Source organism: Rhodococcus sp. Leaf247 (assembly GCF_001426185.1).
Lineage (GTDB): Bacteria > Actinomycetota > Actinomycetes > Mycobacteriales > Mycobacteriaceae > Rhodococcoides.
This window is the reverse complement of sequence record NZ_LMRP01000004.1, coordinates 112,944-343,629: the sequence shown is the minus strand read 5'-3', so window position 1 is coordinate 343,629 and position 230,686 is coordinate 112,944. Positions and strand designations below refer to the sequence as shown.

Sequence of the window (230,686 nt, the reverse complement as noted above, 5' to 3'; positions counted from 1 at the left end):
TCCGGCTCCGACGACTCCTCCGATGCGAGCTCCGGCTCCGCCGAGGGCACGTCCGTCACGATGCCCGAGCTGGGCGAGTCCGTCACCGAGGGCACCGTCACCCGCTGGCTCAAGGCCGTCGGCGACGAGGTCGCCGTGGACGAGCCGCTCCTCGAGGTCTCCACCGACAAGGTCGACACCGAGATCCCGTCTCCCGTCGCCGGCACCCTGCTCGAGATCAGCGCCGAGGAGGACGACACGGTCGAGGTCGGTGGACAGCTCGCCGTCATCGGTTCCGGCGCGCCCGCGAAGAAGGAATCGGCTCCCGCTCCCGAGCCCGAGAAGAAGCCCGAACCGGAGAAGAAGCCGGAACCCAAGGCAGAAGCGAAGCCTGCGGACGAGCCCGCGAAGCAGGCCGATCCCGAGCCCGCCGGCGAGGTCTACACGCCGGAGCCGAAGTCGGAATCGAAGTCGGAGAATTCCTCGAAGTCCGAGTCCGAGGCGCCTGCGGGTGACTCGAACGCGAGCGGTTCCAGCCCGTACGTCACTCCCCTGGTGCGCAAGCTCGCCACGGAGAACGACGTCGATCTGAACTCCGTCAAGGGCACGGGCGTCGGTGGACGCATCCGCAAGCAGGACGTCCTCGCCGCAGCCGAGGCGAAGAAGGCCCCGGCGAAGCAGGAGTCCGCTCCCGCTGCCGCGCCGGCCGCCGCATCGTCCACGCCGTCCACCCCGTCCACCGCGGGTGTGCGTCCGGAACTGGCGCACCTGCGCGGATCGACGCAGAAGATCAACCGCATCCGTCAGATCACGGCCAAGAAGACCCGCGAGTCGCTGCAGTCGTCCGCGCAGCTCACGCAGGTGTTCGAGGTCGACATGACCAAGGTCGCAGCTCTGCGCACCCGAGCCAAGGCCACCTTCAAGGAGCGCGAGGGCGTCAACCTGACGTTCCTGCCGTTCTTCGCGAAGGCCGTCGTCGAGGCGCTCAAGGTCCACCCCAACGTGAACGCGAGCATCGACGAGGCGAAGAAGGAGATCACCTACTACGACGCCGAGCACCTGGGCATCGCGGTGGACACGGAACAGGGACTTCTCTCCCCCGTCATCCACAACGCCGGTGACCTGTCGCTGGCCGGTATCGCTCGTGCGATCGCCGACATCGCCTCGCGTGCACGCTCGAACGGCCTCAAGCCGGACGAGCTGTCGGGTGGAACGTTCACCATCACCAACATCGGCAGCCAGGGCGCGTTGTTCGACACCCCGATCCTGGTTCCGCCGCAGGCAGCCATGCTCGGTACCGGTGCGATCGTCAAGCGCCCCGTCGTCGTCACCGACGCCTCGGGCAGCGAGTCGATCGGTGTCCGCTCCATGGCGTACCTGCCGCTGACGTACGACCACCGCCTGGTCGACGGCGCGGATGCCGGACGCTTCCTCACCACCATCAAGCACCGCTTGGAGGAGGGCGCGTTCGAGGCTGATCTCGGCCTCTGACGGTTCTTCGGTAATCTCGGAAGTCCCCGACGGTTCGCATCGGCGAACTGTCGTTACGACGGGGGCACTTCGCGCACGGACAGTGCGTGAGGTGCCCCCGTCGCCGTCGAAGGAGGCTCATAGATCGTGCGCGTCGTCATCGCAGGTTCGTCAGGACTCATCGGCACGTCGCTCGTTGCCGCGCTCCGCAGCGCAGGCCACGACGTCTTCCGCCTCGTGCGGCGCACCCCCGCAGGACCCGACGAGATCGGGTGGGACCCGGCGAACGGGAAACTGGAATCGACCGCCCTCGACGGCGCCGATGCGGTGGTCAATCTGTGCGGCGTCGGTATCGGCGACAAGCGCTGGAGCGGCGCGTACAAGCAGGCCGTCCGGGACAGCCGGATCGCGCCCACCGAGTTGCTGGCCCGCGCCGTCGTCGACGCCGGCGTGCCGGCGCTGATCAATGCCAGCGGCATCAACTTCTACGGCGACACCGGCGACACGGTGGTCGACGAGACCGCACCGGTGGGCGAAGGCTTCCTCGCCGAGGTCTGTCGCGACTGGGAGGACGCCACCTCGTACGCCTCCGATCACGGCGTGCGCGTGGTCCTGTTGCGCAGCGCGGCAGTGCTGTCCCGGCACGGCGGCATGATGGGCAAGCTTCGCCCGCTCTACACCTTCGGTCTCGGCGGACGCCTCGGAAGTGGCCGCCAGTACTTCCCGTGGATCTCGTTGACGGACGAGGTGCGCGCGATCGTCTTCACCATCGAGAACTCCGACATCAGCGGACCGGTGAACCTGCAGGGCCCGGCGCCGGTGACCAACGCCCAGTTCAACAGTGCGATGGGCCGTGCGGTTCATCGCCCGGCGCCGTGGATGGTGCCGGGGTTCGCCATCTCCGCGATCATCGGCGAGTTCGCGAACGAGGCGATCCTGAGCAATCCGCGAGCTATCCCCGCGGTGCTCGAGAAGAACGGTTTCGAGTTCGAGCACAAGACGATCGGTGAAGCCCTCGCCGATACCGTCGGCTAGTCGGAGCGGCGTAATCTCGGGCTCATGAACGCCCGCTCAGCACGGTTGTCGACCGATCCCCTGCAGGTCCGGCGCCTCGGCACCGTCGACTACCTCGAGGCGCTGGAGATCCAGCGCGCCGTGGCAGCTCGACGCGCCGAGGGCGTCGGCGACGACGAGTTGTTGCTGCTCGAACACCCGGCCGTCTTCACGGCCGGCCGCCGCACGTCACCGGAGGATCGACCCACCGACGGCACGCCGGTCATCGACGTCGATCGCGGGGGCAAGATCACCTGGCACGGCCCCGGCCAGCTGGTGGGTTATCCGATCGTCCGCCTCGCGGAGCCCGTCGACGTGGTTCGGTACGTGCGGCTGATCGAACAGGCCCTCATCGCGGTCTGCACCGACATGGGTCTGACGGTCGGCCGTATCGACGGGCGCTCCGGCGTGTGGCTCGCCGCCGGGGACGTCCGTGGCCGATGGCAGCCCGAACGCAAGGTCGCCGCGATCGGTGTCCGCGTCCAGCGCGGAGTCGCGCTGCACGGGTTCTCCCTGAACTGCAACGCCTCGCTCGCAGGCTTCGGAACCATCGTGCCGTGCGGTATCGCCGACGCCGGCGTGACGACGCTCTCCGACGAACTGGACCGGGACGTGACCGTCGACGAGGTCGTTCCGGCCGTCACACGCGCCGTCGTCGACGCACTCGACGGGCGGATGCCCCTCACGGTGCACGACGTCGACCGAGTGCCCGCGCCGTCGGCGTCTCGGCCCACGTTCACGACCGTGACGCTCGGCCCCTAGCACCCGCGAGTGGCCGTCGTCTCGGGAGTAGCATCGGTGCGGTGACCGTCGCACCCGAGAACACACCTGCTCACGCTCCGAACGGGCGCAAACTTCTCCGCCTCGAGATCCGAAACGCGGAGACCCCGATCGAACGCAAACCGTCATGGATCAAGACCCGCGCGAAGATGGGCCCCGAGTACACAGAACTCAAGAGCCTGGTCAAACGCGAGGGACTCCACACGGTCTGCGAAGAGGCCGGCTGTCCCAACATCTACGAATGCTGGGAAGACCGCGAAGCCACGTTCCTCATCGGCGGGGAGCAGTGCACGCGCCGCTGCGACTTCTGCCAGATCGACACCGGGAAGCCGGCCGATCTGGACCGCGACGAGCCGCGTCGTGTCGCCGAGTCGGTGCAGGCCATGGGCCTGCGCTACTCCACGATCACCGGCGTCGCCCGCGACGACCTCGAGGACGGCGGAGCCTGGCTCTACGCCGAGACGGTCCGTGAGATCAAGCGCCTCAACCCCAACACGGGCGTCGAGCTGCTGATCCCCGACTTCAACGCCGACCCCGACCAGCTCGCCGAGGTCTTCTCCTCGCGTCCCGAGGTGCTCGCGCACAACGTCGAGACGGTCCCGCGCATCTTCAAGCGCATCCGCCCGGCGTTCCGGTACCAGCGCAGCCTCGACGTCATCACCGCGGCGCGCGACGCCGGGTTGGTCACCAAGTCGAACCTCATCCTCGGTATGGGCGAGACGTACGACGAGGTCACGCAGGCGATGCAGGATCTGCACGACGCCGGCTGCGACATCCTCACCATCACCCAGTACCTGCGCCCGTCTCCCCGGCACCATCCGGTGGACCGGTGGGCCAAGCCGGAGGAGTTCGTCGAGCACTCCAAGGCAGCCGAGGCCATGGGCTACGCCGGTGTCCTCGCGGGCCCCCTGGTTCGCTCGTCGTACCGCGCCGGCCGCCTGTACGCGCAGGCGATGGCGCACCACGGCCGCGAGATCTCCGAGAACATGTCGCACCTCGAGCACGGCGGAGAGGCATCGCAGGAAGCCAGCTCGTTGATGGCTCGCCTCGCTCCTCGCTGACCTGATCGCCGCACGGCCCGCCATCACGACCGACCACGGTCCACCAGATGGCGGGCCGTGTCGCGTCTGGGCCTATCCTGGGTGGCATGGCGAACGGCAAGGGAACAGGTAAGGGCGGTGCCGCTTCCAAGGAGGCGAAGGCCGCTGCGAAAGCGGCACGGAAGCAGGCGTCCAAGGAGCGGCGCGCTCAGCTGTGGCAGGCGTTCCAGATGCAGCGCAAGGAGGACAAGCTCCTCCTCCCGCTGATGATCGGCTCCGTCGTGGGAATGACCGTGCTGTTCTTCCTGATCGGCCTGATCTTCGGCATCGAGTGGTTGCTGCTGCCCTTCGGTCTGCTGATCGGCGTTCTGATCGCCTTCGTGATCTTCGGTCGTCGCGTGCAGAAGTCGGTGTACGGCAAGGCCGAGGGCCAAGCCGGCGCGGCCGCCTGGGCGCTGGACAACCTGCAGGGCGGGTGGCGGGTGAAGACCGCCATTGCCGGCACGACGCAGCTCGACGCCGTACACCGCGTCATCGGCCGCCCCGGCGTCATCCTGGTCGCCGAGGGTGCGCCCCAGCGAGTCAAATCCCTTCTCGCACAGGAGAAGAAGAAGACCGCGCGCCTCGTCGGTGACACCCCGATCTACGACATCGTCGTCGGCAACGACGAGGGCCAGGTGCCGCTGTCCCAGCTGCAGAAGTTCCTCAACAAGCTTCCGAAGAACATCGACAGCAAGCGCATGGAGACCATCGAGTCACGGTTGGCCGCTCTCGGAACACGCGGCGGACCCGCGCTGCCCAAGGGACCCATCCCCGGCGGCGCGAAGATGAAGGGCATGCAGCGCACCATCAAGCGTCGCTAACGCGAGCGGAGCAGGGCCGTTCCGGTCGCGCGGTCGTGCATGCCACGACTGTCGATATCGGTGACCACGGCCGGAACCACCACGGCGATCAGTACCTGACGCACCAGGGCGCGGACGAAGCCGACGCGCCCGGGTGCGTCGATACGCGCGACCTGAAGGCCCATGCACAACTGGCCGGGCGTGAACGAGAACAGGCTCACCGACACCAGGCCGAGCAGGAACCAGACGCCCAGGGTCACCGTCGACAGGTAACCGCCTTCGAGGCCGCCGCCGAGGAACAGGGCGGACACGCCCATCGACATCAACCAGTCGATGGCCAACGCCGCGACCCGGCGCGGGGTCGGCGCCAGCGAACCGGGCCCCGCCTTCGGGAGTCCGAGGTATTCACCCTGGTAGGCCTGCTTGTCGTGGTCACCGTCCGGCAGCGCGGCCGTGGGGCCCGAGAGCCAGGATCCGGTCATCCGTGCCATGAAGGATCTCCATACGCGTGAAAGTCTGTACCCATTCCTCCAGGATAGGTGGCGTCCCGTGACGAGGGGATTCTCCACCGGTCACCAGCTGCGACGACGGGACGCGTAACACCGACGAAACACGAACGCGACGGTGAGGCAACACCGCTTCCCTACCGTCGGCGGGGCGCCGCTGCCGCACTCGACCGTCGTTCCCAGAGAAGTCGCGGACCAGCACACGACAAGAAGGAGTTCAAGCGTGGATTTCACCACGGCCGAAGAGGTCATCAAGTACATCGCGGACGAGAACATCGAGTACGTCGACATCCGCTTCACCGATCTCCCGGGTATCCAGCAGCACTTCTCGATCGCGGCGAAGGCGTTCACAAAGGACACCCTCGAAGACGGTCTGGCATTCGACGGTTCGTCCGTGCGCGGCTTCCAGTCGATCCACGAGTCGGACATGATGCTGCTGCCCGACTACGGCACCGCTCAGGTCGACCCGTTCCGCCACGCCAAGACGCTGAACATGGACTTTTTCGTCCACGATCCGTACACGCGTGAGTCCTACAGCCGCGATCCCCGCAACGTCGCCCGCAAGGCCGAGGAGTACTTGGCCAGCACCGGCATCGCCGACACCGCGTTCTTCGGCCCCGAGGCCGAGTTCTACATCTTCGACTCGGTCCGCTACGACTCGCAGATGAACGGCGCGTTCTACGAGCTCGACTCGAGCTCCGGCGCCTGGAACACCGGCGCCGAGACCGAGGCCGACGGCTCGCCGAACCTCGGCTACAAGGTCCGCCCCAAGGGTGGCTACTTCCCCGTCGCGCCGTACGACCACTACGTCGACATCCGCGACGCCATCTCCACCAACCTGCAGAACGCGGGCTTCGAGCTCGAGCGTGGACACCACGAGGTCGGCACCGGCGGCCAGCAGGAGATCAACTACAAGTTCAACACCATGCTGCGCGCGGCCGACGACCTGCAGCTGTTCAAGTACATCGTCAAGAACACCTGCTGGCAGCACGGCAAGTCCGCCACCTTCATGCCGAAGCCGCTCTTCGGTGACAACGGCTCGGGCATGCACGTGCACCAGTCGCTGTGGAAGGACGGCAAGCCGCTCTTCTACGACGAGAAGGGCTACGCGGGTCTGTCGGACCTCGCACGTCACTACATCGGCGGCATCCTGCACCACGCGCCGTCGCTGCTGGCGTTCACGAACCCGACCATCAACTCGTACCACCGCCTGGTGCCGGGCTACGAGGCGCCCATCAACCTGGTGTACTCGGGCCGTAACCGTTCCGCCGCCGTCCGTATCCCCACCACGGGCAACAACCCGAAGGCCAAGCGCCTCGAGTTCCGCGCACCCGACGCGTCCGGTAACCCGTACCTGTCGTTCGCCGCGCAGATGATGGCCGGCCTGGACGGCATCAAGAACAAGATCGAGCCGCTCGCTCCCGTCGACAAGGACCTCTACGAGCTCCCGCCGGAGGAAGCGAAGAACATCCCGCAGGCACCTACCTCGCTGCCTGCCGTGATCGACCGCCTCGAGGCCGACCACGAGTACCTCACCGCCGGTGGCGTCTTCACCACCGACCTGATCGAGACCTGGATCTCGCTCAAGCGTGAGAACGAGATCGCGCCCGTGAACCTGCGTCCGCATCCGTACGAGTTCCAGCTTTACTACGACTGCTGAGTCGCATCCACCCGTTGACCAGGGAGAGTTGCTCCCAGTAGCCATCGCTGGTCCGCAGTCAGTCCCGAATAGCTGACAACGAGTCCACCCGTGCCGCGATCTCAGCATCCATCGCAGCACGGGTGGACTCGTCTGTGTCAGGCGAGGTGCCCGCCCGATGCTCGACCTGCTCTGGCGGGTGATGCGGCGACCCCAGCTTTGAGTCGGCGGCCGACGTCATCCAGTGGCAATAGTCACGAGGGAAATGGCGGAGGTCTCAACACAGAATTCTCAAGCTTGCCGTTAATTTGCAGCCCGATGCGAGTCGGACTTGCTGAAGACAATTATGAAAGCGCTCGACTGCTCAATCAGTACGTTGCTGTGAAGTCGTACCACCACGAACTGACCGACGACCACGGATAAACACGGCAGCCCACCGGTCCGGAATCGGCGCGCCAACCCGACCCTTCTGACTTCCCTCCAATGATGCACTCACCAGCTGCACTATCGACCAGTCGACCACGATACGACAGGACGGCGCGTCGCTCGATGATGCGTTCCTTGCGGGCCGTCAGGGCGGCGTCAGCAGGCCAACCGACAGGGTTACGATCGTAAGGGAGTAACGGGCCGGGATTCGATATTCAGGTCTCCTCAGACCAACGGGAATCCCGCGGCAAGAGCCGGTTACCCAGTTCCGAACAGCGTTAAGTGCGTCGCCTATCGACCCATCCAAGCATGCGTATGCCTGAGCGCGACCGATAACGAGCAAGCCGGATAGGTTCAAACCCGTTAGTGGTGTGACAAGCCAGTTAATAGAGGGCGTCAGAAGAAGTGACTAAATCCTCCTCCGCAAAACCATTGATCGGCCGCCAGCGCCTGGTAGCCGACACCGAGAAATCCATTCTGGTTGTTCGCCAACTTCGAAGCCGCTTCCTCCGATAAATATTGCGCCACCTCAAATTGATCACCGCTATTCAGGAGATCTCTAAGCCGGAGACGTTGATCCGGGACGTGCGCAGTCATTTCTTCTCCGAATCGCTCCAGCAAGCCGAAGGTTTTCGCGTGGTGACGGAGGCGCTCCGCCATTAGTTCGTTCCAGCTTGCTGGTGGCTCGATCTTGTACTCCAACACAGGCGGCCTCCCCGCACAGACCTTCGCAAAAAGCCACTGCCCAGGAGGAACCTGGTCGAAGTATGGGTTTAGTGTCTGACTCCCGGCGGTCGCTGGTACACCCGCGAGCTTCGCGGAGTTGCAGTCGCGACAGGCCGGGACGAGATTGAGCGGAGTAACGCAAAGCAGGGAGAACTTGGTCTTTGGTAGGTGATGATCTAGCGTCTTGGCCCTCCCGACACCACACAGGGGGCATTTCCCGTGCGCAGGAGCATGAAGGATTGCCTCGTACACTACCTTGCCCGCCGTGCGGTCCATGCCGAGCGTATAAAGCTCATGCGCCAGGTCGGTACCACTCTCACCCGTGAGCCCAAACTCTTTTGACTCCAAAGAATGAATCGATTGAGAGGAGCTAGCCGCCACGAAGGCGCTCTCTGCAGATTTAAAAGTAGGCAATGCCGCCCGCACTTTAGTGCTTAGGGCCAAATTCCGAGAACCGGCGATGCATTCAGAAACCGCCTGACCCGTATCTAAAGTCGGACGAGGGAGTGGTCGGATCAACGTTGCTCCCTGGCACGAGAGTTCAGCATCACCCGAACCAAAGCCCGACCCTCGCCACCAAGCTGGCCGTCGAAAGCGGCGATTACCTCGTCGTATGTGTGGCGTTCCGCCACCTGTCTAGCTATCTCCCGATGAAACCCGGAACCACTGACCTCAAGATCAAATACCAAGTGAGTCAGAACGCCGATGCCTTCGGCAAAAGTCTCTTCTTCAGGTCTTTCGACAGTCAAGAAATCACCATTCCGACGAAGTACTGAAACACAAGAGCGAGGCACTTCCTGCAACAAAACCGGTGAATGGGTCGCCACGACTGCTACCCCATTACGTTCTGTGAGTAGCTCAGAAAGCACACGGACAAAGGCAGATAGCAGAGGGGGGTGAAGGTGGGATTCGGGCTCATCTATCAGGACAAGAGTTCTCTCCGCTACGAGCTCGACAAGTTTGGTCACCGTGAGCAAGACAATCCTGTGGCCGGAGCTCATCTTGCCGAAAAGCGCAAATGCGAACGTTCGGTCCACCTCATGTCGCAAAATATCAGTTTCCCGCTCAGAGCCAGGCGGGACCAGCGCCTCTGAGACGGAATATTCCGCGAAGTTAGGATCGTTTTCCAGCAGAGCGACCGCAGACAGCCATCGACCCCCGCGCCCCGCAGCCCCCACCTCCTTAAGCGACTGTGTGAACTGGTCTCCTAGATCCTCCGCATTGAACGGACCACGGTTGGCCTCTTCTGATGCGGACTTTTTCAAGCCGACATAGTGATAGAAGACGTTCGGGGAGGTGTCATCGTCGACCGCCGGGGGGTCAAAAGGGTCAAAGGCGCTCCAAGCGACCGACACCAAATTCACAAACAGTTGCTCGCTGCGATCCCCTCGGTCAAAAAATATCCCGTGCACGCGTTGCGGAGCGGTTAGCGATTTCACTATGTTACCCAAAAGGGTCGTCTTTCCGGAACCGTTTCTTCCGATAATGACGTGCACATTAGTGGGGGGGTTTGATTCGGGTTCTACCTCAAACTCAAGCGTGGGCGCAGGATATGGCTCAGGACGTGGCGCATACCGATAGGCGAAGTGGAACCGTTTTAACGTTTTGCCACCTTTGGCAATTCGGTGAAATTGCGTGCGCACGGAGCGTAAACTATAGGAGCGAAGCAAGGAGGTAGTTGTCACGTCATGTTCTGTGGCCGCCTGCAACAGGGCTGGATCGTAAGCAATATCGCGGAGACTTATCAATGCCTCCTCCCTCGCGTCACCCATAATTTCCCTAAGGCTGGTGTAAAACTCCTCGCCTTGTCCCAGCGAGAAGCAATCCTCCGGCAAAGCTTTAGCGTATACGCCCGCCGGAAACGGCCTTCGTCCAATCGCTAAGTTGGCACGCCCGACTTTAATTTGACCAACTTTTATTATTTCATTCTGGCCGTCACGCCACCACAGGTCATAGAGTGTGATGTAATGATGGTCATTCCAGGAATCTGGTACGAGAACAAGCGACTTCGGATTCTTGACAGCCGGCCATTGACGGTTTTCCTGTACTTCGATCCTCATTGTTCCTCCAGCAGCCACTTAGAATGTCAGTCACGACGAAGTAAGATTGCAGATAGGGTGTGCTTATTGCTGTTACCCGTAGAAACGTGCGTTGACAACAATACCGCCCCAAATTTCACCGCCGATCCAGCCGCGCTCGTCGTTGTGGTCGACAGCCTGTGCATGCACCCTATCCCTGACTGGGTCCAGACAACGCTGAACTACAACTTGCTTCTCATTTCGTCCAGCATCGACATCTTTTAACGGCCGTACGTACTAAATCAACAGACCGTCCATAATAAGAAGAGCTTGTGAGGCTTTGCGTTCAACCGCCGAGGGAGACTGTCTGGTTCGCTACGGCGTGCTTGACGAACGTCAGATCCGCCGTGCCGACCGTCGACACCGAGCGGTTCCGTCCCCGCTGCGTCTACCCAGTGGTGGAAGAACCGGACTCCTAGCACCTTGCGCCTTGGATCGGGCACAACAAGTCGTCGCGCTACTTTCGAGTCCCTCGCCTCCCCCGAAAAGCACGGCCTAGCCCTGGGCCGCGCCATTGAACGCCGCGCAGGATGCATCAGATAAGCGCTCGGCCCCCTTCAAGCTTCCGTTCGGTGTCGGACGTGCCTTTGGAGGTTTGGATCTGGGCGTACAGGGTAATCTTAAAGGTCTAGTGCGTACTGGGTGACGATCCACCCGGCCGCCGGACGTCGTGGCACCACCACAGTCGCGTCTTTCCTGTTGCCGAACGAAGGATCTGCACCTGATGGATGCTCTGTGGGACTTCATCGTCGGCCGCCGAAGGCAGCTCGCGATCGATTCCTATCTCCACGTCTCCGCCGTCGTCCAGTGTGTCGTCATCGCGACGATCCTAGGTGTGGCCATCGGAATTCTCGTCTACCGCAGTCCCGCCGGCTCCGCCGTCGCCACCGCTCTCGCGAGCACGGTGCTCACCATCCCGTCGTTCGCACTGTTGGGACTGCTGATTCCCATTCTCGGCCTCGGCGTCAAGCCCACCGTCACCGCGCTGGTGCTCTACTCGCTGCTCCCGATCATCCGGAACACGGTGGTCGGACTCGACGCGGTGAACCCGGCGGTCAGCGACGCCGCACGAGGTATCGGTATGAGCCGAGCCACCGTGTTGCGACGCATCGAGATTCCCCTCGCATGGCCGTCGATCCTCACCGGCATGCGCGTCAGTACGCAGATGGCGATGGGCATTCTCGCCATCGCGGCGTACGCCAAAGGCCCTGGCCTCGGCAACCTTCTGTTCTCCGGACTGGCCCGCGTCGGCAGTCCTACCGCAGTTCCCCAGGCCCTCACCGGCACCGTTCTGATCGTCATCCTGGCGTTGATCCTCGACGGGATCTTCGTCCTGATCGGCAAACTGACCACCTCGAGGGGTATCCGTGACTGACACGACTCGCACCACCACCGGAGCAGAGATCGTCCTCGAGGACGTGACCAAGTCCTATCCCAACCAGAAGGCCGCGGCCGTCGACCATGTGTCGCTGACCATTCCGGCCGGCGAGGTCGTCGTGCTGGTCGGCCCGTCGGGCTGCGGCAAGACGACCACGATGCGGATGATCAACCGCCTCATCGAGCCCACGTCGGGACGCATCACGATCGGCGGCAAGGACGCTCTGTCGATCGACCCGAACGAGTTGCGGCGCACCATCGGCTACTCGATCCAGCAGGCCGGTCTCTTCCCGCACATGACGATCGCGCAGAACGTCGGCATGGTTCCCGGCCTCATCGGCTGGAACAAGAGGAAGATCTCCGACCGCACCGACGAGATGCTCGATCTGGTCGGACTCGATCCCGGCCAGTACCGGGACCGGTACCCGCGCCAGCTCTCCGGCGGCCAGCAGCAACGTGTCGGTGTCGCTCGCGCTCTCGCGGCCGATCCCCCGGTCCTGTTGATGGACGAGCCTTTCGGCGCCGTCGACCCGATCACCCGCGGTCTGCTGCAGGACGAATTGATGCGTCTGCAGTCGGAACTGGGCAAGACCATCGTCTTCGTCACCCACGACTTCGACGAGGCGGTCAAGCTCGGTGACCGTATCGCCGTCCTGGGCAATCAGTCCCGCATCCTGCAGTACGACACCCCGGAAGCGGTGTTGGCCAACCCGGCCGACGAGACCGTCGCCGGCTTCGTCGGCGCCGGTGCCGCTCTCAAGCAGCTGACGCTGATGCGTGTCCGTGACATCGAACTGAGCGACGTTCCCGCCTTCGGCGAGGACGAGCCGGTCGAGACGATGAACCGCGCGCTCGGGAACGACCCGGAGGCATGGGGTCTCATTCTCGACGCTCGCAAGCGCCCCATCCGGTGGACCGACCGTCGCCACCTCACCGGCGTCGGCAGCCTTCGCGATGTCGGCGTGCCCATGGGTGAGTTGGTCTCGACCCAGTCGACGCTGCAGGACGCGCTCGAAGCGCTTCTCGCCGAGGGCAATGCGACCGCGACGGTCACCGGCAGCAAGGGCGAGTACGTCGGCACCATCACCATCGAGGCGCTGATCGACACGATCAAGACCATCCGGTCACAGCACGCGCACGACCACGACGACGTACCGGCGACGTCGGGCGCGTCATCGTGACGGCGTCGGTCGAGGCGTCCGTCGTCGACGATCCCGCCGATGCCGAGGGCGATGCGAAGTCCGCGGCGAGGGCAGCACGGCGGGCAGAACGGATCCGTCTGTTCGTCCAGCCCGCACTGGTTCTCCTGCTCGTGGTCATCGTGCTGGGGTACGCACTCACCCGCGATCTGACCGCCACACAGGCCGCCACGGTCAACGTTTCCACGATCACCCAACGTGTACTCGAACACGTCCTGATCACGTTCGTCGTGACGGCTCTGGTCGTTCTCATCGCCGTGCCCCTGGGAATCCTGCTCACCCGCAACGGGTATCGACGTCTGGCGCCGGTGTTCATCGGCATCGCGAACATCGGCCAGGCCGCACCCGCCGTCGGCCTGCTGGTGCTGTTGTTCCTCGCAACCGGCACCACCGGCTTCTGGATCGGCGTCCTGCCTATCGCGTTCTACTCACTGCTCCCCGTGCTGCGGAACACGATGCTCGGGTTCCAGGAGGTGGAGGCGAGCTACATCGATGCCGCTCGCGGACAGGGCATGTCGAGTTGGGGCATTCTGTGGCGCATCGAGTTTCCCCTCGCTGTTCCCTACATCCTCGCCGGGTTGCGCACCTCGCTCGTCCTGGCTGTGGGCACGGCGACGCTGAGTTTCCTGGTGGGAGCCGGCGGCCTCGGTGTCCTCATCGACACCGGATACAAGCTCAATCAGCCGCTCATCCTGGTCGTCGGCGCCGTGCTCGCCGTCGCGCTGGCACTTCTCGTGGACTGGCTGGGTGCTCTCGCCGAGGCCTTCCTCGGACCGAAAGGACTGCGCTGATGCGCCGTACCCTGATCGCGCTCTGCGCGGTGTCGACACTCGCGCTGACCAGCTGCGGACTGCAGTCGGGAAGCGCCGTGCCGCTTGCCGTGGAACCCGGGAGCATCACCGAACAGCCCGGGCTCGAGGGCGTCGAACTGACCGTCGGGTCCAAGGACTTCACGGAGCAGATCGTCCTCGGCTACATTCTCGAGTTCGCGCTCGAAGCCGCCGGGGCCGATGTTCGCGACCTCACCAACATCTCGGGGTCCAACAGCACCCGTCAGGCCATGATCAGCGGCCAGGTCGATGTCGCCTACGAGTACACCGGCACCGGCTGGATCAACTACCTCGGCAACGAGACTCCGATTCCCGACGCGACCGAACAGTACGAGGCAGTGCGCGATGCGGACAAGGAGAACGGCATCGTCTGGGTCAACCCGGCGCCGATGGACAACACGTACGCACTCGCGATGAACCAGCAGACGGCGGAGGAGACCGGCGTGAAGACGCTGTCCGACTACGCGGCACTGGTGCAGCGTGATCCGGCAGCGGCGGCAGTCTGTGTCGAGACGGAGTTCAACTCACGCCAGGACGGCTTCCCCGGCATGGCGGCCGCCTACGGCTTCGACGCGAACGCCGTGAACCGTCAGATTCTGCAGACGGGCATCATCTACCAGGCCACGGCCGACGGTTCGCAGTGCAAGTTCGGCGAGGTGTTCACCACGGACGGTCGCATCAAGGGTCTCGACCTGGTGGTCGTCGAGGACGACAAGCTGTTCTTCCCTCGGTACAACGCGACGGTCAATCTTCGTCAGGAGATCGCCGACCGCTACCCGGAGATCGCCGAGATCACCGCACCCGTGTCCGCAGCCCTGACCATCGACGCCATCACGGAACTGAACAAGCAGGTGGACGTCGACGGTCGCGAGCCCGCCGAGGTCGCCCGCGACTGGATGGTGCAGCAAGGCTTCGTCACCGCCGGCGCCGACTAGTCGCCTGCACTACCCGATCTGCACAGAAAACGACCCCGCACGGCACATCCGGCCGTGCGGGGTCGTTCTCTGTGCAGAACCAGTACGAGTCAGGACCCGAACGCCCGCTCGACCACGGCCTTCGCCCGACGGGTCACGCGCAGGTAGTTGTCGAGGAACTCCCCCGCATCTCCGCTGGGCCATCCGGCCACCTGGGCCACCGCGGCGAGCACCTTGCCCGGAGCCGGAAGCTGATCGGTGGGCTTGCCGCGCACCAGAACCAGAGCATTACGCGCCTTGGTCGCGGTGAGCCATGCCTGCCGCAGCAGATCCACGTCGCCGGGACTCATGAGCTCGGCGGCACCGATGGCGTCGAGGCATTCCAGCGTCGACGTGTTGTGCAGCGCCGGGATGCGATGCGCGTGCCGCAGCTGCAGCAGCTGCACCGTCCATTCGACGTCGGCGAGGCCGCCGCGACCGAGCTTGGTGTGAGTCTTGGGATCGGCGCCCTTGGGGAGTCGTTCGGCGTCGACCCGCGCCTTGATGCGTCGGATCTCGCGGACGGCTTCCTCGGACACACCGCCCGCGGGATAGCGGATGGCGTCGGCCATGAGGAGGAAGCGGACACCCAACTCCTGGTCGCCGGCCACCTGGTGCGCGCGCAGGAGCGCCTGCACCTCCCACGGCTGCGCCCACTGCGAGTAGTAGGCGTCGTAGGCCGAGAGTGTGCGGACGACGGGCCCGTTGCGTCCCTCGGGCCGCAGACCGGTGTCCACCTCGAGCGGCGGGTCCTGGCTGGGTGATCCGAGCAGTTTGCGAACGCGATCGGCGATCGTGTTGGCCCACTTGACCGCGTCGCTGTCCTCGGCGCCCTCGACCGGGTCGCAGACGAACAGCACGTCGGCGTCGGAGCCGTATCCCAGCTCTCCACCGCCGAGACGACCCATGCCGATGACGGCGATCGTCGCCGGTGCCGGACCGCCGCGCTCCACGACGGACGCGCGAACGGCCGCGTCCAACGCTGCGTTGATGACGGCCGCCCACACGGACGACAGCGCACGACAGACCTCGGGCACGTCGAGCAGACCCAGGATGTCCGCCGAGGCGACTCGCGCGAGTTCGTAGCGACGCAGTGACCGGGCCGCCCCGACCGCGCGTACCGGATCCTCGTAGCGCGCCGAGGATTTGAGGATCGCGCCGTAGGTCTCGGCCGGATCGACGTCGAGAAGCTTGGGGCCCTTGGACCCGTCGGCGAACAGCCGGATGACCTCGGGAGCGTTCATCAGGACGCCGCGCAGGTACTCCGACGATCCGAGAACCTGCATGAGCCGCTGAGCGACGGGGCCCTCGTCGCGGACCAGGCGCAGGAACCACGACTGCTCGGCGACTTCCTCCGACAGACGTCGGTACGCCAACAGACCGGCGTCGGGATCCGGTGTGTCGCCCAACCATTCGAGCAGCGTCGGCAACAGCAGGGACTGGATCCGGCCCTTGCGCGCACCCATGCCGACCAGGGCTCCGAGGTGCCCGAGAGCATTCTGCGGCGCCGAGTAGCCCAGTGCGGAGAGCTGACGCATCGCGGCGTCGGAGCTGAGGCGCAGCGAATCGCTGTCCAGACGCGCGACCGACTCCAGCAGCGGGCGGTAGAACAGCCGCGCGTGCAATCGTCGGATGCGTTGGGCGTTGCGCCGGATCTCCGCTCGCAGAACGCCGGTGGCATCGTTGTTGCCGTCGGACCGCATGTGCGCGGCGCGAGCGAGCCATCGCAGGGCCTCGTCGTCGTCGTCGGGCGGCAACAGGTGCGTTCGTTGGAGTTTCTGCAACTGCAACCGGTGCTCGATCAGGCGCAGGAACTCGTACGACGCGGTGAGGTTGGCCGCGTCGTCACGGCCCACGTATCCCCCGGCAGCCAGCGCCGACAGGGCGGCCACCGTTCCGCGGACGTGCAGCGACTCGTCGGTGCGACCGTGCACCAACTGCAGGAGCTGAACGGCGAACTCGACGTCGCGGAGGCTGCCGCGGCCCAGTTTGATCTCACGCTCGCGGAGTTCGGCGGGAACCATCTCCTCGACGCGGCGACGCATCGCCTGCACCTCGGGAACGAAGCTCTCGCGCTCGCTGGCGACCCACACCATGGGGGTGACGGCGTCGACGTAGGACGCGCCGAGATCGGCGTCGCCCGTCATCGCACGGGCCTTGAGCAGCGCCTGGAACTCCCACGTCTTGGCCCACCGCTGGTAGTACGCCAGGTGCGAGTCGAGGGTGCGGACCAGTTCACCCTGCTTGCCCTCGGGACGCAGGGCGGCATCGACCTCGAAGAACGCGGAGGACCCGATGCGCATCATCTCCCCCGCCATGCGGGTGGCGAGCGAGTTGGCGGGTTCGGCGACGAAGACCACGTCGACGTCGCTGACGTAGTTCAGTTCCTGCGCACCGCATTTGCCCATCGCGATGACCGCGAGGCGCACCGAGCACGGCGCGTCGGGGAACGTGACGGTGACGGCCACGGACAGTGCCGCGGTGAGGGCGGCGTCGGCCAGGTCGGAGAGGTGCCGGCCGACCACCTCGTAGGGCACCACCGGTTCGTTCTCCACGGTGGCGGCCAGATCGGCGGCGGCGAGGAGCATCAGCTGATCGCGGTACGCGGTGCGCAGCGCGATGATGGCCTTGGGTCCGGTGAGCTCCGCGCGGTAGAGATCGGGTGCGGCACACTCCCCCGTCTCCGGCGTCGCGCCGACGCTGTCGAGCAACGCGGTACGGAGGTCGTCGAACGTGGGAAGCGAATCGGTGTAGGTGGTGAGGATCTGCCACTTGTCCGGCTCCGACACCAGGTGGTCGCCGAGTGCGCTGGAGGACCCCGCGAGAGCGAAGAGTCGACCCCGCAGACTGCGGTCGGTGCGCAGACGCGCGTCGAGGCTGGACCACGTCTCACCCTGCTCGTCGGCCAGGCGAGCGAGGGTCTTCAAGGCGAGGTCGGCGTCGGGCGCACGCGAGAGGGACCAGAGGAGTTCCGTGCTGTCCTCGTCGGTCCATCCCAGACGGGACAGGTTGGCCGGGGCCGATTTCTCTACCAGGCCGAGTCGGCCGGGACTCGGAACCGTGGGCCGAGCGCTGGGCGGGATCACGCGGTGCTTTCCGACATAGTCATGACGTGTCGACGTTACAGGGCGAAGACATTGCGACCACAGTCCGTGTAAACCCGGCCCGAGCAAGCACGGCCCCCTGCGACTACAGACCCAGGTACGCCTTGAGTTCGAACGGGGTCACGTGGGAGCGGTACGACTCCCACTCACGACGCTTGTTGCGCAGGAAGTAGTCGAAGACGTGCTCGCCCAGAGCCTCGGCCACCAGCTCCGACCCCTCCATCGCGGCGAGGGCCTCGTTGAGACTGGTGGGAAGCTCCTTGTAGCCCATCGCGCGACGCTCGGCAGGCGTCAGCGACCACACGTCCTCCTCCGCCTCGGGCGGCAACGTGTAGCCCTTCTCGATGCCGCGCAGGCCTGCGGCGAGCAGAACGGCGAACGTGAGATACGGGTTGCAGGCGGAGTCGGGAGAGCGGATCTCCACGCGGCGTGACGACGCCTTGTTGGGCGTGTACATCGGCACGCGGATCAGTGCGGAACGGTTGGACGGTCCCCACGAGGCCGCCGTGGGTGCTTCGCCGCCGTGGATGAGTCGCTTGTACGAGTTGACCCACTGGTTGGTGACGGCGCTGATCTCGTTGGCGTGCTCGAGGATGCCGGCGATGAAGGCTTTACCGGTGTCGGAGAGCTGCATCGGGTCGTCGGGGTTGTGGAAGGCGTTGGTCTCGCCCTCGAACAGCGACATGTGCGTGTGCATGGCCGAGCCGGCCTGGTCGCTGAACGGCTTCGGCATGAACGTCGCGCGGACGCCCTCGTCGATCGCGACCTCCTTGACGACGTAGCGGAAGGTCATGACGTTGTCGGCCATGGAGAGAGCGTCGGCGTACCGCAGGTCGATCTCCTGCTGGCCGGGCGCCGCCTCGTGGTGGCTGAACTCGACGGAGATACCCATCGACTCGAGTGCATCGATGGCGTGGCGTCGGAAGTTGGGGGCGGCGTCGTGCACGGCCTGGTCGAAGTAGCCACCGTTGTCGGCGGGCGTCGGCGGGCGCCCGTCCTCCGGAAGCTCGCTGCACAGGAAGAACTCGATCTCGGGGTGGACGTAGCAGCTGAAGCCCAGGTCACCGGCCTTCGAGAGCTGACGACGCAGCACGTGGCGCGAGTCGGCCCAGGACGGCGATCCGTCGGGCATCGCGATGTCGCAGAACATGCGCGCCGAGTGCTGCTCACCCTTGCTGGTGGTCCACGGCAGGATCTGGAACGTGGTCGGATCCGGCTTCGCCACGGTGTCGGCCTCGGAGACGCGCGAGAACCCTTCGATCGCCGATCCGTCGAAGCCGATACCTTCTTCGAACGCACCCTCGAGTTCCGCCGGCGCGATGGCCACGGACTTGAGGTAGCCGAGGACATCCGTGAACCACAGACGGACGAATCGGATGTCGCGCTCCTCGAGAGTGCGAAGCACGAATTCCTTTTGGCGATCCATGACCGTCAGGCTAGGCACGTTGCATTAAATCCGTGTTACATCGTGAAATCGGTCGCACTCCCTCGACCTCACAGTCACCGGGCGCCGACTGTGAGGTCCGTCGTCAACACCGAAGACCTGCAGGTGGAGGCGTCAGGTCGACGAGGTATCGACTGACGGCATCGTCCACGCAGGGCACTCCGGCGAAGGACGCGGTGTGCTGATTTCCCTCGTAGGTGATCAGCGAGGACTTCAGTTGCGCCGCCAGTGCGACACCGGCCTCGTACGGGGTGGCGGGATCGTCCGTCGTCGAGACGACGACCGTCGGGACCAGTCCCGGCACCGACACCGGGCCCGGATCCGCCTGCGACGGAACGGGCCAGAAGGCGCAGGGCTCGAGTGCGGCCGTGCCGTTGCCTCGGCCGTCGTCGAGGAACGGCGCGGCAGCCCGGAAGCGAGCGTCCAACGATCCCTCCTCCGCACGGTCGGTCACACGGGGGTCGTCGACGCATCGCACCGCCGTGAACGCGTCGTTGGTGTTGCTGTACGTGCCGTCGCTGAGCCGGCCGTTGTAGAGGTCCGCGAGCGAGAGCAGGATGTCGCCGCGCCCGGCGGCGAGTTGTGTGAGCCCGCGGCGCAGGGGACCCCACAGCTCGGTGCTGTAGAGCGCCTGCTGCACACCGGTGATCGCATCCTCGTAGCCGAGCTGTCTCTCGCCGTCGCCCCCGGTGAGTTCGGTGCCCACGGGGGACGTCACGACGGGATCGACGAGGGCACGGAACGCCCGCACCGCACCGGCCGGATCGGTACCCAGCGGACAGTCCGACCGCCGCGCACAGTCGGCGGCGAACGCGTCGAACACCGACTGGAAACCGGCGCCCTGGGCCACCACCTCGTCGGCGGCGTTCGCCGCCGGATCGAGAGCGCCGTCGAGCACCATCGCTCTGACGTTCTGCGGGAACAACTCGGCGTAGGTGTACCCGAGTCGGGTGCCGTACGAGAACCCGAGATACGTCAACTGCGCGTCGCCCAGGGCGGCGCGGATGACGTCCATGTCCCGAGCCACGTCGGCGGACGTCATGTGCGCCAACAACTCCGGGTCGTTACGGTCGGCGCACCGGGTCGCGTAGTCCTGGTTCTCGCGTTCGGTCTCGGCGATACCGGCGGGCGAGGTGTCCACATCGAGGTCCGCACGCTCGGCGTCGAACTCCGCAGGCGTGTCGCACCGCACGGCCGGGGTGGACGCCCCGATACCGCGGGGGTCGAACCCGACGACGTCGAAGGACGACGCCACGTCGGTGCCCTGCGCCACGCCGGCCGTCGACAGGCCCGACGCCCCGGGCCCGCCCGGGTTCACCAGCATCGAGCCGATCCGCTCCCCCGTCGCCGCCGACCGGGACAGCGCCAACGACGCGGTGGGACCCGCGGGGTCGTCGTAGTCGAGGGGCACCGTGACGCGGCCGCACTCCAGAGAGGAATCGAGCTCGGAGCCGTCGGTGGAGAACCCGTCGCAGGAACCCCACTCGATCCGCTGCGCCCGGAATTCATCGAGGGTCCGCGGCTGCCCGTCGCGGTCCTGAGTCGTCGGCGCCGACGACCCGCTCGGCGCCGTGGGGACGCCGTCCACATCGGCGCCGCAGGCAGCCGACACCAGGGCGAGGATCGACAGGGTCAGAACGAGGCGACGGGTCACCACTCGATGGTGGCACGACCACCGGACACGGCCTCCCGTGAACTGTGACCAAGACCACGCACACTGTCTGCCCCGGTCGGTGGCAGACTCATATACGTCATCACCTCAACCCGGGGACCCGCACGGCGGGCCTCGAGGACGAAAGGGACACCAATGTCTGCTGCGGAAACCACTCTCTACGGTGCTGCGCCCACCGGTCGTAAGACCCGCACCCATCACCTCCAGGCCATGAAGGCCTCGGGCGATCGCTGGGCGATGCTCACGGCATACGACTACTCGAGCGCGCGCATCTTCGAGGAGGCCGGAATTCCCGTCCTGCTCGTCGGCGACTCCGCGGCCAACGTCGTCTACGGCTACGACACCACGGTCCATGTCGGCATCGACGAGCTCATTCCCCTCGTACGCGGTGTGGTCCGCGGCGCGCCGAACGCGCTGGTCGTCGCCGACCTCCCCTTCGGCACCTACGAGGTCTCGCCCCAGCAGGCCGTCGAGACCGCGATCCGCTTCATGCGCGAGGGCCAGGCCAACGCGGTCAAGCTCGAAGGCGGCGAGCGTGTCGCCCCGCAGATCGCCGCGATCACCGCCGCCGGCATCCCGGTCATGGCCCACATCGGCTTCACCCCGCAGAGCGTCAACGGCCTCGGCGGCTTCCGCGTGCAGGGCCGCGGCGACGCGTCCGAGCAGCTCGTCGCCGACGCCATCGCAGTCCAGGAAGCCGGCGCCTTCGCGGTCGTCATGGAGATGGTGCCCGCCGACCTCGCCGGTCAGGTCACACGCAAGCTGTCCATCCCCACCGTCGGAATCGGCGCCGGGCCGGAATGCGACGCCCAGGTGCTCGTCTGGCAGGACATGGCGGGAATGACCAGCGGCCGCACCGCGAAGTTCGTCAAGCGGTTCGGCGACATCGGCGATCAGCTCCGGTCGGCAGCGTCCACCTACGCGGCCGAGGTGCGGTCCGGCACCTTCCCCGCGCAGGAACACAGCTTCTGACGCCGGTCCGGGCAGCTGGCACACTCTTGGCCATGGCAACGATGCGAACTCCACTCACCGCTGCGTGTGCCCTGGCAGCAGCGGGCCTGACCCTGGCGGCCTGCAGCAGCGGCGGCACCACCACGACCACGACGACGACCCCCTCTGCGGAGACGACGGCATCGTCGGCAGCCCCCTCGGCGCCGACGGTGTCCGACGATCAGGCGCAGTCACTGTGCACCGATCTCGAGGCGCAGCTGTCCAACTGGCGTGTCCAGGGCCCGACGGTGGGCCGCGGTGGACTGAACATCCTGGTCCAGACGTGGGCGGCGCGCTACGGGCTGAACGCTGCCGTCGTCCAGAATCGGGCGATCGTCGACACAGCGACCACGGACTCCTGCTCCGATGTGCGCACACAGGTCATCGACATCCTCGATATCCCGGACATGGCGTCCGGACTCGTCGGGCTGTAGACCGTGCACCTCCCGGCACCGGACACCCTGCGCACCCTGTATCCGGCACTCGACGCCCACGACACCGGCATGCTCGACGTCGGTGACGGGCAGAGCCTCCACTGGGAAGTCAGCGGCAACCCGGACGGCAAGCCCGTCGTGTTCGTGCACGGCGGCCCCGGCGGCGGAACCAACGCCGATCAGCGACGGTACTTCGACCCGGCCTCGTACCGGATCGTGCTGTTCGACCAGCGTGGCTGCGGAAAGTCCACGCCCCACGTGGCCGACGGCGCGGATCTCTCCGTCAACACCACCGGCCACTCCATCGCCGACATGGAAGCTCTTCGCGAACACCTCGGCATCGACACGTGGGTCGTCTTCGGCGGATCGTGGGGCTCCACACTGTCGCTCGCGTACGCCCAGGCACACCCGGCGCGCGTGACGGCGCTGGTGCTGCGCGGCATCTTCCTCCTGCGGGAGAAGGAGATCGACTGGTACTACCGAGGCGGAGCCGGGCACCTTTTCCCCGAGCTGTGGGAGAAGTTCCTCGCGCCGATTCCCGTCGCGGAACGCGACGCCGATCCGGTCGAGGTCTATCACCGGCTGCTGCACTCGAGCGACTCCGACGTCGCCCTCGACGCGGCCGTCGCGTGGTCCACGTGGGAGGGCGCCACCAGCACACTGTTGCCCAAACCCGAACGCGTGCAGGAGACCTCGGAGGCTCGGTTCGCACTCGCGTTCTCCCGCATCGAGAATCACTACTTCGTCCACCACGGATTTCTCGACGAGAACCAGGTGCTCCGCGACATGACTCTGATCTCCCACATCCCGGGGGTGATCGTCCAGGGCCGATACGACGTGGTGTGTCCGGCCACGAGCGCCTGGGATCTGCACCGGGCATGGCCGTCGTCCACGCTGCACATCGTCGACGATGCGGGGCATTCGGCGTCCGAACCGGGGATCGTGCACCACCTCGTCGAAGCGACCGACTCGCTGCGCTGAGCCGATCGTTCATCTCTCGGTGGTAAAGATGTCACCATGAGTTCAGGTGACGCCGGTGCACACACCGAGATCGAGGCCAAGTTCGACGTCGGAACGGACACGCCGGTTCCGGAACTCACGGGCAGTGCGTCGATCGTCGCGTCGTCCGCTCCGGACCCGACCCATCCTTCGTCGACGTACTTCGATACCGCCGACCTCGATCTCGCCCGTCGACGCATCACGGTCCGCCGGCGCACGGGGAGCTCGGACGCGGGGTGGCACGTGAAGATGCCGGTGTCCACGGACGAGCGCCTCGAACTGCGGAGCCCGTTGTCCGCCGGCGGCAACAACTCTCGTGTTCCGTCCGAGGTGGCCGAGCGGGTGAGTGCGCACGTGCGCGGGAAGGCGCTCGTTCCGGTGGCCACCATCGAGACACGCCGGATCGTGACGATCCTGTCCACGAAGCACCACGACAACGCCGCCGAGCTGTGCGACGACACCGTCACCGCCCACAACCTTCTCGACGATGTCACGGTCACCTGGCGCGAGTGGGAGGTGGAGCTTCTCGACGGGGATCGCAAGATTCTGCGGAAGGTGAGCAAGCACCTCCTCTCCCACGGCGCGCACCCTGCCTCGTCGACCTCGAAGCTCGCTCGCGCACTCGGCCCCCGGCTCACCGACACGGACGCGGTCCCCGCCCGGGACGGCACCGCGGGTGCGGCGGTGCTGGCAGCGTTGTCCGACGACATCTCCGCCCTCCTCGCCGCCGATCCTCGGGTACGGCAGAACGCCGACGACGCCGTTCACGCCATGCGCGTCGCCACGCGCCGGCTGCGCAGCGTGCTGCGGTCGTACCGGAAACTCCTCGACCGCGAGGCCGTGGACACACTTCGGTCCGAGTTGTCATGGCTTGCCGACATCCTGGGCACCGCACGCGATGCCGAAGTGCTGGCGGCGCGGTACCGGTCGGCGCTCGACTCGCTCGAGGACCGCGCTGTGCGGGGGCCGATCGTCGAGTCCCTGGTGGGCACACAGGAGCGGCTGTACACGCTCGCCCACGAGGAGATCGTGCGTGAGCTGGACGGTCGTCGCTACTTCGCGCTGTTGAACGGCCTCGATGCACTCCTCGCCGCACCCACCGTCGGCCCGTCCGACGCCGAGGCTCCCACGGTGTTCCGCAAGGTTCTCCGTGCTCAGTTCCGCACCGTCGAGAAGGCGGAAGCACGGGCATCGTCGCTGACAGGCGCCGAGCACGAGGAGGCCGTCCACGACATCCGCAAGGCGGCGAAGAAGCTCCGGTACGCCGCCGAGGCTGCGTCCACCGCGATCCCGTCGGGCCGCTTCCATCGCACAGCGTCGGCAGTGGCGTCGTCGGCCAAGAAGGTGCAGTCCGTGCTGGGCGATCACCAGGACAGCGCCGTCTCGCGCGACACCCTGCTGCTCGAGGCAGCGTCCGCCGCGGAGCGCGGCGAGGACACGTTCACCTTCGGCGTCCTCTACGCGAACGAGACGGCCGCGGGCCGCGATGCGCTCGAACCTCTCCCCCGCGCGTGGAAGAAGTTGCGGCGCACCGCGTCCGCTCTATCGAACTAGCGCGAACCTCACGGTCCGGGATGCCACGTCGACGGGGCCGATGCCGACCGTGACGGTGGTGCCCTCCGCCGGATCACCGTCGCACGGACCGATCACCGTGTATTCGGGCACGAAGACCTCTGCGGGGCGCTTGTCGGTTCGCCCGCGCAGGACCACCGCGGTGGTCGACTGTCCGACGTGCCCGATCAACACCTGCGCCTCGACCTGGTCGATGCACGCCCTGTCCACCTTGGACGCCACCGAGTCGCTGCGCTTCATCGCCTCGGGCAGGTCCGCGAACTCGGCACGCACCCACTCCGGAACCGGCACCCCTGCGCAATGCGACAGGCACACCTCGGTTCCGTAGCGATCGACGCGGCGGCGCAGCGGCGCCGTCACGTGCGCGTACGGCCCACCGATCCCCGAGTGGTTCGGCTGCGACGGAACCTCGCCCTCGAACGCGACGTAGGCCGCGCCGCGGAGCAGTGTCGTCGCTTCGCTCATGATCGCCAGGGTGGACGGAGCCGCCGGATCCAGCGATGCCAGGACCTGCCCCGGGGTCGACCCCTCCGGCCACGGCAGCCCGAGAGCCAGGACGACCGCTCGGAGCGCGTCGATATCCGACCGAGAGGGGGGCGGAAGTGTGCGCAGGATGCCCGTCCGCGCCTCGATCATGATGGCCGCGGCGCACATTCCCGTCAGCAACGACATCTCGGCGTTCCACGCATCCGCGTCGACACGCGGCGCGATGTCCACACGCCAGCCGTCGCCGTCGGCCACGACTTCCTGTTCCGGTAGCGCCAGTTCGATCGCTCCACGCGAGACCGCCAGTGCGCGCCGGGCACGCCCAAGATCCGGCAGCGCCGTCAGCGACGGGTGCAGTGTCCCGCCGTCGGCGGCCTGCTGGACCTCGGCGTAGGTGAACCGTTGCCGCGAACGGACGGTGGCCGCCTCGACGGTCCACGACGTGGCGACGCCACTGTCGTCGGTGTCGATCGTCCACAGCGCGGCGGGCCGGACACGATCCGGGAGCAGCGACGATGCGTCTTCCGACATCGACCGAGGATGCAGCGGCACCGTGTCGTCGGGGAGGTAGAGAGTCTGGCCGCGTCGGCGCACTTCCTCGTCGAGTGCGCTGCCCGGAACCACGACGGCGGCGACATCCGCGATGGCGTAGAGCAGACGGAAGCCCGACGCGGTCCGTTCCACCACCAGCGCCTGGTCGAGATCCATGGATCCCGGCGGGTCGATGGTGACGAACTCGAGGTCCGTGGCGTCTCGACGATTCGGCCGAGAGTCCGCTCCGGCCACAGCGTCGGACGGATAGTCGGTCGGGAGGTCGAACTCTGCACGTACGGCCGAGAAGTCGACTCCTGCGGCACGAACGGTCGGGAGCCTCCGGGACACGGAGGGACTCACGAAGACCAGGAGTCGTCCGCGTCGTCCGCCGCCTTGTTCCGCTCGGCCGCGATCTCGAGGGCGCGCTCCGCGGTCGCGCGATCCGGGTACGGACCCATACGGTCCATGGCTCCGGCATCCTTGCCCTGCACCACTGCCTTGTCACTGACGCGGAAGTACCACTGCTCGTCGTCACTCATGATCGACAGTGTGCCCCAGATCGGTCGCCTCGGAACAGACTTCGCGTTCCGACTCGGCGCGCCGACCGAATATCCGACGGCGACCATCCGAACGCTATGATTTCCGATATCTCTCGACACGCACGGGGACGTGCACCTGTAGATGCACTCAGATTGGAGAACGACATGTCGACCATCCTGTTCGATCAACTCCTGCCCCTGGTAGGAGCCGACGCAGCGAACTACTGGGCCACCCTTCTGGTGATCAACCCCATCTGATTCTCCCGCTCGACGTCATGGCCTTTCCCGCACGCGGGAGAGGCCATTCGTCGTTCATGGGCCGGATGCCATTGTCGTGGCGGCGGGTCGACGCTTCCCGTAGTTTCCTACCGCCGACCCGCCGTGAACCACTGTAGAGGACTTCGAACATATGTTCTAGTCCGGGTCCGATCAGCCGTCGAGGGTGCGGACGAGTCGGCGTGTAAGCCGGATCCTGTACTCGGAACATGTCCCGAGTGGCGACCATCCATCTGGGCACACCGTCGCCGGGTACCTCGAGCGATCAACCCGCAGGCTCGGGCGAGCAGCCCTCGAGCACCTGCGCAGCCGCACCTCCGCGAACGGTGGTGCGACCTTCGATCTTGCTCCGGGCGGGGTTTACCGAGCCACCCCGGTCACCCGGGGTGCTGGTGCGCTCTTACCGCACCGTTTCACCCTGACCGACCCGCCCGAGGACGGACCGGCGGTCTCTTTTCTGTGGCACTGTCCCGCGAGTCACCTCGGGTTGCTGTTGGCAACCGCCCTGCTCTGTGGAGTCCGGACTTTCCTCGGCTCGGAGCTTGACGACGCACAGGGTCGACAGTTCTCCGTGCCGCGGCCGCCCGGCCAACTCGTCCGCGCGGTCATCCTATCTCCACCCTTGCTCCGACACCTCCACCCTCGCCCCCACACCTCGGCGAGTACGCCGGAAATGCCGCGAAACGGCCACTGATCACGACACTTTCGCCGTGCTCGCGGGGGTGGACATAGAGTCACGCCCATGGAATTCGTCGTCCTCCTGCGGGGCATCAACGTCGGAGGGATCCGGATCCGGATGGCCGATCTGAGGACGGCACTGGGCGCCGCCGGGTACACCGACGTCCGCACGATGCTCGCGTCGGGCAACGTCCGTCTCACCGCGACGACCACCGATCCGGCGGAGGTCCGCGCCGACGTCGAGGGCGTGCTGCGCTCATCGTTCGGATACGACGCATGGGTCGTGGTCGTCACCGTCGACCAGCTCACCGAGGTCGTCGAGAACTACCCGTGGCAGACCGACGAGTCGGTGCGGCACCCCTACGTCGTGTTCTCCACGGACGGTGCATCCACCGCCGAGTTGGCGGCGCTCGGCAACTCCCTCGACGCGACGGTCGAACGGTGCGCCCTCGGTCCGCACCACGTTCTGTACTGGGAAGTGGTCAAGGGCGACACGCTCGGCAGCGTCCTCGGCAAGGCCAGTGCCCGACCGTCGTACAAGTCGACCACCACCACCCGCAACCTCCGTACGCTGCGCAAGATCCTCGCGTGATCACCGATTCCACCGCGCGGACCGTCGTGGCCGCGCTGCTGGTCGCTGCGGTGTTGATCTTCGCCATCGTCCGGCCTCGCGGGCTGCCCGAGGCCGCCGTGGCCGTGCCCGCAGCCGTCCTCGCCATCGCGCTCGGCGTCGTGTCCACCACCGATGCGCTGCACGAGACCGCCGAGCTGGCACCGACCGTCGCGTTCCTGGCCGCCATCCTCGCTCTCGCCCATCTTGCCGACGCCCATGGTGTGTTCACCTGGATCGCGTCGGTTCTCCACCGCCGGGCGCGGTCGTCCCCGGTCCGGCTGCTGGGGCTCGTCTTCGTCACCGCGTCGCTCACGACGGCGGTCCTGAGCCTCGACGCCACCGTGGTCCTGCTGACACCGGTGGTCGTGGCGGCGGCCCGGCGGGCCGGCATGTCGGCGCGACCGTCGTCGTACGCGGTCGCTCACCTGTCGAACTCGGCGTCCACGCTGCTGCCGGTGTCGAATCTGACCAACCTGCTGGTGTTCTCGGCGACAGGCCTGTCGTTCCTGCACTTCACCGCCCTGATGGCGGCGCCCTGGATCGTCGCGATCGGACTCGAGTACCTGGCGTTCCGGTGGCTGTTCCGCCGTGATCTGCGGCAAGAACTCGAGGACGTCGCCGACGACACCGAGACGACCGTCGCCACCCCGACGTTCGCGCTCGGCGTGATCGCGTGCGCTCTGATCGGTTTCGCCGTGAGCGGGTCACTGGGCATCGAACCCGTCTGGGTCGCGGCTGCGGCGGCGCTGGTACTGGCCGTGCCGGCTCTACGACGCGGCCGCACGACCACCGTGTCGATTCTCCGCGCCCTGGACGTCTGGTTCTGCGTCTTCGTGTTCGCTCTGGGAGTCGTCGTCGCGGGTCTCGCTCAGGGACCTGTGGGCGATGCGGTGGCCGACATCCTCCCGACGTCGTCGACCCTGCTCGCCCTCCTGGCCGTCGCGGGCATCGCCGCGGTTGCGTCGAACATCCTCAACAACCTGCCCGCGACGCTGCTGCTGCTGGCCGCCCTCACCTCCGTGCCCGGCGCGGTCCCGGTTCCGGCACTGCTCGCGATGCTCATCGGCGTCAACCTGGGACCGAATCTCACCTACGTGGGGTCGCTCGCGATCATGTTGTGGCGCAGGGTGGCTCGCGCGGAGAACGAACCGCCCAGCCTGCGCACCTTCACGATCGTGGGCATGGTGACCACACCGATCACCGTCGTCGCGGCCACCGTCGCACTGTGGGTGGGACTGCAGGTCTGATCAGGCCCTTGTCGTTCCTCACGCCCACAGGTACGACGTGTCGTTGACCAGGCGCACGGACGCGGCGTCGTCGTCGAACCAGTCGACGATGCTGATCGACGCCAGGTCGAGATGCAGGCGGTAGAGGATCGACGGCCCGACATCGAGGCCGAACTGGAGCAGCGTCTTGATGGGTGTCACGTGCGAGACGACGACGACCGTCTTCCCGGCGTAGTCGCGCAGGATGCTGTCGCGCGCTCCGCGGACGCGCTCGCGCACCTCGTCGAAGCTCTCGCCGCCGGGCGGCCGCACCGACGTATCGCTCATCCACTCGCCGTGCAGGTCCGGGTCTCCCTCGGACACCTCACGGAACGTCAGGCCCTCCCACGAGCCGAAGTCCGTCTCCGTCAGCGAGTCCAGCGTGGTCACCGCGACGCCGGTGCTCCGCGACACCGCCTCGGCAGTCTCGCGTGCCCGCCCCAGCGGAGACGACACGATGGCGTCGATGCCGCCCAGGACAGCGATACGACCTGCCGCCGACGCCGCCTGGGCGCGCCCCAGCTCGGTCAGTTCCGGGTTGCCGCGGCCCGAGTACCGCTTGTCCACCGACAGTGCGGTCTGCCCGTGCCGGAGCAACACCGTGCGCGTCGCAGCGCCCGACACCGACTGCCACGGAGGACGTTCCGCGACCGGCGCCGGCGCGGACTCACCGCCCGTCAGCATCGAGTCCTCGCCGTCCATGGCCTGGTTGGCCAGACGGTCCGCGTGCGAGTTCTCCGCGCGCGGGATCCAGGTGTAGTCGACGTACTCGAAGGTCTCGGCGATATCGGCCGCGCGGGCGCGCAGCGGAATCATGTCGGGGTGCTTGACCTTCCAGCGTCCGGACATCTGCTCGACCACCAGCTTCGAGTCCATCCGCACCGACACCCGTGTCGCGCCGATCTCCCGCGCGGCATCGAGGCCGGCGATGAGGCCGCGGTATTCCGCCACGTTGTTGGTGGCCACTCCCAGATGCTCACGACGTTCCGCGAGCACGTTCCGGCGAGCGGAGTCCCAGACGACGGCGCCGTACCCCGCGGGGCCCGGATTGCCGCGCGACCCTCCGTCGGCCTCGACGACGACGGAGGTCACGAGCCGGCGGGCTTGCCGGAGGGAAGGCCGGACTCGTTGGTGCGCACCAGGATCGTGTTGCACTCGGAGCACCGCACGACCACATCGGCAGGGGTGGAGGCGATGCGGGAGATCTCCCCGCGGTCCAGTTCGATCCGGCAGGCGCCGCACCGGCGACCGCGCAGCAGTGCCGCACCGATCCCCGACTGGGAGCGCTGCTTCTCGTAGGCGGCGGACACGTCGTCCGGGAGTCCGGCGGCGAGCTCGGCACGTTGCGCCGACCGGGTTTCCGTCGACTTGTCGACGTCCGCGAGTGCATCGTCCCGACGACGCGTCGCGTCGATGATCTGATCCTCGGCCTGGCTCAGCCGCGCACCGGCGTGCTCGTAGTCGGCCTGCGACGCCTCGCGCTGTTCCATGACCTCGAGCAGCTCGTCCTCGAGGATTCCTCGGCGGCGCTCGAGGCTGGCCAGTTCGTGCTGCAGTTCGCTGAGCTGCTTCGCCGGCGCGGACCCGGAGTCGAGCGCGGCGCGATCCTTCTCCTCGCGGCGACGCACCGCGTCGACTTCGCCTTCGAGCTTGCGGATGTCGCGGTCGAGATCGTCGAGCGAGATCTGCACACCGACCGCCGCGTCCTTGCGGTCGAGACGTTCGCGCTCGAGTGCGTCGAGCTCGATCTGCTCGGGCAAGGTGCGTCGACGATGCGCGAGCTGGGCCAGTTCGGTGTCCATGGCTGCCAGGTCGAGAAGCTTCAGCTGGATCTTCGGGTCGACGTTCACGCGTGTCACGCTACCGCCAGCACCGGCCCGTCCCGGTATCGACGGCGACTATGCACCGGACGGGTGCGCGCGCGCCTCCGCACCTGCCCCGATGGTCCATGGGTCGGTCCGCCTCGTCGCGACGGTCGTGCGCCAGCCCGCGGCCGAGCCGAACCTCTCGTCCAGCAGTGACTGCGCCTGCGCACACCACGGGAACTCCCCCGCCCAGTGCGCGACGTCGATCAGCGCGGGTCCACCGGCCCGCAGGTGCTCGTCGGCGACGTGGTGTCGGAGGTCGGACGTCACGTACACGTCGGCACCGGCACGGGTGACCGCGTCGAGCATCGAATCGCCCGATCCTCCGCACACCGCCACGGTGCGAACCGTCGAGTCGGGGTCACCGGCCGCACGGATGCCCCAGGCGGTGGCCGGCAACCTGTCGGCGACGCGTGACGTGAACTCGCGCAGGGTGATCGGATCCGCGAGCGTGCCGACGCGCCCCAGGCCGCAGCCGGTGGGAAGGTCGACCGACTCCACGACGTCGAACGCCGGCTCCTCGTACGGGTGGGCCGCTCGCAGTGCAGCCAGGACGCGGGCGCGCGCACCGCGCGGTGCCACCATCTCGAGGCGCGCCTCCTCGACGAACTCGACGGTGCCGACAGTCCCGATCGCGGGCTGCGCACCGTCCACCGGCCGGAACTGGCCGACCCCCTCGGTGCTCCAACTGCACTCGCGGTAGTCCCCGATCGCTCCTGCCCCGGCGGCGAACATGGCCTCACGCACGGTGAACGCGTCGCCGACGGGAACGTGCACACCCCACTTGTCGACGCCGCCGGCCGTCTTCTCCTCGAGCGGCGTCAGGTTCTCGAGACCCAGCAGTGTGGCCAGAGCGTCGGACACACCCGGCTGGGCGGAGTCCGCATTGGTGTGCGCGGTGAACAGCGCGCACCCGGCTCTGATGAGGCGGTGGATCAGCGCGCCCTTCGGGGTGTGCGCACCGACCGTGTCGACCCCGCGCAGCAGCAGTGGGTGATGCACGACCAGCAGATCGGCACCGGCCTCGAGTGCCTCGTCGACCACGGATTCGGTGGCGTCCACGGCGAAGAACACCGTCCTGACGGGGTCCGCGGGATCGCCGCACACCAGCCCTACGGAGTCCCACCCTTCCGCGAGCCGCGGCGGATACGCGGCATCGAGCACCGCGATGACGTCGGACAGCGTCGGGACTTCAGCGGCGCGGAGGTCGGACATTCCCCGACTCTAGGTGGCCGGGAGGACACGGCCGTCAGGCGACCTCGCGCCACGCGGCGACAAGTCGATCCACCGCATCCTTACCGCGCACGGCGAGGCGCAGATGGTCCGACGTCAGGCCGGGAAAGGTGTCACACCGCCGCACCGCGATGCCGAGTCGGCGCAGTCGCTCCCGCACGGCAGCTCCCCCGTCGACACGCACCAGCAGGAACGACGCGGACGCGGGTGTCAGAACGTCGACGCCGAGGCCCCGCAATCGGTCGATCATGTAGTCCCGTTCCGATGCGAGCACCGACGCGTCGGCCTCGACAGCCGCGACGGCGGTGGGTTCGCAGCACGCCGCGATGGCGGCGAGCTGCAGAGTGCCCAGCGGCCAGTGCGCCCGTCCGTGACTCAGCGTCGCCAGGATCTCCGGGCTCGCGAGGACGTACCCGCACCGCAGCCCGGCGAGGGCGAACGACTTGGTCAGGCTGCGCAGCACGACGACGTCCGGTGCGGTGATCGAGGCGACCGACTCGGGCTCGCCCGGCATCGTGTCGGCGAACGCCTCGTCGACGACGAGGATCCGGCCGGGGCGGCGCAACGCCAGCACGTGAGCTCGGGGGTGGGCGACCGAGGTGGGATTGGTGGGGTTGCCCAGCACCACAAGGTCCGCCTCCCCGGGGACGTCCGCGTCGGCCAGGCGGTAGGGCGCGGGGAGCACGACGCGGTGGACGGGGACGTCGGCGCTGCGCAACGCGAACTCCGGCTCGGTGAACGACGGGTGGACGACGGCGGCCAGACGGGACTGCAGACGCGGCAGCATCGCGAAACCTTCTGCCGCTCCGGCGAGAAGCAGGACTTCCTCGGGACTTCTGTTGTGGCGCTGCGCTACTCGCCGACGCACCTTGAGGTCCTCGGCAGCAGACGGATACGACGCGAGGCGGTCGACGGCCTCGACGAGTCTGTGACGCAACCACTCCGGCGGACGGTCCCCGCGGACGTTGACGGCGAAGTCGTCCATTCCCGCGCCGACCTCGACATCACCGTGATGCCGGAGATCGTGAGGCCCGGTGTCGTCGGTCATGGTGGCGACTGTAGGCGCTCCTATACTGAGCCCATGTCCGCCACCGCAGTCGACCTCGTCCTGTTCGATCTGGACGGAACTCTGACCGACTCGGCGCCCGGCATCCTCGCCGGTTTCGATCACGCGCTGGCCACCGTCGGAACCCCGCCGGTGGGGGCAGACGTCCACGCGCACGTCGTCGGGCCTCCGATGATCGACACGTTCCGGTCGTTGGGCCTGTCCGAGGATCAGGTCGAGCGGGCGCGCGAGGCGTACACCGAGTACTACGACCGGCAGGGCTGGGCCGAGAACAGCGTGTACGAGGGTGTGGTCGAGGTGCTGGAGGCGCTGCGCGCCGCCGGCATCCCCATGGCCGTCGCGACGTCCAAGAACGAGCGGTTCGCGCGACGCATCCTCGAGCACTTCGATCTGGCGAAATACTTCGAGTTCATCGCCGGCGCCAGTGACGACGGGTCGCGGCGCGCCAAGTCCGACGTCGTGGCCAGGGCACTCGAGCAGGTCGGCCGCACCGCGCGTGAGACCGCGGCCGGCGGCACAGGCTCGGTGGTCATGGTCGGAGATCGCGATCACGACGTGTTCGGTGCGGGCCACTGGGGCATCCCCGTCGTTCTCGTCGCGTGGGGATACGGGCAGGCCGGGGAGCACGCCGCCGCGACCTGGTCGGTGGAGTCGGCAGCGGATCTCACCGCTCTGCTGGCGTCGTTGACCTCGAGTGCCGCATGACCCCCGTGCACGTCACCTTCGTCTGCACAGGCAATATCTGCCGGTCACCGATGGCCGAGAAGATCGTCGCCGAGTCGTTGGTCGCCGCGGGCTTGGACGGACGTGTCCGGGTGACCAGTGCCGGCACCGGAGACTGGCACGTCGGCGATCCCGCGGACCCGCGTGCCGTGGCCGAGCTGGAAGCGCACGGCTACCCGTCCGCGCACCGTGCGCGCACCATCGACGAGGAGATCCTGGGCGCCGATCTGGTGGTCGCGCTGGACCGCTCCCACGAGCGCGAACTACGCCGGCTGGGCGTCACGTCGGATCGCCTGGCGCTGTTGCGGTCCTTCGACCCTGACGCCGATTCCGACTCGGTCGCCGACCCGTACTACGGCACCGAGGCGGACTTCGGCACCGTGCGGGAGCAGATCGAGGCGGCTCTGCCCGGTCTGCTCGAGGACCTCTCCCGCCGCTGACGACTACGCTGTGTAGTCGTGCGCCGATTGTCGTTCCTCGTTCGCCCCGGGTGGTTGGCACTCGCGGCGGTCGTCATCCTGTTCGCCTACCTCTGCTTCACGGTTCTCGCGCCGTGGCAGCTGGGCAAGAACACCACGACGTCGGCACGCAACGATCAGATCAGCCGGTCCTTCGACGCCGACCCGGTGGCCGCAGGTGACCTGGTGGCCGACCGCACGGTGGCACCCGACGAGGACTGGCGACGGGTCCGACTCACGGGCACCTACGAGTCCGGCAAGGACGTCGTGGTCCGGCTGCGCAGCGTGGACGACACGCCGGCCTTCGAGGTGCTGACCCCGTTCGTCACCGACGTCGGACCCACGATCCTCGTCAACCGCGGCTATGTCCTGCCGACCACCGGTATCGACGTCCCGTCCTTCGCTCCGGCACCCGCGGGGCAGACCACTCTCGAAGGTCGCCTGCGGGCGTCCGAGCCGTCCGTCCCGGACAAGCCGGCGGTGTCGGGGCCCGGAATCCCGCAGGTCTACACGATCACTCCCGCGCAGGTCGGTCCGTTGACCGGCACCGATCTCATCGACGGCTATGTCCAGCTCGCCGAGGATCAGCCGGGCGGCCTCGGGGTCATCGCGCTCCCCCAGCTCGACGCCGGCCCGTACCTGTCGTACGGATTGCAGTGGCTGGCGTTCGGCCTGATGGCGCCTCTGGGTCTCGCCTACTTCGTGCGCGCCGAACTCCGTGAGCGTCGACGCGACAAGGCCGGCACCGTCGAGAACACGCCCGTCACCGCTCCCTCCACGGATCCCGACGAGTACGACGACGGACTGGACGCGCTGCTGCAGTCGCGCCGCGGACTACGACGATCGAAGAAGACGCAGACCACGCCGGACTCGGTGATGACGGATCGCTACGGCGACAAGCGCTGACACCGCCGTCGCGCCCGCCTGAACCACCGCGGACAGCCGCACCGCGCGACGCAGATCGTCGACGGTCGGCTCGCGCCCGGTTCCCAGAGTCGGACGCTGCTCGACGCCGTGCGGATACGCGGTCTCGCCGCCCAGGCGGACCCCCAACGCCCCCGCGGCCGTCGATTCGGCGACACCGGCGTTGGGGCTCGGGTGGCTCGACGCGTCGGAACGCCACGCGGTCAGGGCGTCGGTGACCGATCCGCCGACGGTCGGTGCCGCGGCCACCGTCAGCGCACCGGTGAGACGGGCCGGAATCAGATTGACGACGTCGTCGAGCCGAGCGGCGAACCAGCCGAACCGCTCGTAGCGCGGTGAGTGGTAGCCGATCATCGCGTCGAGCGTGTTCACGGCCCGGTAGGCGGCAGCGCCCGGAATACCGGCCACGGCGGCCCAGAACAGCACGCCGGTCGTGGCGTCGGAGGTGTTCTCCGCGACGGATTCGAGCGCTGCGCGGGCGGCCCCGGCGTCGTCCAGCGACGCGGGGTCGCGGCCGCACAACGACGGGATTATCGCGCGCGCGGCCGGAAGATCGTTGGCATCGAGAGCGTCGGCCATCGCGTGACCCGTTCGCACGAGGGTGGTTCCGCCGAGACACGACCACACGACGACGGCGGTGGCCGCGGCACGTGCGGTCGGATGCGGCCGCAGAAGCGACTCGACCGCGACGGATGCGCCGACGACTCCCCCGACCAGGATGCCGGTGTGCAGGGCGCCGGCGAGACGGCTGTCCCGGTACGTCCGACGCTCCAGGGCGAGGGCGACGGTGCCGAAACCGGCGACGGGGTGACGTCGGGTCGGGTCACCGAGAGCGATGTCGGCGACGTAGCCGCCGACGAGGCCGAGCAGAGGGGTAGTCATCACCGGCGATCGTAACGCGGGATCGCACGACAGATACTCGGACGTCCACGTATCCGCTACCCTGTCCGCATGACCGAGGCGATGCAGAAGCAGGATTGGCACACCGGCCAGGACGGCGAGCTCTACCCGCCCGAGCCCTGGTACCTCGGCGGGACGCTGCTGGTGTCGGCGTACCGGGTCCCCGTGCGCGAGTTGCCTCAGGACGTCGTCTCCGCGGTCGCCGAGACCGGCGCGACGCTCGTGACCGTCGGCGGGAAGGCCATCGCGTCGGCAGCGTTCGTCCGTTACACCTCCGGCGGTGTGCTCAGCTACGACGAACTGATCGGGTCGGTGCTCGTGCGCCGCGGCGCCGCGGTGATGGCCACCATCCCCCACATCTGGGTCGACAGCCCGCAGTCGCGCACAGGCGGCCGCGAACTCTGGTCCATCCCCAAACATCTCGGCGCTTTCCGACGCACCACCAGCGGTGACCGCGTCACGGCGTCGATGACCTCGGACGGTGCACCCGTCGCCTCGCTGGACGCACACGTCGGCAGACTGAGGCTCCCCGGCACGCCGCGCATCCCGCTGACCACCGCGCAGCACCTCGACGGCCGAACAGTCATCTCCCGCAACAACATCTACCCGACGGTGCGATCACTGAAGACCTCGTGGACGTTCGCCCCGGACGGCCCGCTCGGCTACCTCGACGGCCGCACACCCACGGTCAGCGTCGCACTCGGCGATGCGTCGATCGTGTTCGGAGCGCACGTCACCCGGTCCTGATCTTCTCTACAGTGAGGCCGACAGGTTTCCCCTCGCCCAGCCGTACGGAGCATTCGCCATGACCGATCTGCAGAACTTCGCCGATACCGTGTTCACCGCTGCGGCGGGTCTGCAGGTGACGGTGGCGACGGGCACGGAGGTGCGCGGGCACATCGACCTGACCGCCGACCACCACACACCCTGGGGCGTCGTTCACGGCGGTGTCTACGCCTCCGCGGTGGAATCCGCCGCCAGCATCGGCGCCAGTGTGGCCGTCGCTGATCGCGGCCAGTTCGCCGTCGGCGTGCACAACGCCACCGACTTCCTGCGATCGATGACCGAGGGCCGCGTCGACGTCGTCGCGATCCCGTTGCAGCAGGGCCGAGTTCAGCAGCTGTGGCAGGTGATCATCACCTCGACCGAGTCGGGCAAGGACATCGCCCGCGGTCAGGTGCGACTGCAGAACATCCCGAACCCGAAGGCCTGACGCGCGCGTACGGGGTGGGGGGTCAGAAACCCCAGCCGCGGAACAGGTACGAGATGCGGGTCAGGACGTCCACGACCGTGAGTCCAACCGACATGTCTGCTCCTTCGATGGGCGAACCGGAGCCCTGGTAGCTCCGGCCCGAACACTATGCACCCGAGCCCCTATCGGCTACGGGAACAACGGAATCGGGCGAACAACTTGATCAGGAGACGATCGACCGCCACGGCGCAGCATCTTCCAGTTCGAACGCCAGCTGCAGCAGCGTGCGCTCGTCTCCGCGCGGTCCGGAGAACATGACACCGAGCGGCGTGCCGACCGAGGACTGGGCGAGTGGCAGCGAGATCGCCGGTGATCCCGTCACATTGTGCAGTGGCGTGAACGCCGCGTAGCTGGTCAGCCGGGCGAGGTACTCGTCGAACGGCACATGGGGAGAGAGGAATCCGAGCTCCGGAGTCGCATGGCCCAGGACCGGGGACATCACCACGTCGACTCTCTCGAACATCGACGCGTAGTCGGCCGCGGCCGCCCGCAGCCTGCGCACGACGCCCGGTAGCCGCATCGCGCGGAAACGATCGGCCAAACCGACTGTCAGCGAGTCGAAGTCGCGTTCCGTCCGACCGTCGATACGCGGGGTCGACTTCTGCAGGACGTAGGCGAGGAACGACCAGTACTCGACGAAATCCTCCGGGAACCGCTGATCGATCGGCACCACGTCGATGTCGTCCACGGCGTGCCCGAGCCGTTCGAGCAGAGCCACCGCTCCGTCGACAGCAGCCAGAGTGTCCGCGTCCGTACTCCCACCCGCCGGCGACTGCCTGACGACGCCGATGCGAAGCCGCCGCGCCGACGGGCCGGTCACGGTGCCGATGGGACGCAGCGACCGTGAGCTCGACCGGTCCGCGTGCGCCCAGAACGCGGCGGTGTCGCGGACACTGCGCGTGAGGACACCTTCCGACACGATGGCGACGGGCAGCAGCTTCTCGAGGGCCGGCAACACGAAGCGTCCCCGTGACGGCTTAAGCCCGACCAGGCCTGCGCACGCCGCCGGGATACGGATCGACCCTCCCCCGTCGTTGCCGTGTGCCAGCGGCACCGCGCCCGCGGCGACCAACGCCGCCGATCCACCGGACGACGCCCCCGTCGAGTAGTCGGTGTTCCACGGGTTGCGGGTCGGCGGCCGCGTCGGGAATTCGGTGGAGGCGCTGAGCCCGAACTCGGGCAGCGTGGTCTTGGCCAGAATGCCGAAGCCCATCGACTGCATCTCGCGCGCCACCGGACCGTGCTTGGCGGCGGGGCGTGCACGGATGATCTCGGATCCCTGTCCGGTCGTCAGGCCGCGGACGTCGCTGTTGTCCTTGATCACGGTGGGGACACCGGCGAAGGGTCCGCTCGCGTCACCGTGCATCGGCGAGGCCAGGACGGGTCCCACCAGTGCGTCCAACTCGGACACCTTCTCGATGCGCGAGAGCGCAGCGGCCGTCACCTCGTCCCGCGACACCTCCCCGCGGCGGAGCGCACGCGCCAGTCCCACCGCGTCGTGCATGCCTAGTGCGTCGTCCCCGAAAGCGTGTAGAGCCATGGTGTCCCCCTGCCGAAGAAGCTGCGTTCCGTGATTGCGCACGGCAGCGCTGGGGAACGTATCCCTGCGTGCCGCGCAATCGCGGTGTCGACAACTGTAGGGAACTTCGCCTCTCACCGGTCCGAGAGTCGGGTCTCCACCGAATACGGTCGTCCGTTCATTTCCTGTGCGAAAGGTTCCACCGGGTGTCCACCTCCACATCGGCCGAAAGTTCGGCCCCCGCGGTCAGCCGTCGCGCATGGCAGTCGCTGATCGTGCTGCTCATGGGCATGTTCATCGCCCTGCTCGATACGACCATCGTCAACGTCGCACTCCCCACCATCAGGACCAGCCTCGGCGCCTCCGAGGCGACGCTGTCCTGGATCATCTCGGGATACGCCCTCGCGTTCGGACTGGCGCTGATTCCCGCGGGCCGCGTCGGCGACCGCATCGGGCACAAGTGGGTGTTCTTCGCCGGCTTGGCGCTGTTCACCGTCTCCAGCCTCGCCTGTGGTCTTGCTCAGAACGATCTGCAGCTGGTCGCGGCGCGCATCGTGCAGGGTCTGGCCGGCGGCATCTTCGTCCCCGCCGTCACCGCCTACATCCAGTTGCTGTTCCCGCCGCAGATGCGCGGCAAAGCCTTCGCCATCATGGGTGCGGTCATCGGTGTGTCGTCTGCGCTCGGACCGATCATCGGCGGTCTCATCATCGAAGCTGCGGGCAGCGAGACCGGATGGCGCCTGGTCTTCTGGGTCAATCTGCCGTTCGGCATCATCGGCCTGATCCTCGCTGCGAAGATCCTGCCTCGCCAGGACCAGATCGACTCGCCGGAGGCTCCCTCTCGCGGCATCGACTGGGTCGGACTGGCCTTGATCACCGCCGGTCTCGTCGCCGTGCTGGTCCCGCTGATCGAGGGCCAGGACACGGGATGGCCGGTCTGGACGTACGTGACCCTCGTCGCCGGCATCGTGCTGATCGGGTTGTTCGGAGCCTGGGAGGTTCGGTACTCCCGGGCCGGTCACACGCCGCTCGTTCCGCCGCGCCTGTTCACTCGGCCGGCGTTCACCGGTGGTGTCATCCTCGCGCTGGTCTACTTCGCAGCGTTCACCTCGATCTTCTTCACCATCTCGATCCTGTGGCAGACGGGCCTGGGCAACTCGGCGCTGGCATCGGGCGTCGTATCCATCCCGTTCGCGATCGGCAGCATCATCTCCTCGTCGCAGTCGAACAAGCTCAGCGAGCGGCTGGGCCGCAACGTGCTGGTTCTCGGCACCGCCCTGGTCACGATCGGCCTGGTGTGGGCATGGCTCGTCCTGCTGTTCACCGATGCGTCGGCGTTGACCAACTGGAAGCTGCTGCTCCCCCTGTTCATCGCGGGCCTGGGCAACGGCGCCTTCATCGCACCGAACGCGCAGTTCATCGTCGCAACCGTGGAGAGGCAGGACGCGGGCGCGGCGAGCGGTGTCATCTCGACGATGCAACGTGTCGGTAGCGCCGTCGGCATCGCCATCATCGGCAGCGTGCTGTTCGGCTCACTGAACGTCATGGGCCCGGGCGAGGAGGCGCTGGGTACGGCGTTCACCGACAGCGCCGCCCATGCGATGGGCGTCAGCGCAGCGTTCGCCGTGCTGGCATTCCTGCTGGTGTTCGCGCTGCCGAAGCGCGCGCACTAGTCCTCGGGACCGGGCGCGAAGAGGTGCTGGACGTCGTCGGCGATCCACGTCAGCAGGTCGTCGACGGCTTTCACCCGCGCCAGACGTGAGAGGTCCCGCGGCACCGCGGTCCAGTAGTCACGGCGGACGGAGAAATCGTTCTCCAGAACGCAGACCAGATCGTCGTCGGGCTCACCGATGTAGTTGGGCAACGGTGCGACTCCGAGACCGTTGCGTGCCGCCAGCCACTGACCGGTGATGTTGTTGGTCTGGAACTGCGGCCGACCGTCAAGGTTCATCGCGTCGAGAATGCGCAGGGGCACCACGTCCAGCAGCGCGTCGACGTACCAGATCACCACGTGACGACGCAGGTCTGCGAGCTCTGTCAGCGGCGGCGCGTCCGCCAGGTAGGACCGCGAGGCATAGAGCCGCAGGTCGTAGGACGCGAGCTTCCGCGACGACACGAAGCGTGGTGACGGCTTCTCGAGGGTGACGGCCACGTCGAAGCCGCGTGTCGACAACGCGTCGTGCTCGGTGGCGGTGACCAGCTCGACGTCGAGGTGCGGATGGTCGCGTCGGAGTCTGGTCAACCGTGGTGTCAGGACGAAGGCGCCGAACCCGTCGGGCGCCGCGATGCGTACCGAACCGGTCAACGACCCGACGGACGTCGTCTGGTCCTCGAACGCGGCGATGAGAGTCGACTCGACGGTCTCCGCGTAGGCGACGAGTCGGCGACCCGCCTCGGTCAGCCGCCACCCGGACGGGGTCCGGTCGAACAGGCGGTGACCGGCCGCCTTCTCGAGACTGGTGATGCGGCGGCCGACGGTCGTGTGATCGACACCGAGCACGCGGGAGGCGTCGTTGAGGCGGCCGTGACGCGAGACCTCGAGGAAGAAGCGCAGGTGGTCGGCGGAGAACATGATCGGAGCGTAGGCGAGCGCGTGCAGTTCTGCACGCGAGAGTGCGGCATTGGCCTTTGACAGAGGCAATTATGCGATAGAGACTCATGTCACACGCCAGCACCGACCGAAGGACTTTCACGTGAACACGATCACGCACTGGGTGGACGGCAAGCCGTTCGCCGGCACCTCGGACAAGACCTCCCCCGTCACCAACCCGGCCACCGGTCAGGTCACCGGCGAGCTCGCCCTCGCCACCGTCGAGGATGCCCGCGTCGTCATCGACTCGGCCACCGCCGCCTTCCCCGCCTGGCGCGACACCTCGCTGTCCAAGCGCACCGCGATCCTCTTCAACTTCCGCGAGCTGCTCAACGCGAAGAAGGGCGAACTCGCCGAGATCATCACCGCCGAGCACGGCAAGGTCCTCTCCGACGCGCTCGGTGAGATCAGCCGCGGCCAGGAAGTCGTCGAATTCGCCTGCGGCATTCCGCACCTGCTCAAGGGCGGCTTCACCGAGAACGCCTCGACCGGAGTCGACGTCTTCTCCCTGCGCCAGCCGCTCGGACCCGTCGGCATCATCAGCCCCTTCAACTTCCCGGCCATGGTCCCGATGTGGTTCTTCCCCATCGCCATCGCCGCCGGCAACACCGTCGTGCTCAAGCCGTCCGAGAAGGACCCCACCGCGAGCATCTGGATCGCCGAGCTGTGGAAGGGAGCGGGCTTGCCCGACGGCGTCTTCAACGTCCTCCAGGGCGACAAGACCGCCGTCGACGAGCTGCTCGAGAACCGCAACATCAAGTCCATCAGCTTCGTCGGCTCCACCCCCATCGCGCAGTACGTCTACGCGACCGGCACCTCGCACGGCAAGCGCGTCCAGGCACTCGGCGGCGCCAAGAACCACGCCATCGTGCTTCCCGATGCCGATCTCGACCTCGCCGCCGACGCCATGGTGAACGCCGGCTTCGGCTCCGCCGGTGAGCGTTGCATGGCCATCTCCGCCCTCGTCGCGGTCGGCGACATCGCGGACGAGCTGGTCGCCAAGATCGCCGAGCGCACCACCCCGCTCAAGACCGGCGACGGCACCCGCGGCGCAGACATGGGCCCGCTGGTGACCAAGGCGCACCGCGACAAGGTCGCCTCCTACGTCGACGCCGGCGAGGAATCCGGCGCCACCATCGTCGTCGACGGCCGCACCGTGAAGGCCGACGGCGGAGACGAGGGCTTCTGGCTCGGACCGACGCTCATCGACCACGTCACCCCCGAGATGAGCATCTACACCGACGAGATCTTCGGACCCGTCCTCTCCGTGGTCCGCGTCGACACCTACGACGAGGCCCTGCAGCTCATCAACGACAACCCCTACGGCAACGGCACCGCCATCTTCACCAACGACGGTGGCGCCGCTCGACGCTTCCAGAACGAGGTCGAGGTCGGCATGATCGGCATCAACGTGCCGATCCCGGTTCCCATGGCGTACTACAGCTTCGGTGGCTGGAAGAACAGCCTCTTCGGCGACACCCACGCCCACGGCACCGAGGGCGTGCACTTCTTCACCCGCGCCAAGGCCGTCACCTCCCGCTGGCTCGACCCGAGCCACGGCGGCATCAACCTCGGGTTCCCCGAGAACGACTGACCACCTCTCCACCCGAGCCGCACCGACGTCCCGCAGTATGGGGGTCGGTGCGGCATCGGCATTTCCGCATCACGCACGACCGACCACGAGAAGGAGCACGACGACGATGTCGACATCCATTTCCTTTCCCCGCTTCCTGCGCATGGGACCCGGTGCCGTCGAGGACCTCGGGCAGGTGCTCACCGACCTCGGCGTCGAGCGCCCCCTTCTCGTGACCGACAAGTTCATGGTCAGCACGGGTGCAGCGGACCGCGTCATGGGCATCATCGCGGCCGCCGGCAAGACCGGCGCGCTGTTCGCCGAGACGGTTCCCGACCCCACCACCGACTCCCTCACCGCCGGCGTCGCCGCGGTCACAGCGCACAACGCGGACGCCGTCATCGGCTTCGGCGGCGGCAGCCCCATGGACACCGCGAAGGCACTGTCGGTGCTCAGCAAGGGTGGCGGCGTCATGCGCGACTACAAGGCGCCCGGCCCGTACACCGGACCGGCGCTGCCCATCATCGCCATCCCGACCACCGCCGGAAGTGGCTCCGAGGCAACGCAGTTCACGGTCATCACCGACAGCGAGTCGGACGAGAAGATGCTGTGCCCCGGCCTGTCGTTCCTCCCCATTGCCTCCGTCGTCGACCCCGAATTGACGATGTCGATGCCTCCCCGCCTCACCGCGGACACCGGTGTCGACGCGTTGACCCACGCGATCGAGGCGTACGTCAGCAAGAAGGCCAACCCGATTTCCGACGCCCTGGCCCTGAACGCGATGCGCACCATCGGGAAGTTCCTCGTGCGCGCGTACACCGACGGGGACGACGCCGAGGCCCGCGCCGCGATGATGGCCGCATCCACCCAGGCCGGCATGGCGTTCTCCAACGCCAGCGTCTGCCTGGTGCACGGCATGAGTCGACCCATCGGCGGGCATTTCCATGTCGCACACGGCTTGTCGAATGCGATGCTGCTCCCCGCGATCACCGCTTTTTCCATCCCCGGCGCCCCCGAGCGGTACGCCGAGTGCGGGCGGCAACTCGGTGCCGCGCACGAAGGCGACAGCGACGACGTCGCGTCGGCAGCACTGGTCAGCTACATCGAGAAGCTCTGCGCGACGGTCGAAGTGCCCTCCCCCAGCTCGCACGGCATCGACGCCGAGAAGTGGGAATCGCTGGTACCGCTGATGGCTGAACAGGCCTTGGCCTCGGGTTCGCCGAACAACAACCCGGTCGTCCCCACCGCCCAGCAGATCGAGGAGCTGTACCGGCAGGTGTTCTGACGCTGCCCGCGGCGCTGCGCCCGGTTGCTTGTTGCGCCGGGCGCTGCGCGCGGCGGTCAGCGCACTCTGCACGGTGCGCAGACCGCCGCGCGCTGCGCCGCGATCAGCAGCGGACGGTGTACGCCCAGGAGGTACCGCTCGGCCCGGTGACCCGCACCAACACCGTCGTGGCGCCACCCGGCGGAAGCGAGACGACTGCGGACCCGGTTCCCTCATTCAGGTCGTCGCCGATGTACCCCGATTCGTAGACCTTCCCGCCCTGGTAGAACACTTCGATGTTGTCCGGAACGCTCTCCGTCTCGTAGTCGAGCACGAAGGACGTCGGACCCGTTCGGCCGAGCTGGTGATTGGTATCGGTCACGCCCTCGCCGCCCGACACTGTCTGCTCGTTGCAGTTCTGCGTCGGTGTGCCGGGGCCGCTACTACCGAGGTCGCTTCCACCGAATCCGCCGATGGCCTCGCCGAGGATGCGTGCCCCCTCGCTCAGGGTTCCGATCGGATCGTCGATCAGGCTGCTGCCCGTGCTGCTACCGAATGTGGACGGTTGCGCACTGGCGACTGCCGGTGCGACGAAGGCCAACCCGGCCGCCACCACAGCAACGGTCGCTATCTGTCGGCGTCGAAAGTTCATGCTGCTCACTATGTTTCCTCCACGCGATGGAGCGGTACCTCCGCCTGCAGCCCATCGTGGCAGCGATGACCCGTGCCGCATATCGGTCGTTCGCACTACCTCACCGCGCAGCGCCCGGCCGAGCGCGCACTCTGCAACCTGCGCAGACCACCGCGCGCAGCGCCCGGCGCGGAGCCGGCCCGCTCACCGCTCAGCCGGCGGCACATCCTGAACTCGCGACACGAACTCGTCCAACTCGGCCTCGCTGTACGGGGTGTGCACTCGCACCGTCGAACCGGGACGCAAAGCCACCGACAAGCCGGGCCGCCATTCGCGGGCAGGGCGTACGGGGCGAGGGGTGAAGCCGCCACCGCAGTTGGGGCAGACGTTCGACAGTCGGTCGACGCAGGCGGTGCAGAAAGTGCAGTCGTAGGTGCAGACCCACGCATCGACGGACGACGGTGGCAGATCCACGTCGCACCGTTCGCAGTTGGGCCGCATGTCCATGGTGTGGGCGCAGAGGGGTTCGAACCCCCGACCGCTGGTGTGTAAAACCAGAGCTCTACCGCTGAGCTATACGCCCCTGTGCTCCCCGGCAGGACCGGGGAACGCGCTCAAGAATCTAGCGCGGCCAGCGCGTTCTCCCAAGCGCCCTGGTCACGGGCCTCTCCGGGCCCCATCATCTCGGCGAACCGGACGATGCCGTCGGTGTCGACGAGGAAGGTTCCGCGGTTGGCGAAGCCCAGGTCCTCGTTGAACACGCCGTATTGCCGGGCCACTTCCCCGTGCGGCCAGAAGTCGGACAGCAGCGGGAAGGTGTACCCCTGTTCGGCGGACCAGATCTTGTGTGTGGGCGGCGGACCGACCGACACCGCGATGACCGCGGTGTCGTCGTTCTCGAACTTGGGCAGTTCGTCGCGCACACGGCACAACTCGCCCTGGCACGTGCCGGTGAACGCGAGCGGGAAGAAGATCACGAGGACGTTCTTCGAGCCGCGGTAGTCCGACAACGAGACGGGCTGGTTGTTCTGATCCTTCAGTGTGAAGTCGGGGGCCGGCGCCCCCACCTCGACAGCCATCAGCGCTTCGTCGGCTGTGCCTTGGGCTGCACCAGCCGGCTGCCGATCCATGCACCGAGGTTCGTCGTCGATGTCTGGGTAAGGCCTGCGGTGGGTGCGGATTCGGCGATCTCGCTGGGTTCGACGTGGCCTGACTGGCCTGTCTTGGGAGTGAGGACCCACACGAATCCGTCGTCGGAGAGCGGGGTGATGGCATCCATCAGCGCATCCACGAGGTCTCCGTCCCCGTCGCGCCACCACAGCAGCACGACATCGACGACCTCGTCGGAATCCTCGTCGACGGTTTCCCCGCCGATCATCTCCTCGACGTCGGCCCGCAAGTCGTCGTCGGTGTCTTCGTCCCAACCCAACTCTTGCACGACCATGTCGTGGGTGACTCCGAGCTTCTGGGCGTAGTTCTGGGCGTCCGCCGCGGCGACCACGGTCGTGTCCTCCTTCAAGTAGAAAACCCGGTCGAGACCGATCGGGCGGTAGTGCCAAGTGTGCAGTAGACAAAGCGAACATGGTCGGGCGCCCCGGCGCAAGCCGACGCGGCGATCTGCTCGATTTTCTGTTGCATTGATTTCACGTGTACCCAATCGGGAACCACCTGCACCAAGCGGGGTCCGATGGGGCAGGATTGACAGCGATCACCCGAGATTGACCCAGATCACCGTGAAGCACCACAGCGGGTCGGCGTCACAGGACCGACTCGCACTGGCCCGGGGGCACACCATGCCCTCGCCACATCGAGGAGAACACACGTTGTCGGAATCGACGAAGGAAGAGCGCACCGACGCGGCAGATGCCGCGGCAGGCGCTGTCGCACGGAAGGCGAGCACGGACGGCCGCGTTCGCGTCATCCGAGAGGGGGTGGCGTCCTACCTCCCGGATATCGACAGTGACGAGACCGACGAGTGGCTGGAATCGTTCGACCAGCTCCTCGAGCGATCCGGACCGCAGCGCGCGCGCTATCTGATGCTGCGCATGCTCGAGCGTGCCGGCGAGAAGCGCGTGTCCATCCCGGCGCTCACCTCAACCGATTACGTCAACACCATCCCCACCGAGAACGAGCCCTGGTTCCCCGGCGACGAGTCGATGGAGCGTCGCTACCGCGCATGGATCCGCTGGAACGCCGCGATCATGGTGCACCGTGCGCAGCGCCCCGGCGTCGGCGTCGGCGGCCACATCTCGACGTACGCCTCGTCCGCCGCGCTGTACGAGGTGGGCTTCAACCACTTCTTCCGCGGCAAGGACCACCCCGGCGGCGGCGACCACATCTTCATCCAGGGCCACGCCTCCCCCGGCATCTACGCCCGCGCCTTCCTCGAGGGCCGCATCCCCGCCGAGCGGATGGACGGGTTCCGTCAGGAGTACAGCCACGCGGATCAGGGCGGCGGCCTCCCGTCGTACCCGCACCCGCGTCTGATGCAGGACTTCTGGGAGTTCCCGACGGTGTCGATGGGCCTCGGCCCGATGAACGCCATCTACCAGGCACGCTTCAACCACTACCTCGACGATCGCGGCATCAAGGACACCTCCGACCAGCACGTGTGGGCGTTCCTCGGCGACGGTGAGATGGACGAGCCGGAGTCGCGTGGTCTCGCGCACGTGGCCGCTACCGAAGGCCTCGACAACCTGACGTTCGTCGTCAACTGCAACCTCCAGCGGCTCGACGGCCCGGTTCGCGGCAACGGCAAGATCATCCAGGAACTGGAGTCGTTCTTCCGCGGTGCCGGCTGGAACGTCATCAAGGTCGTCTGGGGCCGCGAGTGGGACACGCTCCTGCACAAGGACCGAGACGGCGCCCTGGTGAACCTCATGAACACCACGCCCGACGGCGACTTCCAGACGTACAAGGCCAACGACGGCAGCTACGTCCGCGACAACTTCTTCGGTCGCGACCCCCGCACCAAGGAACTGGTGAAGGACCTCAGCGACAGCGAGATCTGGAACCTCAAGCGCGGTGGCCACGACTACCGCAAGGTCCATGCCGCCTACGCCGCGGCGATGGAGCACAAGGGTCAGCCGACGGTGATCCTGGCGCACACCATCAAGGGCTACACGCTGGGCAAGCACTTCGAGGGCCGCAATGCGACCCACCAGATGAAGAAGCTGACCCTCGACGACCTGAAGGCGTTCCGCGACATCCAGCACATCCCGATCTCCGACGAGGAGCTCGAGAAGGATCCGTACCTGCCCCCGTACTACCACCCGGGCGAGGACTCCCCCGAGATCCAGTACATGCTCGACCGTCGTAAAGCGTTGGGCGGCTTCGTCCCCGAGCGCCGGACCGCGGCCAAGCCGCTTCCCATGCCGCCCGACTCGACCTACAAGTCGATCATGAAGGGTTCCGGCAAGCAGGAAGTCGCCACGACCATGGCGCTCGTCCGCGTCATGAAGGAGCTGCTCCGCGACAAGGAGATCGGGCACCGCGTCGTGCCGATCATTCCCGACGAGGCACGCACCTTCGGTATGGACTCGTGGTTCCCGTCGCTGAAGATCTACAACCGCAACGGGCAGCTCTACACATCGGTCGACTCCGAGCTGATGCTGGCCTACAAGGAGAATGTCACCGGTCAGATCCTGCACGAGGGCATCAACGAGGCCGGCTCCACGTCGTCCTTCACCGCGGTCGGTACGTCGTACTCGACGCACGGTGAGCCGATGATCCCGCTGTACATCTTCTACTCGATGTTCGGGTTCCAGCGGACCGGTGACGGTCTGTGGGCCGCTGCCGACCAGATGGCCCGCGGCTTCGTGCTCGGCGCCACCGCCGGCCGCACCACCCTCACCGGCGAGGGCCTGCAGCACGCCGACGGGCACTCGTTGCTGCTCGCCGCCACCAACCCGGCTGCGGTCGCCTACGACCCGGCGTTCTCCTTCGAGATCGCCCACATCATCAAGGACGGACTCCGCCGTATGTATGGCGGAACCGAGGGTGTGGACGGGTTCGGCGGAGAGAACATCTTCTACTACATCACCCTCTACAACGAGCCCTACCGTCAGCCGGCGGAGCCGGAGAATCTCGATGTCGAAGGTCTGCTGAAGGGCATCTACCTGTTCCAGGAGGGCACGGCCGACGGCCCCAAGGCGCAGATCCTGGTCTCCGGCGTCGGCATGCCGTCCGGACTTCGCGCTCAGGAGCTCCTCGCGAAGGACTACGGCGTGTCCGCCGACGTCTGGTCGGTGACCAGCTGGGGCGAACTGCGCCGTGACGGTGTCGCCGCCGAGACGGAGGCACTGCGCAACCCGGGCGACGAGCCGCGGGTTCCGTACGTGACCACCAAGCTCCAGAACGCCGAGGGCCCGTTCGTGGCTGCGTCCGACTGGATGCGGGCCGTGCCGGATCAGATCCGGCAGTGGGTCCCCGGCAGCTACACCACGCTGGGCACGGACGGGTTCGGCTTCTCCGACACCCGCACGGCCGCCCGTCGCCACTTCAACGTCGACGCCGAGTCCATCGTCGTCGCCGTGCTGTCCGCGCTCGGCCGGTCCGGCGAGGTCGACAAGGACAAGGCGGTCGAGGCAGCCGAGCGCTACCAGATCGACGATGTTCTCGCGGCGCCGATCTCGACGGCCGACCCGGGCGTTGCCTGACGGTTCCACCAGCGGCGGCGCGTAGGTTCTTGTCCATGAACGACATCGCTCCCGATTCCCCCGACGGTTCTCCGGAGGGGGAATCGGAGCGGGTTCGGGAGCGGCGCGAGCTCCGACGTGCCGCTGCGGAGGCGCACCGCCCCGGAAGCGCGATCCGGGCGCGCCAACAACGAGTCCCGCTTCCCGACGCGTTGCTGCGTCGGGTCAAGCAGTTCTCGAGCAGGCTCTCCACCGAGGCACTCACGCAGATGCAGGATCAGCTGCCGTTCGTGAGCGACCTCGACGCGTCGCAACGCGCGAGCGTGCAGATGCTGGTGCAGACCGCGGTGGTCAACTTCCTCGAGTGGTTACAGAACCCCGACAGCGACATCCGTTTCAGTCTCGACGCGTTCCAGGTGATCCCGCAGGATCTGGCTCGCCGGCTCACGTTGCGTCAGACCGTCGACATGGTCCGGGTGGCCATGGAGTTCTTCGAGCAGTGGCTCCCCGCCCTCGCTCGCAACGACCAGCAGCTCGTCGCGTTGACGGAGGCCGTGCTGCGCTACGGCCGCGAGTTGGGATTCGCCGCGGCATCCGTCTACGCCAGTGCTGCCGAATCGCGCGGCGCCTGGGATACCCGGCTCGAGGCGTTGGTCGTCGACGCGGTGGTGCGCGGCGACACCGGCTCGGACATGTTGTCGCGGGCCGCCACCCTGAACTGGGACGCGACAGCTCCCGCGACGGTCCTGGTCGGCTCACCACCTCCCGACCAGGGTGTCTCGGTGGTCGGCACCGTCCACACCGTGGCGCAGCGACACAATCGGGCAGCGCTGGCAGTCGTTCAGGGAACCCGGTTGGTCATGGTCGTCAGCGGCCACCTGTCGGGCGATCTGTCGAGTACGGCGTTCCTCGACGACCTGATGCGTAACTTCTCCGATGCCCCGGTCGTGATCGGACCGACGACCCGAACTCTCGGCGCGGCGCACACCAGTGCCCTCGAAGCGTTCGCCGGGATGCACGCGGTCGTCGGATGGCGCGGAGCGCCGCGGCCGGTGCACGCGGGCGAACTGCTGCCCGAACGAGCGCTGCTCGGGGATTCTGCCGCGGTGACATCGCTCAACGACCACATCGTGCAGCCGCTGTCGGCAGCAGGTTCGGCACTGTCGGACACTCTCGATGCCTATCTGGACTGCGGCGGCGCCGTCGAGACGTGTGCTAGGTCACTGTTTGTTCATCCAAATACTGTGCGATATCGGCTCAAGAGGATTGCCGAGGTGACCGGTCGGGACCCCACCAATGCGCGGGACGCGTACGTCCTCCGTATCGCGGCAACAGTGGGTCGCCTGTCGCAATCCCATAACGAAAGTCCATCACCGATAACAACAGTCACAGCCGGAACATTTGGGAACCTCATACAGTAACGGTTCTTGCGCCCGGAGCGATCAGAGGCATCCTGCAGGGCGTTTGTAGGGTTCTGACAAATACGGTGCCGAAGGTTCATCGCGTAGGACATCTACTCAGGAGGCCTTCACAGTGTTTTCTTAGTTCCGTGATCGCAGTACTTTCGCCCGGACAGGGCTCTCAGACACCCGGCATGCTCGTACCGTGGCTCGCCCTTCCCGGCGCCGCGGATCGTCTCGCCCTCTGGTCCCAGGCGTCGGGCCTGGACCTGACGCGGCTCGGAACCACCGCCACGGCGGAGGAGATCACCGACACCGCTGTGACCCAGCCGCTCGTCGTGGCTGCCGCTCTCCTCGCCTTCGAGGAGATCGAGCGCACGCACGGTCTCCCCGAGAACCTCGTCGTCGCGGGTCACTCCGTGGGCGAGCTCGCCGCTGCCGCGGTGGCAGGAGTCATCACGGCCGACCAGGCAGTCGCACTCGCCGCGATCCGCGGCGCCGCGATGGCCAAGGCGTGCGCACTCGCCCCGACCGGCATGTCCGCCGTTCTCGGTGGCGACGAGGACGCTGTTCTCGAACGTCTCACCGAACTCGGCCTCGAAGCGGCCAACCGCAATGCGGCGGGCCAGATCGTCGCCGCCGGCCTGCTGACCGACCTCGCGGAGCTCGCCGCGAACCCGCCCGAGAAGGCACGGGTTCGCGCCCTGCCCGTCGCCGGCGCGTTCCACACGCGCTTCATGGCGTCGGCACAGGACGCCGTCGTCGAGGCCGCTGCGTCGATCACCCCGAAGGATCCGAAGCGGCGCCTGCTGTCCAACTCGGACGGCCGGGAAGTCACGTCGGGAGCCGACGCACTCGAGAAGATGGTCGCTCAGGTCACCCGCCCCGTGCGCTGGGATCTGTGCACCGCCACCATGCGTACGTCCGAGGTGACCTCGATCGTCGAGCTGCCGCCTGCCGGCACGTTGGTCGGGATTGCCAAGCGCGAGATGCGCGGCACACCGACCACGGCCCTCAAGACTCCGGAGGACGTCTCCGGCCTCACCGCCCCGGTATCGGTCGGTTAGGTTACTGCGCGCAACCTCGGGCCCCTCTACGGCGGGGCTCGCGGCTGCGCACTGTCCACCGCCTCACGGGCGGTGGACTGGGCCGGTTCGTAACCGGCCCGAGCTCGCCGGACATGCGTTCGTCGAGTCAGCATTCGAATACGACACCGGCGCCTCCATCGGCGCCGGGTGCACCGTTTCTTACACGAAGGGAGCCACTCCGTGGCCACGCAGGAAGAACTCATCGCCGGACTCGCCGAGATCATCGAAGAGGTCACCGGCATCGAGCCGTCCGAGGTGACCCTCGAGAAGTCGTTCGTCGACGACCTGGACATCGACTCCCTCTCCATGGTCGAGATCGCCGTTCAGACCGAGGACAAGTACGGCGTCAAGATCCCCGACGAGGATCTCGCCAGCCTCCGCACCGTCGGTGACGCAGTGAACTACATCCAGAAGCTCGAGTCGGAGAACCCTGAAGCCGCCGAGGCCATCAAGGCGAAGCTCGACAACCAGAGCGACTCCGCAGGCGAGTGAGCACGACCGTGACCACGCCGAGCACAGCCAATGGGGGCTTCCGCAACGTCGTCGTGACCAGCATGGCGGTCACGACCTCCATCGCCGGTGACGTCGATGCAACGTGGAAGGGACTGCTGAACGGAGAGAGCGGTATCGACGTACTCGAGGATGACTTCATCACCGAGTTCGATCTTCCGGTTCGTATCGGCGGCCATCTGGCCGTCAACCCGTCGACTCTTCTGTCGCGAGTCGAGCAGCGTCGTATGAGTTACGTCGAGCAGATGGCGTACGTCCTGGGCAAGGAGGTGTGGAAGAACGCCGGTAGCCCCGAGGTCGACTCGGAGCGTCTCGGCGTGTCCATCGGCACCGGCCTGGGCGGCGGAGATGCACTGCTCGAAGCCGACAAGAAGATGCGTGAAGGCGGATACCGCAAGGTTTCTCCCCTCTCCGTACAGATGATCATGCCGAACGGACCGTCGGCTGTGGTCGGGCTCGACCTGGGTGCTCGCGCCGGTGTCATCACACCGGTGTCGGCATGCTCGTCGGGATCGGAAGCGATCGCTCACGCATGGCGGATGATCGTCATGGGCGACGCGGACATCATGGTCACGGGTGGAGTCGAGGGACATATCGACGCGGTTCCGATCGCGGCGTTCTCGATGATGCGCGCCATGAGCACACGCAACGACGATCCGACGGCGGCCTCGCGGCCGTTCGACAAGGACCGCGACGGCTTCGTCTTCGGCGAGTCGGGTGCACTCATGGTCATCGAGTCGGAAGAACATGCACTGGCACGCGGAGCGACGATCCACGCTCGTCTCCTCGGCGCCGGAATCACCTCGGACGGGTACCACCTCGTGGCTCCCGACCCGTCGGGCTCCGGTGCAGCTCGCGCGATGCGTCGCGCGATCGAGACGGCCGGACTCACCGCTCAGGACATCACTCACGTGAATGCCCACGCGACCGCGACGCCGATCGGGGACACGGCCGAGGCCACCGCGATCAACGCTGCGGTGGGCAACCATGCCTCGGTGTACGCACCGAAGTCGGCCCTCGGGCACTCGATCGGCGCTGTCGGCGCCCTCGAGTCGATCCTGACAGTGCTCAGCATCCGGGACGGGATCGTTCCGCCCACGCTGAACCTGGACAACCAGGATCCGGAGATCGACCTCGATGTCGTCAAGGGCGAAGCCCGTCGCGGCGAGATCGAGTACGCACTGAACAACTCGTTCGGTTTCGGTGGGCACAACGTTGCGCTCGCCTTCGGTCGTCACTGACCGGGCACCACACCGCGTCACAGCGGAGATCCGGCGGCCTCGTCGCCGGATCTCCGTTCGCACCACCACTCCCCTGCCGGGAGCGGCAGCAGAAGGGGAAATTCGATGACCGTCCTCGCTCCGAACACCCGCTCCACGTCCTCGCGCGATCCGCGCGACCCACTCGGCAGGCTCGAGAAGCTTTTCGACTCCGGTACCACCACCCCGCTGCACGACCGTGACAAGTCCGGTGTGCTGGCCGCGTCCGGTGAGATCGACGGAGTCCGCACCATCGCCTACTGCTCCGATGCCACCGTCATGGGCGGCGCCATGGGAGTCGACGGCTGCAAGCACATCGTCTCGGCGATCGACGCCGCACTCGAGATCGAGGCGCCCATCGTGGGCATCTGGCACTCGGGCGGCGCGCGTCTCGCGGAAGGTGTGGAGGCACTGCACGCCGTGGGTCTCGTCTTCGAAGCGATGGTCCGCGCATCCGGCACCGTTCCGCAGATCTCCGTGGTCCTCGGCTTCGCTGCCGGCGGCGCCGCCTACGGCCCCGCACTGACCGACGTCGTCATCATGGCGCCCGAAGGCCGCGTGTTCGTCACGGGTCCCGACGTGGTGCGCAGTGTCACCGGCGAACAGGTCGACATGGAGTCGCTCGGTGGCCCGGCCACCCACTACCGCAAGTCCGGTGTCTGCCACATCGTCGCCGACGACGAGCTGGACGCACTGGCCCGCGGACGTCGGCTGGTGTCGATGTTCAGCGAGCAGGGAGAGTTCGACCTCGCCGCCGCGCAGCACGGCGACACCGACCTGAAGGCGCTCCTTCCTGCGTCGAACCGTCGGGCCTACGACGTCCATCCCGTCATCCACGAGCTGCTGGACAACGTCGAGGGCGAATCGTCGTTCGAGGAGTTCCAGGGCGGGTGGGCTCGCAGCATCGTCACCGGCATGGGTCGGCTCGGCGGTCGTACGGTCGGTGTGATCGCCAACAACCCGATCCGCCTCGGTGGCTGCCTCAACTCGGAGTCCGCGGAGAAGGCAGCACGGTTCGTCCGGCTCTGCGACGCGTTCGGCATTCCGCTCGTCGTCGTCGTCGACGTACCCGGCTACCTTCCGGGCGTCAGCATGGAGTGGGAGGGCGTCGTCCGACGCGGCGCGAAGTTGCTGCACGCGTTCGCCGAGGCCACCGTGCCCCGCGTGACCCTGGTGACGCGGAAGATCTACGGCGGCGCCTACATCGCGATGAATTCACGGGCGCTCGGCGCCACCGCGGTGTTCGCCTGGCCCGAGTCCGAGGTCGCCGTCATGGGCGCCAAGGCGGCCGTGGGCATCCTCCACAAGAAGGCTCTCGCCGCCGCGCCGGATCACGAGCGTGAGGCGCTGCACGACCGCTTGACCGCCGAGCACGAGGCCATTGCCGGTGGTGTCGAACGCGCAGTCGGCATCGGTGTCGTCGACGCGATCATCGACCCGTCCGCCACGCGCAGCACTCTGACCCGCGCGCTGGCAGACGCTCCCGCGCGTCGTGGACGCCACAAGAACATCCCGCTCTGAGTGGCGGAGGGCCCATCTAGCTCGCGAGCCAGGTGACCTCTCCGCCGACTCCACCGAGTCGGAACTGTTCGAGTTCGTCGTCCCAGGCGGTCCCGAGTACGTGATCGAGCTGCGCGTACACGTCGCCGCGGCTCTGCTCCAGGATCGACTTCAGGCGCTGCTCGCCCACCATCACGTCACCGTTGGCGCTGGTCGCGCCGTGCCACAGTCCGAGACCGGGGACGTGCGCGAAGCGCTCGCCGTCGACCCCTTCACTGGGGTCCTCGGTCACCTCGAAGCGCAGCATCTGCCACGAGCGCAGCACGCTGGCCAACCGGGCACCGGTGCCCACGGGACCGGTCCAGTTGGTGGTTGCCCGCAGTTGACCGTCGAATGCGGGCTGCGCGGTCCACTTCAGATTCGCTCGGCAGTCGAGCGCATCGGACAGCGCCCATTCGACGTGCGGGCACAGCGCGGCCGGCGACGAGTGAATGTAGACGACACCCGTTGTCGCGTCCGCGAATTGATTCAGTGCGTTCACCGTTGCCTCCAGCTTCGACGAGGGACGTCTTCCCCAACGGCCTGACGAATCGACTGGTGTACGGCTGCTTACCAGTGTGCCTCGAGTTACCCCTGTTACACCAGTCGATCGGTGTGTCGAATGTGCTTCGGCGGCGTGTCGTGCGACATTTCCGGCACGACCGGGGCCGCGGAGGTCACAGGGAGTCGACCACCACGTCCCCCAGCGCTGTCCACACCGGCTTCGCCCACGCTCCGAACGGTTTGTCGGCCAGCACGATGCACGACGCCCGCACCTCCGGATCGACCCACAGGAACGTCCCCGCCTGACCGAAATGGCCGAACGTGCGCGCCGAGTTGCGGCTCCCGGTCCAGTGCGGCGATTTGTGATCGCGGATCTCGAAGCCCAGCCCCCAGTCGTTGGGTCGCTGCGGTCCGTAGCCCGGCAGGATTCCGGCGAGGCCGTCGAAGTGAACGGTCGTGGCGTCGGCGAGCGTCTCGGGTGCGATCAGTGTCGGGGACAGCAGTTCGGCCGCGAACGCCTCGAGGTCGCGCAGACTCGACCGGGCGCCGTGGCCCGCGGATCCGTGCAACTCGGTCGAGGACATGCCGAGAGGTTCCAGCACCGCTGCCTCCAGGTAGTCCGGGAACTCGATGCCGGTGCGCTCCCCCACGTACTCGGCGAGGATCTCGAAGCCCGCGCTGGAGTAGATGCGCTTGGTTCCGGGCGCCGTCGATGGGGTGCGGTCGTCGAAACCCACCCCGGATGCGTGAGCGAGGAGATGCTCGACCGTCGCTCCGTCCGGGCCGGCAGGATCGGTCAGCTCGATCGCACCCTCCTCCACCGCCACCAGAGCCGCGAACGCGACGAGCAGTTTGGTCACCGATGCGAGTTCCTGCACGCGGTCCCGATCTCCGTGACGGGCGACGACGCGTCGTTCGGTGCCCGAATCCACCATCACGGCCGCCGACACCACCGCCACCGGCCACTCGTCGAGCGCGGACAGAGACTCGGAGACGTTCTCGGTAACCACGTGTCCGACTGTAATTCACACTCGTCACAGATTCGGTTCGGTTCCGGCCGTGCGCGACTAGCGTGGGGAGAATGACCAGCGCGAGCGATACGGACACTGCAGGAACCACGCGCATCACCCACGGCACCTGCACTCTGTGCGAAGCCATGTGCGGCCTCGAATTCACGGTGACCGACGAGGGCGTCCAGTCGATCCGCGGAGACAAGAAGGACCCGTTGTCGCGCGGTCACATCTGCCCGAAGGCGACAGCACTGGTGGACATCCACCAGGATCCCGACCGGGTTCGACGGCCACTGCAGCGTACGAAGTCCGGGTGGCGGGAGTTGGAGTGGAAGGACGCGATCGACATCGTGGCACGTCGACTCGCCGCCATCCGCGAGGAACACGGTGCCGACGCCGTCGGGGTCTACGCCGGTAATCCCAACGTGCACAGTCTCGGTGCGATGACACACGGCATCCCGTTCCTGTCGATGCTGCGTACTCGCAACCGGTACTCCGCGACGTCGCTCGACCAACTCCCCCACCAGCTGACCAACATGCTGTTCTACGGTCACCAGCTCCGACAGCCGATCGCCGACATCGACAACACGCAGTTCTTCCTCGTCCTGGGCGCCAATCCGATGGCGTCCAACGGGTCGATGATGACGGTGCCCGACTTCGGCAAACGGGTGAAGGAGCTGCGCGCCCGCGGTGGCCGGATGGTGGTGGTCGATCCTCGTCGCACCGAGACCGCGGACGTGGCCGACACGCATCTGTTCGTTCGGCCGGGCACCGACGCCTATCTGTTGCTCGCCCTGGTCAACGTGATCGTCACCGACGGGTCCGCGACGCCTGCCGCATATGTCGACGGACTGGACGCCGTCTCCGAGGCCGTTGCTGCGTTCACGCCCGAGGCGGTGGCGCCCCGCACCGGCATCGACGCGGATGTCATCCGCTCTCTTGCACGGGATCTCGCGTCCGCCGACTCGGCAGCGGTGTACGGACGCATGGGAGTGTCCACGCAGCAGCACGGCACCGTTTGTCAGTGGGCGGTGCACGTCCTGAACATCGTCACGGGCAACCTCGATCGTGTCGGCGGCGTTCTGTTCACCGATCCCGCGGTCGACCTCATCGCGAACAAGATCACCGGCCGCGGACACTTCGACAAGTGGCGCAGTCGGGTCCGCGACCTTCCCGAGTTCAGCGGAGAACTACCGGCGTCCACGTTGGTGGACGAGATGACGGTCGACGGTCCCGGCCGCGTGCGCGCGATGGTGGTCGCCTCGGGTAACCCGGTGCTGTCCATGCCCGGTGGCCCCCGACTCGACGCCGCGTTCCGCGAACTGGATTTCATGGTGTCGTTCGACATCTACATCAACGAGACCTCGCGCCACGCGGACATCATCCTGCCGTCCACCACAGCCCTCGAACGCGAGCACTACGACCTGATCTTCTCGTCGTTCGCGGTGCGGAACATCGCGAAGTTCAATCCTGCTGTGCTGCCGAAACCTGCCGGGGCGATGCATGACTGGGAGATCTTCCGGGACCTGACACTGCGGTACTCGGCGGTGCGCCGCCGCAGTCTGCGCGACCGTACGGCGGGACGCCTCGGTCGAGCGTCCGTCGTCCGCGAGGTCCGGACGCGGTTGTCCCCCGGGCGCACCATCGAACTGCTTCTCCTGGCGGCGCGTGGCCGCGTCACGATGCGCTCCCTCCGGAAGCACCCGCACGGTCAGGATCTGGGGCCGTTGCGTCCCGGACTCCCCGGCAAGCTGCTCACGCGTACCAAGCGGATCTCGCTGATGCACGACGTGGTCACCACGGACATCGACCGTCTCCGTGCGACGGTGACCGCAGCACCGCGAGCAGACGGTGACCTGGTGTTGATCGGGCGTCGTCACGTCCGCAGCAACAACTCGTGGATGCACAATTCGCCGAGATTGGTGAAGGGTCGCCCGCGCCACGGACTGCTCGCTCATCCCGACGACCTCGCGCGACTCGGAATCGCCGACGGCGACACCGTCGACGTCTCGTCGGCCGCCGGTACCGTGCGCATCGACGTGACGGCCAGCGAGACGATGATGGTGGGCGTGGTCAGCATCCCGCACGGATTCGGCCACGACCGCGACGGTGTGCGACTCGACGTCGCCCGGACCGTTCTCGGGCCGAGCGTCAACGACATCACCGACCCCGCGCGCGTCGAGAACGTCGCCGGCAACGCGATTCTCAACGGAGTGCCCGTCACACTGCGGCCGGCGGGGTCCGCTCAGTCCGCCAACAGGTCGATCAGCGGGGACCCGTCGACGAGCAGCGCGGTGAACGCGTCGTCGTCCACAGGTGGACAGATGGCGTGACCCTGGGCGCGGTGGCATCCCGACGCGACCAACATCCGGGCCGCACGGGTGGTCTCGACTCCGTTCGCGACGACGTCGAGGCGTAGCGAGGTGGCGAGGCCGATCATGGCCGAGACGAGCGCGCGGTCGTCGCCCTCGATACCCAGGCCGTCCGTGAAATGTCGGTCGATCTTCAGGACGTCCAGCGGCAGGCGCTTGAGGTGCAGGAGCGAGGAGTATCCGACGCCGAAATGGTCGATGGCTGTGAGAACGCCGATCTCGCGCAACGCCATCAGCGCCGCTCCGGAACCGGCGACGGAGTCGACGACGGCTACTTCCGACAGTTCCAGGCAGACCAATCTCGCCGGGATGCCGTAGTGGTCGAGTACTCGCTGGACTCCCCGCGCGAACCCGGTGACAGCCAGATGCACCGGTGAAATGTTGATGCGCAGAACGAGATCGGTGCGGCCGGTCTTCTCGCGCCATCCGACGTAGGCCCGGCACGCCGCGTCGATCACCCAGCGTCCGAGGTCCGCGGCAAGGTTCGACGCGTCGGCAATGGGGACGAAGACGTCCGGGCCCAACAGCCCGCGGGTGGGGTGCGGCCACCGCACCAGCGCCTCGACGGCGACGACCGTGCCCGTGCGCAGATCGACTTCGGGTTGGAAGTGCAGGATCAGCTTGTCGTGAGCGATGGCCCATCCCAGAGTCAGCTCGATGTCGTTGCGCAGATCGTTGCTCGCCGCGATCGCATCCGAGTAGAGGACCACCGCGTTTCCACCGGCCGACTTGACCTGCAGCGCTGCTTGATCCGCCTGGCGGAGCAGTTCGGAGGGATCTCCCGTTCCGACGGATACCCCGATGCTGGCCGTCCGGGTGACCCTGTCGTCGCCGATCACCATCGGCTCCGCGACCAACGCCCGGACCGCCTCCGCGCGCGCCGCGACGACGTCGGCGGACGGAGTTCCGCCGAGGACGACGACGAACTCGTCCCCACCGAGCCTGGCGACGACGTCGTTGTCGGGCAGGCGCGCGCGAAGCCTCTGTGCCACGGTGCGCAGGAACTGATCACCCATCCTGTGCCCGAGGAAGTCGTTCAGGGCGGCCAGTCGGTCGATGTCGACGAACAGGATCCCGACCGTGGAACCGGCATCGACGAGTTCGGCGAGATGCTCACCGAGGCCGTGCCGGTTCAGGAGTCCCGTCAACTCGTCGTACATGGCGGTGTTGCGCAGCTCGTTCTCGGCCGCGACCCGACGTTGCACCTGCGCGAGCATCGCTCCCACGGCCGTCACGGCCGCGAGCTCGTCGGGAGTCCACTCCCTGTCCTCGAAGCAGACGAAGCCGAGGACGCCGAGGGTTTTCCCGGCGCCGAGGAGAGGAACGGTGACGACGGTGGTGGCCGGGACGCCGGATCCTTCCTCGATCCGTTCGCGGTAGTCCTCGGGCTGGTCGCTCGGCCGGTAGATCTGCACCTGCGTCTGCGTCCGAGTCACGGCGAAGACCGGGTCCGCGTCGGCGAACCTCACGACGCCCAGCGGGTCGGGATCCGGCACGAACGAGCGCGGGGGCCATTCGGCGACCATGACCGTCGCATCCGCCGCGGCGTCGTTGTGTCGCAGGAAGCACGTGTCCATGTCGAAGACGTTCACCAGGTCGCGCAGCAGCAGCCGGTACGCGTCGGCGACGGTCGCCGCATCGGCACCGAGAAGGCGCGTCGCCAGATCGGACACAAGTGTGTTCAACGGCCGACGCACGCCTGCGGAGCCGTGATGTGCCTCCATGACATCTCCTGAAATTCTTCGGACCCCGACGTGCCCCCGCACAACCCTTGTCACCCCACACACCGTCTCCGCCCCCGCGGACACCGCAGCTCGAGCACTGCCGGTGCATCACATGCATACCATCTGACTCGCAAACACTATGACCTGCAACTCATGAGATACCACAGGAAAACCGGCTCCGGCCCTGTTTCACCGCAACACTAGTCTGGCAGGATTGTAAGTTGTTGTGCCAGAATGCATGCCATGCGGGACCCAGTTGCCGGCCAGTCATCCGAACCAGCTCGACGCGCGCACAGCACTGCTCCCGCTCCCGACCTGTCCACGTTGTACTACCGCGTGGTCCGGTCGTCTCTCGCCACGACCATTCACGACGAGACAGGCGCTCTGGCGCTGTTCAACGCCGCGTGCAGCGGGCTCCTCGGTTACGACGCCGCCGAGCTGGCCTCCCTGCCGTCGGCAGGCATCCTCCACCCCCACGATGCGCCCGAGTTGGCCGCGGCCACCGGCCGGGCGACGCATTCGCCGGACGGCATGTCGCGAGCGCGAGTGCGACTGATGCGCAAGGACCACTCGGCCGTCGAGGTCGATCTTCTGCTGACGCGCGTGCTCGTCGGGCGGCGCCGTTACCTGATGGTCGAGTCCACTCCGGTCGTCCCCGTCGCGTCGGTCGCCTGAGCGTCATCCACACCGTACGGAACGGAGGCGACATGTCGGCGATGCCGACCGTGTCGACGGTCGGAACCAGGCCGTCCGATCGGGGTTACTACACAGACTCGGCGTTCGGGTGCACGATCGTCGCCACCGACCCGTCGGACCGGCCCGATCTGTGGGAGCGATTCCTCGACGGCGCCCACCGCAGCTACGTCCACCACGACGTGTTCTCCGCGTTGGACTACGACGTCATCCGTGACGGGTCGACCACCAGCTTGTTCTTCTGCGCCATCGATCCGGCGGGACGCATGTTGGCCGGCGCCCGCCTGCAGGGGCCCTACAGCGATGCGCGACAGACTCATGCGGACAGCGAATGGCGCTCCCATCCCGACGGCCGAACACGTCTGCGGCGCATGGTGAACGACCGCCTGAGCGAGGGAGTCGTGGAGCTCAAGACCGGGTGGGTCGACGGAGCCGCCCCTCGGACCAGCAAGCTCGCCGACATGATCGGGTACGCAGGACCGCTGGGCTGCCTGCTCCTCGACGCCCGGTACGCCCTGGTGACCGCCGCCGACCATGTCCTCTCGATGTGGCAGGACGCCGGTGCCGTCGTTGCCCTCGATGTCGAACCCGCGTCGTACCCGGACGACAGATATCGGACGCGGGCGCTCTGGTGGGACACCCGGTCCTTCCGAGATGTCGCTGCGCCCGACCATGTTCGGCGCATGGACAATGCCTCGCGACAACTCGTTCGCACCAGAGCCGTGTCCGAGCGGCCACACCTCGCCCCATCAGGAGCAATCTCATGACCGGATCACTGCTCGGGCACCACGGCGCCGTCGTTCTCGACCCGACAGACGACGACGACCGCCGGCGCATCGACTCGCTGAGGACGGACGGCGACACGGTGGTTCTCGATACCGTGGAGGCGCAGCGGCGCGGGCTGGCGGAGCTGGTCCCCCTGCCCGACAGCGACATCACGGACGAAACCGCGCGGTGGATCCACTATCCCTGGCGGCGGACCCTCGTCCACGTCGTCGGGCCGAAGGGTTTCCGGCGGCTGCGACTCGATCGCAACCGCAACAAGATCACCGCGGCCGAGCAGGATCGACTCGGCGACATCCGAATCGGAGTCGTCGGACTCAGCGTCGGCCACGCTGTCGCCCACACGTTGGCACTGGAAGGTCTCTGCGGCGAGCTCCGCATCGCGGACTTCGACGACCTCGAGCTGTCCAACCTGAACCGGATCCCCTCCTCGATCCTCGAACTCGGCGAGAGCAAGACACATGTCGTCGCGCGGCGTATCGCCGAACTCGACCCGTATCTGGCCGTCCGCGTGTACGACGACGGCATCACACCCGACACCGTCGACGACTTCCTCGACGGACTCGACATCGTCGTCGAGGAATGCGACTCGCTGGACATCAAAGTCCTTCTGCGCGAGGCGGCTCGACGACACCGGATACCCGTCATCATGGAGACCAGCGATCGCGGCCTGCTCGACGTCGAACGGTTCGACCTCGAGCCGGATCGTCCGCTGTTCCACGGCGCACTGGGCACGCTCGAGTCGACGGACCTGGCCGGCCTGAGTACCCGCGACAAGGTCCCGCATGTCATGTCGATTCTCGGTGCGTCGGACGTGTCGGCACGCTTCGCCGCGTCGATGGTGGAAGTGGAGAGAACCATCTCGACGTGGCCGCAACTCGGGAGCGACGTGGCTCTCGGCGGCGCGACGGTCGCGTCGGTGGTACGTCGCATCGCCCTCGATCGCCCTGTGGCATCGGGGCGCACGCGTATCGACGTCGATGCGTTTCTCGACGACCTGACGTCACCGCCCCTCGTCGCGGATCCGCTCGTCGATCCGGCCGACGTGGCACCGTCGCAGCGCCCCGTCGATACGGTCGAGGTGATCGCGGAAGCAGCTCGGCGCGCACCGTCGGGTGGCAACGTCCAGCCGTGGACGATGTCGACGACGACCGATCGGCTGACCGTCGCTCTCGACCCGAGCCGCACCACCGGGCTCGACGTCTCTTGGCGCGGCAGCCAGGTCGCCCTGGGCGCAGCGCTGTTCAATGCTCGAGTCGCCGCCGCGCACCTCGGGAGAGCAGCTGCGGTCGACCTCCGAGCTCAGGACGATGCGACGATCTCCGCAGATGTCGAGGTGGGTCCGGCCCTTACGGACACGTCGGGATCACCTGCCGACGTCGAACTCGCCGGACTGTACGAGGCGATGATGGCGCGGTCGACCAACCGGCACGCGGGACGCCCGTCCCCCGTGCCGCAGAGCTCGATCGACGCTCTCACGGCGGCGGCCCGGCAGGAAGGCGCCCGCGCGATTGTCGTCACCGATCGCCGAGCGCTAGCCGACCTGGGAGCCGTGCTGGCCGAGTCCGACAGACTGCGCTATCTCACCGAAGCCCTGCACACCGAGATGATGTCCGAGCTGAGATGGCCCGGTGACGATGATCCCGACACCGGTATCGACGTCGGAACACTCGCGCTGGACGCCACCGACCTCGTGAAACTCGACGTCGCTCGCCGCTCCGACGTGATGGGCCTGCTTGCCGACTGGGACGGCGGTACCGCATTGGGAGACGACACCCGTGATCGGATGGCCACGACGTCGGCGGTCGCCGTCGTGATGGCGTCCGGTCCGAGCGCACAGGAGCACGTCACCGCCGGCAGCGCCGTCGAACGCGTGTGGATCGAGGCCGAGATGCTGGGCCTCGCAGTGCATCCGGTCTCGCCGGTGTTCCTCTTCGCCCGTTCCACCGAGGACTTCTCGGGCTTGTCGGGAAGATACGCGAAAGACCTTGCAGCACTTCGATCGCAGTTCGTCGACATCATCGGAGCCGAGGTGAACGAACCGATCGCCCTGGTATTGCGTCTGTCGCACTGCACAACTCCGGCGATTCGAAGTCGACGTCGAACCCGATGACGGCTGTCCCCCAGGTACAGTCGGCATCACGAGCGCACCTCCGCGCTCGACACTCTCGCGAGGAGAATCGACGTTGGAGCGCCGCTCGAGCCTCGACGTACTCGTGACTCAGGTTGCGACACATCTGATCGGCGTCGATTCGATGACCGTGGGCGGCGGCTACCGGGACGTCCTGGAGGACCTTGTCGGGTACTTCGACGCCGATGCCGCGTATCTCCGTCACCACGATACGGATCTCCGCGCCACCGTCATGGTCGCCGAGTGGCCGGAGCGCCTCGATGTTCCCCAGCCAGATCCTCTGGGCACCGTCTTCTTCGCGGATGCCGACCCGGTCTTCGCGGCGGCGGAGTTCCTGGTCGAGCCGCTGTTGTTCCGTCCCGACCCGGCGATGGAGCAGTACCGCCGGCTGGTCGAGAGCGCATCCGGCTATCAGACCATCTCGATGGCGACGGTTCCGCTGTTGTCGCGGGACCAGACGACCGGCGTCCTCGGCCTCGTGGCGTCGGGCGACCGCGAATGGTCGGACGACGAGGTCGACACTCTCAAATCGGTCGCCACGCTGTTCGCCCAGGTCCAGGCGCGCATTCATGCTGAAGAACATCTTCGATGGGCGGCCACGCACGACGCGCTCACCGGATTGTTGAACCGACGGGGCGTCTCCGATCACCTCGGCTCCCGCCTCGAGGCGGGCGGTGAACCGTTCGCGGTCCTCTACTTCGACCTGGACCGACTCAAGGCGCTCAACGACTTCCTCGGCCACTCGGCGGGCGACTCGTTCCTGCGCACCATCGGGTCACGGCTGCAGGACAATTCGGACTCCGAGACGTTGTTGGCCAGATGGGGTGGCGACGAATTCGTGGTTGTACTCCCTGCGCCGATCACCGAGGACGACGCCTACGCCGAGGCGTGCCGCATCCTCACCGTCGTCACGGCGCGCGTCGACATGGCCGGCGAGTACATCTCGCGCACAGCGAGTATCGGCGTCGCACTGGCCGTTCCGGGCACCAGCACGGTCGACTCCGTGATCGCCGACGCCGATCAGGCAGCGCTGGCCGCGAAGACGGCCGGCGGTAACACGGTGTCGCTCTTCACCGACGAGATCCGTGCCCGCAACGAACTGCAGAACGACATCGAACTCCACCTGCGCGCAGCCATCGAGGGCGAGTCGTTGCTCCTGCACTTCCAACCCGAGATCGACCTGACGAACGACCGGATCACCGCCGTCGAAGCTCTGGTGCGCTGGCAACATCCCACCAGGGGCATGTTGCCGCCGGTGGAGTTCGTGGCCATCGCCGAAGCAGTCAACCTCGCGACCGATCTGGGTCGGTGGGTACTGAACGAGGCGTGCCGGACGTACGCCTCCTGGCACCGCACGCTCGGCGCGCTGGACATCACCCTCCGCGTCAACGTCTCGCCGGCGCAGTTGGTGTCGATCGACTTCGTCCGAACTGTGCAGGACGTGCTCGCGGCCCACTCGATCGATCCCCACCGACTCTGTATCGAGATCACCGAGGTCGCCGTGGTGCACGACGTCCTGTTGGCGGCCCGCGCGTTGAAAGATGTCCGCGCACTGGGTGTCCGCGTCGCGATCGACGACTTCGGGACGGGATACAGCTCCCTGTCCCACTTGAAGACACTCCCGGTGGACGCGGTGAAGATCGACCGCGAGTTCGTGACCCACCTGGCCACCAGCCAGGACGATCGAGCCATCGTCGAGGCCGTCACGACGCTGGCGCGTGCCTACGATCTCGATCTCATCGCAGAGGGTCTGGAAGACATCGATGCCCGTGCCGTGCTGGTCGAGCTCGGGTGCACCAGAGCCCAGGGCTACCTATATGCGCGGCCGCAGCCGTCCGACGTCGTCCTGGGAATGCTGCGCGCCGGGACTCTGTCACCCTCGTCGTGACGGCTCCCGGGCCACCCGCCGGGACAGCTGAGCGGCCCAGGTAACGTGTGCCGCGCGCAACAGCGCTGCCGGGGGCGGTAGCTCAGTCGGTTAGAGCCGTGGACTCATAATCCATTGGTCGTGGGTTCGAGCCCCACCCGCCCCACTTCTGACGCCACGCATGCGACGTGGGCGCGCCCCTCGTGAACAACCTGTCCGGGTTCTACAGTGCGACGCGTCTCACCGGTCCATCGGACTGTTCGTCTGCTATCTTCTGAACTATAGGTTTGTTTTGGAACGATCGACAGGGCTATCCGTCTGTTCGTCGCCGATGTTCACCATCGGTGACGGGGAGGCGGCTGCTCTCGGGACAGCAGTCTCGACCGACACGACGAAGGGTAGGACCGACGGCGGAGCCGAAGGAACGACGATGACACCCGCAGAGGACGCATCGATCCCGCCGCTCACCGCGCTGGGATCGGCAGACGGCTACTCCTGGTCGACGCTGGCAGCGATCTTCGACAGATCGCCCGACGTCGTCCTTGTCGCCGACCGGGACGGAACCGTCGTTCACGCCAACCCCCACGCCGTCACGACGCTGGGTATCGGCGCCGGACTGCCGGGAGCATCCGGCGGCCCCACGCTGGAATCTGTCCTCGTCCCTGTCGATACTGCGCCGTCTCTGTCGACACGCCACATCTTGACAACAGTGCGCAACCACGGAACGTGGACGGGCAGAACAGAATTGCGAACTTCCTTGGGAGAGAGGGTGGCCGTGTCGACCTCAGCCTTTGCCGTCCGCGGTCACGACGAGGACTCCTCGCTCGTGGTCACCATCCACCGCGATGTGGCGAGCCCGACCGTCGACGATCATCACCTGCAGAAGGCTCTGGACGCGTCCACCTTCAGAGCTGCGGAGCAGCGCGTCGTCGCGGAGCTGTCCCGCCTCGCCTTGCGTGGGCGGTTGGACGAGCTGCTGTCGTCCGCGACCGACTCGCTGGCGACTCTGTTCGGCGCTCGCTGCGTGATCATCACCCGCGCTCACGACGCGCCCGCGACCCTCGAGACGGTGGCGACTACCGGAGATACTGCGGACGCGGATCTGTTCTCGCCGGGCCCGGCGTCCGTCATGGCTTTCGCGATCCGTTCCGCTGCCCGTGTCGTGTGGACCGGCCAACCGGACGACGAGCGTTTCGACGTCTCCCCCCTGCTCGCGGCCGGGATCGGTAATGCGGTCGCCGTGCCCATCGACGGCACCGGCCACCCGTGGGGTGTGCTGACGGTCCTCGGGGTCGATTCCCGCTACCTCGGTGCGTCGGACGGCACGTCGATCGACGGTGTCGTCGAGACCGTTCCTCTCCACATCGCACCCCGGGACATCTCGCAGATGGACAACCCGATGCTCGACACCTCCGCCCTGGACACGGTGTCCGACGTGGTGTCCGCAGCCGTCCAGCGTGTCGGTGTCGAGAGTGAACTGCGCTATCGCAGCCTTCGCGACCCGCTGACGGGGCTTCCCAACCGTGCGCTGGCCTACGACCGCATCGATTCCGCGATCGATCGCGGACTCAGCAAGTCGACGACGACGGCCGTCATGCTGATCGATCTCGACGACTTCAAGTCCATCAACGACGGTCTGGGTCACGAGGCCGGTGATTCGACGCTCATCGCGATCGGTAATCGACTGACCCGCGCATCGCGTCCCGGGGACACTGTCGCCCGGCTCGGGGGCGACGAGTTCGTGGCCGTCTGCGAGAACATCGCCGACGCCGAGGAGTCGTTGATCGTGGCTCAGCTCTACGCGGATGCGGTACGCGCGCCCATCGTCGTCGACAACAACGAGCTGCGTATCACCGCCAGCATCGGCGTCGCACTCGCCGACGGAGATGTCCTGGGCAACGAGCTCATCCGCCGCGCGGATGTCGCGATGTATCGGGCCAAGGACACCGGCCGCGGGAATTCCGCGCTCTTCGACACGGACGATCGCGAGCACCGTCGGCATCAGCTGGCTCTGTCGGCCGATCTGCGGACCGCGCTGGACAGCCAGATCCTCACCCTTGCGTACCAGCCGATCTTCGACATCGCCTCCGGTCGCATCACGGCGGTCGAAGCCCTGGCGCGGTGGCAACATCCCACACTCGGCTCGGTCAGTCCCGAGACGTTCGTCCGGATCGCCGAGCGCACCGGTCAGATCAACAGCCTCGGTCTGTGGGCTCTGCACACCGCCTGCGTCCAGGCTGCCGAGTGGCAGGCCATCTCCGACGTCGGCGTGCGGGTGAACGTCAGTGCGCTGCAGTTGCGTCAGCCCGGATTCGTGGACAGTGTGGCGCGGATCCTTTCCAGCTCCGGTCTGCCCGTCGGACGGCTGGGCCTCGAGATCACCGAGACGGTGTGGTTGGCCGACACTGCGCAGGTGCGTGACGCGCTGACCGAGTTGCACGCCATGGGCGTGTCGATCCTCCTCGACGATCTGGGGAGCGGCCACAGCTCCGTCACCTACCTGAGCCGGTACCCGGTCATCGAGGCGTTCAAGATCGACCAGACCTACATCCAGGCGATGCCGGGGAAGCAATCCGAAGCCATCGTCACCGCCATCGTGTCGCTGGCCCACGCGTTCGACGTCGCGGTCGTGGGCGAAGGTGTGGAGACCCAGGTCCAGCTCGACCGACTCCGTGACAGCGGATGCGACCTGGCCCAGGGGTTCTGGCTGGCGCACCCCGCCAGCGCGTCGGAGATGACGACGATGCTGTTGGAGCGTCGAGCAGGCTAGCGACCCTGTTCGGCCGCGCCGCTGTCCGTCGAGGGAGTGGCGTCGTTGCGTTTCGTCGCGCTCTCGACGAACTCACGGGCCACGTCGCGGACACGCATGTTGCGGCGCTGGGCGTCGTCGGACAGCACGGCGAAGGCAGAGTCCGCGTCTATCCCGCGCATGGCCATCAGGATTCCCTTGGCCTGCTCGATCGGTGCACGCTGAGCCATGGCGCTGCGCAGGTCACGGACGGTCGACTCGGCGTCGCTGTACCGGGCATGCTCGCCTACCGCGCGTCCCACCGCGGTGGTCAGCGTGTCCAGGATGTCCGCGTCCATGCCGTCGAAGGCGTCGCTGGCCGACCCGTAGAGGTTGAAGGAGCCGATGATCCCGTCCAGCGTCCTGATGGGTGACGCGAGGAAGGAGCGCACACCCTCCGTCCGAGCTGCCTCGGCGAACGCCGGCCACCGCTGCTCGCTGCTGTTCAGGTCGACCACTATGGTCTGCCCCGTCCGGGACGCTTCGAGGCACGGACCTTCCCCGGTCTCGTACTGCGCCTCGTCGACGGCCAGGGTCGTACTGTCGGTGTAGCAGGCCGTGTAGGTGGCTCCTGCGTAATCGATTGTCACGCCGCAACTGTCGGCCCCACCGATGACGTCGTGTGCGACGTCCACCGACCGTTGCAGCAGCTCACCGAGCTGGTCCGAATCTTCCAACCGGCGTCCGAGCGAGCCCACGATCTCTCCCAGACGCGCAGGCGTCAGACCACCCTCGGCCCGACCGTCGCTGTCCATACCTCCATTCGATCACACAGTGGCTCCGCTGCACGCCCGTGTCCGGCGAAACCGCCCCCGTCGTGCGTAGGCTGACGAGCGCGGTCGGCGATTCGTGGAGACGTTTCGATCCGTCGACCCTCGGGTAGTTCCCCGGACGGCGTGCAGGCATCGCTCGACACTCGTGCGCGCGACGGGAGCGTCCCGATCAGACATGTCCGCGCGTCCTGTCACAACGGAGGAACTGTGGATCCGGAAGTCCAGCACGAACCCAGCGAGATCACCTACGACGAGAGCTTCTACCCGGCCCGACCCAGGCCGCTGAAGCCGTCGGTTCGTCGCGCCTATCGATCCGCGACCGAACTGCCGCACGGTGATGCCGACGCCTCCAACCCGGAGTACGTCTCGTGGCTCGTCGAGCGCTCGATGCTCCAGGACGCGAAACTCATCGCCGAACAGCTGTCCGGTAAAGGCAGCATGTGGCAGAACCCGTATGCCGACCCGAACCCGCGCGCCGCCGTCGAGCGTGCGCCCGTCTGGTTCACGGCGTACCCGATCTCGTTGATCGCCGCGCCCGGCCAGAGCTTCCTCGGAACGCTCGGGGACGAGGACCTGTGGCAGGTGTTCTCCGACATCGGTATCACCGCAGTGCACACGGGCCCCGTGAAGGAAGCCGGCGGCCTGCACGGCTGGCATGCCACTCCGTCCGTGGACGGCCACTTCGACCGCGTCAGCATGCAGATCGATCCGGCGTTCGGCTCCGAGGAGGAGTTCCGTCGGCTGTGCGTCGTCGCCTCGGCGTACGAAGGCATCGTGATCGACGACATCGTTCCGGGTCACACCGGCAAGGGCGCCGACTTCCGGCTCGCCGAGATGAACGTCTCCGACTACCCCGGCATCTACCACATGGTGGAGATCGAGCAGCAGGACTGGCATCTGCTCCCCCGCGTCCGCGCAGGGCAGGACTCGGTCAACATCGACGCCGAAGCAGAGGCCAATCTCGCGCGCGCCGGCTACATCGTCGGGCAGCTGCAGCGAGTCATCTTCTACGAGATGGGCGTCAAGGAGACCAACTGGAGTGCGACGCCCGTCATCCGCGGTGTCGACGGCGTCGAACGTCGCTGGGTCTACCTGCACTACTTCAAGGCAGGGCAGCCGTCCATCAACTGGCTGGACCCCTCGTTCGCCGGCATGCGCCTCGTCATCGGCGATGCGTGCCACTCCATCGCCGACCTGGGCGCGGGCGCACTTCGCTTGGACGCCAACGGTTTCCTGGGTGTGGAACGCCGCACCGAAGGTCCGGGGTGGTCCGAGGGGCATCCCCTGTCGGAGGCAGCGAACCACCTGATCTCGAGCATCGTGCGCAAGATGGGTGGGTTCACCTTCCAGGAGCTGAACCTGACCATCGACGACATCAAGGCGATGGGAAGCAGCGGCGCGGACCTGTCGTACGACTTCATCAACCGGCCCGCGTACCACCATGCGCTCGTCATGGGGAACACGGAGTTCCTCCGACTGACGATGAACCTCGCGCGGGATCACGGCGTCGACACTGCGTCGTTGGTGCACGCTCTGCAGAACCACGACGAGATGACGTTCGAGCTCGTGCACTTCGCCACCCTGCACCGCGAGGACGAGTTCTCCTACGGCGGCGACGTGATCAAGGGTAGCGATCTGGGCGATCAGATCCGGGCGGAGCTGTGCGAGCGGCTGACCGGACGCTGGGCTCCGTACAACCGTACGTTCACCAACAACGGAATCGCCTGCACCACAGCGTCGGTCATCACGGCGTCGCTCGGTATCCGCGATCTCGACCGGATGGACGAGACCGACATCGAGACCGTCAAGCGGGCTCACCTGATGCTCGCGATGTACAACGCGCTGCAGCCGGGCGTCTTCGCACTGTCCGGATGGGACCTCACCGGAATTCTCCCCGTCCCGGCAGAAGAAGTCGCCGACCTGATTCGTGAGGGCGACACGCGCTGGATCAACCGTGGCGCACACGACCTGATGAACAGCTCACCCGATGCCACGCGATCGGACTCCGGAATTCCACGGGGCAGAAGCCTGTACGGATCGCTGCCCGAACAGATGAAGGACTCGTCGTCGTTCGCACGGCAACTCGCCCGGATTCTGGACGTGCGCAAGCGGTACGGCATCGCGACGGCAACCCAGCTCGATGTTCCGTCGGTGTCCCACAAGGGGCTTCTGGTGCTGGTGCATCAGCTGGGCAACGGCACCATCTCGGCGACGGTGCTCAACTTCACCGGCGACGAGATCCACGCGACGGTGCAGTCCAAGCACCTGACGGGTGGTGCCACGGTGGTCGACCTGTTCACCGATCAGGACATCGCCGTCGTGGACGAGTTGGGAAGCTTCCCGATGATTCTGCAGCCCTACCAGGGTGTTCCGGTGGTCCTCAGGGGCTGACACCACGGACGCCGCGAGCAAGGTTAGGCTAACCAGCATGCGCGTGGCTATGTTCGGTTATCAGACCTGGGGACACAAGACTCTGCAGAGCATCGTCGAGTCGGAGCACAAGGTCGTTCTCGTCGTGACCCACCCGCCCAGCGAGCATTCCTACGAGTCGATCTGGTCCGACTCGGTGGAAGAGCTGGCGCGGAAGCACGACATCCCGGTTCACCTTGCGCTCCGACCCGATGATGCGATGAGGGCAGCCGTCGCCGAGGCGCAGCCGGACATCATCGTGGCCAACAACTGGCGCACCAAGCTCCCGCGCGACATCTACGACCTGCCGCCGCACGGAACGCTCAACCTGCACGACTCGATGTTGCCGCGCTTCACCGGCTTCTCCCCCGTCATCTGGTCCCTGATCAGCGGCGCGTCGGAAACCGGTCTCACGGCGCACCGCATGGACGACGAATTGGACACCGGCGATGTCGTCGTCCAGAGGGCCGTCCCCATCGGACCGCGCGACACCGCGACGCAGTTGGTGCAGGCCACGATCGACCTCATCCCCGAGGTGCTCACCGAGGCCCTGGACGCCATCGCCGACGGCACCGCGTCATGGACCCCGCAGGATCTGGCCCAGCGCACGTTCTTCCACAAGCGCGCCGACATCGACAGTCGCATCGACTGGAGGTGGCCCGCGGACGACATCGACCGTCTGGTGCGTGCGCAGTCGGACCCGTACCCGTCGGCGTGGACGCACCACCGGGGCCGACGTATCAGCATCGTGAAGGCTCATGTCTCCGAGGGCATCTATGGCGGAACACCGGGCCGGATCTTCATCCACGAGGGCGACGGCATGGCGATCGTCGCCGGGCCGAACGCTCATCTCGGACGCAATCACGCCCTGGTCGTGGACGTCGTCAGGACCGACGACGGCCGCGATGTTCCGGCCGTGGAATTCTTCCCGCACGGCGGCGGATACCTCACCGACGCCCCCTGACGCCGGCCGTCCTGTCGATGTGCTCCGCGCGGTGATCGCGTCGCGTAGGTTCCTCGTACAGCAGGCTTCGGGGGCTGGTCACGAGGACGGTCGAGAGTGTGAGAAGCATCGGAGTTCGATCGTGGTCGGACCGTGCGCACCACTCCCGCGAGGTATGGCGGTCGACAGCACACGACGGTGACCCTGTCCGGTCGGACCTCGTCATCGTCCAGGGGCTTGCCACGATCTCGGCCCTGTGCACGGTGCTCTTCGGAACGGTATTCGTGTGGATGGTGTCGGCCGGTGACTACGACTTCACATGGTGGTCCAAGACATACACCTTCGGAGTAGCTGCAGTATCGGCGGCGACGTGGTGTGCGCTCCACACGGCGAGGGCGGGCCTGTTCTACCGCCACACCGACACCGTGACACTGGTGTCCGCGATCATGATCGTCGCCAGCCCGGTTCTCGGATACGCGAGCGCCGGGTCGGCGTATCCCGCGTTCGGACTCGTCCTGGCCATCGTGGCCTTCGCCGGCGTTCTACAGCGTCGGACGCACATCGTCGTGTTCACCACCGCAGCCGTCTCGGCGTGGATCGCTCTGGCCGTCGCACACGGCACGGACGTGAGCGTGGAGACGTTCGCGGTGTCTATCGTCCGCACCGTTCTCGTCGTGGCCGTCATCCACTTCTTTCGGATGAAGACCATCGACCTACTGTCCGAGAAGTACCGCCTGGTCGAGCAGGCGCGAGCCGCCGCCGATTCCTTGTCGCACGTGGACGAGCTGACCGGACTGCTGAACCGTCGGGGTCTGACCCGCCGTGCGGCGGTCGACCTGGACTCGTGTCGGGAGCATGCACTTCCGGTCAGCGTCCTCTACCTCGATGTCGACGGACTCAAGGAGATGAACGACCTGTCCGGTCACGACGCGGGTGACGCTGCACTGGTTCGACTTGCCGACGCGCTCACCGAGTCGTTCCGAGGCCAGGACATCATCGCTCGGGTGGGAGGCGACGAGTTCGTCGTCGTTCTCCCCGGCGCCGACCGGGCGGACGCAGTCGATCTGGGGACCGTCGCGCAGGCAGAGTCGTCGACAGCGGCGGTGTCCGTCAGCATCGGCGTCGCGGTGTGGACTCCCGGCCCCGATCCCCCTGACCTGGGCCTTCTCATCCGTAGGGCCGACAATGCGATGTACCGGGAGAAGGCTCGACGCTGACACGTCCCGTTTGGCTGTGCGGGCGACGGGTACCGCTCAGGCATGGGTGAACAGCGTGGCCTCACAGTGGCCGTGACCGGAGCGACAGGAAATCTCGGCACCTCGGTGGTGGATGCGCTGGCCGCCGATGATCGAGTGGCCGCGATCCGCGCCATCGCTCGCCGAGCACCGCATACGACGAACGGCACACCTGCCTGGAACCCGCCGCGCACCACATTTCTCGAGGCCGACATCGCGCGCGACGATCTGACTCCGATCTTCGACGGTGTGGATGTCGTCGTCCACCTGGCGTGGCAGTTCCAGCCGTCCCGCAACCCGGTGCACACCTGGGATGTCAACGTCGTCGGTGCAATGAACGTCTTCGATGCCGCGGCCGCCGCGGGTGTCGGGGCTTTGGTGCACGCGTCGTCGGTGGGCGCCTACACCCCCGGCTCGAAAAAGACTCGTGTGAGCGAAGATTGGCCGACGCACGGCTGGCAGGGCGCGGCGTACACGCGTGAGAAGTCCTACCTCGAAAGGGTTCTCGATCGCGTCGAGACGCAGAATCCGGACATGCGGGTGGTTCGCATGCGCCCTGCCTTCGTCTTCGAGGCGTCGGCGTCAACAGAGCAACGCCGCCTGTTCGGTGGCCCGTTCGTGCCGGCCCGGCTGGTTCGACCGTCCCTGGTGCCGATTTTCCCGAACATCCGGAACCTGGTGTTCCAGGGTGTTCATTCGCACGACGTCGGACGGGCTTTCGCCGAAGCAGCGGTACGGGAGGTATCGGGGCCGTTCAACCTGGCGGCCGAACCCGTCATCACGCCGGAGACCTTCGCCGACGTCCTGAACGCCAAGCTGGTACCCGTCCCGACGTTCGCAGTCCGCGCGGCGCTCGATGCGCTGTTCACCGCGCGCGTCGTCCCGACGGACCCCGGCTTGTTCGATGCTGTTCTGCGCCTACCGATCATGGATTCCTCGCGAGCACACGACGAGCTGGGGTGGACTCCCCGATACACCGCGCGGGACGCTCTCGCCGAGTTCGTCCGCGGAGTTCACGAAGTTGCCGACGCCCCCACCCCGCCACTGTCCGCCTGACCGAGCCCGACCCCCTACGATTTCTCGGTGAACGAAAGCCTCTTTCTCGCGGCCGTGGACACCAACCCCGTCGTGACGGAGATTCTCGATCGCGCTCGACGTCTCGAGGTACCGGAGTGGTACCTCACCGCCGGCGGACTCTTCCAGACGGTGTGGAACCAGGTCGCCGGCAACGCCCCGCACACGGGCATCCGTGATTACGACTTCTTCTACTTCGACGATTCGGACCTGTCCTACGAGGCCGAGGACCGAGTGATTCGCCGCGCCGCCGCGCTGTTCGACGACCTGGGGGGTCGATGTCGAAGTGCGCAACCAGGCGCGTGTCCACCTCTGGTACGAAGAGCACTTCGGCTCGGCGATCCGGCCGTTCACGAGCAGCGAAGATGCCATCGACCATTTCGTCTCCACCACGTGCTGTTTCGGGATCAGGACGAATTCGGCAGGAACACGTCAGGTGTACGCCCCGCACGGTTTCGACGACGTCTTCGCCGGTGTGATCAGACCGAATCCGCGGGTGCCGATGCGCCACGTCTACGAGGCCAAAGCGGCTCGATGGGTGTCGGTGTGGCCACACCTCACAGTGCTCCCCTGGCCGCTGATACCGCCGTCAGCATCGATGCCGATTCCACCTGTGGAGGCGGGCCCGCGAGAATGACGATGACAGGCACCCCGTGGTGTCACCCTCAGCCCACGGAGTCACGGCTACACCTCGACGTCGTACCCTCGACCGTGATTCACGCTCTCGCCGCCGGCGCGGCCGGCTTCCACAGTGCCCCCGACGAGACGGGAATGGTCGAGATCGGGTATCGGGTCGACCCAGCCATGCGTCGACAGGGTTGGGCACTACGGTCCGTCGAGACTCTTCTCGCCGTTGCCCGGCGGCATGAGGATGTACATACGGTTCGCGCCACCATCAGCCCGACCAACGCGCCATCGCTGGGCCTGATCGGTCGCTTCGCATTCGGTGCGGTGGGCGAGCAGTGGGACGACGAGGACGGGCTGGAAATCATCTACGAGATGGAAGTCTGACGAGCTGTACATCTCCGTCACCAGGATGTTCTGTTCGACGTCAGCCCAGCACACTCCCCGCGCAGCGGTTTGTGGAATGGCATGACGGGTAGCCGAGAGGCCATGACCCAACAGCCACGCACGGGTGATGATCCGGCTCACGCGGATCCCGACGACCCCCGCAAGCCCGAGTCCCCCACCGACCTGACGAAGCCGTCGTTCTTCTACGTCCTCCGGAAGACGGCACGGGAGTTCTCGAAGGACCAGTGCACCGATCTGGCTGCCGCCCTCACGTACTACGCGGTGTTGTCATTGTTCCCCGCACTCCTCGCCATCGTGTCTCTTCTCGGCGTGTTCGGGCAGGGTGAGAAGACCGTGAACTCGGTGCTCGACATCGTCTCCGACCTCGGGCCGTCGTCCGCAGTGGACACCCTGCGCGGACCGGTCGAACAATTGGTGCAGGCTCCGACCGCCGGTCTCGCACTCGTCATCGGTCTCGCCGGCGCACTGTGGTCGGCGTCCGGATACGTCGGCGCGTTCGGCCGAGCGATGAACCGGATGTACGAGGTGGAGGAAGGTCGGCCGATCTGGAAGTTGCGGCCCATCATGCTGCTCGTGACGCTGATCGGGCTGATCTGCCTGGCGACCGCAGGTCTCATGCTGGCGGTGAGCGGCCCCATCGCGAAGGCGGTAGGCGACGCGATAGGCCTCGGCGACACTGCATTGACGGTGTGGAACATCGCGCGGTGGCCGGTCGTCCTCGTGCTGATAATCCTTGCCGTGGCGATCCTCTATTACGCCACACCCAACATCAAGCAACCGAAGTTCCGCTGGGTGAGCACCGGTGCCGGGATGGCGATCGTCGTGTGGATCCTCGCCTCGGTTCTGTTCGGCTTCTACGTCGCCAACTTCAGCAGCTACAACAAGACGTACGGCTCACTTGCCGGCGTGATCATCTTCCTGCTGTGGCTCTGGATCACGAACTTGGCTCTGCTCTTCGGTGCTGAGCTCGATTCCGAGCTCGAGCGCGGCCGGCAACTCCAAGCCGGCATCGAGGCCGAGGACCATCTGCAACTGCCCCCTCGGGACACCCGTGTGTCGGACAAGAACGAGGAGACCGATCGCGAGCACATCGAGCGCGGCCGCGCGCTGCGCATGTCTCACGGCGAGGACTCGTCACCCCGCTGACGTGGTCCTGCGCTGAGCCGGTGTGCACACAGCCGGCGTGAAGCGCACACCCTTCGCAGCATGCAGCGAGGGGTGTGCGCTCACGTCGACGGGTGTACGCACCCGCAGGATTCGGCCGGGAACGCCTTGCAGCGCGAGAAGAATTCCCCTCGTCGCATCTCGGCACGTGACCGGCTCCGAATACCGGGTACATCTGTTCGGACGCCGTTGCTTCTTCGGCCGGCGTCGACGGCGTCAAGAACCGGCGTCACCTTGTCAGGTCTACGACCTACGACTCCACTGACGCGGCCCCTGTGTGGGATTCGCGTCGACCTCAGAGGTGTTTCTATGACCCAGTCGAACACGTCCCCCGACCAACGTTCCGCCGGAACCATCCTCATCACCGGCGCATCCAGCGGCATCGGCCGCGCCACCGCTCACCTCTATGCCGAACGCGGCTGGTCCATCGTCCTGTGTGCTCGTGGCCGCGACGCGCTGGCTACAGTCGCCGACGAGTGCGTCCAGCGAGGTGCAGCGGCTGTGTCCGTGAAGCCTGTCGACGTCGTACGCGGCGACGACGTGACCAAGGTGGTCACCGAAGTCGTCGAGCAGTTCGGTCGCCTGGACGTCTGCGTCCATTCCGCCGCCGTCATGTCCTACGGCACCTTCCTCGATACCCCGGCCGAGGTCTTCGACCATGCCGTCGACGTCGACCTCATCGGTTCCGCGAACGTCGCCCGGTCGACACTGACGGTGTTCCGCGACCAAGAGCACGGGCACCTCGTCGTCATCGGATCCTTGCTCGGGCGCATCGCCGTCCCGTGGATGGGCACGTACGTCACGTCGAAGTGGGGTCTGCGAGGGTTGACTCGCGTTCTGCAGCAGGAAGTTCGGCAGTACCCGGGCGTCCACGTCAGTTCCGTCGCACCCGGCGCCGTCGACACACCCATCTACGCGCAGGCGGCCACGGTGGTCGGGCGAGCAGGTTCACCTCCGCCACCCGTCGCGCAGCCCGAGGTCATCGCCCGCGCCGTGGCCGCGGTGGTGAAGCGACCGCAGCGCGAACGTGACGCCGACGCGGTCTTCGGCCTGGTGAACAAGTTCGCCTCCGCCGGGTACTCACTCGTTCCCGCGTTGTTCGACCGCCTCGTCGGGCCGCTGATGTGGCGTTTCGGCATCGCGCGCGAGCCCAAAGACGATTCGGAGGGCAATGTATTTCACTCCACAACAGTCCCCCAGCGCACAAAAGTGACCGAACGGTCCGTGAACACGTCACACTGAGGCCATGACGACTCGCCGCCGCCTGCCCCCACAGAAACTCGGGTCGGTGATCGGCGGCGTATTCGGCACCGTCTTCGTCGTCGTCAATTCGGCGTCGTCGCCGGGCGCTCTCCGTGCGGTGCTCCTGATCGCGACGGCACTCACGGTGATCGCGATCGTCGCCGCACTCGTCCGGTTGCCCGCCGATCCGACGCCCCCGACGCTGAAGCCGTTCGGCCGTGGCTACTGGATCGTGGTCGCTGCCGAAGTCGTGGCCCTGTTCGCCGGCATCAGGATCATCGCCGGCCCCCTGGACCATCCCGAGGCGGGCGTCGCCTGGGTCGCCGTCGTGGTCGGTGTGCACTTCCTCGCGCTGGGACGGCTGTGGCGAGTGCGCCTCTTCCTGTTGTTGGGTGGAGGGCTCACAGTGCTCGGCCTCATCGGCCTGGCGCTCGCCTTCGGTGGCGCCGAGGCGATGTGGGTCGACCTCGTTGCCGGTGTGGGGTCGGGTGCCCTGTTGCTCGCCGCGGCTCTGCGTGGGGCATTGCCCTCTAGGCGTTGACGCCGAGACAGAACGTGCCACATCGAAACCGCGTCGTACGGACAACCGGTCCGCGGGGCGCACGGCAGTCTGCAAGATTTTCAACCAGTCCTCAATGGGCGCAGCGCGCGGCGATTTGCGGGCTGTGCGAAGTGGACTTAGCGGCGGGCGCTGCGCAAGCAGTACGCCATCCGGTCTTGCCTGCCGCTATCCGACGGCGATGGCGCGCAAAGGGTCCACACAGCATCAGCTTTCGAACGGTGACTCCCGGTGGACAGCAGACCTACCTGAACTGCACACCGCGGGGTTTCAGGGGACCGTAAAGCGCACTGTGTTTCCAGCGGGGTCCAACAACGTGGTGTTCAACGGGGAGTCCGTTGTCAGGGTCATTCCGGCATTGCCGGATCCGATGTCGATCGCAATCTGCTTGGTCCACTCGACGCCCGGAGGCGGAACTGCACCTACTCGAGTGGAGTTCAGCTGAACCGCCCAGGAGCCGCCCGTCGGCTTGGCGCCGCTGTACGGATCGACCGGTGGCGCGTCAAAGTTGTTCATGTTGACGAATACGGTAAGCCCGCAGTTACTGGTGAAGAACGTCCGCCAGGTCAGGGTGACCACCGCGACGCCCGGCCGGTCGTGCGGAGTGAAGACGTCGCCGCCCACCTCGCCGGCGCACGGCAGAGACAATTCTCTGCCCAACGAAACGTTGTAAGGGAACGGCGTGAATTCTCGGTGGTGGGCGGACGCCACTCCCGGCACACCGAGGAGAACCGCCGAGAACGCGGCGCAGACGACGGTGGCTCGCATGGTCCAGGATCTGTTCACATACAAGACATTACGGGAGAACATCCGGGTTGGTACGTATCGGGCGCACATTGCCATCATGCGAGCCGTAAAGCCCTTCGTGCGAAGTAAGCGGACGTGTCGGCGCACCTGCCGGCCGGTTCGAAGGCTACGTCGAAGTTCCGTTCACGAAAGGCGAAACTATGGTCATTACGGACGCCGTCCTTCGTGTCACCCGAGGGTCCAAGGTGTGGACGGCGCTGCTCGAAGTGACGACGGGTACCGGCGAACTGCGCCGAGACCAACTTTAGAATTACCTGGACGTTGCCCGGCGCCACACGTACGACGTTGTCGTCGGCCTGTCTAACGACGTACCTCCCGGTGTGGGAGACCTTCCTGTCGAGGCCGACAGACGCAAGCTCACCAAGGTCGACCTCCGGGACTCACGGCGGTATCGAAGACGGTCTCGAAGCGTGCATTCCAGGGGGTTCGTTCTCTACCTCGCGCATCCACGGTCAGGTGCGGCGGTTTTCGTCGACATGGGACCACATTGGGTGAGTGTGCGGTACGGCATTGCCGCCTGCACGTTGCGTGCCGGCGACAAGAAGGTGTCGTTCGTCGCTGACAAGTGGCTGAGCCTCTCTAGATACCTCTCCCAGCGCCTCACCGCTTGAACTCGGCGTGCCGTTGCGCCACCTTCTGCAGCGGCGGCTGGTGGACGATCCGACTCAGAGGGCCGCGGTCTTTGTCGACGAACTCGCGGCGGAGGGGACACTCGACGCGTCGTTTCGGGAACTGCGGGCGGCCTGGAAGTCAGCGTCGACCTCAGGGCGAACCGAGTCAAGTGCCAGACGACCATCACCGCTCCTGACGAAGGCTCCACGACCAAGCGACTGTCCTGGATCGTAAAGCAGCTCGGATCGGCGCCCGAGGATCTACTCGTAGAGGCAATGATCTCGGAACACTGCCTAGGTGCCTGCGAAACTCTGGCGACTGTTCGCGCCACGCCAAAAGCGCTTACCGAGGGTCGCCAGGGGCACATCATGAAGTTCTCACTGACTCGCATCACCACGATGGGAAGCAAAAGATCCGGTACCGCGTCGGGGTTCGTCCCAGCGTCACCGCTGCTGTCGACGTCTTCTATACCGACGTTCTTCAGACGATCAGGGACTGGGTACCGACGGCGCCGGAGCCGGTCTATCCCCCGGACAACTGGACCGCTGAAACACATTGATGTCAGCAACCCAATGGCAAACGACTGAATGCAAGGGTTCTGATCGGTGGCAACGATTGAACGAACCTCGGACTGGCTCGATCTGGAACGCAGACTCTCGAGCCAGGTACACGCCAGCCGTGACCGGGGCTTTGCTTGCTCAAACCATCTTGCTTTGCGCCCACGGGAGTACGCCCGCGCGCATCATCTGGTAACGGCGGACTCGGCCAGTAGATCGCGAGCACGGCCTTCGCCTATGTTGAGGCCGGCGCGCGGTGTCGCATGCACTCGTCGGGCCTTAAAATCGCTGCTACCGCACCGTCGTTCAGCTACCGCGGACGCACCTAAATAGTCCAGGGTGACTTCATAGAGGATGGACGTCATGGACATTAGATCGGCTCACGTTGATATGAAATAGATTCATGATATGGCCATGACTAGCGGACAGGCGGCAACTGATAACTAGACCCCGCAGACTAGCCTTGAATAAGGACCACTAAGGCTGTTACCGCCAAAGCTCCAACGGCAGACGTCAACATCCAGATTGCACGCTTCGTCGCTGCCATCTTGTCGGACGCAATTTGTGCGTTTACATGCACCTGGCTGGCAATTTCTCGCACTAGCGCATCGGGATTGACCATCAACTCATTGAACTCACGGACGTACTGCTCGCGTTTCCAATGCGTAGAGATTACGCCAAAGTACAGATGACTCGGCACCTTCAGCGTCTCGGGATCGGCGACAGAATCCGCAGGGTTGATCCGTGGGTTTAGTGCAGAGGCGCAGAAAAAAACGGTCAGCAGCAGCAAAAGCGCGCACCCCAACGGGGCGATGTATGCGCAACCCGAACCGTGCTTTGACAGAGCGTTAACCAGATTGTAGAGCATCACCCCGACCGCACCTGATGTAGCCAGAGTGACGCCTACCTTGGTATCCGCATGACGGATCCAATCATTGACGAGGCTCAAAGCTTTCCACGCGTCGTCAGTCCCGGAACATGGCTCGTGAGCATCAGGTTCGGTCACTTAGATCACTACCTCCGCCTTCGGGATTTGCGTATAAATCGCATACCCCGTTGATGTGCAAGTTGATGCAGGTTCGCCCGCTTTGCATCGAACTGCGCCGAATGTTCGCTCGATGACTCGACCACCTCATCGGTCTCGTCGCGCGCCTTCTTTCCTTCGAGTATTGCCTGCATGAAGCTCGGTCCGCAGTGTTTGCACCAAGTCGCTTTCAAAAGTCGGCCAGCTGAATCGTCAACATCATGGCCGAGCTTTACGATCTCGACGTCCTCCCACAGAGTAGTGGGTGATGCCGCTTGGCCGTCACCATGCACACAGGAGACGGTTAAGTAATCATTGTCCTCTATCGCAAGCCAGACCGTTCCTGTAACAATCAGCTCATTTCGATCAGCCTGTTGAGCAGCCTTTGCTGCATAATTCACAGGCTTCCCAGCCCACACTGGCTCCTGCTGGTTTTCATTTTTCGGCGTTCCAATATTCTTGACAAGTACCCGCCCCGATGCAACGCCAACCTTAAATCCCGTCTTAGGCGCGTCCTCCCACTTGCTCTCAAGTTTGGGCTGAAGAGTTTCTTCACTGAACGTCTTGACCGTTATCCCAGCGCACACCGCCCGTTCGAAGGCCTTGTCGCCCCAGAACAATCCAAACACGCCATCGCCCTGAATCTGGATAAAGTCGGCGTCGAGCCCACTCATAATTTGGGCAACATTTCCTGTCGCTGCTCTGTATATAGCGGCGGTACTAGCGGCATGTTTTCCAATACCCAACTGCGTCGAGCTTTTCAGATCAGCGAAAACCGTCACTACATTTTTCAACCGGAACCAAGTCGTATCGTCCGCGTCGGGTAGTTGATCTGCGTCTAAGTCCTCCGGTTCGACATCTTCTACAGGCGGGTTTCGCGCTAGAACATTGACAGTCTCCGTTTTCGCCGCATCTAGAATCGATACAAGGTCACCCGACATCTGCTACCTGAACTTTCGACTTGAGGACTGGTCTTGGTCGTGCGGCGCGCCTCCGCGCGGGATGGATCCCACACTAGAGCTGTCACCTGTCAAAATAACATTGCCTTGCCTTGAAACGCCATCGTCGAACACGCGAAGATCGGCGCCCCTGCGGCGACGGGCCACGCTCCGATCGTCGTTCGGACGGTGCCACGGCGCCCCGGTGATCAGGTTTGGAGCTGTCGCGCCCGGCCGACGTGTCGGTCTCGCACTCTATGATCTGAGGATGAGCAACAGCCCCGATCTGACAGCGCTCGAAGTGTGGATCGAGGAGTGCATCGCTCATCTGCGAGATACCGACGAGTTCGAAGTCAACCGGGTCCACGAAGAAGAGTTCTTACTACTATACGGACTTGTCGCCCGCGTGATGGGGTATAGCGACGCATATCTCCGCTTGTCCAGCGCCGGACTCGTGGCAGAAGCCGTGGTACTGGCACGTGCAGCGATCGAGCACGCCGTAACTCTACAATGGGTCTTTACCGTCGACGGAGGTGTTAGCCGATTCCAATCAGCAATCGCCAACGACCGTATTAATCACTTCAAGAACTTGGCTGCGTGGCTTGACACCGACGAGCTTGCCCAACAAGTCGTAGCGCTTAAACCGCCGCCGCCAGGAAAGCAACTGCCGAAGTTTATGAACATGCTTCGTGATGTCGATCAAAATGAGTTTTTAGAAATGAGCTACCACATCCTGTCACAGCACGTCCACGTCACCCATGCTGCTGTGACTGCATTCCTCGAACGGGGCACGGAGGGCCTGCACATCAGGCATACGCAGCAGTACGGTTACCACTACCAGTCGACCTATATTGTCGCAGTCGCATGCATGCTCGCGCGCTGGGTTGTCGCCAAACTCACCAGCAATGCCGGATTACTTAAGAGGCTCGATGAGGTTTCGAATAGGCTAGTGATACCGATGACCCTTATCGATGGGCTGGAGCCGGAGAAGAAGCGCCCTGGCCTCTGACTGCTGATAACCGGAAAACAGCGTCAGCGGAATCCCGTATTCGTTGCCCGGTCCCACCGCTTTTCCAGATCAAAAGTATTCAAAGAACATTATCAACAACTGCGTTGCCCATCAAGGGTGCGTTCTGGCGTGCGTAGCGCTCCAGCATGGCGGGTGTGGTGTGACCGGTCTGACGCATGATGGCGTGGGCGTCGGCACCGTTGCGGGAGGCTTGGGTGACGAACCCGGCACGCAGGAAGTGTCCACCACTGCGTGACCAGAGCAGGGTTGTAGCCCGCGCGTTCGGCGCGGCGTCGGACGGTCTTTTGGATGGCGGCACCGGAAAGGTGCGTGGTGCCGAGGTTGCCGTTTTTGGCAATGGCCCGGAACAGCGGTGCCCGCGCCGTGGTGCGGGGCACTCCCCCGCGGCACAGATGATCGTCGAACGGGTCCCGGTTGCGGAGCAGCCGGATGACGGAAGGGGGCCCACCGGCGGCGAAGGCTGCCACAACCTGCACCCACCGCACATACGCGCAGGGCGGGCACGTGGTGTGCGATTCGGTCGTCGAAAGAGCTCGAAGGATGCCGCGACCTTCCTGATCGGTCTTGGTCCTACGGAAGCGAGTGTGCATCCGTCCTCGCGGTGCAGGCTGACGTCGCGGCATTCGAGGTCGGCTAATTCGGAGCGGCGGAACGCGCCGGCAAACCCGAGGAGCAGCAACGCGCTGTCGCGGCGTTCGTACACATCGTCCGCCCACCCGTCGCACTGGCCGCGGGCGGTATCGACGAGGTGACGAATGTCGGAGACGAGGAGTGGCGCTCGCTGGGTGCGGGGTCGATCGCCGGCGGTGGCGTACTGCCGGCGGATGCCGGCCAGCGCAGCCGCAACGAGGTGATGGCCTGTGGGCGAGGTTTTCCCGGTGGTCTGGTGGAAGTGGTTGATTGCTGACGCCCACGCCGACAGAGTGCTGGCGGCGTAGGCCCTCTCTCCCGCCGCGGTGACAGTGTCAGCAGCATCGACGAGGTAAGCGGCGACGGTGACGGGGTGCGCCGGCAGCGGGACGTGCCCGTTGCGGGCGCACCAGTCGGTGAAGCGGCGCCACCCGGAGGCGTAGGCGCGACGGGTGCCGGCCGACCGAGACGATTCCACCGCAGCGGCGATGCGTGCGCGCCACCGCCACGGGAATTGCAGGCGCTGCCGTGCCCTCAGAGGGACCCGAGATAGCCGTCCAAGGGGTCGCAGGGGTCGTTTCGGCTGTTCGGGGGTCCATATCCGCAGCTTAAACCCGCGTCCGACACGGTCGCGGATAAAAACTGTGCTGAACTGGCGATTCGAGAGTTACGGTGCGTTAAGTGAAATTAACGACTCACTGCTCACGGGTTTCTGGCATTCACGGCTCGCCCCGCAACTCGGGCTCGTCTCCTCGGATCGGCCGCGTGTCGATCGTCGACAGATCACGCTGCAGTTCGGACGCGTCGATCGGTGTCAGCTCGTCATCACTGATCGCGATGTAGACAATTTTCTGTATCTCCGAGAACGCAGCCTGGGCGGCGTTGAAGCCCGGGAAGACCATGATCGAGACGGTCACGGCATCCGCGACGCGCTTGTCCAACGATATCTGCGCGCCCTTGTCCTGAGGCTCCTCTCGAATCCACCCGCGGAGTTTCAACGACAGCAGTTGCCGTGTCGATGCCTTCGTTCCCTCCAGCCGGGCGATGGCAGCCTGCACGTCACCAGTGAAGACAGCCCGGTGCACCTGCTCGAACGGCTGCTGCACCATCGCGGCGTCGAGCACGTGCCGCCAGGTCTGCACCGCGTCACCCATCGACAGGGGATGCACCACCGCGACGTCGACCTCATCTGCAATCTCGACGTGGGCACCATCGGCATCGATGGGCGACCGGAGATCGGAGAATCGGAAGTGCGTGCCACTGCCGGTAGACCAGACGAGCCTGCTCACGACATGCCACGTCAACGGGTGCGCGACCAGGTGGGTACGTACTTGGCCCATGCGCCACGTTCGGTGGGCGACCATCGCCTTCTCGAACCGTGCGATCAATTCGCCGGATACCGCGCCGAGGTCCTTCCGCAGAGTCGTGTACCGCTTGTACTCCTCACGGGCGAAATCCGAATCATGTTGTCCCGGGCGGGGAAGACGGTCGCGGGTCTTGCCGTCGCGGTCCACGATCATCAGGCTCAGGCGGTGGCCGAAGGTCGCGACGAACGAGCGGTCGCCATAGTCGAATGTGGTCGTGCCGTCAGGGTCGAGTCCGAGGTTCGGAACCAGGCGGTCGGCGAGGTCGAGTGGCGTGAGGTTCAGTTCGTCGGCGATGCGCCGGATGCGGGTATCGGCCTTCGCTCGCAGCGCCGGGAACCGCAAAGCTTGCGAAATAGTCCACAGATGGCCGAGTGCTGCGTCTGTGCCGATCGTTGCCAGAACTTCCAATCCTGCTGCGGCCCTGCGGTGTGCGGATTGGAGCGGCCACGTTCGGATCAGTGGTGTGAGCCTCCGCGCGGTGTCGTCGGTGCCAACGATCCCCAGTGCGTCCAACGCCCAATTCTGAGCATCGGGGAAGCCTGCCGCCGCCCATCGTTCGAAGACGTCCCACACGAACACGGCAAGGTCATCCGCGTCGGCGAGGTCGCGCAGGATGTCGATCCCGGCATAGACCTCGTCCATCCGCGACATCGCGAACATGACGAGAACGTTCTGCACGGCATCTGCGGGTAGGGGCGCCTCGGTGTCCGTCAGAACGAGCGGCGGCAACAACGCGGGGTCGAGCCACGCCGGAGTCGTCGGGATGGTCCGTGGCAGCACCGCTAGCGGGTCGAGGTCCACGATCGTGGCCACCACGGCGCTCGCTTTCGGCCCGAATTGCTCAGTAGCAGCGACCAATACGTCGCGGTGACCACGCCGGGCCAACGTGCGCATGCCTTTCTCCGCTGTCAGTCGCGGCGCACCCTTCTGGCGCAGCACCGACGCGACGACGTCGGGCGCTGCCGAGTCGATGTGCCGGTCGAACCACTCGAGAGCGCTCGCCCTCACCGACCTCGCTTGCAACCAGTTCACCATCCGACGGGCCACAGCGCTGCCGCCCACCGGTAGGAGGACGTGCGCGGTCTGCGCTGGTTTGGTGATCACTGTTCGCAGTATGTAATCCGCTGCGTCGACATCGAATCGACCCAGAATTCGCCGCAAGTCGCCCTCCGCCTGCCAGAGGTAGGAAGACTCGGTGATCGTCGGAAGTAGGGGACGGATGATGTCGTCCGGTGCGTGTGCGACGTAGTTCAGTGGATATCGCCCGTGCCCATCGGTCACTTCTTTGATGAAGTCCGCCCACGTCTTTCGCCACACAGACGGTGGATACGGTGTGCCCGCTACTGCCCATTCCTCCCGCTCCCCGGGCAACCAAGTCGTGAAGAGCGGCGTCGAAGGCTCGTCGACGTCGATCACGACGGGGGCTGACGCTTTCCGAGGCTCGAGCCACGGCGGCGACGCCAGAAGTGTGGGAACGGCATTCGCAGACAGCGTGGTCGGCTCGTTCCGAGACTCGGGTCCGGCAAGTTCAGGGTGTGTTCGGTACAGATCGCGAAGCAGAGACGCAGCGAGCGGTCTGTCCGACTCCGCCAACATCCGCGCCGCCCGCTCGGGTGCACGGTCCATTGCGTCGAGGACAGCAGGTTCTATGTGTTTGCTGCCCAACCGGTCCAACAGTTCCGACAACCCCGCGTCCGTGTCGAATTCCGCGAGAATTTCGGCACACCGCTTCTTGTTGGCGGACGAAAGATTACCGTCGAAGAACTCACCCACGATCGGCTCCAACCCCGGGCCGATGTTGGCACACATGGCGTGAAGCAGGCGCGGGTAGATGCCCACATTCCAAATCGCTCGGGCACGGTCTTCGACCAGCTCGAACGCGGTCTCGACGGCAGCCACGTCGGTGACACTGGCAAGCAGGACGAGGCCGATACTCCGTTGATAGCGGTCGAGTTGGAACGACTTCTGCAGATCGGCCGCGACCCAGTCGGGTTCGGTCGGCAACAGGAATGACGTCGCGATGCGACGCGCGAAGCACGAGCCGCGAAACTCCGCGAGTCGTTCCACCACTGCCGCGTACTCGTCGTCCGAGAGTGCGGCGAGCGCCGACCGCATCCGGCTGTAGGCGTCGTCGACCCAGAAATTGACCGTGTCCATCCCGACTCGGTGGCTGAGGGAACTGGTGGCCATGGTCCTAGGTTGTGGACTCGGGTGATATTCGATGGTCATCCCCGCTGCTACGACGACAGCCTCTGCGGCGAACGCGGCCCCGAATCGACCGATCAAGTACACGACGAAAGGTGTTCGCATCTTGTATTGATTGTGCTGGGTCGACACCATCCACGCCGCTGCCGCCGCGAGTGGCGTCACGTTTTTCGTGGGCGAGTGGTGGCCTGCAACGAACGCGCGGGCAGCATGGGCCCACTCCGGCGGTGTCGCGGGATGATCGAGGACGACATCGAACTGGTCCGCGACCCGTTCGATGAGACCGTCGATCGCCTCAGGTTTCAGTGTCGCCTTGGATGGCGCCGGCGTCGGTGTCCGACCGTGCACAGCCTCGCCGCGCCGCCACCATTGCGCCGGCACCTGCCACGTCGAAGATCTGGAGCTCATCGCATCGACAGTAGGGGCCCGCTCTGACGGTCTGCCTTCTGAAACACCGGAGCTGTCGTCGCGAACCTGACTCGTGCCCACCACGGGGCTGAGAACGCGAAAACCCCCGACCGCATCTCGGATGCATGATCGGGGGTCTCAGGCGCTCCCCCATCTGGACTTGAACCAGAAACCCTTCGATTAACAGTCGAATGCTCTGCCAATTGAGCTATGGGGGAATGTTCGTGGCCTCGAACTGACCCTTGCGGATGTGTCCTCGACCGAGAACAGACTCTAGCTCATCACACCCGCACACCACCAAATCGGCTGGTCGGAGGCACTGCCGTACATGCCGGTGGATCTCGCCAGGCTGTGCGCCCCCCGCCCACGGCACATGTCCGTGCGGTCGGGCAGGATATGGGGAGACGTCTCGAAAGGATCCACGCTCACATGATCGGAATGTTGGCCGGCGTAGCCGCCGGATACGTGCTCGGCACCAAGGCAGGGCGTGCGCGCTACGAACAGATCAGCCGCGCGACGAAGGCGGTCGCGTCGAGCCCGGCGACCAAGAAGATCGTGTCCGCGGGCCGTCAGAAGCTCTCCGACAGCCTCAGCACGCAGCCGAAGCTCGAGCCGATGAAGCAAGTGGACGACACGCAGTTGTACATCCCGCACGACAAGCTCTAGACGGCGGGGAACTCCGCGTCCGTGGTGCTGCCGACGGCCTGCTCGAGCAGACTGCGGCGGTACTGCTCGAGTGCGATGAGGTCACCGAACAGCGCGTTGTAGTCGTCGGGCTTGTCGATCGGTGACATCCGCTGCAGCTTCGACTTCAGCTCGGCCACCTGCCGCCCCACCCAGACCTCCTGTAGCCGCGCCAGCACTCCGGAGATGTACCGGGTCGTGGCCTCGTCGGAAATGGGCATCGATTCGACGGCGAGTTCGGTGACCAGGGAGCGAAGACCCTTGGGTTCCGCCTTCTTGCCGACGGCGTCGAGCCACTCCCCTCCTCCGAGCCCGGCCGCGGTGCCGCCGGCCTCGCGGACAGCGTCCGACACCGCGGCATAGGCGGGGTGGCCGAACGTCTCGGGGGGCAGCGAATCGAACACCGAGCCGGCGATGCCGGGGTGCTGCATGACGGCCTTCAACGCCTCGCGCTGCGGCCACAGCGTGGGGTCGTCGCGCTTGGGGTGCGCCGGTCCGACGGGCGCAGCGTCCTCGGTCTCGGTGCTGCGGACGGGTCGACGCAACGGAGCAGGAGCGCCACCCTTGGCGATCTTCGCGGCCTCCTCGCGGACACGGTTGACCACCATGCGCTCGTCGATCCAGCCGACCCACCCGCTCAGTCGCGTCGCGTAGTTGTCGCGCAGCGCGCGGTCCTTCATCTGAGCGACCATCGGAACAGCGCGACGAAGCGCCTCGACCTGGCCCTCGGCGGTGTCGAGGTTGCACTCCGACAGGGCGCCGCGGATGGCGAATTCGAACAGTGGAGTGCGACGGGCCACGAGGTCGCGGACGGCCGCGTCGCCCTTCTCGAGGCGTAGATCGCACGGATCCATGCCGTCGGGCGCGACGGCGATGAACGTCTGCCCCGCCAACTTCTGGTCACCGGAGAACGCCTTCATCGCGGCCGCTTGGCCTGCCGAGTCGCCGTCGAAGGTGTAGATGATCTCGCCGCGCCAGAACTTGTCGTCCATCAACAGCCGGCGAAGCAGCGCCAGGTGCTCGTCGCCGAACGCCGTGCCGCACGAGGCGACGGCAGTCTTGACGCCGGCCTGGTGCATCGCCATGACGTCGGTGTAACCCTCGACCACGACGGCCTGGTGACTCTTCGCGATGTCCTTCTTCGCCAGGTCGAGCCCGAACAGCACCTGAGACTTCTTGTACAGCAACGTCTCCGGCGTGTTGACGTATTTGCCGGGCATGGTGTCGTCGTCGAAGATCTTGCGCGCGCCGAAGCCGATGACGTCGCCCGAGAGGTTGCGGATGGGCCAGAGCAGCCTGCGGTGGAACCTGTCCATCGGACCGCGCTTGCCTTCGCGGGAAAGCCCTGCCGCTTCGAGTTCCTTGAACTCGAAGCCCTTCTTCATCAGGTGCTTGGTCAGTGTGTCCCAGCCACTGGGCGCGAAACCGCAGCCGAACTCCTGGGCCACGGCCGCGTCGAAGTTGCGCTGCGTGAGGTAGTCACGCGCAGGCTGCGCTTCGGCGGACTGCAACTGCTCGGCATAGAACTGCTGGGCAGCGGCGTTCGCAGCGACGAGACGCGCACGTGTTCCGCGATCGCGCTGGACCGACGTGCCGCCGCCCTCGTACGAGATGGAGTAGCTCAGCCTGTCCGCCAGCTGCTCGACACTCTCGACGAACGTGATGTGCTCGATCTTCTGCAGGAACGTGTAGACGTCCCCGCCCTCACCGCAGCCGAAGCAGTGGAACGTGCCGTGGTTGGGCCGCACGTGGAACGACGGGTTCTTCTCGTCGTGGAACGGGCACAGACCGCTCATCGAATCGCCGCGAGGCGCCTTCAGCGCGACGTACTCCCCGACGATGTCCTCGATGCGAGTGCGTTCACGAATGGCCGCAACATCGCGTTCAGGTATTCGGCCGGCCACCTGCCCAGTCTAGGTGCACTCGGCGACATCAGCCCCAGGCGGCCTGAGCGCCCAGACTGCCCTGGTCGACGCGTTCGAGCCGGGACTCCGTGTACGACGCGATCTGATCGACGACGACGCGGGTCCGCGCCGCATCGTCCTGCGCCGCGACCCAGGCCGGGACGAACATCGGGTCCAGGCTGGCCGGTGCGGAGTACAACAACCACGCTGCGACGCGGTGGATACGGTCACGCTGGCGGTCCTGCCGCTGACGATGGCCCGCGTCGGACATGACGTACCGCAGCGCCATGGTCTTGAGCAGCGCCACCTCCGCACGCACCAGGGACGGCACCGACAGATCGGCGTCGTAACGCCGTACGGGTCGGCCGTCGGAGGCCTCTCGCGTGCTCGAGATGGCGGCGGTGGTGAAGCGGCCTACGAGCTCGCTGGTCATGCGCTTGAGCGCGACGGACCGCACCAGGGTCCCGTCGTAGCCGGCGGCGTCGGTCACGACGGGCATCTCCGAGAGCCGTTGCGCCGCCTCTCGCATGTGGTCGCGATCGAAGCCTCGGAACTCGCTGACCGACATGTCTGCGAGCGCCGACTGCTCCGCTGGATCGGCGAGCGACCGCAGGTCGATGCGGCCCGCGATGACCCCGTCCTCGACGTCGTGCACCGAGTAGGCGACGTCGTCGGCCCAGTCCATGGCCTGCGCCTCGAGGCTCTGACGGCCTTCCGGGGCACCCTCGCGCACCCAGGTGAGGGTCGCAGCGTCGTCGTCGTAGGCGCCGAACTTGGCGCCCGGCCGGGGACGCAGCCACGGGTACTTGATCGACGCGTCGAGAGACGCCCTGGTGAGGTTCAGCCCCGCACTCGCACCGTCGGCGGTCAGCACCTTCGGTTCGAGGACGGTGAGGATGCGCAGGTTCTGAGCGTTGCCCTCGAACCCGCCGCACGCCTCCGCGACCTCGTCGAGTGCGCGCTCGCCGTTGTGTCCGTAGGGCGGATGCCCGATGTCGTGCGCCAGACCGGCCAGCTCGACCAGGTCCGGATCGCATCCGATGCCGTCGGCGATGCTGCGGCCGATCTGGGCGACTTCAAGCGAGTGGGTCAACCGGGTTCGCGGTGTGTCTCCCTCGCGGGGGCCCGTCACCTGGGTCTTGTCGGCGAGGCGTCGCAACGCCGCGGAGTGGAGAACGCGGGCTCGATCGCGGGAGAAGTCCCCTCGGGGGTCACCGGCACTGAGCGCTGCGGTCTTCGTGCCTTCGACCACCAACCGTGCGACGTCCGCGGTGTCGTAGGTCGTCACTGGCTGGCCGTGTACTGGAAGTCCGCCGAGTAGTGCGTGAGCTGGTACCACAGCAGAGCAGCTGTCTCCCTAGCGATCCCGTGGATCTGCGACTCACGGGTGAACACGGCGGGGCCTTGCCGCGTCGGCGACGTCCAGGCGTCGAGACCCGCGTCGCGGGCCATCGTGCGGGTGCGGAGTGAATGCCACGGATCGCTGACGAGGGTGATGGTGTTCAGCCCGCGCGACGCCAACGTCGCCGACACCGCCTCGATGCTCCGCAAGGTATCCGAGCCTTCCTCGACCGCCACGATGTTCTCGCCGGGTATCCCCTGGTCCATCAGATAGTTCCGCCCCGACGCAGCCTCGGTGTAGTTGTCCCCCACCTGCTTGCCGCCGACGGTCACCACCAGCGGCGCCACGCCACTGACGTACAAGGCATGTGCCTGTTCGAGTCGCGCCTCGAACACCGATGACGGAACACCGTCGTACTGAGCCGCCCCCAGAACCACGATCGCGTCGGACGGGGTGTGGTCGTCGATACGGGCAACCTGCCACACGCGTACGGCGGTTCCGCCCACGAGCAGCAGTCCCACGAGCACCACACCGGCGATCACGCGTCGCAGCCAGCGCGCGAGCGTGCCACCGAAGCCGAGACGTGCAGGCTGAGGCGGGTAGTCGTACTGGTAGTCGGTACTCACACGGCGATTCTGCCAGTCGGCACCTGTGAGTAGTGGTCGGCGCGCCTTCAGAGCCAGCCGTTGTCCACTGCTGTCCGCACGGCCTCGGCACGCGTCGTGGCGCCCGTCTTGCCGATGGCGGCGGACAGATGGTTGCGCACGGTGCCCTCGGACAAGTGCAGCGCCGACGCGATCGAGGCCGCGGTGGTACCCGCCCTGGCGGCCGACAGAACTTCCCGCTCACGCGCAGTCAGGGGTGAGGTGCCCGCGGTCAGAGTCTCCGTCGCGAGCTCGGGATCGATCACCCGCAGGCCGGCATGGACCCGTCGCACGGCCTCGGCGAGCTGGCGCGCAGGAGTGTCCTTGACGACGAATCCGCCGGCCCCCGCGTCGATCGCACGTCTGACGTAACCGGGCCGTCCGAACGTCGTCACCACGAGGACACGGCAGGTCGGAAGCGCGGCCCGTAGAAGTCCGGTGGTGACGATGCCGTCGCCGCCCGGCATCTCGACGTCCAGGAGCGCCACGTCCGGTCGATGCTCGAGAGCCGCGGGAACGACCTCGTCGCCGCGCCCGACTTCGGCCACGACATCGAGATCGTGTTCGAGTCCGAGCAGCGCCGCGAGAGCACCGCGCACCAGGGCCTGGTCGTCGGCAAGCAGTAGTCGGATCGTCATGGCGCTGTCACCGTGAGGACGAATCCGCCGTCACTCCCCCGCGCGGCGCGCACGGTGGCGCCGAGTGCGTCCGCACGGTCGGACAGACCTCTCAGGCCGGTTCCCGTCGATTTACCCTGAGGTCCGACCCCGTTGTCCGTCACGGTGATACGACGTGGTTCCAGGCGGATCCGACACTCCGTTCCCTTGCTGTGGCGCACCACGTTGGTCACCGCCTCCCTCATCGCCCACGCGAACAGTTCACGGCAGTCCTCGTCGACACCCGCCGCGGAACCCTCGATGTGCACCACCATCCCGGCCGCCTCGACCGCGCTGCGGACTCCCCGCAGCTCGGTCTCGAGACGCAGGTGACGCAGGCCGCCGACGGTGGACCGTACATCGGCCAACGCTGCACGCGAGAGACTTTCGACGTCGGCGATCTCCGCGGCGGCACGCGCCGGATCCAGCTCGAGGAGTCGACCGGCGAGTTCCGCCTTCACGGTGATGACGGTCAACGAGTGACCCAGGATGTCGTGGACGTCGCGGGCCACTCTCTCGCGTTCCTCGATCACGGCCATGTCCGACAGGCGACGGCGCGCTTCGTTCAACTGGATGTTGCGGGCGACCAACTGACTGATCCCCCACGCGGCGAAGGCCGCCACTCCGAGTGTGAACCCTGCGGAGTCGTCCGGCGCCCAGCTCGGGACGATGCGAGGAAGGCCCTCCACCGCAACGAAATTGGCAGCCAGCACCACCAGAGCCGACCGGCGCGGCAGCGTCATGACCGCGAGAACCGCGACGAAGACGCACCCGGTCAGAACGGAGTCGCCGGCAGCCGGAGCAGCGGGAACCAGCAGGAGCATCATGGTCACCACCACGGCCCACTGCCGCGGAACCTGCACGTCCTCCGAGGCGTGCAACCGGCCACGGAAGTCGCGGAACCCACCGAGGAACACGGCGGCGAAGGCGATCAGCGACAACGCTGCCGCGACCTTCCAGGCCACCGGACCGTCGTAACCGGCCACGGCGCGCACCGGGTAGATCAGATAGATCAGCCAGACAGCGCTGAAGACCCAGCCGCGACGCACGGCATCCCGTAGCCGGGTGCCCTCGCTGTCGTCGGGGTTTACCTCGCGCGGCTCGATGACGAAATGCGACCGTAGCGATCGGTACAGCGTGGCACCGGTGGTCCTGCTCACCGGTGCCACGCTAGACCCGCTGCCCTCGTCCGTGTCATACGCGGGCGGTGTCCTTACGGAACATCGTCCTCGCGCCGACCACGAAGATCGCCGTCCAGACGGCAACGTTGACCAGCGCCTCGATCAGCGAGGACCAGCTGGTGTCACCGAGCGGCGACCGCGCCAACGTGGCCACACCGTACGTAGGAACGAATTTCGCCACGGTCTCGAACCATCCGCTGGCGGGGACGAACAACCCGCCCGCGAAGGCGAGGACGGCCAGGCCGGGACCGAGAATCTGCATCACGTTCTCCGACGGCAGCAGGTAGCCCATGAAGAGCCCGAATGCGGCGAACACGATCGAGGTGATCCAGGCGAGCACGAAGCATTCGACCCAGGCGGCCGCGGGAAGTGTTGCTCCGGTTGCCGCGCCGACAGCGAACACGACGGCGACGGACACCAGTCCGAGTGCCATGGCGACGACGACCTTGATCGCGATGTACGCCGTCGGCGTGAGCGGTGTGAGCCTGAGCTGTCGGCTCCAGCCCAACCCTCGCTCGATGGACACCATGGCGCCGCCGCTCGTCGTGGCGAGCATCGCCCCGTACAGCGCCATGCTGACCATGACGTATCCCGTCACGTTCGCCGAGCCTGCGGACTCGGTCTTCAGATCACCCTGCAACCCGAAGATCAGGAAGAAGATCGGCGGGACCACGAGCGCGAAGATGATGGTGCGTCGGTTCCGCAGCATCCGCCGCATCTCGAGTGCGAGAAAACCTGCGTTGAACCCGCCGTGAGCGGGCAGCGAGCGGGAAGGGACGAGCGATTCGGTGGTGGTCATGCGTGCCTCCCGGCGGTGTCGGTGGTGAGTGTGAGAAATGCGTCTTCGAGGGTGTGCGCGACGATCTCCACATCGCGGGCTTCCGTGCGCTGGAACAGGTATCGGGCAACCTGGTCGGAGTCCGATGCGTGGACGGTCAGACGGTCACCCCGGATCTCCACGTCGTCGACACCCGGGATCGAGAGGAACTCGGCGGCGTCGGCCCCCGGGAGCACCGCGGACACGCGGCGACCGGACGCGACGTTCTTGATCTCGGCCGCGGTGCCGTCGGCGACGATGCGTCCGTCACGGATCAACACGATGCGGTCGGCGTAAGCGTCGGCCTCGTCGAGATAGTGGGTGGCGAACAGCACGGTCCGGCCGCGCGAGGAGTCCTCCTGCATCGCCGACCAGAACTCGCGGCGGCCCTCGACGTCCATCCCGGTGGTCGGCTCGTCGAGAACGATCAGGTCAGGATCGGGGAGCAACGCCAGGGCGAATCGCAGGCGTTGCTGCTGCCCGCCCGAACACTTGCCCACCATGCGGCCACCGATGTCGGCGATGCCGGCCCGCGCGAGCACCTCCGACACCGGTCTCGTCGACGCGTACAGAGTTGCGATGAGCCGCACGGTCTCCTCGACGGTGATGTCCTTCAGGAGTCCCCCGCTCTGCATCACCGCGGACACGCGTCCGGTGGCGACGGCGTCCTGCGGGGACTCCCCGAACAGGGACACCGTTCCGTCGTCGGGGCTCCCGAGGCCGAGCATCATGTCGATCGTGGTCGTCTTGCCGGCTCCGTTCGGACCGAGGAACGCGACGATCTCGCCGGGGTGCACGACGAGCGACACGTCGTCGACTGCTTGGACACGTGTACCGCCGGGACTGGGGAACGACTTCCGGAGGCGGTCGAGGTGGATCGCTGGTGTGGTCATGTACGGAACGATGCTCCGTTCCGGCACCCCGACCCTCGTCCGAGCGTCACGACTCCGAGGTGACACTTGTCATGGGTACTCGCGGCAGGCGGCGGCCCGGTAGGTTCCCACCATGACCCGCGCTCGAGTTCTCCTGCGCGCCGCTGCCGCGGCGACCATGCTGCTGTCGGCCGCGCTGCTGCCGTCCGCCGTCGCCTCCGCGGAGCAGCCGTTCCGGGTTCCCGAACAGGTCAGTGACCTTACGGGCGCCCTCGACCCGAGCGAGCTGGCGGAGGTGCAGTCGGCTGTCGACTCGCTCTACGACCAGCAGGGCTTCCGGCTCTGGGTCGTCTTCGTCGACGACTTCTCCGGCCAGGCCGCGACGACGTGGGGCGATCGCACCGCGACGATCAGTGATTTCGGTGATCGCGACGTCCTGATGGCGGTGGCGACCGAGGCGCGCGCCTACACGCTGAACGTCCCGCAGGCATTGGCGAGCATCTCGGATTCCGAGATCTCCGAACTGGAGCAGTCGTCGATCGAACCGGCTCTGCGCGAAGAGAACTGGGCCGGCGCGGCGACCGCGGCGGCGACCGGTCTGGGCAAGGCGTCGTCCACGTCCGGATCGGGTTCGGCAGGCCTGTGGGTCGCGGTCGGAGTCGTGTTCCTGATCGTGGTGGGGGCCTTCGCCTTCACCAGGTTGCGGGCGAAGCGGCGCCGCGAGGACGCACTCGAGGCCGCCGAGCAACTCGACGGCAGCGATCCCGCTGCCTTCGCGGCACTGCCGCTGGACGTGCTGGACGAGCGGTCTCGCGCCCTGCTCGTGGAAACCGACGAGGCCATCCGTGCGAGCGCCGACGAGCTGTCCACCGCAGCAGGCGAACTGGGCGATGCGGCGGCCCGACCGTTCGTCGACGCCCTCGACGGTGCCCGACGCGCACTCTCCGAGGCCTTCGCGGTTCGCCAGCGTCTGGACGACGCCATTCCCGAGTCACCCGACGACCGCCGGCAGATGCTCATGGAGATCATCACCTCGTGCAGCGACGCCGACCGCCGACTGGACGAGAAGGTGGCCGAGTTCGACGAGATCCGCAATCTGCTCATCGACGCCGACGCGCGCCTGGACGCCCTGACCCGCGCCCACGTGGAGCAGACGGCCCGGCTCGATCCGGCCGCGGCCACTCTGGCATCGCTGCGGGAGCGGTACGACGCCGCCGTCCTGACACCTGTCGCACAGAACGTGGACCTTGCCCGCGAACAGCTGGCACTGGCGGACAACAGCATCGACGACGGACGAGACGCCGCGGCACAACCCGTCGGGCATCAGGGTCCGGTCGTCGCCGCGGTCCGCACCGCGGAGAGCGCACTGTCGCGAGCGCGGTCGCTTCTCGACGCGGTCGAGCACGCGGACGGTGACATCACCGCGGCACGGGACGGGTTGCCCGCGGCGATGGAGGACGCCCGAGCGGACATCGCGTCGGCCGACCGCCTCTCGGAGCACGGCGGCGACCCGCTGGCCGCCGCGAGGGCCGCCGTAGCGACAGCTCTGGATCACGCGCAGTCACGCGGTTCTCAGGACCCGCTCGGCACCATGAACGCTCTCGTCGCGGCCGACGCGGAACTCGACCGCGCCCTCGCCGCCGCGGCGCAGTCGAAGGAGCAGGACGACCATGCGCGGGCGCGGCTCGACCGCGATCTGGGGTCGGCCCAGGCGCAGGTCCGTGCCGCGGGCGACTACATCGGTGCCCGCAGCGGAGCGGTCAAGGTACAGGCCCGCACACGACTGGCCGAGGCGGAGCGGCACGTGCAGGCAGCGCAACAGCTCGCCGCGACCGATGCTCCGCGTGCGCTGCAGCATGCGGCTGCGGCGCTGTCCATGGCGGCGCAGGCTTCGCATCTGGCGCAGGCCGATGTCGCGGAATGGGAAGCGACGCAACGCCCGCGCCACAGCGGCGGATTCGGCAGCTCGTCGTCTGCGGGGGGTGTGCTGACCGGAGTGCTGATCGACAGTGTGCTTCGCGGCGGCTTCTCGGGTGGTCGGTCGTACGGCAACCGGCGCGGCGGTGGGTACGGCGGATTCGGCGGCGGCCCGCGATCGTTCGGTGGATCGGGGAGCTCGGGACGCATCGGACGGTCGTCGGGTGGACGCTTTTGATCGGGTGACCGTGATGCCCCGGTTCGCGACGGGTGCCCTCGCCCTGATACTCCTCGTCGGCTGTGCACCTCCTTCGCCGCAGTCCCCCGCCCCGCTGAGCGCGTCGGCCTACCGCAGCCGTGACGACGACGCGGTGGGCGGGCAGTTCCAGGTCACGCTGACAGGCCTGTCGGACATTGCCGTGTCCGTGCGCTCGGTGATGCTCGACTCGCCCGGTTTCGACACCGTGGATCCGACTGTCCGCGAGGTGGCCCTCGGCCGCGGCACTCGCATCGATGTTCCTACCGAGTTCGGTGCGGCACGCTGCGACGTCGCTCCGGAACCCGCGAGCGTGCAGGTGTCGACAGGGTCGGACACCACCGTCGTCGTCCCGCTGATGTCGCAGAACGACACACTGAACCGGATCCACGCCGAGGAGTGCGCAGCGAAGGATCTCGCCGACATCGTGACCGTCACGATGGTCCCCGGCCCTCTGCCGTCGGGCCCCGCGGAGCCTCTGCCGGCGGTGCTGACCCTGGATCGCCGCGACGGTGACGAGCCGTTGCGCCTCGACGAGATCCGCGGCAGCCTCCTCTATGCGCTGAACAGCGAGGCGGTGCCGGTCACGCTCGCGTCGGGAAATACGAGCATCGACATCCCGGTCACGCTGACGACCGCGTCGTGCGAACCCCACGTCGTCGCGGATGCGAAGAAGCCGTTCGTCTTCCCCGCGTGGATAGCAGTGGGTGACGGCGTACCGGTCTACACCCGCATCCCGGTGCCCGTGTCGGTGCAGCGCCAATTGGTGGAGTACCAGCAGCGCTCCTGTGTCCGCTGAGGTGGTGTTTCAGCACTGCGCGCGAACGGGCACTCTGGAGTCACCCACCTAGCATCAGGAGCCCCACCCATGGTCGATGTCACCCGCACGTTCACCGTTTCCCGCGCCCGAGCGGACGTCGCCGCGTACCTCCGCGACTTCGCCAACGCCACCGAGTGGGATCCGGGCACCGTGGCGTGCACGCAGGCCACACCCGGCCCTGTCGCCGTCGGCACGGAGTGGAACAACACGTCCAAGCTGTACGGGATCTCGACCGAGCTGACGTATCGCCTTGAGGTCGATGAGCCCGGCCACATCGTCCTGAAGGGCACGAACAAGACCGCGACGAGCACCGACGACATCACGCTGAACGAGGCCGGCCCGAGCTCCACCGAGATCACTTATCACGCGAACATCGAGTTCAACGGCCTCGCGAAACTGGCCGACCCGCTCGCAGGCATCGCCTTCGAGCGGGTCGGTAAAGAGACCGAGGAGCAGATGATCGCTGCTCTGGAAAAGCGCTAGCAGCCCAGCAGTCGGGTAGCGAGGTAGCTCTCGACCTGGTCGAGGGCTATCCGCTCCTGCGCCATGCTGTCGCGCTCGCGGATGGTGACTGCCTGGTCGTCGAGAGTGTCGAAGTCGACCGTGATGCAGAACGGGGTACCGATCTCGTCCTGGCGACGGTAACGGCGGCCAATGGCGCCGGCGTCGTCGAACTCGACGTTCCAGTTCTGCCGCAGCTGAGCCGCGAGATCCTTGGCCTTGGGCGTCAGATCGGCGTTGCGGCTGAGCGGGAGGACCGCTGCCTTGACCGGCGCGAGTCGACGGTCGAGGCGCAGCACGGTCCGCTTGTCCACACCGCCCTTGGCGTTGGGGGCCTCGTCCTCGTGGTACGCGTCGACGAGGAAGGCCATGAGCGAACGAGTTAGTCCCGCAGCAGGTTCGATGACGTACGGCGTGTAACGCTCGTCGTTGGCCTGGTCGTAGAAGCTCAGGTCGGTGCCCGAGTGCTTCGAGTGCGTCGACAGGTCGAAGTCGGTGCGGTTGGCGACGCCCTCGAGCTCGCCCCACGCGCTGCCCTGGAACTCGAAGCGGTACTCGATGTCCACGGTGCGCTTGGAGTAGTGCGACAGCTTCTCCTGCGCGTGCTCGTAGAGCCGCAGGTTTTCCGGGTCGATGCCCAGATCGGTGTACCACTTCATGCGGTAGTCGATCCAGTACTGGTGCCACTGCTCGTCCTCGCCGGGCTTGACGAAGAACTCCATCTCCATCTGCTCGAACTCGCGGGTGCGGAAGATGAAGTTGCCGGGCGTGATCTCGTTGCGGAAGCTCTTGCCGATCTGGCCGATGCCGAACGGCGGCTTCTTGCGCGACGTGGTGAGCACGTTGGCGAAGTTGACGAAGATGCCCTGCGCCGTCTCGGGGCGGAGGTAGTGCAGTCCGGCCTCGTCGTCGACAGGTCCGAGGAACGTCTTGAGCAGTCCGGAGAACGCGCGCGGCTCGGTCCAGGAACCGGGCTCGCCGGTCTCGGGATCACGGATGTCGGCGAGTCCGTTCTCCGGCGGGTGGCCGTGCTTCTCCTCGTACGCCTCGAGCAGGTGGTCGGCGCGGTAGCGCTTGTGGGTGTGGAGCGACTCGACCAGCGGGTCGGAGAACGTCTCGACGTGGCCGGACGCCTCCCACACCTCGCGCGGCAGGATGACGGAGGAATCGAGACCCACCGTGTCCTCGCGGCTGGTGATCATGTTGCGCCACCACTGCTTCTTGATGTTGTCCTTCAGCTCCACGCCGAGGGGGCCGTAATCCCAGGCCGACTTGGTTCCGCCGTAGATCTCGCCACACTGGTAGACGAGTCCCCGGCGTTTGGCCAGGTTGGCGACGGTATCGATCTTGGACTTCGGTGCCACGGGGCCAGCTCTCCATCTCGGGTGGTCGGTAGTACTGCCGAGCGAGGGGGTGTCCCTCTGCTCGCGACACATCAGACTATCCGGCGACGTCCCGGTCTCCGAGCACCGGTGAGTTGACATGCACGTCCACGCATATCAAAGTGGAGGGCGGAAGTGGTTATTGTTTCCAATAAGGCCTGCAGAACTACCGAGGGGACGCGCATGAGCATCGACGAATCGGTGACCGCTCACCCGGTCCCCACGCCGGCCACGCCGCTGCCGTCCAAGGACGTGCTGAACGACGCCGGCGATCTGCTGCGCGCCCTGGCTGCCCCCGTCCGCATCGCCATCGTCCTGCAGCTCCGCGAGTCCGAACGATGCGTGCACGAACTGGTGGGTGCACTCGGTGTGACCCAACCCCTGATCAGCCAGCATCTGCGGGTCCTCAAGGCCGCGGGCGTGGTGCACGGGGAACGGTCCGGGCGCGAAGTTCTCTACCGACTCGTCGACGACCACCTCGCCCACATCGTCGTCGACGCCGTCGCGCACGCCCGAGAGGAGAACCACTCGTGACCGCCCCCCGCACCATCGGTGTCCGTTCCACGAAGCAGCGCAGCGCCATCTCCGAGCTGCTCGACACCGTCGGCGAATTCAAATCGGCTCAGGAACTGCACGACGAATTGCGCAAGCGCGGAGACGGTATCGGCTTGACGACGGTGTATCGCACCCTCCAGGCCCTCGCCGACGCCGGCACGATCGACGTGCTCCGCACCGATTCGGGAGAGTCGGTCTACCGACGGTGCTCGGACGGGCATCACCATCACCTGGTGTGCCGGGACTGCGGTTTCACCGTCGAGGTGGAGGGTGCGGCCGTCGAGCGGTGGACCAGATCCGTCGCCACCGAGCACGGCTTCACGGACGTCAGCCACACCGCCGAGATCTTCGGCACCTGCAGCGAGTGCGCCGCTCGCTCCTGACGTCAGCCGTTCACGGCAGGATGCCGCGAACAGTTCGCCGTCCACCCTGACGGGAACACCTGCACCACCATCCGGCGCCCACACCACGCGCAGTACCGCGGTGGCTCCAGAGCCCGCGGGTGCGCCGTTAGCCCGTCGACCAGCGCCTCCCCGGTCCATCCGTCGAACGCGGGAGCCTCAGATGGCGGCATCGAGCGCCTTCACCGGCATCTTCAGCTCCGTCAGCAGATCCAGGTCCGACTCCGCCGGACGGCCGAGCGTCGTCAGGTAGTTGCCGACGATGATCGCATTGATGCCGCCCAGAATCCCCTGTCGGGCACCGAGATCGCCGAGGGTGATCTCCCGACCACCGGCGTAGCGCAGCGTGGTGCGAGGCAAGGCGAGTCGGAACGCCGCGATGGCACGCAGGGCATCCTGCGCGGGGAGCACGTCGAGGTGTGCGAACGGTGTGCCCGGGCGGGGATCGAAGAAGTTCAGCGGCACCTCGTGCGGATTCACCGCCGCGAGTTCGGTGGCGAATTCCGCTCGCTGACGCAGACTTTCACCCATCCCGAGGATGCCACCGCAGCACACCTGCATGCCGACATCAGCGACCGTCGTCAGAGTCTCCTGGCGTTCCTCCCAGGTGTGCGTGGTCACGACGGTCGGGAAGTAGGACCTGGCGGTCTCGAGATTGTGGTTGTAGCGGTGGACACCCCAGCTCGCGAGTCGCTCGGCCTGCTCGCGCGTGAGCATGCCCAACGAGCACGCGATATCGATGTCCACCTCCGCGTGGATGGCCGCGATTCCGGCCTGGACCTGACTCATCAATCGCTCGTCGGGGCCGCGCACGGCGGCGACGATGCAGAACTCGCTCGCACCGGTCTTTGCCGTCTGCTTCGCGGCCTCGACCAACTCGGCGATGTCGAGTCGTGCGGCGCGCACCGGGGAGACGAACAGTCCGGACTGGGAGCAGAAGTGACAGTCCTCGGGGCACCCCCCTGTCTTGACGCTGATGATGCTTTCGACTTCGACTTCTTCTCCGCACCAGCGCATGCGCACCCGGTGAGCGAGATCGAGTGCATCGGCGACCCGGTCGTCGGGCAACTCGAGAACGGCGAGGACTCTATCGGCGTCGAGTGGGCGGCCCTCGTCGAGAACGATGCGCTCGGCCTCGCGCAGGACGTCGTCGGTCGGTGTGTCGGTCATGCTGACTCCTTCGGTGGGTTCACGCGAACGGCGCGAAATCGGGGGCGAACCATGTCGGTGCGGTGGAGACGAACCGTTCCGCCGGCCACGAGCCGACGCCGTCGGGGATGCGGCCGACGATCGGAACGCCGGTGACGGCAGGGAGTTCTGCGAGGTTGGTGACAGCGGCGAGGTCGGGCACCGTCGGCCACGCGCCGAGAACCACGCCCACGCACCACAATCCGGCACGGCGCACAGCGTCCACGGTGAGCTCGGCGTGATTGAGCGCTCCCAGGCCCGGCTGCGAGACGACCAGAACACGCGCGTCGAGAGCGCGGGCGATGTCCAGCACGGTGGTCCCACGGTCGTCGAAACGAACGGCCACTCCCCCGGCGCCCTCCACGAGCACCGCTCCGGGAAGATCGCCGACAGCGTCGACCACGTCGCCGACGGACAGTGATGCACGCCCTCTGCGCCGCGCCGCGACGCCGGGTGCCAGCGGATCGGGATAGCGCACGCACTCGCGGTACTGCCTGCGGCGCAGAGGGTCCGAGAGGCCGACGACCGCGTCCAGATCTCCGGCCTCGTCCGGATCGACACCGGTCTGGGCGGGCTTGCACACCGAGACCACGTGCCCGGCGCTTTCCAGCAAGACGGCGAGTGCCGCGGTGACGATCGTCTTCCCGACGTCCGTCGACGTCCCGGTGATCACGAGAACGCTCACAGGGACACCTGCTCGAGCGCCCCCGCGACCACGGTGCACACCCTGGACACCTCGCCGTCGGTCAGATCGGCGCGGGCCGTGATCCGCAGGCGCGAGCGGCCTTCCGGCACCGACGGCGGCCGGAAACATCCGACCGACACGCCCTGTGCGCGGCACGCGTTCGCGGCTCGGAGAGCGGAATTCGCGTCGCCCACGATCACGGGGACCACCGCCGATTCCGGCAGGTCGGCCAGTCCCAGTTCCGCGGCGAGCCGACCTGCGTGCCGACGCAGCACCCCTACCCGATCCGGCTCGCGCCGGAGCACCCCCAGCGCCGCGTGCGCGGCCCCCACCGATGCCGGAGCCGGAGCAGTGTCGAAGATGAAGGTTCTGGCCGAGTTCAGAAGATGCTCGCGCACGACTTCTTCCGCCAGAACCACTCCACCCTGGCTTCCGAGAGCCTTCGACAGCGTCGCGGTGACGACGAGGTCGGGAGCGCCGGCGAGACCGCACTCCTGGACCAGTCCGCGCCCGCCGTCCCCTCGCACACCGAGACCGTGCGCTTCGTCGACGACCAGAACGGCGCCGTGACGCCGGGTCACCGCGTAGAGCTCTCGGAGGGGCGCCAGATCACCGTCCGCACTGAACACCGAGTCGGTGAGCACCAGCGCCCGCGCCTCGGATCGCGTCGACAAGGCCAAGTTCACGGCAGCGACGTCACGGTGCGGCGTCACCTCCACGCGCGCTCGCGACAGGCGGCACGCATCGACCAGCGACGCGTGTGATGCGGTGTCGGAGACGATCAGCGAACCCGCGCCGGACAGTGCCGGCACCACGCCCAGATTGGCGAGGTAACCGCTCGAGAAGAGCAGACCGGAGTCGGCGCCGACGAAGTCCGCCAGGTCGAGCTCGAGGGCATCGTGGTCGGTCGTCGTTCCGGTGACCAATCGTGAACCGGTGCTGCCGGTTCCCCATCGGTCCAGCGCATCACGGGCGCCGGCGATCACCGCGCTGTGCCGGCTCAGACCCAGGTAGTCGTTCGAGGCCACGTCGATGACATGGTCGTCGGGTGTCCGTGGTCGGAGGACTCGCCGCAGTCCGGCATCGGTACGCCGGACCGCCGCGGCGTCGAGCCACGCCAGTGCCCTGTCGGTCATGAACGCGCAGCCTACGCATGGACTTGAACACCGTTCAAGTTTGCGTGACTGCGGCCGCGCACACCAGCGCTTCCCCGATCGCACGGATGTCGTCGGCCGTGCAGACGTAGGGCGGCATCGCGTAGATCAGATTCCGGAACGGCCGGATCCACACGCCGCGGTCCATGGCGGCCGCGGTCGCGAGCGCGACGTCGACCTCACGGTCGAGCTCGATCACGCCGATACCGCCGAGCACCCGCACGTCGCGGACGATCGGCAGAGCATTCGCACGGACCAACTCGCGGCCGAGACCCGTCTCGATCGCCGCGACCTCCGCACGCCAATCCCTCGACAACAGAAGTTCCGTCGACGCCACCGCCACAGCGCACGCCAACGGATTCGCCATGAAGGTCGGGCCGTGCATCAGACCGCCCGCGGGCCCCGCGCTGATGACCCACGCCACCTCCGCCGTGCACAGCGTCGCAGCCATCGACAGGTAGCCACCCGTCAGCGCCTTGCCGACGCAGAGGATGTCCGGACCGACACCGGCTTGCTCGGACGCGAACAACGTTCCGGTGCGGCCGAATCCGGTGGCGATCTCGTCGAGGATCAGAAGGACGTCATGATCGGAGCACGCCTCACGCAGCACGCGAACGTAGCGCGGATCGTGGAATCTCATACCGCCGGCGCCCTGGACGACGGGTTCGACGATGACTGCCGCCAGCTCGGACGCGCGGCGCTCGATCGTCTCGCGGAGCATCGCCGCATAGCTCTCGTCGAACGGTGTGTCCGACCGCGGCGGCGCGTCCACGAACACCTGCTCCGCCAGGACTCCCGACCACGCCGAGTGCATGCCGCCGTCGGGATCGCACACGCTCATCGGTGTGAAAGTGTCACCGTGGTATCCGCCGCGCCATGTCAGGAGCCGGCGTTTGTCGGGGCGTCCCAGGGCCCGGTGATACTGGAGCGCCATCTTGACCGCCACTTCGACCGACACCGAGCCGGAGTCGCAGAAGAACACCCGCTCGAGCCCTTCCGGGGTGATCCTCACCAGCAGTTCCGCCAGCCTGGCCGCCGGCTCGTGCGTCAGACCGCCGAACATGACGTGACTCATGGCGCCCAGTTGCGCCGTGACGGCAGCGTCGAGAACCGGGTGGCCGTACCCGTGGACGGCAGCCCACCACGAACTCATACCGTCGATCAACGAACGCCCGTCGTCCAACGTGATGCGCACGCCCGCGGCCGATGTCACCACCGCCGGACGCGGAGACGGGAAACCCGAATACGGATGCCAGATGTGTTCGGCGTCGATGTCGCCGACGCTCCGACGGGTCACGGGACGAGGCCGACGCGCGCCTTCTCGACACCGGAGAGCACCAACACCAGCATCGTCATCAACGGCTCGTCGTCCAGCCCGGACGCCGGGAACGTGTAGCGCATGACGACGTCTGCCTGCGATCCGTGTGTGGTCAGGGAAATGGACCCGAACTGCGATTCACTGTTGCGCACAGCGACTTTCCCGCGCAGAGTGCCCGAGGACGGACGATCCCAGGCCAGCACCGCCGTCAACGAGAGGACCTCGAGACCGGGACTGAGAGCCACTGCGCGCAGCGAACACAGCGCTCCGGCATACGAGAATCCGAGCGACCCGTCGTCTCCGACGCTGACGTCGGCGAATTGGCCGAGGGCGAGACGGGCACGATCCTGCAGTGCCCTCACGATGTCGTCCTCACTCATTTGACACCTCCGAATCTGCGGTCACGAGAGGCATATTCGACACAGGCGGCCCACAGGTCACGACGGTCGAAATCGGGGAAGAGCTTTTCCTGGAACACCATCTCGGCGTACGCCGACTGCCAGATCAGGAAGTTGGAGGTGCGTTGCTCGCCGGACGGACGCAGGAACAGATCGACGTCCGGCATGTCGGGCTCGTCCAGATACTTGGCGAACGACGCCTCGGAGATCTTGTCCGGATCGAGTTGGCCGGCGGCAGCTCGCCGCGCGATCTCCCGCGCTGCGTCGACGATTTCGGCCCGACCGCCGTAGTTGACGCACATCGTCAACGTCATGACGGTGTTGTCCTTCGTCAGCTCCTCCGCCGTCTCGAGCTCGGTGATGACGCTGCGCCACAGTCGAGGACGCCGGCCGGCCCACCGCACGCGCACCCCCATCTCGTGCATCTCGTCCCGCCGACGACGGATGACGTCACGGTTGAATCCCATGAGGAACTTGACCTCGTCCGGGCTGCGCCGCCAGTTCTCCGTCGAGAAGGCGTACGCCGACAGCCACGTCACGCCGATGTCGATACATCCGCACACGGTGTCCATGAGAACCGCTTCGCCCTGCTCGTGCCCGGCAGTACGCGGTAGGCCGCGATCCTGCGCCCAGCGGCCGTTGCCGTCCATCACCAGAGCGACATGACGCGGGATCAGCTCGGGCTGGATGATCGGCGCCCTCGCTCCCGACGGATGCGGGTCGGGCGCGCGGACCTCCCGCTTCTCAGGCGGTGTGTGCTGCGTTCGTCGACGTATCACGAACCTCATCCTGCCCGACGACGCGAACGGCGCCGCCACCCGTGCGTTCGACGAAGGGCAGCGTGCGCAGTTGGCGTTCGAGGTGCCACTGCAGATGGGCTGCCACCAGGCCGCTGGCCTGCGCGCGTATCGAGTCGGTGGACGCCACCGTGCCGTTCCAGTCGCCGCTCTGCAACGCGGACATCAGATCCAGCACCCCCAGCGCGGGCGTGCTCGACCCGGCCGGGCGGCAGTGGGTGCACACCGCTCCCCCGGCCGCGACATGGAACGCGCGATGAGGGCCGGGAGTCGCGCACTTGGCGCACTCGTCCAGTGCGGGCGCCCAGCCGGCGAAGTTCATCGCGCGCAGCAGGAACGCGTCGAGCACCAGTCCCGAGTCGCGCTCACCCGACGCGAGCGCACGCAGGGCCCCGACCGTCAGATGGTGCAATCGGGGCGCGGGAGCATGTTCCTCACCCGCGAGCCGCTCCGACGTCTCGAGAATCGCGCATGCGGTGGTGTAGCGGCTGTAGTCCGAGACGATGTCGGACGCGAAGGCCTCGACGGTCTGGACCTGCGTCACGATGTCCAGGTTGCGACCCGGGTAGAGCTGGACGTCGATGTAGGCGAACGGCTCGAGACGTGCCCCGAACTTGGAGGTGGTGCGCCGCACGCCCTTGGCCACCGCGCGCACCAGACCGTTGTTGCGAGTCAGCAACGTGACGATGCGATCGGCCTCGCCCAGCTTGTGTTGGCGGAGCACGACGGCGTGATCGCGATACGACCTCATCGTTCGTCACCTCCAGCCGGTACGCGGGTGCCGCGTCGGCACCTCACTATTCTCCCACGTCGGGCGTGCCCGGTGATCAGGGAGCGCCGAGGTCCTTCTGCAGATTCTTCAGGGTCGTGGCGATGTTGCGACGCTGGAAGTCCGCGAACGGTCGGCCCGCCGCCACCTTGTCGAACACGGCGGCCACGGCGTCCGGCCACGGGCGATCGTCGGTCCAGATCTCGGTGACCCTCGTGCCGCCGTCGATCGGCTCCATCCGGTATTCCCACGTAGCATTCCTGGCCTTGACCACTGGCTTGCCGGGGCCGATGACGTCGACGCGGAAGGCGAAGCGACGTCCCGGCTCGGCGGCCGTGACGACGCACCGGGTGCTCCACGTGGCACGGCCGCGCTTGTTGCGGCCGACGAAGGTCATTCCCTCATACGCGCCGCCGCGGCGCGGATTCTCGACGACGGCACCGGTGTTCTCGGGACTCCAGCGGTGCACCTGTGTCGGATCGCTCAGCAGCGCATAGACCGCGTCGGGTTCCGCAGCGACGTCGACGTGGTCGGACACCGTCAGAGTTCGTTTCATCTACCCCACGGTAGGGGACGGATTCACCGGTCCCGGCCGGGGGTAAACGTTCGCGGAGGGTGTCGTGTCGGGCGCCCGCTCTACTGTGGGACCGGGGCATGCTCGAAGTATCGAACTGCCGAAGAGGGAAGTTGGGAACGATGACCACGACGCACGATTCACGGGACTACGACGAGGCAGACCTCTCGATCGAGAAGCCGAAGAAGCATGCCGCAGGTCCTACTGCCGTCGCCGTCTCGATGAAGCGCTCGCTCGAGCGCATGGGCCCGGTGCGTACTGCACGGACGCTGCTCGAACTGAACCAGGCCGAGGGCTTCGACTGCATGAGCTGCGCGTGGCCGGATCCTGATCCGGGACATCGCCACACCGCGGAGTTCTGCGAGAACGGCGCGAAGGCCGTGGCGGAAGAGGCAGACAAGCGCCGAGCCACGCCGGAGTTCTTCGCCGCCCACAGCATCGCCGACCTGGACTCGCACAGTGAGCACTGGCTCGGCCAGCAGGGGCGCATCACGCATCCGATGGTCAAGCGCTCGGGTGGCACCCACTACGAGGCGATCGGGTGGGACGAGGCCTTCGACCTCATCGGCAAGGAACTGCGCTCGCTGCACCCGGACGAGGCCACGTTCTACACCTCGGGCCGCGCATCCAACGAGTCCGCATTCGTGTACCAGCTTTTCGTCCGCGCGTACGGCACCAACAACCTGCCGGACTGTTCCAACATGTGCCACGAGTCCACCTCCTTCGCCCTGCAGGAGTCGATGGGCATCGGTAAGGCCAGCGTCGTGCTCGACGACGTGTACGGGGCGGACCTCATCATCCTGGCCGGGCAGAACCCGGGCACCAACCATCCGCGCATGCTGTCCGCGCTGGAGAAGGCGAAGCAGAACGGCGCCAAGATCCTCGCGATCAACCCGCTGCGCGAAGCCGGCCTGATCAACTTCAAGAACCCGCAGACGCCGCGCGGCATGGTGGGTCCGGGCACGGACCTCGAGGACATGCACTTGCCGATCCGCATCAACGGGGACCTGGCTCTGTTCCAGGCGATGGGCAAGCTCCTCGTCGAGTGGGACGCCCTCGATCACGAGTTCATCGAGAAGTACACCAACAACTTCGACCTGTGGAAGCAACATGTCTCCGAGGTCGATTGGGACGAGGTCGAGACGGTCACCGGTCTTTCCCGGGTGCAGATCACCGACGCCGCGAAGCTGTTGCGCGACTCGAAGGCCACCGTCTTCTGCTGGGCGATGGGCATCACCCAGCACCGCAACGCGGTGAACACCGTCAAGGAGATCACCAACCTCGCGTTCGCCCAGGGCAACATCGGCAAGCCGAACGCCGGCGTGCTGCCCGTGCGCGGTCACTCGAACGTCCAGGGCGACCGCACCATGGGCATCTGGGAGCGCGTACCGAAGCACTTCCTCGACGCACTGGAGACCGAGTTCGGATTCGATCCGCCGCGGGAGAACGGTCTGGACACGATCGACTCGATTCGCGGGATGCGCGACGGCAAGGTCAAGTTCTTCCTCGGTCTCGGCGGCAACTTCGCTCAGGCCACACCGGACAGCACGGTCACGTTCGAGGCGATGCGCAAGACGAACATGACGGTCCACATCTCCACCAAGATCAACCGGTCGCACCTCGTCACCGGCGACGTGGCGCTGATCCTGCCGACCAAGGGCCGCACCGAGAAGGACATCCAGGCCAGCGGGCCGCAGTGGATCAGCGTCGAGGACTCGACGTGTTCCGTGCACTCCTCCCGCGGTCCGCTCGATCCGCCGAGCAAGCATGTGAAGTCCGAGGTCGAGATCATCACGCAGATCGCCGAAGCCACGATCGGGGACCGCTACGGTCTCGACTGGAAGGGCATGCGCGACGACTACCGCACCATCCGTCAGCACATCTCGAGGGTGGTTCCGGGGTGCGAGGGCTACGAGGTCAACGCACGCCGTCCCGGAGGCTTCGTGCTCCCCCACCCGCCGCGTGATTCGCGGACCTTCCAGACCGAGTCCGGGCTGGCCGAGTTCTTCGTCTCGCCCATCGACGCCCTGCAAGTACCGCCGAAGCACCTTCTGCTGCAGACGTTCCGGAGCCACGATCAGTTCAACACCACGATCTACGGCCTCAGCGACCGGTACCGGGGCATCGAGGGCGGACGCCGCGTCGTGTTCGTCAATCGCGGCGACATCGCGGAACTCGGCATGAAGGACGGAGACTTCGTCGACATCACCACCAAGTGGGACGACGACGACGTGGTGCGCGTCGCCGAGAACTTCCGGATCGTCGAGTACCAGACGCCCAAGGGGTCCGCGGCCGCCTACTACCCGGAGACCAACCCTCTGGTCCCGCTCGACTCGTCGGCGACGGACAGCAACTGCCCCACGTCCAAGTCGATCATCGTGTCGTTGAGTCCGGCTAAGGCCGGAAGCCCGGGGACCGGGCACGGAGGCCAGGACGCCATGCGGTCCGACGAGCACCACAAGACGCAGACGGAGCCCGAGCACCTGTCCTGAGTTCTCACCCGGCTACCGTGTCGCGACGATCTAGCACGGCACGGTAGCCGCGGGGGTCAGAAGCCCAACTTGCCCATCTGCTTGGGATCGCGCTGCCAGTCCTTGGCCACCTTCACGCGTAGGTCGAGATAGATGCGGGTGCCCAGCAACTTCTCGATCTGACTGCGCGCGGCCGTACCGACGTCGCGCAGTCGAGTGCCGCCCTTACCGATCACGATGGCCTTCTGCGACTGCCGCTCGACGTAGAGGATGGCGTGCACGTCGAGCATCGAGTCGGAACCCTCACGGGGACCGATCTCCTCGATCACCACGGCGAGCGAGTGCGGCAACTCGTCGTGGACACCCTCCAGCGCTGCCTCGCGGATCAGCTCCGCCATCAACGTCTCTTCGGGCTCGTCGGTCAATTCGCCGTCGGGATAGAAGGCTGGACCGGGCGGGAGCACCTTGGCGAAGACGTCGATGACGATCTCGATCTGCTCACCCGACGCCGCCGACACCGGCACTACCTCGCACTCCGGACCGAGCAGATTCGAGACGGCGATCAATTGCTCCATCACGCGTTGCTTGGACACCTTGTCGATCTTCGTGACCAGCCCGACGAGCTTGGTGCCGCGGGCGTTGTGGCGCACCTGCTCGAGAATCCAGCGGTCGCCGGGTCCGATCTTCTCGTCGGCCGGGATGCACAGTCCGATCGCGTCGACCTCCGAATACGTGTCGCGCACGAGGTCGTTGAGTCGCTGACCCAGCAAGGTGCGGGGGCGGTGTAGTCCCGGCGTGTCCACGAGGATCAGCTGTGCGTGGTCGCGGTGGACGATGCCGCGGATCGTGTGCCGGGTCGTCTGCGGCCGCGACGACGTGATCGCGATCTTGGCGCCGACGAGCGCGTTCGTCAGCGTCGACTTGCCGGTGTTGGGCCGACCGACGAAGCAGACGAATCCGGAGTGGAACTCGCCTGGCTCAGCGTCGGTCATCGTCGTTCTCGTCTCTGTCGTCGTCTGTGCTGTCGTCACCGGATTCGGGTTCCGGGCTCTTCTCCACCAGGACGGTGCTGACCCGGACGCGGCCACGCGCATCCGTTCCGCCCTCCGCCACCAGTATCAACCCGTGTGCCTCCACCCGAGCTCCCGGCAGCGGCACGCGGCCGATCTCGTAGGACAGCAGTCCGCCCACGGTGTCGACCTCGTCGTTGTCGATCTCCACGTCGAAGATCTCGCCGAGGTCCTCCAGAGGGAGTCGGGAGGACACCCGGTACCTCTCGTCGTCCAACTCCTCGATCGGCGCCACCTCGTCGGTGTCGTACTCGTCCGCGATCTCGCCGACGATCTCCTCGAGGACGTCCTCGATGGTCACCAACCCGGCCACGCCGCCGTACTCGTCGACGAGGACCGCCATGTGCTTGCGGTCGCGCTGCATCTCGGCCAGCAGACTGTCCAACGGCTTCGAGTCGGGAACGAACACGGCGGGTCGCATCACCTCGTCCACTCGCACGCTCCGGCCGCCGTCGGACGAGGTGTACGTCTGTTGGACGAGGTCCTTGAGGTACACGACTCCGAGGATGTCGTCGACGTTCTCACCGATGACGGGAATGCGGGAGTGTCCGCTGCGGACGGCAAGGGTCGTCGCCTGACCCGCGGACTTGTCGCGCTCGATCCACACCATCTCGGTGCGGGGAACCATGACCTCGCGGGCCGAGGTGTCACCCAGTTCGAAGACCGACTGGATCATCCGTCGTTCACCGGCCGCCACCACTCCGCGCTCCCCCGCCATGTCGACGAGTTCCCGCAGTTCGATCTCCGACGCGAACGGACCGTTGCGGAAACCGCGGCCCGGTGTGATGGCGTTACCCACCAGGATCAGGAGCCGGCTGACCGGCCCGAGAAGAATGCCGATGGCGCGCAACGGATACGACGATCCGAGCGAGATCGAATACGCGTGCTGTCGACCCAGTGTGCGGGGTCCGACACCGATCACGACGTAATCGACGATGACCATGACTCCGGCGGCGATGGCCAAGGCAGCCGCCGGCTCGAGCAGGTCCAGCAGCGCTCCCGCGAGAACCACCGTCGACCCGATCTCGCACAGGATGCGGAGCAGGACCATCAGATTGACGTACCGGGGGCGGTCGTCCAGGATCCGCAGCAACTCGGAGGAGCCGCCCCGCGATTCCTTGACCATCTCCTCCACACGCGCCGAGGACACGGTGTTGATGGCGGAGTCGACGGCGGCGAACAGGCCACCCAGCGGAACGAGGATGACGGCGAGCACGATCAGTGCCGGAGCGCTGGTCACCGGGCGGACTCACCACCGGAACGGGTGTCGGGTGCCACGAAACCGGTGCTGCCCAACAACTTCGCGTCCTTCGCCGCCGACGCAGCATCCCGATCGGCCTGACGCAGGCTCTCGTACCAGTCCTCGAGGAGGCTGTTCTGGAGTCCGAACATCTCCTTCTCCTCGTCCGGCTCGGCATGGTCGTAGCCCAGCAGATGCAGGACGCCGTGAACCGTCAGCAAGGCGAGCTCGTGCTCGAGGGGATGGCCGGCCTTCTCCGCCTGGTCCGCGGCGAACGACGGGCACAGCACGATGTCGCCGAGCATGGACGGGCCCGGGTCCGGCGAATCGGGGCGACCGCCGGGCTCGAGCTCGTCCATCGGGAACGACATGACATCGGTCGGACCGGGCAGGTCCATCCACCGCATGTGCAGGTCCGCCATGGTGGCCGAGTCGACCAGCACCATCGACAGCTCGGCCGCCGGGTGCACGTCCATCCGGGCGATGGCGTAGCGCGCCACCGCGATCAGATCTTCTTCGCCGACCTCCATGCCGGATTCGTTGGAGACCTCGATACTCATGCGATCACCGTACTAGTGCAGGCAGAACCCGAACCGGTCGGAGCAGTCAGCGGTGCGCGGCCCGAGGACCGGTGCCGCGTCGGGCCGCACGATTGCTCGACGCCGTCTCGGACGCATCGAACCGTTCGTACGCATCGACGATGGACGACACCAACCGGTGACGGACGACGTCGCTGCTGTCGAGCTTGGCAAAGTGGATGTCGTCGATGTCGACCAGGATCTCGCTCGCCGCACGCAGACCGGACTTCGATCCACCCGGCAGGTCGACCTGGGTGATGTCGCCGGTCACCACGATCTTGGAGTTGAAGCCGAGTCGCGTCAGGAACATCTTCATCTGCTCGGCCGTGGTGTTCTGCGCCTCGTCGAGAATGATGAACGCGTCGTTGAGGGTGCGTCCACGCATGTACGCCAGCGGCGCGACCTCGATGATGCCCGCGGCCATGAGCTTCGGGATCGCCTCGACGTCCATCATGTCGTGCAGCGCATCGTGCAACGGCCGGAGGTACGGGTCGATCTTGTCGTGCAGGGTGCCCGGCAGGAAGCCCAACCGCTCGCCCGCCTCGACGGCCGGACGCGTCAGGATGATGCGGCTGACCTGCTTGGCCTGCAGAGCCTGAACCGCCTTGGCCATCGCGAGATACGTCTTGCCCGTACCGGCCGGGCCGACACCGAAGACGATGGTGTTGGCGTCGATCGCGTCGACGTAGCGCTTCTGGTTCAGCGTCTTCGGACGGATCGTCTTGCCGCGACGCGACAGGATGTCGAGGCTGAGCACCTCTGCCGGGGACTCGCTGACACCCCTGGTCAGCATGGCGACCGAGCGCCGGACCGCGTCGGGCGTCACGGGTCCGCCGGCGGTAACCACCGCGGCCAGTTCGGTCAACACTCGCTTGCCGACGGCCACATCGGAGGGTGCGCCCTCGAAGGTGACCACGTTGCCGCGGACGTGGATCTCCGCCGACAGGACCTGTTCGAGCGCGCGGAGGTTTCCGTCCGTCGAACCGAGCAGCGGGAACATCACCGCAGGATCGAGTTCCATCGTCTCGGACACACGAGCCTCGGCGAGAACCGGACGGGCGGATTGGCGCTTGGCGGCGCGGGACGAGCGTGAACCGGTCTGGCTGTCGTCGCCTGCGGCGACGCGAGGGGTGTTGTCACTCACGTGGTGGCTATGGCCTTCTCTCGGGTTTCGATACTCGGTTCGTCCAGCGACGGGAACCTCTCACCACTTTAACGTCTCCCCCGAGAAGCGCATTCCTTTATGTCGTGCGGCACCCGCGGCACTAGGTGCTCCGGTTGCCGCAACCTGCTCCGGTTACAACGGGAGCGGGCTGCGGGTACCGGAGCAGGTGCGCACGGCTGCCCCTTCAAGCCGGGGGCGCGCCGTCCCACCTGTCGGTCAGGGCGCCCAGGGCCCCGAGCGCCACGGCTGCGGCTGTCGATGTGCGCAACACCGTCGGTCCGAGCAGGGCGGTGACGGCACCGGCATCGACGAGTTTGCCGATCTCGGAGTCGTCGAGCCCACCTTCGGGCCCCACGATGAGCACGACCTCGCCCGCGTCACGGAACGGCAGTGTGACGAACGGTGAGGACGCGGACTCGTGCAGGGCGACGACCAGGCCTCCGCGTGCCACGACACCCGACACCATCTCGAGCACCATCCTGGTGTCGTGCAGGTCCGCGACGTCCGGAACGAACGCGCGCCGCGCCTGCTTGGCCGCGCTCGTTGCAGCGTTGCGCCATTTGACGACGCCTTTGGCGGCTTTGGGTCCATCCCACCGCGACACGCACCGCAGCGACTGCCACGGCACGATCGCGTCGACGCCGGCCTCGGTCGCCGTCTCGACCGCCAGCTCCGAGCGCTCCGACTTGGGGAGCGCCTGGATCACGGTGACGGCCGGGGACGGCGGCGCTGCCGACGTGACGGACAGGACCGTGACGTCGAGGCGATTCTTCTCGACGCCGACCACCTCGACCGTCGCGAACGACCCGTGACCGTCGGACAGCACCAGCCGTTCACCGACCGTGGTGCGCCGCACCGTCGCGGCGTGCCGACCTTCTGCGCCCTCGAGAACACCCGTCTCTCCCGGCGCGGGTAGCGGGTCGAGGAAGTAGACGGTCGCAGCCATCGCCCGAACCGGCTATCGACTGAAGGCGTCGCGCAGGCGCGAGAACAGGCCGCCCGTGTGCTGCGACGCCGTCGTCACCACTTCGGCGTTGTCGCGCTCGCGGTGCGTCCGGAGTTGCTGCAGGAGCTTGGTCTCGGTCGAGTCCAGGCGCGACGGGACGACCACCTCGAGGTGGGCATGCAGGTCACCGCGAACTCCGCTGCGCAGCTTCGGCATTCCGTGTCCGCGGAGAACCTGGACGGACCCGGGCTGCGTGCCGGCGTCGATAGTGATGTTCGTCGGGCCGTCGAGGATCGCGTCGACGCTGACAGACGTTCCCAGCGCGGCGTCCGCCATGGGCACGCGGATGGTGCAGTGCAGGTCGTCGCCGTCGCGCACGAAGACGTCGTGCGACTTCTCCACGACCTCGGCGTAGACGTCACCGGCGGGACCACCACCGGGGCCGACCTCGCCCTGCGCGGCCAGACGGATCCGCATGCCGCTGCCGACACCGGCCGGCACCTTGACGGCGAGTTCGCGGCGGGCACGGACGCGTCCGTCGCCACCGCACTTGCGGCACGGATCGGGAATGGTCTCGCCGGCACCACGGCATGTCGGGCAGGGACGAGCGGTCATGACCTGGCCGAGGAACGACCGCTGGACGGACTGCACCTCGCCGGCGCCGTTGCACGTCTCGCAGCGGACGGGCTTGGAGTCGCCGTTGGTACCGGCACCGGTGCACACGTCGCACAGCACGGCCGTCTCGACGGCGATGTGCTTGGTGACGCCCGTGGCGCACTCCTCCAGGGTGAGGGTGGTGCGCAGCAACGAGTCGGATCCGGGCTGGACGCGCCCGCGGGGACCGCGTGATCCTCCGCCGTTTCCGCCGAAGAATGCCTCGAACACGTCTCCGAGGCCACCGCCGAAGCCGGCTCCACCGAAGCCGCCGGCGCCGCCGCCTCCACCACTCTCGAGGGGGTCGCCGCCGAGGTCGACGACGCGTCGCTTCTCGGGATCGGACAGCACCTCGTAGGCGGCGCTGATGTCCTTGAAGCGGGCCTGGGCCGACTCGTCGGGGTTGACGTCGGGGTGGAACTCGCGCGCGAGCTTGCGATACGCGCGCTTGATCTCCTGATCGGACGCCTTCGAGTCGACGCCCAGAGTTCCGTAATAATCGCGTGCCACGTGAGTACTCATATCCTTCGGTCCGAAACGGGTTCGTGTGAGGTGGTGTCTTCGGTGATGGCCGTCAGCGTTCGGCCAGCACCTCTCCTATGTATCGGGCAACGGCAGCGACGGAGGCGATCGTTCCCGGATAGTCCATCCGTGTGGGACCCAACACTCCCATGCCGCCCAGCACGTTCCCCGCGGAGCCGTAGCCGGTCGAGATGACCGAGGCTCCGCGCATCTCCGGTGCCATGGTCTCCTCACCGATCTGCACGGTGATGCGTCCGGTCTCCTGTGTCGCGGCGATGAGCTTGAGGACGACGACCTGCTCTTCGAGCGCTTCGAGAACGGAGCGCAGCGAGCCGGGGAAGCCGTTCAGCGCCGCGAAATCCGCCGCGTTGCGGGTGAGGTTCGCCGTGCCGCCGAGGACCAGGCGTTCCTCGGGATGCTCGACCAGGGTCTCGACCAGCACCGTCGACGACCGGACGACGGCGTCACGGAGGTCGTCGGGAGCCGTCTCCGCGAGTTCGGCCACGGCGACGGACGCCTGGGCCAGCCGCTTACCTTCCAGCGCGCCGCCCAGCAGCGTGCGCAGACGGCTCAGATCCTCGTCGCCGATGACGTCTCCCAATTCGACGATGCGCTGATCGACGCGTCCGGAATCGGTGATCAGAACCAGCAGCAGCCGCGCCGGTGTCAACGCGACCACCTCGAGGTGTCGCACCGACGATGCCGACAGCGTCGGATACTGCACCACGGCTACCTGGCGGGTGAGCTGAGCGAGCAGACGGACGCCTCGGCGCAGCACGTCGTCCAGGTCGACACCCGAATCGAGGAATTGCAGAATGGCGCGCCGTTCCGCGGCCGACAGCGGTTTGACATCCGCGATGCGGTCGACGAACTGCCGGTACCCCTTGTCCGTGGGAATGCGGCCCGAGCTGGTGTGCGGCTGGGTGATGTAGCCCTCCGCCTCGAGAACGGCCATGTCGTTGCGCACGGTCGCACTCGATACGCCCAGATTGTGGCGGTCCACCAGCGCTTTCGACCCGATCGGCTCCTGCGTCGCGACATAGTCGGCGACCAGAGCACGCAGGACCTCGAAACGTCGATCCTCTGTACTCGACATCGCAACCCTCCTACGCTCGGATTCGGCACCACTGTCGGACGAGGGCACCGGGGACCAGCCGATTCTAGTCGCCGCCGCCGCGGTGCCCCATTCCACTACTGTGACCGGTGTGATCTTCAAGGGAGTGCGCGACGGCAAGCCGTACCCGGAGCACGGTCTGTCGCTGCGCGACTGGTCCAAGATTCCGCCCCGACAGCTGCGTCTCGACGAGATCGTGACCACCACGAAGGTGCTCGAACTCGACCGGCTGCTGTCCGAGGACAGCACCTTCTACGGTGACCTGTTTCCCCACGCCGTGCACTATCACGGCGTCGTCTACCTCGAGGACGGGCTGCACCGGGCGGTGCGCGCCGCGCTCCGGAACCGCGTCGTACTCCACGCCCGTGTCTTCGACTACGACGCGATCGCTGTCTAGGACCGTCACTCGAGGATGTCGCGTACGACCCCGTCGGCGAGCAGTCGTCCACGGTCGGTCAGCACGAATGTCTCGCCCTGCGCGTCGAGTAGTCCCTCCTCCACGAAGGATCGAGCCCGGGTCACCTCGTCCGCGGACAGGTCCGACGCCGCGACACCGGTCCGCAGCCGCGCCGTCAACATCACCCGTTCCATGTGCTGTTCTTCCGCGGTAAGCACCTCGGAGTCCGCGATCGGCAACTCGCCGGTCGACAGCGTCTCGGCGTACCGCGCCGGGTGCTTGACGTTCCAGAAGCGGGTCCCGTCCACATAGCTGTGCGCGCCGGGCCCGATGCCCCACCAGTCGCCGCCGTCCCAGTAGCCGATGTTGTGGCGACATTCGGCGTCGCGGTCGCGGGCCCAGTTGGACACCTCGTACCAGCCCAGACCTGCCTCGGCCAGGCGCGCGTCGATCCGCTCGTACCGGGCGGCCAGCACGTCGTCGTCGGGCATCGGGATCTCGCCGCGGCGGACCCGACGCGCGAGCGCGGTGCCGTCCTCGACGATCAGCGCGTAGGCCGACACGTGGTCGACTCCGGCGTCCAGCACCGCATCCAGCGACGCGTCGAGGTCTTCGTCGCGCTCACCGGGCGTGCCGTAGATGAGATCGAGATTGACGTGGTCGAAGCCGGCCGCCGCTGCTTCGCGCGCGGCGTCGACGGCTCGTCCCGGTGTGTGGGTGCGGTCGAGGATGGCGAGCACGTGCGGCGCCGCGGACTGCATCCCGAGCGACACCCTGGTGAAGCCCGCTGCGCGGATGCCGTCGAAGAAGGCCGGCGACGTCGACTCCGGGTTGGACTCCGTCGTCACCTCGGCTCCGGCGGAGAACTCGAAGGAGGACCGTGCGGCCCCCAGCAGGTCGGCCAGCCCGTCGGCTCCGAGCAGTGACGGGGTTCCGCCGCCGACGAAGACCGTGTCGACACTCGGCACGCGGCCCGATTTCCGCTGGAACGTGGCCGCCGCGAGATCCAGCTCGCGGCGCACCCCGTCGAGCCAGGACTGCGGTGACGCCGAGGTACCCAGTTCACCGGCCGTGTAGGTGTTGAAGTCGCAGTAGCCGCAGCGCGTGGCGCAGAACGGGACGTGCAGGTACAGCCCGAACGGTGTGGACGTGTCGGTGTCGGGTGCGGTGAGTGCAGCGGAGGTCACCGGTACGAGTGTCCTCCACCTGCTGGTGAGCACGTTCCGGAGCCCGCCGTGGTCGGACCGCACTCGGCGTCATGGCAGAATGGACGCCATGACCGTCATCGAGATCATGCTCGTGGCTCGCCGCCACGTCGATCTCGCACGCGTCTGCAGCTGTCTGGAATCCACCGTCTGATCTTCCCGCCAGCCCGCACAACCCCGGCCGGTCAGGGACGAGGTGTGCGGACCAGCCCTCCGAACACTGCGAACCTGTCGGCGCCCGACTTCTGGAGCGCGACTCATGACGACCTCACCCGATGCAGCTGCGCCCCGTGCGCGCACACCCCGATCCGCCAAGCGCAGGTCCGAAGGCCAGTGGGCCCTCGGCTACCGCGAGCCGCTGAACGCGAACGAGCAGAGCAAGAAGGACGACAACCCCCTCAACGTGCGTGCGCGCATCGAGAACATCTACAGCAAGCAAGGCTTCGACAGCATCGACAAGGCCGATCTGCGCGGCCGGTTCCGCTGGTGGGGTCTCTACACCCAGCGTGAACAGGGATACGACGGCACCTTCACGGGCGACGAGAACATCGACCTGCTCGAAGCGAAGTACTTCATGATGCGCATCCGCTGCGACGCGGGGGCGCTCACCGCTCTCCAGTTGCGCACTCTCGGCGAGATCTCGACGGAGTTCGGCCGCGACACCGCGGACCTGTCGGACCGCGAGAATGTGCAGTACCACTGGATCGAGGTCGAGAACGTCCCCGAGATCTGGCGACGCATCGAGTCCGTCGGCCTGAAGACGACCGAGGCGTGCGGTGACTGCCCCCGCGTCGTCCTCGGTTCACCGTTGGCCGGCGAGTCGCTCGACGAGGTGCTCGATCCGACCGCGGCGATCGACGAGATCGTCGAGCGCTACATCGGCAAGCCCGAGTACTCGAACCTCCCCCGCAAGTTCAAGACGGCGATCTCCGGCCAGCAGGACGTGGTGCACGAGGTCAACGACATCGCGTTCATCGGGGTGAACCATCCCGAGCACGGTCCCGGCCTCGACGTCTGGGTCGGCGGCGGACTGTCCACCAACCCCATGCTCGCGCAGCGTCTCGGCGTCTGGGTTCCCCTGCACGAGGTGGCGGACGTCTGGGAAGGCGTCGTGTCGATCTTCCGCGACTACGGCTACCGCCGTCTGCGCGCGAAGGCCCGGCTGAAGTTCCTGGTCAAGGACTGGGGCATCGAGAAGTTCCGTGAGGTGCTCGAGACCGAGTACCTGAAGCGTCCGCTGCTCGACGGCCCGGCGCCCGAGAAGCCGACCCGCCCCATCGACCACGTGGGCGTGCAGAAGCTGAAGAACGGGCTCAACGCGGTGGGCCTCGCCCCCATCGCCGGACGTGTGTCCGGCACGATCCTGCAGAAGGTTGCCGACGCCGCCCAGCGCGCCGGTTCCGACCGCATCCGCTTCACCCCGTATCAGAAGCTGATCGTGCTCGACATCTCCGACGAGAAGCTCGAGGACTTCATCGCCGAGATGGACGCGCTGGGCCTCCCTGCTCGCCCGTCGATCTGGCGCAAAAATCTGATGGCCTGCAGCGGAATCGAATTCTGCAAGCTGTCCTTCGCCGAGACCCGCAAGCGTTCGCAGGTGCTGGTCCCCGAGCTCGAGCAGCGTCTCGCCGACGTCAACGCACAGCTCGACGTGCCGATCACCGTGAACATCAACGGCTGCCCCAACTCGTGCGCTCGCTCGCAGGTGGCGGACATCGGATTCAAGGGCCTTCTTGTCGACGACGGTGCCGGCGGTCAGGTCGAGGGCTTCCAGGTCCACCTCGGTGGCAGCCTCGGCTTCGACAGTGCCTTCGGCCGGAAGCTGCGCCAGCACAAGGTCACCAGCGTCGAGCTGGGCGACTACATCGACCGGGTGGTCCGCAACTTCGTCAAGCACCGCGACGAGGGCGAGCGATTCGCGCAGTGGGCCGTCCGTGCGGACGAAGCGGATCTGCAGTGACAGGCCGCGGGAATCGCCCGGGTCGGGACCTGGTTGAGCGGTGGACCGTCTCCGCGCGAAAGGTTGCATCATGAGCATCACCACACATCGCCACCTGTCCGAGTCCGAACTCCGCGACATCGCCGAGCGCGGGGCGCGAGAGTTGGACGGCGCCTCCGCGGTGGAGCTCATGCAGTGGACCGAGGACAACTTCGGTGACGACTACATCGTCGCGTCGAACATGCAGGACGGCGCACTGGTCCACCTCGCCGCGCAGATCCATCCCGGTGTCGACGTGCTCTTCCTCGAAACCGGGTACCACTTCGCCGAGACCATCGGCACACGCGACGCCGTCGAGCAGGTCTACGGCGTCAACGTCATCGACGCTGCCACCACGGTGTCCGTCGCCGAACAGGACCGCCTCGAGGGCAAGGACCTCTTCGCCCGCGATCCCGCACGGTGCTGCGCGCTGCGCAAGGTCGTCCCGCTCAAGCGTGAGCTGAAGAACTACAGCGCCTGGGTCACCGGTATCCGCCGAGTCGAGGCGCCCACACGTGCGAACTCGCCGCTCATCTCGTTCGACGAGGGCTTCGGACTGGTGAAGATCAACCCGCTCGCCGCATGGTCCGACGACGAGATGCAGGCGTACATCGACCAGCACGGCATCCTGGTGAACCCGCTGGTGGACGAGGGCTACCCCTCGATCGGGTGCGCACCCTGCACCGCGAAGCCGGCACCGGGAGCAGACCCCCGTAGCGGCCGATGGGCCGGTAGCACCAAGACGGAGTGCGGACTGCACTCGTCCGAGGAAGGAACCCGATGACCGCAGCTCCGGTGGAGCCCGTCGTGGACGTGACGCACGTCGACGAACTCAGGGCTCTCGAAGCCGAGTCCGTCCACATCATCCGCGAGGTGGTGGCGGAGTTGGAGCGGCCCGTTCTCCTCTTCTCTGCGGGCAAGGACTCCATCGTTCTTCTGCGACTGGCGGAGAAGGCTTTCCGCCCCTCCCCCATCCCGTTCCCGGTGATGCACGTGGACACGGGCCACAACTTCCCCGAGGTCATCGAGTTCCGCGACCGTCGCCTCGCCGAGGGTGGCCATCGACTGGTCGTCGCCTCCGTCCAGGAGTCGATCGACAAGGGGCGCGTGCGTGAAGTCGGCGGGCCGTCCGGCTCGCGTAACCGTCTGCAGACCCGCACCCTGCTGGATGCGTTGGAGGAGAACAAGTTCGACGCAGCCTTCGGTGGTGCACGGCGCGACGAGGAACGCGCCCGCGCCAAGGAGCGTGTGTTGAGCTTCCGTGACGAGTTCGGTCAGTGGGATCCGCGCGCACAGCGTCCCGAGCCCTGGTCCCTCTACAACGGACGCATCAAGCGCGGTGAACAGGTCCGCGTGTTCCCCCTCAGCAACTGGACCGAGCTCGACATCTGGCGCTACATCGAGCTCGAGCAGCTCGAACTGCCGTCGATCTACTTCGCGCACGAGCGCGAGGTCTTCGAACGGGACGGCATCCTGCTGGCCACGTCCGAGTTCACCTCTCCGACCGAGCACGAGAGTGCCGCAGTGGAGATGGTGCGGTACCGCACCGTCGGCGACCTCACCATCACCGGCGCGGTCCGCTCGCACGCCACCGACATCGCGGGCGTGATCACCGAGATCTCGGCGGCCACGGTCTCCGAGCGCGGCGAGACCCGCGCCGACGACCGAACGTCCACCGCCGCAATGGAAGATCGCAAACGCGAGGGGTACTTCTGATGACCGCCACCTACGACCTCCCCGCCGACACCGCGTCGGGTGCAGCGTCTCCCCCACGCCAGCTGTTGCGCATCGCCACCGCGGGTTCCGTGGACGACGGCAAGTCCACGCTCATCGGGCGTCTGCTCCACGACACCGACAGCCTGCCGCTCGACCACCTCGACGCCGTGACCGACGAGGAGGGTGTCGCCGACCTGGCAGCACTGTCCGACGGTCTGCGCGCCGAACGTGAACAGGGCATCACCATCGACGTCGCCTACCGCTTCTTCTCCACTCCCACACGCAGTTACGTCCTCGCCGACACTCCCGGACACGAGCGGTACACCCGCAACATGTTCACCGGGGCGTCCAACGCGAACGTCGCCATCCTTCTTGTCGACGCCCGCGCCGGGGTGCTGCGACAGACGCGTCGTCACGCCAGGATCGCGACACTGGTCGGCGTCGACCGACTGGTCGCGACCGTGAACAAGATGGATCTCATCGACTTCGACGAGAACCGGTTCCGCGACGTCGAGCGGGAACTCGCCGAACTCGGCGCTCGTCTGGGCACCGAGATCCTGGTCATCCCGATCGCGGCGAAGCTGGGCGACAACGTCGTCGAGCCGTCCACGAACATGCCCTGGTACTCCGGGCCCACGCTGCTCGATCACCTCGAGAAGATCGACCTGGTCGCTCCCGCACCGGTGGCGACCGAGCTGCGCCTGCCGGTGCAGTGGGTCTCGCGTCCCACCGACGGCGAGCGTCGCCGCTACACCGGACGCCTGTCTGCCGGCACCATCCAGGTCGGTGACTCCGTGGTGGCCCTGCCGTCGGGATCACGCAGTGTCGTCACCGCACTGGACACCCTCGATGCGGGCCGCGATGTCGCCGTCGCACCCTTGAGTGTGTCCGTCGAGCTTGCCGACGACATCGACGTCGCCCGCGGCGATGTGCTCGTCAGCGGCGAGCCGCAGGCCCACTTCCCCACGCTGGCACGCGAATTCGACGCCACAGTGTGCTGGCTCGCCGAAGCACCTCTCGGTGTCGGTGACAGGTTGGCACTCAAGCACACCACGACGACGGTTCGCGCCACCGTCCAGCGCATCCACTCACGGCTCGATCCGGAGACACTCGACGAGCACCCCGGCTCGGAGAACCTGTCGCTCAACGACATCGCCCGCGTCACGCTGCGCACCAGCGCGGTCGTGGTGGCCGACGACTACCGCGACAACCGTGACTCCGGAGCGTTCATCCTGCTCGACGAGCACACCAACGACACCGTTGCCGCCGGCATCATCGAGGGTGCGCGAGCAGTCCTCGACCGCTCGGACACCCCGTCCTGGATTCCCTCGTCGCTCACGCGGGACGAACGCGCGCGCCGCACGGGTCAGCGCGGCGCGACCATCTGGCTCACCGGCCACCCGTCGTCGCACAAGGCGTCCATCACGGTTGCCGTCGAAGACGCTCTGACCGCCGCGGGCAGAACTGCCTACATCGTCGGCGGGGACAACGTGCGAAGCGTTCTGGACATCGACGCCTCCGCCGGAACCCGTTCCGCGACTGTGCAGTTGGCTCGCCTGGCCCGGCTGTTCGCCGATGCCGGTGTCGTCGCCGTCGTGCCGGTCTCCTCGACGGATGCCGACGATCTCGCGGCGGCTCGCATGGAGATCGAGGCAGCGGGCATCTCCGTCACGGAGCACCGCGTCGACGCCGACGACACCACGGACCCGTCCGAAGTCGCCGCCTCGGTGCTGCGCGGACTGGAGAAGTAGTCCCTTCGAGGGGTTCGCGCTGCAGGGTGTGTGCACACGGGTTCTGATGAGCGCACACCCTCTACGGCCTGCCGTACCGGGTGTGCACTTCCCGCAAGTGGTGTTCGGTCGGACGGTGGGTGCTGCACGGTGTCTAGCGGGGACGCTGCAGGGCATGTGCACACCGGTTGTGGTGAGCGCACACCCTCTACGGCGCGCTGCACCGTGTGTTCACTACACACAAGAGGTGTTCGCTCGGCCGGAGGGCGCTGCACGGTGTCTGGCGGGGCGCTGCAGGGTGTGTGCACACGGGTTCTGGTGAGTGCACACCCTTTACGGCCTGCGGCACCGTGTGTTCGCTTCACGCAGGAGGTGTTCGCTCGACCGGAGAGCGCTGCACGGTGCCTGGCGGGTGGCGCTGCACGGTGTGCGCACACTGGTTCTGGTGAGCGCACACCCTTTACGGCATGCCGCACTGTGTGTTCGCTTCACGCAAGAGGTGTTCGCTCGGCCGGAGGGCGCTGCACGGTGTCTGGCGGGGGCGCTGAAGGGTGTGTGCACACGGGTTCTGCTGAGCGCACACCCTCCCCCGCATGCCGCAGCCGGTGTCCACTCCACACAAGAGGTCTTCGCTCGGCCGGAGAGCGCTGCACGGTGTGTACGCACCGGGTTCCGGTGAGCGAACGCCCAGCGGCGCGGGCTCAGCCCGGGATCACCGGCACGCGGGTGGCGCGCACGTACACGGTTTCGCCGCTCTCCAGACCCAGCGCCTCGTTGTCACCACGGGTGATCTGCGCGAAGAACAGCTCGTTGGTCGCGCCGTTGCGCAGCTCGACCCGGACCTCGAACCCGAGGTGGACGACGCGTTCGACCGTGGCCCGGGTGACGCCGGCGTTCTCGGCGGTCCCGGTCTGCTCGGCACGGGCCAGGTCGGGTGTGCGTCCGACGCGGATGTCGTGCGGCCGCACCAACTGACCGTTCAACTTGGAGACCTCCCCGAGGAACGACATCACGAAGTCGTTGGCAGGGGTGTCGTACAGCTCGCGGGGAGCCCCGATCTGCTCGATGCGGCCCTTGTTCATGACGGCGATGCGATCGGCGACGTCGAGCGCCTCCTGCTGGTCGTGCGTCACCAGCACGGTGGTCACGTGGACCTCGTCGTGCAGTCGACGCAGCCAGGTCCGGAGGTCGGCGCGCACTTTGGCGTCCAGAGCGCCGAACGGCTCGTCCAGCAGCAGCACCCGGGGATCGACGGCGAGGGCGCGGGCGAGGGCCATGCGCTGACGCTGACCACCCGACAGCTGTGCCGGGAAGCGGGTCTGGAAGCCGGACAGTCCCACGATGTCGAGGAGCTGGTCGACCCGCTCGTCGATCTCCGCCTTCGGCTTCTTCCTGATCTCCAGTCCGAAGGCGACGTTCTTGCGCACGGTCAGATGCTTGAACGCCGCGTAGTGCTGGAACACGAAGCCGATGTCGCGCTTCTGCGGGCTGACGGTGGTCACGTCGTCCCCGGCGATGACGACGACGCCGGAGTCCAGTTCCTCGAGACCGGCGATCGAGCGCAGAAGCGTCGACTTGCCCGAGCCGCTGGGCCCCAGCAGAGCGGTGAGCGACCCGGACGGGATGTCGAGCGACACGTCGTCCAGGGCGGCGAAGTCGCCGTACCGCTTCTGTGCACCGCGGACCGAGATCTCGATGCTGTCCGTGCGCTTCTGCGTCGTCGATGTGGTCACGGTGCTCATTCCTTGGTTCGCTTGCGGTCCAGGACAGTCATCAGCAGCAGCACGATGACGGCGACGACCATGAGAAGTGTCGAAGCGGCGTAGGCGCCGGGTTGGTTGAAGTCCTCGTACCGGGCATTGACCAACAGGGTCAACGTCTGGGAGATACCGGGCAGGTTGGTCGAGACGATGATGACGGCACCGAACTCGCCCAGGGCGCGCGCGACGGTCAGCACTACTCCGTACGTCAGACCCCACCGTATGGCCGGAAGCGTGATGCGCCAGAAGGTCTGCCACGAGGTGGCGCCCAGGGTGGCCGCCGCTTCTTCCTGTTCCTCGCCGATCTCGTAGAGGACGGGCTCGACCTCGCGCACGACGAACGGCAGCGTCACGAAGATCGTCGCCAGCACCATGCCGGGCAGCGCGAAGATGACGGTGATGCCCCACTCCGCGAGGAAGCCGAACCACCCGCCCGCGCCCCAGAGCAGGATCAGCGCCACGCCGACGATGACCGGGGACACGGCGAACGGAAGGTCGACGACGGCCTGCACGAAGCCCTTGCCGCGGAAGTTGCCTCGCGCCAGGGCTAGTGCCGTGACGACGCCGAACACCACGTTCAGGGGAACGACGATCGCGACGATGATCAACGACAACTGCAGAGCCGACTGCGCGGCAGGGGTCGTGATCAGTTGGAAGAACGAGACGATGCCGTTCTCGAAGGTCCGGTAGAGGATCGCGCCGAGGGGGAAGACGACGAGGACGGCCAGGTACAGCAACGCGACGGTGCGCAACCCGATACGGGTGCCGGTGCCGAGCCTCATTTCTGTTCCTCCCGATGTGCGAGGCGGCTGCCCGCGATCCGCAGCACGAAGAGCACGACGAACGCGATGGCGAGCAGCACGACGGAGATCGCGGCCGCGTCGACGGGCTGGTCGGTCTCGATCTGCTCACGGATGAGCTGCGACGCGATCTGCGTGTTGCCCGGGATGTTGCCGCCGATGAGAACGACGGAGCCGAACTCGCCCAGTGCACGCGAGAACGCCAGACCTGCTCCCGACAGGATCGACGGCAGCAACACCGGGAGGACGACCCTGCGGAAGATGACCAGGTTGCTCGCCCCCAGCGATGCGGCGGCTTCCTCGACCTCACGGTCCAGTTCGATCAGCACCGGCTGTACCGCACGGACGACGAACGGCAGCGTGACGAAGGCGAGGGCGATCACGACGCCGGTCTTCGTGGCATTGAGCGTGATCCCGACGGGGCTCATCGGCCCGTAGAGGGACAGCAGAACAAGGCTCGCGACGATGGTGGGCAAGGCGAACGGCAGGTCGATCAGCGTGTTCACGATGGACTTGCCGGGGAACTCGTCGCGGACCAGAACCCAGGCGATGACGGTTCCCATCACCACGTTGATCAGAGCGGCGAGTACCGAGACCTGCACGGTGACGCGCAGAGTCGCCAGCGCCCGCGGATCAGTTACCGCATCGAAGAATTCCGCGGGGCCCTCGGACAGTGACCGACTCAGAACCGCTGCGAGTGGCAGCAGCACGATGATCGACAGCCACAGGACGACCGTGCCGAGCGTCAGGGAGCCGCCGGGCAGGCCGGAGGACGCCGGTCGGCGGGTGAAGAGTTTTCGCCGACCGGCGACCTCTGTCGTCATGTCAGCTCGATGCCTTGTAGATCGCGTTGATGGCACCGTTCTCGCCGAACAGGTCACTGTCCACCGCGCTCCACCCGCCGAGGTCGTCGATCGTGTACAGCTTCTGCGGCGTCGGGAACTTGTCGGTGTAGTCGGCGGCGACCGCGGGATCGACGGGACGGAAGCCGTTCTCCGCCCAGATCTTCTGGCCGTCGGCGGTGTACAGGTAGTCGTTCAGCGCGTTGGCCTGCTCGAGGTTGGCGCTGGAGTTGATCACGGCCACGGGGTTGTCGATGCGGAACGTCTGGTCCGGAACGATGTGCTCCACCGGCTGGCCCTGGCCCTCGAGCAGCAGTGCCTCGTTCTCGTAGCTGAGCAGGACGTCGCCCTGACCCTGGAGAAACGCCTCGGAGGCGGAGCGACCGGAGTCGGGCTGGACCGGGAAGTGCTTGACCAGTTCGGTCACGTAGTCGAGGCCGGCCTGCCGGTCCGTTCCGCCATTGCTGACGGATGCGTACGGCGCCAGCAGGTTCCACTTGGCCGAACCGGAGCTCAGCGGGCTGGGACTGATGACCTGGACGTCGGGACGGATGAGGTCTTCCCAGGTCTTGATGTTCTTGGGGTTGCCCGGCCGCGTCACGATGGAGACGACGGATCCGAAAAGCACACCGCCGTAAGCATTCTGATTCCAGCCCTCGTCGACCTTGCCGGCTTTGACCAAGCGGGTCACGTCGGGCTCGACCGAGAAGTTGACGATGTCGGCGGGTGCACCGTCGGCGACCTTCCGGGACTGGTTGCCCGATGCGCCGTAGTCCGCGTTGATGGTGACGTTGTCACCGTTCTCCGAGGACGCGAACGCCGCGCCGATGGCATCCCACCCGTTCTTCGGGACGGCATACCCGACGAGCGTCAGCGAGGGGCCGGAGGTGGATGCGGCTGTTTCACCGACGGTGTCGGAAGAGCCGGTCGAGCAGGCGGTCAGCGCGAGCAGAGCCGCGGCAGCGGCTGTGGACACTAGGCGAACACGACGTGATGGAAACACGATGTACCTCTCGGGGACCGCGCCCACCGACGACGGTGGCGCGCGTGAATGTGAAGGGCGGATAGGTGACGGGACTGGTTACGTGCTGACGAGCGGAACGCGCCGGTTCGAGCGAACGGGGCGCGGCGTAAGGGTCAGCGACAGTCGACGTCAGCGACCGCGAGCATGCCCACAGCGATCAGCGCCAGCTCATGGCGGATCGGGTGGGAGGATGCGTCGGACACAGCCGAGAATTTAGCAGAAGGCGGGGACGACTCCGCTATCGAGTCAGCAGCCAGGCGACGATCACCAGCAGAATGAGGGCGATCAGGGCTGATGTCACACGCGAGCGGGGCAACTTCTCTCACTTCTCTTCCGGACGGACGGGGTTGGCCGCCGTCTCTCGACGGAACATCCGACGTCGTGCGTCGAAGAGCGTGGACAGCATGATGTCCACGACGTACGCCGTGATCGCGGCGGCCGGTACGACGACAGCCAGCACGACGGCAACCTGCGGGATGAACGGGAGCCCGGCGATCCAGAGTTCCACTCCGTCCCACCACGAGCCCACTGCGTTCACACCCACCGACAGTAGTCGCTTCGACAGTGAGGGCCCAGCAGTGGACTACGGGGGCGGACCACTCCATGATGGGCGAATGAGTCCGTTCGACGAACAGTCTGTGGTTCCCCGCGTCGCGAGCGCCGGTGAAGCCACCTTCGGGCCGGCGTCGGCCGACACACCCGACGAAGGTGGAGCGCTCGACGCGGTCCCCGGCACGTCGCAGACATGGCTGCCCCACCGCACCACGTTCCCACCCATCGACGACTACGCCTTCCTGTCGGACTGCGAGACGACCTGCCTCATCGCCCGCAACGGGGCCGTGGAGTGGATGTGCATCCCTCGCCCCGACTCCCCCAGCATCTTCGGGGCCGTGCTCGACCGGGGCGCCGGGCACTTCCGCATCGGCCCCTACGGTCAGAACGTGCCCGCAGCGCGGCGCTATCTCCCCGGCGGCCTGATCGTCGAGACGACGTGGCAGACCGAGACCGGATGGTTGGTAGTTCGGGACGCTCTCGTCATGGGCAAGTGGCACAACACCGACGAGCGGTCACGAACCCACAAGCGCGCACCGTCGGACTGGGATGCCGAGCACTGCCTGATCCGCAGCGTGAAGTGTGTCAGCGGCACGGTCGAGTTGGAGATGACCTGCGAGCCCGCCTTCGACTATCACCGCAAGGCTGCCGTCTGGGAGTACACCGGCAAGGTGTACGAGGAGGCGACGGCCACCGTCAGTGCGGGCGACGGCTCGGATCCCACCCTGAAGTTGACGACCAACCTGCGCATCGGCCTCGAAGGACGCGAGGCCCGCGCGCGTACGCGCATGACGGAGGGCGACAACGTCTTCGTCGCGTTGTCGTGGTCGACGCTCGATCCTCCTAGGACGTTCGAGGAGTCCGCCGAGAAGATGTGGCAGACCGCGGAATGCTGGCGCCAGTGGATCACCATCGGCCGTTTCCCCGACCATCCGTGGCGCGGGTACCTCCAGCGAAGCGCCTTGACCCTGAAGGGACTGACGTACGCCCCGACCGGCGCCCTGCTCGCGGCGAGCACCACCTCCCTGCCGGAAACACCGGGCGGCGAACGCAACTGGGACTACCGCTACGCCTGGGTGCGCGATTCGACCTTCGCCCTGTGGGGTCTATACACCCTCGGCCTGGACCGCGAAGCGAACGACTTCTTCTCCTTCATTTCCGACGTCACGTCGGGCCCGGACGGCAAACCCGTTCCGCTGCAGGTGATGTATGGCATCGGCGGCGAACGCACGCTGGAGGAAGAAGAGCTGGGCCACCTGTCCGGATACGACGGTGCCCAGCCGGTGCGCATCGGCAACGGCGCGTACAACCAGATGCAGCACGACATCTGGGGCACGATGCTCGATTCGGTCTACCTGCACGTGCGGTCCCGTGAGAACGTGCCGGAGTCGTTGTGGCCCTTGCTCAAACGTCAGGTCGAGGAAGCCATCGAGCATTGGCGCGAACCCGATCGTGGCATCTGGGAAGTGCGCGGTGAACCTCAGCACTTCACGTCGTCGAAGGTGATGTGCTGGGTCGCGCTCGATCGTGGCTCCAAGCTCGCGACCCTGCACGGGGAGAAGGCATACGCCGAGCAGTGGAACACCATCGCGGACGAGATCAAGGCCGACATCCTCGAGCACGGCGTCGACGAGCGCGGGGTGTTCACCCAGCGGTACGGCCACGAATCCCTGGACGCGTCGCTGCTGTTGGTTCCGCTGCTGCGCTTCCTCCCGTCGGACGACGAGCGGGTGCGGGCCACCGTGCTCGCCATCGCGGACGAGCTGACCGAAGACGGTCTGGTCCTGCGCTACCGCGTCGACACCACCGACGACGGCCTGTCGGGCGAGGAGGGCACCTTCACCATCTGCTCGTTCTGGTTGGTGTCGGCGCTGGTGGAGATCGGCGAACTGCACCGCGCGAAGCGACTGTGCGAACGCCTTCTGGGGTTCGCGAGCCCCCTGAAGCTCTACGCCGAGGAGATCGACGCGAAGACCGGACGGCACCTGGGCAACTTCCCCCAGGCGTTCACCCACCTCGCGTTGATCAACGCCGTCGTCCACGTCATCAGGGCGGAGGAAGCGGTGCAGGCCGGGCAGTTCCAGCCTGCCCACGGCCACTCCTGACCGGCCCCGTCACTCGGGCGTATCGAGCCTCAGGGCGTTGGCCCACAGCCGAGTCGCGGTGTGGACCAACTGCTCCGAGGAGCACGACGGTGCGACGCCGAGGGCGGGTTCGACGACGAAGTGGGTGAACGCCAACCGGGAGATCATGCCGGACAACGCCAGCGAGGCGACGAACGCGTCGACACCGGTGTCGGCCAGTTCGCGTTCCTGGAGGTCGGCGATGCTGCGAGCGTTCCGTCTGATGAACGCGTCCGCACGGTCGCGGCGTAGCCGGCGGAAGTTCGGATCCACCGCCGCGACCTGCTCGAGAACTTCCATCAGCTTCGCGTTGCGCTCGTACGCCTCGAGATACGCGCGGTTGCTGGCTTCGATGATCGCGACCGGATCACCGTCGTCGGGCACGTGTTCGGTGCCCGGATGCATCATGTCGTCCTGAGCGACCTCCAGGACCGCCGCGAGGATTTCTTCCTTGCCCGCGAAGTAGGTGTAGAAGGTTCCGGACGAGCACTGTGCTTCATCGGTGATGTCCACCAACCGGGCCTCGAGGTATCCGGCCCGCTCGAAGACCACGCGGGCGGCAGCGACCAGCGAGGCTCGGGTGCGCACACCGCGACGGGTGACGGGCGGTGTGCGAAGAAGGCCCGCGTCGGCCAGCGACGGTGGTGCGTCGTCCGGTTCCGACACGGTCCCCGTCACTTCTTGGGCTTGTCCGCCGACGCGTCGGTGGACAGTGCAGCCACGAATGCTTCCTGCGGAACGTCGACGCGTCCGATGGTCTTCATGCGCTTCTTGCCCGCCTTCTGCTTCTCGAGCAGCTTGCGCTTACGGCTGATATCGCCGCCGTAGCACTTGGCCAGAACGTCCTTGCGAATTGCCCGGATGTTCTCGCGCGCAATGATCTTCGAGCCGATGGCGGCCTGGATCGGGATCTCGTACTGCTGGCGCGGGATGAGATCTTTCAGTCGCGTGGTCATCTTGTTGCCGTAGGCGCCGGCCGCATCCGCGTGCACGATCGCAGAGAACGCGTCCACCGCCTCACCCTGCAGCAGGATGTCCACCTTGACCAGGTTGGCCGACTCCTCGCCGATCTCCTCGTAGTCCAGGCTCGCGTACCCGCGGGTGCGCGACTTCAGGATGTCGAAGAAGTCGAAGATGATCTCCGCCATCGGAATGGTGTAGCGCAGTTCGACGCGCGTCTCGGACAGGTAGTCCATGCCGCCCATCTCGCCGCGGCGGCTCTGACACAGCTCCATGATCGAGCCGATGAATTCGCTCGGCGAGATGATGGTGCACTTGACCATCGGCTCGAAGACGGCCTTGGCCTTGCCTTCCGGCCAGTACGACGGGTTGGTGACGATGTGTTCCGCACCGTCGTTCATCTCGACGCGGTAGACCACGTTGGGTGATGTGGAAATGAGGTCGAGGCCGAACTCGCGCTCGAGACGCTCACGGGTGATCTCCATGTGCAGCAGTCCGAGGAAGCCGCATCGGAACCCGAAGCCGAGGGCGACGGACGTCTCCGGCTCGTAGGTCAGCGCCGCGTCATTGAGCTGCAGCTTCTCGAGGGCGTCGCGAAGGTCCGGGTAGTCCGAACCGTCCACCGGATAGAGACCGGAATAGACCATCGGGCGTGGTTCGCGGTAGCCCGTCAACGCTTCGGTAGCGCCGTTCTTCGCACTGGTGACGGTGTCGCCGACCTTGGACTGGCGCACGTCCTTCACGCCGGTGATGAGGTAGCCCACCTCGCCGACACCGAGTCCCTTGGTGGCCTTCGGGTCCGGGGACACGATGCCGACCTCGACGAGTTCGTGCGTCGATCCCGTCGACATCATCGTGACCTTCTCGCGCGGCAGGATCTTGCCGTCGACGACACGCACGTAGGTGACCACGCCGCGGTAGGCGTCGTAGACGGAGTCGAAGATCATCGCGCGCGCCGGCCCGTCCGGGTTGCCGACGGGAGCGGGCACCAGGCGGACGACCTCGTCCAGCAGTGCCTCGACGCCCATGCCCGTCTTGCCGGACACGCGGAGAACGTCGTCCGGCTCGCAGCCGACGATGTGCGCGATCTCCGCGGCGTAGCGATCCGGGTCCGCGGCGGGGAGGTCGATCTTGTTCAGCACCGGGATGATCGTCAGATCCTTCTCCAGCGCCAGGTACAGATTGGCCAGAGTCTGCGCCTCGATGCCCTGCGCGGCGTCGACCAGCAGCACTGCGCCCTCGCACGCTTCGAGGGCTCGTGAGACCTCGTAGGTGAAGTCGACGTGGCCGGGGGTGTCGATGAGGTGCAGGACGTGTTCGGTTTCGCCCACCTTCCACGGCAACCGGACGTTCTGCGCCTTGATGGTGATTCCGCGCTCGCGCTCGATGTCCATGCGGTCCAGGTACTGGGCACGCATCGACCGGTCGTCGACGACGCCGGTGAGCTGCAGCATGCGGTCGGCCAGCGTCGACTTGCCGTGGTCGATGTGGGCGATGATGCAGAAGTTACGGATCCGAACCGGATCCGTGAACGTCGTGTCCGCGAAGTTGGTGATGGGGTGCTCCTGACGAGACGGCCGTGGTCACCTACAGAATATCTGCACGTCACCACGGCCGGGGTCCCGGGCAGGCCGGAGGCCGGTCGGCTCGGTCGAAGGGGCGGTAGTGCGTGGTCAGGCCGGGGTGTTCGTCGTGGCAGGGCCGCTTCCGGCGAGCGTGGACGAGAACGCCGGAACGAGCGAGTCCAGCAGGTACGGAAGGCTCAGGGGCGAGGTGAAGTAGATGGCGCCCGCGGTGATGCCGTCGGTGAAGACGAGTCGGTTCTCGCGCACTTCCTCCAGGGTGCCGTAGATCGGTTCGGCCTCGAGGGCAGCACGATCCTCCGGTCCCTCGGTGGCCCAGAGCAGGACGTCGGCGGCGTCGAGAACCGAGAGATTCTCGAGGGGGATGTAGGCCTGGGCGTCCTCTTCGGTGACGAACGCATCCAGCTCGGACGGGATCTCGAAGCCGAGCGAGGTCAGGAAGTCCGTGCTCAGACCGTCCTGGTACGCGATGGCCTGGTTGTCGTACAGGGCGTTCTGCAGCAGGACCGCCTTCTTACCGGCGAACTCCGGGTGTGCCTGCGCCGCCTCGCGGTACTGCGCGCGTACGTCGTCGACCAGCGCGTTCGCCTCGGCCTCCTTGCCCAACGCCAGTCCGATGGTGCGCGCCTGCTGATCCCACGGCTCGAAGTACGGCGAGTCGGGGTCACTGTGCGCGATGGTCGGCGCGATGGCACTCAGACGTGTGTAGTCGTCCTCGCTCATGCCGGCGTTGGTGCCGATGATGAGGTCCGGCTCGAGGGCGGTCACCTTCTCGAACTGGATGCCGTCCGTCTGCGACAGCACCTCGGGATGCGCGCCGCCCAGCAGATCGTGCGCCCACGGCCAGGTGGCGTCGGGCTGCTCGCCGTACCACTCGGTGACGCCGACGGGAACGACGCCCAGGGCTAGCAGGGTGTCCTGTTCGGTCAGCCCGACGGAGACGATGCGCTGGGGGTCGTCGGGCACGACCGTCTCGCCGAATGCGTGCGACACGGTCACCGAACCGTCGCTCGCGGAGTCGGCGTCCGCGCCCGACGAACATGCCGACAGCATCGCCGTCACGGCTACACCCAGTGCCAGGACCGCGCAGGCCCTCCGTCGTACTCCCCGTCGAATCACGTCATTCCCTTCAGCCGTCGAGAACCTCTCGAATCGGGCTCAGGGTAGCCTAAGCTCACTAGCCGTGGGTGAGCGTCGATTCGCATCCTCGGTAGCCTGTTCGGATGGCAACGTTGGCGTCGATCGGCAAGAAACTGGGACGGCTCGCAGTAGCGGAGGGCCCACGGCTGTTCCGGCAGCTGCAGAGGTCCGGTGCGCTGGACAAGGTGACCCAGTCCATCGGGCAGAGGGTCGGTGCGTCGACCGCGACGCCGCCTCGGACCGCACCGTCGGGCAGACCGGTCAGCTCCACGTCGTCGCCCACCGCGGCACGCGCACGACGCATCGAGTACTCCCCCGCTCTCGACGGAGCAGCGGATCCCGGCGAGATCGTCTGGACGTGGGTCGCCTACGAGGAAGACCCGTCACAGGGCAAGGACCGTCCGGTGCTCGTGGTCGGCCGGGACGGATCCACCCTCCTGGGCCTGATGTTGTCGAGTCAGAGCAAGCACGAGGGCGATCGAGACTGGCTCGGACTGGGCGGTGGATCCTGGGATGCGCAAGGGCGACCCAGCTGGGTCCGCCTCGACCGTGTCCTCGACGTTCCCGAGGACGGCATCCGCCGCGAGGGTGCCGTGTTGCCGCGCGATCGCTTCGACCTGGTGGCCGGGCGGCTGCGCTCCGACTTCTCCTGGCACTGACCGGGCCGTGCCTGAAGGTCCATAACTCCCTCGGATCGACGGGGTTCCGTCGATCCGGGCGAGTTGTGGACGCTCCGACTCGATACGCTCGACAGCACGAGTGTCGAGAATCGGACGCGGCAACCCCTGGCGCAGCAGGGTTTCCCGGTGCTACCGTGCTTCTGCGGATGTGAATTTCCGCCCATTCCCCTCTCACCGGCGGCACATCCCGCGTCACATTCCTTCGAACCATCCGCACTGGTAGTGCGTTCACTGTGACCCTCACGCATTCCCCGGACTCGCTCGACATCGTCAGCGGAGCCCTGTCCCATCTCTCCCACCGTGCCCGTGCACTCGACACCGGACCGCTCGAAGAGCCTGCGCTGCATATCTTCTCGCACCTGGCCGTACCCCCGGATGCGGTGATCTCGCATCGACGGTCCCTTCCCACATATCAGGCCGCGACCCTCGTCCTCACCGTCCAGGCCTACGCCGACCGCCACTCGGATCCACCGGAAGCTGCAGCGGCACAACGATGGTCGTCACTCCGCGGCCGCGAAGTTCCCCACGAGGATCTCGTCACGTTGCTGCGATCCTGTCACCGCGGTGGCCGCGTCCGAGGAGGCCCCGTCGAGTACCGGTCGGTGGACACCGGTCCCGAGTCGACGATGTCCGTCCCGGCCTTCGGGTTGCTCGACACCTACTCGCCCGGCGGAATCCCCGTGGCGGTTGCGGTCCACATCCCGGACCCGGCGCATCAGGCGCCACTGCAGATCGAGGTGATCTGCGGCGAACGGGACGCCGGCGCGAGCACGCTGGACAGCATCGTCTCGCTCATGGACGAGCATGACGTCATGCGCGGCCAGGTCCTCACGCTGGGGAGCAGCGGCGGACGGGGCAACGGGCTCGTGGGATTCATGACGAGACCCACCGTCGCGGCCGAGGACTTGATCCTTCCCGACGGCACTCTCGAGGCGATGACCCGTCATCTCGTCACCGTCGGATCCTCCGCAGCACGACTACGTGAAGCGGGCCAACACGTGGGTCGCGGCATACTCCTCTATGGCCCACCGGGAACCGGCAAGACCCATACGGTCCGCCACCTCCTCGGACTCGTGCCGGACAGCACCGTCATCGTGCTCACCGGGTCCGCGATGCGCCACATCGCGGAGGCCACCACTCTGGCACGCCGCCTGAGCCCGTCGGTCGTGGTGGTCGAGGACGTCGATCTCATCGCCCGGGAGCGCGAGGAAACGGGTGTGAACTCGCTCCTGTTCGCATTGCTCGATGCGATGGACGGCATGGACGGCGACGCGGACGTGACGTTCGTGCTCACCACGAACAGGCCCGATTCCATCGAGCGAGCGGTTCGAGACAGACCCGGACGCATCGATCTCGCGGTCGAGATCCCGCTGCCCGACGCCCGCGGTCGCGCCCGGTTGGCGGAGCGCTATCTGTCGGCAGTGGACATGACAGCCGACCTCACGCCGCTCGTCGACGCGACCGAGGGCGGAACCGCCTCGTACGTACGGGAACTCGTCCGCCGCATCGTGGTCGCCGCGATCGAGCGCGACGACCACGATGTCGACGGACGCAGAACGATGATCACCGACAGTGACGTCGCCGCGGTTCTGACCGCCTGCGTCGACGAGCGTCAGCGACTGACCCGCTCACTGCTGGGCGGATCGAGCGTCACGCCAGGCGGGTGATCTCCACGACCACGTCGAGTTCGGTGGACCCGCCACCGGAGAAGATGCCCTTCAGCGGCGGCACGTCGGCGTAGTCGCGCCCGATCCCTACCGACACGTGCTGCTCGTTGACCGGAACGGCGTTGGTCGGGTCGTAGCCCCACCAGGATCCGGTCCACGCCTCGATCCACGCGTGCGACTGCCCCTCGACCGAATCACCCACCACCGCTTCGGCATTGGGGTGCAGATATCCGGAGACATAGCGGGCAGGGATGCCGATGCTGCGGAGCAACACCAGCGTGAGGTGTGCGTAGTCCTGGCAGACGCCCTTCTTCTCGGCCCACGCCTCCACTGCGGACGTGTGCACCCCGGTGGTGCCGGGAACGTAGGACATCTCCTGGTTCACCCAGTCGCAGACGGCCACCACGGCGTCGTACGGCCCCAGATCCTTCGCCAACTTCTTCGCGACGGCCGTCAGCTGGCGGTTGCGGGGGACGTAGGTGCTGTGGCCGAGCAGTTCGTTGAACCTGTCCACCACGGCGTCGGCGGCCAGATCCTCCCAGTCGAGGGTCTCCTCCGGCGGGACGAACGCGTCCGTCTCGACGACGGAGGACCCCGCCACCTCGAGGGACTTGTGCGGTGCGTGCAGGTCGAAAGCCGTGACCGCGGTGCCCCAGTAGTCGGTGTACCGGTACGACCTGGTCGCGGGATCGGTCTCGACGCGATTGAGAATGACGTTCTGCCGGGTGTCGCTCCGCGGCGTCAGTCGGGCCTCGTTGTACGAGGACGTGACCGGTGCGTCGTAGTTGTACCCCGTGGTGTGCACGACGCGCATCCGCCAGCTCACAGTTCACCCTCCAATTGTGCTTCGTCCGTTCGGCTTCCGGCGTCGGTCCAGGCGACCCAGGGCGCTGCGTGGAAGTACTGCTTGGAGATCGCCTCACCCACCTCGCGGCAGGTCTCCTGCAGCGACATCAGACGGTCCTGCAGGTCTTCGAGCAGAACGCCAGGCTGCAGGAACTCGAGTTCACTGCGCGCGCGGCCGAGCAGGCGCTGCGCCTCGGCCCGGGAACCGACGCGCATGTCCGGGTGGTGGTCCAGGCTGTCCAGGGAGTGCTCGGCCTCGCTCAGTGCGTAGAACACCGAGCGCGGGAACAGTCGGTCGAGCAGCATGAACTCCAGGACGCGCTGGGCGTCGAGAGCACCGCGGTAGGTCCGCAGGTAGGTGTCGTGCGCACCGGCCGACCGCAGCACCGTGACCCACGCGGGAGACGAGGGGCGGTCGCCGGCACGAGCGAGCAGCAACCGGACGGTCATGTCGATGCGCTCCACGGAGCGACCGAGCAACAGGAACCGGTAGCCGTCGTCGCGACTCAGCGTCGAGTCGGCGAGGCCGGCGAACATCGCTGCGCGCTCCTCGATGAACCCGAGGAACTCGTGCGGGCCCAGACGCTTCGACGCTCGAATGCGGTCGCCGAGTGCGTTGTACGTCGTGTTGAGACATTCCCACATCTCGCTCGACGTGACCTCGCGGGCACCTCGGGCATTCTCGCGGGCACTGGACAACGAGTCGACGATGGATCCGTTGCCCTCGCGGGAGAACGCGACCAGTTCCGTCAACGACCACACGTCCAGGCGCTCGTCGGGAAGCTCGAATCCCAACACGCGCAACAGCACTCGTGAGGTGTGGTCGGGGTCGACCGTCGCGTCCTCGAGCAGCTGGTGCACCGTGACGTCGAGGATGCGCGCGGTGTCGTCGGCACGTTCGACGTAGCGTCCGATCCAGTACAGCGATTCGGCGTTGCGAGCCAACATCAGCGGGCACCGTCCTTCGGGGAGTGGGTCAGCTGTTGCTGCTGCTGTTGGATCTGCTGGCTGTTCAGCTCGGGGCCCTGCTCCGCGGTGGGTGACGACGGGGGTTCGGACACGATCTCCGCCCCACCGAGCTCACGCTCGTCCTCCTTGGTCGCGCGGCCGGCCAGGACCCAGGTGTCCTTGCTGCCGCCGCCCTGGCTCGAGTTGACCACCAGGGATCCTTCGGGAAGCGCCACGCGGGTCAGGCCGCCGGGCAGCACCCAGACGTCGTCGCCGTCGTTCACGGCGAACGGCCGCAGATCGACGTGCCGCGGCGCGAGCTGGTCACCGATCTTGGTGGGCACCGTCGACAGCTGCACCACGGGCTGCGCGATCCATCCGCGCGGATCGGCCCGGATCTTCTTGCTGATCGTGGCCAGTTCCTTGGGCGACGCGTCCGGGCCGAACACGATGCCGTATCCGCCGGAGCCCTCGACTGGCTTGATCACCAGTTCGTCGACACGGTCGAGCACCTCTTCGCACTCGTCCGGCAGCCAGCACCGGAACGTGTCGACGTTGGCGAGGAGCGGCTTCTCGCCGAGGTAGTACTCGATGATGGTCGGCACGTACGTGTAGGTGAGCTTGTCGTCGCCGACACCGTTGCCGATGGCGCTGGAGATGACGACGTTACCGGCGCGAGCGGCGTTGACCAGTCCGGCCACACCGAGCACCGAGTCCGGTCGGAACTGCATGGGGTCGAGGTAGTCGTCGTCGATGCGGCGGTAGATCACGTCGACCTGACGCTCACCCTCGGTGGTGCGCATGTAGACGACGTTGTCTCGACAGAAGAGGTCGCGGCCCTCCACCAGCTCGACGCCCATCAGGCGGGCGAGCAAGGAGTGCTCGAAGTACGCGGAATTCGCCACCCCGGGCGTGAGGACGACGACGGTGGGATCCGCCTCGTTGATGGCGGCGGCAGCACGCAGCGCGCGCAGCAGGTGTGTGGCGTAATCGCCGACAGCGCGCACACGGTGGCTCGCGAACAGGTCTGGGAACACGCGCGCCATGGTGCGGCGGTTCTCCATGACGTAGGAGACGCCCGACGGCGACCGCAGGTTGTCCTCGAGGACGCGGAAGGTGCCCTCGGCGTCACGGATCAGGTCGATGCCCGCGACGTGGATGCGCACTCCGTTGGGGGGCACGATGCCGAACGCCTCGCGGTGGAAGTGTTCGCACGACGTCACCAGGGACTTCGGGACCACGCCGTCGCGCAGGATCTCCTGCTCCCCGTAGATGTCCGCCAGGAAGAACTCGAGTGCCTTGACCCGCTGCTTGATCCCGCGCTCGAGCTTGTTCCACTCGGACGCCGCGATGACCCGGGGCACTTGATCGAGGGGGAACGGACGCTCCTGCCCCTCGAGGGCGAACGTGATGCCCTGGTCGACGAACGCGCGACCCAGAGCGTCGGACCGCGCCTCGAGTTCGGCGGCGTCGGACGGTGCGAGCGCTTTGTGGATCCCTTTGTAGGGACCGCGGAGCCCGCCGTCGCCGTCGAACATCTCGTCGAAGGCGAGCCCGTACTTGCCGATATCGGCGTACCCGTCGAACACACTGGGCCCGGATTGGGACTGTGTCTGCCTGCGAGCCTTCTTCGCCTGTGGCGCTGCCGCTGATCGAGGACTCATGGTGGCCATGCTGCCTCACAGTTCACAATGGGGCACGGTGGACACGGTAATTCTCTGCAACCTCACGAGCCTCCCCGCTCCCCGAGGTCACCGAATTGGGTTCCGTCCCGGGCGCTGGTAGTCTCGTACGTCGGGCGTGGGGACGGTTGTCTGTTCCCGCCGCTACAAGCTTTCACAAGCACTGCACGTACGGCTCGAGAGTGTTCCCCGGAGTCAGCCGTCCCGGACCGAGAAGAGACGAAGGATAACTACGCGTGGCCAACATCAAGTCCCAGGTCAAGAGAATCGGCACCAACGAGCGTCAGCGTCTGCGTAACCAGTCGGTGAAGTCGTCGCTGCGGACGGTCATCCGTTCGTTCCGCGAGGCCACCGAGGCCGGCGACAAGACGAAGGCCGAAGAGATCCTGCTGACCGCGAGCCGCAAGCTCGACAAGGCTGCCAGCAAGGGTGTCATCCACAAGAACCAGGCTGCCAACAAGAAGTCGGCACTCTCGCTCGCCTTCAACAAGCTCTGATCGTTCGACAGGTACGTCCGCCGAGCAGACTCATCTCGAGAGTCCCGGTGCAGTAGCTTGATCGGATTCCGCCCCGGGTGTTCACTCCCCCGGGGCGGTTTCGTGTCTGCGGGTCAGCTTCCGGAGCTCAAGCCGGCGACCACGTTCACGGCCCGTTCGACCGCGTAGTCGGCGTCGGCCGCCTGACCTTTGACGTCCGCATTCAAGGCCGCGACGATTCGCAGTGCCTCACCGATCCGCTGCGGATCCCACAGACGCGCCTGCGCCTGCGCCTTCTTGACCTTCCAGGGCGGCATTCCCAACTCCGACGCCATCCGGAACGGGTCTCCCCGCCCCGCGGAACCGACGCGCGCCACCGTGTGGACCGCATCCGCCAGTGCGTCCGCCAGCAGGACGTGAGGGGTGCCGCCGAGCATCGCCCAGCGCAGCGCCTCCAGCGCACCGGCCCGGTCCCCCGACACCGCCTTGTCCGCGATGTCGAACCCGGTGACCTCGGCTCGGCCGGAGTAGTAGCGACGCACGGCGGCCACATCGACCTTGCCCGCCGTGTCGGACACCAGTTGCGAGCACGCCGCGGCGAGTTCCCGCAGATCCGAGCCGATTGCATCCACGAGTGCGGCGATGGCATCGGGCGCCACACGGGTCTCGTGATGCGACCGGAACTCGGCGCGGACGAAGTCGACGCGGTCACTGGCCTTGGACAACTTGGCGCACTCGTGCACGACGGCGCCGGCCTTCTGCAGCACACCCACCATGGACTTGGCGCGACCTCCACCCGAATGCAGGACGACGAGAACGACTCCGTCGATCGGCGAGGCGGCCGCATCCTGCACCAGCGCCACCGCGTCCTTGCCCGCCTCCGCGGCCGAGTCGAAGATGACCACGCGGTCCTCCGCGAAGAGGGACGGGCTGAGCAGCTCGGCGAGTTCGGCGACAGTGGTGTCGCCGGCGCGGAGCCTGTCCACCGGGACGTCTGCCCCGTCGCCGACCGTCGCCTTCTTCATGTCGGAGACGATGGACGACACCGCGCGTTCGACGAGAAGTTCCTCGTCGCCCAGGACGAGGTGCAGGGGTGCGGGACGATCGGATGCGGAACTCACCGGTCGATGGTGCCATGTCTGCCCGACAGGGAACGGTCGCCCGACGTGAGCCTCCTGCCCGACGCGATTCTCCGGATCAGCACAGCCGCCGCGAGCCCGGCCGCTATGGCGACGCCGACCACGACTGCCCCGGCAGGCCCCGTCGGCGTCGACACGGAGGAACCGGGCACGGAGGCGGTCCACGCCGCGATGTTCACCAGCCATCGCAACGGCAGCCACGCCACACCGGCGACGACCGCACCCGCATCGACGTTCACGACGGCGACGACCGCGGCGAGCGCCCCCACCACCGTGACCGGTCCGACCACCGGTGCCGCCACGACGTTGGCGATCACCGAATACAGCGAGAACGTCCCCACCATGGCCGCGACCAGCGGAGCCGTCACGACATGGGCGGCGAGAGCAACGGCAACCGCATCGAGGACCGGACGCCGACGCGGCTCGTCGTCGGGTCCCGTGCCCGCGAGGAACTGTGTGATGACCGGTGCCACGACGACCAGGGCCGCCGTTGCCGTCACCGACAGCGCGAACCCCCACGACACCGCCAGCGCGGGGTCCACGGCCAGCAGGAGGAGAACCGCGGTACACAGCGCGGGCATGACGTGACGGCGCCGACCCGTCATCACCGCGAGCAGTCCCAGCACACCCATGACCGCCGCGCGCAGCACGCTCGGCGAGGGCCGGGCCACGACGACGAAGGCGACGAGAACGATGCCGGCGACCACCGCGGTCGTGCGGGGACCGACCGTGAGCAGCCGAGCGAGGAGAACGACCGACCCGACGAGGAACGTGAAGTTCGCGCCGGACACGGCCGTCAAATGTGACATTCCGGCTGCGGCGAACGAATCCTCAACGGCAGGAACGAGACCGGAGCGATCCCCGACTACCATGCCGGGCAGGAGACCCGCCTCCTCCGCGGGCAGCGCTGTCTCCGACGCGTCGGCGAGGGCGGCGCGGATGCGTCCCGACCACCTCAGCGCGGCGGAGGGTTGCCCTGCATCGGGAGGACCCGTGGCGCGGGCGACAGCGTCGACGGCACCCACCCGGTCGGGTACGGCCAGGATCGCGCGGAACGTCACTGCCGCACCGGGTTCGAGGTCGATCCACCCGTCGGGGGCACCGAAGACGGTGATGCGGGCCGACCCGTCCACGACCTGTCCGCGCAGTGTGACGCGATGGGCGCGCACCGGGACGACGACCTGATCGGCGAACGATCCCGTGATGCGCCGGGGATCGTCGGTGACGACTCCGACCACGGTCGCGGACGATCCCCGCTCGGCGCCCTGGCGCACCGGACCGGTGGTGACCGAATGGAGCCGTAGAGACGCCGCCACGGCGAAGCCGGCGGTCACTCCCAGGGCCGTCAGGAGGACGAGGGCAACCGCTGGGGCCCGGCCACGGCGCCGGAGTGTCGCTGCGACACCGGCTCCCACGACACACACCATCGCGAGCACGAGCGCCGACACCCAGCCGAAGGCCACCGCCACGATGCAGGCAGCCCACGCCCCGATCGCGGCGGGAACGAGCCGCAGGTCGGTCGCGGGACGTTCCGTCACGGCGTCACCAGATCCTTCAGGCGGCTCAGACGCGTGGGCCCGATTCCCGGCACCTCGGACAGCTGATCCACCGAACTGAACTGCCCGTTCTCGGTGCGCCACTCCACGATTGCGCTCGCCGTCACCGGTCCGACTCCCGGCAACGCGTCCAGTTCGGCCTCGGTTGCCTCGTTGAGGGAGACGGTGCCACCGACGGGCTCGGCGGCGTCGCCGTCCGCACTCGGTGGTCTCGCGGGACTCGCCGTGGGCACCGAGCCGGTCGTGGATCCGACGACGATCTGGTCCCCGTCCGACACCTTCTGGGCCCAATTCAGTCCGAACAAGTCCGCGTCGTCGCGCCGGCCTCCGGCTGCCGCGACAGCATCGGCGATGCGGGCCTCGGCCGGCACGGTGACCAAGCCCGGCCGCACGACGGCTCCGAGCACGCTGACCACGAGCAGGGACGGTGGTTCGACCGGTGACGCCACTGCCGCGGGCACCGCGTCGAGTGCGGGAAGTGGGGGAACCGGAGACACCTGCGGCGAGTCCCGCCAGACCAGAGCGGCGGTCGCCGCCACCACGACGGCGACCGCGACGGCCAGGGCACGCGCACCGCGCGAGCCGGGGTTCACCCGCAGGCGTGGGCGCGCTCGTTCGGGAGGGTCGAGTGCCGTATCGGGGACGTCGGCGTCGGTCTCGAGGGACATGAGCGCGACGCTAGGCCACGCCTGCGACTCCTCGGCCCCTCCGCGGCACACCCTGTGGATGACCGGGGTGCCTGTGGACAGGCGGCCGGATCAGGCCCGGACGGACGCCCGCACCGCGGCGAGGACGGCCTCGGCGACGCGCTCGTGAGCGTCCCAACCCCAGTGGATTCCATCGGGATTGGCGTTGCCGGACACGATGTTCTCCTCGACTGCGTCCTTCAGATCCACCAGCTCGAGACCGTGTTCGGCAGCCCAGGCCGTCGTCGCACGGACCGCTGGTTCCCGACCGGCGTGTACGCGACCGTACGCATCGCACCGGTGGACGGAGGGAAGCGTCGCGACCACCGGGATCTCGGGGCGGACGGCGGCAACGGCGGCGCGGATCTGCTCGAGGTAGTCGACGCTCAGGTGCGGAGGCAGAGCCACCGGTCGACCGAGGTGCGAGAGACGAGGCTGCAGCCAGCCGTACGCGGCGCGGACTCCCCGTCGCAGGATCGGCGGCCGGACGTAGCGGATCTGCTCCCGCAGCGCGGTGGGCAACGGTGACGGGAGCGAGTCCATACCGCCCGTCGCGAGGACGAGGGCAGCGGCATTCGGGATCGCCGCCCACACCCGCGGATCCTGCGTCAACGCCCACCACGCGTCGCGACACGTCCATCCGATGCGTCCGACGAGCTCGACGTCCCAGCCCAGTTCACGCCCGACGATGGTCGGCCAGATCTTCGGGTGATCGGCCGCGAGGCCGCCCTCGGGACCGTAGTAGGCGAGCGAGTCGGCGATGACGAGCAGAACCGGACGATCGACCATCAGAGCACGTCACCGGCCACGGCGGCAGTGGCGTTCCACACGTCCAGACGCCACGACGGCGCGCTCCCATGTGCCGCGACCTGCACCCAGCTGGCGTTGCCCAGACCGCCGAGCACCGGCCAGCGGTCGACGGGAAGGTCCAGCAGGGCCGCCGTCAGCGCAGCGATAGTTCCCCCGTGCGCGACCACGACGACCGGCGACGTGGTCCACGCAGGATCGTCCAGCAACTCGTCGATCAGCGGCATCGACCGCTTCGCGACGTCGACACGCGACTCACCGCCCGGGGGACGGAATTCCGCGTCGGCACGCCAGGTCTCGCGGATTCCGGGCGAGACGTCGTCGACATCGAGATGAGTAAGTCCCTGCCAGTCGCCGAGATGCGTCTCCCGCAACCGATCATCCAGCTCGACGGGTACGCCCGTCGCCGTGGAGAGAGCCGACGCGGTGTCGTGCGCTCGCCGGAGGTCGGAGGACACGATGCGGTAGGGCTCGCGGGTCGCCAGTTCGCGCGCGGCCACGTCCGCCTGCGCACGGCCGATGTCGGTCAGCTCGGTGTCCAGGTGCCCCTGCATGCGCGAGGCGGCGTTGTACTCGGTCTGGCCGTGCCTCAGCAGAACCAGTCGGCGGACGGCAGGTGACGCTGCCGTCACTCGTCTACGCGAGTGTCGTCGGCCAGATCCTCGTCCGCCAGTACGTCGTCCCCCAGGTCTTCGTCTGCAAGGTCGTCGTCCTCGGCGATGTAGTCGTCGGTGCCGTGATCGTCCGTGCCGTACGTGGTGGTGCTGTCGACGGCGCCCAGACCCTCGATCTCGAGGACCGGGCAGTCCTTCCACAGACGCTCGAGGGCGTAGAAGTGCCGCTCGTCGTTGTGCAGCACGTGAACGACGACGTCGGCGTAGTCGAGCAGAGCCCACCGGCCTTCCCGTGTTCCCTCACGGCGGACCGGCTGGTGACCGGCGTCGCGCAGCTTCTCCTCGATGTTCTCGACGATGGCGTTGACCTGACGCTCGTTGGGTGCCGACGCGATGACGAAGCAGTCGGTGATGACGAGCTGGTCGGAGACGTCGAGTGCCATGACGTCGGCGGCGAGCTTCTCGTCCGCAGCGAGTGCGGCGATGCTGGCGACCTGGATGGCCTCGGGTGTTGCGCTCACGTGGTGTTCTCCTGATTTCGGATACTTCGGGTATTTCGGGTGTGTCAAGCAGGTCGGTCGTCGGTCACGTGCGTCGGTGCGGGCTCCGAGACGGTGGCGACACCGTCGTCACGCTGCTCGCCTGCCCGCCGGTACAGATCACGCTTCGAGATGTACTGGACGACGCCGTCGGGAACGAGGTACCAGACGGGCCGGTTCTCGGCCGCTCGACGTCGGCACTCCGTCGAGGAGATCGCGAGGGCCGGGATCTCCACCAAGGTCAGGACGTCCTTCGGCAGGCGCTGAAGGTACTCGGCCAGGTGGTCCGCACCCAACTCGTACCCCGGCCGGGACACTCCGACGAACCGTGCCAGTTCGAAGAGTTCCTGCCAGTTCTGCCAGCCGAGAATGCTGCCCAGCGCATCCGCGCCGGTGATGAAGAACAGCTGGTCTCCGGGGTGCTGGCGCGAGAGATCCTGCAGCGTGTCGACGGTATAGGTCGGTTTGGCTCGGTCGAGGTCGACCCGGCTGACGGAGAAGCGCGGATTGGACGCCGTCGCCACCACCGTCATCAGGTAGCGGTCCTCGGCGGGGCTGACCGAACGATCCTCCTTCTGCCACGGTTGACCCGTGGGGACGAAGATCACCTCGTCGAGATCGAACCTGTCCGCGACCTCACTGGCGGCCACGAGGTGCCCGTGATGAATGGGATCGAATGTGCCGCCCATGACACCGAGGCGTCGTGGGCGTCTGCCCACGGGCTGCGTCGTCGGTTCCTGCACGAGGGTCGACTCTACGTGGGGGCGGCCGTCCCCGGTGCGCTGCACGCCGTCAGGAGCCGGCGGGGAGCAATGTGCTCACGACATCGGCCAGTTGCGACGCCGATCGGCACTCGTGCATCTGCACGACCCGCCGGTACACGTCGGCAGCGGAGTCGCCGGAGCCCCACTGCGCCGTCGGTTCCGGATTGAGCCAGTGCGCGTGCTTGGCGACGGTGACCATCTGTGCCAGCGCCTCGATCTTCGGGTCCCGATAGTTGGTCCGGGCATCGCCCAGGATCAGCAGCGACGACCGCGGCGTGAGCGACGTGAGGTGGTGGGCGACGAACGTCTCGAAGGAGTGGCCGTAGTCGGAGTGTCCGTCGTAGGTGATCAGCTCGGATTCGGCCACCATCCGCGACATGGACTCGGCGAACGACGTCCGCGCGAGGGTGGTGTCGAAGAAGCGGGTCACCTCGTCGGCGGCGTCGATGAAGGCGAAGACGCGGACGCGGGAGAACTGCTCGCGCAGGGTGTGCACGAGTAGCAGGGTGAACTGGCTGAATCCGGCCACCGACCCGGACACGTCGCACAGGATCACCAGTTCCGGCCGGGCCGCGCGGGGCTTGCGGTTGACCAGATCGATCGGCACACCGCCCGTGGACAGCGATTTCCGCAGCGTCCGCCGCAGGTCGATGGACCCGGCACGCGAGCGTCGTCGGCGCGCGGCCAGCCTGCTCGCCAATAGTCGGGCGAGGGGGGCGACGTTCTTGCGGAGCGCCGCCAGTTCCGTCTCGGTGGCGCGGAGGAAGTCGACGTCCTCGGCCAACCGCGGCACTCCGTACGACGCGACCCGTTCCTTGCCCAGCACCTCGGCGGTGCGCCGACGTGTCTCCTTCTCGATCATCGACCGGAACTCGGCGATGCGGACCGCCGCGGTCCGGCGCGCCAACTCGGACTCGAAGTCGCCCGACGTCGGGTTGCCGGGATCGGTGGACCGGCCACGCAGACCCTCGAGGATCTTCGACATCAGCGTGCTCGGCTCGACGGCTCGCAACGTCTGGTACTCCGAGAAGGACTCGCCCTTGCTCGAGCTGTACTTGCCGTAGGTGTCGACGATGTCGCCGACGAGGCTCTGCACCTGCGCCATGGCCTCGGCGGATCCCTCCGCCAGGAGTTCGGCGAGGACGTGCTTGAGCGCGTCGAGATCGACGGTGCCGTCCTCCGCCAGTGGCGGCCGCACGGCCGAGTCGTCGTCCTGCGTCCGTGAACCCACCGCCACCGGGAACCATAGGTCGAACAGCGCATCGAACGCGGGACGGTGGCCCGGCCGACGAACGAGCGAGCACGCCAGTCCTTCTCGGACGACCTCGCGATCGAGCAGGTCGAGGACGGCCAGCACGGATCCTGCGTCGACGGTTTCCGACGGCCCCACATCGATGCCGCGCCGCCGCAGTGCCTCGACGAACCCGACGAGGTGCGCGGACAGACCTGTGACGTCCGAACCGGGAGCGCTGGGCTGGGCCATGCGTGTCAGCCGAGTCGCAGTTCGGCGATCGCGCGCTCCTGGTCCGACCGATGCTTGAGGATGACGCCGAGGGTGGATCGCACCGCCGCGTCGTTCACGTCGTCGATGCCGAGCGCGAGAAGCGTTCTGCCCCAGTCGATCGTCTCGGCCACCGACGGCAGCTTCTGCAGTTGCATGTCGCGCAGCACCTGGACGGTGCGGACCATCTGCTCCGCCATCGCGGCGGGCAACTGGGGAACACGGCTGGCGAGGATGCGACGCTCGAGGTCCGCGTCGGGGAAGTCGAGGTGCAGGAACAGGCAGCGACGCTTGAGTGCCTCGGAGAGCTCACGGGTCGCGTTCGACGTCAGCACCGTGAACGGACGGCGTGTCGCGGTGATGGTTCCGAGTTCCGGAACCGTGATGGCGAAATCGCTCAGCACCTCGAGGAGAAGTCCCTCGATCTCGATGTCGGCCTTGTCGGTCTCGTCGATGAGCAGCACGGTCGGATCGCTGCGGCGGATCGCCGTCAGCAGGGGGCGCGAGAGCAGGAACTCCTCGGAGAAGACATCGTGCCGGGTCTCGTCCCACCCTGCGCCGGAACTGGATTGGATGCGCAGGATCTGCTTGGCGTGGTTCCACTCGTACAGCGCGCGAGCCTCGTCGACACCCTCGTAGCACTGCAGGCGGATCAGTTCCGCGCCCGCGGCCTGGGACACGGCACGCGCCAACTCCGTCTTGCCGACGCCGGCGGGGCCCTCCACGAGGAGCGGCTTGCCCAGGCGGTCCGCGAGGAACACCGCGGTGGCAGTGGCCTTGTCGGCCAGGTAGCCGGTGGCGGCGAGTCGCGTCGACACGTCGTCGACGTCGGAGAAGAACGGGACCGTGTCGTGGGCAGTCTGGGTCACGCGGGTGGCCTTTCGTACGGAGTGGAAGTGGGAGTCAGGCCGGACGGATGTGGCCGTCGCCCTGCACGATCCACTTGGTCGAGGTGAGTTCGCGGAGACCCATCGGGCCGCGTGCGTGCAGTTTCTGGGTCGAGATGCCGATTTCGGCGCCGAAGCCGAACTGCTCACCGTCGGTGAAGGCGGTGGACGCGTTGACCATGACGGCGGCGGCGTCGACACGCATCGTGAACGCCCGCGCCGCAGCGAGATCGGACGCGACGATGGCCTCGGTGTGCCCGGTTCCCCAGGTGTCGATGTGCTCGATCGCCGCGTCCACACCGTCGACGACCGCGAGAGCGATGTCGTCGGACAGGTACTCCGTTCCCCAGTCCTCGTCCGTCGCGGGAATGAGACCGGGCAGGTCACCGTGGATGCGAACGCCGTTGTCGGACAGCGCCTGTACCAGTCGGGGAACGGCCACGTCGGCGATGGCGGCGTCGATCAGCACGGTCTCGGCCGCGTTGCACACGCTGACGCGTCGGGTCTTGGCGTTGAGCACGATGCGCTCGGCCATGTCCAGGTCGGCGGAGGAATGTACGTACACGTGGCAGTTGCCGACGCCGGTCTCGATGGTGGGGACCGTCGCGTCCCGCACGACCGCCGAGATCAGGCCCGCGCCGCCGCGGGGGATGACGACGTCGACGAGGCCGCGGGCACGGATCAGGTGGGTCACCGTGGCTCGGTCCTCGCTGGAGAGCAGCTGCACGGCATCCGCGGGCAGCCCGATGGCGCTCAGGGCGCTGCGCAGGACACCGACGAGCGCCTCGTTGGACCGCGCGGCGGAGGACGACCCACGCAGCAGCACGGCGTTCCCGGACTTCAGCGTCAATCCGAACGCATCGACGGTGACGTTGGGCCGCGCCTCGTAGATCATGCCGACGACGCCCAGCGGTACGGCGACCTGACGGATCTCCAGGCCGTTCGGCAGGGTCCGGCCGTCGCGCATCTCCCCCACGGGGTCGGGAAGCGACGCCACCTGCCGGAGTCCCGCGGCGATGCCGTCGATCCGGTCGGGCGTCAGGCGCAGGCGGTCCAGCTGCGACGGCGGAGTTCCCGACGCGTCGGCGGACTCGAGGTCCACGGTGTTCGCGGCGAGGATCGCGTCCGACGAGGCGAGCAGCGCGTCGGCCGCGGCATGCAGCGCATCGTTCTTCTGCGCCGTCGTGAGCAGGGCGAGAGCACGCGACGCCACCCGCGCGCGGCGAGCGGCAGCGTGAACCCCCGCCTCCAGGTCGACGCCGGTGCTGGTCGTGGTAACAGTCACACAGCCAGGATAGGTCAGGGGCCGGTCGGGAATGTTCGGGGCGTTCGGTGGTTCTTCCGAGGGAGAGCAGGGGTATCTCGTGCGCCTGCAACCGGACATGGAAGGACGCCGTCGTGAGTGTGTTGTTCGAACCGTTGACTCTTCGTGGAGTGACTGTGCCGAATCGGGTGTGGATGTCGCCGATGTGTCAGTACTCGGCCGATGCCGAGGGTCCGAACACCGGAGCCGTCAACGACTGGCATCGCACGCACCTCGAGTCCCGCGCCGTCGGCGGTGTCGGGATGGTCATGACCGAGGCGGCTGCTGTCAGCCCCGAGGGACGCATCACCCCGTGGGATCTCGGCATCTGGAACGACACGCAGGCGGATGCGCTGGCCGAGGTGGTGGCCTCGATCACCCGATACGGCAGCGTTCCGGCCATCCAGCTCGCGCACGCGGGCCGCAAGGCATCGACCGAGGCACCGTGGCGCGGCGGGAAGCCGCTGGCTGCGGACCACGCGTTGGCGTGGGAGACGGTCGGCCCCAGCGCCGTCGAGTTCGGGCACTACCCGGCTCCGCGCGAGATGACGATCGCGGACATCGACCGCGTCGTCGACGACTTCCGGTCCGCAGCGATCCGCGCCGACCGGGCAGGTTTCGAGGTGGCCGAGGTGCATGCAGCGCACGGCTACCTGGCGCACCAGTTCCTCTCCGCCGCCAGTAATCTGCGCACCGACGAGTACGGCGGCAGCTTCGACAACCGCATCCGCTTCCTGCTGCGTCTGGTCGACGCGGTCCGCGAGGTCTGGCCCGCCGAGAAGGCCGTGTTCGTACGGGTGTCGGCAACCGACTGGACCGGCGAGGAGCGCGGCGTCGATTCGGAGGCCTGGACCCCCGACCAGACCGTCATGCTCGCGGACCGCCTGACCGATCACGGAGTCGACCTGGTCGACGTGTCCACCGGTGGCAACGTCGCCAAGGCGTCGATTCCGGTCGAACCCGGCTACCAGGTCCCGTTCGCGCGGCGCATCCAGAACGAGACGACCATGCCGGCAGCGGCGGTGGGCTTGATCACCGAGCCCAAGCAGGCCGAGGACATCGTCAGCACCGGCGAGGCCGTGGCCGTGTTCCTGGCTCGCGAGCTCCTGCGTGACCCGTACTGGGCACGGCGCGCGGCGCGCGAACTGGGCGCCGAGATCGCCCCCGGCACTCCCCCGCAGTACGAACGGGCGTTCTGAGCCCTCGTCATCCCCCCGCGAGTACGGTCATATCGTCGTGATCCGAGCCTCGTCAGCGACGGTATCGACGTACTCGCGGGAGTAGGACCAGATGACGGCGCCGACCAACTCGACGGCCAGGCGGGCCGGACGAGGGTTGTCGGGCTCGATCATCGCTTGCGACATGGCGCCCTCGAACGCCGCCACGACACCGCGACCCAACGTGTCGTCGTCCACCGCGACCTCTCGGCCGAAAAGAGCGAGTCCGCGAACGATCATGGGCCGCAGGGCTTCTCGTAACGCTGCGCGGTGTTCGGTCACCAGCACCGCCAGTTCCGGATTGCGCGCGGCATGGGCGCCGAACTCCGCCATCAGGACGTGCCACGACACGTCGACGACCAGGCCGCCCAGCGCCTCGACGACGAGGTCGAGGAACTCGCGGCTGTCCGTCCGATCGCGGCGGATGTCGCCGTAGTCGACGGCCTCGATGGCGGCCCGGACCCGCTGCGACACCACCGCCGCCTGACGCGTCCAGAGCGCCAGGAACACCTCGTCCATGGACGAGAAATTCGAGTAGAACGCCCCCCGCGTGTACCCCGCGCGCTCGCAGATCTGCTCGGGCGTGGACCGGCCGAAACCCCGCTCGAGGAACACGTCCTTCGCTCCGTCGAGCACGCGCTCACGAGTTTCCGCCCTGTTCCGCGATCGCCCGGATGTTCCTGCGGTCACGTTGCCTCCGTCGTTCGTGTGGTGCATGATCGTCCTCGACACCTACGATACAGAACTGTATCGAGCGCCGGTCGCTCCGGCTGACGGACGAGAGGTCTATCGAACATGTCCCCCGACACGGTCACACCCGCATTCAAGCGCCCCCTCACCTGGCTCGTTCCGGTTGCGGCCGTCTCGATCATCATGTCGCTCCTGGCCGCCCTGTACCTCGGCGGCATTCTCGATCCCCGCGAGAACCTGCGTCACTTCCCGGTCGCACTGGTGGTCAGCGACGAGGGCGACGTCCTCCCGAACGGTCAGCAGGCGAACATCGGCGAACAGATCGCCACCGGGATCGTCGACGGTGTCGATCCGGAGAAGATCGACCTCCGCCGAGTCGGCATCGCCGACGCGCAGAACATGCTGGCCAACGGTGAGGTCTACGGCGCCATCGTCATCCCCAGCGACTTCACCAAGCGGGTCGGCATTCTCACGCAGGCCAGCGTCGTGGCCGGCGACATCGACAAACCGATGGTCACCATCCTGACCAACCAGCGTGCGGGCACGTTGGGATCGTCGATCCTCACCACCATCGGTGACACCGCACTCGACACCGCCAACGGCACACTGGGAGAACAACTCACGGCGCAGGTGACGGGCGCCCTGCCGGAAGGGTCCACGCTGTCGGGTGCCGCGTCGTTGACGCTTGCTCAGCCGATCGACATCGTCGTCACGCCCTATGACCCGCTGCCGGGCGGCACCGGACTCGGCCTGTCGTCGTTCTACTTCGCGCTCCTTCTCGTGCTGGCCGGGTTCACCGGCGCGACCATCGCCAACGCACTGATCGACAGCGCGCTGGGGTACGTCCCCCTCGAAGTCGGGGCTCGATTCCGCCAGCGTCCCCGCTCGACAGAGAACCGGTTGGCGACGCTCGCCGCCAAGTGGCTGACCATGGTGGTCATCGCGGTCGTCGTGTCGGCTCTCTATATCGCGATCGCCACGGCCCTCGGAATGCCGGTGCCCCACTCCCTCGCACTGTGGATGTACGGCACGCTCGCGATCTCCGCCATCGGCGTCACCGCCCTGTCGGTGATGGCCGTCCTCGGCACGCCCGGCCTGGTGGTCAACCTCGTGGTCTTCGTGATCCTCGGGCTGCCGTCCGCCGGAGCCACCATTCCCATCGAGGCGTCGCCGGCCCTGTTCGGGTGGCTGGCCCAGTTCGAACCGATGCACCAGGTCTACCTCGCGGTGCGGTCGATCCTGTACTTCGACGCCCGCTGGAACTCCGGCCTGGCGCACGGTCTGGCAATGACGGTGCTGGGCCTCGTCCTCGGACTCGCGCTCGGCGGGATCGTCATGGCGCTCTACGACCGCAAGAATCTCGAGCGCGTCCCGGCCTCCGAGGCTCGGTGAGCGCCGACCCCCCTCGTCGCGAGTACGCCGATAGTGTCGCGATTCCGGCTCCCCTGACGACACTATGGACGTACTCGCCGGGGAGGGGGTAGCTGTCAGCTCGGGACGAAACCCAGCTTCTTGTCGACGACGTTGGACAGCTGCCGACCTGCGGCGAACGCGTCGGCGTTGTCGACGAACACGCTGATCAGCCGCTCACGCCAGCCGGTGGTGTCCCCGCTCATGTGCGCTGTCAGCAACACGTCGTCGAGGGTCCACAGGACGTGGTCCGGCGGGAGTGGTTCGGTCTCGAACACGTCGAGTGCGGCGCCGCCCACCTGACCGGTCCGCAGGCCGTCGACCAGCGCCTCGGTGTCGAGCAGTGCGCCGCGGCCCACGTTGATCACGCGCACCCCCGGCTTCGCGGCGGTCAACACCTCGCGCCCGACCATCCCGCGGGTGGACGGCGTCAGCGGTGCGATCAGGATCAGGTAGTCGCTGTCCGACACGACGGCAGCCAGGTCACTGCTCGCGTGCACCGTCCCGAAGTCGGGATCACCTGTGCGCGCCGTGCGGCCGACGCCCGACACGGTCATCCCGACAGCGCGCAGCAGACGTGCGACGGCGCGGCCGATGCTTCCCGTCCCGACCACCATCGCGCGCGCCCCCGCGACGTCCGCGGTCTCCCGGTGCAGCCACCGAGCTTCCCTGCCGAGCTCGACGGTGCGCCGGACGTCCTTCGCCATCGCCAGCACGGACGCGAGGACGAACTCCGCGATCGGCGTGTCGAACACGCCTCGCGAATTGGTCACCACGACATCGGATGCCACGAGTTCGTCGAACAACAGGGTGTCCACCCCGGCCGCAGCGAGGTGCACCCATTCGAGGTCGGAGCACCTCGGCCACACCTCGCGCAGTGCCTCACGGATGTTGTCCCACAGCAGGATTGCGCGGGCACCGTCGACGGCGTCGGCAAAGGTGGATGCGGTGGCGTAGCGGACGTCGTACAGCGCTTCCACAGCCTCCATGCCGACGGGACGATCGCCGTCGTGCATCACCGCGAGTACGGAGCGGTCGGTCACCATGGTCCGAGCATAAACAGCGATCACTCGCGGTCGAGCAGCACTCCCTGCGGATCCCCGTCGAGATCGACACGCACGCCCGCGAGCCACGTCGACCGCACGACACCGCTCAGACGACGATCGTCGTACGCGGTGACAGGGTTCTTGTGCCGCAGCTCCGCCGCATGCACGACGAAGTCCTGATCGGGTGCGAACACGATCAGATCCGCGTCCCTGCCCACCTCGACGGACCCCTTCGAGGCCAACCCCACCTGAGCCGACGTGGCCACCGCCATCCACGTGACGACGTCGGTCAATCCGTGCCCTCGCCGGCGGGCCTCGGACCACACCGCGGACAACGACACCTGCAACGACGCGATACCGCCCCACGCTGCGCCGAAATCACCGATGTCGAACCGCTTCAGCTCCGCGGTGCACGGCGAATGGTCGGTGACCACGGTATCGATCACACCGTCGGACAGCGCCTGCCACAACGCATCTCGATTGCCCGCCTCACGGATCGGCGGGCAGCACTTGAACTGAGTGGCGCCGTCCGAGATCTCCTCGGCGGCGAACGACAGGTAATGCGGGCACGTCTCCGCGGTGATGCGGACACCGGCTCGCTTGGCCTCGGCGACCAGCGGCACCGCCTCGGCGCTCGAGAGGTGCAGGATGTGGACCCTGCACCCCGTGCGTGTCGACGCGGCGATCACGTCGGCGATCGCGGTGTTCTCCGCAGCGCGGGGCCGCGAGGCCAGGAAGTCGGCATACTCACGGCCGCCGTCGTTCTCGGACTCCGCGATGATGCGCGAGTCCTCGGCGTGCACGATGAGAAGTCCGTCGAAGGACGCGATCTCCACCATCGCCGCCTCGAGTTCGACCGGCGAGAGCGGTGGGAACTCGTCGACTCCGGAATGCAGCAGGAAACACTTGAACCCGAAGACTCCGGCGTCGTGCATCGGTCGGAGATCGCCGACGTTGCCGGGTACGGCGCCACCCCAGAACCCCACGTTCACTCGTGCCTGCGGGCCGGCCACGTCACGCTTGACGGCCAGCGCCTCTGTGGACACCGTCGAGGGAATGCTGTTGAGCGGCATGTCGATCACCGTGGTCACGCCGCCCGCAGCGGCTGCGGCGGTCGCGCTCGCGAAGCCCTCCCACTCGGTACGCCCCGGCTCGTTGACATGGACATGCGTGTCGACCAACCCGGGGAGCAGGACCTCGTCGTCGGCGAGGTCGACGACAGTGGTCGCGTCGATCACGTCGTCGATTCCGCCGATCACCGCGATCCGGCCGTCGACCACCCCGACCGCGCAGGAGGTCTCCACCTGTCGGCCGTCGGGTCCGGTCACGATCGCTCGCGGCGCCCGGAAGACGACGTCCATCATGCCGGTGCCTGCTCGGGTACCAGTGCGCGATGTTCCTCGGGGAGCGCCGACCACCAGCGCATGCGGGCGTCGTCACGCGAGCGGTCGTCGGGATCCCCGAAGAGCCGCAGTCGTGACAGACCCCCGTCGGGATAGACGTCCAATCTCAGATGCGTTGCGGCCGGGGCGTCGTCGAGCAGCAGCATGTGCCGCGTGTCGGGCTGGACGGCGGTTCTCGCCAGCACCTCGGTCCAGGCGGCGGGGTCGTCCACGTCGGCCGTCCGGGCGTCGACGGTCCGCAGCGACGCCCAGCCCGGCGCATTGCCCACGTAGTAGGACGTGTCGATCTCCACGTGCCGCGGCACGCCGGCAACACCCAGCGCGAAGACGGCGAAGTCGTTCCCACCGCCACGTCGACGCGAGTTCTCCCAGCCCTCCCCCATGTTCCGGGCGCGACCGGGGAGAATGATGTTGGCGGGCGAGGCGTAGAACGCGTCGGAGCACTCGACCAGCCGGCCACCGTTCTCGGCCGCCAGCAGATCCACCGTTCCTCCCAGGAAACGTGCGTCGGGCACCACCTCACCGTGCACCCGCAGTCGCGCCACTCCCCCGTCCGGGTAGATCGACAGGCGGACATGCGTCCACCGACGGCCGTCCGAGACCGGGTAGAGGTTGGCGGTGTCGCCGTCGGCCGGCGACTTGTCGACGAGCGTGTGCCAGTGCGCATTCAGGATGTCCCCGGCGGACGGATATCCCTCGATCGACGCCGCCTCGACGGAGACGAACGGTGGATAGTTGCCGCGGAAGTACGCGGTGTCCACGACCACTCCGTGCACGATGCCCGCGGCGCCCAGTCGAACGATCGCGTAATCGTGGCCCTCGTCCCGCCGTCGACGCGTCTCCCAGCCGTCGTAGACCTTGCCCTTGTGACCGAATTCGGTGGGGTCGAAGAACGGGGCCGTCGGCTTGATCAGGTTCTCGCGCTGCGCGAAGAGTTCGTCGTTCGCGGCGCTGACGGACCCTCCGAGAGCGCGGGACGCGAGATCGGGGAAGGCGAGGAAATCGCTCACTCGTCAAGCTCCTGCAATGTCGGGGTCGGGCAATCCGCGGTACGCGCGCCAACCGCCGAGGTCGGTGATCTCGGTCAGATCGTCCGCGATCGAGTCGACCAGCCCCGGCCGCAGGACGACGGCCATGACCGAACGTCCGTCGGCGAGCTCGATCACCGACAGTTCGAGCTCGGCCGGCTCCTCCGGGAGGAAGTCGGTGCGGATGTTCTCCATCGGCACGTCGTAGAGCTCACCGGCGATCGAGGCGCCGCCCGTCTCCGTGAGGAGCAGGCCGGGGAACTCGTCCCGCACGGCGAAGAAGCGGTAGTTCGGAGCCGTCGTCACGGAGCCGAGGAAGGTATGCGCGGACACATTGTGGTGGAGGTTGCCGCCACGCATGGCTCCTCCGTTGCAGAACAGTTCGGCCATGGTGTCCAGTCCTCTCGTTCCACTGGTGGATCTGTCTCCGACAGCATTTTGCGGTGCGACGACAACCTAACCGAGTTCCGGCCGCACGACCCGGGAAGGGTGACGTCGATGTCGGCGACACCCGTTAGGGTCGCGATCATGGCCGATCCGCAGCATGCACGCACCGCATCCGCACGACCGCGCATCGCCGTGGTCGGAAGCATCAACATGGATCTTCTCGCCCGCACACCCTCCCTGCCCGTCCCCGGTGAGACAGTCCTGGGTTCGTCCTTCCGCACCAGCCCCGGAGGCAAGGGGGCCAATCAGGCCGTCGCCGCGGCGCGCGCCGGCGCGGACGTCACGTTCGTCGGCGCCGTCGGGTCGGACACGTTCGCTCTCGAACTTCGCGAGACGCTCGTCGACGCCGAGGTGGACGCCTCGCTGCTGCGCGAGGTGCCCGGCGCGAGCGGAGTCGCCGTGATCACCGTGGACGACTCGGCCGAGAACTCCATCGTGGTGATCGGAGCTGCCAACAGCACCGTCACCGATCTGACCGAGGACGAGCTGGAGGCCGTCGCCACGGCGGACGTCCTGCTGTGCCAACTCGAGATCCCGACGGAGACGGTGCTCGCTGCAGCACGCCACGCACAGGCTAACGGGACCGTGGTGTTCCTCAATCCGTCTCCTGTGCAACCACTCTCGGACGACCTCCTGGCCGCGATCGATGTCGTCGTCGTCAACCGCGACGAGGAGGCCGCGTTGGGAGCGGACGCGGTGCGGCGCGTACCCCACGTGGTCACCACGCTGGGCGCGGACGGTGCCCGGTGGCGCGGACCGGACGGCGCCGAGGCCACCGCCACTGCACCGGCCGTCGAGGCCGTCGACACCACCGGCGCCGGGGACGCGTTCGCCGGAGTCCTGGCGACGGCGTGGCGAGACGGGCCCGAGCTCGCGGTCCGGCGAGCGTGCGCTGCCGGCGCACTGACCGCCACCCGTCCGGGCGCCGGTTCCGCGGCACCGACCGCAGCCGAGATCGACGCCCTCCTCGCAGGCGACGGCTCACGCGCATGAGCACCCGCGAACGGGCGCAGGAACTGCTCACCGACCTCGCCGGCCCCGATGCGGTTCTGCGCGAGGACCAGTGGACAGCCATCGAGGCGCTGGTGGTCCATCACCGCCGTGCCCTGGTGGTGCAGCGGACCGGGTGGGGCAAGTCGGCGGTGTACTTCATCGCCGCGCGGCTGCTGCGCGAGCAGGGGCTCGGACCCACCGTCATCGTCTCGCCGCTGCTCGCCCTGATGCGCAACCAGGTCGCTGCCGCCGAGCGCGCCGGCGTCACGGCAGCCACCATCAACTCCGGCAACGTCACCGAGTGGGACGACGTGCACGCACGCGTCGCCGCCGGTGAGCTGGACGTCCTGCTCGTCAGTCCGGAGCGGCTGAACAACCCCGATTTCCGCGACCAGGTACTGCCGTCACTGTCGGCCGATGCCGGGCTCGTGGTGGTCGACGAGGCTCACTGTGTGTCCGACTGGGGCCACGACTTCCGGCCCGACTACCGACGCATCCGCTCCCTGATCGCCGAGCTCCGCGAGGGTGTGCCCGTCCTCGCGACGACCGCCACCGCGAACGACCGCGTCGTCGCCGATGTCGCCGCCCAACTCGGTGTCGGTGGATCCGACACCACCATCCTCCGCGGTGGTCTGCAGCGAGAGTCGTTGCACCTGTCCGTCGTTCGGATCCCCGATCCGACGGCCCGCATCGCCTGGCTCGCGGAACACCTGAAGACCCTGCCCGGCTCGGGGATCGTGTACTCGCTCACCGTCGCGGGTGCGACCGATCTGGCAGCACTGCTCCGCGATCGCGGCATGGAGGTCGCCGCCTACACCGGCCAGACCGACCCCACGGAGCGCGAAGCGGCAGAACAGGATCTGCTGAACAATCGGGTCAAGGCGTTGGTCGCCACCTCGGCTCTCGGCATGGGCTTCGACAAACCGGACCTCGGCTTCGTCGTCCACGTCGGCGCGCCGTCGTCGCCTATCTCCTACTACCAGCAGGTCGGCCGTGCGGGACGCGCCACCGAGCGCGCGGACGTCATCCTGCTGCCGGGCGCCGAGGACCGGGAGATCTGGAGTTACTTCGCTTCCGTCGCGTTCCCCCGTGAACACGTCGTGCGGCGGGTGCTCGAAGTCCTCGATACCGAACGCCCTCAGTCCACCCCAGCTCTGGAGCCCTTGGTCGAGCTGGGCCGGACGCGGCTCGAGATGGTGCTCAAGGTTCTGGACGTGGACGGAGCCGTACGGCGGGTCAAGGGCGGCTGGTTGGGCACCGGCGAGCACTGGCACTACGACCGCGAACGCTACGAGCGTCTGGACGAGGCACGTCTGTCGGAACAGCGCGCGATGATCGAGTACCAGTCGACCACCGAGTGCCGCATGTCCTTTCTCCGTCGACAACTGGACGACCCGTCACTCACGGGCGACGCCGATGCCGATCGGTGTGGGAGGTGCGACAACTGCACGGGTGAGCATCTGTCCGCGGACGTGTCCGAGGGCGACGTCGAATCCACCCGGCAGCGCTTGGACAGACCAGGACTCGACCTGGCGGTTCGCAAGCAGTGGCCCACCGGCCTGAAGAAGGTCGGCGTCGACCTGTCGGGGAAGATCACGCTGGGTCCCGAGACCGGGCGCATCCTAGGACGACTCACCGACCCCGTGTGGGGGCCGCGCCTGCGCGCGCTGACCGACGGCCAGGACGGTCCTGCCCCCGACGGACTGGAAGCGGCGTGCATCAAGGTCCTGGCGGAATGGACGTGGGACGAGCGGCCCACCGGAGTGATGGTGATGGAGAGCGACACTCGTCCGCTCCTCCTGCAGGATCTCGGCGAACGTCTGGCCCGGGTGGGCCGTCTGGAACCTCTCGGCACGCTGCATCGCCGTCCGGACGCGCGCCCGGTGTCCGGTGCGAACTCCGCCTTCCGGGTCGCGTCGCTGGTGGATGCCTTCGAGCCGCCGGATCTCACCGCCCATCGGGGCCCGGTGCTGCTCCTCGACCTCTCGACCGACACGGGGTGGACCGCGACCATGGCCGCACGAGCCTTGCGGCAGGCCGGAGCGGATGCGGTCCTCCCGTTCGCCCTCATCGGCCGCGGGTAAGCCGCGGCTCGAGGAACACGTGCGGCTCGCGACTAGTGTGACCAGGTGACGACAGATACTCCGGAGACCCTCGGCCGGCTCCCCAACCTGCGCATTCTGTGGACCTTCATCCGCCCGCATCGTCGGTTGTTCCGGTTCGGCCTGCTGCTGGGTCTGCTGGTGACGGCGTCGTCGTTGGCGACACCGCTGGTGACCAAGCGGCTCCTCGATTCGTTCGGAGTCCCGGGGGCGACGAAGTCCGCGATCGTTCTGCTGGTCAGCCTGCTCGTCGTCGGCGTGATAGTCGGGATGGCGCAACGTCTGCTGCTCGGCACGATGGCCGAGCGCGTGGTGCTCGAAGCCCGGTCGTCGATGGTCCGTCGGTTCTTCGGAGCGACCATCCCCGCGGTGACGGCGCGGCCGGCCGGTGAGATGTTGACCCGCGTCACCTCCGACACGGTGCTGCTGCGGGAAGCGTCGTCGTGGGCGCTCGTGGAGATCGTCAACGGGAGCATTGCGATCGTCGGAGTCATCGTCCTCATGGCGACCCTGGATCTCCCGCTGCTGGGTACCGCGGTCCTCGGCATCGCTCTGATCGGGCTGGCGGCCGGGGTGCTGATGCCCAAAGTGGCTCGCGCGCAACGTGATGCACAGGAAGCGATGGGGCGGCTCGGCGGCATCCTCGAGGGCGCCCTGCGTGCAGTCCGGACCGTCAAGGCCAGCCGTGCGGAGGACCGTTCGAGTGAGCGCGTCATCGACGAGGCTCGCACGTCGGCCATGTTCGGCATCCGTGCCGTGCGCCTCGAGGCATGGGCGTGGACCATCACCGGCAGTGGAATCCAGCTCACCATCATCGCTGTCCTCGGAGTCGGCGCGTACCGGGTGAGCTCGGGCGCCCTCGCGGTGTCGAGCCTGGTCGCGTTCCTGCTGTACGCCTTCCAGCTGGTGGGGCCCGTCGCGCAACTCACGCTGTACGTCTCGCAACTCCAACGTGGCATCGCCGCGGCGTCGCGTATCCGCGAGATCCAGGTGATGGACCTCGAGGCTGCTGCACCGGTGGCTGTCACCGAATTGCCGCGCAGCATCACCGACGCCCCCGCCGCCCTGTCTCTCCGACGCGTGACGGCCGGTTACGGCGAGGAGAGCGCCGCGGTGAACGGCATCGACATGGAGATCGCCGCACGCGGACACACCGCCGTCGTCGGGCCGTCGGGCGCCGGGAAGACGACGCTGTTCTCTCTCTTCCTGAGGTTCCTGGAGCCGCGGAACGGTGAGCTGGCGCTGGCCGGCGTTCCCTACCCGCAGTTGTCGCACGACCAGATCCGCGCGCGGATCGGATACGTGGAGCAGGCGACCCCGACGCTACCCGGCACCATCGCGGACAACCTCAGACTGACCCACCCGGATGCCACCGACGCCGAGCTCTGGGCGGCACTGGGGCGTGTCCGCCTGTCCGAGAAGATCGAACAACTCCCCGCCGGGCTGAGCACCGAACTGCGCGATTCCGCAGTGTCGGGTGGTGAGCGCCAACGCATCGCACTGGCCAGGGCGATCGTGCGTCCGCCCGACATCCTGCTTCTCGACGAGGCCACGGCGCAGGTGGACGGCATCACCGAGGCTGCGATCCACGATGCGATCCGTGAACTGTCGGTGCACGGTGCCGTCGTGACCATCGCCCACCGCTTGTCGACGGTCATCGACGCCGACACCATCTTCGTGCTCGAACGTGGGCGAGTGCGCTCGCGCGGCACGCACCGCGAGTTGCTCGACTCCGACACCCTCTACCGCGACCTCGTGGAGGCGCTACGTATCGCCGTCTGACGCGGCGGCCACCAGTCGGGACGCCGTGTCGTCCGGTGAGCCGAGATCGGCGGCCACCGTGGCCACGCGCACTCCCGTCGAGGCGAGCTCGGCGGCCAGTTGAGCAGCGAGTCGGTCGATCACGGCGGACGCCAGGGACAGCGCGTCCAGGTGAGCCGGCGCGGTGTCGCATCGCGGAACGAGGATCAGACCGGAGTGTTGGCACACCATGTGCCGGGCCGCGGCACGCGCGGTGATGAAGTGTGCCCGCAGCGCGTCGAGCACCGGGCGCTCGAGGTCGGCGACCTCCGTACGGTCGAGCCTGCGCCGAGCGTCGACGGACGCGGCGCGTGCGCCGGGAACGATCACGTCTACGGAGATGTCGATGCTGCCGGAGCACGCAGCGACGACGTCCACGTACTCGTCGACGTCGACTTCGTCGAGAACGTCGATGACGGCGGCTTCCGCGTACCCGCCGTCCTCGCGGATCGCGTCCACGACGACACCCATACGCTCGCGTGAGCGGCCGGCGAGATGGACGCGAGCTCCCTCGCGGGCCAGGGCGAGCGCCAGTCGACCACCGAGGACTCCGCCTCCGCCGTAGATGACTGCGTTGGCTCCGTCGAGCAGCACGTCACGCTCCTCGCTGTACGGGATCGTCCGGCGCCTGACGCCGCTGTCCTCACGGTACGGAGGAGGCGACCGTGTCGTCGGCGAATCGGTCGTCGTCAGCGCTCGAGTCGTCCGGTTCCGACGCATCCGCAGTCTCATCGGGTTCCCGGGCAGCGCCGTGTGCGAGGAGAACGGCCACCGAGACGGCGAGGGTGACCACCGCGGCGACGGTCGAGACCAGCACGAACACCAGCGAGCCTCCGTCCACGGACGCGCCCAGAATCCGCACCAGTTGGCCGATCGGGGTGAACATCGAGACGGTGTCGACGACGCCACCGGCGCCGCGCAGCACCATGCCGGCGAGCACGATCTGCGCGATGCCGAGGAACGCCAGCACGATGCCGCCGACCGTCAGACCGAGCGCCGTGCGTATCGCACGCGCTGCGGCGACCGTGGCCGCCACCCACAGCACGATCAGGACGGTGGCGGTGAAGAAACCGGAGAGGCTCGCGCCGGTGACCGCGAAGGCCAGTGCGAGCACCATCGTGAGCGACGTCGCGACGGCGCCCAGGACGGCGGCTCGCACACGGGGAACGAAAAAGCCGACCAGGGCGGCCGCGACCAGGGCGAAGGCCGCCGCGAGGTACGGCCAGTTGTCCGAGGCCGAGCGCACGACGTAGGAGTTGGTGCTGCCGGCCGAGTCCGCCTCGACCTGAGTTGCGGCCGGAAGCGAGGTCGAGGCCTTCTCCACATTGGATCGCAACGTGGTGAACATGGTCTCCATCGGACCCACGCCGCCGACGAGACGGGTGGTGCCGTCCACGAGGCGGACGCCGCCGTCGTCGAGCAGGACCAATCCGTCGCGAAGCTGGGCCGAGCCGTCGGTGGCACGCACCATGCCGTCGACGAACTCCGACTTCGGGTCGTCGAGTTGGTACGCCACGGTCTGTGCGCCCTTGCGCAGGGTCTCCAGATCGGTCAACACACCCCCGTTCAGTCCTTGCGTGCGTAGCAGATCGAGCACGGGGCGCAACTGATCCGCCGACGCCGCTGCCTGCGGGTCTCCCGATGCGGCCAGCGAGTCGAGCGTCTGCTGCACGATCAGTTCGATCTGACCCTGCGCCGCACCGACCCCGGTCAGGGCACCGACGACGCGATCCACTCCGCCGCTGACCTGGGAGGAACCGTCGCCGAGCTGCCACAGTCCCGCGCGGAGCTGCGTCATCCCGTCGGCCAACTCCGCGGATCCGTCGCGCGCCTGATGCAGCCCGTCGGACATCTGGTGTGCACCGTCGTCGAGTTCGGTGCTTCCGTCGGTCAGTTCCGTCATGCCGCCGGCGAGTATCTGCAGCGGCAGCGCCGTGTTGGTCAACGCGGATCTGGACGGAGCCAGCGGATCGGTGGCAGATCCCCCCGCCGTCGATCGGACGGTCACCGTGCCGGTGGTCGCGTCCTGGTCCGTCTGCGCTACCCAGAAGACGCCCGCGGCCAGGGTGGGAAGAAGAACGGCGAGCAGCATGGCCACCGGGGTCGCGCAGAGAGCAGCGATCCGGCTGCGGATCGGCGCGCGATCCGAACCGGTGGACGGTGCTCTGAACTGCGGAAGCCTGACTTTCGGAGTCATAATGAGCCGGACATTAGCTACCACGACGCGTGAACGGTGCGTGCCTCGCCGCACCGTTGCCATTTATTTCCGGGTCCGTGACGCGCGCCGGCTGTCGCCACACCGTTCACACTGGTCACATCGGCACCATCTGGACCGGCGTCACAGTCCCGTGTGAGCACCCTCACAACAGGCGAGGGTACTGGCGGTTAGCGTGCCTTTCCTGCACGTCGGCCACCGAGGCACCTGACATGCGGCAGCGTCCTTGTTACGTTCGTAGGCAATATGACGCCAGTGTTACGACAAGATAACCCGACCGACGCCATCCAGTTCACATTCCGACCGCCTCGCACCGACGACGGAATACGCCTGTGGGAAATTGCCCGGGACTCGACTGTCCTCGATCTCAATTCCGGTTACGCCTACGTCCTGTGGTGCCGTGACTTCTCCGCCACCTCCGTCGTGGCGACTGACACGAACGACGTTCCCGTCGGCTTCGTCTCCGGCTACCGGCGCCCCGAACAGGGCGACACCCTCTTCGTGTGGCAGGTTGCCGTGGACGCCGATCAGCGCGGACACGGCCTTGCCGTCCGCATGCTGGAGACCCTGGTGGACCGCACGGCGCCGCGCCTGCTCGAGACCACCATCAGCCCGGACAACGACGCCTCGATCGGCTTGTTCACCTCGCTCGCCCGACGGCGCGGGACCGGCATCGACCGGCGAGACCTGTTCGCCGCCAATGCTTTCCCTGACAGCCACGAACCGGAAGACCTCTACACGGTCGGTCCGTTCGACGCCACGTAGCGCAACTCGCACGACAGGCGCCCCCATTCGACGATCACCCCGGAGGACTTCCTTGACCACCACCAGCATCAGCCCCACCGACGCCACCACCGACATCTTCGAGGCCCGCGAGTCACAAGTTCGCAGCTACAGCCGCCAGTGGCCCGCCGTGTTCGACACGGCGCAGGGCTCGTGGATCACCGACGAGAACGGCCGCAGGTACCTCGACTTCTTCGCCGGAGCGGGTGCGCTGAATTACGGCCACAACAATCCCGTCCTCAAGAAGGCTCTGGTCGACTACATCATGCGTGACGGCATCACGCACGGTCTCGACATGTCGACCGTCGCCAAGCGGGAATTCCTCGAGTCGTTCACCTCGCGCATTCTCGAGCCGCGCGGACTCGACTACAAAGTGCAATTCCCCGGCCCCACCGGAACGAACACGGTGGAAGCGGCACTGAAATTGGCGCGAAAGGTCACCGGCCGTTCCTCGGTCATCAATTTCACCAATGCCTTCCACGGCATGACCCTCGGCGCCCTGTCCGTCACCGGCAACTCCATGAAGCGCGCCGGCGCCGGCATCCCCCTGGTCCACGCCACCCCCATGCCGTTCGACAACTACTTCGGCGGAGCGACGGACGACTTCCAGTGGATGGAGCGAGTCCTCGACGACTCGGGCAGCGGCATCAACCGTCCTGCCGCGGTCATCGTGGAAACGGTCCAGGGTGAGGGCGGGGTCAACGTGGCTCGCGCCGAGTGGCTGCGCGGACTCGCCGATCTGCTGAAGCGACGCGACATCCTGCTCATCGTCGACGACGTCCAGATGGGCGTCGGCCGCACGGGCCCGTTCTTCTCGTTCGAGGACGCCGGCATCGTGCCCGACATCGTCACGCTCTCGAAGTCCATCGGCGGATACGGGATGCCGATGGCCCTGACCTTGATGCGTCCCGAACTCGACGTCTGGGGTCCGGGCGAGCACAACGGCACGTTCCGCGGCAACAACCCGGCCTTCGTGACCAGCAAGGCCGCACTCGACCACTACTGGTCCGACGGAGCCTTCGAGGCATCGATCCTGGCCAAGGGCGAGCGGATCCAGGATGCGTTCATCGAGCTGTCCGCTCGGTTCGACGGCATCAGCACCCGAGGCCGAGGAATGGTCCGGGGTCTGGTGTTCGACGACGCGGAGAAGGCGTCGAAGGTGACCGCGCTGGCATACGAGCACGGGCTGCTCGCAGAGACGTCGGGCCCGTCGGACGAGGTCGTCAAGCTCCTTCCGCCGCTCACCATCTCCGAGCAGGATCTCGACCACGGGCTGGGCATCCTGTCCGAGGCCACCACGACCGTCTGCTCCTGACCACCCCCCACCGTAGGAGGTTCACATGATCGTTCGCACCACCGAAGCCATCACCGGAACCGATCGCGACATCGCGAGCGAGGACGGCCAGTGGCGGTCCAAGCGCATCGTCCTGGGCGGCGACAAGGTCGGCTTCTCGTTCCACGAGACCACCATCGAGCCGAACACCGTGAACAATTTCCACTACGCCAACCACGTCGAAGCCGTCTGGCTCATCGAGGGCGAGGGGACGCTGACCGACCGCGAGACCGGGGAGACCTACGAGCTCGGCGCGGGGTCGATGTACCTGTTGAACGGGCACGAGCGTCACACGGTGGAGACGCGGACGCGCATGCGCATGCTGTGCGTGTTCAACCCACCCGTGGTGGGCAACGAACGGCACGACGAGAACGGCGTGTATCCGTTGATCGAAGTTCCTGCCTGACGCACGACGCTGCGCGGCGACCTACTCTGGAGAACGTGACCTCGGTTTCCCCACGCTCTCTCGATCGGTCGCCGCGCAGCGCCATCTCTCTCCAGGACGCGATGGCCGGCGGCCGCGTCGTCGCACTCACGGGCGCCGGCATGTCCACCGACTCGGGTATCCCCGACTACCGCGGGCCCGACTCCCCTCCACGTAACCCGATGACGTTCCAGCAGTTCATCGGCGACGACGATTTCCGACGCCACTACTGGGCTCGCAATCACGTCGGCTGGCGCCACATGGACGCGACCCGGCCCAACGCCGGACACCGCGCGCTCGCCGAGCTCGAGCGGGTCGGCACCGTGTCGGGCACCATCACGCAGAACGTCGACATGCTGCACACCAAGGCGGGGTCACGGTCGGTGATCGACCTGCACGGTGTCTACGGCCGCGTCCGCTGCCTGGACTGCGACCGGTTGATCTCCCGCGTCGCACTGGACGAGCGCCTGACCGCACTCAATCCGGGGTTCATCGAATCCGTGGTCGGCGCCGACGGAGTCGAGATCGCTCCGGACGCCGACGCGATCATCGAGAGCACGGCTCATTTCCGCATGGTCGGCTGCGAGGTCTGCGGCGGCATCCTCAAACCCGACATCGTCTATTTCGGCGAGAGTGTTCCCAAGCCTCGGGTCCGCAGTGCCTACGACATGGTCGACGCCGCGTCGGCTCTCGTCGTCCTCGGGTCGTCGCTGACCGTGATGTCCGGACTGCGCTTCGTCCGCCACGCGTGGAAGAACGAGATCCCGGTATTCATCGTCAACCGCGGGACGACCCGCGGGGACGAGTTCGCGGCGGAGAAGATCGAGGCGGGCTGTTCCGAGGTCCTGGCTGCTTTCCTGTGACGGCGGGAACGACCTCGACCACCGGACGGCCGTGGGCCGTCGCGGTCGTGTTCTTCGTCAACGGGGCGGTGCTCGGGAACTGGGCACCGCGCATCCCCGCGATCCGCGACGCGCTGTCCCTCGACGCATCGGTCCTCGGACTCGCTCTGGCGGGGACGGGTACGGGAGGGCTGCTGGCCACTCCCCTCGCCGCCATCGGCATCAGGAAGCTCGGCAGCCGGATGGTCGTGGTGCTCTCCGCGGCTCTGCTGTGTCTCGCGTTCGTCCTCCCCGCGGTGGCCGGGACCTGGTGGATGCTCGCCCTGTCTCTCGCAGTCCTCGGCGGCGCCGACGCGGTGATGGACGTCGCCATGAACGCGCAGGGCGTGATCGTCGAGAAGCGACGTGATCGGTCTCTGCTCAACCGATTCCACGCATCGTGGAGCGCGGGCGCCGTCACCGGCGGACTGACCGGAGCGGCAGCAGCCGCGGCAGGACTGTCCGTGGTGGTCCACTTCTCGCTGGTCGGCGGGGTCCTGCTGGTCGCTGCAGTGGTGGCCGCGCGCTTCCTCGTCCGCGACGCCCCGACAGCGCCCGCGGAACCTGTCAGCGCGACGCCCCGCCGTTCCCGTGTCCCGTTCTCCGGTGCGCTGGCTCTGCTGGGACTGCTCGTGCTGGTGGCGGCACTGGTGGAGGACGTCCCCCAATCCTGGGGCGCCGTCTACTCCACGGAACTCGGTGCCGGAGCCGGTCTGGCCGGGCTGTCCGTAGTGGCGTTCTCGTCGGCGATGTTCGTCGGTCGACTCATCGGTGACGCGACGGTGGATCGTTTCGGGCGGCACGCCGTCCTGATGGGCGGCGCACTGCTCATCGCCGCGGCCTTCGTGGCAGCCCCCGCCGTGACATCCCCGTACGTCGCGGCAGCGATGTTCGCGGTGGCCGGTCTGGGTGCCGCGCCCATCTTCCCCGCGGCCTTCGGCCTCGCCGGCCGACTACCCGGGATCGCGCCGGGAACGGCGATGACCGTGGTCTCGCTCGTCGCACGCGTCGGAGTGCTCACCGCGCCCATCACCTTCGGCACACTCGCGCAGCTCACCGGCTTCGGGTGGGCTCTGTGGTCCGTCGTGGCTGCCGGAGTGGCGGTCGCGCTGGTGGCGATCGCGTTGCGACGCGTTCTCGCGGCCTCCCCCTCGCACGCCTCGTGACGAGTCAGCCGGGGACCAGATCGTCCGCGTGCACGACGGGCCGTCGCAGTTCCGGCGCCAGGTCGGCGGTCGACTGTCCGAGCATCCCGGTGATCTCCGTCGAGTCGTAGGCCACGACACCGCGAGCCACGACCGCTCCGTCCTGCGCCGTCAGGGACACCACGTCCCCCGCGTCGAACGTGCCGGCGACGGAGACGATGCCGGCGGACAGCAGGGACCGTCTCCGGTCGATCACCGCGGCCACCGCGCCCGCATCGAGCATCAGCGCACCGGTCGTATCGGCGGCGTGCCGCACCCAGAAACGCCGCGCCGACAACCGATTGGGGCGAGCCGTGAACGTGGTTCCCACCGCGCCGCCACCGAGTGCCGACGCGGCATCCGACGCGGCAGCCAACAGGACCGGCACGCCGGCGTCGGCAGCCAGACGCGCAGCAGACAGCTTCGAGGCCATGCCGCCCGTTCCCAACGCTCCCCCGGACCCGGCGACGACGCCGTCGAGATCCTCGGGACTGGCCACTTCCGTCAGGAACCTCGCGTTCGGGTCCTTGCGCGGGTCACCGTCGTACAGACCGTCCACGTCGGACAGAAGCACCAGGGCGTCGGCGCCGACGAGATGGGCTACCAGGGCAGCGAGCCGGTCGTTGTCACCGAACCGGATCTCGGCCGTGGCGACCGTGTCGTTCTCGTTGACCACCGCTACCGCGCCGAGCGAGCGCAGACGGTCCAGCGTGCGCTGGGCATTGCGGTGATTGGCGCGACGCGCGATGTCCTCGGCGGTGAGAAGCACCTGGCCGACCGTCCGGCCGTAGCGTCCGAAGGACGTGCCCCACGCATGCGCCAGCGCGAGCTGACCCACACTGGCGGCGGCCTGCTTGGTGGCCAGGTCTCGGGGACGCTGCTTGAGGCCCAGAGGCGCCATGCCGGCTCCGATGGCACCCGAGGACACCACGACCACATCGGTGCCGTTGCGCATCCTCGCCTCGATGGCGTCGGCCAGCGCGTCGAGTCGGGAAAGGTCGAGGCCCTTCTCCATGCTCGTCAACGCGGACGAGCCGATCTTGACGACGATGCTGCGAGCCGACGCGATGGTCTCCCGGGTACTCCCGTGCGGCTGTGTCACCGTCACTGGTCGTCGCTGTCCAGCCCTCGCCGGACACGGCGTGCGTGCTTACGCTCGGATGCGCCGATGCGCTCGACCTGATCGATGCGCGAGTCGGTTCCGCGGCCCGTCATCGTGACGTCGACACCGGCGGGAGTCTGCGGTTCCCACTCGAAGCTGACGTCCCCGATGGTGACCGAGGCGCCGGGCTGTGCGCCCTGCTTGACCAGTTCGGCCTCGACGCCGAGCCGTGCGAAGCGGTCGGCCAGGTAGCCGACGGCCTCGTCGTTGTCGAAGGACGTCTGGTTGACCCACCGCTCGGGGCGCTCACCGCGCACGATGAAGCCACCCGGAACGTCGGGATCGGCGATGACGCTGAAGCCGGCCTTGTCGGTGGCGACCGGACGGATGACCTGTCGACGCGGAACGGCCTTGGGGTGATCGAGACGGTACTGGGCGACGAGTTCGGCCAACGCGAACGTCAAGGGGCGCAGACCTTCCCGGCTGACCGCGGAGATGGAGAACACGGGCCACCCGCGGGCTTCGAAGTCCGCGCGCACCATGTCCGCCAACTCGAGGGCCTCCGGCACGTCGACCTTGTTCAGCACGACGATGCGCGGGCGGTCGGCGAGTTCGCCGAGCCCTGCGTCGCTGGACAGGGCCGGTGTGTAGGCCGCGAGTTCGGCCTCGAGAGCATCGACGTCCGACACGGGATCGCGGCCCGGATCGAGGGTCGCGCAGTCGACGACGTGCGCGAGAACTGCGCAACGCTCGAGGTGACGCAGGAAGTCCAGGCCCAGCCCCTTGCCCTGGCTCGCGCCGGGGATGAGACCGGGGACGTCGGCGACGGTGAACGTGGTGTCCCCGCTCGAGACGACGCCGAGGTTCGGGACCAGCGTCGTGAAGGGGTAGTCGGCGATCTTGGGCTTCGCTGCGGACAGCACCGACACCAGCGAGGACTTCCCGGCGCTGGGGAATCCGACCAGGCCGACGTCGGCGACCGACTTCAGTTCCAGGACCAGGTCGCGTTCGACGCCGTCCTCACCGAGCAGTGCGAAACCGGGCGCCTTGCGTGCGCGCGATGCCAGGGCTGCGTTACCCAGGCCACCACGGCCACCGGCAGCGGCGTCGAAGCGTGTGCCTTCCCCGACGAGGTCCGCCAGGATGCGTCCCTCGCTGTCGAGGACCATGGTCCCGTCGGGAACACCGAGGATCAGATCCTCGCCGATGGCGCCGTCGCGGTTGCTGCCCGCTCCCTGCGTACCGTTGCCGGCCTTCGCATGCGAGTGGAAGTGGAAGTCGAGGAGTGTGTGGACGCTCGGGTCGACGACGAAGACGACGTCGCCACCGCGACCACCGTTACCACCGTCGGGTCCGCCGAGCGGCTTGAACTTCTCGCGGTGGACCGAGGAGCACCCGTTCCCGCCCTTGCCTGCACTGACATGCAGGGTGACACGGTCGACGAAACGCGACATGGGTGGGTGGTCCTTCCGAGACAACTAACGAGAGTGATGCTGGGTGGAACGCCGTCAGGGGCGGACGGAGGAAGCCCTCCGAACCGCCCCTGACGGGAACGCGTACTGATATGCAGCGCCGAGGTGTGCAGCGTCGGAGACGACGCTGTCACCGCAGGAGGATCAGACCTCTACGGCGACCGGAGCGTCTGCGGCGACCGGGACGATGTTGACGGTCTTGCGGCCGCGCTTCGTTCCGAACAGGACTGCACCCGCAGAGAGAGCGAACAGGGTGTCGTCGCCGCCACGGCCGACGTTCACGCCGGGGTGGAAGTGAGTGCCGCGCTGGCGAACGATGATCTCGCCTGCGCTGACGGACTGGCCGCCGAAGCGCTTGACGCCGAGGCGCTGTGAGTTGGAATCGCGACCGTTGCGTGAGCTGGACGCGCCCTTCTTGTGTGCCATGAGAAACCCTCCCGGGGTTGGTGGAGCCAGTGCTGTGGTGACGCCGGATGGTACCGGTATCGAGGACTTACTTGATGCCGGTGACCTTCAGGACGGTCAGCTTCTGCCGGTGTCCCTGACGCTTGTGGTAGCCGGTCTTGTTCTTGAACTTGTGGATGCGGATCTTCGGACCCTTGGTGTGCTCGACGATCTCACCGGCGACAGACATGTCGGCCAGCTTGGATGCATCGGTGGTCAGGTCCGACCCGTCGACGACGAGAACTGGAGCAAGCGAGACAGCCGTTCCGGGCGCTCCCTCGATCTTCTCGACCTTGACGAGGTCACCTACTGCGACCTTGTACTGCTTTCCGCCGGTCTTGACGATCGCGTACGTTGCCATCGGAGGGCTACCCCTTGCTTCTTTGATGCGTTCTCGCGGCCCCGTGGGGGACGCGACTGGTCTCATGGCTGCAGGACTGCAGCCCGTGCTCGTGCGGTGTTCTTGCGCCGGCGAACCGAAGTTCGGGCGTCTCTCCCTGCCACCTCACGGCGGACAGGACAGAGCCGCGTCGCCGACAGCGACTGTCAAAGATTACGGCAGAGTCCGTGGCCCGGTCAAACCGCTCGACCGGACCCTCCGCCGCACCTCAGGACTCGTCGCCGGGCGGCGGTCCCGCCGGGCGTCCCGCCGCCCGGCGACGCGGACGTCGGGCCGGTGCGGCAGCGGCCACCGACGCACCGCCGCCGACTGTCACGGCGGCGGGGTCCTCGACCACCGCGGGTGCGGAATCCTCGGATACTGCTGCGGCGGAGCCGTTCACGGGAGTACTCGGTACCACGATGACCGTGCCGGCCGAGTCGCCGGCCGGCGCGGACGCCGCACGGGAGACTCGTCGGCTGCGCCGTGGCCGTGTCGCGGGAGCCGCGGCGGCGTCCGGTTCGACGACGGTCTCGTCCGGTACGTCGACAGGTGCGGTGTCCGAGGACACATCGGTGGCCGGACTCTCGTCGGGCGCAGTCCGCGCGTCCCGAACCGCGGCGACCGCCGCGGCGGCCTCGTCGATCGGATCCGAGCCCGAGTCGGCCACGTCGTCCGGGTGCAGATGCGCAGCCATGGCCAGTGCCACGGGGTGTGCGCGGCGGATAGACGGGTCGACCGTCGTGTCGGTCGTGTCGTCCTCCGACGCGCCCGTGTCGACCGCGTCCTGCGCACGGGAGTCCGAACGATCCTTGCCCCCGCGGCGGCGACGCGAGCCGCCCTCGGAGCGCTGGTTGTTGTCAGAGCGCGAGTTGTCCGAGCGCTGGTTGTTGTCCGACCGGGAGTTGTCCGAGCGCGAGTTTCCGCGTCCACCGTCGTCCTTGGCAGCCTCGACGGGGAACTGATGCATCATCAGTCCACGCCCGTGGCAGTGCTCACAGGTGGTGGAGAACGCCTCGATCAGGCCGGTACCCATACGCTTACGCGTCATCTGGACCAGTCCGAGCGACGTCACCTCCGACACCTGGTGCCTCGTGCGGTCGCGGCCGAGAGCCTCGGTCAGACGACGCAGGACCAGGTCACGGTTCGACTCGAGGACCATGTCGATGAAGTCGACGACGATCATGCCGCCGATGTCGCGCAGTCGCATCTGGCGGACGACCTCTTCGGCCGCCTCCAGGTTGTTGCGTGTGACGGTCTCCTCGAGGTTGCCGCCTTCACCGGTGAACTTGCCGGTGTTGACGTCCACCACGGTCATGGCCTCGGTGCGGTCGATGACCAGCGTGCCACCCGACGGCAGCCACACCTTGCGGTCGAGCGCCTTGGCCAGCTGCTCGTCGATGCGGTAGGCCGCGAAGACGTCGACGTCCTTCGACGACGAGGTGTACCGCTCGACCCGCGACAGCATGTCGGGAGCCACGGTCTCGATGTAGCTCTGCACCGTCGACCACGCACGATCGCCCTCGATGACGAGCTTCGAGAAGTCCTCGTTGAAGAGATCGCGGACGACCTTGACCAGCAGATCCGGCTCTTCGTACAGGGTGACGGGCGCCGAACCCTTGGCCGACTCGGCACCGGTGGATCGCTCGGAGACCATGGCCCACTGCGCCTGCAGACGGGTGACGTCGCGAGCGAGTTCCTCCGCGCTGACGCCTTCCGACGCGGTGCGGATGATGACGCCTGCCTCGGCGGGCACGATGTCGCGCAGGATGTCCTTCAGACGCTTGCGCTCGTTGTCGGGAAGCTTGCGGCTGATGCCGGTGGACGAACCACCCGGCACGTACACCAGGAACCGTCCGGCCAGGGAGATCTGCGTCGTCAAGCGGGCACCCTTGTGGCCCACCGGATCCTTGCTGACCTGCACCAGAACCTGATCGCCCGGCTTCAGCGCCTGCTCGATCTTGCGGCTGTTCCCGCCCAGACCCGCTGCGTCCCAGTCGACCTCACCGGCATAGAGCACACCGTTGCGGCCCTTGCCGATGTCGATGAATGCAGCTTCCATGCTGGGCAGCACGTTCTGCACGCGACCGAGGTACACGTTGCCGACGATCGATCCCGATGCGGTGCTGGTGACGAAGTGCTCGACCAGGACACCGTCCTCGAGCACCGCGACCTGCGTCAGATCGGGCTGACCGGCCAGTGCCTTCTCCCGCACGACCATGGTGCGGTCCACGGACTCACGGCGTGCGAGGAACTCTGATTCGGTGAGGATCGGGGGGCGACGACGACCGGCGTCACGCCCGTCGCGGCGACGCTGACGCTTCGCCTCGAGCCGGGTGGACCCGGTGATGCCCTGGACCTCGTCCTTGGCCTTGCGCTGCCGCGGCTCACGCTCGTGGACGACGGTGTTGGGCGGGTCGTCCTCGGTGGTGGCATCGCCGTCGGCGCCGTCGGCTCCGCTCTTGCGACGGCGGCGACGCCGGCGACGGCGGCTCGCGCTGTCGGCCGTGCTCTCGTCGTCGTCACTCTCGGCGGACTCGGCGGTGTCCGCATCGTCGGACGTATCCGACTCGGGCGCATCGTCGGGCGTCGACTCGTCGGTCGCGCTCGACTCCGACCTCGCGGATCGGCGACTGCGCGAACGCCGGTTCGACGACCTGCGCGGCGATGCCTCGGCTGCGTCCTCGGTGTCGTCGTCCTGCGACTCGGAGGCGTCCGCGTCCGGAGTCGCCTCGGAATCGGTGGACGTCTCGTCCGAGGTGCTCGTCTGGTCGGTCGGCTGGTCCGACGCGACGGCATCGGTCGACGACTCGTCGGAGTCGTCGTCCGAGTCGTCCTGATCGTCCGTCTGCGCGTCGCCACGACCGCGGCCACGTCCACGGCGTCCGCGACGGCGGCGGCGAGGACCGGACTGACCGTCCTGGTCGTTGGACTCCTGCTCGGCGGATTCGGCGGTGTCCTGATCGTTCGCGGCCTCGTCCGACGCGTCGGCCGGAACCTCGAGCGTCGGAACCTCGGGCGACGGCGTCTCGGCGACAGGCGCCTCCGCAGCGGGCGTCTCGACGGCAGGCGTCTCGGTTACAGGCGCCTCGGTTACACGCGCCTCGGCTGCAGGTGTCTCGACCTTCTTCGGGCTTCGAGCTCGACGGCGAGCCTTCGGTGCCTCGGGGGCGGCCTCGGGCTGCAGGAAGACCGGCACCGAAGCCGGACCGGCAGTCGACGGTGCCGTGGCTTCGGTGGTCTCGATGTTGGTGAAGAGGTCCGGCTCCACACGCGCCGCTGCGGGGGCGGGCTCTGCCTCGACCACTGCTTCTGCTTCGGGGGTCACGTTCTGGGTGACGACGGAGCCACCGAGAGCGGAGGCGACGGTCTCGGCGTCGGCGCGGACGACGCTCGACTGCACGCTACGGACGTCGACGCCCATCTCGGCGAGCTGCGCCACGACCTGCTTGCTGGTCACGCCCAGCAGCTTGGCCAGCGCGTGTACGCGAATGCGTTCGGGGAACGCCTGCGCTTCGGTGTTCGGGTCCTGCGATGTCTGGGGCGGCACGTTGTCGGCCACGTGTTCTCCTCGGGCTCCCGGGCGCGAGCATCCACGGTCGACAGTGCCCGATCGGGCGTCGTCCGTCGGATGGCACGCGGCCACACGAGAGTCATGGTTCGTTCGCGGGATCGGGAGATCCCGTCGACTAAGCGGGTTCGCAGAACGACGGGTCGTCGACCGGGACGGTCGGCGGAGATCGCCGCAATGCCTGGGCGGATGGCCGGTCCGAGCGCCTGATCTTCAGCGTGACGCGCCAACGGTACGAATAGAAGCTTCGCACCCGTGTCGGCGCATGTCCGCGATGACGGGCATCGGGTCCGTGGATGTCATCCGGTCACGTTCGCGTGGTGCGCGCCGCAACCTCTTCCACTATCCCACACTCCCCGACCGCCGCGTGCCATTGCCGCTCGAGTGGCACGGCACGCGGCGCGGGGCGGACATCAGCCCAGCTCAGGGAACCAGAGAGCGATCTCGCGAGCGGCGGACTCGGTCGAATCCGAGCCGTGGACGAGGTTCTTCTGACCGTCGAGTGCGAGGTCGGCGCGGATGGTGCCGGGCGTGGCCTTGGCGACGGGGTCGGTGCCACCGGCGAGCTGGCGGAACGCCTCGATCGCTCGGGGACCTTCGAGCACCGCGGCCACGAGGGGACCGGAGGTGATGAAGTCGATCAGGTCGGGGAAGAACGGGCGCTCGGCGTGCTCGGCGTAGTGCTGCTCCGCCACGTCACGGGACACGGTGCGCAGGTCGAGCGCGACGAGGTCGAGGCCTTTGCGCTCGACACGGCCGAGGATTTCCCCGACGAATCGACGAGCGACGCCATCGGGCTTGATCAGGACGAGAGTGCGTTCGGTCACGATCGCAGAGCCTAGAGGACGGGGTAGGCGCGCTCGCGCACCCCGTCACTCACGCTGGGACGGCAACCGGCCCTCGGCGATCCTCCGACGGAGGTCGCGTCGGAGGTAGAGCAGATACAGCCACACGGCGAGGAACAGCACCCCGACGACGGCGATCGACGGGTGGGCGAGGAAACCGAGGATGACCAGCACCTGGAGTCCGAGATCGAAGGACAGAGCCCACGAGCGCCCCTGCAGGCCGGCGCCGAGGATCATCAGGACCCCGAGGCCGACGAGGTACGTGCCGCTGATCCAGGTGACGCCTCCGCCGACGGTTCCGACGACCGGCAGCGCGAGCAGCACCACGATCGCCTCGAGAACCAGGGTGCCGGCGCAGACACCGCGGAATCCCTTCCACGGGTCACGTGCGGGCGGCGGGAACTGCCCTGTCTCGGCGGTGGTCATACCGGGTCCTTCCCGAAGAGGGTGCGGGCCGCGCCCGCGGTCGTCACCGATCCGGTGACGACGACGCCGGCCCCGGAGACTGCTTCGCCCTCGTCGGCGACGTCCTCGGCGATACCGATGGCGATCTCGAGCGCATCGGGCAGCGTCTCCGCGACCACCACCCGCTCGTCGCCGAACTTGGCGACGGCGGCGTCGGCGAGTGCGTCGATCTCGAGTCCGCGGGGGGATCCGTTGTGCGTGACCACCACCTCGTCCAGAACGGGTTCGAGTGCCTGGAGGATGCCGTCGACGTCCTTGTCCTTCATGACGGCGACGACACCGACGAGTTTGCGGAAGTCGAACTCCGCGGTCAGCGTGGCGGCGAGCGCCGACGCTCCGTGCGGGTTGTGCGCGGCGTCGATGAACACGGTGGGCGCGTTACGGACGCGTTCGAGGCGTCCCGGATTGACCACCGAGGCGAACCCTTCGCGGACGGTCTCGATGTCGAGGCCGCGGTCCGCTCCCGCTCCGAAGAACGCCTCGACGGCAGCGAGCGCCAGTGACGCGTTACGTGCCTGGTGTTCGCCGTGCAGCGGCAGGAAGATGTCGTCGTAGATCCCGCCGAGTCCGCGGAGTTCGAGCTGTTGTCCACCGACCGCGACGCGACGAGCGAGCACGACGAACTCGGAACCCGCGCGGGCCACGGCGGCGTCCATCTCGACGGCGCGACGCAACAGCACGTCGGTGACCTCGGGTTGCTGCTCGTCCAGGACCGCGACCGTGTCGATCGGATCGAGTCGCTCGGGCGCCTTCTTGATGATGCCGGCCTTCTCGGCCGCGATGCCCGCGAGATCGGTCCCCAGGTACTCGATGTGGTCGATCCCGATCGGCGTGATCACCGATACCTGCGCATCCACCACGTTCGTCGCGTCCCAACGACCGCCGAGACCGACCTCGACGACGGCCACGTCCACGGGCGCCTCGGCGAACGCGGCGAACGCCATCGCGGTGACGACCTCGAACTTGCTCATCGCCGGTCCCCCGGCGGCCTCGGACTGCGCGTCGATCATCTCGACGTACGGGAGGATCTCGCGGTACGTGTCCACGTACTGCCGCGGCGTCAACGGCAGTCCGTCGACGGCGATGCGTTCGGTGGCGATCTGCAGATGCGGGCTGGTCGTCCGGCCGGTCCGACGATGGAAGGCCCGCAGCAGAGCCTCGATCATCCTGGTCACGGAAGTCTTGCCGTTGGTGCCCGCGACGTGGATCGACGGGTAGCTCGCCTGCGGTGAACCGAGCAGGTCCATCAACGCGCTGATGCGGGTCAGCGACGGCTCGATGGTGGTCTCACCCCAACGCTGATCGAGCTCGGCCTCGACGAGTGCGAACTCGGCCAGGTCCACCGGCGAGGGCCCCACCACTCCGTCGGGGCCGGAGGTTCCGGGGAAGGTCATGCCGTGCCCGACTTTCCCTGGCTCGTGAGTTCGCCCAGTCGACGCGTGAGCCGCTCGACCTCCTCGCGGGCGATCTGCTGACGCCCCTTGATCTTGTCGACGACGGCTTCCGGCGCCTTGCCGACGAAGGCCTCGTTGCCCAGCTTGGCGGTGGTGGCCTCGAGTTCCTTGACTGCCGCGGCGAGGTCCTTCTCGCAGCGCTTGCGCTCGGCCTCGATGTCGACGGTTCCCGAGGTGTCGACGGAGACGGTCACGGTTCCGAGGGAGAGTCGGACCTCGATCGACGCGGTCTCGGCGAAGTCGTCCTCGGGCTCCACGAGGAAGGACAGTGCGCGAGTCGCGGGGACGAGCGACGCGATGTCGGCCTCGTCGATGCCGACAAGGCGCGCCGGGACCTTCTGCTTGGGCTTGACTCCCTGGTCGCTGCGGAACCGTCGGATCTCGGTGATGAGCTTCTGCATGTCGGTGACACGTTGCTGGGCAACGGGATCGGCGCCGACACCGGTCTCGCGGGGCCAGTCGGCCACGACGACGCTGGCACCGCCGGTGAGCGCCTTCCACAGCGTCTCGGTCACGAACGGGATCACCGGGTGCAGCAGACGCAGGATGGAATCGAGCACGACGCCGAGAACGGCGCGGGTGTTGTCGGCGTGTGTCTCGGACGCGAACTGCACCTTCGCGAGTTCGAGGTACCAGTCGCACACCTCGTCCCACGCGAAGTGGTACAGCGATTCGCAGGCTTTGCCGAATTCGTAGCGGTCCAACGCGTCGTCGACCTCGGCGCGCACGAGAGCGAGCCGATCGAGGATCCACCGGTCGGCGTCGGTCAGGTCCGACCGAGCCGGAAGTTCCTGCACCACTGCGCCGTTCATCAACGCGAACTTCGTGGCGTTGAACAGCTTGGTGGCGAAGTTGCGGGAACTCTGCGCGTTGTCCTCACCCACCGACAGGTCGCCGCCGGGGTGCGCTCCGCGAGCGAGAGTGAAGCGCAACGCGTCGGCACCGAAGCGGTCGACCCAGTCGAGCGGATCGATGCCGTTGCCCTTGGACTTCGACATCTTGCGGCCGAACTCGTCGCGCACCAGGCCGTGCAGGAACACGTCGCGGAACGGGACGGGACCGGGAAGCTGGTCACCGATCGTGGTGCCGAACATCATCATCCGGGCCACCCAGAAGAACAGGATGTCGTAGCCGGTGACGAGAACGCTGGTGGGATAGAACTTCTCGAGGTCGGGAGTGCGGTCGGGCCACCCCATCGTCGAGAACGGCCACAGGCCCGAGGAGAACCAGGTGTCCAGCACGTCCGGATCCTGGACCCAGCCCTCGGGCGGGGTCTCGTCCGGTCCGAGGCACACGGTCTCGCCGTCGGGGCCGTACCAGATGGGGATGCGGTGGCCCCACCACAGCTGACGAGAGATGCACCAGTCGTGCATGTCGTCGACCCATGCGAACCAGCGCGGTTCCTGGCTCTTCGGATGAATGACGGTGCGCCCGTCGCGCACGGCGTCACCGGCGGACTGCGCCAGGGTGGAGACGTTCACCCACCACTGCAGGGACAGTCGGGGTTCGATGGGCTCACCGCTGCGCTCGGAGTGTCCGACGCTGTGGACGTACGGCCGCTTCTCGGCGACGACGCGATTCTGCTCGGCCAACGCCTCGCGCACGGCGACGCGTGCCTCGAAGCGGTCCATTCCGTCGAACTGCGTTCCCGTGTCGACGATGCGTCCGGACGTGTCCATGATCGACGGCATCGGCAGCGAGTGCCGCATACCCATCTCGAAGTCGTTGGGGTCGTGTGCGGGCGTGATCTTGACTGCGCCGGTACCGAACTCGGGATCGACGTAATCGTCGGCGATGATCGGGATCTCGCGATCGAGGAACGGGTGCGGCAGCGTCGTGCCCACGAGGTGGGTGTAGCGCTCGTCGTCGGGGTGAACCGCCACGGCGGTGTCGCCCAGCATCGTCTCGACGCGGGTGGTGGCGACGACGACGTGGGGTTCGTCGTCGTTCAGCGAGCCGTACCGCAGCGAGACCAGCTCGCCCTCGACGTCCTCGTACTTGACCTCGATGTCCGAGATCGCCGTCTTCAGCACGGGCGACCAGTTGACGAGTCGCTCGGCGCGGTAGATCAACCCGCGATCGTGCAGCATCTTGAAGATGGTCTGCACGGCGCGTGACAGACCCTCGTCCATGGTGAAGCGTTCACGGCTCCAGTCGACACCGTCGCCGATGCGGCGCATCTGCTCGCCGATGGTCCCGCCGGATTCGCGCTTCCATTCCCAGACCTTCTCGATGAACTTCTCGCGTCCGAGATCGTCCTTCGACGTTCCCTCGGCCACGAGCTTCTTCTCGACGAGCGACTGCGTGGCGATACCGGCGTGGTCCATGCCGGGGAGCCACAGCACCTCGTAGCCCTGCATGCGCTTGCGGCGGGACAGCACGTCCATCAACGTGTGGTCCAACGCATGGCCCATGTGCAGGCTGCCGGTCACGTTCGGCGGGGGCAGCACGATGGAGTAGCCGGGCTTCGCGCTCTCCGGATCGGCGACGAAGTAGCCTGCGTCGACCCATCCCTGGTAGAGCTCTGCTTCGACCTCGCCGGGGTTCCAGGACTTCGGGAGGCGGTCTGCGGGATTGTCTTCGGGGACAGTCGTCGATCTGGTCACCGGGTGATTCTAGTTCTCCTCGGGATCGGTGAGTTTCCCCGGTCGCGCCGCGAGGATCTCGGGCATCGGTGCGGGCTGGCCCAGCACGTGCTCGGAGAGGAACGCGTGCACGGCGCCGTACCAGACCGCGGTGTGCTGCGGCGAGAGGATCCAGTGGTTCTCGTCGGGGAAGTACAGGAAGCGATGGACGGTCTCGCCCTCGGCATCGGTCGCAGTCGCGGACTCGGAGAGCAACTCCCACCACAACCGCAGGGCCTCACCGACCGGGACGCGGTAGTCCTTGTCGCCGTGGATGACGAGCATCGGAGTCGAGATGTCCGCGACGTAGAGATGCGGCGAGTTCTCGAACGCCATCTCGGGCGTCATCTCCTGTGCCCAGTAGGACGCGTCGTCGGTGGTGGGTCCGAACTGGTCCAGCGCCCAGAGACCGGCATGCGAGACGATCGCCCGGAAACGGTCGGTGTGACCGGCGATCCAGTTGGCCATGTACCCGCCGAAGGAGCCGCCCATCATCGCGGTGCGGGTGGAGTCGATGTCGTCCCGCGCCTCGACGGCATCGGTCACGGCCATCAGGTCGGTGTACGGCTCCTTGCCCCACCTGCCCCATCCGCGCTGCACGAAGTCCTGTCCGTACCCGGTGGACAGCGCGGGGTCCGGCATCAGGACCGCGTACCCCTGCGCGACCAGCATCCAGGGGTTCCACCGCCACGACCACGTGTTCCACGATCCGAGGGGACCTCCGTGCGCCCACAGCACCAACGGCGCCGGCCAGTCCGCCGACGTGCCCTCGGGCAGCGCGAGCCACGCCCGGACGGTGGTCCCGTCGTCCGTCACCGTCGAGACGTCCTCGAGTGTGCCCGGTAGCTCCGGAAGGTCCACCGGGACGTGGAGCGCCGCGACCTCGCCTGTGGAGAGATCGATCCGAACAGGATGCGGCGGAACGCGATACGAGGCCTGCATCGCGTACGCGACGTCACCGTCGGGTGCCGCGCGCACATCGGTGTAGGCGTGCTCTCCCGGCGTCAGGATCGTCGCGGAGTCGGGTGTGACGACGAAGATCGGTGCTCGGCCGCCGTCGTCCGCCGTCACGAGCAGGGCCGTCGAGTCCGCGGTCCACGTCGCCGATGTCGGCCACCTGTCCCACCCCGGCGCCCACTGCTCGGTCGTTCCCGTCGCGAGATCGAGGACGAACAAGTCCACCCGCGGGGCGGTGTCGGGTGAGGGACGGCTCTCGCGGAGATACGCCACGCGGGTGCCGTCCCGTGAGACGACCGGCGACGCGACGTCCGCCTCCTCGTCGTCGACGAGCACCGTCGCTGCGCCGCCCGCCGTGTCGAGCCGGACCAGCACTTGCCGGGTGCTCGCGTCGGCTCCCGACACCTTGCGTGTGGCCACCACGAACGAACCGTCCGGCGCCACGTCGGCACCGGTGTCGCGGTACTCACCGCCGCCCGTCGATCCACCCGGTGCGGGAGTCAGCGAGGTGAGGGGGACATCGGTTGCGTCGGGACCGTCGACGGATCCGACGAACAGGTGGGTGCGCTCCGGGCCGAGGTCCGCGTCCCAGTACCGCACGGGATACCCGCTGTGCAGGACGGCTGTCACGGCCGAGTCCTTGCGCAGCGTCCGCAGGAACTCGTCGCGGTCGACGTCCCCGAGCACCGAGCCCGTGACCAGGACCGTCGGTGCCTCGGACGCCGCGACGACGGAGGACACTCCCCCGCCGCGGTGGACGAGGCGTCGGGGTTCTCCACCTCGGGACGACAGCGCCCACACCGCGGAGGGCGCGCCCTCCTCCGCCGAGGCGGCGCGGCGGAACAGCAGGTCTCCGTCGGCCGCGAACGTCGGAGAGGAGTCACCCGTGCCGGCCCGTGTCAGCCTGCGCGGCGCGGTGACGCCCGCCGGATCGATCGCCCACAGCGACGACACGTACTTCGTGCGAGCGGGGTTCAGCTCGGAGACGGTGACGACCAGCGAGGACCCGTCGGGAGAGAGCGCGAGACCGGCCATCCTTCGGATGTCGAGATAGCTCGAGGGCGACCGGAAGGGAGTACCGCTCGGGTCGGGAGAAGTGCTCATGAGCCGAACCTACCGGGGGCGGGTGTACACACCTTGTCGGTGAGGCGCACACCCTCTACCGCCGGCTGGAGAGGGTGTGCGGATGACGCAGTGGGTGTGCGCTGTCCGCGCCGGTGCCGAGCCCCCTACTGGCGGACGAGCGGCGCCAGACGGGACGGGATCTGCTCCAGCGCGAACGGCAGGCTCAGCACGGTGCTCCACGCCATGGCCTCGGCGGCCTCGTCCTCGAGGATGATGACGCGGCCGTCACGGACGGCGGCGAGCTGCTGGTAGACCGGTGTCGCGGCGAGCTCCGCGCGCAGTTTGTCCCCGAAGCCACCGCCCGCGTACCAGACCAGGACGTCGACGTCGGCCAGGGAGAGCTGCTCGGTGCTGATCGTGGCGAAGTTGCGCTCACCGACCTCGTCGGCGACCGGAGGGTTGACGAAGCCCAGGTCGTTGAGGAATCGGACCTTGGGGTCCTGGGCGCCGTACACACCGAACTGGCCGGGACCTTGCAGCGCACCCACCAGCACGGTCTTGCCGGCGAAGGACGGGTTGGCGGCGGCGACGTCCGCGAAGGTGCCCTCGAGATCCGAGATCAACGACGCAGCCTGATCCGATTTGCCCAGGGCCTCGCCGAGCAGGGTCGTCTGATCACGCCACGGGATGCCGTAGTCGGCGAATCCTGCCGGCTGGGTGACGGTGGGAGCGAGCTGGGACAGCGAGTCGAACTCGGACTGCGTGATACCCGCGTAGGTGCCCACGATCAGGTCCGGCGTGGCGGACGCGACCTTCTCGACGTCGATGCCTTCCGACGCCGAGCCGACGATCTGCGGAGTGGCGCCGCCCAGTGCCGGCTGCGCCCACGGCCAGGTCGCGGACGGGTAGTCCCCGTACCAGTCGAACACTCCGACCGGAACAGCGCCCAGGGCCAGCAGGGTGTCCTGATCGTTGTACCCGACGCTGACGACGCGCTGCGGGTTCGAGGGGACGGCGACGTCTCCGTACTTGGTGGCCACGGTCGGTCCCGAGCCTTCCGAGCCGCCGCCGTCGGATGTGCTGCATGCTGCGGCGACAGCGATGAGGGCACCGGAGGCACCGAGGAGGAAACTGCGGCGCGAGATGCCGGCGGACATGGCCATCGGATTCGTCCCTTCGACGGGTGACGGGCGCCCGTCGTCGAACCGAGCCCCCCTGGTGTGAAGGTAAGGCTAACTTATGCCCGGGCGCGGTGAGGTGGGTCCTCCTCCGGCTCCACGCCGATCGGGTCCATCATGGAGTGATGTCCGCATGTCCCGCGCCCGAGGCCGTCCCTACATCCAGGGTCCGCCCCGCACGGATGGCCGCCTGATGGGGCGAGCCACCGTCCGTCGCCCTGTCGTCCGCATCAGAGGTCCGCACCGATCGTCGCGACCCGACACCGTCGTGGCCGAGGAACCGTTGGAGTTGCGTGTCGGGGGACGCGCTCTCGCCGTCACGATGCGCACTCCGGGCCACGACGTCGAACTCGCCCACGGATTCCTCACCACCGAGGGCGTGATCGGTGGTCGGGACGACATCCTGGCGGCGCGCTACTGCGACGGCGTCGACGACGAGGGGATGAACACCTACAACGTGTTGGACCTCGCACTCGCGTCCCACGTCCCCGCGCCGGATCCCAGCGTGGAGCGCAACTTCTACACCACGTCCTCCTGCGGCGTGTGCGGCAAGGCGTCCCTCGACGCGGTGCGATCGATCACGCGCTACTCCCCCGCATCCGACGGCGCCTCCGTCACGACGGCGGTGCTGACTACTCTTCCGGACACTCTCCGGGAGCATCAGCGCATCTTCTCCACGACGGGCGGTCTGCATGCGGCCGCGCTGTTCGACACTGCCGGAACGCTACTCGCCGTGCGCGAGGACGTCGGACGTCACAATGCCGTCGACAAGGTGATCGGATGGGCGGTCGTCGAAGGACTGCTTCCGTTGACGGGCACAGTCCTCATGGTCAGTGGCCGCGCGTCGTTCGAGCTGGCTCAGAAGGCCGTCATGGCCGGGATCCCGATCCTGGCAGCGGTGTCGGCACCGTCGTCACTGGCGGTCGACCTCGCGGACGAGGCCGGTCTGACGGTGGTCGGATTCCTCCGCGGTGACGGGATGAACGTCTACACGCACGCCGATCGCGTGGTCAGCGCCGACGTGCCGGCGACCGCCGACCGGTGATCCAGCCGATCACCACGAGTCCCGCGACCACCACTGCCGTGGCGATCACCTGTCGACGCGACGACTCGTCGGTCAGCATCAGGACGGTCAGTCCGGCCAGCAGGATCAGCGCGAACCAACTGAGGTAGGGGAACGCCCACATCCGCACCGGGAGTGGACCGGCTGCATCGAGACGGCGACGCAGCCGCAACTGGGATGCCGCGGTGACTGCCCAGATGGCGAGCAGAGATGCCCCGACCGCGTTGAGCAGGAACGTCAACAGCCCCTCGACGTCGAGGTAGTTGAGCAGCACCGCCACGAATCCGAAGAACACCGAGACCAACAGAGCGGGCCGGGGGACGCCGGCATGGTCGACCCGCGCCAACACCGACGGCCCGTCCCCTCTCAGCGCCAGCGAGTAGACCATGCGACTGGTGGCGTAGATCTGCGCGTTGAACGCACTGAGCAACGACAGCACGATGATCACTTCCATGAACCCGACGACTCCGGAGATGTTCGCCTGCTGCAGCACCAGCGTGAACGGGCTCTGCGCCGCCGAGTCCGCGTCGCCGAGCTGGTTCCACGGCAGCAGCAGCGTGATCACCAGGATGGAGCCGAGGTAGAAGACGCTGATGCGCCACACGACGCTGCGCACGGCGCGTCCGACGGACCGTGCGGGATCCTCGGACTCCGCGGCGGCGATGGTGACGATCTCGATTCCGCCGAAGGCGAAGGCCACGACCAGGAGTCCCGCAGCGATCCCCGAGATCCCGTTGGGCGCGAATCCGCCGAGGCCGGTGAGGTTGGCCAGTCCCACGGCGTCGGAACCCGGCAGGACGCCGAAGACGAGCAGAGCGCCGATGACGAGGAAGCCGGTGATGACCGTGATCTTGATGGCGGCGAACCAGAACTCGAACTCGCCGAAGTTCGAGACCTTCGCCAGGTTGACGACCGTGAAGACGACCATCGCGACCAGGGCGGGAATCCACGGGTCGACGCCGAACCAGGAGCCCATGAAGGCTGCGGCGCCGGTCATCTCGGCCCCCATGACCATGACGAGCGTGAACCAGTACAGCCAGCCCGTCGCGAAGCCGGCGAGGCGCCCGAAAGCCATCTCTGCGTACGTCGAGAAGGATCCCGACGACGGTGAGGCGGCGGCCATCTCGCCGAGCATCCGCATGATGAGGACCACCAGGAACCCGGCGATCGCGTAGGACAGAAGAACGGCGGGTCCGGCGGCGACGATGCCGGCTCCCGTTCCGAGGAACAGGCCGGCGCCGATCGCTGAGCCGAGGCCCATCATCGTCAGGTGGCGGACCTTGAGTCCGTTGGTGAGCTCGTCTACCTCGTCGATGTCGCGCATGAGGTGAACAACGGTATCGCTACACGCGGACGCGCAGAGCAGCACCCGTCGCGGCGACGACCTCGTCGACCGACAACCCTGGTGCGGTCTCCACCAGGTCCAGACCGTCCGGGGTGACGTCGATGACCGCCATGTCGGTGACGATGCGCTGCACGCACCCCTTGCCCGTGAGCGGCAGGGTGCAGGTCTCCACGATCTTCGGCTCGCCGCTCTTCGAGACGTGCTCCATCATCACGATCACCCGACGCGCACCGTGGACGAGGTCCATCGCGCCGCCCATGCCCTTGACCATGTGTCCGGGAATCATCCAGTTGGCGAGGTCGCCGTTGCTGTCCACCTGCATCGCACCGAGGACCGCCACGTCGACGGCGCCGCCGCGGATCATGCCGAAGGACTGCGCCGAGTCGAAGAAGGACGCCCCCGGCATCACCGTGATGGTCTCCTTGCCGGCGTTGATCAACTCCGGGTCCAGTTCCTCCTCGGTGGGATACGGTCCGACGCCGAGAACACCGTTCTCCGAGTGCAGGATCACCGTCGTCGTCTCGGGGATGTGGCTCGGGATCAACGTCGGCATTCCGATGCCGAGATTGACGTACTGGCCGTCCCGGAGTTCCGCGGCGACGCGGGCCGCCATCTGGTCGCGGGTGAGTTTCCTCGAGGTCATGACCGCACCGTCCTCTGCTCGACGCCGACCGTGACGGGTCCGACCACCACGACGCGGTTCACATGGATACGCGGGGTGTGCACGTCCTCGGGGTTCAGCTCGCCCGGCTCCACGAGGTGTTCGACCTGGGCGATGGTGATCCGGCCCGACTCCGCGGCGGGAGGATTGAAGTTCCGGGCGCTGGCCCGGTAGACGAGGTTCCCGAATCGGTCGCCCTTCCACGCGTGCACCAGGGCGTAGTCGGCAGCGATCCCGCGTTCGAGGACGTAGGCGATGCCGTCGAACTCGCGGGTCTCCTTGGGTGACGACGCCAGTGCGACGCCACCGGACGAGTCGTACCGTTGCGGCAGACCGCCGTCGGCCACCTGCGTGCCGACGCCGGCGGGGGTGAAGAACGCGGGGATACCCGCTCCGCCCGCCCGGAGCCGTTCGGCGAGTGTGCCCTGCGGGGTCAGCTCCACCTCGAGTTCGCCGCCGAGGTACTGCCGCGCGAACTCCTTGTTCGATCCCACGTAGGAGCTGATCGTCCGACGGATACGGCGTTGCTCGAGCAGGATTCCCAGCCCGAACCCGTCGGTGCCGCAGTTGTTGCTGATCGTCTCGAGATCGCTCGCACCCTGCTCGAGCAGCGCCGCGATCAGCACCTCGGGTACGCCGACGAGCCCGAATCCACCGACGGCGATCGACGCACCGCTCTCGATGTCGGCCACTGCCTCGCCCGCCGACGCCATCACCTTGTCCATCATGCGGCCCACGATAGCGCACGCTGTGCGTAGTATGAACATGTATTCGTCATGCGAACAGGAGCACGTCATGAGCGAGCCGGAACCACCGACGGACATGCGGGGTGCCTCGACGGACTACGTGCAGTCCCTGGGACGCGGACTGTCCGTGATCCGCGCCTTCGACGCCGAGCATCCCCGGCGCACGTTGTCGGACGTCGCGCGGGCGACGGACCTGACGAGGGCTACCGCGCGCCGGTTCCTGCTGACACTCGTCGACCTCGGATACGTCCGCACCGACGGGTCGACCTTCGCCCTGACTCCCCGAGTGCTGGAACTCGGATACTCCTACCTGTCGTCGCTGTCGCTACCGGAGATCGCCGGGCCACACCTCGAGGCGTTGACCGAGACGGTTCACGAGTCCTCGTCGGTCTCCATCCTTGACGGTGACGACGTCGTCTACGTCGCGCGAGTTCCGGTGAGCCGCATCATGACCGTGTCCATCACCATCGGCACTCGTTTCCCGGCGTACGCCACGTCGATGGGGCGAGTCCTGCTCGCGGGCGCGGACGAGGCGTACCTCGATGCGTACTTCGACCGCGCGGACCTCGTCGACCTGACCGGTCGCACCGCGACCACCGAGAGCAGCCTGCGCGCCGAACTCGACAGAGTTCGCGACCAGGGCTTCTGCATCGTCGATCAGGAACTCGAGGTGGGCCTCCGCTCACTCGCCGCCCCTCTGCACGGCCCCGACGGTTCCGTGGACGCGGCCGTCAACATCAGCACGCCGGCGGCGAGGTATTCGCTCGACGACCTGACATCCACCCTGCTGCCCGCCCTCCTGCGTGCGGCCGCCGCTATCGATACCGACGTTTCACGTGTCGGCTCCACTACCCCCGATCGAGGAAACCACCATGCCTGACGCCGTCATCTGCGAACCCCTCCGCACCCCGGTAGGCCGCTTCGGCGGAGTACTGAAGACCGTCCCGCCCACCGACCTGACGTCCGCCGTCATCATCGAAATACTCTCCCGCACAGGGCTGTCCGGTTCCGACATCGACGACGTCATCCTCGGACAAGGGTCACCGAACGGAGAGGCGCCGGCCATCGGTCGGGTCGCCGCACTCGACGCAGGACTGGGGATCGGCGTTCCCGGGCGGCAGGTCGATCGGCGGTGCGGCTCGGGTCTGCAAGCCGTCCTCGATGCCTGCATGCAGGTGTCCACCGGCGTGAGCGACGTCGTGCTCGCGGGAGGCGTGGAGTCCATGAGCTCCACCGAGTTCTACAGCGACGGAATGCGCTGGGGTGTCACCGGTGAGTCGGTCGCCCTGAACGACAGACTTGCGCGCGCCCGGGTCACCGCGGGCGGCAGGAACTTCCCCGTTCCCGGCGGGATGATCGAGACCGCGGAGAACCTCCGTGAGCAGTACGGCATCTCGCGTGCCGACCAGGATGCGTACGCGGTGCAGTCCCACCGGCGTGCCGTGGCCGCTCAGCGCAGCGGAGTGTTCGGCGAGGAGATCGTCCCCGTCACCGTGACCCAGCGAAAGGGCGACGCGCTCGTCGTCACGGACGACGAGCACCCTCGTGCGGACACCAGCGTCGAGTCCCTGGGCAGGTTGCGCGCCATCCGCGGCGCGATCGATCCGGAGTCCACCGTCACCGCCGGTAACGCGAGCGGTCAGAACGACGGCGCCGCCCTGTGCATCGTGACTACCGCGGACAAGGCTGCCGCTCTCGGACTGCGCCCCCTGGTTCGGCTCGCAGGATGGGCCGCCGCGGGTGTCGCACCGAAGACGATGGGTATCGGTCCGGTTCCGGCGGTCGAGAAGGTCCTCGGACGTCTGGGACTGACGTTGGGGCAGATGGACATCGTCGAACTGAACGAGGCGTTCGCCGCGCAGGTGCTGTCGGTCCTGACCGAGTGGAAGATGGACCCGACAGACGACCGACTGAACCCGCACGGCTCGGGGATCTCCTTGGGGCACCCTGTGGGCGCGACCGGCGCCCGCATCCTGACGACGCTCACGCGGGAGATGGTGCGTCGTGACGCGCGGTACGGCCTTGAGACGATGTGCATCGGTGGCGGTCAGGGCCTCGCCGCGGTATTCGAACGAGTCTGACTCGACCCTGCGGACGACACTCCTGGAGACGACTATGGACGTCCACCCCCGGTGATCGGGGGTGGACGTCCATTGCTCGTCTGTCGGGTTACGCGCTCTTGTCGCGACGCTCCGGACGGTCGGGCTTGCGCGGCACGATGGTCGGGAGAACGTTGTCGACGACGGTCTCGGCGGTCACCACGACCTTCGCCACGTCGTCCCGGCTGGGGATGTCGAACATGACCGGGTTGAGCACTTCTTCCATGATGGCGCGCAGTCCACGGGCACCGGTGCCGCGGTGGATGGCCTGCTCGGCCATCGCATCGAGGGCGTCGGGGGTGAACTCGAGCTCCACACCGTCCATGTCGAACAGACGCGTGTACTGCTTGACCAGCGCGTTCTTCGGCTCGGACAGGATGGTGACCAAGGATTCCTTGTCCAGGTGCGTCACCGACGCGACGACGGGGAGGCGTCCGATGAACTCCGGGATCAGACCGAACTTGATCAGATCCTCGGGCATGACGTCCGCGAAGTGATCCTGCGTGTCGATCTCGGCCTTGGACCGCACCTCGGCACCGAAGCCGAGGCCGCGCTTGCCGATGCGATCCGACACGATCTTCTCGAGACCGGCGAACGCGCCGGCAACGATGAAGAGCACGTTGGTGGTGTCGATCTGGATGAACTCCTGGTGCGGGTGCTTGCGGCCGCCCTGCGGAGGAACGCTGGCCTGCGTCCCCTCGAGGATCTTCAGCAGCGCCTGCTGCACACCTTCGCCCGACACGTCGCGGGTGATCGACGGGTTCTCGCTCTTGCGGGCGATCTTGTCGACCTCGTCGATGTAGATGATGCCGGTCTCGGCACGCTTGACGTCGTAGTCCGCGGCCTGGATGAGCTTGAGGAGGATGTTCTCGACGTCCTCACCGACGTAGCCGGCCTCGGTCAGCGCGGTGGCGTCGGCAATGGCGAACGGCACGTTCAGCATCTTGGCCAGCGTCTGCGCGAGGTAGGTCTTGCCGCAGCCGGTGGGTCCGAGCATGAGGATGTTGGACTTCGCGAGCTCGACGGTCTCACCACGTGAGTCACGCGCCTTGTCGCCGGCCTGGATCCGCTTGTAGTGGTTGTAGACCGCGACGGCCAGACGACGCTTCGCCGTGTCCTGACCGATGACGTAGTTCTCGAGGAAGTCCCGGATCTCGGCGGGCTTGGGAAGCTCGTCGAGCTTCACCTCGCTCGACTCGGCCAGTTCTTCCTCGATGATCTCGTTGCACAGATCGATGCATTCGTCACAGATGTAGACGCCTGGTCCGGCAATGAGCTTCTTGACCTGCTTCTGACTCTTTCCGCAGAAAGAGCACTTGAGCAAGTCGCCACCGTCACCGATGCGTGCCATGTGCGTTAGTCCTCACTTGTGGATCGTGAAATCTCTGCTGCGACCGTACCCGCCTTCGGAGCGGGAGGTCGACTTCTGGCGCATCCAGACAGGCCCATGTCGACGGGCGTCGCACGCCCCCGACGTGGGTGAATCGATGCAGTTCAGGTGGCGCAGAACCGGCTGAGCCGCCGCGACCGACCCGGAATGGTCGGGCGTGTCGCGGCGGCTCCGGCGCACAGCGCATCACTTACGAGCGGAAAGCTTCCGGTACTCGAAGACGGTATCGATGATGCCGTACTCCTTGGCCTCTTCCGCGGTGAGGATCTTGTCGCGGTCGGTGTCCTTGCGCACGACATCGGGGTCCTTGCCGGTGTGGCGACCGAGGGTGGTCTCCATCAGGCGACGCATCCGCTCGATCTCCGCGGCCTGGATCTCGAGGTCCGACACCTGGCCCTGCACGCCGCCGGTGGACGGCTGGTGGATCAGGACGCGGGCATTCGGCAGTGCCGCACGCTTGCCGGGTGCACCGGCAGCGAGCAGGACCGCGGCGGCCGACGCGGCCTGGCCGAGGCAGACCGTCGCCACGTCGGCGCGGACGTACTGCATCGTGTCGTAGATGGCCATCAGCGAGGTGAACGAGCCACCGGGCGAGTTGATGTACATCGTGATGTCGCGGTCGGGGTCCAGACCCTCGAGCACGAGGAGCTGAGCCATCACGTCGTTGGCCGACGCGTCGTCGACCTGGACGCCGAGGAAGATGATGCGCTCCTCGAACAGCTTGTTGTACGGGTTGGACTCCTTGACGCCGTAGCTCGAGTGCTCGACGAACGACGGGAGGATGTAGCGGGAATCAGGGCCGGCAGGCGAGCTGGAACCGGGAAGCGAACGGGGATCGAAGAGCTGTGACATCAGTACTCCAGGTGTGAGGGTGAAGTGATCGGGCGGCGCGAGACCATCTCCGATCAGTTGTCGGCTCCGCTGGTGCCGCCGGCCTGCGTGGCGCGGGAGATGACGTGGTCGACCATCCCGTACTCGAGTGCCTGCTGCGCCGTGAACCACCGGTCGCGGTCCGAGTCCTCGGTGACCTGATCGAACGTCTGTCCGGTGTGCTGGGCGATGAGTTCGGCCATCTCGCGCTTGGTGAGCGCGAACTGCTGCGCCATGATCGCGATGTCCGCTGCGCTGCCGCCGATTCCGGCGGACGGCTGGTGCATCATGATGCGCGCGTGCGGCAGGGCGTACCGCTTGCCCTTGGTGCCCGCGGTGAGCAGGAACTGGCCCATGGACGCCGCGAGGCCCATCGCGTAGGTGGCGACGTCGCACTCGGCGAAGTTCATCGTGTCGTAGATGGCCATACCGGCGGACACGGAACCACCGGGCGAGTTGATGTAGAGCGCGATGTCGCGGGTGGGATCCTCTGCGGAGAGCAGCAGGATCTGCGCGCACAGCTTGTTGGCGATGTCGTCGTCGACCTGCGTGCCGAGGAAGATGATGCGCTCGCGGAGCAGTCGCTCGTAGACGGAGTCGCTGAGGTTGAGTCCGGCGGTCGCGGACGTCATGACCGGAGCGGTCACACTCGACCCTGCCGTATTCGGGTTGGTCACCGGGTTCGTGGTGGTCACGGTACCTGCCTTCTCGTTCTCGGTTATGTCTCGCTCGAACGCTCGAGTTCTCTGTCATCGACACTAACGAAGGACGGCGGCCCCGGAGTCCCGGAACCGCCGTCGTTCGCTGTGAGCGTTACGTCTGCTGTTCGCCCGCAGCCGAATCGTCGGCCGCGGTGATCTCGTCGGACGCCTCGGCGGCGTCGTCGTCCGGATCGCCGAACAGTTCCTTCGTGTCGACGCCGGCGCCGGAGGTGTCGGTGACCGACACCCGGTCGACGACGGCGGCGAGGGCCTTGCTGCGACGGATGTCGGCGAACAGGGCCGGCAGCTGGTTGGCCTGCTGCACCTGCTGGATGAACTCCTCCGGTGCGATGCCGTAGCGCTGCGCCTGGAAGACGATGTTCTGGGTCAGCTCTTCCTGTCCGACCTGGACCGACTCGGCGTCGGCGATCGTGTCGAGCAGGAGCTGCGTGCGGACCGACTTCTCGGCGCTCTCACGGGCGTTCGTGTCGAACTCCTCGCGGGAGGAGCCGGCTGCCTCGAGCTGCTGCGCCAGCTTGTCCTCGTCGTGATCGAGAGGATGGATGGCGTCGTGCACGGCCGAGTCGATCTCCGCCTTGACGAAGGCCTCGGGCACGGGAACCTCGACGGTCTCGAGGAGTGCCTCGAGCACCTTGTCGCGGATCTGTCCGGCCTGCTCGACCTTCTTGACGCGTGCGACGCGCTCACGGAGGTCGGCCATCAGCTCGTCGAACGTGTCGAACTGGCTGGCGAGCTGCGCGAACTCGTCGTCGGGCTCGGGGAGCTCGCGCTCCTTGACCGACTTGACGGTGACGGTGACCAGCGACTCCTGGCCGGCATGATCGCCCGCGAGGAGTGTGGTGGTGAACTCCTTCGACTCCCCCGTCGACAGTCCGACGATGGCGTCGTCGAGGCCCTCGATGAGCTGGCCGGATCCGACCTCGTGCGACAGGCCCTCGGTCGACGCCTCGGGAACGTCGTTCCCGTCGACGGTCGCGGACAGGTCGATGGACACGAAGTCACCGGTCTGCGCGGCGCGCTCGACGCCGGTGAGGGTGCCGAAACGCTGACGCAGCGACAGCAGCTGCTCGTCGACGGCGTCGTCGGTGATCTCGACCGGGTCGACGGTCACGGTCAGGGACGAGAAGTCCGGGAGCGTGATCTCGGGGCGGACGTCGACCTCGGCGGTGAAGACGATTTCTTCGCCGTCCTCGAGCTTGGTGATCTCGATGTCCGGCTGACCGAGCGGCTTGAGCTCGGTGGAGCTCAGCGCGTCGTTGTACTTGGCCGGCAACGCGTCGTTGACCACCTGGTTGAGGACGTTCGCGCGTCCGACCCGAGCCTCGAGAAGCTTCGCCGGCGCCTTGCCGGGACGGAACCCGGGGAGACGGATCTGCTGTGCGAGCGTCTTGTAGGCGCGGTCGAAATCAGGCTTGAGCTCCTCGAAGGGCACCTCAACGTTGATACGGACTCGCGTCGGGCTCAGTTGCTCGACGGTGCTCTTCACGGACGTGCTCCTTCATCTGTTCGACTGCAATTACATCTGTACGAATGATCCGACTGTGCATGACGTCGGACTCTGTGACGCCGTCATGTGTCGGGATGACAGGATTCGAACCTGCGACCCTCCGCTCCCAAAGCGGATGCGCTACCAAGCTGCGCCACATCCCGTTTTTCTTCCCACCACGCCCGTACGCGAAGTCGCCGACTCGCGACACAGCGGATGGACGTGCGACGACGATCCTACGGCGACGCCGCACCGCGCACGACGGCGGGCCGATTTCCGAATCGGCCGCTGGGTTCGGTACAGTTCCTCAACGCAGGCGGCAGGGGCTGGCGATCCCAGCGCCGCCGCATGCATGCGGGCGTAGCTCAATGGTAGAGCCTCAGTCTTCCAAACTGATTACGCGGGTTCGATTCCCGTCGCCCGCTCCACGGATACGACGAAGCCCCCCGGAGATCCTTCTACGGGGGGCTTTTTCGTGTCGGGGGTTCGTCCGCGGTCGCTGTCAGCCGACGTGCGAGAGCGCACTGTCGAGCGCAGACGATTCGCGCTGTGCCGCCACCAACGACACCGCCTCGATGATCGAGCTCCGCACCACGATGGGTGAGCAGACACCCAGCAGTTCGAGCGGGCGACGAACCGCGGGATCGGTGGCGACGAGCACCATCGGACGGCTCGCCAGCGACGATGCGGCGCCGAGCAGCAGCACGGCCGCCGCGCTGCCGAGGAACGTGACATCGGACAGGTCCAGCACGACGTCGTCGTGGCCGCGCGATGCCACCCGAGCGAGGACGTCGCGCAGCTCCGGCGTGGTGCTCATGTCGATCTCGCCGGCGATGGACACGACGGCGACGTCGCCCCGCCGGTACTCCAGGACGGACAGATCGGCATCGTCGAACGAGTCGTGGGTGTCGGTTCCGAGTGCGTTCATGTGGTGCTCTCCCGTTCGTGTGTGCCGGTCCGTTGCGTCCTCCGGCGTCCTCAGTAGATTCGCCCGCCAGAGTGTCGAGGCTGCGAGCAGAGCATCACGATCCGATAACGGATTCGACACCGCTCGGTAACGTCTCGCGGATTCGGTGTCGCGGCCGGCTCGACACCGTTCCACCGATCGCGAACATGCCGACCGAAACGTGCCGCCGACGCGTCCGGAACGGGAACACTGCGGTCGGACGGTGTCGCACCCGCGTCACCGCCCTCGACATCTTGCGGAGGTTTGTCATGCACGAGTCCCGTCCCGTCCTGGTGGGCATCGACGGTTCGACCGCGGCTCTCGACGCGGTGCGGTGGGCGGTACGTGTCGCCGTCGACCGTGGTGCACCGCTGGTACTCACCTCGGCCGTCTCGGCGTCCGCGTTCGCCGATGTGGACGACACCACGAGCGATGCCGTGCAGCGAATTCTCGACGACGCGACGTCCGTCGCTCGGGACGCCGCCGGCGATCGTCCGCTGACGGTGTCGTCGGAATCTCACCACGGCACTCCGGCCGGAGTTCTGGTCGAACGCTCGGCGGACGCCTCGCTGATCGTCGTGGGCACGCGAGGTCTCGGTGAGTTCACCGGCGGACTCTCCGGATCGGTCAGCACTGCCGTCGCGACTCACGCGGACTGCGCCGTCACGGTCGTGCCGACGACGACGTCGAACACCTCGGGACCCGTGGTGGTCGGTGTGGACGGGACCGACAACAGCGTTCCGGCCGTGCGATTCGCGTACGACATCGCGTCGTCACGCGGGGTGGGGTTGGTGGCGGTGCACGCCTGGAGCGACGTGGACATCCCCGGCGAGCACCACGACGCGTGGACGCACACGTCCGCGAACGAGTCGGCAGCGCTGGCCGAGACACTCGCCGGATGGGCCGACGACTATCCCGATGTCGAGGTGCAGCGCGTCGTCGTCCAGGACCGGCCGGTCCGCGAGCTGGTGTCCCGTGCAGCCGATGCGAGCCTCGTCGTGGTCGGACGCCGCGGCCGCGGTGGATTCAGGTCGCTGCTGCTGGGATCGACCAGCAGAGCGCTCCTGCACTCCGTCGACGTCCCGGTGACCGTGGTGCCGTCACCCTCCTGACGCTTCCGGTCACTGGTAGACGTCGGGAATGCCGTCGCCGTCGGCGTCGAGTCGTTCCTTCTGCTCGATGGCGCGGTAGACACGGTTGCGTCGTCGAAGGACGACGGAGGCGAGCGCTGCCGCGATCAGCGAGCCGGTGAGAACGCCGACCTTGACGTGGTCGTCGCGCAGGGAACCCTCCCCGTACGCCAGGTCCCCGATCAGCAAGGAGACGGTGAACCCGATGCCGGCCAGCATCGACACGCCCAGGACGTCGAGCCACGACAGGTCCGAGTCGAGGCGCGCCTTGGTGAAGCGGGACAGCATGGCCGTCGTGCCGAAGATGCCGATGGTCTTTCCGACCACCAGCGCCAGGACGATGCCGACAGCGACCGGATCGGACAGCGCGTCGACGAAACCGCTGAACCCACCGACGGTCACGCCTGCGGCGAAGAACGCGAACAGAGGCACGGCCACACCGGCCGACACCGGACGGATCCGGTGCTCGAAGTGCTCGGCCAGACCCGGCCCGGCGTCCGGACCCCCGGCGGCCGCGCTCCGCAGAACCGGCACCGTGAAGCCGAGGAGGACGCCGGCGACGGTGGCATGGATGCCGGATTCGTGCATCAGGACCCAGGTCACGGCAGCCAGTGGCAGCAACACCCACCACGAGCGGATGCGTCGCTGGACGCAGACGCCGAAGAGCGCCAGCGGGACCGCTGCGCCGAGCAGTGCCGCCACGTTGATGTCGTCGGTATAGAACACGGCGATGACGGTGACGGCCAACAGGTCGTCCACGACGGCGAGGGTGAGCAGGAAGGTCCGCAGCGCCGCCGGAAGGTGCGTGCTGATGACGGCGAGCACGGCGACCGCGAACGCGATGTCGGTGGCTGTCGGGATGGCCCATCCCGACAGAGCCCCGTCACCGGTGTTCGCATTCACGATGACGAATATCAGTGCGGGAACAGCCATTCCGCCAACTGCCGCGGCGATGGGGAGCGCTGCGCGACGAGGGTCCCTCAGATCACCCGCGACGAATTCACGCTTGAGCTCGAGCCCCACGACGAAGAAGAAGATGGCGAGCAACCCGTCGGTGGCCCAGGTGCCGAGCGTCAGATCGAGGTGCAGGGCGGACGGCCCGACAGTCGTGTTCTTCAGGGTGTCGTAGCCGGCGGACCACGCGGAATTGGACCACACCAACGCGATGGCCGTCGCCAGGAGAAGCAGCGCTCCGCCGACCGTCTCCTTGCGCAGGATGTCGGAGACGCGTGAGGTCTCGCGCCACGATCCGCGGGAGAAGAGTGAGGTACGGGAGTCGGTCATCGGCGGCGTCCTTCGTGTCGATCGAGGACGTGACCGGGCTCGGGCACGTCGAATCCACTGCCGACCAGACTTCCCGGCGCACCGGCGATCACCCTACCCGTCGCTCGCGGACGGCCTAAGCTGCACGTCGGGATCGCGCGTCGGAGCGGATCTCGGGACCGGAAGGGGCAACCGTGCGTCGAGGGCGGCAGAGATCGTGACCACGGGTCACGCATCCCCGCCCGAGAGAGGCCGCGGCATCCCCGAGATACCGGCGGGGCTCACCGTGCGATCGGTCTACCAACCCGTCGTCGACCTCTCCACCCGCGCACTCGTCGGCTACGAAGCGCTCGCACGCGGACCGGCGGGCACGGAGTGGGAGTCGCCGGCGCGGCTGTTCGAATCGGCGCGGGCCTACGGAACGGTCGGCCAGCTCGACTGGATGTGCCGCATCAGCGCACTCCGCGGCGCCCTCGAGGCGCGGCTTCCGCCCAGCCTCCAGCTGTTCGTCAACATGGAGCCGAGCGCGATGAACATCGCGGTACCCCCGGGAGGTGCGGACATCCTCGCCGCCGCGTCCCGACTGTCCATCGTCGTGGAGATCACCGAACGCGATCTGCTCACCGACCCCGCCGCGCTTCTCGACGCCGTCGAACGGGTCCGAGACCGCCGATGGCTGATCGCTGTGGACGACGTCGGAGCCGAGACGGCCAGCCTCGCCCTGTTGCCGTTCATCAGGCCCGACATCATCAAGCTCGACATGTCCTTCACCCAGCAACGAGCGACGCAGGACACCGCCCGCGTGCTGGCCGCGGTCGCGGCCGAATCCGACCGCACCGGCGCGGTCGTCCTGGCCGAAGGAATCGAGACCGAGGCTCACCTGCTGCTCGCCCGCGAGATGGGAGCAGCGCTCGGACAGGGATGGCTCTTCGGCGCACCGGCAGAGCTTCCGCTTCACGAGCCGTCCTCCGCCGCGGCACCACCGGCGGTCGATTCACCACTGGCAGTCGGCGTCACCCACCGGATGCCCCTGGCGACGACTCCGTTCGGACTGGTCGCCGCCGGCGGCAGCACCCGGCGCGGACGGGTGTCGCTGATCGGCACGATGATCGAACAGTTCGCTCTCGATGCGACCGCCACCGGTCCGTCGACGATCGTGCTGGCCACCGTCCCGCACCTGTACGAGGTGGACCAGGACCAGATGGACCGAGCGGTGACGCTCGCGTCGTCCGGCGCACTGGTCGCCCTGTTCGGTCGCGACGGCAACGTGACCACGGCACTGGGGGTCCCCGGGCTGCACGGGATGAGCGTCGACGAGTCCGACCCGCTGTCCAAGGAGCTGTCCGTCATCGTCGTCAGTCCACACTTCACCGCTGCGGTGATCAGTGCGCAGGTGCCCCTCGACGATGCCGGGGATGCCGATCCCGACGACCCGCTCTTCGACTACCGCCTCACCTACGACAGGAACCTCGTTCTCGACGCGGCGACCTTGCTGCTCCGCCGGACGACGCCGATTCCGACCGAGCCGGGGTCCGGACCACTGCCCGTGTTCGGTTCGCGCCATAGCGGGTAGTCCACTTCTGTGACTGCAACGATGACCGACTCCGATCTGTCCGCTCACGATCTGTCCGGGCTCCCGACGCCCCGCGGCCCGCTGTCGTCGGCGATCCTGTCGGTCCTGGTGACTCCCCCGTCGGCGACGACATCGATCTCCGTGTCGGTGACCGACACGGACGCCTACAGCGACGACCTGCACCTGGCGCTGTACCTCTGCTACGAGCTGCACTACCGCGGCCTCCCCGGTGTCGACGACGCATGGGAATGGAACCCGGAACTCCTGCGAGTGCGTGCCGAGATGGAACGTGTGTTTCTCGACCACGTTCGTGCGCACGTCGAGTCCGACGGATCCGTCGAGGCCGAGATGGACACACTCTCGACCGAGCACGTCGACGGCTCCGGGCCGTCGTACCACCTCCGCGACGTCGGCACCCGCGAGCAGATGCAGGAGTACCTCGCCCACCGCTCGCTGTACCACTTGAAGGAGGCCGACCCGCATGCGTGGACCATTCCCCGCCTACAGGGGCAGGCCAAGGCGTCCTACGTGGCGGTGGAGTTCGACGAGTTCGGCGGCGGCCGGGGTCAGCGGATGCATCAGCGCCTCTTCCAGGGGCTGATGGCCGCCGCGGGTCTCGACGACTCGTACCTCGGCTACCTCGATCGCGTGGGCGCCCCGACGCTGGCGCCGGTGAACCTGATGTCGATGTTCGGTCTGCACCGTTCCCTGCGCGGCGCGTCGGTGGGCCATCTGGCCTCCACCGAGATCACGTCGTCGCCCGGTTCGCAGCGGCTGGTCAAAGCGCTTCAGCGCCTTGACTTCCCGAGCGAGTGCGTCGCGTTCTACGCCGAACACGTCGAAGCGGACGCCGTACACGAACAGGTCATGCGACACGACGTCGTGGGCGACCTCGTCGCCCGTGAGCCGCATCTCGAAGCCGACGTGGTGTTCGGCATGAGGGCCCTCGACTACGTCGAGAACGTGCTCGCGGACCACCTCATGTCGGCGTGGCAGGACGGCCGCAGCACTCTGCGCCCGGCGCGCTGAGCACTCTGCCGTTCGGCGCACACTCCGTACACTGACACCATGGAACCCCTGCTGTTGGTCGTCGTGGTCATCGCACTGGTGGTCGGCATCGTCGTCGTCACCCAGCGCAAGTCCGGTCAGCGTGAGGTGGCGTCACTCGACGACGCGAAAGCCGATGCCCGGCAAGCCATCGAACGCCTGGGCGGGCAGGTCTACAACCTGGTCGGGTCCGATTCCGCGTCGAAGCAGGCACTGGCCGACGCGTCCGAGCGGTACACCGCAGCCGGCTCGCAGATCGATCAGGCGCAGTCCCCTACCCAGGCCCGGCTCGCGAAGCAGACGGCGTTGGAAGGTCTCTACTACATCCGTGCCGCGCGGCTGGCCATGGGCATGGATCCCGGACCCGAGGTTCCCACCATCGACGGCCAGAAGTCGGCGGGCGAGGTGACCGAGGAACGCACCGTCGACTTCGAGGGGCGCCCGGTGACGGCCAGCCCCGGCCCGTCCGATCGCACCCCCAACTACTACCCGGGTGGCCGCGTCGCCGGTCGTCCCGTCCCTGCCGGCTGGTATTCCGAGCCGTGGTGGAAGCCCGCGCTCGTCGCCGGCGCGTGGGGAATGGGGTCGATGTTCCTGTTCTCGGCGATGTTCTCCGGCATGTCCGGCGTGGGATACGACGAGAACAACTTCGCCAGCGGCGAGGGTGACGGCTCCGACGGTGGTGGCGACTACGGCGACGGTGGTGGCGATTCCGGCGACATGGGCGGAGATATGGGCGACGGCGGTGGCGATTACAGCGACGGCGGTGGGTTCGACGGCGGCGGTGGGTTCGACGGTGGCGGCGGTGGGTTCGACGGGGGCTTCTAGCCCTAGCTCGCCTGGCAGGTCGGGCACCAGAAGAGGTTGCGCCCCTTCATGTCCGCGGTGAGGATCGTGGTCCCGCAGATCAGGCACGCCTGGCCGTTGCGCTTGTAGACGTAGGAGCGCGGCCGACCGGGACCGCGTGAGCCGGTCCCGGAGTCGTGCTCCTTGTCCAGCGTGATGATCCGGCCACGGCGGACACCGACCTTCATCAGTTCCACCAGGTCCGACCACATCGGTTCCCACTCCTCGCGGTCCAGCTTCTTGCCGGGGCGGAAGGGGTCGATGCGGTGTCGGAACAACAGTTCGGCGCGGTAGACGTTGCCGATTCCGGCGATGACGTCCTGTTCCATCAACAACGCGCCGACGGCCATGGCCGACTTGTGGATTCGATGGAACGCCTTGTCCGGATCCGACTCCTTGCGGAGCGGGTCCGGGCCCAGGCGGGCGATCAGAGCGTCGACCTGTGTGTCGTCGAAGATCTCGCATCGCGTCGGCCCGCGGAGGTCGGTGCCGTACTCCTCACCGACCATCCGCATCCGGACCTGACCGACCGGCTCGTTCATCGGCACCGACTGCTCGCCGAACTTGCCGTACAAGCCCAGGTGCACGTGGACGATCGCACCGTTGTCGTACCGGTGGAGCAGATGCTTGCCCCACGCGTCTGCCCGCTTCAGAACATGCCCGGAGACCCACTCGGAGCCGTCCACGAAACGGCCCTGCGGACTGGAGACCTCGATGGCCTGTCCGCCGAAGCGCTTCTGGTGCAAGCGCGCCAGACGATGAAGAGTGTGCCCCTCGGGCATGGGTTGTCCCTGACTGTCGAGCCGACCTGACTGCCTTATTCGGAGCCGGCACCGGCCTCGGGCGCACCGGGCACGGCCGGTGCGTCACCGGTGCGCTCGTACTCGGACAGGATGTCGATGCGGCGCTGGTGACGCTCCTCGTTCGACCACTCGGTCGCGAGAAACGCGTCGACGATGGCGAGAGCCTCGGGCAGCGTGTGCATGCGGCCACCGATACCGATGAGCTGGGCCTTGTTGTGCTGACGCGCCAACTGGGCGGTCTCGACGCTCCACGCGAGAGCGCAGCGAGCGCCGGGAACCTTGTTCGCGGCGATCTGCTCGCCGTTGCCGGATCCTCCGAGCACCAGGCCCAGGCTCTCGGGGTCGGCGACGGTGCGGCGGGCGGCCTCGATGCAGAACGCGGGGTAGTCGTCGACGGCGTCGTAGGTGTACGCGCCGCAGTCGATCGGCTCGTGACCTGTTTCCCGCAGGTGGTCGATGATCTGATTCTTGAATTCGAAGCCGGCGTGATCGGCACCCAGGTATACGCGCATGGCTAGAGTTTGACAGGTGCCCTCCCCCGACTCGACGTCAGCGTGCGAGGTGGGGCCGGTCGCCGGTGTCGACGGCGCCGCCGGCCGCTGGGTCGTGGCCGTTCTCGACGGCACCCACCTGTCGACGACGCTGGTGGACACCGTGTCCGACGTCCTGGCTCTGACCGCCGACTGCGCGGCTGTCGGCGTCGACATGCCTCTCGCGATTCCCGACGCCGGCGTCCGCGCGAGCGAGACAGCGGTGCGCACGTTCCTCGGCCCGGCGCGGTCGTCACTCTTCCCCACCCCGGTCCGTGACGCGGTGTATGCGCCGTCGTGGGAAGAGGCGTGCGTGATCGCCCGTGCGCGCACCGGCAAGGCGATCAGCAAGCAGTCGTGGTTCCTCACCGCCTACATCCGCGCGTGGGAGGACGCCGCACCCGATCCGAACCGGGTGGTCGAAGTGCACCCCGAGTCGTCGTTCCGAGCGCTGGCACCGACGGTCACGTTCACGTCGAAGAAGCGCGCCCGCGGCGTCGCCCAGCGCATCGCGGCGCTGTCGGCGGTCGTCGGCACGGTGGACCTGCTCGACAGCGTGCGCTCACTGGCCGACGGCCCGGCGATGGACGACGTTCTCGACGCGGTCGCCGCGGCGTGGTCGGCACGGCGCTGGCTCACCGGCGAGGCCACCGTGTTCGGTGACGGATCGGTCGATGCCGGCGGCCGCCCCGATCGCATCGTCGTCTGAGAAGAGACGACTCACCCCCGCCGGGGAGTCCCGACGGGGGTGGCGTGAGGGATCAGTCGAACTGAGGATCCTCGTCGCGGGACCTCTTGAGCTCGAAGAAGTGCGGGTACGACGCGAAGATCACCGATGCGTCCCACAGCTTTCCGGCTTCCTCGCCTCGGGGGATGCGGGAGAGCACGGGCCCGAAGAATGCGACGCCGTTGATGTGGATCGTCGGGGTGCCGACGTCCTTGCCCACCTTGTCCATTCCCGCGTGGTGGCTCTTGCGCAGGGCTGCGTCGTGATCGGTGGAGAGAGCGGCGTCGGCCAGGGACGCGGGAAGATCGAGGGCGGCCAACGACTTCTCGATGACGTCGGTGAAGTCCTTGTTGCCCTCGTTGTGGATCCGCGTGCCCATCTCGGTGTAGAGCGACGGGAGGATCTCGTCGCCCTTCTCCTCCGCCGCGGCGATGGCGACCCGCACCGGGCCCCACGCCTTCTTCATCATCTCCACGTACTCCTCGGGGAGATCGCGTCCCTCGTTGAGGACGGACAGGCTCATGACATGGAACTTGGTCTCGATGTCGCGGACCTTCTCCACCTCGAGAATCCAGCGCGAGGTGATCCAGCACCACGGGCAGAGGGGGTCGAACCAGAAATCGGCCACGTCCTTGGAATCGCTCACGTCGGTCCTTTCGTCGAAAATGCGTCACGGTGGGTGCGCGCGTCGTGCCGCCCGCTCCCGACACACCTGTTCTACCCCCACGTCGCCGTCGGCGTCATGATGGGATGGAGTCAGCGGCGACCGCAGTTCGGCGGTCGCGAGAGAAATCGACAGGAAGGGTGCACGTGGTTGCCCCCAATTTGACCAGGGACCAGGCCGAGGAACGGTCCTCGCTGCTCTCGGTGAAGAACTACACCATCACGCTCGACCTGACGGATTCGTCGGGTGCCCCGGGAGAGAAGACCTTCTCCTCGACGACGACCGTCACGTTCGACGCGACAGCGGGATCGTCCAGCGTCGTCGACATCGTCGCCGCCTCGGTGACCAGCGCGACGCTGAACGGAACCGAGCTGGACGTGTCGTCCTACGACGAGTCGACCGGTATCTCGCTGACCGATCTCGCCGAGCACAATGAGCTGACCGTGGTCGCGGACTGCGTCTACTCGCACACCGGTGAAGGCCTGCACCGCTTCGTCGATCCCTCGGACGGCTCGGTGTACCTCTACAGCCAGTTCGAGACCGCGGATGCCAAGCGCATGTTCGCGTGCTTCGACCAGCCCGACCTCAAGGCCACGTTCGACGTCACCGTCACCGCGCCGAAGGACTGGGCCGTCATCTCCAACGCTGCGGCGACCGGCACGTCGGACGCCGCGTCCGGTGCGGTCACGCACGTGTTCGAGACGACTCCGGTGATGAGCACCTACCTGGTCGCGCTGATCGCCGGTCCGTACGCGCAGTGGACCGATTCGTACTCCGACGACCACGGGACCATCCCGCTCGGAATCTACTGCCGCGCATCGTTGTCCGACTACATGGACGCGGACCGTCTCTTCACCGAGACCAAGCAGGGCTTCGAGTTCTACCATCGCAACTTCGGCGTTCCCTACGCCTTCGGCAAATACGACCAGTTGTTCGTTCCCGAGTTCAATGCCGGCGCCATGGAGAACGCCGGCGCCGTGACGTTCCTCGAGGACTACGTCTTCCGCTCCAAGGTCACGCGCTACTCCTACGAGCGGCGCGCCGAGACGGTGCTGCACGAGATGGCGCACATGTGGTTCGGCGACCTGGTCACCATGCGCTGGTGGGACGACCTGTGGCTCAACGAGTCCTTCGCCACCTTCGCGTCGGTGCTCTGCCAGTCCGAGGCCACCGAGTACAAGAGCGCGTGGACGACGTTCGCCAACGTGGAGAAGTCCTGGGCCTACCGCCAGGACCAGTTGCCGTCGACGCACCCCATCGCCGCCGACATCCCCGATCTCGCTGCGGTCGAGGTGAACTTCGACGGCATCACCTACGCCAAGGGCGCCAGCGTCCTCAAGCAACTCGTCGCGTACGTGGGGCTCGAGGACTTCCTCGCCGGCCTGCGCAGCTACTTCCGCGATCACGCATTCGGCAACGCGACCTTCTCGGACCTGCTGTCGGCACTCGAGACCTCCTCGGGTCGCGATCTGTCCGACTGGGGCGACCAGTGGCTGCGCACCACCGGACTCAACACGCTCACACCGGAATTCGAGATCGACGAGAACGGCAACTACTCGTCCTTCGCCGTGGTGCAGGGTGCCGCGGCGCCCGGCAAGGGTGAGCGCCGCGTGCACCGCGTGGCCGTCGGCGTCTACGACGGTGACGACACCGGCCCGCTCGCGCGCACACAGCGCGTCGAGCTCGACGTCGAGGCGCAGGAACGCACCGAGGTTCCCGCCCTGGTCGGCACACCGGCCGGTCGACTGATCCTGGTCAACGACGACGACCTCACCTACTGCTCGCTCCAGCTCGATCCGACCTCGCTCGAAACACTCATCGCGCGCATCGGCGACATCACCGAGTCGCTCCCCCGCACGCTGGCGTGGTCGGCGGCATGGGAGATGACGCGCCAGGCCGACCTGAAGGCACGCGACTTCGTGGCACTGGTCCAGCGCGGCATCACGTCGGAGACCGAAGTCGGTGTGGTGCAGCGTCTTCTGCTGCAGGCGCAGACTGCCCTGGGCAGCTACGCCGACCCGCAGTGGGCGGACAGCACGGGCTGGCCGGAGTTCGCCGACCGCTTGCTCGAGCTGGCGCGCAGCGCCGACGGCGGATCGGACCATCAGTTGGCCTACGTCAACGCCCTGGCATCGTCGGTACTCGCCGAGCGCCACACGGACGTCCTGCAGGGCCTCCTCGACGGCGACGTCGACGGTCAACAGCTGAGCGGGCTGACGGTGGACACCGATCTGCGGTGGCGGCTCGTCACCGCGCTGGCACGCAGCGGTGCCGTCGACACCGGTGACGACACCCCCGTCATCGACGCCGAAGCGCAGAAGGACAACACCGCGGCCGGAGCCCGCAACGCCGCAGCAGCCCGCGCGTCGCGTCCGCAGGCGTCGGTCAAGGAAGAGGCCTGGACGACGGTCATCGAGAACGACTCGCTGCCCAACATCACCGCACGCGCCATCATCGGAGCGTTCCCCGGCACCGGGCAGGGTGAGTTGTTGGCGCCGTTCGTCACCCGCTACTTCGAGGCGATCTCGGACGTGTGGGCGCGGCGGTCGAGCGAAGTAGCTCAGACCGTCGTCGTCGGGCTCTACCCCTCGTGGTCGATCAGCGAGGATTCGGTGGCCGCGGCCGACGCGTTCCTGGCGGGCGACCATCCGCCGGCGCTCGAGCGCCTCGTGGTCGAGGGCCGTGCGTCCGTCGTCCGGTCGTTGGCGGCACGGGCGGCCGACAGCGCCTGACCCGGTAACGAGAGCAGGGCCCGCCATCTCGCGATGGCGGGCCCTGCGTCGTCTCTACTGTCGAGCGTTACCTCAGGACGAGGGTCCCGTGATGGCCGCGCTCATGACACGCACGGCGGCGACCAGACCGTCGATGAGGTCTCCGTCGCGGAAAGATCCTGTGGCAGCGGTGATCCCGAGCTGCGCGATGCGATCGTCGACCTTGTGTGCGACGCCACGTCCGTAGCGCACCTCGATGGCGTGCTGGTTGGGCGAGACCGCGATGAGCACGGAATGCTCCGCCTCCGGCGTCGCCACCAGTGCCGCGTCGGCGCCGGCAGCGGGATCGGCACCCAGATCGCCGACGAGGACGTTGAACCGAACCCTGGTACGACGGGTCGCCTCGATGAGCGCCTCGTCGAGCTGGATCAGCTCGTCGGTGGCGAACGGCGACAGGTCGGGGTTGACGGTGCCCACCTGATGCACACCGGACACACGCCCGCTGGCGGTGACCACATGCCCTACCGGAAGGTTCTCTTCCGATACACGTCGGATCGAGACGTCACCACTTGCCACTTGCCCGGCCTCCGATCAGAGAAGCCGAACCCGCGGTGAGCTCGGCGTGACCCGAGTGCGCTGCACCCGAGTGATGTGTGTACGGCGTGACCTCGTCCGTCGCCGACCACAGCACCGGCGCGTGGTCCCACGTCTGCCCGAGACGGTAGGGCGCGGGACGCGGTGCGGGATCGGTGGACGTGATCTTCGCGAACACGTAGAGCGCGAGGAACAGGACGAGCGGAATCAGTCCGAAGATCAGCGCAGTTTCGAGGATGCTCACGCCTCACACCTTAATGGACGACGATCACGCCGCACCCTCACCCAGGTACGGAAGCCACGTGGGATCGAGTTCCTTGATACTGGCGAGCAACCTCCAGTGCGGACCCTTGGGCGGAACCAGTGCCGCGCGCAGGGTCCATCCCAGTTCGCTCAACATCTTGTCCGCTTTGCGGTGGTTGCAGGACGCGCAGCACGCCACGCAGTTCTCCCACGAATGTCCGCCGCCTCTGCTTCGAGGGACGACGTGGTCGATGGTCTCGGCCTTGGACCCGCAGTACGCGCACCGGAAGCGGTCACGGTGCATCAAGGCGGCTCTGGTCATCGGGATCCTGGCGCGGTACGGGACGCGCACGTAGTTGCGTAGCCGGATCACCGACGGCACCTGCAGCGCGAGATCCGCCGATCTCACCACCGGACCGTCGTCGTCGTCGTGGACCACGACGGCTTTCTCGCAGACGAGCAGGACGACCGCGCGGCGCATGGGCAGCGCGGTCAGGGGTTCGAACGTGGCGTTGAGGAGAAGTACGCGTCTCTTGACCCAGGCGGGCACGGAGGCATCGTCGTGGAGATGATCGTCATCGAGATCACCGCCGATGGGGTGTGGGAGATCGGTGACCGCACGAAGCGCGACGCCACCGGGTTGGTCGCCGGCCCTCGACGCGTCGACAGTGTCGGCGTCGACGGGCGACCGTTGTCGGTATTCCGTCCGGTGGTCGGTCTGTTGTCGATGCACGGCCAGAACCTGACCGGCAGTCCCACTCTTCTTCATGCCACCTCCAGTGAGCACACTGCGTGCACCGCGACATGTCACTGGATTGCGACAGCCACCGCCACACGTGAAGACGAACACAAGTGCATCACGAATCGGTGCAGTTCGCACGCGCATTCGAGGTCCGGAAGCGGCACGCGGGATGAATTCTCGGTGGCGAGGATGCGTGTGATCCGTAGACTTTTCGGGTGTATTCCGCCGACCCGAACGCCGTCCTTGCCCTCTCGCTCTCCGACACCGGTCGCGACTGGCTCATCGAACGACCACTTCAGATCGTGGGTTACGCGCTTCTGGCCGTGTTCCTGCGTTTCGCACTCCACCGGATGATCGACCGATTCTCCTCTCGACCCGGTACCGGCAAACCCACCCTGCTCCGACCTTTGCGCGAGCGCGCACCGGCCGGAGTGCAGTCGACGATCCTGAACGAACGCCGTAATCAGCGGGCCCGGACCATCGGTTCCGTCCTGAAATCGGCGGTTTCGGTCGCCATCCTGGTGTGGTTCGTGCTGTCCGCCCTGTCCATCGTCGGTGTGAACGTCGCACCGTTCATCGCCTCGGCCGGCATCGTCGGCGTGGCCCTGGGCTTCGGCGCCCAGAACCTGGTCCGGGATTTCCTGTCGGGCATCTTCATGTTGCTCGAGGATCAGTACGGCGTCGGCGACATCGTCGATCTCGGGGAGGCGTCGGGCACGGTCGAGACCGTCGGGCTCCGCGTCACCACGGTGCGCGACATCTCCGGAACGCTCTGGTACGTGCGCAACGGCGAGGTCCTGCGCGTCGGCAACATGAGCCAGGGCCATGCCGTCGCCGTTCTCGACCTCCCGGTCAGCCACACCGCCAACATCGACATCGCGTGCGAGGTCGCCGAGCGCACCGCGCAGGAATCCATCGCACGCGGCGAGTTCGACGAGGACATCCTCGAAGCTCCTCAGATGCTCGGCGTCGACGCGGTCACTTCCGACACGGTGACCTTGCGACTGACCATCAAGGTGCGGCCCGGGCGTCAGTGGGCGGTGCAGCGACGACTGCATCGCCAGATCCTCGAGGCGTTCGACGACGCCGAGATCGCCGCGCCCTACCCCAACGGTCGGCCGTTCGGACCGACCGCCAGCCTCACCTCGTGACGACGCAGCGTCCTGCGGAGAACACCCGACGCGTAGGGGACAATGGAGTCATGACCGAGCCGGCAGAGACCTTCTACGACGCGGTGGGCGGCGCCGAGACGTTCCACGCACTGACTGCTCGTTTCTACGCGGAGGTGGAGCGCGACGAGATCCTGCGGCGTCTGTACCCCGAGGAAGACCTCGGTCCGGCCGAGCGGCGGATGCGGATGTTCCTGGAGCAGTACTGGGGTGGTCCCCGCACCTACTCCGACGAGCGGGGGCATCCGCGGCTGCGCCTGCGACACGCGCCGTTCGTCATCGGCCCCTTCGAGCGGGACGCCTGGCTGCGGGCGATGCATACCGCTCTCGCGTCGATAGACGCCGAGACGATGGACGACCGTCACCGTCAGCAGTTCGTCGAGTACATCGAGATGGCGGCGAACTCCATGGTGAATTCGCCGCTCTAGGCAGTCGCTGCCTGTCAGCCCAGCACGGGTCCGCGCGACTTGCCGCGGAGCTTGCGGCTGACGCGCATGGCGAACCACAGCGGGCGCGGGATGTGTGGACGGAGGATGGCGTGCTTGCGCACGTACTCGGGCACGTGCCACTCCGACCAGGTGCCCGCGTAGAACAGGGCGGCGTCGCCGGCGCGGAGTACGCGCGGCTCGTTGCCGGCGGACTTGACCATCACTTCGCCCTCGATGACGTGAATCGTCTCGTCCTGTTCGAAGTACCAGTTGAAGGTGCCGGCGGTGCAGTCCCACACCCAGGTCGACGTGGTCGTATCGGGGCTGCAGGACCACTGACCGCTGCGGGCGACGGGCTCGCCGGCGATGATCCATGACGGGTCGATGGGGGCAGGGGCCAGCTCGACGTCGTCGAGACGAACAGCCTCGAACACGGGACTCGTCATGGTTCTTCCTTTACCGTTGCTTGAAGTTCCGCTGAAAATACCCCATGAAACAAACTTTGGGTAGTTTTCACACCGATCCCCGTGTCGGTCGGTTCCGAAAGGACCCCGGACACGGGCCGACCGAGCGCGGCGAGGACCGTCACATGCCGCGGAGGTCTCACGCACGTCCGAGGTTTGGCACTATTGCCTCTTGTGAGCAACACGACGGACACCGGCCTGCAGAGCTCATCGAACGACTCCCCCTGGTGGTCCGACGCCGTGTTCTATCAGATCTATCCGCGGTCCTTCGCCGACTCGGACGGTGACGGCATCGGAGATCTCGGCGGTGTGCGCGACAAGCTGGGCTATCTCGAGCTCGTCGGCGTCGACGCTCTGTGGTTGAGCCCGGTCATGCGGTCCCCCATGGTCGACCACGGTTACGACGTATCCGACGCTCGGGACATCGATCCGCTGTTCGGTTCGCTCGAGACCATGGATGCACTGATCACCGAGGCCCACGGCCGCGGCATGAAGGTGACGATGGACCTGGTGCCCAACCACACCAGCGACCGGCACGAGTGGTTCCAGGCTGCACTGGCCGCGGCCCCGGGTAGTCCGGAGCGCGCCCGCTACATCTTCCGAGACGGAACCGGTGAGGACGGTTCGGAGCCCCCGAACAACTGGCCGAGCATCTTCGGTGGTCCGGCCTGGCACCGGGTCACAGAGGCCGACGGCACGCCGGGTCAGTGGTACCTCCACATCTTCGCCCCCGAACAGCCCGATCTGAACTGGTCGGAGCCGGAGATCCTCGCCGACCTCGAGAAGACGATGCGGTTCTGGCTCGACCGCGGCGTCGACGGCTTCCGCATCGACGTCGCGCACGGCATGTCGAAGCCGGCGGACCTGCCGGACATGGACCTCTCGGTCAACGAACTGATGCGCAACGAAGACGGCGATCCGCGCTTCGACGACGACGGTGTCCACGAGATCCACCGTGCGATCCGCCGCGTGATCGACGAGTACGACGGCGCGATGACCGTCGGTGAGGTCTGGGTCCAGGACAACGAGCGCTTCAGCCGCTACATCCGACCCGACGAGCTGACCCTGGGATTCAACTTCCGACTCGCCGAGGCACCGTTCGACGCCACGGCCATACGCGACGCGATCGACAACTCGCTCGACGCCGTGGACCGGGTCGGCGGTGTGCCGACGTGGACCTTGTCCAACCACGACATCGACCGCGAGGTGACCCGGTACGGCGACGGCGACATCGGACGTAAGCGTGCCCGCGCCATGGCCCTGGTGCTCCTCGCGTTGCCTGGAGTCGTGTTCGTCTACAACGGATCCGAACTGGGTCTGCCCAACGCCGACCTCCCCGACTCCGCACTGCAGGATCCCGCATGGCTGCGGTCGGGCGGGACGGAACGTGGCCGCGACGCGTGCCGAGTTCCGCTGCCCTGGGAAGGCACCGAACCGCCGTTCGGCTTCTCCACCTCCGACGACACGTGGCTTCCGATGCCGCCGAGCTGGGCGCCGCTGACGGTGGAAGCTCAGCTAGAGGACGTGGACTCGATGCTCAGCCTCTACCGCACCGCGTTGGGCCTCCGCGCCGTCCGTCCGGAGTTCGCTCGGCCCGGCATCGAATGGTACGGCAGTCCGCCGGGATGCCTCGCGTTCCGACGCCGCGGCGGGGTGATCTGCGCGCTGAACACGACGGACGCACCCATCGCACTGCCCCCGGGTGAACTCCTCCTCGCGAGCACACCACTGGAGGACGGGATGCTCCCTGCCGACGCCGCGGCCTGGCTGATCTGACTCAGGTCACCAGCAGGGGGATGATCGCGCCCCGGCTGCGGAAGACGGACCCGTATCGGGCGTCGAGACGCACCCAGGAACGCGCGACGCGGACGCGAACCCGGTCGTCGGCATCTCCGGAATCGGCGCCGTCGGGAAGGAACTTCATGGCGTTGAGGGCGAAGATCATGCGCATCGACACCGGAACCGCCTCGTCGGCGGCGTCGACCGTCACCACGTCCTGATCGAGCAGCGACACCGGTGGTCCGTGGTCGGTGCCGTGCTCGCGCGCCAGAGCGACACCGCGCTCGGCGAGGTCGACGAGAACACGGCCCGGGACGTCGTCGACGTGGACGAAGCCCGTGTCGGGCGGAACGGGCCCGCGCCACGCGGAGTCCATCCCGAACCCGGGGTCGAACGGTGCGGCTCCGGCCGAGGCCATCAGGGACAGCAGTCCGTCGGCGGCGACCGTCACGTCCGACGGGATCAACCGTGCGCGGACGGTGCGCGAGGCGAGCACGTCGAATCCGGTCTCGACCCAGGCGACGACATGCTGATCACCGCGTCGCCGCATCCGAACCACAGCAGCGGCGTCGAGACGCGTCGCGTGGGTGAGGAAGGTCGCGAGGTCGTCCCTGTCCCGCGCGTCCGGAACGGTCAGTGACCTTTCGGCGAGTGCACCGGTCACGGACGCTGCCAGCGCTGGAGGTACTCGCGCTCGGTGTCGGTGAGTCTGCGCAGTCGCTGTGTGTCGATGTCGAACGCGGCGATCTGCGTGGACGCGACGATGGCCGGCGGGCTGCTCATCGGTGCGCCGTGGGCCCGCACCTCGTACCCGGCGGTGAAGTCGACGGCACGCAGCTGCTTCGTCCACATGAACACGTCGAGAGGGGTGTCCTCGTGGCGTAGCTGACCGCGATACCGCACGTGCAGGTCGGCGATCACGGCGCTGTTGCGGAGCGACGCGGTCGGGCACCCGTCCGCCATCAGCCAGGGAATGCGCGCCTCCTCCAGCAGCGTGACCATGCGGGCATGGTTGATGTGCTGGTAGACGTCCATGTCCGACCACCGCACCTCGACCGGGCAGTGAAAACCGATGAGCTCGTTCGCTGTCACGTCGTCAACCTATCGCTCTCGACCGACCCCTTCCCCCGCGAGTACGTCCGAACTGTCGCCCCGACCCTCGGGATCGCGACACTATCGACGTACTCGCGGGGGGCGATCAGCGCGAGACGTCGGTGCGCGCCCCTGCTCCTCGCACCATGCTGCGGATCTGGCGTGCGGCCACCGACAGGGTCGCCAGGTCGAGTGTTCCCGACTCGCCGATCTCCGTCAGCGCTGCACGTGCGCGGGACAACCGTGACGCGTTGGTCGACTCCCACTCGGCGATCATCTCCTCCGGTGTCTCCCCCGGTTCGCCGCCCCCGATGACGTCGAGCGTCAGTGCTCGCAGCGACGAGTACAGGTCGTCGCGCAACGCGAGCCGAGCCAGCGAATGCCACCGGTCACCGCGTTCGAGGGTGGACACCGCGGACAGCAGCCAGTCGATGCCCAGGTGCTCGCTCAGGGCGTAGTAGAGGCTCGCCATCGCGGCGTCGTCCTGGTCCGCGATGTCCGCCGTCTCGATGACGTCGAGGAGGCAGAACACATCGAGAAGTCGGAACACTCTGTGCGCGAGCGCTTCCGGGGCACCCTTCTCGATCGCGACCGCCGCACGATCGATGCCGCTGCTCGCCTGACGTCCCTTCAGCCATGACGGGAGCTCGGCCTCGAGGTCTCGCACCTTGCGAGCGAACCGGGTGATCTCGGCCCCCACTGCGATGGGCTGAGGGCGGTTGGACAGCAGCCAGCGCGATCCTCGGTCGAGCAGCCTGCGTGATTCGAGCACCAGTTCGTCCGACGCCGCCGTGGGCATGTCCGTCGTCGCGATGATGCACCAGATCTCGTGCAACCCGAAGATCTCGCTCGTCGCGGCGAAGGCACGGGCGGCGTCGGTGCTGCCGACCCCGGAGTCCTCCGCCAGCCGGAACGCGTAGCTGATGCCGCCGTGGTCGACCGTCTCGTTGGCGATCCTGGTGGCCACGATCTCCTGCCGCAGCGGGTGCGCCTTGATGGCACCGGCGAACCGCTCACGCAGGGGCGTCGGGAAGTACTCCGTGACGAGCGGGGCGAACACCTCGCTGTCGGGAACGTCGGAAGCGAGCAGATCTTCCTGCAGCGCGAGCTTGACGTGCGCCATGAGGGTCGCGAGTTCCGGCGAGGTGAGGCCCAATCCCTCCTTGCCGCGACGCGCGATCTCCGACTTCGTCGGCAGTGCATCGATGGTGCGGTCCACCCGTCCGGAGGCCACCAACTCGGCGATGAGCCGAGCGTGCACCCCCAGCAGTTCCGGCGCATGCGCCCGCGACACCCCGAGCACCTCGTTCTGCGCGACGTTGTCCTCGAGAACGAGCAGTCCCACCTCGTCCGTCATGGACGCCAGCAACTCTTCGCGTTCGTGCGCCGGGAGATCACCCGACGACACCGTCGAGTCGAGCAGGATCTTGATGTTGACCTCGTGGTCCGAGCAGTCGACGCCGGCCGAGTTGTCCACGGCGTCCGTGTTGATCTTGCCGCCCGCGGCGCTGTACTCGATGCGGCCCAGCGCGGTGGCGCCGAGGTTTCCGCCCTCCCCGACCACCCGTGCACGGATGTCCGAGCCGTTGATGCGGACGGGATCGTTGGCCTTGTCGCCCACGTCCGAGTCGGATTCGGTCCGCGATTTGATGTAGGTCCCGATCCCGCCGTTCCACAGCAGGTCGACCGGGGCGGTGAGGATCGCACGCATCAGTTCCGGAGGCGAGAGTGCGGTCACGTCGTCCGCGAGTCCGAGAGCCGAGCGGGCCTGCGCACTGATCGGTACCGACTTCACGGTGCGGTCCCAGACGCCGCCGCCGTCACTGATCAGCGACGTGTCGTAGTCCGCCCAGGACGACCGGGGCAGCTCGAACAGTCGACGACGCTCGGCGAACGATGTCGAGGCCACCGGAGCCGGGTCCAGGAAGATGTGCCGGTGGTCGAACGCGGCGACGATGCGCAGGTGTTCGCTGAGCAGCATTCCGTTGCCGAAGACGTCGCCGCTCATGTCGCCGATGCCGACGACCGTGATCTCGTCACGCTGCGTGTCGACGCCGAACTCGCGGAAGTGCCGCTTGACGCTCTCCCACGCTCCCTTGGCGGTGATGCCCATCGCCTTGTGGTCGTAGCCGATCGATCCGCCGGAGGCGAATGCGTCGCCGAGCCAGAAGTCGTACTCCGCCGACACCTCGTTGGCGAGGTCCGAGAACGTCGCGGTGCCCTTGTCCGCTGCCACGACCAGGTAGGAATCGTCGTCGTCCCGTCGCACGACGCGGGCCGGCGGGATCGCAGCCCTCGTCGCACGGTTCAGGTTGTCGGTGACGTCGAGGAGTCCGGCGATGAACATGCGGTAGCAGGCACGTCCCTCCGCGCCGGTGTTCGCGCGATCGGTCGCCGGGTCACCGGTCGGGGTGGGCGGCCGCTTGACGACGAAGCCACCCTTGGCGCCGACGGGAACGATGACAGCGTTCTTGACTGCCTGCGCCTTGGCCAGTCCGAGCACCTCGGTGCGGAAGTCCTCGCGTCGGTCCGACCACCGCAACCCGCCGCGAGCGACGGCGCCGAAGCGTAGGTGGACTCCTTCGACCCGGGGCGAGTACACGAAGATCTCGAACCGTGGTCGCGGTTTGGGAAGCGCGTCGATGTTCCGGGGATCGAACTTCAGCGACAGGAAATCGCGACCGCGTCCCTCGGCATCGACGACGAAGTGGTTGGTACGCAACGTCGCTCGCACCAACGTGAACATCGCGCGCAGGACGCGGTCCGCGTCGAGGCTGACGACGCGGTCGATGACGGTGGTCAACTCGTCTGCGATCTCCCGCGCACGGTCCTCCGACGACGAGTCGGGGTCGAACTGTGCGTCGAACAGGTCGGCCAGGAGAGAGGCGGTGACCGGGTTGTCCAACAGCACGTACTCGATCCCGGCCTGGCTGTACGGGAAGGCTGCCTGTCGCAGGTACTTGGCGTAGGCGCGCAACACCACGACGCGCCGCCACTCGAGGCCCGCGCGCAGCACCAGTTCGTTGAACCGGTCCGCTTCCGCGTGTCCTCTCCACACCGCCGCGAACGAGTCGGTGAAGCGCCGACCGACCACGCCGGCGTCCGTGGTCGCGCCCTCGATGACCTCGGGTTCCGCGGACAGCCCGAAATCGTAGATCCAGCACCGGGTTCCGTCGAGACGGACCACGGCGTACGGACGTTCGTCGACCACCTCGACGCCCAGACTCTGCAGCACGGGCAGTACCTGGCTCAGCGACACCTCGTGACCGGTGACGTACAGCGAGAAGCGCCATTGTCCACGCTCGGCGTCCTGGGGGCGGTACAGGCACATGTCGATGCGGTCGTCGACGAGCGCGTCGAGCCGGCCGATGTCGATCAGCGCACGCGCGGGGTCGAAGTCCTGCTTGTACGCCTCGGGGAACGCGACGGCGTATCGAGCGGCGCTGTCCGGGGACACCGCGGGATCCGACGCGGCGGCCACGCGGAGGGCGTCGTCCCATGTACGCGTGGCGTCCGCGATGAGTGCGCGGATGCGGTCGCGGTTGGCGTCGGAGACGTCCACCGCGTCGGCCGACTGACCGTCGAACCGGACGGTGAAGTGCACCAGTGCGAGGGGGCTGTCGGTGACGCGGGCCTCGTACTCGACGTCGATTCCGCCGAGTTCCTCGAGCAGGATGCGACGGGTCTCGAGTCGCAGCCTCGTGGTGTACGAGTCGCGCGGGAGGTACACCAGCGCGGAGACGAACCTGCCGTACCCGTCCCGACGGAGGAAGAGCAGAACCTCGCGGCGGAGCGCGCTGCGCTCGACGGCGGAAATGGTGTCGAAGAGCGAGCGGGCATCCGCGGAGAACAGCTCGGTACGGGGGAACGACTGGATGGACTCGAGCATCGCCTGGCCCGAGTAGGACGTCAGCGTGTGGCCCGCCTTCTCGATCACCGCGCGCACGCGGTCGCCGACCACGGGGATGTCGAGCACGTTGCCGTGCAACGCCGCGATGGTGAAGAGACCGGTGAAACGGTTCTCCCCCACCGTGTTTCCCTCGTCGTCCAGGTCGTGGACACCGACGAAGTACGGATGCACGGCACGGTGGACCGACGTCGAACTCGACGCGCGCGTGAGGACCAGCAGGTCCTCGCGTGCGACCACACGGTCGATCGGCAGGTCGAATCCTTCGACTACCCCGGCGTCGTCGGAACGCAGGATGCCGAGACCGGATTCCATCACGGGCTCGAGACCGGACTCCGTCGCGGTGTACCGGCGGCTACCGAGCACGCGGAAATTGCCCTCCGCCAGCCAACGCAGCAGTCGGCCGGCGTCGTGTCGCGCCTGCGGGGTGACGGTTTCCGAATCGTCGGCGTCACCGCGTCGTGGCCTGTCGAGGCGGTCGGCGAGTTCGAGCTGACGGCGCTGCATGGCCGGGGTGTCGTCGACGACCCGGCGGACGTCGCCGAGCACGTCCTCGAGGGAGGACTCCAGCGACGCGAAGGAATCCTCGCTGGCTGCCGGGTGCAGAGCCACGTGGATCCAGGACTCGAGGATGCTGCCGTCGGCCGCGTCGCCGGTGTCGACGTCGGCAGGGGTGGCGCCGCCTCGGATGGAGAGCAGATGACCGGAGTCGTCGCGGACGACACGGAGAATAGGATGAACGACCTCGACGACCGCGATCCCGAGGTTGGTGAGCCAGGCGGTGACCGACTCGACGAGCATCGGCATGTCGTCGGTGACGATCTGGATGGCGACGCCGACGGCGCTGTCCGGCCCGCGGTGGAGTTCGATGTTCGCGACGCCGGTCGTGCGGTCCTGCGCGAGAGCGAGGTGACGAGTCACGACTTCCGCGGGGTCTGCGCCGGTGGTGGCTCGTAGGACGTCGAGATCGACGTGTCCGAAGTACACCGCGCGGAGATCGTCCGCCCGTTCGAGCACCGAGCTCGGCGCCGTTGCCGAGTCGGAGTGCCCTCCCGTTGAAGTCATCGCTGTCGCCTTTCGATCACCACGATCGGCGGATCCACCGGTCGCGGCGACGTTGTCCGTGGGGTTCGGCTCCCGACCCTAGCCTCGAGAGGCCGGGAGCCGAACACCGCGGCAGCGTGGCGTGCGATGAAAATAGGTTACTTACCAGTACATTTCAGTCGCGCGTGAGCTTGCGGTGCGTCACCCGGTGCGGACGTGCCGCGTCGGGGCCGAGCCGCTCGACCTTGTTGGCCTCGTAGCCTTCGAAGTTGCCCTCGTACCAGTACCAGGCTGCCTCGTTGTCGCCGAAGCCACCTTCCCACGCCAGGATGTGGGTACAGGTCCGATCGAGGAACCACCGGTCGTGCGAGATCACGACGGCGCAACCGGGGAACTCCTCGAGGGCGTTCTCCAGCGAACCGAGCGTCTCGACGTCCAGGTCGTTGGTGGGCTCGTCGAGCAGGATCAGGTTTCCGCCCTGCTTGAGCGTCATCGCCAGGTTGAGGCGGTTGCGCTCACCACCGGACAGCACTCCGGCGGCCTTCTGCTGGTCGTGGCCCTTGAACCCGAACGAGCTGATGTACGCACGCGACGGGAACTCCTGCGTACCGATGGTGATGAAGTCGAGGCCGTCCGACACCGTCTCCCAGACCGTCTTCGCCGGGTCGATGCCCGAGCGGTTCTGGTCGACGTAGCTCAGCTTGACCGTCTGACCGATCTTCACCTCGCCGCCGTCCGGCTCCTCGAGACCGACGATGGTCTTGAAGAGCGTCGTCTTACCCACACCGTTGGGTCCGATGACACCGACGATGCCGTTACGCGGAAGCGTGAACGACAGGTCCTTGATCAGGACACGGCCGTCGAAGCCCTTGTCCAGGCTCTTGACCTCCACGACGACGTCGCCGAGGCGCGGCGGGTTGGGAATCTGGATCTCGTCGAAGTCGAGCTTGCGCATCTTGTCGGCTTCGGCCGCCATCTCGTCGTACCGGTCGAGACGTGCCTTGTTCTTGGCCTGGCGTGCCTTGGCGCCGGAACGGACCCATGCGAGTTCGTCCTTGAGGCGCTTCTGCAGCTTCTGGTCCTTCTTGCCCTGGACCTCGAGACGGTCGGCCTTCTTCTCCAGGTAGGTGGAGTAGTTGCCCTCGTACGGGTAGAGCCGACCGCGGTCGACCTCGCAGATCCACTGGGCGACGTGGTCGAGGAAGTACCGGTCGTGCGTCACGGCCAGGATGGCGCCCGAGTACGCGGCGAGATGCTGCTCGAGCCACAGGACCGACTCGGCGTCGAGGTGGTTGGTGGGCTCGTCGAGCAGCAGCAGATCCGGCTTGCTCAGCAGCAGCTTGCACAGTGCGACTCGGCGCTTCTCACCACCGGAGAGGTGCGTGACACCCTCGTCCGGCGGCGGGCAGCGAAGCGCGTCCATGGCCTGCTCGAGCTGCGAGTCGATCTCCCACGCGTCGGCGTGATCGAGCTTCTCCTGCAACTCGCCCATTTCTTCCATGAGCTCGTCGGAGTAGTCGGTGGCCATCAGCTCGGCGATCTCGTTGTACCGCTTGAGCTGGACCATCGTCTCGCCGAGTCCGTCCTCGACGTTCTCGCGGACCGTCTTGGTCTCGTCGAGTTCGGGCTCCTGCATCAGGATCCCGACAGTGGCGCCCTGTGCGAGGAACGCCTCACCGTTTCCGGGCTGGTCGATCCCGGCCATGATCTTGAGGATGGACGATTTACCGGCGCCGTTGGGTCCGACGACGCCGATCTTCGCTCCCGGCAGGAAGCTCATCGTCACGTCGTCCAGAATGACCTTGTCGCCGTGCGCCTTGCGCACCTTCTTCATGGTGTAGATGAATTCCGCCACGAGTTCCTCTCGTTGTGCTCACCAGCGTGTTCGTGCCGGGCGTGGTGCCGGTGACTGGGAGATGTGCTCGACGGCAAACTCTACCGGGACCAGCACGTGGCGTGAAATGCTCGCGCGCTCAGCCCACCGCGGCGGCCACCTCCTGCTCACCGTGCTCCTGCTCCGTGTGCTCCTCCCCCGAGTGCTCCGGCCGCTCGGCGGCGACGGGCCGACTGCGATCGACCTTCACGCTGCACCTCGCCAGGTCGGGCCCGACCGCCGTCGCCCGGATCTCGAGATCGGCGCGGCCGACGCCGTCCTTCGTCGTGTACTCGTTGGTGTGGGCCTGTCCGAACACGATGACCGAATCGCCCTTCATCAGCGAAGCCCCGACTCCCGACACCAGTCGGCGCCAGCAGCTCACCGAGGCATAGAGGGTGTCACCGTCCTGCCATTCCCCGGTACCGCGATCCATCCGACGCGAGTTGCTGGCGACGCGGAAGCTCATCACCTCGTCCCCCGATTGTGTGGTCCGCTTGATCGGGTTGGTGATGACCGTTCCCACGACCGTCAGGTACGCCTCGTACATGGTGACTCCCCCTCGTCCGCGGCCGACGCGGTGTCGGTCGCACAGCCGACTCTGCGCCGTCGGACGGCATGGGACCAGATGCGCGGGAGCCCTGTGGACGGTGGTCCACAGGGCTCCCGGAGGTCTTGACTTTCCTGATCGTCAGGCGGAGACCAGTTCGTCGCCCGACGCGGCGAGCAGGGTTGCGTAGGCACCTCGCAGCGCCACCAACTCGTCGTGCGAACCCGATTCGACGATGTGACCGTGATCGAGCACCACGATCCGATCGGCGGTGCGCACGGTGGACAGTCGGTGCGCCACGACGATCGTGGTGCGGTCGTGTTCCAGCTGGTCGATGGCCCCGGCGAGGGCGCGTTCGGTCGTGGTGTCCAGCGCACTGGTCGCTTCGTCGAGCACCAGCACGGGCGGGTTCCGCAACACCGTGCGGGCGATGGCGAGCCGCTGCTTCTCGCCGCCGGAGAACCGGTAGCCACGCTCGCCGACCAGGGTGTCGTACCCGTCGTCGAGCGAGACGATGAAGTCGTGGATCTGCGCCGTGCGGGCAGCATCCTCGATCTCGGCATCGGTCGCGGTGGGTTTGGCGAACCGCAGGTTCTCCCGGATGGTGTCGTGGAAGAGGTAGGTCTCCTGGGAGACGACTCCGACTGCGGCCGACACGGCGTCGAGTGCCATGTCCCGGAGGTCGACCCCGTCGATCTCCACCGACCCGGACGTCGGGTCGTACAGCCTCGCGGTGAGATACCCGAGCGTGGTCTTTCCGGCGCCTGTGGCTCCGACGATCGCGAGCGTGCTGCCGGCGGGAACCGTGATGTCGATGTCGGAGAGGGTCGGTCGCCCGGCGCCGGGATACTCGAAGCCCACGTGGCGGAAGCGCACCTCGCCGCGCAGGGTCGCGGGGTCGACCGTCGTCGGCGACGCCGGTTCGTCGATGTCGACCGGCAGATCGAGGTACTCGAACACGCGGCCGAACAGGGCGAGCGAACTCTGCACCTCGACACCGGTGTTGAGCAGCATCATCGTGGGGCGGAAAAGTTGTGTCTGCAAGGTGGTGAAGGCGACCAGAGTGCCGACGGTCAGCGCGCTGCCGTTGCCGATGGTTATCCCGGCGAACCAGTAGACCAGGGCGGGCATCGCGGCGAAGCTGATGGACATCGTGGCCATGCGCCACTTGCCGGCCATCATCGAGCGCAGTTCCACGTCGGCAACTTCCGACGACCGTGAGGTGAACCGGTCGGTCAGGACGCTCGATGCTCCCGTGGTCTTGCCCAGGAGGATGCCGCTGACGGACAGGGATTCCTCGACCTGGACGGACAGATCGCTCAGAAGTCGTTGCCGCACACCGGAGATACGTCGACGCTCGTCACCGACGCGTCGTGCGATGCGGACGAAGACCGGCAGGATCGCCAGGGAGAAGAGAGCAAGTTTCCAGTCGAGAAGGAACAGCGCGACGACGGTTGCCAGAACGGTCGTGGCGTTCTGCGCGATGGACGTCGCGGTATTGGTGACGACGGACTGCATCCCGCCGATGTCGTTGGCGATGCGCGACTGCACTTCCCCGGTGCGCGTCCGCGCGAAGAATCCGAGGGACTGTCGCTGTAGGTGGGTGTAGACCTTCACTCGCAATCCGTGCATCAGCGCCTGGCCGATGCTGTTGGACATCCAGGTCTGCGCGACGCCGAGGCAGCTGGTGATGACGGCGATGGCGATCATGCCCCCGGCCAGGATCGTCACCAGGGCGACGTCGGCGTTCGGGATGGCATGGTCGAGCATGTCGCGCAGCAGCAAGGGAGATCCCAGCGCGACGATGGCGCTGAGGGTGATGACGGCACTGACTGCGGCGACTCGGCCGCGGTACGGGCGAAAGAGAGAGACGACTCGCCCGAGGGGGGCGGGTTCGGAACGGTGTTCATCCGGCATTGCCGGACTGGTGGAGGAACGCATATGACCTCCCGGTTGGGTTGAAGCTGAGGTTACCTCATTATGAGGTCTACCGCTGCAACGTTAGTATCGTCGAGTGCATTCCCACGAGAAGGACCTCGGCGAACTGGTCACGACGGTGGCCCGCTCCATGAGACGCCGACACATGGCCGCACTCGAACCATTCGGGTTGTCCCCCTCGCACGGACGCGCGTTGCGAGTCCTGGCCGGCACGGACGATGCGCTCCGGCCCGGCGACCTGGCCGAGCGGCTGCGGATCGCGCCGCGGTCGGCGACCGACGTCGTCGATGCGCTGGAATCGTCCGGCTGGGTGGCACGCAGCGTCGACGCGACGGATCGGCGTGCGGTCCTCCTGCGTCTCACCGACGACGGCCGCGACATGGCACGCACCATCGCCCGAGCGCAGAAGAGCGCCTCCGAGGCGATGTTCGCCAGCCTGGGCGCCGAGGACCGCGCCACTCTGGCGGAGCTGTTGACTCGTATCAACGACGAATCCGGTGCAGGAAACATCGCATAGCGACGTTTTCTGCACCGGATTCGGTGAGCCTGGGATCAGTGAGCGACGACAGTCGCACCCTCGGGTCCGTCGGGCAGCTTGCCCGAGCGCACCAGCAGGCCTGCCATCACCGAACCGGCGAGGAAGATGCCCGACGCCCACCAGAAGGTGGTGGTGTAGCTGGCGATCTCCGCATTGATCCGCAGCAGCGTCGCAGCAGCCTGCGGATCCGCGGCCTGAGCCACGGCGCCCTGATTGTCGGTCGCGTAGTTCGACGCCGCGGTTGCCGCGATGGTGCTGAGCAGGGCCGTTCCGATGGATCCACCGACCTGCTGCATGGTGTTCACCGTTGCCGACGCGACTCCGGCGTCGTCGGGCGAGACGCCCGAGACTGCACCCTGCATGGCCGGAGCCATGGTGGCGCCCATACCGACACCCATGATGAGCAGGCTCGGCAGGATGTGGGCGGCGTACGAGCTGTCGATGGAGATCTGTGCCAGCAGCGCCATTCCCGCCGAGGCGATGAGCATGCCGACGCTCATGAGGACGCGAGGTCCGAAGCGCGGCAGGATCACCGAGGTGGCGACGGTCGCCGTGACGACCAGGGTGGCGATCATCGGGAGGAACGCGAACCCGGTGGTGATGGGCGTGTAGCCGAGGGTGCTCTGCAGGTAGTAGGTCAGGAACAGGAACACGGCGAACATGCCGGCACCGATGACGAACACGGCCAGGTAGGCACCACCGCGTGTGCGGTCGAGGACGATGCGCAGCGGCAGCAACGGATGCGTCGCACGGGTCTGGAGGAAGACGAAGACACCGAGCAGGACGACACCGACGGCGAGGAATCCGATGGTCACGGCATTGCTCCAGCCGCTGGACTCGGCGTGTGCGAATCCGTAGACGATGGAGAACAGAGCCGCGGACACGCTGATGGTTCCGGGAATGTCCAGCACGGGACGCTCGGTCGCGCGGTGCTTGGCCAGCAGCATGAAGCCACCGACGAAGGCGACTCCGGCGAAGATCAGGTTGACGTACAGGCTCCAGCGCCAGTTCGCCCACTCGGTGAGCACGCCGCCGAGCAGCAGGCCGATGGCACCGCCGGCGCCGGCGACCGCGCCGAAGATGCCGAACGCCTTGGCGCGCTCCTTCGGATCGGTGAACGTGGTGGTGAGCAACGAGAGTGCCGCGGGCGCGAGCAGGGCGCCGAAGACACCCTGACCGGCGCGTGCCGCGACGAGCATTCCGAAGTTGACGGCCGCGCCGCCGACGGCGGACATCACCGCGAAGCCGACCAGACCGACGAGGAAGGTGGTGCGGCGACCGAAGAGGTCACTGAGTCGGCCACCGAGCAGCAACAGGCTGCCGAACGCGAGCGCGTACGACGTGACCACCCACGAGCGGTCCGCGTTGTCGAAGCCGAGGTCGAGCTGGGCGGCGGGAAGCGCGATGTTCACGACGGTCGCATCGAGCACGACCATGAGCTGTGCCAGTCCCAGAACGCCGAGGATGAACCAGCGTGTGCGGTCGGGAGCGTCGTGCGCGCTCGACCGGATTGCCCGGTCGACGTTTCCGACGTCGGATGTGGTGGAAGACATTGTTCCTCGCTTCGGTTACAGCGTGTGTGAGGTCTATGCGGAGGCGTAGGCTCCGGATAACAAGAAGATAGCAGCCATGCGGAGGTGTCGCCTCCGGTTAACCCGAGAACCAGGACGAAACGGACTGTGAAACCCACCACAGCGCCCAGACCACTACGCGCCGATGCCGAGCGGAACAAGCTCAAGATCATCGACTGCGCGCGAGAGTTGTTGGCGCGCAAAGGACTCGACATCACGCTCGACGATGTCGCGGCGCGGGCCGGCGTCGGAGTCGGCACCGTCTATCGACGCTTCGCCAACAAGCAGGAACTGATCGACGGGATCTTCGAACAGCGTCTCGTCGAGGTTCTCTCCCGCGCAGAAGCTGCCGCGAACGCCGAGGATCCGTGGGAAGCCATGGTCGATTTCTTCGAATTCATGTGCCGACACCTGGCCGCGGACCGTGGTCTCGGTCACGTCGTGCTCGGGTGCGACGACGGGATGGACCGCATCGCTGCCGTGCGCGGCAAGCTCGAGCCGACCATCGACACCGTCATCTCTCGCGCGAAGGCCGCCGGCAAGCTCCGCTCCGACGTCGAACCCGGTGACCTCTTCACGCTGGTGAGGATGATCGTCGCGGGCGCCGAGATCGCGGACGAGGTGGACCCCGACAACTGGCGGCGCTACTTCGCTCTGGTCATCGACAGTCTGGCGGCGTACCCCGATCGCTCGATACCGTTGCCGGGACGCGCTCTGACGACCGACGAGATCACCGCCGTCAAACACAAACTGCACGGGAGGGGGATGTGATCGACAATCCGACTGCTCCCCCGCTGCTCGCCTCCGATGAGCACCATCGCCTGCTCAGCGTCGTGCGAGGGGACGGCGCCTGGCCTCAGCTCCTCCGTTTCGCCATGGTCGGCGGACTCAGCAACATCCTGTACGTCGCCGTGTTCGTGGCGATGCACTCCGAGGGATCCATCGTCGCCAACGCCGTGGGCGCCGTCGCCTCCACGATCCTGGCCAACGAGCTGCATCGACGGCTGACGTTCCACGCCGCCGACCGCGTCGGCTGGTTCACCGCACAGTGGGAGGGCGGCGGGCTCGCACTCATCGGACTGGGCGCCTCGACCGCCGCACTCACCGCGCTGGACGTCGCACTGCCCCAGGCCGGTGCAGCGCTGTCCGCCCTGATTCTCGTCGCGGTCACCGCGCTGGTCGGTGGCCTCCGCTTCCTGGCCCTGCGAGGACTGGTCTTCTAACGCCCTTCGCGCTCACGCCGTGCCAGTTCGGCGAACATCGCGTTGTGCGCGGCCAGGTCGGCGCCGTCGTCACGATCGGCGGCGCGGTCCGTGCGCACCGC

204 protein-coding genes, 5 tRNA genes, 1 other RNA gene and 2 pseudogenes (2 of these 212 only partly in view) are annotated in these 230,686 nt (G+C 67.2%); 91 read left to right on the top strand and 121 right to left on the bottom strand.

Features of this window, described 5'->3' with window-relative positions; all coding sequences use genetic code 11:
- From sucB to ASG64_RS19585, 5 genes are all read left to right on the top strand, one after another.
- Nucleotides 1–1,470: the 3' portion of a 2-oxoglutarate dehydrogenase, E2 component, dihydrolipoamide succinyltransferase gene (sucB, locus tag ASG64_RS19605; RefSeq protein ID WP_056075748.1), read on the top strand. Its footprint begins 387 nt before the window's first position; 1,470 of the gene's 1,857 nt are visible here — the last part of the coding sequence; the start codon falls outside the window, past its left edge; its stop codon occupies nt 1,468–1,470.
- Between the two features lie 126 nt (nt 1,471–1,596).
- The gene (locus tag ASG64_RS19600; RefSeq protein ID WP_056075746.1) at nt 1,597–2,484 is read left to right on the top strand and encodes a TIGR01777 family oxidoreductase; all 888 of its coding nucleotides are present in this window, start codon (nt 1,597–1,599) and stop codon (nt 2,482–2,484) included.
- Nucleotides 2,485–2,508: 24 nt separating this feature from the next.
- On the top strand, nt 2,509–3,264 hold the full coding sequence (lipB, locus tag ASG64_RS19595; RefSeq protein ID WP_056075743.1) for a lipoyl(octanoyl) transferase LipB: 756 nt from the start codon (nt 2,509–2,511) through the stop codon (nt 3,262–3,264).
- A gap of 32 nt (nt 3,265–3,296) precedes the next feature.
- Complete coding sequence (gene lipA / locus ASG64_RS19590) at nt 3,297–4,343, top strand: lipoyl synthase (protein ID WP_200933523.1); 1,047 nt, start codon at nt 3,297–3,299, stop codon at nt 4,341–4,343.
- Nucleotides 4,344–4,429: 86 nt separating this feature from the next.
- Nucleotides 4,430–5,185, top strand: coding sequence for a DUF4191 domain-containing protein (locus tag ASG64_RS19585; RefSeq protein WP_042575257.1), 756 nt, complete (start codon nt 4,430–4,432; stop codon nt 5,183–5,185).
- Here the strand turns inward: ASG64_RS19585 and ASG64_RS19580 are convergent.
- Nucleotides 5,182–5,655, bottom strand: a complete 474-nt coding sequence (locus tag ASG64_RS19580; RefSeq protein ID WP_042575219.1) for an RDD family protein — start codon at nt 5,653–5,655, stop codon at nt 5,182–5,184. The genes ASG64_RS19585 and ASG64_RS19580 overlap by 4 nt on opposite strands.
- Nucleotides 5,656–5,893: 238 nt before the next feature.
- On the opposite strand from ASG64_RS19580, the gene glnA reads away from it, so the two are divergent.
- Nucleotides 5,894–7,330: a type I glutamate--ammonia ligase gene (glnA, locus tag ASG64_RS19575; RefSeq protein ID WP_042575220.1), complete on the top strand. Its 1,437-nt coding sequence runs from the start codon at nt 5,894–5,896 to the stop codon at nt 7,328–7,330.
- 801 nt (nt 7,331–8,131) lie between these two features.
- On the opposite strand, the gene ASG64_RS21710 is transcribed toward glnA, so the two are convergent.
- Together ASG64_RS21710 and ASG64_RS21365 are read right to left on the bottom strand one after the other, a co-directional pair.
- Nucleotides 8,132–8,440, bottom strand: a complete 309-nt coding sequence (locus ASG64_RS21710; RefSeq protein WP_156388426.1) for a hypothetical protein — start codon at nt 8,438–8,440, stop codon at nt 8,132–8,134.
- A gap of 536 nt (nt 8,441–8,976) precedes the next feature.
- A complete protein-coding gene (locus tag ASG64_RS21365; RefSeq protein ID WP_082518518.1) occupies nt 8,977–10,521 on the bottom strand; it encodes an ATP-binding protein in 1,545 nt (514 codons plus the stop codon).
- A gap of 742 nt (nt 10,522–11,263) precedes the next feature.
- Here ASG64_RS21365 and ASG64_RS19565 point away from each other — a divergent pair.
- Genes ASG64_RS19565 through ASG64_RS19550 form a run of 4 tightly spaced genes read left to right on the top strand, consistent with a single transcriptional unit; the run spans nt 11,264 to nt 14,880 of the window.
- Nucleotides 11,264–11,914 (top strand): ABC transporter permease, encoded by a 651-nt coding sequence (locus ASG64_RS19565; protein WP_042575221.1) that lies wholly within the window; start codon nt 11,264–11,266, stop codon nt 11,912–11,914.
- The gene (locus ASG64_RS19560) at nt 11,907–13,097 is read left to right on the top strand and encodes an ABC transporter ATP-binding protein (protein WP_056075734.1); all 1,191 of its coding nucleotides are present in this window, start codon (nt 11,907–11,909) and stop codon (nt 13,095–13,097) included. Before ASG64_RS19565 ends, ASG64_RS19560 begins: the two co-directional genes overlap by 8 nt.
- On the top strand, nt 13,094–13,906 hold the full coding sequence (locus tag ASG64_RS19555; RefSeq protein WP_082518517.1) for an ABC transporter permease: 813 nt from the start codon (nt 13,094–13,096) through the stop codon (nt 13,904–13,906). The genes ASG64_RS19560 and ASG64_RS19555 overlap by 4 nt, the downstream gene beginning before the upstream one ends.
- The gene (locus ASG64_RS19550; RefSeq protein WP_056075731.1) at nt 13,906–14,880 is read left to right on the top strand and encodes a glycine betaine ABC transporter substrate-binding protein; all 975 of its coding nucleotides are present in this window, start codon (nt 13,906–13,908) and stop codon (nt 14,878–14,880) included. Before ASG64_RS19555 ends, ASG64_RS19550 begins: the two co-directional genes overlap by 1 nt.
- A gap of 89 nt (nt 14,881–14,969) precedes the next feature.
- On the opposite strand, the gene ASG64_RS19545 is transcribed toward ASG64_RS19550, so the two are convergent.
- From ASG64_RS19545 to ASG64_RS19535, 3 genes are all read right to left on the bottom strand, one after another.
- Complete coding sequence (locus tag ASG64_RS19545; protein ID WP_056075727.1) at nt 14,970–17,984, bottom strand: bifunctional [glutamine synthetase] adenylyltransferase/[glutamine synthetase]-adenylyl-L-tyrosine phosphorylase; 3,015 nt, start codon at nt 17,982–17,984, stop codon at nt 14,970–14,972.
- A 103-nt stretch (nt 17,985–18,087) separates the two neighbouring features.
- Nucleotides 18,088–19,428 (bottom strand): glutamine synthetase family protein, encoded by a 1,341-nt coding sequence (locus ASG64_RS19540; RefSeq protein ID WP_042575225.1) that lies wholly within the window; start codon nt 19,426–19,428, stop codon nt 18,088–18,090.
- A 103-nt stretch (nt 19,429–19,531) separates the two neighbouring features.
- Nucleotides 19,532–21,100 carry an alpha/beta hydrolase gene (locus tag ASG64_RS19535; protein WP_235579624.1) on the bottom strand — a complete coding sequence of 523 codons (1,569 nt, stop codon included), beginning with the start codon at nt 21,098–21,100 and terminating at the stop codon, nt 19,532–19,534.
- A gap of 153 nt (nt 21,101–21,253) precedes the next feature.
- On the opposite strand from ASG64_RS19535, the gene panB reads away from it, so the two are divergent.
- From panB to ASG64_RS19515, 4 genes are all read left to right on the top strand, one after another.
- A complete protein-coding gene (gene panB, locus ASG64_RS19530; RefSeq protein ID WP_056075720.1) occupies nt 21,254–22,090 on the top strand; it encodes a 3-methyl-2-oxobutanoate hydroxymethyltransferase in 837 nt (278 codons plus the stop codon).
- Nucleotides 22,091–22,122: 32 nt separating this feature from the next.
- Nucleotides 22,123–22,542: a hypothetical protein gene (locus ASG64_RS19525; protein WP_056075717.1), complete on the top strand. Its 420-nt coding sequence runs from the start codon at nt 22,123–22,125 to the stop codon at nt 22,540–22,542.
- A gap of 69 nt (nt 22,543–22,611) precedes the next feature.
- Complete coding sequence (gene pip / locus ASG64_RS19520; protein ID WP_082518592.1) at nt 22,612–23,523, top strand: prolyl aminopeptidase; 912 nt, start codon at nt 22,612–22,614, stop codon at nt 23,521–23,523.
- Nucleotides 23,524–23,559: 36 nt separating this feature from the next.
- Nucleotides 23,560–25,095, top strand: coding sequence for a CYTH and CHAD domain-containing protein (locus ASG64_RS19515; protein WP_056075715.1), 1,536 nt, complete (start codon nt 23,560–23,562; stop codon nt 25,093–25,095).
- Here the strand turns inward: ASG64_RS19515 and ASG64_RS19510 are convergent.
- The 3 genes from ASG64_RS19510 to rnpB all read right to left on the bottom strand — a co-directional run bounded on the left by ASG64_RS19510 (nt 25,084) and on the right by rnpB (nt 27,544).
- The gene (locus ASG64_RS19510; RefSeq protein WP_235579623.1) at nt 25,084–26,493 is read right to left on the bottom strand and encodes an RNB domain-containing ribonuclease; all 1,410 of its coding nucleotides are present in this window, start codon (nt 26,491–26,493) and stop codon (nt 25,084–25,086) included. The genes ASG64_RS19515 and ASG64_RS19510 overlap by 12 nt on opposite strands.
- On the bottom strand, nt 26,490–26,672 hold the full coding sequence (locus ASG64_RS19505) for a hypothetical protein (protein WP_042575260.1): 183 nt from the start codon (nt 26,670–26,672) through the stop codon (nt 26,490–26,492). The genes ASG64_RS19510 and ASG64_RS19505 overlap by 4 nt, the downstream gene beginning before the upstream one ends.
- Before the next feature lie 445 nt (nt 26,673–27,117).
- Nucleotides 27,118–27,544, bottom strand: an RNA gene (rnpB, locus tag ASG64_RS20855) — RNase P RNA component class A.
- Nucleotides 27,545–27,690: 146 nt separating this feature from the next.
- Between rnpB and ASG64_RS19500 the strand changes: the two genes are divergently transcribed.
- Entirely contained in the window at nt 27,691–28,218 is a 528-nt protein-coding gene (locus ASG64_RS19500) for a DUF1697 domain-containing protein (RefSeq protein ID WP_056075713.1), read from the top strand.
- Nucleotides 28,218–29,486, top strand: coding sequence for an SLC13 family permease (locus ASG64_RS19495; protein WP_056076313.1), 1,269 nt, complete (start codon nt 28,218–28,220; stop codon nt 29,484–29,486). The genes ASG64_RS19500 and ASG64_RS19495 overlap by 1 nt, the downstream gene beginning before the upstream one ends.
- A gap of 18 nt (nt 29,487–29,504) precedes the next feature.
- On the opposite strand, the gene ASG64_RS19490 is transcribed toward ASG64_RS19495, so the two are convergent.
- The 4 genes from ASG64_RS19490 to cobC are packed head-to-tail and all read right to left on the bottom strand — an operon-like array spanning nt 29,505 to nt 33,650.
- Complete coding sequence (locus ASG64_RS19490; RefSeq protein WP_056075710.1) at nt 29,505–30,596, bottom strand: bifunctional RNase H/acid phosphatase; 1,092 nt, start codon at nt 30,594–30,596, stop codon at nt 29,505–29,507.
- Complete coding sequence (locus ASG64_RS19485) at nt 30,593–31,354, bottom strand: zinc ribbon domain-containing protein (protein ID WP_042575262.1); 762 nt, start codon at nt 31,352–31,354, stop codon at nt 30,593–30,595. Before ASG64_RS19485 ends, ASG64_RS19490 begins: the two co-directional genes overlap by 4 nt.
- A gap of 48 nt (nt 31,355–31,402) precedes the next feature.
- Nucleotides 31,403–32,584 carry a Nif3-like dinuclear metal center hexameric protein gene (locus tag ASG64_RS19480; RefSeq protein ID WP_056075705.1) on the bottom strand — a complete coding sequence of 394 codons (1,182 nt, stop codon included), beginning with the start codon at nt 32,582–32,584 and terminating at the stop codon, nt 31,403–31,405.
- Between the two features lie 34 nt (nt 32,585–32,618).
- Entirely contained in the window at nt 32,619–33,650 is a 1,032-nt protein-coding gene (gene cobC, locus ASG64_RS19475) for an Rv2231c family pyridoxal phosphate-dependent protein CobC (RefSeq protein WP_056075704.1), read from the bottom strand.
- A gap of 33 nt (nt 33,651–33,683) precedes the next feature.
- Between cobC and ASG64_RS19470 the strand changes: the two genes are divergently transcribed.
- The 3 genes from ASG64_RS19470 to ASG64_RS19460 are packed head-to-tail and all read left to right on the top strand — an operon-like array spanning nt 33,684 to nt 35,755.
- Nucleotides 33,684–34,373 (top strand): HAD-IA family hydrolase, encoded by a 690-nt coding sequence (locus tag ASG64_RS19470; protein WP_056075702.1) that lies wholly within the window; start codon nt 33,684–33,686, stop codon nt 34,371–34,373.
- The gene (locus ASG64_RS19465; RefSeq protein WP_056075698.1) at nt 34,370–34,831 is read left to right on the top strand and encodes a low molecular weight protein-tyrosine-phosphatase; all 462 of its coding nucleotides are present in this window, start codon (nt 34,370–34,372) and stop codon (nt 34,829–34,831) included. Before ASG64_RS19470 ends, ASG64_RS19465 begins: the two co-directional genes overlap by 4 nt.
- Before the next feature lie 18 nt (nt 34,832–34,849).
- The gene (locus ASG64_RS19460) at nt 34,850–35,755 is read left to right on the top strand and encodes an SURF1 family cytochrome oxidase biogenesis protein (RefSeq protein WP_056075695.1); all 906 of its coding nucleotides are present in this window, start codon (nt 34,850–34,852) and stop codon (nt 35,753–35,755) included.
- On the opposite strand, the gene ASG64_RS19455 is transcribed toward ASG64_RS19460, so the two are convergent.
- Complete coding sequence (locus ASG64_RS19455; protein ID WP_056075693.1) at nt 35,684–36,655, bottom strand: cobalamin biosynthesis protein; 972 nt, start codon at nt 36,653–36,655, stop codon at nt 35,684–35,686. The genes ASG64_RS19460 and ASG64_RS19455 overlap by 72 nt on opposite strands.
- Nucleotides 36,656–36,724: 69 nt before the next feature.
- On the opposite strand from ASG64_RS19455, the gene ASG64_RS19450 reads away from it, so the two are divergent.
- The gene (locus ASG64_RS19450; RefSeq protein WP_056075690.1) at nt 36,725–37,420 is read left to right on the top strand and encodes an acetoacetate decarboxylase family protein; all 696 of its coding nucleotides are present in this window, start codon (nt 36,725–36,727) and stop codon (nt 37,418–37,420) included.
- A 58-nt stretch (nt 37,421–37,478) separates the two neighbouring features.
- On the top strand, nt 37,479–37,886 hold the full coding sequence (locus tag ASG64_RS19445; protein WP_056076310.1) for a PaaI family thioesterase: 408 nt from the start codon (nt 37,479–37,481) through the stop codon (nt 37,884–37,886).
- Nucleotides 37,887–38,088: 202 nt separating this feature from the next.
- Here ASG64_RS19445 and ASG64_RS19440 read toward each other — a convergent pair whose 3' ends face one another.
- Nucleotides 38,089–39,465, bottom strand: coding sequence for an amidase (locus ASG64_RS19440; RefSeq protein WP_056076306.1), 1,377 nt, complete (start codon nt 39,463–39,465; stop codon nt 38,089–38,091).
- Between the two features lie 185 nt (nt 39,466–39,650).
- Between ASG64_RS19440 and ASG64_RS19435 the strand changes: the two genes are divergently transcribed.
- Complete coding sequence (locus ASG64_RS19435) at nt 39,651–41,117, top strand: MFS transporter (protein WP_042575240.1); 1,467 nt, start codon at nt 39,651–39,653, stop codon at nt 41,115–41,117.
- Here ASG64_RS19435 and ASG64_RS19430 read toward each other — a convergent pair.
- Nucleotides 41,114–42,016: a LysR family transcriptional regulator gene (locus tag ASG64_RS19430; RefSeq protein ID WP_056076303.1), complete on the bottom strand. Its 903-nt coding sequence runs from the start codon at nt 42,014–42,016 to the stop codon at nt 41,114–41,116. The two genes, ASG64_RS19435 and ASG64_RS19430, sit on opposite strands and share 4 nt — an antisense overlap.
- Nucleotides 42,017–42,137: 121 nt before the next feature.
- Here ASG64_RS19430 and ASG64_RS19425 point away from each other — a divergent pair, with 121 nt between their 5' ends.
- A complete protein-coding gene (locus ASG64_RS19425; RefSeq protein ID WP_056075687.1) occupies nt 42,138–43,628 on the top strand; it encodes a CoA-acylating methylmalonate-semialdehyde dehydrogenase in 1,491 nt (496 codons plus the stop codon).
- Between the two features lie 106 nt (nt 43,629–43,734).
- The gene (locus tag ASG64_RS19420; protein WP_056075684.1) at nt 43,735–44,892 is read left to right on the top strand and encodes an iron-containing alcohol dehydrogenase; all 1,158 of its coding nucleotides are present in this window, start codon (nt 43,735–43,737) and stop codon (nt 44,890–44,892) included.
- Between the two features lie 103 nt (nt 44,893–44,995).
- Here the strand turns inward: ASG64_RS19420 and ASG64_RS19415 are convergent, their stop codons facing one another.
- The 5 genes from ASG64_RS19415 to ASG64_RS19395 form a co-directional block, all read right to left on the bottom strand.
- Nucleotides 44,996–45,523 carry a hypothetical protein gene (locus tag ASG64_RS19415; protein WP_082518516.1) on the bottom strand — a complete coding sequence of 176 codons (528 nt, stop codon included), beginning with the start codon at nt 45,521–45,523 and terminating at the stop codon, nt 44,996–44,998.
- 183 nt (nt 45,524–45,706) lie between these two features.
- Complete coding sequence (locus ASG64_RS22335; RefSeq protein ID WP_442971173.1) at nt 45,707–46,003, bottom strand: DUF1272 domain-containing protein; 297 nt, start codon at nt 46,001–46,003, stop codon at nt 45,707–45,709.
- 10 nt (nt 46,004–46,013) lie between these two features.
- Nucleotides 46,014–46,085 (bottom strand) — tRNA-Val (locus ASG64_RS19405).
- Between the two features lie 31 nt (nt 46,086–46,116).
- Nucleotides 46,117–46,581: a peroxiredoxin gene (locus tag ASG64_RS19400; RefSeq protein ID WP_056075678.1), complete on the bottom strand. Its 465-nt coding sequence runs from the start codon at nt 46,579–46,581 to the stop codon at nt 46,117–46,119.
- Nucleotides 46,581–47,003 carry a DUF3052 domain-containing protein gene (locus ASG64_RS19395; protein ID WP_042572906.1) on the bottom strand — a complete coding sequence of 141 codons (423 nt, stop codon included), beginning with the start codon at nt 47,001–47,003 and terminating at the stop codon, nt 46,581–46,583. The genes ASG64_RS19400 and ASG64_RS19395 overlap by 1 nt, the downstream gene beginning before the upstream one ends.
- Before the next feature lie 292 nt (nt 47,004–47,295).
- On the opposite strand from ASG64_RS19395, the gene aceE reads away from it, so the two are divergent.
- The 6 genes from aceE (at nt 47,296) to ASG64_RS19365 (ending at nt 55,917) form a co-directional block, all read left to right on the top strand.
- Nucleotides 47,296–50,160, top strand: a complete 2,865-nt coding sequence (gene aceE / locus ASG64_RS19390; RefSeq protein WP_082518590.1) for a pyruvate dehydrogenase (acetyl-transferring), homodimeric type — start codon at nt 47,296–47,298, stop codon at nt 50,158–50,160.
- Between the two features lie 35 nt (nt 50,161–50,195).
- Entirely contained in the window at nt 50,196–51,560 is a 1,365-nt protein-coding gene (locus ASG64_RS19385) for a PucR family transcriptional regulator (protein ID WP_082042821.1), read from the top strand.
- A gap of 128 nt (nt 51,561–51,688) precedes the next feature.
- Entirely contained in the window at nt 51,689–52,606 is a 918-nt protein-coding gene (locus ASG64_RS19380; protein ID WP_042572856.1) for an ACP S-malonyltransferase, read from the top strand.
- Between the two features lie 201 nt (nt 52,607–52,807).
- Nucleotides 52,808–53,119 (top strand): meromycolate extension acyl carrier protein AcpM, encoded by a 312-nt coding sequence (gene acpM / locus ASG64_RS19375; protein ID WP_042572855.1) that lies wholly within the window; start codon nt 52,808–52,810, stop codon nt 53,117–53,119.
- 8 nt (nt 53,120–53,127) lie between these two features.
- Nucleotides 53,128–54,378 carry a KasA/KasB family beta-ketoacyl-ACP synthase gene (locus tag ASG64_RS19370; protein ID WP_042572903.1) on the top strand — a complete coding sequence of 417 codons (1,251 nt, stop codon included), beginning with the start codon at nt 53,128–53,130 and terminating at the stop codon, nt 54,376–54,378.
- 105 nt (nt 54,379–54,483) lie between these two features.
- The gene (locus ASG64_RS19365; protein WP_042572854.1) at nt 54,484–55,917 is read left to right on the top strand and encodes an acyl-CoA carboxylase subunit beta; all 1,434 of its coding nucleotides are present in this window, start codon (nt 54,484–54,486) and stop codon (nt 55,915–55,917) included.
- Nucleotides 55,918–55,933: 16 nt separating this feature from the next.
- On the opposite strand, the gene ASG64_RS19360 is transcribed toward ASG64_RS19365, so the two are convergent.
- Nucleotides 55,934–56,437 carry a DUF3145 domain-containing protein gene (locus tag ASG64_RS19360; protein WP_042572853.1) on the bottom strand — a complete coding sequence of 168 codons (504 nt, stop codon included), beginning with the start codon at nt 56,435–56,437 and terminating at the stop codon, nt 55,934–55,936.
- A 175-nt stretch (nt 56,438–56,612) separates the two neighbouring features.
- Nucleotides 56,613–57,374: a serine hydrolase domain-containing protein gene (locus tag ASG64_RS19355; protein WP_056076297.1), complete on the bottom strand. Its 762-nt coding sequence runs from the start codon at nt 57,372–57,374 to the stop codon at nt 56,613–56,615.
- A 146-nt stretch (nt 57,375–57,520) separates the two neighbouring features.
- Between ASG64_RS19355 and ASG64_RS19350 the strand changes: the two genes are divergently transcribed.
- A complete protein-coding gene (locus ASG64_RS19350; protein WP_082518515.1) occupies nt 57,521–59,782 on the top strand; it encodes a molybdopterin-dependent oxidoreductase in 2,262 nt (753 codons plus the stop codon).
- On the opposite strand, the gene ASG64_RS19345 is transcribed toward ASG64_RS19350, so the two are convergent.
- Nucleotides 59,695–61,545, bottom strand: coding sequence for a putative bifunctional diguanylate cyclase/phosphodiesterase (locus ASG64_RS19345; RefSeq protein ID WP_082518514.1), 1,851 nt, complete (start codon nt 61,543–61,545; stop codon nt 59,695–59,697). The two genes, ASG64_RS19350 and ASG64_RS19345, sit on opposite strands and share 88 nt — an antisense overlap.
- A gap of 243 nt (nt 61,546–61,788) precedes the next feature.
- On the opposite strand from ASG64_RS19345, the gene ASG64_RS19340 reads away from it, so the two are divergent.
- The 6 genes from ASG64_RS19340 to ASG64_RS19315 all read left to right on the top strand — a co-directional run bounded on the left by ASG64_RS19340 (nt 61,789) and on the right by ASG64_RS19315 (nt 69,789).
- Nucleotides 61,789–62,220, top strand: a complete 432-nt coding sequence (locus ASG64_RS19340) for a PAS domain-containing protein (RefSeq protein ID WP_162245400.1) — start codon at nt 61,789–61,791, stop codon at nt 62,218–62,220.
- A 32-nt stretch (nt 62,221–62,252) separates the two neighbouring features.
- Nucleotides 62,253–63,005, top strand: coding sequence for a hypothetical protein (locus tag ASG64_RS19335; protein ID WP_042572850.1), 753 nt, complete (start codon nt 62,253–62,255; stop codon nt 63,003–63,005).
- Entirely contained in the window at nt 63,002–65,134 is a 2,133-nt protein-coding gene (locus tag ASG64_RS19330; RefSeq protein WP_056075667.1) for an Rv1355c family protein, read from the top strand. The genes ASG64_RS19335 and ASG64_RS19330 overlap by 4 nt, the downstream gene beginning before the upstream one ends.
- Nucleotides 65,135–65,237: 103 nt before the next feature.
- Nucleotides 65,238–67,040, top strand: coding sequence for a putative bifunctional diguanylate cyclase/phosphodiesterase (locus ASG64_RS19325; RefSeq protein ID WP_235579621.1), 1,803 nt, complete (start codon nt 65,238–65,240; stop codon nt 67,038–67,040).
- A 71-nt stretch (nt 67,041–67,111) separates the two neighbouring features.
- Nucleotides 67,112–67,185 (top strand) — tRNA-Ile (locus tag ASG64_RS19320).
- 264 nt (nt 67,186–67,449) lie between these two features.
- Nucleotides 67,450–69,789 (top strand): sensor domain-containing protein, encoded by a 2,340-nt coding sequence (locus tag ASG64_RS19315; RefSeq protein ID WP_162245399.1) that lies wholly within the window; start codon nt 67,450–67,452, stop codon nt 69,787–69,789.
- Here ASG64_RS19315 and ASG64_RS19310 read toward each other — a convergent pair.
- Nucleotides 69,786–70,562 carry a GAF and ANTAR domain-containing protein gene (locus ASG64_RS19310; RefSeq protein WP_056075660.1) on the bottom strand — a complete coding sequence of 259 codons (777 nt, stop codon included), beginning with the start codon at nt 70,560–70,562 and terminating at the stop codon, nt 69,786–69,788. The two genes, ASG64_RS19315 and ASG64_RS19310, sit on opposite strands and share 4 nt — an antisense overlap.
- 225 nt (nt 70,563–70,787) lie before the next feature.
- Here ASG64_RS19310 and treS point away from each other — a divergent pair, with 225 nt between their 5' ends.
- The 10 genes and pseudogenes from treS (at nt 70,788) to ASG64_RS19265 (ending at nt 80,220) form a co-directional block, all read left to right on the top strand.
- Nucleotides 70,788–72,971 carry a maltose alpha-D-glucosyltransferase gene (gene treS, locus ASG64_RS19305; RefSeq protein WP_056076291.1) on the top strand — a complete coding sequence of 728 codons (2,184 nt, stop codon included), beginning with the start codon at nt 70,788–70,790 and terminating at the stop codon, nt 72,969–72,971.
- A gap of 37 nt (nt 72,972–73,008) precedes the next feature.
- Nucleotides 73,009–73,953, top strand: coding sequence for a methionyl-tRNA formyltransferase (locus ASG64_RS19300; protein ID WP_056075656.1), 945 nt, complete (start codon nt 73,009–73,011; stop codon nt 73,951–73,953).
- Nucleotides 73,954–74,051: 98 nt separating this feature from the next.
- Nucleotides 74,052–75,149: a GGDEF domain-containing protein gene (locus tag ASG64_RS19295; protein ID WP_056075653.1), complete on the top strand. Its 1,098-nt coding sequence runs from the start codon at nt 74,052–74,054 to the stop codon at nt 75,147–75,149.
- A gap of 42 nt (nt 75,150–75,191) precedes the next feature.
- Nucleotides 75,192–76,223 carry an NAD-dependent epimerase/dehydratase family protein gene (locus ASG64_RS19290; RefSeq protein WP_056075650.1) on the top strand — a complete coding sequence of 344 codons (1,032 nt, stop codon included), beginning with the start codon at nt 75,192–75,194 and terminating at the stop codon, nt 76,221–76,223.
- Between the two features lie 27 nt (nt 76,224–76,250).
- Nucleotides 76,251–76,445 (top strand): annotated as a pseudogene (locus tag ASG64_RS22265) (nucleotidyltransferase family protein); the annotation flags it as partial.
- Nucleotides 76,446–76,527: 82 nt separating this feature from the next.
- Complete coding sequence (locus ASG64_RS22120) at nt 76,528–76,878, top strand: nucleotidyltransferase family protein (RefSeq protein ID WP_082518512.1); 351 nt, start codon at nt 76,528–76,530, stop codon at nt 76,876–76,878.
- 74 nt (nt 76,879–76,952) lie between these two features.
- Complete coding sequence (locus tag ASG64_RS22115; protein ID WP_235579651.1) at nt 76,953–77,252, top strand: GNAT family N-acetyltransferase; 300 nt, start codon at nt 76,953–76,955, stop codon at nt 77,250–77,252.
- A gap of 102 nt (nt 77,253–77,354) precedes the next feature.
- Complete coding sequence (locus ASG64_RS19275; RefSeq protein WP_156388424.1) at nt 77,355–78,419, top strand: YihY/virulence factor BrkB family protein; 1,065 nt, start codon at nt 77,355–77,357, stop codon at nt 78,417–78,419.
- Between the two features lie 327 nt (nt 78,420–78,746).
- Complete coding sequence (locus tag ASG64_RS19270) at nt 78,747–79,679, top strand: SDR family NAD(P)-dependent oxidoreductase (RefSeq protein WP_056075640.1); 933 nt, start codon at nt 78,747–78,749, stop codon at nt 79,677–79,679.
- 4 nt (nt 79,680–79,683) lie between these two features.
- Nucleotides 79,684–80,220 carry a hypothetical protein gene (locus tag ASG64_RS19265; protein WP_056075637.1) on the top strand — a complete coding sequence of 179 codons (537 nt, stop codon included), beginning with the start codon at nt 79,684–79,686 and terminating at the stop codon, nt 80,218–80,220.
- A 288-nt stretch (nt 80,221–80,508) separates the two neighbouring features.
- On the opposite strand, the gene ASG64_RS19260 is transcribed toward ASG64_RS19265, so the two are convergent.
- From ASG64_RS19260 to ASG64_RS21700, 3 genes are all read right to left on the bottom strand, one after another.
- On the bottom strand, nt 80,509–81,006 hold the full coding sequence (locus ASG64_RS19260; protein ID WP_156388423.1) for a hypothetical protein: 498 nt from the start codon (nt 81,004–81,006) through the stop codon (nt 80,509–80,511).
- A gap of 1,665 nt (nt 81,007–82,671) precedes the next feature.
- On the bottom strand, nt 82,672–83,220 hold the full coding sequence (locus ASG64_RS19255; RefSeq protein ID WP_156388422.1) for a Pycsar system effector family protein: 549 nt from the start codon (nt 83,218–83,220) through the stop codon (nt 82,672–82,674).
- A gap of 8 nt (nt 83,221–83,228) precedes the next feature.
- On the bottom strand, nt 83,229–84,179 hold the full coding sequence (locus ASG64_RS21700) for a hypothetical protein (RefSeq protein WP_156388421.1): 951 nt from the start codon (nt 84,177–84,179) through the stop codon (nt 83,229–83,231).
- 265 nt (nt 84,180–84,444) lie between these two features.
- Here ASG64_RS21700 and ASG64_RS19250 point away from each other — a divergent pair, with 265 nt between their 5' ends.
- Complete coding sequence (locus tag ASG64_RS19250) at nt 84,445–85,185, top strand: DUF5677 domain-containing protein (RefSeq protein ID WP_056075629.1); 741 nt, start codon at nt 84,445–84,447, stop codon at nt 85,183–85,185.
- Nucleotides 85,186–85,264: 79 nt separating this feature from the next.
- Here ASG64_RS19250 and ASG64_RS22110 read toward each other — a convergent pair.
- The 3 genes and pseudogenes from ASG64_RS22110 to ASG64_RS19240 all read right to left on the bottom strand — a co-directional run bounded on the left by ASG64_RS22110 (nt 85,265) and on the right by ASG64_RS19240 (nt 90,034).
- A pseudogene (locus ASG64_RS22110) lies at nt 85,265–86,435 on the bottom strand (site-specific integrase).
- 120 nt (nt 86,436–86,555) lie between these two features.
- Nucleotides 86,556–89,816, bottom strand: a complete 3,261-nt coding sequence (locus ASG64_RS19245) for a DUF4132 domain-containing protein (RefSeq protein ID WP_082518511.1) — start codon at nt 89,814–89,816, stop codon at nt 86,556–86,558.
- A 145-nt stretch (nt 89,817–89,961) separates the two neighbouring features.
- Nucleotides 89,962–90,034: transfer RNA gene (locus ASG64_RS19240), tRNA-Asn, on the bottom strand.
- A 211-nt stretch (nt 90,035–90,245) separates the two neighbouring features.
- On the opposite strand from ASG64_RS19240, the gene ASG64_RS19235 reads away from it, so the two are divergent.
- Complete coding sequence (locus tag ASG64_RS19235; protein WP_042572838.1) at nt 90,246–90,482, top strand: hypothetical protein; 237 nt, start codon at nt 90,246–90,248, stop codon at nt 90,480–90,482.
- On the opposite strand, the gene dnaG is transcribed toward ASG64_RS19235, so the two are convergent.
- Genes dnaG through ASG64_RS19200 form a run of 7 tightly spaced genes read right to left on the bottom strand, consistent with a single transcriptional unit; the run spans nt 90,479 to nt 97,937 of the window.
- Nucleotides 90,479–92,404 (bottom strand): DNA primase, encoded by a 1,926-nt coding sequence (gene dnaG / locus ASG64_RS19230; RefSeq protein WP_056075622.1) that lies wholly within the window; start codon nt 92,402–92,404, stop codon nt 90,479–90,481. The genes ASG64_RS19235 and dnaG overlap by 4 nt on opposite strands.
- Before the next feature lie 28 nt (nt 92,405–92,432).
- Nucleotides 92,433–93,692 (bottom strand): deoxyguanosinetriphosphate triphosphohydrolase, encoded by a 1,260-nt coding sequence (locus tag ASG64_RS19225; RefSeq protein WP_056075620.1) that lies wholly within the window; start codon nt 93,690–93,692, stop codon nt 92,433–92,435.
- The gene (locus ASG64_RS19220) at nt 93,689–94,372 is read right to left on the bottom strand and encodes a YdcF family protein (RefSeq protein WP_042572835.1); all 684 of its coding nucleotides are present in this window, start codon (nt 94,370–94,372) and stop codon (nt 93,689–93,691) included. Before ASG64_RS19220 ends, ASG64_RS19225 begins: the two co-directional genes overlap by 4 nt.
- 47 nt (nt 94,373–94,419) lie before the next feature.
- Nucleotides 94,420–95,028 carry a response regulator transcription factor gene (locus ASG64_RS19215; protein ID WP_042572834.1) on the bottom strand — a complete coding sequence of 203 codons (609 nt, stop codon included), beginning with the start codon at nt 95,026–95,028 and terminating at the stop codon, nt 94,420–94,422.
- Complete coding sequence (locus ASG64_RS19210) at nt 95,025–96,206, bottom strand: sensor histidine kinase (protein WP_156388419.1); 1,182 nt, start codon at nt 96,204–96,206, stop codon at nt 95,025–95,027. The genes ASG64_RS19215 and ASG64_RS19210 overlap by 4 nt, the downstream gene beginning before the upstream one ends.
- A 34-nt stretch (nt 96,207–96,240) precedes the next feature.
- Nucleotides 96,241–97,026 (bottom strand): ABC transporter permease, encoded by a 786-nt coding sequence (locus ASG64_RS19205; RefSeq protein WP_056075615.1) that lies wholly within the window; start codon nt 97,024–97,026, stop codon nt 96,241–96,243.
- On the bottom strand, nt 97,023–97,937 hold the full coding sequence (locus ASG64_RS19200; protein ID WP_056076288.1) for an ABC transporter ATP-binding protein: 915 nt from the start codon (nt 97,935–97,937) through the stop codon (nt 97,023–97,025). Before ASG64_RS19200 ends, ASG64_RS19205 begins: the two co-directional genes overlap by 4 nt.
- A 112-nt stretch (nt 97,938–98,049) precedes the next feature.
- Between ASG64_RS19200 and ASG64_RS19195 the strand changes: the two genes are divergently transcribed.
- From ASG64_RS19195 to ASG64_RS19185, 3 genes are all read left to right on the top strand, one after another.
- A complete protein-coding gene (locus ASG64_RS19195) occupies nt 98,050–100,071 on the top strand; it encodes a TPM domain-containing protein (RefSeq protein WP_056075612.1) in 2,022 nt (673 codons plus the stop codon).
- 4 nt (nt 100,072–100,075) lie between these two features.
- Nucleotides 100,076–100,888 carry a hypothetical protein gene (locus tag ASG64_RS19190; protein ID WP_056075608.1) on the top strand — a complete coding sequence of 271 codons (813 nt, stop codon included), beginning with the start codon at nt 100,076–100,078 and terminating at the stop codon, nt 100,886–100,888.
- A gap of 69 nt (nt 100,889–100,957) precedes the next feature.
- Nucleotides 100,958–101,392, top strand: a complete 435-nt coding sequence (locus ASG64_RS19185; protein ID WP_056075603.1) for an SRPBCC family protein — start codon at nt 100,958–100,960, stop codon at nt 101,390–101,392.
- Here the strand turns inward: ASG64_RS19185 and ASG64_RS19180 are convergent.
- A complete protein-coding gene (locus ASG64_RS19180) occupies nt 101,389–102,774 on the bottom strand; it encodes a glycine--tRNA ligase (protein WP_042572830.1) in 1,386 nt (461 codons plus the stop codon). The genes ASG64_RS19185 and ASG64_RS19180 overlap by 4 nt on opposite strands.
- Before the next feature lie 201 nt (nt 102,775–102,975).
- Between ASG64_RS19180 and ASG64_RS19175 the strand changes: the two genes are divergently transcribed.
- Nucleotides 102,976–103,326, top strand: a complete 351-nt coding sequence (locus tag ASG64_RS19175; protein ID WP_042572829.1) for an ArsR/SmtB family transcription factor — start codon at nt 102,976–102,978, stop codon at nt 103,324–103,326.
- A complete protein-coding gene (locus tag ASG64_RS19170; RefSeq protein WP_042572828.1) occupies nt 103,323–103,730 on the top strand; it encodes a Fur family transcriptional regulator in 408 nt (135 codons plus the stop codon). Before ASG64_RS19175 ends, ASG64_RS19170 begins: the two co-directional genes overlap by 4 nt.
- Nucleotides 103,731–103,732: 2 nt before the next feature.
- On the opposite strand, the gene bsaP is transcribed toward ASG64_RS19170, so the two are convergent.
- The 9 genes from bsaP to ASG64_RS19130 form a co-directional block, all read right to left on the bottom strand.
- A complete protein-coding gene (gene bsaP, locus ASG64_RS22105; RefSeq protein WP_082518510.1) occupies nt 103,733–103,921 on the bottom strand; it encodes a biotin synthase auxiliary protein BsaP in 189 nt (62 codons plus the stop codon).
- Nucleotides 103,908–104,918, bottom strand: a complete 1,011-nt coding sequence (gene bioB / locus ASG64_RS19165) for a biotin synthase BioB (RefSeq protein WP_056075600.1) — start codon at nt 104,916–104,918, stop codon at nt 103,908–103,910. The genes bsaP and bioB overlap by 14 nt, the downstream gene beginning before the upstream one ends.
- Before the next feature lie 19 nt (nt 104,919–104,937).
- Nucleotides 104,938–105,621: a dethiobiotin synthase gene (bioD, locus tag ASG64_RS19160; RefSeq protein WP_056075598.1), complete on the bottom strand. Its 684-nt coding sequence runs from the start codon at nt 105,619–105,621 to the stop codon at nt 104,938–104,940.
- Nucleotides 105,618–106,757, bottom strand: a complete 1,140-nt coding sequence (locus tag ASG64_RS19155; RefSeq protein WP_056075595.1) for an 8-amino-7-oxononanoate synthase — start codon at nt 106,755–106,757, stop codon at nt 105,618–105,620. The genes bioD and ASG64_RS19155 overlap by 4 nt, the downstream gene beginning before the upstream one ends.
- Nucleotides 106,758–106,791: 34 nt before the next feature.
- Nucleotides 106,792–108,072, bottom strand: a complete 1,281-nt coding sequence (locus ASG64_RS19150; RefSeq protein ID WP_056075592.1) for an adenosylmethionine--8-amino-7-oxononanoate transaminase — start codon at nt 108,070–108,072, stop codon at nt 106,792–106,794.
- The gene (locus ASG64_RS19145; protein WP_056075588.1) at nt 108,069–108,473 is read right to left on the bottom strand and encodes a hypothetical protein; all 405 of its coding nucleotides are present in this window, start codon (nt 108,471–108,473) and stop codon (nt 108,069–108,071) included. Before ASG64_RS19145 ends, ASG64_RS19150 begins: the two co-directional genes overlap by 4 nt.
- Nucleotides 108,470–109,279 (bottom strand): isoprenyl transferase, encoded by an 810-nt coding sequence (locus ASG64_RS19140; RefSeq protein ID WP_042572822.1) that lies wholly within the window; start codon nt 109,277–109,279, stop codon nt 108,470–108,472. Before ASG64_RS19140 ends, ASG64_RS19145 begins: the two co-directional genes overlap by 4 nt.
- Nucleotides 109,236–110,039, bottom strand: coding sequence for a DNA repair protein RecO (gene recO, locus ASG64_RS19135; RefSeq protein ID WP_042572821.1), 804 nt, complete (start codon nt 110,037–110,039; stop codon nt 109,236–109,238). The genes ASG64_RS19140 and recO overlap by 44 nt, the downstream gene beginning before the upstream one ends.
- Nucleotides 110,040–110,115: 76 nt before the next feature.
- Nucleotides 110,116–110,613 carry an SRPBCC family protein gene (locus ASG64_RS19130; protein ID WP_056075585.1) on the bottom strand — a complete coding sequence of 166 codons (498 nt, stop codon included), beginning with the start codon at nt 110,611–110,613 and terminating at the stop codon, nt 110,116–110,118.
- A 140-nt stretch (nt 110,614–110,753) separates the two neighbouring features.
- Between ASG64_RS19130 and ASG64_RS19125 the strand changes: the two genes are divergently transcribed.
- Entirely contained in the window at nt 110,754–113,123 is a 2,370-nt protein-coding gene (locus ASG64_RS19125) for an FdhF/YdeP family oxidoreductase (RefSeq protein WP_056075582.1), read from the top strand.
- A 56-nt stretch (nt 113,124–113,179) separates the two neighbouring features.
- On the opposite strand, the gene era is transcribed toward ASG64_RS19125, so the two are convergent.
- From era to hrcA, 7 genes are all read right to left on the bottom strand, one after another.
- Nucleotides 113,180–114,094, bottom strand: coding sequence for a GTPase Era (gene era / locus ASG64_RS19120; RefSeq protein WP_042572818.1), 915 nt, complete (start codon nt 114,092–114,094; stop codon nt 113,180–113,182).
- Entirely contained in the window at nt 114,081–115,412 is a 1,332-nt protein-coding gene (locus ASG64_RS19115; protein ID WP_042572817.1) for a hemolysin family protein, read from the bottom strand. Before ASG64_RS19115 ends, era begins: the two co-directional genes overlap by 14 nt.
- Nucleotides 115,409–115,972, bottom strand: coding sequence for an rRNA maturation RNase YbeY (gene ybeY / locus ASG64_RS19110; protein ID WP_042572816.1), 564 nt, complete (start codon nt 115,970–115,972; stop codon nt 115,409–115,411). Before ybeY ends, ASG64_RS19115 begins: the two co-directional genes overlap by 4 nt.
- Nucleotides 115,973–116,018: 46 nt before the next feature.
- Complete coding sequence (locus tag ASG64_RS19105; protein WP_082518588.1) at nt 116,019–117,011, bottom strand: PhoH family protein; 993 nt, start codon at nt 117,009–117,011, stop codon at nt 116,019–116,021.
- A 328-nt stretch (nt 117,012–117,339) separates the two neighbouring features.
- Nucleotides 117,340–118,101, bottom strand: a complete 762-nt coding sequence (locus ASG64_RS19100) for a 16S rRNA (uracil(1498)-N(3))-methyltransferase (protein ID WP_056075579.1) — start codon at nt 118,099–118,101, stop codon at nt 117,340–117,342.
- A 12-nt stretch (nt 118,102–118,113) separates the two neighbouring features.
- Nucleotides 118,114–119,265 (bottom strand): molecular chaperone DnaJ, encoded by a 1,152-nt coding sequence (dnaJ, locus tag ASG64_RS19095; protein ID WP_042572814.1) that lies wholly within the window; start codon nt 119,263–119,265, stop codon nt 118,114–118,116.
- Between the two features lie 64 nt (nt 119,266–119,329).
- Nucleotides 119,330–120,373: a heat-inducible transcriptional repressor HrcA gene (gene hrcA, locus ASG64_RS19090; RefSeq protein WP_056075576.1), complete on the bottom strand. Its 1,044-nt coding sequence runs from the start codon at nt 120,371–120,373 to the stop codon at nt 119,330–119,332.
- Nucleotides 120,374–120,482: 109 nt separating this feature from the next.
- Between hrcA and ASG64_RS19085 the strand changes: the two genes are divergently transcribed.
- Nucleotides 120,483–120,788, top strand: coding sequence for a type II toxin-antitoxin system VapB family antitoxin (locus ASG64_RS19085; RefSeq protein WP_042572891.1), 306 nt, complete (start codon nt 120,483–120,485; stop codon nt 120,786–120,788).
- Between the two features lie 5 nt (nt 120,789–120,793).
- Here the strand turns inward: ASG64_RS19085 and hemW are convergent, their stop codons facing one another.
- Nucleotides 120,794–121,975 (bottom strand): radical SAM family heme chaperone HemW, encoded by a 1,182-nt coding sequence (gene hemW / locus ASG64_RS19080; protein ID WP_056076282.1) that lies wholly within the window; start codon nt 121,973–121,975, stop codon nt 120,794–120,796.
- Between hemW and ASG64_RS21690 the strand changes: the two genes are divergently transcribed.
- The 5 genes from ASG64_RS21690 to ASG64_RS19060 all read left to right on the top strand — a co-directional run bounded on the left by ASG64_RS21690 (nt 121,956) and on the right by ASG64_RS19060 (nt 127,438).
- The gene (locus tag ASG64_RS21690; RefSeq protein ID WP_156388418.1) at nt 121,956–122,147 is read left to right on the top strand and encodes a hypothetical protein; all 192 of its coding nucleotides are present in this window, start codon (nt 121,956–121,958) and stop codon (nt 122,145–122,147) included. The two genes, hemW and ASG64_RS21690, sit on opposite strands and share 20 nt — an antisense overlap.
- A gap of 105 nt (nt 122,148–122,252) precedes the next feature.
- A complete protein-coding gene (locus ASG64_RS19075; protein ID WP_042572811.1) occupies nt 122,253–123,953 on the top strand; it encodes a nitrite/sulfite reductase in 1,701 nt (566 codons plus the stop codon).
- 70 nt (nt 123,954–124,023) lie between these two features.
- Nucleotides 124,024–124,755 carry a phosphoadenylyl-sulfate reductase gene (locus ASG64_RS19070; protein ID WP_042572890.1) on the top strand — a complete coding sequence of 244 codons (732 nt, stop codon included), beginning with the start codon at nt 124,024–124,026 and terminating at the stop codon, nt 124,753–124,755.
- Nucleotides 124,752–125,687: a sulfate adenylyltransferase subunit CysD gene (cysD, locus tag ASG64_RS19065; protein ID WP_042572810.1), complete on the top strand. Its 936-nt coding sequence runs from the start codon at nt 124,752–124,754 to the stop codon at nt 125,685–125,687. Before ASG64_RS19070 ends, cysD begins: the two co-directional genes overlap by 4 nt.
- Nucleotides 125,687–127,438, top strand: a complete 1,752-nt coding sequence (locus ASG64_RS19060; RefSeq protein ID WP_052493072.1) for a GTP-binding protein — start codon at nt 125,687–125,689, stop codon at nt 127,436–127,438. The genes cysD and ASG64_RS19060 overlap by 1 nt, the downstream gene beginning before the upstream one ends.
- A 680-nt stretch (nt 127,439–128,118) precedes the next feature.
- Here the strand turns inward: ASG64_RS19060 and ASG64_RS19055 are convergent.
- The 6 genes from ASG64_RS19055 to ASG64_RS19035 all read right to left on the bottom strand — a co-directional run bounded on the left by ASG64_RS19055 (nt 128,119) and on the right by ASG64_RS19035 (nt 132,372).
- Entirely contained in the window at nt 128,119–129,150 is a 1,032-nt protein-coding gene (locus ASG64_RS19055; RefSeq protein WP_231568561.1) for a sulfate/molybdate ABC transporter ATP-binding protein, read from the bottom strand.
- A 5-nt stretch (nt 129,151–129,155) separates the two neighbouring features.
- On the bottom strand, nt 129,156–129,959 hold the full coding sequence (gene cysW, locus ASG64_RS19050) for a sulfate ABC transporter permease subunit CysW (protein ID WP_056075573.1): 804 nt from the start codon (nt 129,957–129,959) through the stop codon (nt 129,156–129,158).
- Nucleotides 129,956–130,801, bottom strand: coding sequence for a sulfate ABC transporter permease subunit CysT (cysT, locus tag ASG64_RS19045; RefSeq protein ID WP_082518509.1), 846 nt, complete (start codon nt 130,799–130,801; stop codon nt 129,956–129,958). The genes cysW and cysT overlap by 4 nt, the downstream gene beginning before the upstream one ends.
- A gap of 1 nt (nt 130,802) precedes the next feature.
- The gene (locus tag ASG64_RS19040) at nt 130,803–131,795 is read right to left on the bottom strand and encodes a sulfate ABC transporter substrate-binding protein (RefSeq protein ID WP_235579619.1); all 993 of its coding nucleotides are present in this window, start codon (nt 131,793–131,795) and stop codon (nt 130,803–130,805) included.
- 161 nt (nt 131,796–131,956) lie between these two features.
- Nucleotides 131,957–132,046: an Ms4533A family Cys-rich leader peptide gene (locus tag ASG64_RS22330; protein WP_442970429.1), complete on the bottom strand. Its 90-nt coding sequence runs from the start codon at nt 132,044–132,046 to the stop codon at nt 131,957–131,959.
- Between the two features lie 119 nt (nt 132,047–132,165).
- The gene (locus ASG64_RS19035) at nt 132,166–132,372 is read right to left on the bottom strand and encodes a hypothetical protein (protein ID WP_442971172.1); all 207 of its coding nucleotides are present in this window, start codon (nt 132,370–132,372) and stop codon (nt 132,166–132,168) included.
- An 85-nt stretch (nt 132,373–132,457) separates the two neighbouring features.
- On the opposite strand from ASG64_RS19035, the gene ASG64_RS19030 reads away from it, so the two are divergent.
- Nucleotides 132,458–134,500 (top strand): glycoside hydrolase family 15 protein, encoded by a 2,043-nt coding sequence (locus tag ASG64_RS19030; protein WP_082518508.1) that lies wholly within the window; start codon nt 132,458–132,460, stop codon nt 134,498–134,500.
- A gap of 9 nt (nt 134,501–134,509) precedes the next feature.
- On the opposite strand, the gene ASG64_RS19025 is transcribed toward ASG64_RS19030, so the two are convergent.
- The 3 genes from ASG64_RS19025 to ASG64_RS19015 form a co-directional block, all read right to left on the bottom strand.
- Nucleotides 134,510–135,184 (bottom strand): TetR/AcrR family transcriptional regulator, encoded by a 675-nt coding sequence (locus tag ASG64_RS19025; RefSeq protein WP_231568559.1) that lies wholly within the window; start codon nt 135,182–135,184, stop codon nt 134,510–134,512.
- Nucleotides 135,185–135,192: 8 nt separating this feature from the next.
- Nucleotides 135,193–137,034: a translation elongation factor 4 gene (lepA, locus tag ASG64_RS19020; protein ID WP_082042812.1), complete on the bottom strand. Its 1,842-nt coding sequence runs from the start codon at nt 137,032–137,034 to the stop codon at nt 135,193–135,195.
- A gap of 117 nt (nt 137,035–137,151) precedes the next feature.
- The gene (locus ASG64_RS19015) at nt 137,152–138,114 is read right to left on the bottom strand and encodes an iron-siderophore ABC transporter substrate-binding protein (protein WP_056076269.1); all 963 of its coding nucleotides are present in this window, start codon (nt 138,112–138,114) and stop codon (nt 137,152–137,154) included.
- A 170-nt stretch (nt 138,115–138,284) separates the two neighbouring features.
- Here ASG64_RS19015 and ASG64_RS19010 point away from each other — a divergent pair, with 170 nt between their 5' ends.
- Complete coding sequence (locus ASG64_RS19010; RefSeq protein ID WP_042572804.1) at nt 138,285–138,860, top strand: type II toxin-antitoxin system PemK/MazF family toxin; 576 nt, start codon at nt 138,285–138,287, stop codon at nt 138,858–138,860.
- Nucleotides 138,861–139,114: 254 nt separating this feature from the next.
- Nucleotides 139,115–140,548, top strand: a complete 1,434-nt coding sequence (locus ASG64_RS19005) for an ATP-binding protein (RefSeq protein WP_056075570.1) — start codon at nt 139,115–139,117, stop codon at nt 140,546–140,548.
- Here the strand turns inward: ASG64_RS19005 and ASG64_RS19000 are convergent.
- Genes ASG64_RS19000 through ASG64_RS18990 form a run of 3 tightly spaced genes read right to left on the bottom strand, consistent with a single transcriptional unit; the run spans nt 140,532 to nt 144,006 of the window.
- Nucleotides 140,532–141,362 carry a transglutaminase family protein gene (locus ASG64_RS19000; protein WP_082518507.1) on the bottom strand — a complete coding sequence of 277 codons (831 nt, stop codon included), beginning with the start codon at nt 141,360–141,362 and terminating at the stop codon, nt 140,532–140,534. The genes ASG64_RS19005 and ASG64_RS19000 overlap by 17 nt on opposite strands.
- Before the next feature lie 8 nt (nt 141,363–141,370).
- The gene (locus ASG64_RS18995) at nt 141,371–142,342 is read right to left on the bottom strand and encodes an alpha-E domain-containing protein (RefSeq protein WP_042572802.1); all 972 of its coding nucleotides are present in this window, start codon (nt 142,340–142,342) and stop codon (nt 141,371–141,373) included.
- A complete protein-coding gene (locus tag ASG64_RS18990) occupies nt 142,342–144,006 on the bottom strand; it encodes a circularly permuted type 2 ATP-grasp protein (RefSeq protein ID WP_442970428.1) in 1,665 nt (554 codons plus the stop codon). The genes ASG64_RS18995 and ASG64_RS18990 overlap by 1 nt, the downstream gene beginning before the upstream one ends.
- A gap of 254 nt (nt 144,007–144,260) precedes the next feature.
- Here ASG64_RS18990 and rpsT point away from each other — a divergent pair, with 254 nt between their 5' ends.
- The gene (rpsT, locus tag ASG64_RS18985; protein WP_042572800.1) at nt 144,261–144,521 is read left to right on the top strand and encodes a 30S ribosomal protein S20; all 261 of its coding nucleotides are present in this window, start codon (nt 144,261–144,263) and stop codon (nt 144,519–144,521) included.
- Nucleotides 144,522–144,634: 113 nt separating this feature from the next.
- Here rpsT and holA read toward each other — a convergent pair whose 3' ends face one another.
- The 10 genes from holA to ASG64_RS18935 all read right to left on the bottom strand — a co-directional run bounded on the left by holA (nt 144,635) and on the right by ASG64_RS18935 (nt 154,278).
- Nucleotides 144,635–145,621 (bottom strand): DNA polymerase III subunit delta, encoded by a 987-nt coding sequence (gene holA / locus ASG64_RS18980; protein WP_042572799.1) that lies wholly within the window; start codon nt 145,619–145,621, stop codon nt 144,635–144,637.
- The gene (locus ASG64_RS22100; RefSeq protein WP_056075563.1) at nt 145,618–147,177 is read right to left on the bottom strand and encodes a ComEC/Rec2 family competence protein; all 1,560 of its coding nucleotides are present in this window, start codon (nt 147,175–147,177) and stop codon (nt 145,618–145,620) included. The genes holA and ASG64_RS22100 overlap by 4 nt, the downstream gene beginning before the upstream one ends.
- A complete protein-coding gene (locus ASG64_RS18970) occupies nt 147,174–147,863 on the bottom strand; it encodes a ComEA family DNA-binding protein (RefSeq protein ID WP_042572797.1) in 690 nt (229 codons plus the stop codon). Before ASG64_RS18970 ends, ASG64_RS22100 begins: the two co-directional genes overlap by 4 nt.
- Nucleotides 147,864–147,953: 90 nt before the next feature.
- Entirely contained in the window at nt 147,954–148,670 is a 717-nt protein-coding gene (octT, locus tag ASG64_RS18965; protein ID WP_056075560.1) for a diglucosylglycerate octanoyltransferase, read from the bottom strand.
- Nucleotides 148,670–149,320 (bottom strand): histidine phosphatase family protein, encoded by a 651-nt coding sequence (locus ASG64_RS18960; RefSeq protein WP_056075558.1) that lies wholly within the window; start codon nt 149,318–149,320, stop codon nt 148,670–148,672. Before ASG64_RS18960 ends, octT begins: the two co-directional genes overlap by 1 nt.
- Nucleotides 149,317–149,823 carry a ribosome silencing factor gene (rsfS, locus tag ASG64_RS18955; RefSeq protein WP_082042810.1) on the bottom strand — a complete coding sequence of 169 codons (507 nt, stop codon included), beginning with the start codon at nt 149,821–149,823 and terminating at the stop codon, nt 149,317–149,319. Before rsfS ends, ASG64_RS18960 begins: the two co-directional genes overlap by 4 nt.
- A gap of 44 nt (nt 149,824–149,867) precedes the next feature.
- The gene (gene nadD, locus ASG64_RS18950; protein ID WP_268793346.1) at nt 149,868–150,584 is read right to left on the bottom strand and encodes a nicotinate-nucleotide adenylyltransferase; all 717 of its coding nucleotides are present in this window, start codon (nt 150,582–150,584) and stop codon (nt 149,868–149,870) included.
- A 49-nt stretch (nt 150,585–150,633) separates the two neighbouring features.
- On the bottom strand, nt 150,634–152,088 hold the full coding sequence (locus ASG64_RS18945; protein ID WP_056075556.1) for a vWA domain-containing protein: 1,455 nt from the start codon (nt 152,086–152,088) through the stop codon (nt 150,634–150,636).
- Nucleotides 152,089–152,093: 5 nt separating this feature from the next.
- A complete protein-coding gene (locus tag ASG64_RS18940; RefSeq protein WP_056075553.1) occupies nt 152,094–152,975 on the bottom strand; it encodes an AAA family ATPase in 882 nt (293 codons plus the stop codon).
- A gap of 34 nt (nt 152,976–153,009) precedes the next feature.
- On the bottom strand, nt 153,010–154,278 hold the full coding sequence (locus tag ASG64_RS18935) for a glutamate-5-semialdehyde dehydrogenase (protein ID WP_056075550.1): 1,269 nt from the start codon (nt 154,276–154,278) through the stop codon (nt 153,010–153,012).
- Between the two features lie 113 nt (nt 154,279–154,391).
- Here ASG64_RS18935 and ASG64_RS18930 point away from each other — a divergent pair, with 113 nt between their 5' ends.
- Nucleotides 154,392–155,495: an NADH:flavin oxidoreductase/NADH oxidase gene (locus ASG64_RS18930; protein WP_042572790.1), complete on the top strand. Its 1,104-nt coding sequence runs from the start codon at nt 154,392–154,394 to the stop codon at nt 155,493–155,495.
- A 27-nt stretch (nt 155,496–155,522) separates the two neighbouring features.
- On the opposite strand, the gene ASG64_RS18925 is transcribed toward ASG64_RS18930, so the two are convergent.
- The gene (locus tag ASG64_RS18925; RefSeq protein WP_162245398.1) at nt 155,523–156,203 is read right to left on the bottom strand and encodes a TetR/AcrR family transcriptional regulator; all 681 of its coding nucleotides are present in this window, start codon (nt 156,201–156,203) and stop codon (nt 155,523–155,525) included.
- A 105-nt stretch (nt 156,204–156,308) separates the two neighbouring features.
- Here ASG64_RS18925 and ASG64_RS18920 point away from each other — a divergent pair, with 105 nt between their 5' ends.
- On the top strand, nt 156,309–157,595 hold the full coding sequence (locus tag ASG64_RS18920; RefSeq protein ID WP_056075545.1) for a YhgE/Pip domain-containing protein: 1,287 nt from the start codon (nt 156,309–156,311) through the stop codon (nt 157,593–157,595).
- Between the two features lie 95 nt (nt 157,596–157,690).
- Here ASG64_RS18920 and ASG64_RS18915 read toward each other — a convergent pair whose 3' ends face one another.
- The 4 genes from ASG64_RS18915 to ASG64_RS18900 are packed head-to-tail and all read right to left on the bottom strand — an operon-like array spanning nt 157,691 to nt 161,480.
- Nucleotides 157,691–158,659, bottom strand: a complete 969-nt coding sequence (locus ASG64_RS18915) for a D-2-hydroxyacid dehydrogenase (protein WP_200933502.1) — start codon at nt 158,657–158,659, stop codon at nt 157,691–157,693.
- 20 nt (nt 158,660–158,679) lie between these two features.
- Nucleotides 158,680–160,020 (bottom strand): allantoinase AllB, encoded by a 1,341-nt coding sequence (gene allB, locus ASG64_RS18910; protein WP_056075541.1) that lies wholly within the window; start codon nt 160,018–160,020, stop codon nt 158,680–158,682.
- Entirely contained in the window at nt 160,020–161,072 is a 1,053-nt protein-coding gene (gene alc, locus ASG64_RS18905) for an allantoicase (protein WP_056075538.1), read from the bottom strand. The genes allB and alc overlap by 1 nt, the downstream gene beginning before the upstream one ends.
- 3 nt (nt 161,073–161,075) lie before the next feature.
- Nucleotides 161,076–161,480, bottom strand: a complete 405-nt coding sequence (locus ASG64_RS18900; protein WP_056075534.1) for an allophanate hydrolase-related protein — start codon at nt 161,478–161,480, stop codon at nt 161,076–161,078.
- Nucleotides 161,481–161,618: 138 nt separating this feature from the next.
- On the opposite strand from ASG64_RS18900, the gene ASG64_RS18895 reads away from it, so the two are divergent.
- Genes ASG64_RS18895 through ASG64_RS18885 form a run of 3 tightly spaced genes read left to right on the top strand, consistent with a single transcriptional unit; the run spans nt 161,619 to nt 166,414 of the window.
- Nucleotides 161,619–162,530, top strand: a complete 912-nt coding sequence (locus ASG64_RS18895; RefSeq protein WP_056075531.1) for a ribokinase — start codon at nt 161,619–161,621, stop codon at nt 162,528–162,530.
- The gene (locus ASG64_RS18890) at nt 162,527–164,614 is read left to right on the top strand and encodes a RecQ family ATP-dependent DNA helicase (protein ID WP_056075528.1); all 2,088 of its coding nucleotides are present in this window, start codon (nt 162,527–162,529) and stop codon (nt 164,612–164,614) included. Before ASG64_RS18895 ends, ASG64_RS18890 begins: the two co-directional genes overlap by 4 nt.
- Nucleotides 164,615–164,659: 45 nt before the next feature.
- Entirely contained in the window at nt 164,660–166,414 is a 1,755-nt protein-coding gene (locus ASG64_RS18885; protein ID WP_200933501.1) for an ABC transporter ATP-binding protein, read from the top strand.
- On the opposite strand, the gene ASG64_RS18880 is transcribed toward ASG64_RS18885, so the two are convergent.
- A complete protein-coding gene (locus ASG64_RS18880; protein ID WP_056075525.1) occupies nt 166,397–167,026 on the bottom strand; it encodes an SDR family NAD(P)-dependent oxidoreductase in 630 nt (209 codons plus the stop codon). The two genes, ASG64_RS18885 and ASG64_RS18880, sit on opposite strands and share 18 nt — an antisense overlap.
- 49 nt (nt 167,027–167,075) lie before the next feature.
- The gene (locus ASG64_RS18875) at nt 167,076–168,629 is read right to left on the bottom strand and encodes a hypothetical protein (RefSeq protein WP_056075522.1); all 1,554 of its coding nucleotides are present in this window, start codon (nt 168,627–168,629) and stop codon (nt 167,076–167,078) included.
- 264 nt (nt 168,630–168,893) lie between these two features.
- Here ASG64_RS18875 and ectA point away from each other — a divergent pair, with 264 nt between their 5' ends.
- From ectA to ASG64_RS18850, 5 genes are all read left to right on the top strand, one after another.
- The gene (ectA, locus tag ASG64_RS18870) at nt 168,894–169,412 is read left to right on the top strand and encodes a diaminobutyrate acetyltransferase (RefSeq protein WP_056075519.1); all 519 of its coding nucleotides are present in this window, start codon (nt 168,894–168,896) and stop codon (nt 169,410–169,412) included.
- A 52-nt stretch (nt 169,413–169,464) separates the two neighbouring features.
- Nucleotides 169,465–170,745 carry a diaminobutyrate--2-oxoglutarate transaminase gene (gene ectB / locus ASG64_RS18865; RefSeq protein WP_442971165.1) on the top strand — a complete coding sequence of 427 codons (1,281 nt, stop codon included), beginning with the start codon at nt 169,465–169,467 and terminating at the stop codon, nt 170,743–170,745.
- A 25-nt stretch (nt 170,746–170,770) separates the two neighbouring features.
- Nucleotides 170,771–171,169: an ectoine synthase gene (locus ASG64_RS18860; RefSeq protein WP_056075517.1), complete on the top strand. Its 399-nt coding sequence runs from the start codon at nt 170,771–170,773 to the stop codon at nt 171,167–171,169.
- A gap of 101 nt (nt 171,170–171,270) precedes the next feature.
- Complete coding sequence (locus tag ASG64_RS18855) at nt 171,271–172,050, top strand: Sir2 family NAD-dependent protein deacetylase (protein WP_056075515.1); 780 nt, start codon at nt 171,271–171,273, stop codon at nt 172,048–172,050.
- A complete protein-coding gene (locus ASG64_RS18850; protein ID WP_056075512.1) occupies nt 172,047–173,234 on the top strand; it encodes an MFS transporter in 1,188 nt (395 codons plus the stop codon). The genes ASG64_RS18855 and ASG64_RS18850 overlap by 4 nt, the downstream gene beginning before the upstream one ends.
- 4 nt (nt 173,235–173,238) lie before the next feature.
- Here ASG64_RS18850 and proB read toward each other — a convergent pair whose 3' ends face one another.
- The 11 genes from proB to ASG64_RS18795 all read right to left on the bottom strand — a co-directional run bounded on the left by proB (nt 173,239) and on the right by ASG64_RS18795 (nt 188,787).
- The gene (proB, locus tag ASG64_RS18845) at nt 173,239–174,354 is read right to left on the bottom strand and encodes a glutamate 5-kinase (RefSeq protein WP_156388415.1); all 1,116 of its coding nucleotides are present in this window, start codon (nt 174,352–174,354) and stop codon (nt 173,239–173,241) included.
- Between the two features lie 2 nt (nt 174,355–174,356).
- A complete protein-coding gene (gene obgE / locus ASG64_RS18840) occupies nt 174,357–175,808 on the bottom strand; it encodes a GTPase ObgE (protein ID WP_042572779.1) in 1,452 nt (483 codons plus the stop codon).
- A 162-nt stretch (nt 175,809–175,970) separates the two neighbouring features.
- The gene (gene rpmA / locus ASG64_RS18835) at nt 175,971–176,252 is read right to left on the bottom strand and encodes a 50S ribosomal protein L27 (protein WP_056075509.1); all 282 of its coding nucleotides are present in this window, start codon (nt 176,250–176,252) and stop codon (nt 175,971–175,973) included.
- Nucleotides 176,253–176,319: 67 nt separating this feature from the next.
- Nucleotides 176,320–176,631 carry a 50S ribosomal protein L21 gene (gene rplU, locus ASG64_RS18830; protein WP_042572777.1) on the bottom strand — a complete coding sequence of 104 codons (312 nt, stop codon included), beginning with the start codon at nt 176,629–176,631 and terminating at the stop codon, nt 176,320–176,322.
- Between the two features lie 247 nt (nt 176,632–176,878).
- Nucleotides 176,879–180,211 (bottom strand): translation initiation factor IF-2 N-terminal domain-containing protein, encoded by a 3,333-nt coding sequence (locus tag ASG64_RS18825; RefSeq protein WP_056076257.1) that lies wholly within the window; start codon nt 180,209–180,211, stop codon nt 176,879–176,881.
- A 422-nt stretch (nt 180,212–180,633) separates the two neighbouring features.
- The gene (ndk, locus tag ASG64_RS18820) at nt 180,634–181,047 is read right to left on the bottom strand and encodes a nucleoside-diphosphate kinase (protein WP_042572776.1); all 414 of its coding nucleotides are present in this window, start codon (nt 181,045–181,047) and stop codon (nt 180,634–180,636) included.
- A 45-nt stretch (nt 181,048–181,092) separates the two neighbouring features.
- The gene (locus ASG64_RS18815; protein WP_042572775.1) at nt 181,093–181,491 is read right to left on the bottom strand and encodes a DUF4233 domain-containing protein; all 399 of its coding nucleotides are present in this window, start codon (nt 181,489–181,491) and stop codon (nt 181,093–181,095) included.
- Nucleotides 181,488–182,924, bottom strand: a complete 1,437-nt coding sequence (gene folC / locus ASG64_RS18810) for a bifunctional tetrahydrofolate synthase/dihydrofolate synthase (RefSeq protein ID WP_056075507.1) — start codon at nt 182,922–182,924, stop codon at nt 181,488–181,490. The genes ASG64_RS18815 and folC overlap by 4 nt, the downstream gene beginning before the upstream one ends.
- Entirely contained in the window at nt 182,921–185,590 is a 2,670-nt protein-coding gene (locus ASG64_RS18805; protein WP_056075504.1) for a valine--tRNA ligase, read from the bottom strand. Before ASG64_RS18805 ends, folC begins: the two co-directional genes overlap by 4 nt.
- A 9-nt stretch (nt 185,591–185,599) precedes the next feature.
- Nucleotides 185,600–187,669 (bottom strand): S9 family peptidase, encoded by a 2,070-nt coding sequence (locus tag ASG64_RS18800; RefSeq protein ID WP_056075500.1) that lies wholly within the window; start codon nt 187,667–187,669, stop codon nt 185,600–185,602.
- 125 nt (nt 187,670–187,794) lie between these two features.
- Nucleotides 187,795–188,787: an iron-siderophore ABC transporter substrate-binding protein gene (locus ASG64_RS18795; protein WP_082518586.1), complete on the bottom strand. Its 993-nt coding sequence runs from the start codon at nt 188,785–188,787 to the stop codon at nt 187,795–187,797.
- A 214-nt stretch (nt 188,788–189,001) separates the two neighbouring features.
- On the opposite strand from ASG64_RS18795, the gene fdhD reads away from it, so the two are divergent.
- On the top strand, nt 189,002–189,853 hold the full coding sequence (gene fdhD / locus ASG64_RS18790; RefSeq protein ID WP_042572770.1) for a formate dehydrogenase accessory sulfurtransferase FdhD: 852 nt from the start codon (nt 189,002–189,004) through the stop codon (nt 189,851–189,853).
- On the opposite strand, the gene ASG64_RS18785 is transcribed toward fdhD, so the two are convergent.
- From ASG64_RS18785 to ASG64_RS18775, 3 genes are read right to left on the bottom strand one after another with little or no spacing between them, the layout of a single operon-like run.
- Complete coding sequence (locus tag ASG64_RS18785; RefSeq protein ID WP_056076255.1) at nt 189,819–191,195, bottom strand: amino acid permease; 1,377 nt, start codon at nt 191,193–191,195, stop codon at nt 189,819–189,821. The two genes, fdhD and ASG64_RS18785, sit on opposite strands and share 35 nt — an antisense overlap.
- A gap of 19 nt (nt 191,196–191,214) precedes the next feature.
- Nucleotides 191,215–191,859, bottom strand: coding sequence for a CoA transferase subunit B (locus ASG64_RS18780; protein WP_056075494.1), 645 nt, complete (start codon nt 191,857–191,859; stop codon nt 191,215–191,217).
- Complete coding sequence (locus ASG64_RS18775) at nt 191,856–192,602, bottom strand: CoA transferase subunit A (protein ID WP_056076253.1); 747 nt, start codon at nt 192,600–192,602, stop codon at nt 191,856–191,858. Before ASG64_RS18775 ends, ASG64_RS18780 begins: the two co-directional genes overlap by 4 nt.
- Before the next feature lie 70 nt (nt 192,603–192,672).
- Between ASG64_RS18775 and ASG64_RS18770 the strand changes: the two genes are divergently transcribed.
- Complete coding sequence (locus ASG64_RS18770; protein WP_056076249.1) at nt 192,673–193,503, top strand: IclR family transcriptional regulator domain-containing protein; 831 nt, start codon at nt 192,673–192,675, stop codon at nt 193,501–193,503.
- Nucleotides 193,496–194,704 (top strand): acetyl-CoA C-acetyltransferase, encoded by a 1,209-nt coding sequence (locus ASG64_RS18765; RefSeq protein ID WP_056075491.1) that lies wholly within the window; start codon nt 193,496–193,498, stop codon nt 194,702–194,704. Before ASG64_RS18770 ends, ASG64_RS18765 begins: the two co-directional genes overlap by 8 nt.
- 88 nt (nt 194,705–194,792) lie before the next feature.
- On the opposite strand, the gene clpX is transcribed toward ASG64_RS18765, so the two are convergent.
- The 5 genes from clpX to ASG64_RS18740 form a co-directional block, all read right to left on the bottom strand.
- Complete coding sequence (gene clpX, locus ASG64_RS18760; RefSeq protein ID WP_042572767.1) at nt 194,793–196,073, bottom strand: ATP-dependent Clp protease ATP-binding subunit ClpX; 1,281 nt, start codon at nt 196,071–196,073, stop codon at nt 194,793–194,795.
- 225 nt (nt 196,074–196,298) lie between these two features.
- Entirely contained in the window at nt 196,299–196,964 is a 666-nt protein-coding gene (locus ASG64_RS18755; RefSeq protein WP_042572766.1) for an ATP-dependent Clp protease proteolytic subunit, read from the bottom strand.
- Nucleotides 196,965–197,017: 53 nt separating this feature from the next.
- On the bottom strand, nt 197,018–197,614 hold the full coding sequence (locus ASG64_RS18750) for an ATP-dependent Clp protease proteolytic subunit (protein ID WP_042572871.1): 597 nt from the start codon (nt 197,612–197,614) through the stop codon (nt 197,018–197,020).
- 181 nt (nt 197,615–197,795) lie between these two features.
- A complete protein-coding gene (gene tig / locus ASG64_RS18745; RefSeq protein WP_042572765.1) occupies nt 197,796–199,190 on the bottom strand; it encodes a trigger factor in 1,395 nt (464 codons plus the stop codon).
- A gap of 90 nt (nt 199,191–199,280) precedes the next feature.
- Nucleotides 199,281–199,354 (bottom strand) — tRNA-Pro (locus ASG64_RS18740).
- A gap of 190 nt (nt 199,355–199,544) precedes the next feature.
- On the opposite strand from ASG64_RS18740, the gene ASG64_RS18735 reads away from it, so the two are divergent.
- Nucleotides 199,545–199,618 (top strand) — tRNA-Gly (locus ASG64_RS18735).
- A gap of 74 nt (nt 199,619–199,692) precedes the next feature.
- Here ASG64_RS18735 and ASG64_RS18730 read toward each other — a convergent pair.
- Nucleotides 199,693–200,118: an STAS domain-containing protein gene (locus ASG64_RS18730; protein WP_052493067.1), complete on the bottom strand. Its 426-nt coding sequence runs from the start codon at nt 200,116–200,118 to the stop codon at nt 199,693–199,695.
- Between the two features lie 287 nt (nt 200,119–200,405).
- Here ASG64_RS18730 and ASG64_RS18720 point away from each other — a divergent pair, with 287 nt between their 5' ends.
- Complete coding sequence (locus tag ASG64_RS18720) at nt 200,406–201,248, top strand: universal stress protein (RefSeq protein WP_042572763.1); 843 nt, start codon at nt 200,406–200,408, stop codon at nt 201,246–201,248.
- Between the two features lie 9 nt (nt 201,249–201,257).
- On the opposite strand, the gene nhaA is transcribed toward ASG64_RS18720, so the two are convergent.
- Nucleotides 201,258–202,550: a Na+/H+ antiporter NhaA gene (gene nhaA, locus ASG64_RS18715; protein ID WP_056075488.1), complete on the bottom strand. Its 1,293-nt coding sequence runs from the start codon at nt 202,548–202,550 to the stop codon at nt 201,258–201,260.
- Between the two features lie 196 nt (nt 202,551–202,746).
- Between nhaA and ASG64_RS18710 the strand changes: the two genes are divergently transcribed.
- From ASG64_RS18710 to ASG64_RS18700, 3 genes are read left to right on the top strand one after another with little or no spacing between them, the layout of a single operon-like run.
- A complete protein-coding gene (locus ASG64_RS18710) occupies nt 202,747–204,102 on the top strand; it encodes an EAL domain-containing protein (protein WP_056075485.1) in 1,356 nt (451 codons plus the stop codon).
- A gap of 21 nt (nt 204,103–204,123) precedes the next feature.
- Complete coding sequence (locus tag ASG64_RS18705; protein WP_056075482.1) at nt 204,124–205,131, top strand: iron-containing redox enzyme family protein; 1,008 nt, start codon at nt 204,124–204,126, stop codon at nt 205,129–205,131.
- Between the two features lie 39 nt (nt 205,132–205,170).
- On the top strand, nt 205,171–205,977 hold the full coding sequence (locus ASG64_RS18700; protein WP_056075479.1) for a hypothetical protein: 807 nt from the start codon (nt 205,171–205,173) through the stop codon (nt 205,975–205,977).
- Nucleotides 205,978–205,979: 2 nt separating this feature from the next.
- On the opposite strand, the gene ASG64_RS18695 is transcribed toward ASG64_RS18700, so the two are convergent.
- Nucleotides 205,980–206,777, bottom strand: a complete 798-nt coding sequence (locus ASG64_RS18695; RefSeq protein ID WP_056075476.1) for an Fpg/Nei family DNA glycosylase — start codon at nt 206,775–206,777, stop codon at nt 205,980–205,982.
- A 35-nt stretch (nt 206,778–206,812) separates the two neighbouring features.
- Complete coding sequence (locus ASG64_RS18690; protein WP_042572759.1) at nt 206,813–207,310, bottom strand: ribose-5-phosphate isomerase; 498 nt, start codon at nt 207,308–207,310, stop codon at nt 206,813–206,815.
- Between the two features lie 16 nt (nt 207,311–207,326).
- Here ASG64_RS18690 and ASG64_RS18685 point away from each other — a divergent pair, with 16 nt between their 5' ends.
- The gene (locus tag ASG64_RS18685) at nt 207,327–208,037 is read left to right on the top strand and encodes a DUF429 domain-containing protein (RefSeq protein ID WP_235579618.1); all 711 of its coding nucleotides are present in this window, start codon (nt 207,327–207,329) and stop codon (nt 208,035–208,037) included.
- Nucleotides 208,038–208,089: 52 nt separating this feature from the next.
- Here ASG64_RS18685 and ASG64_RS18680 read toward each other — a convergent pair whose 3' ends face one another.
- Nucleotides 208,090–208,701 carry a mycothiol-dependent nitroreductase Rv2466c family protein gene (locus ASG64_RS18680; RefSeq protein WP_056075473.1) on the bottom strand — a complete coding sequence of 204 codons (612 nt, stop codon included), beginning with the start codon at nt 208,699–208,701 and terminating at the stop codon, nt 208,090–208,092.
- Nucleotides 208,702–208,865: 164 nt separating this feature from the next.
- On the opposite strand from ASG64_RS18680, the gene pepN reads away from it, so the two are divergent.
- Nucleotides 208,866–211,451 carry an aminopeptidase N gene (gene pepN, locus ASG64_RS18675; protein WP_056076244.1) on the top strand — a complete coding sequence of 862 codons (2,586 nt, stop codon included), beginning with the start codon at nt 208,866–208,868 and terminating at the stop codon, nt 211,449–211,451.
- A 72-nt stretch (nt 211,452–211,523) separates the two neighbouring features.
- Here the strand turns inward: pepN and ASG64_RS18670 are convergent, their stop codons facing one another.
- The 3 genes from ASG64_RS18670 to ASG64_RS18660 are packed head-to-tail and all read right to left on the bottom strand — an operon-like array spanning nt 211,524 to nt 212,862.
- A complete protein-coding gene (locus ASG64_RS18670) occupies nt 211,524–212,006 on the bottom strand; it encodes a DUF5130 family protein (protein ID WP_042572756.1) in 483 nt (160 codons plus the stop codon).
- Entirely contained in the window at nt 211,993–212,268 is a 276-nt protein-coding gene (gene ctaJ / locus ASG64_RS18665) for an aa3-type cytochrome oxidase subunit CtaJ (protein ID WP_042572755.1), read from the bottom strand. Before ctaJ ends, ASG64_RS18670 begins: the two co-directional genes overlap by 14 nt.
- A gap of 24 nt (nt 212,269–212,292) precedes the next feature.
- Nucleotides 212,293–212,862, bottom strand: coding sequence for an HNH endonuclease (locus tag ASG64_RS18660; protein WP_042572866.1), 570 nt, complete (start codon nt 212,860–212,862; stop codon nt 212,293–212,295).
- A gap of 362 nt (nt 212,863–213,224) precedes the next feature.
- On the opposite strand from ASG64_RS18660, the gene ASG64_RS18655 reads away from it, so the two are divergent.
- Together ASG64_RS18655 and ASG64_RS18650 are read left to right on the top strand one after the other, a co-directional pair.
- On the top strand, nt 213,225–214,160 hold the full coding sequence (locus ASG64_RS18655; RefSeq protein WP_042572754.1) for a mechanosensitive ion channel family protein: 936 nt from the start codon (nt 213,225–213,227) through the stop codon (nt 214,158–214,160).
- 50 nt (nt 214,161–214,210) lie between these two features.
- Nucleotides 214,211–214,606, top strand: a complete 396-nt coding sequence (locus tag ASG64_RS18650) for a globin domain-containing protein (protein ID WP_042572753.1) — start codon at nt 214,211–214,213, stop codon at nt 214,604–214,606.
- Between the two features lie 14 nt (nt 214,607–214,620).
- On the opposite strand, the gene ASG64_RS18645 is transcribed toward ASG64_RS18650, so the two are convergent.
- Nucleotides 214,621–215,052: a cupin domain-containing protein gene (locus ASG64_RS18645; protein ID WP_056075469.1), complete on the bottom strand. Its 432-nt coding sequence runs from the start codon at nt 215,050–215,052 to the stop codon at nt 214,621–214,623.
- A 192-nt stretch (nt 215,053–215,244) separates the two neighbouring features.
- Between ASG64_RS18645 and ASG64_RS18640 the strand changes: the two genes are divergently transcribed.
- On the top strand, nt 215,245–216,846 hold the full coding sequence (locus ASG64_RS18640; RefSeq protein ID WP_235579617.1) for a glycoside hydrolase family 13 protein: 1,602 nt from the start codon (nt 215,245–215,247) through the stop codon (nt 216,844–216,846).
- A 1-nt stretch (nt 216,847) separates the two neighbouring features.
- On the opposite strand, the gene ASG64_RS18635 is transcribed toward ASG64_RS18640, so the two are convergent.
- The 6 genes from ASG64_RS18635 to ASG64_RS18610 all read right to left on the bottom strand — a co-directional run bounded on the left by ASG64_RS18635 (nt 216,848) and on the right by ASG64_RS18610 (nt 227,232).
- Complete coding sequence (locus ASG64_RS18635; protein WP_042572751.1) at nt 216,848–217,513, bottom strand: hypothetical protein; 666 nt, start codon at nt 217,511–217,513, stop codon at nt 216,848–216,850.
- On the bottom strand, nt 217,510–217,941 hold the full coding sequence (locus ASG64_RS18630) for an acyl-CoA thioesterase (protein WP_042572750.1): 432 nt from the start codon (nt 217,939–217,941) through the stop codon (nt 217,510–217,512). Before ASG64_RS18630 ends, ASG64_RS18635 begins: the two co-directional genes overlap by 4 nt.
- A 106-nt stretch (nt 217,942–218,047) precedes the next feature.
- A complete protein-coding gene (locus tag ASG64_RS18625; protein ID WP_056075466.1) occupies nt 218,048–222,913 on the bottom strand; it encodes an NAD-glutamate dehydrogenase in 4,866 nt (1,621 codons plus the stop codon).
- Between the two features lie 154 nt (nt 222,914–223,067).
- A complete protein-coding gene (gene ettA, locus ASG64_RS18620) occupies nt 223,068–224,747 on the bottom strand; it encodes an energy-dependent translational throttle protein EttA (protein ID WP_042572748.1) in 1,680 nt (559 codons plus the stop codon).
- Nucleotides 224,748–224,865: 118 nt separating this feature from the next.
- Complete coding sequence (ssb, locus tag ASG64_RS18615; RefSeq protein ID WP_056075463.1) at nt 224,866–225,315, bottom strand: single-stranded DNA-binding protein; 450 nt, start codon at nt 225,313–225,315, stop codon at nt 224,866–224,868.
- A 141-nt stretch (nt 225,316–225,456) separates the two neighbouring features.
- A complete protein-coding gene (locus ASG64_RS18610; RefSeq protein WP_056075460.1) occupies nt 225,457–227,232 on the bottom strand; it encodes an ABC transporter ATP-binding protein in 1,776 nt (591 codons plus the stop codon).
- A 97-nt stretch (nt 227,233–227,329) separates the two neighbouring features.
- Between ASG64_RS18610 and ASG64_RS18605 the strand changes: the two genes are divergently transcribed.
- Nucleotides 227,330–227,770, top strand: coding sequence for a MarR family winged helix-turn-helix transcriptional regulator (locus tag ASG64_RS18605; RefSeq protein ID WP_056075457.1), 441 nt, complete (start codon nt 227,330–227,332; stop codon nt 227,768–227,770).
- Between the two features lie 35 nt (nt 227,771–227,805).
- Here ASG64_RS18605 and ASG64_RS18600 read toward each other — a convergent pair whose 3' ends face one another.
- The gene (locus tag ASG64_RS18600) at nt 227,806–229,344 is read right to left on the bottom strand and encodes an MFS transporter (RefSeq protein WP_056075454.1); all 1,539 of its coding nucleotides are present in this window, start codon (nt 229,342–229,344) and stop codon (nt 227,806–227,808) included.
- A 126-nt stretch (nt 229,345–229,470) separates the two neighbouring features.
- On the opposite strand from ASG64_RS18600, the gene ASG64_RS18595 reads away from it, so the two are divergent.
- Both ASG64_RS18595 and ASG64_RS18590 read left to right on the top strand, forming a co-directional pair.
- Nucleotides 229,471–230,133, top strand: a complete 663-nt coding sequence (locus ASG64_RS18595; protein ID WP_056075451.1) for a TetR/AcrR family transcriptional regulator — start codon at nt 229,471–229,473, stop codon at nt 230,131–230,133.
- Nucleotides 230,130–230,585: a GtrA family protein gene (locus ASG64_RS18590; protein WP_442971164.1), complete on the top strand. Its 456-nt coding sequence runs from the start codon at nt 230,130–230,132 to the stop codon at nt 230,583–230,585. The genes ASG64_RS18595 and ASG64_RS18590 overlap by 4 nt, the downstream gene beginning before the upstream one ends.
- Here the strand turns inward: ASG64_RS18590 and ASG64_RS18585 are convergent.
- Nucleotides 230,582–230,686 carry the 3' end of a cytochrome c oxidase assembly protein gene (locus ASG64_RS18585; RefSeq protein WP_056075447.1) on the bottom strand. It continues 1,917 nt past the right edge of the window, so 105 of the gene's 2,022 nt are visible here — the last part of the coding sequence; the start codon falls outside the window, past its right edge; the stop codon is at nt 230,582–230,584. The genes ASG64_RS18590 and ASG64_RS18585 overlap by 4 nt on opposite strands.

Excerpts from the sequence above, each read along its gene's own strand:
- ASG64_RS19385 (WP_082042821.1), top strand. The coding sequence starts at position 50,196 with ATGAACGACATCGCTCCCGATTCCCCCGACGGTTCTCCGGAGGGGGAA.
- ASG64_RS19250 (WP_056075629.1), top strand. The coding sequence starts at position 84,445 with ATGAGCAACAGCCCCGATCTGACAGCGCTCGAAGTGTGGATCGAGGAG.
- ASG64_RS18920 (WP_056075545.1), top strand. The coding sequence starts at position 156,309 with ATGTCCCCCGACACGGTCACACCCGCATTCAAGCGCCCCCTCACCTGG.
- ASG64_RS19130 (WP_056075585.1), bottom strand. The coding sequence starts at position 110,613 with ATGAAACGAACTCTGACGGTGTCCGACCACGTCGACGTCGCTGCGGAA.
- ASG64_RS19060 (WP_052493072.1), top strand. The coding sequence starts at position 125,687 with ATGACCGCCACCTACGACCTCCCCGCCGACACCGCGTCGGGTGCAGCG.
- ASG64_RS18795 (WP_082518586.1), bottom strand. The coding sequence starts at position 188,787 with ATGTCCGCCGGCATCTCGCGCCGCAGTTTCCTCCTCGGTGCCTCCGGT.
- ASG64_RS19100 (WP_056075579.1), bottom strand. The coding sequence starts at position 118,101 with ATGGCTGCGACCGTCTACTTCCTCGACCCGCTACCCGCGCCGGGAGAG.
- ASG64_RS19355 (WP_056076297.1), bottom strand. The coding sequence starts at position 57,374 with ATGGTGGATTCGGGCACCGAACGACGCGTCGTCGCCCGTCACGGAGAT.
- ASG64_RS19345 (WP_082518514.1), bottom strand. The coding sequence starts at position 61,545 with ATGGAGGCACATCACGGCTCCGCAGGCGTGCGTCGGCCGTTGAACACA.
- ASG64_RS19200 (WP_056076288.1), bottom strand. The coding sequence starts at position 97,937 with ATGACCACACCAGCGATCCACCTCGACCGCCTCCGGAAGTCGTTCCCC.
- bioB (WP_056075600.1), bottom strand. The coding sequence starts at position 104,918 with ATGACCGACACACCGACCGACGACGTCCTGCGCGAGGCCGAGCGCATC.
- ASG64_RS19455 (WP_056075693.1), bottom strand. The coding sequence starts at position 36,655 with ATGACTACCCCTCTGCTCGGCCTCGTCGGCGGCTACGTCGCCGACATC.
- ASG64_RS19010 (WP_042572804.1), top strand. The coding sequence starts at position 138,285 with ATGGCAACGTTGGCGTCGATCGGCAAGAAACTGGGACGGCTCGCAGTA.
- ASG64_RS18800 (WP_056075500.1), bottom strand. The coding sequence starts at position 187,669 with ATGAGCACTTCTCCCGACCCGAGCGGTACTCCCTTCCGGTCGCCCTCG.
- ASG64_RS18915 (WP_200933502.1), bottom strand. The coding sequence starts at position 158,659 with ATGGTGACCGACCGCTCCGTACTCGCGGTGATGCACGACGGCGATCGT.
- ASG64_RS18780 (WP_056075494.1), bottom strand. The coding sequence starts at position 191,859 with ATGACCTCGAGGAAACTCACCCGCGACCAGATGGCGGCCCGCGTCGCC.
- ASG64_RS19070 (WP_042572890.1), top strand. The coding sequence starts at position 124,024 with ATGAGCATCACCACACATCGCCACCTGTCCGAGTCCGAACTCCGCGAC.
- ASG64_RS19315 (WP_162245399.1), top strand. The coding sequence starts at position 67,450 with ATGACACCCGCAGAGGACGCATCGATCCCGCCGCTCACCGCGCTGGGA.
- ASG64_RS19185 (WP_056075603.1), top strand. The coding sequence starts at position 100,958 with ATGGTCGATGTCACCCGCACGTTCACCGTTTCCCGCGCCCGAGCGGAC.
- ASG64_RS19075 (WP_042572811.1), top strand. The coding sequence starts at position 122,253 with ATGACGACCTCACCCGATGCAGCTGCGCCCCGTGCGCGCACACCCCGA.
- ASG64_RS19585 (WP_042575257.1), top strand. The coding sequence starts at position 4,430 with ATGGCGAACGGCAAGGGAACAGGTAAGGGCGGTGCCGCTTCCAAGGAG.
- nhaA (WP_056075488.1), bottom strand. The coding sequence starts at position 202,550 with ATGACCGACTCCCGTACCTCACTCTTCTCCCGCGGATCGTGGCGCGAG.
- ASG64_RS19450 (WP_056075690.1), top strand. The coding sequence starts at position 36,725 with ATGACCGAGGCGATGCAGAAGCAGGATTGGCACACCGGCCAGGACGGC.
- allB (WP_056075541.1), bottom strand. The coding sequence starts at position 160,020 with ATGGACGTCGTCTTCCGGGCGCCGCGAGCGATCGTGACCGGACCCGAC.
- ASG64_RS18700 (WP_056075479.1), top strand. The coding sequence starts at position 205,171 with ATGGAACCCCTGCTGTTGGTCGTCGTGGTCATCGCACTGGTGGTCGGC.
- ASG64_RS19420 (WP_056075684.1), top strand. The coding sequence starts at position 43,735 with ATGTCGACATCCATTTCCTTTCCCCGCTTCCTGCGCATGGGACCCGGT.
- cysW (WP_056075573.1), bottom strand. The coding sequence starts at position 129,959 with ATGAGGCTCGGCACCGGCACCCGTATCGGGTTGCGCACCGTCGCGTTG.
- ASG64_RS19470 (WP_056075702.1), top strand. The coding sequence starts at position 33,684 with ATGTCCGCCACCGCAGTCGACCTCGTCCTGTTCGATCTGGACGGAACT.
- ASG64_RS18750 (WP_042572871.1), bottom strand. The coding sequence starts at position 197,614 with ATGACGTCCGCGACCGCCGGACTCAACCTCAGCGACTCCGTCTACGAG.
- ASG64_RS21700 (WP_156388421.1), bottom strand. The coding sequence starts at position 84,179 with ATGTCGGGTGACCTTGTATCGATTCTAGATGCGGCGAAAACGGAGACT.
- ASG64_RS18765 (WP_056075491.1), top strand. The coding sequence starts at position 193,496 with ATGCCTGACGCCGTCATCTGCGAACCCCTCCGCACCCCGGTAGGCCGC.
- aceE (WP_082518590.1), top strand. The coding sequence starts at position 47,296 with ATGCCCTCGCCACATCGAGGAGAACACACGTTGTCGGAATCGACGAAG.
- ASG64_RS18990 (WP_442970428.1), bottom strand. The coding sequence starts at position 144,006 with ATGAGTCCTCGATCAGCGGCAGCGCCACAGGCGAAGAAGGCTCGCAGG.
- obgE (WP_042572779.1), bottom strand. The coding sequence starts at position 175,808 with ATGTCGCGTTTCGTCGACCGTGTCACCCTGCATGTCAGTGCAGGCAAG.
- ASG64_RS18720 (WP_042572763.1), top strand. The coding sequence starts at position 200,406 with ATGCACGAGTCCCGTCCCGTCCTGGTGGGCATCGACGGTTCGACCGCG.
- ASG64_RS18815 (WP_042572775.1), bottom strand. The coding sequence starts at position 181,491 with ATGACCACCGCCGAGACAGGGCAGTTCCCGCCGCCCGCACGTGACCCG.
- ASG64_RS18945 (WP_056075556.1), bottom strand. The coding sequence starts at position 152,088 with ATGGCCCAGCCCAGCGCTCCCGGTTCGGACGTCACAGGTCTGTCCGCG.
- cysT (WP_082518509.1), bottom strand. The coding sequence starts at position 130,801 with ATGACGACAGAGGTCGCCGGTCGGCGAAAACTCTTCACCCGCCGACCG.
- ASG64_RS18995 (WP_042572802.1), bottom strand. The coding sequence starts at position 142,342 with ATGTTGGCTCGCAACGCCGAATCGCTGTACTGGATCGGACGCTACGTC.
- hrcA (WP_056075576.1), bottom strand. The coding sequence starts at position 120,373 with ATGTCGAGTACAGAGGATCGACGTTTCGAGGTCCTGCGTGCTCTGGTC.
- ASG64_RS19500 (WP_056075713.1), top strand. The coding sequence starts at position 27,691 with ATGGAATTCGTCGTCCTCCTGCGGGGCATCAACGTCGGAGGGATCCGG.
- ASG64_RS18695 (WP_056075476.1), bottom strand. The coding sequence starts at position 206,777 with ATGCCCGAGGGGCACACTCTTCATCGTCTGGCGCGCTTGCACCAGAAG.
- ASG64_RS19205 (WP_056075615.1), bottom strand. The coding sequence starts at position 97,026 with ATGACCACCACCGAATCGCTCGTCCCTTCCCGCTCGCTGCCCGCTCAC.
- cobC (WP_056075704.1), bottom strand. The coding sequence starts at position 33,650 with ATGACCGACGACACCGGGCCTCACGATCTCCGGCATCACGGTGATGTC.
- fdhD (WP_042572770.1), top strand. The coding sequence starts at position 189,002 with ATGGGGCGAGCCACCGTCCGTCGCCCTGTCGTCCGCATCAGAGGTCCG.
- octT (WP_056075560.1), bottom strand. The coding sequence starts at position 148,670 with ATGGTCGATCGTCCGGTTCTGCTCGTCATCGCCGACTCGCTCGCCTAC.
- ASG64_RS19550 (WP_056075731.1), top strand. The coding sequence starts at position 13,906 with ATGCGCCGTACCCTGATCGCGCTCTGCGCGGTGTCGACACTCGCGCTG.
- ASG64_RS19340 (WP_162245400.1), top strand. The coding sequence starts at position 61,789 with ATGCGGGACCCAGTTGCCGGCCAGTCATCCGAACCAGCTCGACGCGCG.
- ASG64_RS22335 (WP_442971173.1), bottom strand. The coding sequence starts at position 46,003 with ATGCGGCCCAACTGCGAACGGTGCGACGTGGATCTGCCACCGTCGTCC.
- ASG64_RS19430 (WP_056076303.1), bottom strand. The coding sequence starts at position 42,016 with ATGTTCTCCGCCGACCACCTGCGCTTCTTCCTCGAGGTCTCGCGTCAC.
- ASG64_RS19175 (WP_042572829.1), top strand. The coding sequence starts at position 102,976 with ATGAGCATCGACGAATCGGTGACCGCTCACCCGGTCCCCACGCCGGCC.
- ASG64_RS19565 (WP_042575221.1), top strand. The coding sequence starts at position 11,264 with ATGGATGCTCTGTGGGACTTCATCGTCGGCCGCCGAAGGCAGCTCGCG.
- ASG64_RS19310 (WP_056075660.1), bottom strand. The coding sequence starts at position 70,562 with ATGGACAGCGACGGTCGGGCCGAGGGTGGTCTGACGCCTGCGCGTCTG.
- ASG64_RS18610 (WP_056075460.1), bottom strand. The coding sequence starts at position 227,232 with ATGCCGGATGAACACCGTTCCGAACCCGCCCCCCTCGGGCGAGTCGTC.
- ASG64_RS18625 (WP_056075466.1), bottom strand. The coding sequence starts at position 222,913 with ATGACTTCAACGGGAGGGCACTCCGACTCGGCAACGGCGCCGAGCTCG.
- ectA (WP_056075519.1), top strand. The coding sequence starts at position 168,894 with ATGACGCCAGTGTTACGACAAGATAACCCGACCGACGCCATCCAGTTC.
- ssb (WP_056075463.1), bottom strand. The coding sequence starts at position 225,315 with ATGTACGAGGCGTACCTGACGGTCGTGGGAACGGTCATCACCAACCCG.
- ASG64_RS18900 (WP_056075534.1), bottom strand. The coding sequence starts at position 161,480 with ATGGCCGAACTGTTCTGCAACGGAGGAGCCATGCGTGGCGGCAACCTC.
- era (WP_042572818.1), bottom strand. The coding sequence starts at position 114,094 with ATGACCGACGCTGAGCCAGGCGAGTTCCACTCCGGATTCGTCTGCTTC.
- panB (WP_056075720.1), top strand. The coding sequence starts at position 21,254 with ATGTCTGCTGCGGAAACCACTCTCTACGGTGCTGCGCCCACCGGTCGT.
- rplU (WP_042572777.1), bottom strand. The coding sequence starts at position 176,631 with ATGGCAACGTACGCGATCGTCAAGACCGGCGGAAAGCAGTACAAGGTC.
- ASG64_RS19015 (WP_056076269.1), bottom strand. The coding sequence starts at position 138,114 with ATGCTGTCGGCATGTTCGTCGGGCGCGGACGCCGACTCCGCGAGCGAC.
- ASG64_RS19125 (WP_056075582.1), top strand. The coding sequence starts at position 110,754 with ATGACCACGACGCACGATTCACGGGACTACGACGAGGCAGACCTCTCG.
- recO (WP_042572821.1), bottom strand. The coding sequence starts at position 110,039 with ATGAGGTCGTATCGCGATCACGCCGTCGTGCTCCGCCAACACAAGCTG.
- ASG64_RS18645 (WP_056075469.1), bottom strand. The coding sequence starts at position 215,052 with ATGACGAGTCCCGTGTTCGAGGCTGTTCGTCTCGACGACGTCGAGCTG.
- ASG64_RS19365 (WP_042572854.1), top strand. The coding sequence starts at position 54,484 with ATGACCGTCCTCGCTCCGAACACCCGCTCCACGTCCTCGCGCGATCCG.
- ASG64_RS18650 (WP_042572753.1), top strand. The coding sequence starts at position 214,211 with ATGACCGAGCCGGCAGAGACCTTCTACGACGCGGTGGGCGGCGCCGAG.
- ASG64_RS19195 (WP_056075612.1), top strand. The coding sequence starts at position 98,050 with ATGACCCGCGCTCGAGTTCTCCTGCGCGCCGCTGCCGCGGCGACCATG.
- ASG64_RS19145 (WP_056075588.1), bottom strand. The coding sequence starts at position 108,473 with ATGAGTGAGGACGACATCGTGAGGGCACTGCAGGATCGTGCCCGTCTC.
- ASG64_RS19445 (WP_056076310.1), top strand. The coding sequence starts at position 37,479 with ATGACCGATCTGCAGAACTTCGCCGATACCGTGTTCACCGCTGCGGCG.
- ASG64_RS18690 (WP_042572759.1), bottom strand. The coding sequence starts at position 207,310 with ATGCGCGTATACCTGGGTGCCGATCACGCCGGCTTCGAATTCAAGAAT.
- ASG64_RS19300 (WP_056075656.1), top strand. The coding sequence starts at position 73,009 with ATGCGCGTGGCTATGTTCGGTTATCAGACCTGGGGACACAAGACTCTG.
- pip (WP_082518592.1), top strand. The coding sequence starts at position 22,612 with ATGCTCGACGTCGGTGACGGGCAGAGCCTCCACTGGGAAGTCAGCGGC.
- folC (WP_056075507.1), bottom strand. The coding sequence starts at position 182,924 with ATGACCTTCCCCGGAACCTCCGGCCCCGACGGAGTGGTGGGGCCCTCG.
- ASG64_RS18890 (WP_056075528.1), top strand. The coding sequence starts at position 162,527 with ATGAGCACCCGCGAACGGGCGCAGGAACTGCTCACCGACCTCGCCGGC.
- ASG64_RS19245 (WP_082518511.1), bottom strand. The coding sequence starts at position 89,816 with ATGAGCTCCAGATCTTCGACGTGGCAGGTGCCGGCGCAATGGTGGCGG.
- ASG64_RS19105 (WP_082518588.1), bottom strand. The coding sequence starts at position 117,011 with ATGGAACTCGATCCTGCGGTGATGTTCCCGCTGCTCGGTTCGACGGAC.
- ASG64_RS19480 (WP_056075705.1), bottom strand. The coding sequence starts at position 32,584 with ATGTCCGACCTCCGCGCCGCTGAAGTCCCGACGCTGTCCGACGTCATC.
- ASG64_RS21365 (WP_082518518.1), bottom strand. The coding sequence starts at position 10,521 with ATGAGGATCGAAGTACAGGAAAACCGTCAATGGCCGGCTGTCAAGAAT.
- ASG64_RS18730 (WP_052493067.1), bottom strand. The coding sequence starts at position 200,118 with ATGAACGCACTCGGAACCGACACCCACGACTCGTTCGACGATGCCGAT.
- ASG64_RS19505 (WP_042575260.1), bottom strand. The coding sequence starts at position 26,672 with ATGAGTGACGACGAGCAGTGGTACTTCCGCGTCAGTGACAAGGCAGTG.
- ASG64_RS19275 (WP_156388424.1), top strand. The coding sequence starts at position 77,355 with ATGACCCAACAGCCACGCACGGGTGATGATCCGGCTCACGCGGATCCC.
- ASG64_RS19235 (WP_042572838.1), top strand. The coding sequence starts at position 90,246 with ATGATCGGAATGTTGGCCGGCGTAGCCGCCGGATACGTGCTCGGCACC.
- ASG64_RS18770 (WP_056076249.1), top strand. The coding sequence starts at position 192,673 with ATGAGCGAGCCGGAACCACCGACGGACATGCGGGGTGCCTCGACGGAC.
- ASG64_RS18705 (WP_056075482.1), top strand. The coding sequence starts at position 204,124 with ATGACCGACTCCGATCTGTCCGCTCACGATCTGTCCGGGCTCCCGACG.
- ASG64_RS19440 (WP_056076306.1), bottom strand. The coding sequence starts at position 39,465 with ATGGCTCTACACGCTTTCGGGGACGACGCACTAGGCATGCACGACGCG.
- ASG64_RS19030 (WP_082518508.1), top strand. The coding sequence starts at position 132,458 with ATGAGTCCGTTCGACGAACAGTCTGTGGTTCCCCGCGTCGCGAGCGCC.
- ASG64_RS18875 (WP_056075522.1), bottom strand. The coding sequence starts at position 168,629 with ATGACTCCGAAAGTCAGGCTTCCGCAGTTCAGAGCACCGTCCACCGGT.
- ASG64_RS19215 (WP_042572834.1), bottom strand. The coding sequence starts at position 95,028 with ATGACGATCCGACTACTGCTTGCCGACGACCAGGCCCTGGTGCGCGGT.
- rpmA (WP_056075509.1), bottom strand. The coding sequence starts at position 176,252 with ATGGCACACAAGAAGGGCGCGTCCAGCTCACGCAACGGTCGCGATTCC.
- ASG64_RS18785 (WP_056076255.1), bottom strand. The coding sequence starts at position 191,195 with ATGCGCGACATCGACGAGGTAGACGAGCTCACCAACGGACTCAAGGTC.
- ASG64_RS18855 (WP_056075515.1), top strand. The coding sequence starts at position 171,271 with ATGGCCGGCGGCCGCGTCGTCGCACTCACGGGCGCCGGCATGTCCACC.
- lipB (WP_056075743.1), top strand. The coding sequence starts at position 2,509 with ATGAACGCCCGCTCAGCACGGTTGTCGACCGATCCCCTGCAGGTCCGG.
- ASG64_RS19155 (WP_056075595.1), bottom strand. The coding sequence starts at position 106,757 with ATGACCGACAGGGCACTGGCGTGGCTCGACGCCGCGGCGGTCCGGCGT.
- ASG64_RS19525 (WP_056075717.1), top strand. The coding sequence starts at position 22,123 with ATGGCAACGATGCGAACTCCACTCACCGCTGCGTGTGCCCTGGCAGCA.
- ASG64_RS18755 (WP_042572766.1), bottom strand. The coding sequence starts at position 196,964 with ATGTCACAGCTCTTCGATCCCCGTTCGCTTCCCGGTTCCAGCTCGCCT.
- ASG64_RS19260 (WP_156388423.1), bottom strand. The coding sequence starts at position 81,006 with ATGCGAGCCACCGTCGTCTGCGCCGCGTTCTCGGCGGTTCTCCTCGGT.
- ASG64_RS19330 (WP_056075667.1), top strand. The coding sequence starts at position 63,002 with ATGACCGGATCACTGCTCGGGCACCACGGCGCCGTCGTTCTCGACCCG.
- ASG64_RS19400 (WP_056075678.1), bottom strand. The coding sequence starts at position 46,581 with ATGGCTGTCGAGGTGGGGGCGCCGGCCCCCGACTTCACACTGAAGGAT.
- ASG64_RS19350 (WP_082518515.1), top strand. The coding sequence starts at position 57,521 with ATGACCAGCGCGAGCGATACGGACACTGCAGGAACCACGCGCATCACC.
- ASG64_RS19465 (WP_056075698.1), top strand. The coding sequence starts at position 34,370 with ATGACCCCCGTGCACGTCACCTTCGTCTGCACAGGCAATATCTGCCGG.
- ASG64_RS19515 (WP_056075715.1), top strand. The coding sequence starts at position 23,560 with ATGAGTTCAGGTGACGCCGGTGCACACACCGAGATCGAGGCCAAGTTC.
- ASG64_RS18775 (WP_056076253.1), bottom strand. The coding sequence starts at position 192,602 with ATGGACAAGGTGATGGCGTCGGCGGGCGAGGCAGTGGCCGACATCGAG.
- ASG64_RS19540 (WP_042575225.1), bottom strand. The coding sequence starts at position 19,428 with ATGGATCGCCAAAAGGAATTCGTGCTTCGCACTCTCGAGGAGCGCGAC.
- ASG64_RS18600 (WP_056075454.1), bottom strand. The coding sequence starts at position 229,344 with ATGTCTTCCACCACATCCGACGTCGGAAACGTCGACCGGGCAATCCGG.
- ASG64_RS18895 (WP_056075531.1), top strand. The coding sequence starts at position 161,619 with ATGGCCGATCCGCAGCATGCACGCACCGCATCCGCACGACCGCGCATC.
- cysD (WP_042572810.1), top strand. The coding sequence starts at position 124,752 with ATGACCGCAGCTCCGGTGGAGCCCGTCGTGGACGTGACGCACGTCGAC.
- ASG64_RS18860 (WP_056075517.1), top strand. The coding sequence starts at position 170,771 with ATGATCGTTCGCACCACCGAAGCCATCACCGGAACCGATCGCGACATC.
- ASG64_RS19270 (WP_056075640.1), top strand. The coding sequence starts at position 78,747 with ATGACCCAGTCGAACACGTCCCCCGACCAACGTTCCGCCGGAACCATC.
- ASG64_RS19000 (WP_082518507.1), bottom strand. The coding sequence starts at position 141,362 with ATGCGCGTCGTGCACACCACGGGGTACAACTACGACGCACCGGTCACG.
- ASG64_RS19140 (WP_042572822.1), bottom strand. The coding sequence starts at position 109,279 with ATGAGGTTCGTGATACGTCGACGAACGCAGCACACACCGCCTGAGAAG.
- ASG64_RS19415 (WP_082518516.1), bottom strand. The coding sequence starts at position 45,523 with ATGAACTTTCGACGCCGACAGATAGCGACCGTTGCTGTGGTGGCGGCC.
- clpX (WP_042572767.1), bottom strand. The coding sequence starts at position 196,073 with ATGGCACGCATCGGTGACGGTGGCGACTTGCTCAAGTGCTCTTTCTGC.
- ASG64_RS18970 (WP_042572797.1), bottom strand. The coding sequence starts at position 147,863 with ATGTCCCTCGAGACCGACGCCGACGTCCCCGATACGGCACTCGACCCT.
- ybeY (WP_042572816.1), bottom strand. The coding sequence starts at position 115,972 with ATGAGTATCGAGGTCTCCAACGAATCCGGCATGGAGGTCGGCGAAGAA.
- bsaP (WP_082518510.1), bottom strand. The coding sequence starts at position 103,921 with ATGCCGCCATCTGAGGCTCCCGCGTTCGACGGATGGACCGGGGAGGCG.
- ASG64_RS19335 (WP_042572850.1), top strand. The coding sequence starts at position 62,253 with ATGTCGGCGATGCCGACCGTGTCGACGGTCGGAACCAGGCCGTCCGAT.
- ASG64_RS19265 (WP_056075637.1), top strand. The coding sequence starts at position 79,684 with ATGACGACTCGCCGCCGCCTGCCCCCACAGAAACTCGGGTCGGTGATC.
- ASG64_RS19290 (WP_056075650.1), top strand. The coding sequence starts at position 75,192 with ATGGGTGAACAGCGTGGCCTCACAGTGGCCGTGACCGGAGCGACAGGA.
- ASG64_RS19580 (WP_042575219.1), bottom strand. The coding sequence starts at position 5,655 with ATGGCACGGATGACCGGATCCTGGCTCTCGGGCCCCACGGCCGCGCTG.